We start from the raw sequence: 166,112 nt of genomic DNA on the forward strand, positions 1-166,112 counted from the left end.
CGGAAAAACCTACGCCGGTGCCCGATTCCGGGCGTAGGTAGGCGATGATCGCCCACGCCGCGGCCAGCGAGGTCACCGACCGGCTGCCGAGCATCGTCGGATTCACGACCGGATAGCCGGGCCACCGTACGGTGGCGAATCCCGCGGCGCGTTTGGTGTCCCGGTCGGCGAACAGCAGCACCGAGGCACCCTTGGGGGCGAACCCGTACTTGTGGGCGTCCATCGAGACACTGGTGACGCCGGGAACCCGAAAGTCCCAGGGCGGCAGCATCTCCGCCGAATCCGCCGACGTCTCCCAGAACGGCAGCACCCAGCCGCCGATGCAGGAGTCGACATGGCAGGCGATCCCGGCCGCGGCCGCCGCGGGAGCGACCTCGGCAACCGGGTCAAGGGTGCCGTACGGGTAATTCGGCGCCGACACCACGACGATCGCGGTGCGCGGGGAGAACCGCCCGACGAGATCGGCGGCACGGACCGCTCCCTGCGCGTCGACTGGGACCAGATCGAGGTCGAGATCGAAGTAGTGCGCCGCCTTGTGGAAGGCGGCGTGCACCGAGACCGGCGCCAGCAGGACAGGAGGTCCGTCGGTGTCGGGATTCGCCTTCCGCCACCGATCGCGGGCCGATTTGACTGCCAGTAAACAGCTTTCGGTACCACCGCTGGTCACCAGGCCCACCGCCTGATCCCCGTGCACCAGCGACGCCGCGAACTCGATGACGTCGTGCTCCATCCGGGCGACCGACGGGAAGGTCGTCGGATCGAGACCGTTGACGCCCGACACCGCGGCGGCGGCCCGCCGGGCGACATCGTCGAGTTCGGCCACACCGGAGTCGTACACATAGGATAGGACGTGGCCGCCGTGCGTGGGCGCGTCGTCGGCGCGCAGCGAATCGAGTCGGTGCGCAATGTCGTCGATCCGACCTCCGGTACCCGGTGAGGTCATGGAGCCCCCTCGGTGCTCGATGGTGGCGGCGTGGAGTCGATGTCGCTGCGCCGCAACGGGTAACGGATGACAAACCCCAGGCTGATCAGGGCGAGCGCGGCCGGCACCACACTGAAACCCGCCACCATGGCCGATACCGCCGACCCGGGTTGGGTGACCGACGAATCCGCGTCCGAGGAGATGTACCCGCCCACCGTCAGGAGGACGGTGAAGAGCACCGCACCCAACGCCATCCCGGTGGTCTCCCCCGCCGTCCACACCCCGCCGATGACACCGGCACTCGAACGCCCCGACGAGCTGCCGTCGTAGCTGATCACATCCGGCAACATCGCCATCGGTAGCGACTGCATCCCCGCATACGCCGCCCCGGCAACCCCGATCACCGGATACACCCACCAGCCCGGCGCGATCCACAGGCAGGCCAGCGCGAGCGTGGCCAGCGTGAAAACGGCCGTGGCCGTGGCGAATCCGACCTCCTTGCCGACGTGGCGCGCGAATCCACCCCAGAGCGGTGCGAACACCACTGCCGGGGCGATCAGCGCCGCGAACAGTCCGGAGATGGCGGCCTCGGAGTCCAGTACCCAGGTCGCGATGTACTGGGCCCCGGCGAGCATCAGACCGGTGGCCAGACCTTGAAGCATGAACGCGGCCAACAGTGTTCGCAGCGGCGCACTGCGACGCAGTACCGCCCAGCCGGTTCGGTACCCCTCAGTGAGGGAGGAGGTGTCGTCCGGTGACGCCGGAGGTCGCGCCGCGTCGGCGGCACGCGCCGCGATCAGCATCGCGACGCCGATGAGCACTCCGGCGACGACTGCCATCAGCAGGTAGCCGACGGTGGGGGAGCCACCCACCTCGCGCAGCGCCGGTCCACCCGCACCGAACGCGAGGATCGCCACCGACAGCACCACCACCCGCACCGTGAGCAGTCGGGTGCGCTCGTCGTAGCGGTCGGTCAGTTCGGCCGGCAGCGATGTAGGGAACCTGGAAGAGGCTGAAACTCGTTGCCGCCAAAAGGAAGGCGAGTGCAACCCAGAGCGCGTCGACGCCGGTCGGCAGGCCGGCGGGAGCAGCGAACGTCAGGGTGAAGAAGACCGGCAACAGCAGTGCGCCGATTGTCATCACACCCCGACGTGAACCGCTGCGCGCGGCGCGATGGTCGGCGAACGCGCCGATCCCCGGATCGATGGCGACATCCCAGATCTTGGCCGCCGCCACGATGATCCCGGCGACCGCGGCACCGACGCCGAGGGTGTCGGTGAGGTAGTAGATCAGGACGAGGCCGGGCAGCGTGGCGAAGCCACCGGTACCGAGCGACCCGACGCCGTACCGTGCCACGGTGGCATGCGACAGCCGTGTCACGCGGCGTTCCGTATCAGCTCGTCATCGTGATCTTGGAGACCTGCACCTGATAGCCGTTGGAGCCGCTCGACGGCAGCGACGTGATCCACACCAGCAGGTAGCGGGCCTCCCGCGGATTGGTGATCGTCAGGGTGGTGCTCGATTGGTCGACGGTGCCCTGACCGACGCGGGTCGTCTCGGCGAGGGTGGCGTCGGCGCTGGTGGCGGTGCGCAACTCCACGTCGAAGCCCGGCGTCGTGGTGGCGATGGTGACCGTCTTGACCGCCTGCGGGGAGCCGAGATCGAACATCAGCCCGAGACCGTCCTTGAGACTGCCGAAGTCGGCGGTCTGATAATTCGGATCCGAACGCCACCCGCCGGATGCCCCGGTGATGACGTTCGGTGCCTGTCCCGGATTGTCACCGGACTGCGAGGAGAAATCGACGAGCGTGGCCGACCTCGGCGTGATGGCACCCTCGGCCGGAGCCGCGCCCGGTGCTGCGGGCGCCGATTGCGACGGTGTGGTGGACAGGAACTCGTTGATGTCGGTCTGCGAGTCGCCGGATCCGAAGACTCCGGTGATCCACACGACCAGGGCGACGATCACGAAGACGACCAGCAGCGCCGCGCCGACCAGGAGGGGCAGGTTGCGGCTGCGCCGGTCGGGTTGATCGGAACCGATGCGCCCGGGCGGTGCCATGCTGACGGGTGGTTCGTCGGAGTCGGTGACCGCGGGCAACATGTCGGTCTTCAGATCGACGACGGTCGCCTGATCGAGCACATGCTGCACCGTGGCCGCGGTGCGGATGCCGCGGGTTCCCGACAGCGCCCGCGCGGCCACCGCGGAGATCTCGAACGGGATGTCCGGATCGACCTCACGCGGTTCGATGGGACCACTGCCGTCTGCCGACGGGGAGGCGACGGCCAGACCGGCGACCGGTGTCGTCGAGTCCTTGGTGGTGATCGGCCGGGAACCGGTCTCGGGGTCCAACGGCCAGCGCGCCAGCAGCAGGGCGTAGAGGACGGCACCGAGTCCGCGCACGTCGGAGGCCTGATCGTCACCGGCGAGGGTGCCCGGGAAGGCGAGCACGGCGTTGCCGTCGGTACTGATGCGGATGCGGTCGGGATGGTCGATCGACAACGCCCCACCGGAGCGGTGAGCGGCCTCGGCGGCCGCCGCGAGGGCACGGACCGCGCGGGCCGCGCCGATCGGCGACGGATGGGTGCCGGCGACCTCGGCGAGGGAGGAACCCTGCACCCATTCGGCGACGACGATGCCGCCCGAAGAACCGCGGACCACGTCGAGTACCCGCGCCACACCCGCCGACGAGATCTGCCCGAGCCGCAGCGTACGCGTCAGCACCGCCTGCGGGCCGGTGTCGGCGGCCTTCGTCGGCGACCCCTTCTCGGGTGGCGGTGCGAGTTGCTCGGCGTCGACGAAGGTGAGACCGACCTCGCGGTCGAGGTTGATGTCCTGCGCCTTCCAGAACTGCAGACCACGCGTGCCACCGTGGGATTCGAGCAGACGGTAGCGTCCGCCGGCGACCGCGGCACCCGGAACGAGACGAGGTCCCCGACGACGCGGTGCACGGATCGGGTCGGCCTGATCCGGATTGGGGGTGGGCGCGGCGTTCGGCGTCGGCGCTGCCTTCGGCGTGGCCGACGCGGAGTGCGGCGCAGCCGGACCCGGAGTATCGCCGTCGGTGCTCGGGGTGGTCGGGCGCTCAGGGCCGGTATCGACTCCGCTCTCGTTCACGCGGCGGACTCCTCTTCTCCGATAGCGCATGTCCGGTGGTCGTTGCGGTGGTGACCACGGGGTGACGCCGGTGTTGCCGGCAGCGCCACCGGTGTGCACCGAATACGACTGCCACGTGGCGGATCCGCGGTCGAAACGCCTCACGACCTGTACCTGACCAGAGTACGGGAGGGGTTCGTCCCCGGTAATCCGCGGAAACTGAACCGTGATGGTGGCCGCGGATTCGGGTTCGGGTGTGCCCTTCGGTGCCAGCGCCGGGATGAAGCGGCCGGCCATCCGTTGCACCGCCGTCAGGATCGCGACGACGTCGGGCACCCCGGCGGCGGCCAGCCCGGCGTAGATCACGCCCAGCACGATCACCGCGGTGAAGAACAGGTAGGCGATCGAGCCGATCTTGCCGTGCTGGGTGGCCAGATGGAGTCCGGACAGCTCCGAGATCAGCCAGATGACGAATGCCAGGGCGACGGAGATGACCAGCGTCACCGCCGTCGTCCAGGCGGAACCGAGGGTGGGTCGCAACGGTTCCTTGCCGATCGCGCGCTGATCGGTGGCCAGCCGATTCTGCAGCAGGTAGTGCCCGACGATCGCGCCGACGAGGTAGCCGAGTCCGTTGGACAGCGCCAGCCAGCGCACCACCAGGTCGGGGTCGCTGAACAGCACCGGACCCAGATACGACGAGGCGACCTTCACCACCGTGATACCCAGCACCATCACCGTCGGGGTCCAGGCGTCCTCGCGGGCGTAGAACACGCGTAGTTGCACCAGCGTCATCGCGTAAGGGATGAGGGTGAAGGCACCCCACGCCAGGGTGGAGCCCAGCTGGGAGGCGACCGCGGCGTCGAACCTCCCGAAGTTGAAGACGGCGATGCCGATCGCCGGTCCGAAGAATGTCATGTAGGCGACGACCGGTACCAACGCCACCATCGTCAGACGGGTGGCCAGCGAGAGATCGTCGACCACGGACTGGGTGTCCTCGGCGGCGGCGTTGCGCGAGAGCCGCGGCATGATCGCCGTCAGAATCGTCACACCCAGCACCCCGTAGGGCAGTTGCAGCAACTGCCAGTGCGTGGCGTACACCGAGATGCCGGAAGCGTCGGCGTGAGCGGCGATCCGATAGGTGACGACGAGACCGACCTGCAGCACAGCCACGTACCCGACGATCGCGACGGCCATGTTGCCGAACCGTCGCAGGCGGGCGTCCAGGCCCCACTTCCAGGCCAGGCGCACACCCGCGCGACGGAGCCACGGCACCAGGATCGCCACCTGCATGACGACGCCCAGCGTGGTGCCGATGCCGAGGACCAGCAGCTGCGGATCGGTCATCCGCACCGGATTCAGCGAGATCTCGCCGGGCATCAGCGCGTAGATCACCAGGGTGGCGATCTGCACGATGTTGTTGAGCACCGGAGCCCACGCGCCGGGCTTGAAGAAGCCCCTCATGTTCAGGATCGCGATGAACAGCGCGGAAAGTCCGTAGAACAGGATCTCCGGGAGCAGCAGATACGCCAAGGCCGTGGTCAGCGGGCGATTGACGTCTCCATCGCCGACGTTGAGCAGGGTCAGCAACGGCGCGGCGATCAGCGCGATGACGGTCGCGACACCGAGCGTGACGACGGTGAGCGTGAAGATTCGGTTGATGAAGCCGCGTCCGCCGTCGTCGTCCTCGGCCTCTGCGCGCACCAGCACCGGGATGACGATCGCGGTGAGCACGGCACCGAGCACGACCTCGGCGATCATGTTGGGCAGCACGTAGGCGGCCTGGAACGCCGACGCGATCGCCGGGCCCAGCATCGCCAGCACCAGCACGGTACGGACGAAACCGGTGATGCGGCTGGCCAGAGTGGCCAGCGCGATCGAGCCGCTGGTCCGCATGATGCTCGAGTCGGAGTCCCGAGCCAGCTGGTGCGGCTCGTTGCTGTCGTTGCTGTCGGTGGATGGGGCGTCGGCCGTCACCGTGCCACCGGCAGGAGCCGACCGGGCGGTGCGTTCGTGTCGGCCGTGGGTGGGCTCCGACGGCGTCGGGGTTGCCGCGGCGCCCACCGCGGTACCCCGGCGCCCGGAGATCGGCGGGGCGTCGGCGAGAGGTCCGGCGAGGGGAGTGGGACCGGCGGGTGAACGGTCGGGTGGGACCCGATCGGGGGGGATACGGCCGCCGGGTGGAACACGGGAGGGGGGAACGCGTCGCGGCGGAACGCCACCGGAAGGATTCGGCGGGATGCGACGGGGTGCGGCGCGACGGGGAACGTCGTCCGGTCCTCGATCGCTCATACCCCTGCCTTCGTCATTTCGTGGTGGTCACTTCTCAGTGGTGCTGTCCTGCGGATCATCGGTCGACGGGTGATGCGCCGGCTCGGCCTCGCGGTGGTCTTCCTCGCTCTGCAGAGTACGTCGCCGTTGTTGGTAGGTCGTTGCCGCCAGCAGTCGCTCGATCTCGTCGGGTTCGGGGCGGTCGGCGTCGGCGGGGTCGGGCTTGCCTCGGAACCGATGCCAGAGACGACGTGCGGTCAGCAGGATCAGGGCGGCACCGGCGATGATCGTGACGATGAACAGCGCCTTGCCGTAGGCATTGGCGTGTACCGACAGCGTGATCGGGGATCCCAGCGAGACGCCGGTGACCGTCGACAGGGCGATGGTCACGGTGACTGCCTCCGACGAGTTGGCCCGGGTGGGCAGCTGGATCTGCCGGGTACCGCGGGCGGGGATCTCGATGGTGCCGAGGTCGCCGATGTCGAGGTCGGAGGGGGCCGTGGTGGTGATGTTCACCCGGATCGGCAGGGCGAGGTCGTTGCGGACCACCAGCAGCAGGGGGCTGCGTTCGGAGGCCAGGGTGTAGCGGCCGCCGGGATCGAGGATCGCCACGGCCGACTGCATCCGCCGCAAAGTCTCGTCGATGGCGGCCGTCGACTCCGATCGGGTCTGGATGAGCCGATCACGGGTGGACGAACCCCGCTCGCCGGGAGTGGTCATCGCGCGCAACTGATCTTCGCGCAGCGGTGCCAGGTAGGTTTCCGGGCTGGTCTGCACGTCGGCGGAGTTGAGCAGGGAACCCTGCAGTCGCCACGTCAGATCGGCCTGCTCGCCGATCGCGGTGGCCGTCGCCGCCGGTACCGGCACCGACACCGAGGCCACGGTGACGCCGTCGGGCGGCGTCAGTCGCGCCGAGGTGGCCGCTGCGTTGACGGTGGCCACGACGTCGGTCAGCGGTGTGGCGGTGGCGGTCCTGGCCCCGAGCAGGACGGTCGCGGTCGACAGCAGGGCGTCGGCGTCCTCGTTGGTCGGCGACCAGTACAGGGACGGGACGATGAGCTGGGATCGGCCGGTGGTGGGCAGGTCCGACGCCGCGGTCCGGGACGTGAGGGCGTCCTCGGCGTCGTCGTCGGGTGCGGCGATCGCGGCGAACGCCAGGGCGGCGACACCGGCCTGACGCCGACTCAGCGGGGATTCGTCCGCGAGGTCGACGACCTGATCGGCCGGTGTGATGGCCGGTGTGCGTGGTCGGCTGCCCAGGCCGGCCAGCGCCGCGGTCACCGGCTCGTCGTAGGTCTGCGCCGACAGATCACCGATGCGGTAGGCGCCGGTGTCGACGGCCCGTTGCGGGGCCACGTTGGCCGCCGAGGTGAGTGCGGCGGTGTGGTCGGTTGAGGTGAGCACACCTGCGCCGGTGGTGTCGATCGCGCCGAGCGCCGGGATGGTCAACCCGCGCATGCTGGTGACATCGAGGATGGCGTCGACGATGTCGGCGGGGGAGTCGAGTGCCGCGGCGGTGAGGCCGGTGTTCTTGACCGTCGCGAGCGCCCTCAGGTCGACGCCCGCGAAGGGCAGCGCCACCACGCACATGTGTTGCGCGATGCCGCGCAGCTCGTCGAGCCAGCCGGCCGCGTCGGCCTGCCCGGTTCCCGGGACGGTCGAGGCCATCGGGTCCGACGGATCGGTGGACACGACATAGCCCAGTGACATCGCACGCACCGTGACCAGCAGATCCGGGTCGATTCCCAGACACATGGCGCGGGTCAGGTCGGAGCCCGCCGGCACCGGGGCCGGAGCGGAGGTGGACGACGATGCCGTCGGAGACGGTGTGTCCGCACTCGTGTCCGAAGCCCCTGAACCGTCATCCCCTGATCCGTCACCCCCTGAACCGTCACCCCCTGAACCGTCACCGGCGTTCGGCGCGGTGGCGGCGACCAGCTGTTGCAGTGGTTCGAGAAGGGCGTGTAGCCGACCGCCGTCACCGAGGGAGTGGGCGAGGTTCTCGCTGATCAGGCGGACCGGCTCGGTGTTGCCGCCGAGCACGCCGGGTGCGAGTTGTGGGGGCGCGGCAAGCGGCCACAGCATGGTGAACCGTGACGGCGCCGAGGTGTTCGCCGAGATCGAGCCGTCCGAACCGAGGCCGGGGACGGTCGTTGCACCGCCGCTGGTGATCGGATCGAGGTAGGACGACGCGCGGTCGGCGTCGGGGGGCAGCGACAGCACCGGCAGCAGGGTTCGCGATCCGGCGACCTGCGCCACCCCGCCGTAGTCGGGCATCCCGTTGACGTTGAGTTGCAGGGGGTAGACGCCGCGCTCGGAGATGTCCAGGCCGTTGTCGCCGGACAGCGGGACCGACATCGAGAACGACACCTTTTGTCCCGGGTCGAGTTCACCGGAGCCCAGCGGTGTGAACGCGGTGGCCGCCGACACCGGCGGGTGCTCGACGGCCAGCGAGGTACGCAGCCCATCGGCCGTGGTCACCGCATCCCCGCGCTCGAGGCGAATGCCCAGGTCGCGTAGGGTCCGGCTGCTGGTGTTGGTGACCTGCCCGGTGACGCTCACCGTGGATCCCGAGCTGCTGGTCACCATCGACGGCGTCAGCGAATCGATGGATATACGCGCGAAACGGTTCGGCCCGGCGTCGCCGTCGGTATCGGCCGACGTGGTGTTTGTGGATGCGGTGTCGGTGGGGGTGGCCGATGGCTGCGGTGCGGCGGCGGCCGGCGCGGCACACAACATCGTCAGCGTGGCGACGGCGGCGACCACGAAGAGTCGCACCCACGCACGGTTGGCAATGACGTTCCGACGGCGACGACGTGGTGGTGGGTCAGCCATCACCGGCAGCCGGGCGGCGGGGACGCCTGCGACGCCGACGCGAGCGGGCCGGGGGCGGCGGCTCATTTCGGCGCTGATTGCGGGCGGCTGCGGCTCTCTCATATGCGTTGGGTTCTGTCCGACTGCTCTGCGCCTCGGACTCGGCCATCCGGTCGGGATCCCCCGTCAGGTCGGCGATGACACCGCGGGCCATCCGGGCCAGTCGACGCTCGTCAGAGTACGTCAGGCGGCGCGGAAGCTCGTGCAATGGCACCCACGCGACCTCGCTGACCTCGTAATCCTCGTCGGACAATTCCCCGCCGACGCTGCGCAGCAGATAGTGATGCACCGTCTTGTGGATGCGTCGGCCCTCGCTGACGAACCAATAGTCGATCTTGCCCAGTGGCGCGACCACGGTGCCCTGGATACCGGTCTCCTCGGCGACCTCGCGAACGGCGGTCTGCTCGGCGGTCTCACCGGTTTCGATGTGGCCCTTGGGCAGCGACCACATCATCCGGCCGCGACGGTCGACGCGGCCGATCAGCGCGGCCGCCAGCTCCTCGACGGGAAGATCGAGGTCGGAGATCACCAGGCCGCCGGCGGAGGTCTCGCGGACCGTGCGCAGCCGCTCGCCCTTCTCGGGTCGTTTGCTGCCACGTCGACGATTGCGGGTGGTCGGGGTGACCGCGGTCGGTGCCGAGGCGTCCTGACTCAGGCCGGTCTTGGTGATCTTGGCCGTCATCACCGCCGCCATGTCCGACGGCTTCGGCCCGGACACCCGGGCAGCGCTCTTCGCGGCGGCGTCCCCGGGGGCCGGGTTCCGTTTGTCACCGGGTTTTGCCCGCATGTCGCCGGGTTTTGCCCGCTTCTCACCGGGCGTGACCCGCCGGTCGCCGGGTTTCGGTGACTTGTGGGCTGCGGCCCGCTCGGTGGGCGGCTCGGGGGGGTGGGGGCCGGGGTGACCGTTGATGGTCGAATTCGTGGCGGTCGGCGATCCGTTCACCGGGGTGTCGGTAGGGGTGTCACTCGCCGCGCCACCGTGTGGGCGGCGGGTCCGACCGGCCAGATCGGCCGGTGATGGCCGCCGGACCTCGGCGTTGGTGTCGGGCGTGTCGGCCGGGGCGTGTGTGTCGGCGGTGGCGCGGGGTTCGGGGGAGCGGCGACGCCGCCGGCCGCGCCGTGGGCGGCGGCGACCCTGTCCGGGGGTGCCACGGGCCGGGTGCGGATCCATGGAGGTTTCCGGGGTGGCTGCTCCGGTGCGATGGTGTCCACCGTCGATGTGGGGTCCACGACCAGCGCCGACGTCGCCGGAGGCGTCTCGGGGGTCGGTGGGCGGATCGGGGGACACGCCTTCGATGCTAGCGGCTGGTCACCTGCTGTTTGCCCACATGGTGCCGGTACCGATCGGGTGTCGACGGTGGCCGGTAGGCTGGCGTGCCGTGACGCAGCGCAGTGATGACCCGGACACCGCCGAGCGCCGGACCCGGCTCCTGGCCGCGGCGGCGATCTCGTTGCGCGGTCTGTCGGACATCACCGAGCCGCTGGGCACCATGTTCGCCGACGCCGGCCACGAGCTGTATCTCGTCGGCGGATCCGTACGGGATGCGGTGCTCGGCAGGCTCGGTACCGACCTGGATTTCACCACCGATGCCCGCCCCGAGCAGGTCCAGGAGCTGCTTCGCGGCTGGGCCGACGCGTTGTGGGATGCCGGGATCGAATTCGGCACCGTGAGCGCACGACGCAACGACCTGATCCTCGAGATCACCACGTACCGCGCGGACAAGTACGACCGCGTCGGACGCAACCCGGTGGTGACCTTCGGATCGTCGATCGACGACGACCTGGTGCGGCGCGACTTCACCATCAACGCGATGGCGGTGCGGATCGGGCGTGGCGGCGCCGAGGAGTTCCACGATCCGCTGGATGGGTTGTCGGCGGCGCTGGCCGGGGTGATCGACACCCCCGCGACCCCGCAGGAGTCCTTCGACGACGATCCGCTGCGGATGCTGCGCGCGGTGCGGTTCGTCTCGCAGCTCGGATTCCGGGTGGCGCCGCGGGTCGCCGGCGCGATCACCGAGATGTCCGAGCAGATCGAGCGGATCACCGCCGAACGCATCCGTGCCGAGCTGGACAAGATGATCACCGGGGAGCACCCGATCGAGGCGATCGAACTGATGGTGTCGACCGGCCTGGCGCAACGCATCCTGCCCGAGGTACCCGGGATGCAGTTGACGATCGACGAACACCACCAGCACAAGGACGTCTATCAGCACTCGTTGACGGTGTTGCGGCAGGCCATCGATCTCGAGGACGGCGATCCCGATCTCGTCTTGCGGTGGGCGGCACTGCTGCACGACATCGGCAAGCCGGCGACGCGTCGTCACGAACCGAACGGCGGCGTCAGCTTCCATCACCACGAGGTGGTCGGCGCCAAGATGGTCCGCAAGCGGATGCGCGCGCTGAAGTATCCGAAGGCCGTGGTGGAGGACGTCGCGAATCTGGTGTTCCTGCACCTGCGGTTCCACGGCTATGGCGACGGCACCTGGACCGATTCGGCGGTGCGGCGGTACGTCACCGACGCCGGGCCGCTGCTGGAGCGGTTGCACAAGCTGGTCCGGGCCGACTGCACGACGCGCAACAAGCGCCGGGCCCGGCGGCTGCAGTCCAACTACGACGACCTCGAGGCGCGGATCGAGCAGCTGCGTGCGGCCGAGGATCTCGCCCGGGTGCGCCCGGACCTCGACGGCAACGCGATCATGGAGATCCTCGGCGTGCCGCCGGGACCGCTGGTCGGCAAGGCGTGGCGGTATCTCAAGGAACTGCGTCTGGATCGGGGTCCGCTCACCCACCAGGAGGCGGAGGACGCGCTGCGGGCGTGGTGGGCGGAGAACGGGCAGTCCTGAGCGGCGCCCGTCCTCCGATGGCGGCCTGTCAGTACCCCATCGTGCGCAGCGCGTCGGCGAGGCGGTCGAGGTCTTCGCGACGCAGGTCGAGGTGCGGGCTGATTCGCAGCACCGACTGATCGCCGGCGAGCGGCGCGCGCCACGAGTCGGCGGCGGTCACCAGAATCCCAAGGTCGTCGAACAAGCGGTCGCGGGCCGCACGCAGGTCCGCGGGCTGCCAGCCCGGTGGCGGCGCGAGCGTGACCAGCGCCGACGGCTCGTCGACGGGTTCGAGGATCTCCCAGCTGCCGATGCCGTCGAGTCGCTCCCGGGTGGCGCGGCCGATCGCGGCGAGTTCCCGGTAGACGCGTTGCTGACCGACCTGGGCGAGTTCGGCGATGGCGACGCCGAGCCCGAGGCGGCCGGCCAGGAATGCCTCGGAGCTCTCGATGTCGACGGTGCGCAGCGAGTCGCGGCGCACGGCCAGGAATCCGACGCCGCGTGGTCCGGTGAGCCATTTGCGGCTGGTGCCGTAGACGATGTCGGCGCCGGTGACCGTCGGGACGTGCCCGACCGACTGGGCCATGTCGACGACGACGGGAACGTGTGCGGCGTGGGCGATCTCGACGATGCGCGCCACCGGCTGCACCACCCCCGACATCGACCCGATGTGACAGACGTGGATGAAGTCGGGCTGCTCGAACTGCAGCATGTTCTCCATGGCGTCGAGGTCGACGTGGCCGTAGACGTCGCCGTCGGGCAGCGGCCGCACCGCGTATCCGCGTCGTTCGAACTCCACCAGGTTGGGTCCGAATTCGTTCTTGGTGACCCACACCGTCGATGAGACGGGCAGGCTCCAGCCGTTGAGCATCGCCCGCAGCGCCGCCCGAGCGCTCTCCCGGAAGATGATCTCGTCGGCGGTGTGACCGATGATCGCCGCGAGATCCCTTGTGTCACGAGCGAATTCGTCAGCTCGGTCATCGGCGGCCACGTAGGAGCCGCGTTCGGCCTCGCGCCACAGATGCGCCGAGATGGTCCCGATGACGGCGTTGGACGAGCGCCCCGCCGAGGCCGAATCCAGGTGGGTGAGTGCCGGGTTGAGACGTGCCCGGTGGAACGGTTCACCGAGAACGCTGACATACATAGCCCAAGAACCTACCGTGTGCCCGAAATCGGATGGAACCGACCGGCGTCGCGCTGCGTCCAACTCGACATGGAATCGGTCCTCGAGTATCTCTTCGGCACCGGCGACGGTGATCCCACCCACTGGCACACCGCCGCCGATGCCGATCCCGACGGCGACGGCGTGCGCAACGCGCTGTGGCTGGACTTCGACGGCGATGGTCGCGCCGACGACCTGATGTGGGATGTCGACGCGGACGGTGTGGTCGATGTGGCGGCCCTCGACCTCGACGACGACGGCACCGCGGAGGCGTGTTTCCGCGACAGTGGCAACGGGGTGTGGGCGATCCCGACGGCCCGGCCGGGGGCCGACGGCGGGGAGGCGACACCCGGCGAGCCGTCCCCGGAGCCGGTGGCGCCCTCCACGCCATCGACCCCACCGCCGACCCGCGTGGAGTCACATGACCTCGACGGCGACGGCGTCCCCGACCTGGAGGTGATCGTCGAGGGCGGAGCCGTCCGGCGACTGTCCATCGATGACGACCACGACGGCACCATCGATCAGATTCTCATCGACACCGACGGTGACGGGGTCATCGATCGCTACGAGGAAGGTGCCACCGGGTCGCGGTGAGACACCGCCGGCTGGATGGCGCGCACCGCGAACACACCGCACACGTAGACCAGCGACCCGATGATCACCAACGCCACCGACCGCCCGTCCGGCCCGATGACCAGCGCGGTGATCACCATGGCGATCACGTAGGCGATGTTGAACAGCGCATCCTGGGCGGAGAACACCTGGCCGCGCACGCTGTCACCGATGTCGACCTGCATGGCGACGTCCCCGCACAGTTTGGTGGTCTGGCCGACGATGCCGAGCAGCAGCGCGGCGACGCAGAAGCCGGGGACGGTGAAGGTGAGCAGGATCAGTTCGGCGGCCGCGCCGAGTGTCAACATCGCGATCAGGGTGGTGCGTCGGCCGAATCGGGCCACCGACAGCGGCGTGGTGAAGGCCGCCACGAACGCACCCGCGGCCACGAGACCGAGCACCAGGCTGATGGTGGCCAGGCCGTCGCCCTCGCCGGTGTGCCGGGCGAAGACGAACAGCATCAGGGTGTTCAGACCGAACACGAGACGATGGACCCCGATGGCCGAGAGCGCGGCGGCGGCCGGTTTGCAGTGGACAATCGCCCGGGTGCCGTGCAGGAAACCCACGGCGACCGCGTGCAGCGCCGAATGCCCGATGTCGTCGGGCTGGTCGGGTCCGAGCAACCGCGGCGGGAAACCGCGCGCGATGATCGCCGCGATGAGTGCGATGAGGACGCCGGCGAGGGTGGTCTCGGCGCTGCCCACGTTGCCGGTGCCGACGAGGTAACGGACGCCGAAGGCGATCCCCGCACCCACCGACAGCATCGCCCCGCCCAGCGTGGTGAACAGGGCGTTGACCGCGACGATCACCTCGCGGTGGGCGACATGCGGCAACGAGGCCGACAACCCGGATGCGACGAATCGGCTGGCGCCGGTGACGGCCAGCGCGCTGATGAGCACGAGCGTGTCGGGACTGCCGGTGGCGATCGCGATGGCGACGAGGCCGATCAGGACTGCGCGGATGACGTTCGCCCACAACAGGACGCTGCGTCGGTCCCAGCGGTCGAGCAATGCGCCGGCGAACGGCCCGAGCACCGAATAGGGCACCAGTAGCACGGCGAATCCGAGCGCGGCGGCCAACGGGTCGGCGTGGCGTTCCGGGTTGAACAGCACCCCGCCGATGAGGGCGGCCTGGAAGACGCCGTCGGTCAGCTGGCTGGTCAGGCGAACGGCGAGAAGCCGTGACAACCCCGGCGAATGATGCAGAGAATGGGTAAAGGTCTTCCACGAGGACGCGCCATGAGTCGCCGTGGGGTTCACGGACCTACAGTACCGACTGGGCCGGGCAGCCATGCGATGATGGTTCTCGTGGACGGCGGTGACAGCGCAGACGATCCGACCCCGGATCTGCCCGACGGCATCGGGGGTGGTGGGTCGAGCGCGGATGCGGCCCGCGACATCGAATCGGCGAACTCCATCCGGCCCGGCACACTGCTGTTGGCGTCGACGGATCTGATCGAACCGACTTTCGCCCGCACGGTCATCTACGTCATCGAGCACAACGACGCCGGCAGTCTCGGCGTCGTGATCAATCGGCTCAGCCAGACCGCGGTGCACAATGTGATGCCGTCGTGGACCGACGTCACCGCGGCGCCGCGGGCCTTGTTCATCGGCGGTCCGGTGAAGCAGGATTCGGCCCTGTGTCTCGGCGTGATCCGCCGCGGCGTGGATGTCGGCGATGTCGAGGCGATCCGCCCGGTCAGCGGCCGCGTCGCGCTCATCGACCTCGACGCCGACCCGGAACTCATCGCGACCCTCGTCGAGGGTGTGCGGATCTTCGCCGGGTACGCCGGCTGGGGAATCGGGCAACTCGATTCGGAGATGGAGCAGGACAGCTGGATGCTGGCGTCGGCGCTGCCGCGGGATGTGCTGGCCCCGCCCGCGGTCGACATCTGGGCCGACGTCCTGCGTCGACAGCCCTGGCCGATGCCGCTGCTGGCCACCCACCCGGTCGACGTCTCCATGAATTGAGTGATCCTTCCGTTCTACGGTTATCGTCGCGAGGGTGAACGCTTTCGCCGATTGGTTGATCCACGTGATCGAGTCGGTGCCTGCGTGGGCGGTGTATCTGATCGCCGGTGGGGCGGTGTACGCCGAGACGGCGTTGCTGTTGGCGGGGCTGATCATGCCCAGCGAGGCATTGCTGCTGGCGGCGGGCGTGGCCGCCGCGGTCGGCCAGACCAACATCGTCGCGTTGATCGTCGTCGCGTGTATCTGTGCGATCGCCGGTGATGTCACCGGCTACTGGCTGGGTCGTCTGGGTGGACCGCGGTTGCGTGGTTCGGCATTGGGCCGCCGGTTCGGGGAGCAGCGCTGGGACCGCGCGCAGCAACGGATCGACACCTCCGGGATCGTCGTCGTGACGACGGGCCGGTGGATCGGTTACGTCCGGTCGATCGTTCCGCGGGTGGCCGGGATGACCGAGATGCGGTTCGCCCGATTCGGTGCGGCCGACGTGGTCGGCGCCGTCAGCTGGGCGACGACGGTGCTGCTGGTCGGCTTCTTCGCCGGCGCCGTGCTGGGTGCGACGATCCTGGTGTACGCGGTTCTCGTGGTGGTGTCGCTGGTGGCGGTGCTGCTGGCCGGGAAGTGGGCGATGGCCCGCTGGCATCACCGGGCCCTTCCGGTGACCGAGGAGCCGCTCGGCTCAGCGGGCGGTCTCGTCGGAGGTGTCGGCGGAGGTGTCGGCGGCGGCTTCCCGGGCGTAGCGGGTGGCCATCCAGGAGCAGATGATGAGCTGGATCTGGTGGAAGATCATCAGCGGCAGCACGATCAGACCGACCACCGAACCGCTGAACAGGACCGTCGCCATCGGTAGGCCGGTGGCCAGGCTCTTCTTCGTTCCGCAGAACTGGATCGCGATGACGTCCTCGCGGCGAAAGTGCAGCCGACGCGGCAGCCAGCCGGTGAACCACAGCATCGCCACCACCAACACGGTCGCGATAGCCGCCATCGCCACCACCTGCCACGCGTCGACGATCGACCAGATGCCGTTGCGCACGCCCTCACTGAACGCCGCGTAGACCACCAGCACGATGGAGCCGCGGTCGACGAGTTTGGTGGGTTCGGCGAACCGCTTCAGGAAGGGGCTCACCCAGGGCCGGCACAGTTGGCCGAGGATGAACGGGACGAGGATCTCGGCGACGATCTTCCCGATCGACGAGCCGGTGATGTGCACGCCGTTGGTCCCCGACATCAACGCCACCACGAGCAGCGGGGTGAGCACCACCCCGATCAGATTCGACGCCGACGCACTGACGATCGCGCCGGCGACATTGCCCTTCGCGATCGAGGTGAACGCGATGGAGGACTGGACCGTCGAGGGGACCAGGCACAGGTAGAGCATTCCGGCGGCGAGGTCGTGGCCGAGCAGGGGACGCAGCACCGGTTGCAGTGCGAGCCCGATCAGCGGGAAGGCGACGAAGGTGAACGACAGGATGATCAGGTGCAGTCGCCAGTGCGCCAGGCCCTCAAGGGCCTGACGCGGATGCAGCCGCGCACCGTAGAGGAAGAACAACAGAGCGATCGCGACGACGACCACCCAGTCGAGGACGTCGGCAAAGGTGCCGCGGGCCGGGAAGACCGCGGCGATACCCACCGCGGCGAGGATTGCGAGGATGAAGCCGTCGATGGGGGAACGGCTCAGCAGGGAACGCACCGACGCTCAGACCCGGCTGGCGGCGGTGTCGTCGTCGCCGAGGCAGGCCCCGCGCAGGGTGCACGACGCGCAGCTCGACTCGCCGCAATCGGCGGCCTCGGAGCCGGCGGTCACGGAGCCTGCGGCATCGGAACCGGCAGTCGCGGCTTCCGTTGTGGCGGGTGCCTCATCGTGATCATGGGCGTCCGCGCCCGAACAGCAGGAGCAGCCCGCATCGGAGTCCTCGGACGACGCCCACCGGGCCGCGCGCACCGCGTAGCCGCTGACCGCGCCGACGATGATCAGCGCGCCCACCGCGGCACCCACGCCGAAGAGGAATGACCATGCGGAATCGACACCGAGGGTGAGCAGGCCGCCGGCGAGAAGGATCACGGCGGCGCCGATCGTGCCCGGCGCGGCGACCCGGTTGGCCACGGCGAAGGCGTCGTCGGAGCTCAGCGTCTCGGGCGAGCGCACGCCCACCCACCGGTTGCGGCGCAGCGTTCCGCGCAGACCTGCGACGCCGACGGCAAGCCACACCAGGGCCGGCACGAAGACGACGACGGCGACGACGATGGACACGACACTCACCCGACCACCATACGAGCCCGGCGCCGCCGGGGCGAAACCGGCGCCTCGCGGCCGGGCCGCCGCTGCAGACGCGCGGAGGCGACCATTTACGCTGGTGGAGTGACTTCAGCGGATACTTCGCGCAGCAACGGCTCCCCGGCAGGGACCTCATCGGCGGCCGGCGGCGCCCCCGGCACCCACCGTTACACCGCCGAGCTCGCCGGTCAGATCGAGCGGCGCTGGCAGCGGAACTGGGCCGATCGGCACGCCTACGAGGCGCCCAACCCGGTGGGCCCGCTCGCCGGTGACCTGACCCCCTACGGCGGCGCGTCGGCCGATGCCCCGGACAAGGTGTTCGTGCAGGACATGTTCCCGTATCCGTCGGGGGCGGGCCTGCACGTCGGGCATCCGCTCGGCTTCATCGCCAGCGACGTCTACGCCCGCTATCAGCGGATGATCGGCAAGAACGTGCTGCACACAATGGGCTTCGACTCCTTCGGGCTGCCCGCCGAGCAGTACGCGGTGCAGACCGGAACCCATCCGCGCACCACCACCGAGGCCAACATCGAGCGCTACCTCGGACAGATCCGCCGCCTGGGCCTCGGCCATGACGAGCGCCGGCGGGTGGCCACCACCGACGTCGACTTCTACCGGTGGACGCAGTGGATCTTCGCCCAGATCTACAACGCCTTCTACGACGCCGAGCAGGGTAGGGCCCGCCCCATCTCGGAGCTGATCGACGAATTCGCTTCCGGCGCACGCACTCTCGACGGCACCGCGTTTTCGGGCCGGGACTGGGCGGAGCTGAGCGGCGTCGAGCGCAACGAGTTTGTCGACTCCTATCGTCTTGTGTACCAGAGTGATTCGCTGGTCAACTGGTGCCCGGGTCTGGGTACCGTGCTGGCCAACGAGGAGGTCACCGCCGACGGCCGCAGCGATCGGGGTAACTTCCCGGTGTTCCGCAAGCATCTGCGGCAGTGGATGATGCGGATCACCGCCTACTCCGACCGGCTGCTCGACGATCTCGACGACCTGGACTGGCCGGAGAAGGTCAAGACCATGCAGCGCAACTGGATCGGGCGCTCGCGTGGTGCGCAGGTGCGTTTCGCGGTCCCGTCCGCCGACGCCGCGATCGAGGTGTTCACCACCCGCCCGGACACGCTGTTCGGCGCCACCTACATGGTGCTCAGTCCCGAGCACCCGCTGGTGGACACGTTGACCGCGGGCGCCTGGCCCGACGGCACCGATGAGCGCTGGACGGCCGGGGCCGCCACCCCGGCCGATGCGATCGTCGCCTACCGGGCGTCGATCGCCGCGAAGTCGGACCTGGAACGGCAGGAGAACAAGGAGAAGACCGGTGTCTTCACCGGCACCTTCGCCACCAATCCCGTTGACGGGCGCAATGTTCCGGTGTTCATCGCCGACTACGTGCTGATGGGCTACGGCACCGGCGCCATTATGGCGGTGCCCGCGCACGACACTCGTGACCACGAGTTCGCGACAGTCTTCGGGTTGCCGATCCGTGAGGTCATCGGCTCCGAGCAGGGTGTGGCCACCGAGGCCTTCGTCGGCGACGGCCCGCTGGTGAACTCCGACTTTCTCGACGGCATGCGCGTCGAGGAGGCGAAGGCCGCGATCATCGGCTGGCTCGAGGAGCGCGGTGCCGGCACCGGCACCATCCAGTACAAGTTGCGTGACTGGCTGTTCGCACGGCAACGCTACTGGGGTGAGCCGTTCCCGATCGTCTACGACGACGCCGGTCAGGCGCACGTGCTGCCGGAATCGATGCTGCCGGTGGAACTCCCGGAGGTCGATGACTACGCACCGGTCTCCTTCGATCCGGAGGACGCCGATTCCGAACCGTCACCGCCGCTGGCCAAGGCCACCGACTGGATGACCGTGGAACTCGACCTCGGTGACGGACTCAAGACCTACACGCGTGACGCCAACGTGATGCCGCAGTGGGCGGGCAGCTCCTGGTACCAACTGCGCTACATCGATCCCACCAACGAGGACACGTTGTGCGCCAAGGAGAACGAGGCGTACTGGATGGGTCCGCGGCCGGCGCTGCACGGGCCGAACGATCCCGGCGGGCTCGACCTCTACATCGGTGGCGTCGAGCATGCGGTGCTGCACCTGCTCTATTCGCGGTTCTGGCACAAAGTGCTCTTCGACCTCGGCTACGTGACGAGCCGGGAGCCGTACCGAAAGCTGTTCAACCAGGGCATGATCCAGGCGTACGCCTACAAGGACGCCCGCGGCATCTACGTGCCGGCCGAGGAGGTGACCGAACGCGACGGCGGGTTCTTCTACAACGGGGAGCCGGTCACCCAGGAGTACGGCAAGATGGGCAAGTCGCTGAAGAACTCGGTGACCCCCGACGACATCGCCACCGACTACGGTGCCGACACCCTGCGCGTCTACGAGATGTTCATGGGACCGCTGGATCAGTCCCGGCCGTGGGCCACCAAGGACGTCGTCGGCTCACAGCGGTTCCTGCAACGGATCTGGCGACTCGTCGTCGACGAGGAGACCGGCACCGGCCGGGTCAGCGACGCCGAGGCCGACGAGGACACACTTCGCCTGCTGCACAAGACGATTGCCGGTGTGCGGGAGGATTACGAGGCGCTGCGCAACAACACCGCGGTCGCCAAGCTGACCGTACTGACCAATCACCTGACGAAGAATTTCGAGGCCACCGGTGCGCCCCGCGTGATCGTCGAGCCGCTGGTGCTGATGCTGGCGCCGCTGGCCCCGCACATCGCCGAGGAACTGTGGCACCGTCTCGGTCACCAGGATCTGCTGGTGCGTGGACCATTCCCGATCGCCGACGAAGCCCTGCTGGTGGAGGACACCGTCGAGATCGTGGTGCAGGTGAAGGGCAAGAAGCGCAGCGTCATTCAGGTCGCCGCCGACGCCGACGAGACCGCCCTGCGGACCGCCGCACTCGCCGACGAGAAGATCGTCGGCCTGCTCGACGGTGAGCCGCGCAAGGTGATCGTGGTACCCGGACGGCTCGTCAACATCGTGCCGTGACGTGAACTCTGTGCCGTGACCGAAACTCTGTGCCGTGACCGAGGTCAGGGCCGGGGCACGGAGTCCTCGACACCGGGGACGAGCAATAGTGCCCGGTTGAGCCGGGACAGCGCGGCGACCGCGTCGGAGACCCGGTCGTCGTCGGGGACCGGCACGTCGGTCGCACCGCCGGGGGCATCGACCGAGGGCTGCCCTTGCTGCCGGTGAACGGTCTGGCGTACCGCCTCGGCGGTCCGCAGGGCGATGTCGCCGGCGTCGACGATCGCCGGTGACTCGGTGACAGTGCCGGCGCACCGGTCGGAGGTCCCGCCGGCGGTCCCCTCGGCGATGCCGATGGCGGTGGAGGCGAGGGCGTGCGCATAGGGCGTGGTGCGGTGCAGCACGAGCAGGGTCCGGTTCGTCGCCGACCCGGCCCCGGTGAGCAGCGCCAGCGACATCGAGGCGGTGGTGTGAGCGACGGCCGCCTCGGCGGTGTCGAGTCCCCGGCTGGCGGCGAGGACGTCGGCGTCGGGGCCGCCGCACATGGCGTGCACCGACCGGCGGATCACGGTCTGTACCGCATCGATCCAGGAGTCGACCGCGTCGATGAGCGCTCCCCGGGATTCGTTGGAGAACAACAGGTACGCCGCGATCACGCCGACTACCGCGCCGACGGCCGTCTCTTCGACGCGCCACATCACGAGGCGGAGGTCGAAGACACCGAGAAGGTCGAAAAGTACCGCGATCATGATCGTCACGAACAGGACCAGTGCCTCGTAGTTCAGTGGGCCGAAGTAGAAGGCGAGGAAGACACAGATCACGCAGATCGCCAACTCGATGTGGATGTGGTGACCCAGGACCACCACGACACCTGTGCCGACAACGACTCCGACGACGGTGCCGACGACGCGCCGCTCGGCGCGGGTCAGCGTGGCGGCGCGGGTGGTGGTTCCGACGAACACGACGTAGGCGGTCAGCACGGCCCAGTACCACCGGGATGCCGAGATGGCCTCCCCGGCCACCGTCGCCAGGGCGGTCGCGACGGTGACCTGTGCCGCGGTTCGCGTCGTTGGTCGCCATCGCCGCCAGAATCGCCAGGTCTGTGCCGGTGCCGGCGCCGGCGTTGACGTCGGTGCGGCCGCTGTTGTCGGCGTCGGCGACCGGCGATGGGCGGGCACCGAATCCGTGGACGTAGTGGGGCGTGACGACGCGCTGGGGTGGGATCGCCCGACCTCCCGCACGGCCTCGGTGGCCGTGGTGACCCGATCGAGCGCCGCGGCGTGTGACCGGTCGGCGTCGGTGCCGATGGCGGCCTGTTCAGTGGAAACCTGCACGTCGAAGACGCGCTGGGACAGTGTCGTGGCGTCGACACCCAACACGGTCGACGTGTCGTGACGCCGTTGCCAGTCCGAGACCGCGATGACCACTGCGGCCATGCGTTGCCTCAGGACGGTGAGGCGCTTATCCCCGCCGTCGTCGTGGGGGCCGCCGTGGGGGTCGTCGTGGGGCCGACCCGCAGCAGCACATACCGCGTCGGATGCGGCGCACAACTCGTCGAGCAGCAGGATGATCTGTCGGCGCGGCCGCTGACGCAGCAGGGCCAGTCGTACCAGCAACGCGGACCCGATGGCGGTCATCGCCACGATCTCACCGAGCCAGATGTGGGTGATGTCGACGTCGAGCAGCATGGTCAGGAAGTAGGCGAAGAAGCCGACGGTCCCCAGTGCGGCCCCGCGTGGCCCGAAGCGGCGCGGCCAGGTGGCCGCACCGGCCACGGCGATGAAGCCGACGACCGCGGCGCCGCGGTGGGCGGACAGACCGGCTGCGGTGACGATGCTCAGCGTGGCCGGCACCGCCAGCAGAGCCGTGGTCGTCGCTCGTGAGCCCGGCGTGGGATCCTTCACCGCCGCTATCGACATCATGGCGAGAATCCCGGCCATCACGTAGTACCCGGAGTCGCCGTCGACGACGGTGAGGGTCACCGACGCGGCACTCACCGACAGCAGGACCGCCAGCGCGGTCGCCGACGCCGTGATCAGTCGTAGCCGGCCCGGGTCGGACGCGGCCAGGCGCCGCCGGACGACGTGCACCGCACGAGGAATCATGGCACCGGTGATCGCTTGTCGGGCTACTTACCCGGTAGTTTCCGGGCGTAGTCGGAGCCGAGGGTCACCCAGCGGGTGAGTTGGCGTTCGGTGCGCACACCCTCGTCGGTGACGCGGATCCATCCGCGCGTCTGCCGGCCGGACATGATCATCGGATCGGTGTGCGGGTACTCGAGCAGGGTCTCGGTTTCCTCGGGCGGTACCCGGACCATCAGGCCGCCGCGTGAGCTCGCCGCGAGCGCCATGTTGCCGTTGATGAGGAATGCCAGGCCGCCGAACATCGGCTTCTCGTCGACGTTGGATTCGGCAGCCAGCATCGCGCGGATGCGGAAGGCGAGATCCTCGTCGTAGGCCACCCAACGAGGGTAGGACGCATCGGTGTGTGCGGCCAGCGGCGTCGGCGACCGTGATCGTTTCGCTGAGAGTTCGTGGCTATATCGTGCACCACACTTGCGCCTATCTTACCGATGAGTAAGATAGGCGCATGGCGATCAATCTCGAACTCCCGAAGAAGTTCGACTCCGCGGTCGAACAGGCACACCTGGCGGCCGAGCACATCTTCCGGCCGATCTCGCGCACCTATGATGCGGCCGAGCATGAGTACCCCAAAGAGCTCGATGACCTGGGCAAAATGGTCAAGGAGTCGCGGGCCAAGACCAGGGAGGCCGAGAAGGCGGAGCCGTCGTCGACGGCCGACACCGTCAACGGCGCCAACATCCGCGGCGTGCTGCACGGCGTGGAGATGGGCTGGGGCGACGTCGCCCTGATGCTCTCGATTCCGTATCAGGGACTCGGTAACGCCGCGATCTCGGCGGTGGCAAACCCCGAACAGCTCGAGAAGTTCGCCGGGGTGTGGGCGGCCATGGCGATCACCGAGCCGAGCTTCGGTTCCGACTCGGCCGCCGTCTCCACGACCGCCACCCGCGACGGTGACGACTACGTGATCAACGGGGAGAAGATCTTCGTCACCGCGGGTTCGCGCGCCGATCACGTCGTCACGTGGGCCACCGTCGACAAGAGCGCCGGACGCGCGGCCATCAAGAGTTTCGTCGTCCCGCTCGATGCCGACGGCGTCAGCGTGGTGCGGCTCGAGCACAAGCTGGGCATCCGCGCCTCCGACACCGCCGTGCTGCGGTTCGAGAACGCCCGCGTTCCGGCCGATCACCTGCTCGGCTCCCCGGAGGTCGATACCAAGAAGGCGTTCGCGGGGGTCATGCAGACCTTCGACAACACCCGCCCGGTGGTCGCGGCGATGGCGGTCGGCGTGGGCCGCGCCGCCCTCGAAGAACTGCGGGCCCTGCTCGAGGGTGCCGGCCACACGATTGACTACGACGCGTCCACCACCACGATGCACGCCGCGGTCGCCGAGTTCATCCGCCTCGAATCCGATTGGGAGGCATCGTGGTTGCTCGCCCTGCGGGCCGCCTGGATGGCCGACAACAAGCAGCCGAACTCCCTCGAGGCGTCGATGTCGAAGGCCAAGGCCGGGCGGATGGTCACCGACGTCACCAATAAGGCGGTGGAACTCGGTGCGACGGCGGCATATTCGGAGACGATGCTGCTGGAAAAGTGGGCGCGTGACGCCAAGATCCTCGACATCTTCGAGGGCACCCAGCAGATCCAGCAGTTGATCATCGCCCGCCGGATCCTCGGGAAGTCCAGCGCCGACCTGAAGTAGGTTTCAGCGCAACAGGTTACGTCGCAGCCGCTCTTCGCGGGCCAAGCGTTCGGCGTCGCGCCGACGCCGTTCGGCGAGGATCGCCGCGAGGACCAGTTCGTACGGTGCGCCCGGTGGCGGGGCGGGTGCCACGTACGGCGCGACCGCGATGATCAGCCGATCCGACAGCGCGCGACGCGCGGCCGGGGTGTACTGCTCGGCGCGCGTGAGGAACAGGCGCAGCGAGATGGCGGTCGAGTCCGGGATCGACGAGAGGTCGGCGGTCCGCGCCCAGGGTTCGAGGATCGGCGGCATGCCGACGGGGTCGGGCATCTGGAAGCGGAAGCGGTCGCGGATCACGTACGTCCCGGCGACCATGTCGCCGAGGCGTTTGTTCTTCCGGCTGATGGCCGCCGCGATGAGCGCCGGGACCCCGAAGAAGGTGTAGATTTCGACGACGCCGAGCATGGCGCGCGTCAACGCAAGCCGGAACTGGATCGGTCCGGCGTCGTCGCGGACGGTGCGCAGGCCGAGCGCCAGATGCCCCAGGGTCTTGCCCCGGGTGGTGGTCTCCACGATCGTCGGCAGCGCCGCCCATGCCAGCACCACCGACATGGTGGCGCAGGCGCCGAACAGGGCCTCGTCGGTGGCCAACTTGAACGACAGCCACAGCAGGAAGATCAGAACGGCCATCCCCACGACGAAGTCGATGAGGCCGGACGCGATACGCAATCCCAGCGATGCCGCGGGCAGATCGAGGGCGACCGCCTCCCCGGACACCAGATCGTCGCGCCCGACGCCCACCGTCGCGGGTACGCCCCGACCCCAGGCCGCGGTGCCCGCCGGCGCGGCCGGGTACGGGCCACGCGGCGACGGGGGAGCCATCGGATACATACGCGACACTCTAACCAGCACGTCGTCCGCGGCAGCGCGTGCCAACCGCCTGAATGACGACGCCGCCGCTGGAACGGCCGCATCCGACATCGCAGCCACTACCATGTCGGCGTGGATCTCGACGCCTACGTAGCGGCCAAGAAGCCGACCTGGGACCGACTCGACGAATTGTCGCGTCGGCGTCGGCTCTCCGGCTCGGAGGCCGACGAGATGATCGATGAGTATCAGAAGGTGGCGACGCACCTCTCGGTGATCCGATCCAGCGCCCCCGACCCTGCGCTCGTCGGATACCTGTCGTCGCTCCTGGCCCGGGCGAGGTCGCGGGCGGCCGGGGTCAAACTCGGAGCCTGGGCGACGGTGGGGCGCTACCTCGGACGCACCTTCCCGGCCGCGTTGTATGCGACCCGCTGGTGGTGGCTGACGACGATGATCACCTCGGTGCTCGCGATGGTGGCGTTGACGTGGTGGTTCCTCGATCATCCGCGGGTGGAGACCAGCTTCGGCTCACCACAGGAGATCGAAGAACTCGTCAACAACGACTTCGCGAACTACTACTCCGAGCACGCGGCAACCTCATTCGCATTTCGCGTGTGGTCCAACAACTTCTGGCTCGCGGCCACCTGTATCGCCTTCGGGGTCTTCGGGCTACCGGTGATCATGGTGCTGTGGAGCAACGTGCTCAACATCGCCGTCACCGCGTCGATCATGATCCGGCACGGCCGCGCCGACGTGTTCTTCGGCCTCATCACCCCACATGGGCTGCTGGAGATGACCTGCCTGTTCGTGGCCGCCGGCGTCGGACTCCGCGTCTTCTGGGCGTGGGTGGCGCCCGGCGACATACCGAGGTTGCAGTCGCTGGCCGCGCAGGGCCGCGCCGCCATCGGCATCGCGCTCGGACTGGTGGGGCTGCTGCTGATCACTGGCATCATCGAGGCCTTCGTCACGCCGTCGCCGTTGCCCACCTGGGCTCGTATCGGCGTCGGGGTGACGGTGTGGATCGGCTTCTTCGTCTACGTCTTCACGCTGGGGCGGTGGGCGTACAACGACGGCGAGCGCGGCGACATCGACGCCGCCGACCGCGATTTCATGGCGCCGGTGGCATGAGTCGATGACGATCGATATCCGCCGGGAGCAGCCGCAGGATCGACCCCGTATCCGGGACATCATTTTGGCGGCCTTCGACGACGGCACCGATGGGGAGGACGCGGTCGAGGCCGCGTTGACCGACGCGTTGTTCGCCGACGACGGCTATCTGCTCGCTCTGTCGCTCGTCGCCGTCGACGACGGTGAGATCGTCGGCTTCGTGATCGGCACCCGCGGCTGGGTCGGCGACGATCCCGCGATCGGCATCGGGCCCCTCGCGGTCATCCCGCACGCCCAGGGCGGTGGCATCGGTTCGGCCCTCATGACGCGGCTGATCGACGACGCGGCGGCCGCCGGCGAGCACGTCCTCGCGTTGCTCGGCGATCCCGAGTACTACGCCCGGTTCGGCTTCCGGACGGCCGCCGACCTGGGGATCGAAGCACCGGACCCCGAGTGGGGTAGGCACTTTCAGGCACTGCGAATCCCGGAGGGGCAATCGGAATCGCCGATCCGCGGCACGTTTCGGTACGCCGCACCCTTCGATGAGCTGTGACATTCAGTAGCTGATCGGAGTCACCTCAGAAGGGTGGTGGTGCGCCGTCATCAGGCACGACGGGGTATCGCTTCTTGCGTCGTCTCGGGCGTGGCGGGTTCAAAGGGTCGACGCCATCGGCGATGCGGGTCCGGTTGCGTTCGCGTTCGCGGCGTCGCCGTTCGTACTTGGCGGCGAGCCGATCCCGCTTGCTGGTGGGGATGACCCCGGGTTCCCGTGGTGCCGGTGGTGCGGCTGGTGGGTCGGCGAACCGGTAGCGACGCAACCCGCCGAAGAAGTCTTCGAGGGTTTCCGCCGGCCCCGGAATGTTCAGCCCTTCCGGCGTGGTGAAGACGGTGACCAGCCGTCCGTTCTCGTCGCGGTACTGGTCATCGAGCCAGCGGGAGTGCGTTTTCTGCAGGTGATGTCCACGGCACTTGGCGTTCAGCCCGTCGGGGGTGGTCTGTCCACCGAGTTCGGGGTGCTCGTGGTCGTATTCGTGCACGTGATCACAATCGCCGTCGAAGGCACTACCCCGGCAGGCGGGGATGACGCACTCACCGTGACGCATCCGGATGAATGTGTCCAACGCCGTCGACAGTCGGTATGGATCCGACGGCAACGCCGACGGGAGTTCGACGTCCTCGGGATTCACGCCCTTGGGCACCATCCGTCGGATCGTGGTCGGGTATCGGCTGATCAGATCGAGGATCTGCTCGGGGATGACCGCACCCTGCCCGACGAGGTAGCCGAGGTTCCCGTCGATCGGCATCTCGGCGGCCGAAACGGTGCTGCCCGAGCGGGATTCGGCGTCGGCGGGCGCGGCGTCCGTGTCATCGTCGGGCGCCGAATCGGGAGGTCCATCGTCGGCGGGTTCGGGTGGCGGTTCCGCAGCGACATCCGTTTCTGCGCTTGCGCTCTCGGCGTCCGAGCCGCATTCGTCGGGCAGAGTCATCTGCACCGCACGCGTGTCGGTATGCGTGGCCGGCTCGGGCTCGGGTTCCTTCTCGAGCTCAGGCTCGAGATCCGGCTCGGATGCGGGCTTCGATTCCGTACGGCGCGACTGAACTACCGATTGGCGTGCACCTCCACCGGATTCGTCGCCGGCATCGGACCGTCCCCGTCCTTGCGCCTGGCGCTCCTGTTCCTGGCGCTCCTGTTCCTGTTGGCGTTCCTCGATCGCCGCAGCGGTGGTCTCATCGGCGATGACGTGCAGCACGATCTGCACATCCGGAATACAGCCCGGCTCCGGAATGTCGGCGGGGCAGTCCTCTTTGCCGCATTCACACGCGAACTGCGTCCCCGACAACAACGAGTACATGGCATCGGCCTGGCGTTGCCGCCGCGTCCGCGGGTCTTTCCGGCAGGCGCAGTCGGCCAGGGCGGCGATCGTCTTCTCCGCGATCGTGATGTTCTCCGCGGACATGGTGCCGGTGATCTCCCCGGTCCCATCCCCCTCGAAATGAGTGAACACACCCCGCTTGTCCAGGTTCCGTTTCCGCGGTTCCCGCACGGCGTCCGGAGCATGCTGGAACACGATCTTGTCGACCATGTCCCGCAAACTCGTCGCCGGCCACTGCCCCTGCCTGCTGAACAACCGCTCGGCGATCGCTGCGTCGACCAGCGCGGTGTTCGGATGCAAGGCCGGCCCCGGATCGAGCAGGTTGGTGCGGTCGATCAGGGTCCGGAACTGGCTGTGGCTGATCCGCCCCTCGCGTAGTGCCCGCCCCGTCTTCGGCAGGCGGGTGGCCATCACGATCGCCTCATCCAGCATCCGCCGGGTGGTCACCATCGCCAGGTTGCGGGTGCGGGAGATGTGTTCGGCCGCGATCTGCGCGTACTCCGCCGACTCGTCCAACGGCCGGTCGGTCAGACACCTCACCACATACGCGGTGAAATACGAATCCAGCCACGCCATATAGGAACGGCACCGATCCAACTCGGTCATCGCGACCAACACCTCGTTGATCGAATGCTGATCCAACCGATCCGGATCCACCCCGAACAGAAACTCCGGCGGCAACCCCGGCCACGGCGACGGCCCCTGCTTCAACAACGCGTCGCGCACATCCCCACGAATCCGCGCGCTCCATGGAATGCTGCTCACCCTCGCCCCCTCGAACAAGATGACCGTCGAAGCTCTCTTCGATCTGACCATCATTGTAAAGACGGCCACCGACAAAACCGTTCACGCCGACGATCGGCCACCCCATCTGTGGACCAATCGACTTCTGGGGACAACTCAGCTCCGCGCCCGACGTCGGGTGACGGACGGTGGCCCCGACCGCGACCCGCTCGGTCCGGCGAATACTCCTACTCGCAGGATCGTCGGCACTCGGCCGCGCATCGAATCACGAAGGGCCCCACCGAAACTGCTACAACAGCCCGCGTGACTTGAGCACCAGGTAGTGATCGGCCAGAGCGGCCGGGAGGTGTTCGGGATCGGCATCGACCACGTCGACCCCGATGCGTCCCAGCGCCGATTCGGTCCGTTCACGCACCATCAGGGTGCGCGCCGCCGCGGCTGCCTCGTAGATCTCGGCGGCGTCGTCGCGTCGCGCACTCATCTCCTCCACCGCCGGGTCGCGGACCGAGCCGATGATCACCTTGTGCCGCAACGCGAGCACCGACAACGGAGCGAGCAGCGATTCCTCCACCGCGGCCGGTTCGAGCGGCGTCAGCAGCACCACCAACGCCCGCTGCCGCGTGAGCGTGGTGACCTCGGCGGCCAACAACGGCCAATCCGCTTCCAACAGAGCCGGTTGCAGCTCGGTCATCGCGTTGACCAGGTCGCCGAGCAGGGTGGTGCGCGGCGACCCGACGACACGTCGGTGGATCACCCTGTCACCGGCGATCAGGTCGACCCGATCACCGGCGTGGGCGGCCAACGCCGACAACAGCAGTGCCGCATCCATCGCCGCGTCGAGGCGGGGCGCGTCACCGACGCGTGCCGCGGAGGTCCGGGAGGTGTCCAGCACGATGATGATGTGGCGGTCCTTCTCCGGCTGCCAGGTACGCACGACCACCGAGCGTCGGCGTGCCGTCGCGCGCCAGTCGATGCTGCGGACGTCGTCACCTTCGACATAGTCACGCAGCGAATCGAATTCGGTGCCCTGACCGCGGATACGCACGGCCGACCGACCGTCGAGCTGGCGTAGCCGGGCCAGGCGTGAGGGGAGGTGCTTGCGTGAATTGAATGGTGGCAGGGCACGAATCACCCCGGGCAGAGGATAGCTGTGCTGTCGTGCGGCCAGGCCGAGCGGACCGGGGCGTCGGATGGTCGCGCGTACCGCGAGCCGATCACCGCGGCGCACCGGCACCAGAACGGTGGTCAGTTCCCGGCGCTCGCCCGGCGGGATGTCGAGGTCGTGCTCACCGGACCGCACCCCGGCCGAGGGCTGCCACGAATCACGCAGCCGCCCTCTGAATCTCCGGGTCCCGACATTCTCGGCGACGATCACCGACGAACCGGCAGCACCGAGACGGATTGGTGCCGACGGAAGGCGATACAGTCGCAGCGCCGTCGAACCGGCCGCGAGCAGATCGACCGCCATCACCACCGCGCAGGCGAACACCCACAGCAACACCACCCACACGTGGGGGAACACCACCGCAGGAATGATGCCCAGCGAGAGGAGGGCGACGAAGCGGCCGGTCAGCACCATCAGCGCGGGACCGGTACCGAGTTGATCGCGGCGTCGAGCACCGCGGCCACCGAGACGCCCTCCAACTCCGCCTCCGGACGCAACGAGAGCCGATGGGCCAGAGTCGATTGCGCGAGTGCCTTGACGTCGTCCGGGGTGACGAAGTCACGGCCGGACAGCCACGCCCAGGCACGGCTCGTGGACAACAATGCGGTGGCACCACGCGGACTGACCCCCAACGCCAGCGACGGTGAACTGCGGGTGGCGCGCGCGATGTCGACGATGTAGGCGGCGATCGCCGGCGCCACCGCCACGTGTCGGATCGCGTCGGCGCCGGCGACGATGTCGGCCGCCGAGGCCACCGGTCGCAGGCCCGCGGCGGTCAGGTCACGCGGATTGAATCCGGCTGCGTGCCTGCTCAATACGGTGATCTCGTCGTCGCGCGGCGGGATCGGCAACGTGACCTTCAGGAGGAACCGGTCCAACTGGGCCTCGGGCAGCGGATAGGTGCCCTCGTACTCGACGGGATTCTGGGTGGCCGCCACCAGGAACGGGTCGGGCAGCGGCCGCGGCACACCGTCGACGGAGACTTGACGTTCCTCCATCGCCTCCAGCAACGAGGCCTGGGTCTTGGGTGGGGTGCGGTTGATCTCGTCGGCGAGAAGCAGGTTAGTGAAGACCGGACCGGGCCGGAAGGTGAACTCGGAGGTGGCGTTGTCGAAGATCAGCGACCCGGTGACGTCACCGGGCATCAGATCCGGGGTGAATTGCACCCGTTTGGTGTCCACCGCCAACGCCTGCGCCACCGATCGCACCAGCAGGGTTTTCGCCACTCCCGGAACACCTTCGAGCAGGATGTGACCACGGCACAGCAGCGCGATGAGGATGCCGGCGACGGCCGGGTCTTGTCCGACAACCGCTTTGGCGACCTCGGCGCGGACCGCACCCAGGGCCTGGCGTGGATCGCGGGCTGCGGCTCCGGCAGTGTCCTGGGCTCCGGCGGCGTCCTTGGCGACGGAGACGGTGGGCTCGGAGTGCGCAGTGGGGTGAGGGGTCGCGGGTTCAGAGGTCATGGTGTGCGTCGAACTTCCTTCTCGAGGTCGGTCAGGTCGGAGGTGAACTGCGCCAGCTGGGTGTCGTCGGTGGGGAGTGGGCCGACCAGCAGCGCGGCGACCTGTCGGGAGTCGCGTCCGGTCGCCGACGCGACGGCGGCAACGACGGAATCCAGTGCCGGGTCGTGCTCGATCGGTGTGTCCGAGGAGATCGCGTCGAGTGCCCGGACCGGGTCGTAGGCCAGGCCGACGTAGCGGGCGATCGACGCGGTGGTGTGGACGCGCAGGATTGCGGCGGCACGCCCGGCGTCGGCGGCCTTGCGGTAGAGGCGTCCCCGTGACCGGGTCGTCTCGATGGCCTTGACGACGGCCGGAAGTGGTTCGGCGACAAGTGGTCCGAATCGGCGGCCGCGCCACAGCGAGACGGCGATCGTGACGAAGAAGGCGAGGAAGAACAACGGCCAGACGATCGACGGGAGAACGGAGTCCTCATCGTCGTCCTCGCTCTCGACACGATCGGAGGGCAGGGGAACGTACCAGAGCACGTTGTCGCCGGTGGCCATGGTGCGCACGGTGACCCCGGCATTGTCGACGTCGGCCAGGCTGGAATTGGTGGTCATCGCGCCGGTCATCACGATCGTCTCGGGCAGGTCGGCCGAGGGATCGGCGACCACCACCTCGGCACCGGGTGTTCCCGCCGCCGGATCGTTGGCCGACCCGGACGGGAAGCACGACACGGTCGACGACGCATCGGTGGCCACGTAGTGGGCGGTCGACGGCGTCACCGTATCGGTCGGTTCGATTCCGGCGACGCTGCAGTCCGCGCGGATGCCCGACTGGCCGAAGACCACACTGCTCCACTCGGTCACCGGGAGACCGAGGGCGTCCAGCACCGTATCGTTCGCGTCGACGAGCACCACCCGCCTCGCGCCCCGGACCCGCTCGGCAAACGCCCGGGCGGTTTCGGCGGTCATCGCCGGCGTGTTGGTGACCACGACGGTGGTGTCGCCGTCGGGTTTCGGGGTGACCGTCAGATCGGCAAGTCCGCGAACGACCTTCACGTCGCCGCCGTGGTCACCGATGATGTTCGCGAGTGCACTGGAACCGTTCCCGCCGTAATTGCCCGGATCGCCGGGGACTGAGTTGCCGCGTTCGTCGGCGGACCCCCCGACGGCGACGATGGCCAGGATCGCGACGATGATCAGGATGACCGCGGCAATCGGCAACCAGATCCACAGGGCCCGCCGGCGGTTCCGGCGGGGCGGGGCCGGCACCGGGCCCGTCGATGCGGTGGCGGTGCCTCCGGCAGAGACGTCGGTGGTCATCGCGGCACCGCGAATCCCTCGACGGCAGCGGGTGTCGTCGACGTCGCCGGCCGGGTCGCGCGCAGGGACTCATCGAGATCGAGGACGAGGCGGGCCTGCTCGGCGGTGGCGTGCCGGTATCCGTAGACCACCGCGTCGAACAGGTTGGCCGCGTAGGTGAGTTCGCGTCCGTGGTCGGGGAACGGCGTGCGCAGGCGCACCGCCACCTCGTGTGCGGTCAGCGACGGGGCGTCGCGCAGCACACCCCGTTCGGCGGAGCGCCGGGTCAGCGCACGCATCGCCTCGCGTACACATCCGTCGTGATCGCCGGCGGCGAGCATCTCCTCGGCCTTGCGACGAAACTCTTTGGCCGACAACGGGTCACCGCCCAGGACCGGACCGACCTCGGCGTCGGAATCGGAGCGTGGCGTGCGGCGGACGAAGAGTAGCGCGTAGACGATCAATGCGAGGACGAGCAGCCCCAGCACGACCCCGATGATCGTGGCGACACTCGCATCCGACCAGAGCAGATCCCCGACCCGGTCGGTGAACCAGCGCGAGAGCCCGTCGGCGAGTCGGTCGAGCAGACCGGGTTGTGGGGGCTGATAGCGCGATCCCGACAACTCGTCGCGGGCCCACTGGCGGGCCTGGTCGTTGTCAGGCGAGAGTCCGTCGGCGAGAAGGATGATCGAGCCGCTCATCGCGGGCCTCCCCGCGCGGCGGCGATCTGGGCGAGTTGTTGGTCGTAGCCCTCGCGCCGGATCCGGGCGTCGACGTGCAGCAGCGACGTCGCGATCGCCTCGACGGGGGAGACCAGCGCGGTGATCAGCGGTACCAGAACCGCTGCGGAGACGAGGGCGGCCACCCCGCCGCTTCCGGTGGCATCGGAGATCATCTCCGATGCCATACCCAGCACCCCGTTGATGATCCCGGAGAGGATCCAGATGAGGAGCAGCACAACGAAGTAGCGCCAGAAGGATCGGTGCGTCAGCGTCGCGGACCGGCGGATCGCGGCGAGCGGGCCGAGCCGTTCGATCACCACCGCCGCCGGGGCGAGTGCGATCCGCACGGTGACCCAGATGGTCGGGATGATCGCCGCGACACCGACGAGGAGGATGGCCGCGACGACGAGATCGTCGTCGCCGCCCGTCAGCGAATCGAGGGCGAGGACGACGACGTCGGGAATGCAGAACACCCCGCACAGCACCAGCGCCACCGCCAGGATGTGCCCGCCGACGGGACGGACCTGAGCCCACAGCTCCGCCCACGTCGTGCGCACGCCGACCGCGGCGGCGTTGAGCGGGTAGGCCAGGGGGCCGGCCGCCAGGGCCACGACCGCCGCGCCGATCAGTGAGTTCGCCCAGTCGTTGTCCATCGCGCCCAACCACGACGTGAGGTCGGGATGTCCGCCGGATTCGACGGTGACGATCACTGCGGCGAGGACGGCCGAGACGACGGTCAGGAGAGCGGTGAGACCGGCCGTGATCCCGAAGGTGATGCCGGGGAAGAATCGGATCGCCGAGAACGTGGCGTCGATCAGGTCACGTGTGTCGAGCGGCCGCAGCGGCACGACGCCGGGCTTGTGCGCGGGTGTCGGCTGCTGCCACACCGGTGGTGGTTGCGGCCCGCCGATGGCCGATCCCCACTGCACCGGACCACTCTGCGCCGAACCCCCTTGCGGACCCGATGGGTAGGTCATCGCGGCTCCTCCCAGCGGGTCGTCGGGGTCGCGCGTGATCCCCGGTTCGGTCGAGCACAGTCGGCGTTCGCCAACGTGTCGGCGAACATATCAAACACCCAACCCTGCCCCGCCTGCCGACGTGGCGTCAGTCCCGATCGTTTGATCGCATGACGTGGGGTGCGACGGAGACGGCGATGTCGTCGGAGCCGAGTCGCTCCCCGTCGGCGGAGCGGACCTCGACGGTGACGGGAGTGCCGTCGTCGACGGCATTGAGCCGCAGCGGTCCACCGTCGTCCTGCAGGTACCGGTTGCCCCACTGCATCAGCCCGAGGACGACGGGGAGCAGGTCACGGCCCATCTCGGTGAGTTGGTACTCGTTACGCACGCGGCTGCCCGGCTCGCGGTAGGGGACCTTGACGAAGATGCCGGCGTCGGTGAGCTCCCGCAATCGCGCCGAGGCGACGGCGTCGGTGATGCCGACCCGCCGGGCGAACTCGTCGAATCTGGTTGCGCCGTAGAAGGCCTCACGCAGGATCAGCATCGCCGACCGGGTGCCGACGACGCCCATGGCCTTGTCGATGGAGCAGTGCCGAGCCTTCCAGCTGTCGCGGTCGGTGAGGGGCCCCGTCAGATTCATGAACCCATCCTACTCTGACTTGACCGTGCAATAGTCAGGGTGTAGACATCTGACTATGAGATCCCATAGTCAGAAGTGGCTGCTGACGGTAGCGTGCGGGGCACCCTTTCTGGTTGCACTCGACCTGTTCGTCGTCAACGTCGCCTTCGATCAGCTCGCACACGAATTCCCCGGTGCCGGCCTGGGCACGATCAGCTGGACGTTGTCGGCGTACGCGATCACCTTCGCCGCGCTGCTCGTCCCACTCGGATCGTGGAGCGATCGGGTGGGCAACCGCCGCGGATTCATCACCGGTGTCCTCGTGTTCACGGCCGGCTCGGCACTGGCGGCCGCGGCACCGACGCTCGGTGTGCTGATCGGCGCGCGCGTGCTGCAGGCGGTCGGCGCGGCAGCGCTGACACCCGCGAGCATGTCGCTGCTGGTCACCTCGCTACCGGCCCACCGCCGCGCGGCGGGCATGCGGATCTGGGCGGCGACGTCGGGCATGGCGGCGGCACTGGGCCCGGTGGTCGGTGGCGTCCTCGTCGAGATCAGTTGGCGCATGGCGTTCGTGATCAACGTGCCGCTGGGGATCGCCTTCGTCCTGCTCGCGCTGGGCGTGTTCGCGAAGGATCCGGCATCCGCGCAACGCCGACGAGCTCCGGGCTCGGTGGTGCGAACGCTGATGTGTTCGGTGCTGTTGGGGGCGGCGAGTGCTCTGGCGGTTTTGTATCTGATCAACGGCGACAGTTGGGGCTGGGGCTCTCCGTCGTCGATCGCGGTGCTCGTGGCGGCAGTGCTCTCTGCGGCCGTCTTCGTCGTCGCCGATCGCCGGGCGGCCGAGGCACTCGTCCCACGGCAACTGTTCGACGATCGACGGTTCACCGTCGGTACGATCGCGATGCTGATCTTCAGCGTCGCATTCGCCGCCGGACTCCTCAACGCCATCCTGTTGCTGCAGCAGGACTGGGGCTATTCGGTGCTGCTCAGCGGACTCGCCATCGCGCCCGGACCGTTGATGGTGCCGGTGGTGACGGTGCTGGTCGGCCGTCGGGCGGCACATATCTCGCCGTGGCCGCTCGCCGCACTCGGATCGCTGATCTGGGCCGCCGGCAGCATCGTGATCGGTGTTTCCACGTCTATTGCCGCGCTTCATGGTTCGTACGCAGCCTGCTTCCTGCCGGGATGGCTTCTCGGTGGAATCGGCGTGGGACTGACCATCCCAGCCCTGCTGGCGGGCGCAACGCAGCGACTGTCGATGGACATGGCGGCGCGCGGGAGCGCCGTCGTCACCATGGGCAGACAGTTCGGCACCACGATCGGCACGAGTGTGCTCGTCGCCGTCCTCGCCGGTGGACTCGCGCGCTGCGTCTCGTGGTGGATCATCGCAGCCATCGCCGGGGCCGCCGCGTTGGTCGCCTACGCCGGGGTCACGGTCACGACTCCGGCCGGCGACCCGCTCACTGCCACCACACCCGTCCCCGGCGATCGCCGGGACCCGAGCAACCCCCGTATGTAGTAACCCACTGATGCAAGGAGATCCATCATGACCACTGCCGTCATCGTCGACGCCGTCCGAACCCCGGTCGGCAAGGGTAAGCCCTCCGGAGCTCTGCACGACGTGCATCCCGTTGACCTGCTCGCGCACTCCCTTCGAGAGATCGTGTCGCGCAACGGAATCGAACCGTCCGACATCGACGACGTGATCACCGGGGCGGTCACCCAGGTCGGTGAGCAGTCTTTCAACATCGCCCGTCGCGGCTTGCTCGCCGCGGGATACCCCGAGTCGGTTCCGGGTGTCACCGTTGACCGACAATGCGGAAGTGGACAACAGGCGATCGCCTTTGCCGCGCAGAGCATCATGGCCGGTGTCAACGACGTCGTCGTCGCGGCCGGAGTGGAATCCATGTCGCGGGTGCCCATGGGATCGGCTGCTCAAGGTGTCAGCGATCCCAATGGAGTCGCCTTCGACGCGCGTTACCCCGACGGGCTTGTGGGACAGGGGATCTCCGCGGAGCTGATCGCGGTGCGCTGGGGCATTGCCAAGTCGGCCGTCGACGAGTACTCGCTGCGCTCACACGAATTGGCAGCCGCCGCAACCAAGGACGGACGTTTTGACAACGAGATCGCACCCCTGGCCGGGCTCACCGCCGACGAGGGAATCAGGGTCGGCTCCACCCTCGGTCAACTGTCCGCGCTGCCTCCGGCCTACCACGACCCGGCGATGGGGGTGCGGTTCCCCGAGATCGACTGGGTGATCTCGGCGGCCAACGCGAGCCAAATCAGTGACGGCTCGGCGGCCGTGCTGGTGATGAGCGAGGAGCGGGCCGCTGCGCTCGGCCTGCGCCCGCGCGTGCGGGTGCACACGATGGCGGTCGCCGGCGACGATCCGCTGTTGATGCTCACCGCGATCATCCCGGCCACCCGCAAGGTGCTGGCGAAGGCCGGACTGGCTCTCGCCGACATCGACCTGTTCGAGGTCAACGAGGCGTTCGCGCCGGTGGTGCTGGCCTGGGCACGCGACCTCGGCGTCCACCTCGATCGGGTCAACGTGCACGGCGGAGCGATCGCGATCGGCCACCCACTCGGTGCCAGCGGCGCGCGATTGGCGACGACGGCGATCAACGCCCTCGAGCAGACCGGTGGCCGGTACGTGCTGCAGACGATGTGCGAGGCGGGCGGTCTGGCCAACGCGACGATCTACGAACGGCTCGGCTGAGCGGCGTGCGACTGCTACCGTGAAACTAGAACACGTTCTCGTTTCCCCGGAAGGGCACCCATGACCGTCGAGCAGGACACCGCAGCCGAACTCAGCGACAAGATCAACGCCGTCGTCGAGAACTACATCGAGTACCTCACCAGTGGCACCGCCGAACAGATCGCCGATCTGTACGCCGCCGACGCCACCGTCGAGGACCCGATCGGCGCCGACATCCGCGACACCCGCGAGCAGCTGGTGGAGTTCTACTCGGTGATCACCGGCATGGACGAGCGCACCGCGACCCTGAAGTGGAAGAAGATCGCCGGCGACACCGCGGTCTTCGAGTTCACCCTGGTCACCGGCACCGCCGGGATGCGCTTCGAGATCACCCCGGTCGACATCATGGTGTTTGACGCCGACGGCAAGATCACCTCGATGCGTGCGGTGTGGCAGGCCTCCGACCTGGTCCAGCTGTGACGCCCTGACGCATCACTGACGTCCGGTCGGCCGCAGCACGATCTCGGTGGGGTGGGCGTCGGCGGGTGTGTGGATCGCCATCAGCACGGCCGCGGCCACCGTCGCCGGGGCGAGGAACTGCGATGCGTCGTACTCCTTGCCCTCGATGGCGATGAGGTCGCGTTGCATGTCGGTGTCGATGCGGCCGGGGAAGACCGAGGTGACGCGCAGGTCCGGTTCCTCGGCCCGCAGGGCGTCGGCAAGGGCCCGTAGCCCGAATTTGCTCGCCGCGTACGGCGCCCACCCGGGATTGGCGCGTTGACCGGCGCCGGAGTTGATGAAGATGACGTGCCCGCCCGCCGCGCGCAGCGCGGGGAGCAGCAGGCGGGTGAGTTCGGCCGCGGCGATCAGGTTCACCTCGAGGATGTGGCGCCACTCGTCGGCGGGTGTCTCGCCGACCGGCGACAGGCTGCTGCCCACCCCGGCGTTGTGCACCAGGACGTCGAGGGAGGTGATGGCCTCCGTGGCGGCCTCGACGGCGTCGTGGTCGGTCAGCTCCACCGGGAAGGTGGAGGCGCCGTCGAGTTGCGTGGTCAACGTATCCAGCTCGGCCGACGGTCGGCCGCCGAGCAGCAGGTCGTGGGTGGGGGCGAGTTGCCGGGCGATCTCGGCACCGAGGCCGCGGCTCGCGCCGGTGATCAGTGCGGTGGGCATGGGGTCAAGCCTAGGGGCTCCGGTGCGCTCGCCCGGCGGCATCGGGGTCCGCGGGGCAGAATCGACGCGTGGCGCGCTATGGATTCACCCCGACGCAGCTCGCGGCGCGTGCCGCGTACCTGCTGCGGGGCAATGACTTGGGCACGATGACCAGTGCCGCACCCCGGCTCTACCCCCATATGTGGAGCTGGGATGCGGCGTTCGTCACGGTCGGGTTGGCCCCGTTGTCGGTGGAGCGCGCCGTCATCGAGATGGATACGCTGCTCTCGGCGCAGTGGACCAACGGGATGATCCCGCACATCGTGTTCGCCAACGGACGCGACGGCTACTTCCCGGGTCCACGTCGGTGGGAGTGCGCGCGGCTGGCCGATTGTTCGCCGGATTACCCCGACACCTCCGGCATCACCCAGCCGCCGGTGCACGCGATCGCGGTGCAGCGGATCCTCGATCACTCGCGTCGTCATGGGCGCACCACGCGGCAGGTGGCCAACGAGTTCATCGACCGCCGGTGGGGTTCGCTGGTGCGGTGGCATCGATGGCTCGCGCACGCCCGTGACCCCAACGGCCGGGGCCGCATCACCATTTATCACGGGTGGGAATCCGGGATGGACAACTCCCCGCGCTGGGACAAGCCCTACGCGGGTGTCACGCCGGGTGACGACCTCCCACCGTTCCAGCGCGCCGACCTCGACCACGTCTCCGACCTGTCGATGCGACCGACCGACCTCGAATACGACCGCTACATCTGGCTCGTCGAGGAGATGAAGCGCGCCAACTACGACGACGATCTGCTCCCCAAGGTGATGAGCTTCGCCGTCGAGGACGTCTTCGTCAGCGCGATCTTCGCGCTCGCGTGTGACGTCCTCGCGACGATCGGCGAGGACTACTCGAAGCCGCGCGCCGATGTCCGCGATCTGCGGGCCTGGGCGGATCGGTTCCGGGCCGGCGTGGTCGCGGCCTCCAACGAGAGAAACGGTGCCGCAAGGGATTTCGATCTCCGTGCGAACAGGTGGATCACCACCGAAACGATCGCGCAGTTCGCACCGTTGTTGTGCGGTGGACTGTCCCGAGATTCCGAGCGCGCGCTGATGCGCCTGTTCGACGGCCCACGGTTCTGCGGTCACCCCGACCTGCGCTACGCCGTACCGCCGTCGACGTCGCCGATCTCCAACGACTTCCGGCCGCGGGAGTACTGGCGTGGCCCGGTGTGGCCGGTGATGACGTGGCTATTCAGTTGGGCGTTCGCGCGGCGCGGCTGGCCGGAACGCTCGGCCCGGCTGCGCGACGAGGGGTTGCGGCAGGCCACCGACGGTGCGTTCGCCGAGTACTACGAACCGTTCACCGGGGAACCGCTCGGCAGTATGCAGCAGAGCTGGACCGCGGCGTCGGTGCTGGACTGGCTGGACTGATCCACTCGGTAAGACACGGGGAATGGGGCAGGGGTATGGGGACAGGCGAATACAACCGGGACGAATAGCGCTGCTCGCGTCAAAGATTGACGTTGCTGCTGCTACTCATCCCGGTTGTATCGGCAGTGGTACGGCTCAGTACTCCTCGGCCCCGATCAGGGCGGCTTCCTCGTCGACGTCATGCGATTCGGCGGCCTTGGTGGTCACGAAACTCACCGCGATGACGGCGATGACGCAGTATCCGGCGGCGAACCACCACGGAGCGGCCACCGACGAGAACCACTCGGCCAGATGGGCGACGAGCACAGCGGCGACCGCGGCGCCGGCCCAGCGCAGGAACGAGTAGCCGGCACTCGACACCGACCGCGGGGTGCTCGCGTCACCGGACGACATGGCGACACCGGTGAACAGTGTGTTGAGCACGCCCGACGGGATACCCGAGAGGACGACGGCCAGACCGATCAGCCAGACCTGGTCGGTGAAGGTGCCGACCCCGGCCAGGGCCATGACGACGGCGTAGGTGGCGATCGCGGTCATCACACCACCGCGCTGACCGATCTTCTCGGCAAGGCGTGGAGCCACGAACACACCGGCCAGCGCGGTCAGCAGACCCCAGCCGAAGAAGATGAGTCCGGCCCAGATCGGCTTGAGCCCCATGGCAATCGGGGCCCACGCGATGACGGTGAACAGGGCACCGGTGTAGAAGGCCGAACCGATCGAGGTGATCAGCAGGGTGCGGTTGCGAAGTGCCTTGAGGGGATCGATGATCCGCACGGGTTGGCGTTCGGCGCGCGGGCCGTCGGCGGGCAACATCACCGCACACAGGATGGCGCCGATCAACATCAGGATGGCGGTACCGCCGAAAGGCGCACGCCAGGTCCACGATCCGAGGATCGCACCCAGCAGCGGGCCGACGGCCAGGCCGACGCCGAGCGCCGCCTCGTAGAGCATGATCGCGCCGTGCTGACTGCCCTTGGCGGAGCTGACGATGAAGGCCAGGGCCGTCGCGATGAACAGGGCATTACCCAATCCCCAGATGACGCGGTAGGCGATGAGCTGGTCGATTCCGTTGGCGAAGGCCGAGATTCCCGCGGCGACGACGATGAGCGTCAGACCCGCGGTCAGGGTGCGCTTGGGACCGAACCGATACGCCGACCATCCGGTGATCAGCATGGCGACGCACTGCACGCCGACGTAGACACCGAAGAGCAGGGTCAGCTTGTCCGGCGGGGCGTTGAGCGCCTCGGCGATGCTGTTGAGGATCGGGTCGACCAGGCCGATGCCCATGAACGCGATGACCGCGGCGAAGGCGGTCACCCAGACGGTTCTCGGTTGCCGGGCAAAGGTCGCGAGCAACGAGTGCTCGTCGTGGGGCTGGTCGGAAGATGCTGCGGCGTCGGAACTCTGGGCCGGCGTCGTCGAGGTGGTGGTCATTGTTCTCCTCGCTGACGGTGTGTCTTTATCGGTGGACGGTCTTGGATTGCGCGTTCTTCGATTGCACAGCGCCCTCAAGGGATTCGTGGAGGGCCTGCAGGGCCGGTGCGGCGGCGGCCAGCGCGGCGCGGTCGTCGTCGGAGAGCGCTGCGATGGCGACGGCCAGGGCGTCATCGCGTTGGGCTCGAACCCGGTCGAGGACCGCATGACCGTGATCGGTCACCGACACCAGAACCGCACGGCGGTCGGCCGGATCGCGTTCGCGTTGCACCAGCCCGTTGCGGATGAGCCCGTCGATGAGGCTGGTGGCGGTCGGCATCCGGATCGATTCGCGGTCGGCGAACTCGCCCATCCGCATCGGTCCGTGGTCGAGCAGGGTGGCCATGCCGGATGCCTGTGCCGCGGTGTACTCGGGGATCGGGGTGTGGCGACGCATCATCAGGTACAGCCGGGTGACCGCGGGCCGCAGCCGCCGGGCCACTGCGACGTTGTCGTCCTTGGTCGCCATCACACTTCGTGACTCTAATACTTAGAGTATCGAAGTAAAAGCGGGACTACTGTGACATATGACACGACGTCGAAAGAAGCGGTTCACCAAACTGTCCACCCGTTCGCGAGCGCTGATCATCGGTGGCGCGACAGCACAGATCGCCCTGCAGGTGGCCGCGCTGCGCGACCTGTGGTTGCGGCCCGACTACCTGGTGCGCGGACCCAAGGGGGCGTGGGTCGCGGCGAGCTTCGTCAACTTCCTCGGCCCGATCGCCTACTTCGTGTGGGGACGGCAGCAGGCCACACCGGTGCCCAGTGCACCCCCGAAGCTCCGATCCGAACCGGCTTCCGGTGCCGATGATGGTCCGCCCGCCGATGCCGATCCCGCTTCGTCGTCCCCGGATTCCGCGACGTAGCCCGACGCGAACACGGGCGTGGCAGGAGGGACGGCTGCGGTCACCGCCCGATGGGTCGGTCCACCCACTCGAACCCGGGCATCGGGCACTGTGCCCATGAGCTCTGTGCCCATGAGCTCGGAGACGACGTTGGTGTCGCGAATGATCATCCGAAGCAGTACCTTGCCGATCAGAACCGCCCGCCGACCCCGATCCGACCCGAACTCGACGACCCGCCGAACGACCCGGGACTGCGCCCGCCGCTGGTGTAGCCACCGCCGCCGAATCCACCTCCGAAACCGCCGCCGCGCATGCTGCCGCGCAGGAAGCTGTCCACGAGGATGCCGCCGAGGACCGCCCCGGCCGCCGACGACCCGGACGAGCGCTGCTGCCCCTGCTGCCCCTGCTGCCAGCTGACCACGTCACCCTGGGCCGCCATCAGCGCCTGATCGGCGAGGGCACCGGCACGTCGCGCCGAGTCGGTCGCGGTGGACGGATCGGTGGCCGACGCGTCGCGCGCGGCCTGCAGGAGCCGTTCGGATTCCGACAGCCGGGTGCGTGCCACCGACTGCACGGCACCGCGCCGGGTGCCGATGAAGTCCCGCGCCGCCGACACCTTGGCCTCGGCGCCGGTCAGTGCCGCCGACAGGACCTCGGCGCGGCGGGTGCGTTCGGCGGCCGCGCCACGCGCCGCTTCCAGCGCATCATCGAGGTCGGCGTCGGCGTCGACGAGAGCGGTGAAGGTGCCGAGCAGGTCACTGTCCGACCGAGTTTTCGCATCCGACAATGCCGTCGACGCCGCTGTCACCGCGGTCGCCAGGCCCGGCCCGCCGTCGGCGGTCAGTGCGGCGGCCTCCGCGATCTCACCCTCCACCTCGGCGATCAGCGAACCCATCCGGCTGTGCGCGGCGGCGATGTTGCCCTCGGCGTTGTCGATGGCGTCGAGGAGTTTGTCGGCCTGGGCGATCGCGCCCTCGGCGGCTCGGATGTCGGCGACGGCCGGTCCCTGCTCACCGGCCGGGCGGGCGATGGCCGACCGGCCCTGATCGGCACTGCGCTCGGCGAACTCGATCTCCTGCCGCGCGAGCACCACATTCTGCAGGATCGAGGTGCACGTCTGCTCACCGTGCCGGGCGACGAGTCCCCTCAACTGCTCCTCGGCCGCATCAGCCCGGGTATGCAGGTCGACGACCCTGCGGGTGAGCTCGTCGAACCGCGCCGGCGCGTTGATCAGCAGGTTGCGCATCTCGTCGAACGCGGTGACCTGCTCGTCGAGGGCGCGGTCGGCGTCGGTGCAGGTGGTGATGATCTGCACCAGCATCGAGCGCTGTTCGTCGGGGGTCTCGGGGATGTTGTCGTCGAGACGTTGCCGCAGCGCGAACGACGACGCGAGCGCCGCCTTGGCGGCGTCGACCGCCGCCCGGAACGGCGTCGTCTGCCCTTCGCCGAACTCGCCGACCGCCAGCCGGAGTTCCTCGTCGCTGGTGCGGATCGCGTTGTCGGTGTCGGTGAGCACCTCCCGCGACCACGGATCGAGCACCTCCAGCGGCTGCGCCGCCAGCTGATCGGCGGTCAGTTCCTGATCCCGTACGGCCTCCACACCGGCCTCGACCTGTTGGCGCTTGCGACGCCGCGAGTAGGCCCACGCCCCACCGCCGCCGACCACCGCGACCGCGCCGACCCCGCCGGCCACCAGGTAGCCGGTGTAGGACGGATCGAGGGTCGAGCTGACCCCGTTGGCCGCGCCGATCGCCGCCCCGGCCCAGTCCTGACGGCGTAGCGCGGGGACGATGTCGTCCTGCGCGATCGATGCCAGATCCTCGTTGGTCAGATCGGCGGTCGAGGCGTTGTCGGGAACGGCGAACCGGTAGGCGCGGTCGTCGGTCGCAACCGCGAGCAGCAGATCCTGATTGCCGAGCTCACTGAGTGCGATCGTCTGTTGCGCCCAGGTCGTGGTGTCCAGACCGTCGAAGGTCTTCACGTACACCACCCACAGCTGCACGTTGTGCTTGTCGGAGAGTTCGTCGACGGCCCGCTCGACATCGGCGCGTTGGGATTCGGTGAGCACGTCGGCCGGGTCGGACACCGGCTCGGGAAGCCGGGTCGGCGGTTCGGCGGCCGCGAAACCGGCGGTGAGCAGGCACAGCAGCAACGCGGCGGCGCTCACCACCACAGTCAGCGCGGCACGGACAGGTCCGGACACTCGTGCGCAACCCATGGGAACAAGATAGTCACTACCCCCGACCGGATCGGTGGGTCAGGCAACCTGCGTGTGTCTGCGCGGTGGCAGCGGAAAGTATCCGAAGGTGCTGCGCTGGTACTCGGCGTACTCCGGGTACTTGGACAGGGTGACCGACTCGGTGAACCTCGTCGATCCGATGAACAACACGGTCAGCAGCACCGCGCCGACGATGCTCGGTTGCAACACCGAACCCGCCGCCGACGCCCCGAACACGTAGATCACCCACCACTGCGCCTGCTCGCAGAAGTAGTTCGGGTGCCGGCAGAAGCGGAACAGGCCGGTGCGCAGGAACCGGGATTCCGGTTCCCGACCTGCCGCGACGGTCGCCGCCTTGCGACGGTGAAATGCCCACTGCTGCTGGTCGGCGACGGTCTCGCCAGCCAGAAAGGCCAGGAACAGTGCGGCCAGGACAACGTCGAGCACACCGAAACCGCCCTGATGATGCAATGCGGTGTTGGCCGGCAACGTGATCAATACCAGCAGCAGATTCTGGTAGATGACGATGAAGAAGAGGTTGAACAGCCAGAACTGACTGCGACTCATCTTCGAACGCAGGATCTGCCAGCGGTAGTCCTCCGTACCCGTGTACCCGCCGCGGCGCGCGAAGTTGAACGTCAACCGCACGCCCCACAGGGTCACCAGGATCGCCATCACCAGCAGGCGCGTGTCGTCGAATCCGGCAGTGCCGCAGAAGACCCACAGGTAGACGACGGGCACCACCGACCAGATGCGGTCGACCCACGAGGTGTCGCCGGTGATCAGCGACGCCACCCAACAGCACACGCAGACCGCGGCCGCGATGATCGCCACCACCCAGATCGCCGGCATCGCCTCAATACTTCCCAGCCGTGACTTATCAGCCGTGACTTGTCAGCCGCGCCAGCGAGTCAGCGCCTGCAGAGCGGTCATGTCGTAGTCGGGTCCGGTGATCCCGACGGTCAGCAACGTCACGCCTTCGGCACTGATCGCATCGGCGTTGCGCAACAACTCGTCGACATCGCCGGTGAACTGCACGCCCGCCGACCGCTCGATGGTCTCCGGGTCACGACCGACCGCGGCGCAGTGCTCGGCGAGCACCTTCGACTTGTGTCGGTAGGTCTCGACGTCGTTGAAGCCATGCCAGGCGTCGCCGTACTCGGCGACATAACGCAGGGTCTTCTTCTCGCCACTGCCGCCGATGAGGACGGGGATGTGGCGGGTCGGCGCGGGGTTGAGCTTCTTGAGGCGCGCGTCGATACGCGGCAACGCCTCGCTGAGGTCGGCGAGTCGGCTTCCGGCGGTGCCGAACTCGTAGCCGTACTCGTCGTAGTCCTTCTGGAACCACCCGGCGCCGATACCCAGGATGAGGCGACCCCCGGAGATGTGGTCGACCGTGCGCGCCATGTCGGCGAGCAGTTCGGGATTGCGGTAGGAGTTGCAGGTCACCAGGGCGCCGATCTCGACGCGCTCGGTCTGTTCCGCCCACGCCCCGAGCATCGTCCAACATTCGAAGTGGGCGCCGTCGGGGTCACCGTACAGCGGATAGAAGTGGTCCCAGTTGAAGACGACGTCAACGCCGGCGTCTTCGGCGCGCAGGACCGCATCACGGATGAGTGAGTAGTCGGGGGCATGCTGGGGCTGGATCTGGACACCGATACGAATGGGGAAGGCCATACGCACCAGTCTGCCTGTTCTTGCCGAGTGCGCAAGGTCCCTCGACGGCGTCGCGACGTCATGCCACAGTGGCGTCATGACCACCGAGAATCACCACAAAGATGTCAATCCACACAGTGCCGACGAATGGGATGCCCGGTACCGCGACGCCGGGAAGCTGTGGACATCAGACGTCAATCCGGCCCTGCCCGTTGAGGTTTCGGACCTCACGCCGGGTACCGCGCTGGAGGTGGGATCGGGCGAGGGGGCAGATGCGCGTTGGCTGGCCGACCACGGCTGGCAGGTCATCGCCCTCGACATCTCCCAGGTCGCCATCGACCGTGCCCGCGAGATCGACCCGCGCTCGTCCATCACCTGGGTCCGCGCCGATCTCACCACCGACGATGTCCCCGGCCGCGACTTCGGGCTGGTGACCGCGCACTACTTCCCGATCAAGGCCACCGACGTCCACGTCGCGCGCAGGCTGATCGACGCGGTCGGGCCGGGTGGGACGTTACTCGTCGTCGCGCACGCGCCCGAAGGTGTGCGGGCCCACGGCTTCGACCCGGACGACTACGTCCAGCCCGGCGACGTCGCCGCGATGCTGGGTGACGGTTGGACGATCCACACCCACGAGACCCGGGAACGGGGGCGGCCCGCCGGCGGTGGACACCACATCAACGACGTGGTGCTGCGAGCGCAGCGGAGCTGACGGCGCTTGCTTGTTCGGCGCTGGCTTGTTCATTGACAGCGCTCGCGTCCACGCTGACAGCGCTCGCGTCCACGCTGACAGCGCTCTCCCACGCAGTGACTGCGCCACCTACCCGCCGACCACCCGCCCGATCCGCTCGACCGCCTCGGTGAGCACCTCCGCCGAGCAGGCGACGTTGAGTCGAGCAAAGCCGTTGCCCTGCACGCCGAAGGCCGGTCCGCGGTGCAGGGCGACGCGGCCGTCGTCGAGGATGGGGATGCCGGGGTCGTCACCGAGACCGGTGGCCCGCAAGTCCAGCCAGGCCAGGTAGGACGCGGCCGGACGTTGCCACCGGACCTGGGGAAGATGCTGTGCAACAAGCTGATCCAGCAGTTCGAAACTCTCGCCGATCACCTCGAGGGTGGCGTCGAGCCAGTCGTCGCCGTGCTCGAAGGCCGCCGCGGTCGCGGCCCGCCCGAGGATGCTGGTGCGGAACGCGACCTCCTCGGGTTGCCGGTCGATCAGCGCGCGCATCGGGTTGCTGCCGACGACGGTCAGCGCACATTTCGCACCGGCGAGATTGAACGCCTTGCTCGCCGACTCCGCCGCGATCCCGACCTCGCGCGCCGTGTCGCTCACCGCCAGGAACGGGACGAACTCGGTTCCGGGATGCACCAGCGGCGCGTGGATCTCGTCGCTGAGCACCACCGCCCCGTGCTCGGCGGCCAATTCGGCCAGCGCCTCGAGGTCGCCGCGCGGGTGGACCAGCCCGAGCGGATTGTGCGGATGGCACAACAGGATTGCGCGAGCCCCGGCCGCGAAGGCGGCCGAGATCCCGTCCAGATCAAGACGATGTCCAGTCGTCCGGGCGTCATCGCGCACGAGCGGCACCGTCACCGGCTGCCCGCCGGCCTCGGGAATGAGATCGAAGAACGGCGGATACACCGGCGGCGTGATGATCACCGGGTCACCGGGGGTGATCGCCACCCGCAGGGCTTCGACGATCACCACGCTCACGTCGGTGGTCGGGTGCACGTCCTCGGGTGCGACGTCCCAGCCCCATCGTCGTCGCGCGAACCCGGCGAACGCCGGACCGGCCGGGCCCGCGGACTCGGCGTAGCCCAGATCCGAGGTCCGGATCAGATCCACCATCGCCTCGGCGACCACCGGCGCGAGTCCGTAGTCCATCTCCGCGACGAACAACGGCAGCACGTCGTCGGGATAGGTGCGCCACTTCGCACTGGTCCGGCGTCGCAACTCGGACAGTGGAGGCGCAACGGGACGGGAGGATTGCGGGTGCATGTCCACCTGTCTACCCAATCCGTCTACCCAATCGACCACAATCGCTCTGTGAGTGAAACGCCAGAGCCATCCACCGAGGGGTCGGTGCGGGTACCAGTCGGCCGGCTCCTTGCCCTGACGCCGGTGGCCCTCGCCGTCGGCGCCGTCTGCGCGCTCGGCCTGTGGGGCATCTCGGCGCTGGCCGAGTTCCTGCAGCGACTCATCTGGGACGACCTCGCGTCGACGGTCGGCGCCACCGCCGACACCTGGTGGTGGACGCTGACGATCCTGACGGCGACCGGCCTGCTCGTCGGCCTGGTCATCCGGTACGCACCCGGCCACGCCGGCGAGGATCCGGCCACCGTCGAACTGGTGTCGCGTCCCCTGCCGCCGTCCGCGGTACCCGGATTGACCGTCGCCACGGTGCTCACCCTCGCCGGAGGTGTCAGTCTGGGCCCGGAGAACCCGATCATGGCGATCAACGCCGCGCTCATCGTCGCCATCGGTGTCCGGGTGCTGCCCGCACTGGGCGGCGAGCGTTGGCTGGGACTGTCCACCGCGGCCACCATCGGCGCGCTGTTCGGTACCCCGGTGGCCGCGGCGCTGATGCTGTCCGAGGTCAATGCCGGGGACTCGCGTATCCCGTTGTGGAACAGGCTGTATCTGCCGCTGGTGGCCGCCGCCACCGGATCGTTCGTGATGTTGCGATTCACCGATCTGAGCCTGTCGATCGGCCTGCCCGACGACTCCTTCGACGGTCTGCGCGACGTGCTCGTCGCCATTGGCGTCGCCGTCGTGGCGGCCGCGCTCGGTGTGGTCGCCGCGTTCGTCTTCGACCCGCTGCACCGACTGATGCACCGGATCGCCAACCCGGTGCTGCTGCTGACGCTCGCCGGACTCGCGCTGGGCGCACTCGGCGCACTCGGCGGCGAGATCACCCTGTTCAAGGGCCTCGATCAGGCCAAGGAACTACCCGGGGAACTCGGCTCGACGACCGCCCTGGGCTTCTTCGTGATGGCCGGTATCAAACTCCTCGCCCTGCTGATCGCCGCGGCCGCCGGTTTCCGTGGCGGCCGGATCTTCCCGGCCGTCTTCATCGGCGTCGCACTCGGTTTCGGTATCCACACGATCTGGACGTCCATCCCGCTGGTCGACGCCGTCGCCGCCGCCACGGCCGGCATCGTGGTGGCCGCCACCCGTAACGGCTGGGTGAGCCTGTTCATCGCGCTCGCGGTGGTGCCGCAATGGAATCTGGTTGTTCCGGTGCTCCTCGCGACGCTCGCCGCGTGGCTCGTCGTGGCCAACGCTCCCGAATTGCGCGCGACGACCGACGAGGAGCGGGCCCGGTCCGCGACGGGCTGAGCATCCACCGTGTCGGACGCGCCGGGTATCATTCGCCTATCTGTTCGATCCGATGCAGGGTTGACTCGACGGGAGTGACACGATGGGCCGCATCCACACCGCCGACCGACCGGACGCATCGATCCTGCACGCCGACCTCGACTCGTTCTACGCCTCGGTCGAACAGCGTGACGACCCGTCGCTGCGTGGACGTCCGGTGCTCGTCGGCGGTGGGGTGGTGCTCGCCGCCAGTTACGAGGCCAGGGCCCGCGGCGTCCGGAGCCCGATGGGCGGCCGCGACGCCCTCGCCTTGTGTCCCGACGCGGTGGTGGTGCGGCCCCGCTTCGACGACTACATGCAGGCCAGCCGCGAGGTATTCGAGATCTTCCGGGACACGACGCCGCTGGTCGAGGGCATCTCCGTGGACGAGGCCTTCCTCGACGTCGCGGGCCTGCGCCGCACCGCGGGAACTCCCGTTCAGATCGCCGAAGCCCTGAGGTCCCGCGTTCGCGTCGAGGTAGGGCTGCCCATCACCGTCGGGGTAGCGCGCAGCAAGTTTCTCGCGAAGGTGGCCAGTGCGGTCGGCAAGCCGGACGGTCTCCTCGAGGTCGAGGCGGGCCGGGAACTGGAGTTCCTGCATCCGTTGCCGGTCCGGCGTCTGTGGGGAGTCGGCCCGGTCACCGAGGCCAAGCTCGCCGACGCGGGCATCACCACCGTCGGCGACATGGCTCGCATCGGCGAGAAGTCGTTGTGCCGCATCGTCGGTGGCGGTGCCGGTCGGCACCTGTTCGCGTTGTCGCTCGCGCATGATCCGCGTCGGGTCGAGACGGGCCGCCGCCGCAGCTCGATCGGTTCGCAGCGTGCGCTCGGCCGTGGGCACAGATCCGCCGCCGACATCGAGGCCACCCTGATCGCCATCGTCGACCGGCTCGGCAAACGGTTGCGCAACGCCGACCGCTACTGCCGGACCATGGTGCTGCGCTTACGGTTCCATGACTTCACCGCCGTCACCCGGTCGCGCACCCTGCCCGAGGCCACCGACCGCACCGACCTGCTGATGGACTGCGCGCGGGGGCTCTTCGACGCCGCCCGGCCGCTGATCGTCGAGCGCGGCTGCACCCTGATCGGAGTCAGTCTCGCCAACCTCGACGACGCCGACACCCCGCAACTGGCCCTCCCGTTCGACGACGTCCCGGCCGGTGAACTCCACGCCTCCGACCTCGACGCCACCATGGACGCTCTGCGTGATCGATTCGGTCGTGATGCGCTGACCCGCGGCGTCCTGCTCGGCCGCCATCACGGCGACGACGCGCCCATGCTGCCGGACTGAGGCAGGTGCTTCCCGTGCACCGCCGGCAGACGCAGGTCAGCGCCCTCGGGTGGGGACCGCCTGCCGGGTGGCCGGGGCAAGCCAGTCGGGCGGGGTGGCCGGAAGTCGTCGGCGGATCTCACGCAACGCGGCGTCGGTCGCCCCGGGCACCACCAGCGCGGACGCGGTAGCCACCGCGAACGCCGCGAGGACGTCCGAGAACCAGTGGACGCCGAGGTACAGGCGCGTTGCGGCCCCGATGACACCGACGAGAGCAGCCACCGACACCGCCCACACCTTCGCGCGGCGGCCGGAGGTGGCGGTCGCGACGACAGCGGTCGTCAGGGCGAGTGCGGTGGTGCCGGTCACGTGGCCGGAAGGGTAGGAGTAGGTCATCTCGCTGATACCCACGTGGTCGATCATCGGTGGTCGGGGTCGTGCGACAACGAGTTTGACGACCTCGGTCACCACCGCCGCACATGCGACACCCGCCACGATGGCGGTCGAACGGCCGACGGTGCGATCCCGCAGGAAGAACAGCACGGCGATCGCCAGCGTCCACACCGCAACCAGGAGTGGACCGAAGAGGTCGGAGAACGCGGACACCGCCGGCACCGCAGCGTGGCTGCGATGATCGACGAACCAGGTCATCACCGCCCGGTCGATGCCGATCGGCCCACTCCGGAACGCGAGGACGAGGCCGACCAGACAGACGAGCAACAGCAGGACACCCGCCGACACGCGGCGGCCATTGAGCACGGACATGTGACCAGCGTGGCGCGGCAACGCTTAGTGGACGCTGAGTGCGGTACGGAGACGTCGGCATCACCGTCGACCACCGGCCGTTACTGTCGGAATGTGCGAGTGCGATCCCTGGTACCCACCTGGTTGACCGAACGCACTCGCGGTGTGCGCATCCGATTGACCCTGGTGGCGACCACTCTGGTCACCGTCGCGCTTACGATCGCGGCCGTCGTCCTCGTCCTAGTGCTGCGTCACCTGCTGCTGCACGCAGCCGATGCCGCGACACAGTCGCGGGCGCATGAGATCGCCGAGGTGGTGCAAGAGCAGGGCATCGCCGGGCTCGACGAGTCACTTCTGAGTCCGGTCCGCAACGTCGACGTGGTGCAGGTCGTGGATGCCGAGGGAACCGTGGTGGTGTCGAGTCTGAACCACTCCACGACGCCACTCGGGCCCGGGGTCGATGCCGGATCCGAGATCACCGTCGACGACGCCACGACGAGCCCGTCGGGGTCGGAGTACCGGGCGACGCTGCTGGGGGTGGACACACCGGACGGCCCGGTGACGGTCGAGGTCGGCGCTCTCGAGCGGCCGATCGACTGGTTGGTCCTGACCGCGGCTGTCGTCTGCTGCATCGTGTTCCCGATCATCGTGATCGGCATGGCCCTGATGACGTACTACTTCGTCGGACGCGCACTCAAACCCGTGGACCTGATCCGCGGTCAGGTCGAGGAGATCTCGGGAGGCGACCTGCACCAACGTGTTCCGGTACCGGGCACCGGCGACGAGATCGCCACGCTGGCGACCACGATGAACGACATGCTCGACCGCATCGAGACCGCCCGCGCGCAACAGATGCGTTTCGTCAATGACGCCTCACACGAACTGAACAGTCCGCTGACGACGCTGGTCGGATTGTTGGATCTTTCGCGGAGCAAACACCAACCCCTCGATCCCGAGACGGTCGACTCGGTGCTGCTGCCCGAGGCACTTCGCCTGCAGTCGATGGTCTCGGATCTGTTGCTGCTCGCGCGGGCCGACGAAAGCGGTGTTCCGCTGCGCATCACCGATGTCGACCTCGACGAGATCTGCACCGCGGAAGTGAATCGTCTCGAGGCGCTCGGTCGGCATCATGTGGAGGCACGGATCGTCGCTGTCCGCGTGCGTGGTGACGCGGAAAAGCTGTCTCGGGCACTGCGCAACCTGGCCGACAACGCCGCCCGCCACACCCGGGATCGGCTGACGCTGGCGATGACGCTCAGCGACGACGGTGCCCGGGTGTCGGTCACCGTCGCCGACAACGGACCCGGAATCCCCGATGCCGACAAGGACCGGGTCACCGAACGTTTCGTCCGTCTCGACAACACGCGTGAACGTCGTTGGGGTGGATCGGGACTGGGTCTGGCGATCGTCTCCGAGATCATCCGCGCACATGACGGTGAGGTCAGGATCGCCGACACCCCGGGTGGCGGCGCCACGGTCGGTTTCATCCTGCCGGTACAACCCTGGCATTCCGGCGGCGCCTCCGAACACCCGCGTCCGGGTCGAGTGGGCCGCAGCTGACCGCCCTCACCCGCCGTCGGCGGCGAGGCGATATCCGACGCCTCGCACCGTCTGGATCGCCTTGCAGCCGAACGGGGTGTCGATGCGCCGCCGAAGATAACTGATGTAGACCTCGACCACGTTCTCGTCGCCGCGATAGTTGATGTCCCACACGGAGTCCAGGATCTCGGCCTTGGTGACCGCCTCGCCCTTGTGTTGCATCAGAAATTCGAGCAAGGCGAATTCACGAGGGGTCAAGGTCAAGTCGTCGCCGCACCGGGACGCGGTGTGTGCGGCCGGGTCGAGCCGCAGCGATCCGGCCGTGAGCACAGTGGGACGTTGCGGCGCACCGCGCCGCGCGAGTGCGCGCAACCGGGCGATGAGCACCACGAACGAGAACGGCTTGGTGAGGTAGTCATCGGCGCCGAAGTCGAACGCATCGGCCTGGTCGTATTCGCCGTCCTTGGCCGTCAGCATCAGCACCGGCGTCCAGATCCCGGCGGCACGGAGGTCCCGGACCAGTTCGTACCCGTTGAGTCCCGGCATCATGATGTCGAGGATCGCCACATCGAAGCCGCCGCCGACGGCCTTCTCGAAGCCGGCCCGGCCGTCATGTGCGACATCCACGACCCAGCCTTCGGCGAGCATCATTCGCCGTAGGGTCTCTGCCACATTGCGGTCGTCGTCGACCACCAGGACTCGCACCCCTCCATCATGCTCGTCCCGGCACGATTGCCTCCGCACCGCTGGGCGCGGCGTGCGCACAATGCGCAAAACCCGAGTAATGAGCGCAAGGGTGACTGTGACCTGAGTTACCCACAGACTTCATGTGTAGCCGACGCCACGCCCCGCGTCACCGTCGGAAACCACGGCAGAAAGTCAGGCAAATGTTGGTAGCTCTCGGGTTGGCCATGGTCGCCACCTTCATGTTCCTCATCATCACCAAACGCGCGACACCGGTCGTCGCGCTGATCCTGGTGCCGGTCGCGTTCGGACTGTTCGCCGGTGCGGGCCTCGGCATCAGCGACATGATCAAGGACGGCATCAAGGATCTCGCCCCCACCGCGGCGATGCTGTTCTTCGCGATCATCTTCTTCGGCATCATGATCGACGTCGGACTCTTCGACCCGATCGTCCGCTTCATCGTCCGGATGGTCCGCAACGATCCGGCGCGACTCGTCGTCGGTACCGCGGTGCTCGCGGCGATCGTGTCCCTCGACGGTGACGGTTCGACGACGTTCATCATCGCCACCGCCGCGATGCTGCCGCTCTACCTCAAACTCGGCGTCTCCCCGGTCGTCCTCACCGTCGTCGCCGGCCTGGCCAACGGCACCATGAACATCCTGCCGTGGGGCGGCCCGACCGCCCGCGCCGCGAGTGCGCTCAAGATCGACACCAACGACGTCTTCCTTCCGATGGTCCCGGCCCTGGCCATCGGCATGCTGGTGGTGCTCGCCTTCGCCTACCACCTCGGTGTTCTCGAACGGCGCCGCATCGGCAACATCGAGATCAGGGACTCGCTGCTCGCACCGCAGGAAGAGCTCGTCCTCGCCGGCGGCGGCAGCGGCACTGGCACCGACACCCCGCGTCGCGGCGGATTCCGGGGCGGATTCCGACGCGGCCGCAACCCGGGCACCGGCAGCGGCGCAACCCGCGACAGCAACCCCGAGGCCCCGTCCACCGGCGACCTCCCGGCACATGCCTACGACCCGAACGAGACCGACGCCGACGGTGAGACCAGCTTCACCGGCATCCTCGATCCGCAACGGAAGACCTTGCGGCCCAAGCTCTTCTGGGTCAACGCCGGACTCACCATCGCGCTGCTGGCGATCCTGGGTGCCGACATCGTCGCCATCCCGGTGCTGTTCATGATCTTCGCCGCCCTGGCCCTCGCGGTGAACTTTCCGCACCTCAAGGATCAGCAGGAGGCCATCACCCGGCACAGTTCCAGCATCGTCTCGGTGGTCGCGATGGTGCTCGCCGCGGCCGTGCTGACCGGAGTGTTCAGCGGAACCGGGATGGTCGACGCGATTGCCCACTGGCTCGCCGACGGCATCCCTACCTGGATGGGTCCGCACATGGCGGTGGTCATCGGTGTCCTGTCCATCCCGCTGACCTTCCTGATGAGCAACGACGCCTTCTACTTCGGTGTGCTGCCGGTGCTGTCGGAGACCGCCACCCGCTACGGCATCGACCCCACCGAGATGGCCCGCGCCTCCATCACCGGCCAGCCCTTCCACATGCAATCTCCGCTGGTTCCCGCGATCCTGCTGTTGGTGGCCCTCGCCGGCGTCGGCCTCGGCGATCACCACAAGAAGGTGTTGTGGCGGGCCGCGGTGGTCTCGCTGGTGATGCTCGGCGTCGGATGCCTGGTCGGTGCGATTCCGTTCTGACCGTCCCGGCTTCGGCCTAGGCTGACCGCATGCGACTGCGAACGCAGGTACTGCTCCTGCAGCTCGTCGTCATCGCGGTCAGCCTTGGCGTCGGTTTCGGGTGGGTGATCTACGGTGCCGACGACCGCGTCCGCGACGAGTACGCCCAGCGTGCCCTCGCCATCGCGCAGACGGTCGCCACCGATCCCGACGTGGTCGCCGAGGTCGCCGAGCACCAGGGCTCCGACCTCGATCCGACCGACTTGGCCACGGCGCCCCTGCAATCACAGGCCCGGGCGGTGGCCGCCAAGACCGGCGCACTGTTCGTGGTGATCGCCAACGCCGACGGCATCCGCCTCGCGCACCCCGAGGACACCGAGGTCGGTGTGCATCTCTCCACCGATCCCACCAAGGCGTTGTCCGGGCAGGTCGACATCACCACCGACCGCGGCACGCTTGGCGAATCGGTCCGCGCGAAGGTGCCCATCTACCAAACAGGTTCTGCCGTAGGAACTTCTGATGCACCCATCGGCCTGGTCAGCGTCGGCGTGTCCACCGAGAAACTCGCCCGCGACACCCGGCGCGACATCGTAACCACCGGGCTGATCGCCCTCGCAGCACTCGGCATCGGCACCGTCGGATCGGTGCTGCTGGCGCGACGATGGCGACGATTGACCCTCGGTCTGGAACCCGACGATCTGGCCGAACTCGTCCGCGAGCAGGGCGCCGTGCTGCATTCCCTCGACGACGGTGTCCTCGCCGTCGACGCCGACGGTGTCCTGCGCGTCGCCAACGACAAGGCGCGGCAGCTCCTGGGGGTCACCGCGCCGCTCGGCACACCGGCCGACGACCTGGGCCTCACCACCCGAGTCCGTGGGGTTCTCGACGCGTCGACCACCGAGCCACTCGCCGCGACCGTCGGCGAGCGCATCGTGCTGGTCTCCTCCCACCCCGCCTCGGCCGACGGCCGGGACCTCGGCATGGTCCTCTCCGTCGTCGACCGTACGACGGTGGAGGATCTGGCCCGCGAGGTCGATGCCGTCCACGCGATGAGTGTGGCCCTGCGCGCACAGCGCCACGAAACCGCGAACCGCCTGCACGTCCTGGCCGGGCTACTCCGCCACGATCATGTCGACGAAGCGCGTGACTACCTCACCGAACTGACCGGCGGGGGTGCCAATGCCATCGAGGGCCTGGACAACGTCGACGAACCGCACCTGCAGGCCTTCCTGGAAGCCAAGGCCGCCCACGCCCGTGAGCGTGGGGTGACCCTGTGCCTCGGACCTCAGACATGGGTGACCGGAACGCTCACCGACGCCGTCACCGTCACCGCGGTCCTGGGTAACCTCGTCGACAACGCCATCGATGCCGCGGCGGGTACGCCGGACGCGCAAGTGGAGGTCGAGATCCTCGCCAACGGAACCGAACTCCTTGTCACCGTGGCAGATTCGGGTCCGGGCATCATGCTGGCCAATCCCGACGACGTCTTCACCGAGGGTGTCACCACCAAGACCGACCCGACAGTACCGGGAGGCCGTGGGATGGGTTTGGCGATCGTGCGTCAACTTGTCCACCGCATCGGCGGTGACATCGCGCTGGTCGATGCGGGCGATGACCTGGGCGGGGCGGTCTTCGTGGCACGGCTACCGGGTGTGGTCGACGCCGTGCCTGATCACACCGGGGCTGATCAGGCAATGAAGGGCTGATCAGCAGTGGAGGGAGAACCGTGAACGCAGACAGGGTCTCGCCGGCCGAGGCCACCGCCGACGGATTCGGGGTTCTCATCGTCGACGACGACTTCCGGGTCGCTGCACTGCATTCGGCGATCGTATCGGCGGTCGCCGGCTTCCGGGTGGTGGCGCGGGCCGGAACGCTGGCCGCCGCCCGCCACGCGATCGCCGAGCATCCAGAGATCGAACTCGTCCTGCTCGACGTCTACCTGCCGGATGGTTCAGGGATCGGTCTCGTCAGCGAATTACCCTGCGACTGTTTCATCGTCGGCGCCGAGACCGATGCTCGAGCGGTGCGCGCCGCCACGCGTGCAGGTGCGCTCGCGTACCTGATCAAACCCTTCGACGACACCGAACTGGCACGCCGCCTGGCCGGGTACGCGCACTACCGCCGAGTGCTCGACGCGCCGCGGGTCGATCAAGCCGCGGTCGACGCGGCCCTGTCGGGGCTGCGGTTCGGCGGCCATCGCAACGACCGCAGCACCGTCCAATCCCCCACAGAACAACGCATTCTGGACCTGTTCGAGGAGTCCGACGCCGGCCTTTTTGCCGATCAGGTCGCCGATGCGATCGGGATCTCCGCGGCGACCGCACGCCGGCACCTCGCCACGCTCGTCTCGGGCGGGAGGTTGACGATGACCCTGCACTACGGCGGTACCGGACGCCCGCGGCAGGAGTATCGGCGAGCGGCTCACTGATCGGTTGGAACACCATCCCTCGACGGGCGATATGCTCGAGCAGATGCCCCCTCGATCGGTTGTGCGCGCCCTGATCGCCTTGGTGGCGATGGTCGTGGTCACCCTGATCATCGCCGTCTGCGTCCTGGCGTCGACCTTCGGCCGGGCACGCGTCGCGGCGCACGAACTGCGGGTATCGATTCCCGATGACGCGGAAATCGTTGTGGCATATCCTAATTGGATCGAATGGCAGGGCTTCTGCTCGACGCTGGCGTTCCTGGTGCCAGACGGCGAGGTCGACGCCTACCTCGGCGCGCGTGACCTGTCGGAGGCGAGTCCGCACGAGGGACGTCGGATCGAGACCTGCGCGGCGTCGGCGGACCCGTGCACCGAGTTCGACGCCGCCGACGACCTGGCACCCGTCGGCATCATCGTCACCGACACCTACGACAACGGCACCCACGCCGAGACCGATCGCGACCTCTCCGTCATCCGGGGCTGCCGACCGGGCCAGACCCTCATCGCGTGGAGCGCCGGATACATCTGACGTGGGTGTCGGCGTGTCGATTCGCCGCCCGGTAATTCGCGCAGTTGCATGATCCGCGCAACCCGAAGCGCGTATGAAGGAGCGTAGGGACCGCGCGAAACAACACCCGACGCATTCGGAGGAACCTCACATGGCCGGAACGGCAGCCGAGGCACATCACCCGTACGACACCACCGATCTCGACGCCGACCTGCGCTGGTGGGCGGCGGCGAACTACCTCAATATCGCGCAGATCTACCTGCAGGACAACGTCTTACTGCGTGAGTCGCTCACCGTCGACCACATCAAACCGCGACTGCTCGGGCATTGGGGCACCAGCCCGGGGCTCTCGGCCATCTACACCGTCGTCAATCGCATCATCAACGAAACCGGATCGGAGTGGCTCTACATCACCGGCCCCGGTCACGGCGGGCCCGCCCTGGTGGCCAACACCTATCTCGAGGGCACCTACACCGAGGTGTATCCGCACATCTCCCTCGACGCCGAGGGCGTCCGACGTCTCTGCCGCCAGTTCTCCACTCCCGGTGGGATTCCCAGCCACGTGAGCGTGCAGACGCCGGGCAGCATCCACGAGGGCGGCGAACTCGGTTACGCCCTCGTGCACGCGGCCGGCGCCGCCTACGACCATCCGGACCTGATCGTCGCCGCGGTCATCGGCGACGGCGAGGCCGAGACCGGGCCGCTGTCGGGTTCGTGGAAGATCCCGGCGTTCCTCAACCCGGTCCGCGACGGAGCGGTGTTGCCGATCCTGCATCTCAACGGCGCCAAGATCGCCGGTCCGACGGTGCTGGGGCGCAGCACCGACGCCGAGGTGTCGGACTACCTGTCCGGGCAGGGGTGGCGGCCGCTGTTCGTCGAGGGCGACGATCCACGTGAGGTCTTCCCGGCGTTGCGCACCGCGATCATCGAGGCCTACCGCACGATCCGGGGCATCCAGGCCGACGTGCGCGGCACCGCCGGAAAGAATTCGGGCGCAGGGGAATCAGGCGCAGGGGAATCGGTGGGCGAGCATGCGGACGAGTACTCCGGGCCCGTCGTCGACCAGAAGTGGCCGGTCATCGTGATGCGCACTCCGAAGGGCTGGACCGGGCCCAAGTACGTGGACGGCAAGAAGATCGAGGGCACCCACTGGGCGCATCAGGTTCCACTGTCGGGGGTGCGGGAGAACCCCGAGCACCTGCAGATCCTCGAGGACTGGCTGCGGTCTTACCACCCGGAGGAACTGTTCGACGACAACGGCACCGTCGTCGACGCCATCCGCGACCTCGCGCCGCGGGGAGACCTGCGGATGGGGGCGACTCCGTACGCCAACGGTGGCCGACTGCTGCGTCCGCTGCGACTGCCGCCGATCACGCAGTACGCCCTCGACATCCCCACCCCGGGAGTCGTACAGCACGAAACCACCCGTGTGCTGGGCGTATTCATGCGTGACATCTACCGGCAGAACACCACCCCCGATGGTGGGGGCACGTTCCGGCTGTTCTGCCCGGACGAGACGTCGAGCAACCGCCTCGACGCGGTCTTCGAGGTGACCGACCGTTGCTGGCAACTGCCGACCACCAGCTACGACGACGGGCTCTCGTCGTCGGGTCGGGTGATGGAGGTACTCAGCGAACACCTCTGCCAGGGCTGGCTGGAGGGGTACACGCTCTCGGGGCGGCACGGTCTGTTCGCGACGTATGAGGCGTTCGCGATGGTCAGCGCGTCGATGGTGGTGCAGCACGCCAAGTGGCTGCAGCATGCCGCGGATCTGCCCTGGCGGGAGCCGGTGGCGTCGCTGAACATCCTGCTCACCTCGACGTGCTGGCGTAACGACCATAACGGCTTCTCTCATCAGGGACCCGGCCTGATCGATCTGGTGCTGCCGTTGTCGCCGGGCGTGGTGCGGGTGTGGTTGCCGCCGGACTCCAACTCGCTGCTCTCGATCGCCGATCACTGCTTCCGCAGTCGCGACCATGTCAACGTGATCGTCGTCGACAAGCAGCCGCACCTGCAGTACCTCACCCTCGACGAGGCCGGCACGCAGGCCGCCGCCGGCGCGTCGATCTGGGATTGGGCGGGAACCGAACCCGCCGGGGTATCCGACGATCTGCCGCCCGACATCGTGCTCGCCGCCGCGGGCGATGTGCCCACCCAGGAGATCCTGGCCGCCGCGCAACTACTCCGCGAGTGGGTGCCCTACCTGCGCACACGCGTCGTCAGCGTGATGGATCTGATGGTGCTGCTGCCGCAGAACGATCACCCGCACGGGTTGGCGGAGGAGAAGTTCATCGACCTGTTCACCCGTGACACCGACGTGGTCTTCGCCTTCCACGGCTACCCGCGCGCGATCCATCAACTGGTGCACGGCCGCACCCACCCGGGTCGCTTCCACGTCCGTGGCTTCTCCGAGCAGGGCACGACGACGACGCCGTTCGACATGGTCGTGCTGAATCGGATGAGTCGCTACCACCTGGTGCTCGAGGCGCTCAAACGATCGCGCCGGGCGCCGGAGAAGGGTGCCGAGCTCGCCGACTTCTGCCGGGCGCAGCTGGCCAGACACGAGGAGTACGTGCGCGAGCACTTCGAGGACATCCCGGAGGTCCGCGACTGGACCTGGAGCTGACGGAAGCAGCGACGTCCACCACCCCCGACCCGACCAACCACCCCGCACCCACCCACTACAGTGACCCTATGACGATGCACGTGGATGCCTCCAACCCCGAACTGATCACCGTTGACGTCCCGACGCACTGGTACAACCTGGCCGCCGAGCTCGACACGCCGATCCCGCCGCACCTGCATCCGGGCACCGGGGAACCGGTGGGTCCGGACGATCTGGCGGCGTTGTTCCCGTCGGGTCTGATTGCGCAGGAGGTCTCGGCTGAGCCGTACATCGAGATACCCGAACCGGTTCGGGAGATCTACCAGATGTGGCGGCCGTCGCCGTTGTTCCGGGCGCGGCGGTTCGAGAAAGCACTGAACACCAAGGCGCGCATCTACGTGAAGTACGAGGGCGTCAGCCCGGTCGGCAGCCACAAGACCAATTCTGCTGTGGCGCAGGCGTATTACAACTCGATCGACGGCGTACGGAAGCTGACCACGGAAACCGGTGCCGGGCAGTGGGGTAGCGCGCTGGCGTTTGCCGGTGCCCAATTCGGTATCGACGTCGAGGTGTGGCAGGTCCGCGCCTCCTATGATTCCAAGCCGTACCGCGGCTACCTGATGCGCACCTACGGCGGCACGGTGCACCCGAGCCCGTCGGAGCTCACCGAGGCCGGACGCGCCATGCTGGCCAAGGACCCGAACACCACCGGCAGTCTGGGGATGGCGGTCAGCGAGGCCGTGGAGGTGGCCGCCACCCATGACGACACCCGCTATGCACTCGGCAGCGTGCTCAATCACGTTGTGCTGCATCAGAGTGTCATCGGCGTGGAGGCCGTCGAACAGCTCGCCGCCGTGGAGCCGGGCGGCGCCGACATCGTTTTCGGTTGTGCTGGTGGCGGTTCCAACTTGGCGGGGCTGTCGTTCCCGTTCCTGCGGGAGAAGATCCACGGCCGCTCCGATCCGCGCATCGTTGCTGCCGAGCCGGCGGCGTGCCCGTCGATCACCCAGGGTGAGTACCGGTATGATCACGGCGACGTTGCCGGGCTCACCCCACTGCTCAAGATGCACACGCTGGGAATGGATTTCGTTCCCGATCCGATCCACGCCGGCGGTTTGCGCTATCACGGAATGGCGCCCGCGCTGAGCCACACCGTGGAGCTGGGACTGGTTTCGGGCGTGGCGATCACCCAGCGTGACGCGTTCGCCGCCGGTGTGCAGTTCGCCCGCACCCAGGGCATCGTGCCCGCCCCCGAGTCGACGCATGCGATCGCCGCCGCAGCCGCACACGTCGCCGACAGCGACAAGGACGAGGTCATCGTCATCGGGCTCTCCGGGCACGGACAGCTGGATCTTCCGGCCTATGCGGAGTTCCTCGACGGCAAGATGTGACACCGGCCGTGATGCGCACCGCCGGAATCGATCTGGCGGCCGCACCGACCAAGACCGCGGTGGCGGTGATCGACTGGGCGGATTCGGGGGCCCGCCTGGTCGATCTGGTCATCCCGGCCGATGACGCGCGAATTCACGCCGTCGTCTCGGGTGCCGACCGCGTGGGCATCGACTCGCCGTTCGGCTGGCCCGACGACTTCGTCGACTTCGTGAGCGCCCATCACCGTGGCACCACACCGACCGGACGCGGACTCGACGATGTGAGTCGACGACGCCCACTTGCCCTGCGCCGCACCGACCGTCACCTCATCGAGATCGGAGCGGGTCGTCCGCTGAGTGTGTCGGCGGATCAGATCGCGCACGTGGCGTTCCGGTGCGCCGGACTGCTCGCCGATCTCGGTGTGGCCGATCGTGTCGACGGCTGGGCCGTCGAGGCGTATCCGGCCGGTGCGTGCGCCGGTGGGGTCTGCGCTCCCGCGGATACAAGCGGTCGGCAAACCGCGCCGTACTCACCGAACTGGTGGTGGAACTGCGCACCGACGCGCCCTGGCTCGATCTCGGCGCCCACCGTGCGGTGATGGAACGCGACGACGATGCCTTCGACGCGGTGATCACCGCACTCATCGCCCGCGCCGCCGCACTCGGCCGGACCGAGCTGCCCGCCGCCGCCGCCCGCGACGTCGCCGCGCGGGAGGGCTGGATTCACCTGCCCAACTGCTCGCTCGCCGACCTCGTCGACCGTTGACCCCGCCGCCCGCCACGTTGACAGCGCTCGCCGCCACGTTGACAGCGCTCTGCGCCCGATCCACTGCCCTCTCCCGGTCGGGTCGACCCAATGTCGACGAAGAAACAACGCCGCGCCAAGCAGGCCGAACGGGACGGTGCCGGGACGGCCCCGCTCGAGGACGTCGGCGATCCGCCGGGATGGGAGCGTTTCCTCGCCGCGGTGACACCCTCTCACCCCGACCATCAGGATCTGCGGCAGTGGGCCGGGCTTCCGGCCGGAGTATCGGTGGACGCCACGATCTTTGACGTCGGCGCCGTCAACCGGCAGCTGAAACGACTCGGCCTACGCTGATGCGGCGCACCGCGTGCTGATGCAGCGACCGGGCGCTGGATTTTCGAGATCGAAGGTGATTGGTATGAGTAAGTCCGATAAGCGTCGGCCGTTCCAGAGTGGTAACGAGAGGATTGCGCAGCCGGCGGCCAATCACCGGCACTCGTCCGACGCCAGTCGCATCAGCACCCGCGGAAACCGGTTGAGCACCGACGTGGTGTCGGCAGCATACCGAAAGCCGGCGCGCTCGAACATCATTCGCGTGCCGACGTAGGCCATCGTCAGGTCCACCCGATCGGCGCCGTTGTCGACGGGGTAGGCCTCGACGGCCGGCGCACCGTTGGCCCGGGCGAAATCGACTGCGCCACTGATCAAGTCCGCGGTGATACCACGTCGACGATGCCCGGGACGGACGCGGAGGCACCACAGCGACCAGACGTCGAGATCGTCGATGTGCGGGATCCTGCGGTTGCCCGCGAAGGTGGTGTCGGCGCGCGGCGCAATCGCGGCCCACCCGACCACCTCGTCGCCGTCGTAGGCGAGAACCCCAGGGGCAGGCATCTTCTCGCACAGTCCCCGCACATACTCGCCGCGCTGCCGGCGCTCGAGGGATCGGTTGAGCTTGTTGGGAATGCGATAACTCAGGCACCAGCAGACGTTCGCGTCGGGACGTTTCGGCCCGACCATGGTGGCGACGTCGTCGAACTCCGACGCCGGCCGCACTACGATCGACATCACTTCGCTCGGCTCAGGCGAGGTATCGCGTCGCCGGACCCACCGCGTCGCGCGGTGTCTTGCCCTGGAATCCGTCGCCGATGGCCCGTAACTTCCATTCGGCGCCTTCGCGATTGATGACCGCCATCACCACCCCGGTGAACGGCATGCCGCCCTGCAGGGTGAAGCGGGCCAGCTCGGTGCCGATGGTCTCGTCGACGAGGCGGCAGAAGGCGTTGTCGACCTCCTCGAAGGTCTGACCCTGATACGACGTCACCGTGAACACCAGATTGTCGATGGCCGGGTGGATGGCGGTGAGGTCGACGTAGATGATCTCGTCGTCGCCTTCGCCGGCGCCGGTCAGGTTGTCGCCGGAATGCCGGATGGAGTTGTCGTCACTGGACAGATGCCCGTAGTAGACGACGTCGGCGAGTTGCCCGCGGCTGAACATCAGCACCGACGCATCGAGGTCGATCTCGCGTTGCCGGCCACCGAAGAAACCGCCACGTTTGATCTGGTCCCAGCCCAGGCCCATCCGGATGCGGGTCAGCGCGAGACCACCGTCCTTGCGCAGCGACACCTTCTGACCCTTGCTCAGGTTCACGCGCCGATTCTTGGTGAGGCTGATCTCGCCGGGCGCCGACGCCGCAGGTGCGGGCGGAGCGGGCGGTGCAGGCGGAGCGGGCGGAGCGGGTGCGGATGGCGTGTACGGGGGAGGGGGCGGCGTGGCGGCCGGTGGTGGGGGGTAGGCCGAAGCCGCCGGTGGTGGGGTATAGGCGGGCGGGGTCGGCGGCTGCGCGGCCGCCGGCGCGGGCGTCGTGGCGGGTGCGTCATCCACCGACACACCGTGATCGCGGATCAGGTCGGCGAAGCCGCCGGCATAGCCCTGGCCGACGGCGCGGACCTTCCAGTCGCCACCGCGGCGGTACAGCTCGAGGGCGACGACCACCGACTCGCTGGACAATCCGTCGATCGAGTAGGTGAACAGCTCCCGGCCCGAGACATCACCGACGTGTGCGACGGGCGCCGCGATCCGACCGAAACTCGACGATGCGTCATCGAGGGTGATGACCGCGCGCACGGCGTGGATATCCGGCGGCAGCCCCGCTGTCGACACCCGCAGCACCGGGCGGCTCGTCGGGTTCTCCAGCACCACGCCCGGTCCCTGGGGCTGGTTGTAGAACACGAAGTCGGCATCCGTCCGTACCCTCATCGCATCGGTCACCAGCAGTGCCGAGAGGTCGGCGGGCGCCCCGACGTCGATGGAGATCACCACGTCGCCTGCGGGCAGCGGTGCGTTCTGTCCTTTGGTGAGTACGGTCATGCCTTGATCTTCGCATTGCCGGTCACCACGGCGTCGGCGATACGCGCGGTGAACCATTCCAGGATCCCCTCGCCGGCGAGCGCACCGGTGGTGTCGGTGACGGTGAGATGTGGTTGTGTCCAGCCGATCTGCTCGAGCTCGCCGTGCCGTGGCCGGATGGCGGCGTCGGCGTACTCCAGGAGATCGATGTCCAGACGCCCGTCACCGGCCGCGTACACGGGCGCGTCGTCGGGCAGCGTCCCGTCGGCGACGAGTCGCGCGCGGACCTCTGCCACCGCCGCGGACTTCGTGACGACCTGCGGGAGGGCGTAGATCTTGCGGCCCTGCTGCGACACCGTCCACGCCCGCTCGGCACACCACTGCGACCAGTCGGACAGGAAGTCGCCGGGTTGCCGGTCGAGGTCGACGACGATGTAGCAGAACAGATCGTCGGCGGTCCGTACCGAGGTCACCCAACTCTCGTCGATGCGGGATTCGAGCGCGGCCACCACCTCGGCGAGGTCGGCCGCCGACGCCGCGACCCGCCGGTCGACCTGCGCACGCCACGCCGGGTCGTCGGTGCCGTCGGTCAGGATCCGGCCGCCGCTGGAGACCACCGCATGACGAAAGGGGCTGCCGGGCAGCTCGATACGCGTGAACTGTGCCGGTGTCCGCGTGGTCACCGGCACCACCGGCGCCTGGGAGGCCAACGCCACCAGCAGGTTTCGGGCCGCCGGCGTGAGATAGGACAGGGGTCCGCCGTTGTAGATCTCCACGCAGACCGGATCGAGCGAGGCGAACTGCTCCTCGCCCATGGCGTGACGCGAGAAGATGAGGGTCCGGTCGAGATCGGTGGCGATCAGGCCGTTCACGCATCCTCCTTGATCAGACCGACGCAGGAATAGGCGAGATCACCACGTACCTCCACCGGCACCCCGCGTTCGGCGGCCAGGACGCGGATGTGGGCGTGTTCGTCGAGGTCGGCCTCCCGTACCAGAACCATCCACGGAACGCGGCGCAACAGCACCCGGGTGGTTTCTCCCACACCGGGTTTGACGAAGTTCACCGACGAGACGCCGTACTCGTCGCGGAGACGTTCCATCGACTTCCACCCGGACCACTGCGGCGTCCGATCGCCGTCGCGGATCGCCGCCAGCGTGTCCCGGACGCGGTACGCGACGGCGGTGAACCTCTCGGACACGGTGTCCAGGAACAGAGTTGACACGTCGAACTTCGCCAGATGCGAGTAGAACTTCGCGCCGTGGAACTCGCCCGGGCCGATGTGGTCGGCGTTGAGCACCGTGCGGGACACCAGGCCGGACACGGTGGAGTTGAGGCAGGCCGACGCGATGAGGAAGTCGTCTCGGGTGCCGAAGGTGGTGGTGCACGAACCGGGGTCGGCCAACACCGCCAACTCGTCGTGCAGTCGCGCGCCGCCCGCGGCGGCGTACGCGGTGAGAGCTTCGGTGAGTTCCCGCTGGATCGCACCCTTGCCGGTCCAGCCGTCGACGAACACCACCGACTCCGGCCGATGCCGCGCGGTGATGTGATCGAGTGCGACGGTGTCGATTCCGCGGCCCCGAACGATCGAGATCGTGTAGTGCGGAACCTCGACGCCGTAGGTGTGAGCGATCCAGCGTCGCATCAGGATGCCGATCGGCGTGCCCGCCCGCGCCAGCGACACCAGCGTCGGGACCCGATCGCGTTCGGCCACCACGAGCTCACTGACCACACCGACCGCCTCGGCCAACCGGTCCGCGGACCCGCGCAGCGCCTCGTGAAACAGGTCCTGGTACTGCGAGCCCGGCTGATACTCGATGGGCAGAGACTCGGCGTAATGGGCCGCACCGCTTTGGATTCGGCGTTCTCGCTCGGCGAGATCCCCCTCGAGGGCGACATGGGAGAGGTCCTTGAGCAGCCAGGTCACCTCGTCGGGAGCGTAGGAACCGAAGGCCGGGCCGTTCAGGGGCGGGGTGAGGGGTGGCGGGGTGAGTGCGGTCATCTTTTCGGCCCGCCGGTGGGGACGACGGCGACGATCACGTCGTGACCGGCGGCGGTGAGCACATCGATGACGCCACCCGATTCGCGAAGCAGGTCGGTGTCGGCGGGCGCATCGATGACCAGCACCACCTGCGGCAGCACCTCCGACCCGGACGCGCTGAACGGCGAGACCAGGTTGTAGACGAACCGTGGAGTCCCCGGATCGGATTCCGGTGCGGTGAAGGTGAATCCGCGGCGCAGCGGATAGCCGTCGACATCACGCACATAGGCGGGGGAGCGGGTGGTGGTCTGGTACCGCGCCGACACTCCGGAGACCTCCAGCGCCTCCGCGAGGCACAGCGGCAGATACATGAGTTCCTCGTGCCCGACCACGACGACGTCGCCGGACGGATCGATGACCTCGCCAATCTGTTCGGCCGCAACCGAAATCGCCGCCCCGAACGCTGCCTCGTCGGAGTGTAGGAATCCGTGCCGCCCGCCGTCGGGAAGGCCATCGGGCCACGGCAAGTGCACTGTTGTCACGTCGCCGCGGTGGTCGCCGACGGGATTCAACGCACCCGGTTCGAGAGCCCAGACCTCGTCGATGATGTTGTCCGGCAGCAGGATTCGGGCCTGGGCGAGCGAGACCTGATCGATCCGAACCCCCAGCTCGGCGGCCGCCGCGGCGATCGTGGCGCGATGGGCGTCGGTGCACATGTCGACCAGCGACGCCACCACGTAGTGCGTGCGCGGTGCGCGGTGCTGGAGCGCGGTGATGGCGCGCAGTGCCGTGGATCCGGTGGAGATCTCGTCGTCCACGAGGATCATCGGCGCATCCGGATCGGTGGCGAGAAGGTCGGCATCGGCGGGTTGCAGCAGATGCGTCGTGGCGTGCGAATGGCCCTCCTCGAAGGTGCCCCACGCCGGCACCCCGGTGGCCCGCCGCCGGGTCGAATGAAGGTAGGCCCGCGCCGAGATCCGCGCAGCCACACAGTGGCCCAAACCCGTTGCGGTTTCGGCGAAGCCGAGCACGGTGGCACGTGACGCCGCGTCGGCGCCGACCGCGGCGAGCACGGCGTCGCCGAGGTCGTCGGCGGCGGCCCGAACCGCGCTCGGCGGGGTCGGGATGTGCTTGCCGAGTACCGTCGACACCAGCAGATGTGCACGCCGACGATTACGCCGCAGGCCGACGATGATGAGATCGTCGATGGCCCAAGGGCTCCGGGGTGAGCTGCGCGCGTGTACCTCGACACCGAACTGCCCACCGACCCACGAGACGGCTCCGGCCGAGGTGGTGGTGCTGTTCACGCGGCGTCCAGGGCGGTCAGGAGATCGACGAAGCTGATCCCGGAATTGGTGACGCCGAAGGCGGCGGCGCGGTCCATCACGCGGGTGGCCCAATGACGGTGCGGTTTCAGCTCGTTCATCTTGTTCCGGTACGACGACGCCTGTGCGCCGCCGGTGTCGGCGGCCAGGATGTCGAGGGCATCGTGGTACTCCTCGTGGGTCACCGAGCTCAGTGCGTGCACCGGCGCGACGTGCGCCGGATGGATGACGGTCTTGCCGTGCATGCCGTTGGCCCGGTCCAGGGCGATCTCACGCAGCAGGCCGTCGATGTCGCGGCTGACCAACTGCTGACGGAACCACACCGCGTCGTGATCACGGAAGGGCGTGTGCCGCAACGTCGGGGCGAATCGCCGTTCGTGATCGGCGAAGTACTCCCACACCGGTCCGGTGATGATGTGACCCGAGGGGTCGCTGCGGCCGAGGATGTTGACGATCCCGGCGATGGCGTCGGCGGCGACGCGGACGTCGTAGATGGTGAGGTCACGGTCGCGACGGATGCCGAAGAGCCCGCACATGTCGGTCGCGCCGATCCGGACGGCCAGCACGTTCTTCCGATGTGCATCGAGAGCCGTTGCGATCGCCGCCAACTCGTCGTCGCGGGTCTCCCGGTGCACGAGCGCGGCGGATTCGAGGACGGGCATCGCCCACAGATGTCGGCCCAACACTGCGCCGGCATCGTGGACCGCTTGAAGGGCGGCCTCGGCGTGGTCGGCGCCGAACTTCGGAATGACGAAGCCCGACAACACCTCCGACGATCCGAGCAAGGAGGTGAGGGTGCCGATCTGAGCGGCGGTCCGGACGCGGACGAACAGCATCATCGCGCCCGCCGCGGTGCCTTCGAGGTCATGGAGTGCGCGGACCGCGGAGGCGATGGCCTCCGATTCCTGATGGTCGGCGACGGCATCTTCGAGGTCGATCACCATCGACAACACGCCATCGGCGTATCGGCGGGCGATCACCTCGGCCAGGTCGGGTCGTGTCGCGGGTATATAGAGCGTCGCTCCCAGTGCGACCGCGAGACGGCGGGTGGGCCACGCATCCGACAGCGGTTGGGGTCGGTGCATGAACAGGTGCTCGTGGACCTCGGCGGTGAGGTGATGGAAGTGTGCGGGCCCATCGGTTTTCGACGGGCCGGCGGACGCGTTGACGTCCTCGGGTGCTGCCGCGGTCATCGTGCCGCCACCTGTCCTCTCATGCGGTCGACGATCTCGGCCACGCGTTGCTCTACAGCACGCAACTGCGTCAGGTAGGACCAGTAGTCGGGGTGAACACGCTCAAGCGCGCCCCGCGCCCTCGAGATCCGGTCGGCCTGAGCATCGAGCACCGAGCCCCATTCGTCAACCAGCGACTTGTCGACGGCGAAGTGTTGGGCGTCACGTAGCCGGAAACGTACCTGCCGTTCCACCGCCGTCGGATCGGATCTGACCTCACGCAGCAGGGTCAGGCGGTCGCCGACGGCGTCGACGGCACCTTCGGCGGAATCGAGGTCGTCACGGGCCGCCTCGGCATCGGTAATCGACTGGTCAGGCGCGCTGGTGAGGTGAGTGCGGGCGTCGGCGAGGTGTGCGTCGGCCGCCTCGAGGTGGGTACGGATCACCACATCGGAGTCCTGCAGGTCCGTCGAACACTCGGCGCTGAACTCGCGACGCAACGCGGACAGCAGATCGGGAATCTTCTCGCTACGGGTCCGGATGGCGCTGCGCCGGGTATCCACCGACCGGATGACCCGAGTGGCCCGCTCGGAGAAGCCGGGCGCGTCCATCAGCGCGGCCTGCACCCGCTCGCCGGCGGTCACCAACGCGGTCCCGGCGGCACGACGGTCACGGATGCTCTGGGCCCGCTCGAACGCCGCGATCGCCGACTGCAGGGAGTCGGCGGCGGTGGTCACCACGCGCAAACCGAGCAGGTGTGGCGGCGCGGTCTCCAGCGACCTCGCTGCCTGCGTGGCGGACTCCCGGGCACGCTGATCGAGGACCCGCAGTTCGGTGGCGGTGTGCCGTGCGCGATCGAGTTCGGTGGCGTGGACGCGGCCGAACTCACCCATCTGGGTGTTCACCGCGCCGAGAGCATCCGTGCAGCGTGTGACCTCGTCGAGACGGGGGCGGGGATGATTCTGGGGGTCCGGAGCCGTGGCTGCCGACGACAGGCGAAGGTAGTCGGCGGTCACCTGGCCGTAGTACTCGCGCAATTGCGTCCACTCGTCGAGGATCCGCGATCGCGGGTCGAGTTCGGCCGCGATACGCACGGGCGAATCGATCTCCGAGAGGGTCTGCTCGGACGCGAGGAACGCCGATGTCATTCGGGTTGTGTACTCGCCGAGATCGGCATTCGCGCGTGAGCTGCCCCCGAACCATTTCCGCGCAAACTTCCTGGGCACGTAGTCGATGCTATCGACTAACTTCTTTCCCAGACGCGCCGTGCTGTGGGCGGCGACTTCGGAGGAGGGCTCGCGAATGCAACTAGTGCAACGTTCGAAACGGGTCGTGGAGGCCCGTTTGAACAACACCGCGGTCCGGGCATTGTCCGGGTCGATGGTGGCCTACGAAGGGCAGATCAACTTCAAGTCCGCCGGTTTCGGAGGCGGCGACGGTCTGCTCGCCGGGATCAAGCAACGAGCGACGGGTGAGGGCCTGTCGCTGATGGAGGCGTCCGGCACCGGGGTGGTGTACTTCGCCCACAACGCGGCCGAGACCACCATCATCGAACTGGCCGGGGAGACCCTGCAGGTGGAGTCGCAGCAGTTGATGGTGATGAACGGGAATCTGCAGACCAACGTGACCTTCGCCGGTGTGCGGGGCGCGACGTCGGGGCAGGGCTTGTTCACCACCACCGTCACCGGGCACGGTCAGGTCGCTTTGCTCTCGCAGGGCGGTCCGCTCATCCACCTGGAGGTGAGCCCGCAGTTCCCGCTCGTCGTCGACCCCGACGCGTTCGTGTGCGCGAAGGGCGCGTTGAGTCAGTCCTTCGTCACCGACGTCAGCTGGCGCAGCGCCCTGGGTCAGGGCGGTGGCGAGGCGTTCTCGTTGCGCTACGACGGCTCCGGCGTCGTCTCGATCCAGCCGGCGGAACGGTAGGGGAGGGTCATGTTCACCAAGGTCAACAGCAAGGTCGTATCGGTCGACATCGGCCAGAGCGGGCCGATCGTGGCGCGCAAGGGAGCGATGCTCTTTTACACCGGCGACGTGTTCTTCCAACCGCATCAGCTCGCCGGAGCCGGCGGCGGTGGTTTCGGCATGTCGGGGATGGCCGGCATGGCGGGCCGGATGATGGCGGGCGAGCACGAGTCGACGATGATCGCCCAGGGTCAGGGGGTGGTGCACTACGGGTTCCGCGGTATCGAGGTGCAGATCATCGACGTCGGGCAGGTCGGCGGGACGATCCGGGTCGAGGCGTCGCGGACGCTGGCCTACACCTCGAATCTGCAGGCGTCGGTGGTGTCCGTGGCGTCGCAAGGTGGCGGCGGTGGCGGTGGAGGCGGGGGTCTACTCGGATCGCTGCGGTCGGCGGCGGCGGGTGCGGTGACCGGCCAGGGCATGTTCACCACGCAGCTGTCGGGTCCCGGGCAGGTCGTGGTCCTGGGCCACGGTGGGGTGTTCGAACTTCCGGTGGCGCCCGATCGTCCGGTGGTGACCGTCGACCCGCAGGCTTTCGTGGCGTCCGCCGGGCAGGTCAACACCACGCTGCGGTCCACCGTCAGTTGGCGCAATATGGGCCGAACCGGCGGTGAGGGAATGCAATTGGAGTGCGCCGGGCACGGCGTCGTGTTTGTTCAGGCATCCGAGGAGAAGTTGTGAGTCAGCTCAACACCGTCTGGAATCCGATGACGCTGCCCGCCGACGACAATGTCCCGGACAACGATTACTCCTACGTCATCGAGCTCAACAAGCCGTGGTTCATGTCGAAGGGCGCGATGATCGCCTACTACGGCCAGATGAACTTCACGTCGCTGCAGCACGGTCTGCAGGGGCAGTTGCTGCACATGGTGGCGCAGCAGTTCTCGGCTCCGCTGCACCTCGGTGACTACGTCGTGGTCGAGGGAAACGGCAAACTGGTCATCGGCGATCGCGGCTACAACATCAACTCCTACGATCTCGAGGACGGCAACCTCACCATCCGGGCCGCGAGTCTGCTTGCCTTCGAACCGAATCTGTCACTACAGCAGTCGATCGTCCCGGGTTTCCTCACCCTGATCGGCACGGGTAAGTTCCTCGCGTCGTCGAACGGTCCGGTGATGTTCGTGGAGCCTCCGGTGCGTGTGGACCCGGAGGCGCTGGTCGGCTGGTCGGACTGCCCGGCCCCCAGCCACCACTACGACCAGGCGTGGGTGAACTCCTTCATCGCCGCGGCCGGTCACCGGATGGGCATCAACTCCGGGGAGGAGCGTCAGTTCGACTTCACCGGCGCCGGAACGGTTCTCATCCAATCCAGCGAGAAGGTGATGAACGACATGTCGATCGTCCGCACCATCCAGGGCCACCTCCCCGGCCTCTCACAACCGGGCCTGATGCAGATCAACCAGCAGATCACGCAGCAGTTGGGGCAGCACCAGTAGGGAGTGGCCACTCCTGCCGGCCGAGCGCTGGTCGAGCACTTCCCCGTCGGACGAGCCGTGACGAGCCCCGAGGGCGAGCCGCGAGTCGAGGCCTCGCAAAGCGACCTGTCCTTCGGTGACCGTGCCGCGGACGCGGATACGGGCACTGGATGCATGCATCGTGCCCGCGGTGCCGGGATCGTCGGGATCCGCGGTGACCTCGACGTCGGGCGAGCCGTGGGCGTCCTCGAGTTCCCCGGCACCCGTGACGCCGGGTTCGTCTGAGCGTTCGCCGCCTGCGGCGTCGGGCCTGTCCCGCTGGTCGGGTCGCCGGGGTTCGACCGGATCGGATTGGGCAGCTTCGGCTTCGGTGTCAGCAGTTTCGGCATCGATCGTTTCGGCACCGATCGCTTCGGCATCGATCACGTCGGCGTCGACCGCGGCCTCGACAAGCTCGGCCCGGCGGACACGGGCTTCGGTCTGGCGCTCCTCACCGGATCGACCGGCGGGATGGGCGCTCGACCGGAAGGGTGCGGTTCTGTCAACGGTCGCCTCGTCAACGTCAACAGCCCCCCGACGAATGCTCGCCGGGGGGCTGTCGGAACTGCTGGAGGTGTCAGATCTCGATGTGGTCCTTCGCATCCTCCGGCTCGTTGCGCCGCCGGATGATGCTCGAGATGAAGCTGGCTGCGATCAGGACGACACCGACGAGGCCGGTGACCACCTCGGGCACGTGGGTGCCGATCGAGTAGAACAGGATCAGTGCCAGCGCACCGATCGCCCAGTGGGCGCCGTGCTCGAGGTAGACGTACTCGCTCAGCGTGCCCTTGCGGACCAGGTAGACGGTGAGCGAACGGACGAACATCGCACCGATGAAGCCGAGGCCCAGGGCGATGATGATCGGGTCCGCGGTGATCGCGAACGCGCCGATGACACCGTCGAAGGAGAACGACGCGTCGAGAACCTCGAGGTACAGGAACAGGAAGAAGCCGGCCTTACCGGTGGCCTTCGCGAGGTCGCTGGGACCCGAACGGCGTCGGAGTTCGGCGTCGGCGACCGAAGCCGCCTCGTTCACCGCAGGTGTGCGTTCCGCCTGCGCCCGTTCATCATCGGACTCCTCGGGGTCGTCCTCGCCGTCCGGGGTGCTGAACAACTCGCCCAGGCCGTTGACGACGATGTAGGTGATCATGCCGAGGAGGCCGGCGAACAGAACCGTCGACCGTTCGTCATCGGGGGCGATGAACTCGGCGGTGATGACCAGCAGGATCGAGGCGACAACCACCTCGAGCTGATCGAGCTTGCCGATCTTTTCCAGCGGACGTTCGATCCAGGAGAGCCAGGTGATCTCCTTCTCCTCGAAGATGAAGCCCAGGAACAGCATCAACAGGAACATGCCGCCGAACGCCGCGATCTGCGGGTGGGCGTCGGTGATGATCGTCTCGTAGGACGGGCTGCCGTCGGGGAAGTACTCGGCGCCGTTGGCCGGTGGGTTGAGCGCGAGGTCCAGTGCCTGGAATGGACTGAGACCCGATGCCAGCCACACGATGGCGAGCGGGAAGACCAGACGCATGCCGAAGACGGCGATCAGGATGCCGACGGTGAGGAAGATCTTCTGCCAGAAGTCGCTCATCCGCCGCAGCACGGTGGCGTTGATGACCGCGTTGTCGAAGGACAGTGAGACCTCGAGGATGCCGAGGATCAGGGTGAGGAACAGCGCCGTGGTGCCGCCATAGAGGAAGGCGGCGATCAGCGACACGATCGTGATGACTATGGACAAGCCGAATATACGGAGTACCACGTGGGCGTGGCCTTTCTGGTTACGCGGAGGGCGTGCCGCGTCGCGACGCCCGGTGGACGACGAATGCCGCACCCGGTCTCATGAGCGAGTGCGGCATCCGCGGGGTGTAACTACCCTAATCAGACATTGACCCCGTAGTCACGGGCGATACCCGCGAGACCGGAGGCGTAACCCTGGCCGATGGCGCGGAACTTCCACTCGGCGCCATTGCGGTAGATCTCGCCGAAGACCATCGCGGTCTCGGTCGAGGCGTCCTCCGAGAGGTCGTAGCGGGCGATCTCGGAGCCGTTGGCGCGGTTCACGACGCGGATGTAGGCGTTGCGGACCTGGCCGAAGGACTGGGCCCGGGTGTCGGCATCGTAGATCGAGACCGGGAACACGATGCTGTCGACGTTCGGTGGGGTGCCGGCCAGGTCGACGTTGATGACCTCGTCGTCGCCCTCGCCCTCACCGGTCAGGTTGTCACCGGTGTGCTCGATCGAGCCGTCGGGCGACTTGAGGTTGTTGAAGAACACGAAGTGCTGGTCGGACAGGACCTTCTTGTCGGCGCCGAGTCCAATGGCGCTGGCGTCGAGATCGAAGTCGGTTCCGGTGGTGCTACGCGCATCCCAGCCGAGACCCACGGCGACCGCGGTGAGTCCCGGAGCCTCCTTGGTCAGCGAGACATTTCCGCCCTTGCTCAGGCTTACGCCCATGGTTGTGCTGCCTTTCTGTCGTTGAACGGCCATCCGCCACTCTACGTGCGATGACCCACACTGTAGGGGAAGAGTCGGACATGCGACAGGTCCGGGTAGGTCACCTGAACGATGGAATCCGCATGGCCCCGCGTCCGCGGACGCACTCCTCGATTCTGCGGACATCTGGATGAAACGTGTTGTACGGCAGCATTTTACGTTGGCCTACCGCTACCCCAACAGCTTCTTCTGCACCTTCCCCATCGCATTGCGCGGCAGCGATGCGACCCAACGGATCTCGCGGGGCCGCTTGTGCGCCGACAGTTCCTCGGCGACGAGATCGATCAACTCGGCGTCGGGCACCTGCTCGCCGACGACGTAGGCGACGATCCGCTGCCCGAGATCGTCATCGTCGACGCCGACGACGGCCACCTCGGTGACCGCGGAATGGGCGAGCAACACCGTCTCGATCTCGCCGGCACCGATCCGGAATCCGCCGGACTTGATGAGGTCGGTGGCGCGGCGGCCGACGATGCGATGCATACCGTCGGCTCCGATGACCGCGACGTCGCCGGTGGCGAACCAGCCGTCGTCGAGCCAGGATTCGGCGGTCGCCTCCGGACGGTTCAGGTAGCCCGAGGCCACCATCGGGCCGCGGACATGGAGGTCGCCGACGCTCTCGCCGTCGTGCGGGAGATCGTCGGCACCCTCGCGCAGTCGCGTCTGCACGCCGGTCACCGGCATGCCGACCCAGCCCGGACGTCGCTCGCCGTCGGCGCGGGTGCTCACCGTGATCATGGTTTCGGTCATGCCGTAGCGTTCGACGATCTCGTGGCCTGTGGCCTCGCGGATCTCGTTGAACACCGGCACCGGCAGCGGCGCGCTGCCCGACACGAGGAGCCGCGCCGATGACAGTTCCCCCGCCGTCGACGGGTCGGCACCCACCCGGGACCACACCGTCGGCACGCCGAAGAACATCGTCGCGCCCGTCTGGGCGGCGCGGGCATAGTTCTCGGGGGTGGGCTTGACCGTGTGATGCAGCCGCCCACCGCGTCGCAGCGGCCCGAGCACGCCAAGGATCAGGCCGTGCACGTGGAACAGGGGAAGCCCGTGCGCGAGGGTGTCGGCAGCGGTCCAGTCCCAGGCGTCGGCGAGTGCGTCGAGTCCGGCGGCGATCGCGCGACGCGTGATGGGCACGCCCTTGGGTAATCCGGTCGTGCCCGAGGTGTACAGAACGAGAGCGACGGAGTCGGCCGGCGGTTCCGGGTGGAAATGCCACGACTTCGCGTACCGTCGCACCGGGATCGTCGGGAGAGTGGCGGTGCCGTGAGCATCACCGTCGGGGGCGTCGCCGAGCCAGGCCTGCGCGCCGGAGTCAGTGAGGATGTGGTCGAGTTCGCGGCGTCCGGAATCCGGCGGGATCGGGACGATGGCCACGCCGGCGATCAAACCGCCCGCGATGGCGAGGATCGTCGAGATCGTGGGCCGTGCCAGGACGGCCAGGGTGTGCGCTCCGCGGATGCGTTCGGCCACCGCGGTCGCCGCGCCGACGAGTTCCTCGCGGGAGAGGTGATCGTCGCCGATGACGACGGCGTCGTCGAGGTCGGGAGCGTTCGGGATCATCGTCGGCAGTAGCAGCACGGATCCACTGTGCCACGTGACCACCCGCGTCACCGACGGCTCATGCCGTCCGGCGGGGCATCGATCCGGCGTCGCCACAACCACGCCAACCCGATCTCGATCAGTCCGGCGACGGCGATCACCGGCTGGAGGAAGAAGAACACCTGCAGCAAGGCCAGTTGGATCACGATCCACACCAGCAGCGACGCCCCGGCGAGGAACCCGGCCAGGACGGCCGGGCGCGCGTCGACGACGACCACCAGCGCGGCCAGGGCCTGAGGTATCCCGATCAGCGTGATGAGCACCCAGCCGGGACCGATCCACGTGTCAAAGGGAGTGCGCTGCAACCATTCCCGCGGCATCCCCCAGCGGTCGTCGATGAGTGCGACACCGCCGGAGACCGCCTGGTAGGCGATGAAGGCCTCGACCACCGCCAGGACCCAGGCGGGCCAGGGCCGGAGGTGGGACTGCGCGGTTCGGGTGGTCACGACTCCATCGTGGGCAGCCGCGGGGGATCTACACGAGAGGCGAAAGCCTCGGACAGTGTGCGAACCCTGCTCAGCCGGCGGCGCTGAGGATCTCGCGCGGCTGCACCCAGCCGTCGGCCATCAGACGGAGCAGGAGCTGAGCCTTGTTGCCAATGGGGCGCCCGGCATCGTTGTACCTCTGTACCACACGGCGATAGTGTTCGCGCACAGTGCTTTCGGCAATGTGATGAGTGGCGGCGGTCGTGCTCATCGTCGCACCGAGAGCGTAGGTGGTCAGAATCTGACGTTCCCGTTCGGTCATGCGGATGGCGCCGGTGCGGGGCTGACGGTTTTCGGCAAGATCGGCGAGGAAGCCGGCGATCAGGGGCGCCGACCGTCCCGTGTCGGCGACATCGATACCGCGGGGATCGCCGATGCGGATGCCGATTCCGATGAGCGCGGCGTCCAGCAACCACGAGTGCTGACGAACAGCGTCAACCTGCTGGGTTGATCGGACGAGCACGACGTCGATGGCGGCTGCCGGGTCGGGAGCCGCGGTCACGGGGGCGTCGGCGTGGACGAGGACGGCGGTGAAGCCGAGCCGTTCGACGTAGGCGCACAGGGCGGTGTCGGTGATGTCGCCTTCGGCGGCGACGGCAACGGTAAGTTGTCCACGATTTGATGTCACGCCATCAAGACTGTCGTCCGGAGATGCGTGAGTCACCATATCTTGCGACATGAAATCGGCGGAGTTGAGCATGAAACGGTTCTGACCCCCGCTAATCATGCGCGATTACGCACGATCGATCGTTTTGAGGCACAATTAGCGCATGAGCGAAGGTATGCGAGTGTTGATCGCCTCCCCGTTGGGCAAGGTGATCGCAGCGCCGCTGGCGACCGCGTTTCCCGACTGGACGGTTGTCGTGGCCACCGACGAGGCCGACTTCATTCACAACGTCGCCGGACGCGTGCGCTTCGATGTGGTCTCCGCCGATCTCGTGTGGAATCGGCCTGATACCGAGTGGTCCTTCGACGGGCTGGATGTCATCGAGGCGTTGCGAACCCATGATCGCCTGGCGCCGGTGCTGCTGGCCACACAGGGACACAGTATGGAGGAGGATCTGCTCGACGAGGCGCGTCAGCGACCGGAGGTCGTCGGCGTGGTCGCGAAGGCCGAGGGATTCGGAGTGTTTGCCGACGCACTGCGCGCCGCGGCGGTCGGACGCCGGATCGGTGACGGGCCGCCCGCCAACCGCCGTCCGAGTCTCTACGAGCTGTTCACCGGGCAGCGTGGCAACACCGCGGGACGTATGGCGGGCGCGATCGCGGCCGGGCACGTCACCGACAACGCCTCGTTGGCCAGAGTGGCCAAGGTGTCGCCGAACACCGCCAACAAAATCACCAGCCACTATCTCGGTCCGATGATCATCAAACGTGGCGAACACGACGAGGACCTCCCGATGACCCAGGCGTCGGTGTACCGGTGGTGCGGCGTGCACGCCCGCTATATGCGCAGTTGGTGCCGCCGCAACGGGCACGCCGACGTCCTGGAACCCTGACCCGACTCACGCGGCCACCGCCGTATCCACCGCGAAACGGTAACGCCCCGAGGGCAAGTCACCACCGCACACGATGGTCCGCGCCGCGAACGCACCCACCACCCCCGCCAGGGTGGCCGCCGTGCCCAATTGCGGCCACGAGCCAATGGTGCGACCGACCTGCGCCAATGCGTCGTGCACCCGCGGCGAGACATCGCGCCCGACGATGGCCCCGGCCAGCTTCACCCGGTTCGCCGGGTCCCGTAGGGTGTCCGGGTCCAGCTCGGTGATATCGCCCGCCGATCCGTGGAACGGCGGGTAGTCGGCGTCGAGGTCGTGACGTTCGACGTCGAGAATGACGTTGTCGCCGTCGTCGGTGACCATGATCAGTGGGAGCCGTGCGCGTGCGACGTGCCGCCGCATCTCGACCTTCATCGCCAGGTCGTCCATCTCCTCGATGACGATGTCCACGGGCCGGCCGTCGCGGCCACGCAGGAAGTCGGCGGCCGCCGCCGGGCGGAAGCCCTGATCCCACGACACCACCGACGCGTACGGATCCGTCTCGAGAACCCGCCGCGTCGCCAATGCCGCCTTGGCCATGCCGAGGTCGCACACCGACCCGGAGAGCCGGTTGAGGTTGGTCGGCCCCAACGTGTCCGGGTCGGCGAGGTGGAATCGCCGTGCGCCGGTGAGGGAGGCGACCTCGACGACCGAGGCTCCGACGCTCAACCCGGCGATCGCCAACCGCGCCGCCGACCAGGCCCGCTGCTCGTCCTCGGTGATGAGGACACTGTTGCGGGCGGTGCGTAGGCGATGGAAGAGGTCATCCACCGGCACCCGGACGACGGTGCGTCGCCACGGATAGACCGCATATCGGCTGTAGGTGTCGAGCTGATCGCCCGCGGGCACGCAATCACCACTGAACTGCGCGAGTGCGGTCAGTTCCGGCAGTGCGCTGACCCACGCATCCACCAACCGGTAACCCTCGTCGTCGAGCAGGGTGGCGATGCGCCGGCGGTCGCGGGTGGGGTGAAGGATCTCGATCATCATGCTGCCTTTCGGATGTAGACGTCCTTGGCACCCGAGCCGAAACCGGCCGAGTGGTAGTCGTGCAGGGACACGACGGGTCGGGCGGCGTCGCCCAATGATGCACTCAGCGTGCGGTATTCGGAGTTGGTGCGCACCAGCGACGCCTGGCTGCGTGCGGTGAACAGCTCTGCGATCCGCGCGTTGCCGGTGACACCACGAGCCAGTTCCACCCGGATGTGCAGCGACTGGCGATGCTCCTCGTCGGAGAGGACCTCGACGAGAAACCGTCCGGTGAGGGCGTTCTCGAGATCCGGTTCCTCGAACGCCGGCCTGATGTTGTCCGGATAGATGTTCAGCGAGTGGAAGATTGCCGCGATGTCGGTGCGGCCCTGCAACACCAAAAAGCGCGAGCCGAGTTCGACGCGGTCGGCGAGTTCGGTGCGCCCGGAGGCACGGAGTAGTCGCCGAATGGTGATGTCGTCGAGCACCTTTCCGCGGTCGTTGATCCGGTAGCGGATCAACGGCATGGCCGAATCGACCGTGAACAGCAGATAACCCTCGGAATCGCATTCGGTGTAACGGTATTCAGGGTGATACCGCACGAACGTCGGCTGCGGTTCGTCGACGCTCACCCCGAACAGGGCCTGCGACAACGCATCGTCGTCGAGCGCGGCCCGACGGATGGCCACCGAGGTCGGCGTCTCGTAACCCATCAGGCCGGCGTCGGCGGTGCCGTACTTGAGGCAGATCCGCTCCGGTTCGCCCTCGCGGCCGAGCAGAGCCAGGACGTGATCCCGCCACTTCTCGGTGATCGCCTCACCCGCGAGGAGGATCTTGACGTCCATGGTCCGCAGGTGTGCCGGGGTGTTGTCGAGCAGGTCCTTGATCAGCGGCGGATACCCGGCCAGGACCACCTGGTCGTAATGCGGGCCGAGGTCGGCGAGCGTGGCCACCGCCACCTCGATGTCGATGCCGGGGGTCGCGATGCTGATGTGGTGTCCGCGGTGGGCGAGTTCGAGTACGCCGGCCATCGTGTAGGTCCCGCCGATCCAGGTGCCCATCGCGAAGCAATTGATGAGCAACGTCGTCCGCGACTGGGAGGCGAAGGAAGCGGTGAAGATCCGGTCGTACATGGCGGCGCTCTGGTCGAGGGCGAGGGCGCCACGGCCGAACTGGGTGGGTACTCCGCTCGACGACCCGGAACTCGACGACCACACCGTCGCCTCGGTGAGCCGGCCGTCCCAGTAGCGCTCCGGCTGCGGGTAGTGGGTCAGGTAGTTGTCCTTGGTCATCTCGGGCAGGCGGGTGAACGACGCGGCGTCGACCCGGTCGCAGGGGTCGACACCGTTGCGGCGGAGGAAGTCGGCGTAGGCGGGGACGCGGCGTCGTGCGCGTTCGGTCACTGCCACCGCCAGGTCCAGGTCGCTGATGTTCATCACGGGGTCCTTCTCGTCGAGGGGATGGATGTCGGGAGAGTGGTGCGCCGTCACGTCCTCGGGGATTCCCAGGATGTTTTGGTGACTGTCACAGTGTGTGTCGCCGTGATCGCCAAAGCCAGCTCCGCGCAGGCAATTCGGCCAGTCACACGACCGGGGGGGGGAGAACTACCCGAGATCACCGATGCGCGTAAATACGTTGTGCGACAACAACTATTGTTGACGGGGGGAGTGTGGGGGAGAAGTCCCCATGGCCACGGAGTGTCGGATGGTCATGCTATCGACGCGCGGAATCACGTTGTGGCGGGAGAGAACTCCCCATTCCGGTGGCAATCACGCCGAGGGGAGAAGTCCCCATCGAGAGGGATCATGTTGGGAGAGGGGAGAACTCCCCATGGCCCCCATTCTGGTGTCAGACCCTTGTGCTACACGCGCGCAATGGCGGTGCGTGAGGGGAGAACTCCCCATGCGCTGCAGCTGATCTCACACATGCAGCACCACCTTGCCCCCGGCATGTCCGCCGGACACCAGGGCCACGGCGTCGCGTGCCTGCTCGAGCGGGAACGTCGCCGCGATCGGAACCACGAGTTCGCCGTTGCCCGCAAGCCGGATCAGGCTGGAGCGCACGGTGTCGCGGAACTCGGCGCTCTCGGGCAGGCGTCCACCCAGGGCGACGAAAGCCTCCGCCGCTGCGCGGGCCGGTGCGGCGACGGTGACGACGCGGGAACGGTCGGCGACCAGCGCCAGCGACGTCTCGACCGCGTCGTGGGTGCCGACGGCGTCGAGGGCGGCGTCGATCCGATGGCCGCCGAGCATGGTGCGCAGTCTGTCGAGCAGGTCGGGCCCGTACTCGACGGGGAGGCCGCCGAAGCGGCGGACCCGGTCGGCACTCGACGGACCGCAGGTACCGATGACCCGGATGCCGCGCAGGCCGGCGAGTTGCAGGACGGCCATCCCCACCGCACCGGACGCGCCATGCAGCAGGATCAGGTCGTCACGTCCGGCGCGCGCGGCACGCAGCATGTCGGCGGCGGTGGTTCCGGCCAGCAGCAGACCCGCGGCCTCGTCGACGCCGAGGGTGGGCGGTCGCGCGAACACCTTCTCCGCGGGCACGGTGAGTGCGGTCGCGTACCCACCCCGCACCCGGAAGGCGAGGATCTCCTCGCCCACCGCACACGGACCCGAGGCGATCGCGGTATCCGGACCGACGGCGGCGATCCGCCCGGCCACCTCGTAGCCGATCGGCAGCGGGAACTCCGTCGCCGCCATCGCGTGTTTGAGATCGGCGGGATTCACCCCGGCGGCGGCGACCTCAATGGTCACCTCGCCGACGCCCGGTGGGGCCACCTCGGCGTCGACGAACGCGAGGTCGTCGAGTCCGTTCGGGCCGATCGCCACCCAGCGTCGCGCGTGCATCAGGTCTTGATGCCGTAACGATCGGTCATCGCCGCCAGCGAGGGGAACTTCTCACCGGAGGCCTGGAACCTCCATTTGCCGTTCTCGACGACCAGCGTGGCGTAGGCGACGGCCGCGGCATCGCGATGCCCGGCACTGAGCGAGTACTCGGCGACGCTGCCGCAGGCGCTGTCGTCGACGGTGATGACGGCGTCGGCCACCTGGCCGAATCCGGCCAGCCCGTCGTAGACGGTCACCGCGATCACCACCGAGCGGGCCTGCGGTGGCAGTTCGGTGGTGTCGATGACGAGGGTCTCCGAGCGCACCCCGTCGGTGCCACCGGTCAGGCGGACGGCCTGCTCGGGGGAGGAGAGATTGTTGAAGAACACGAAGTAATCATCGGAGATCACCTGCCCGTCACCGCCGAGGACGAATGCGGTCAGGTCGAGATCGAGCCGATCGTCGGCGGTGTGCTCGGTATCCCAGTCCAGGGCGGCGACGACCACGGCCAGGCGGTCGGGCGTTTTTGTCGGCATCGAAGTCCTCGTGGGTCGCAGGGGCAGGTGGTTGGGGGCGATCGGTGATCAGCCGCGGAACGGGTCGGGTGGGGGCGGTGTGTACGGCGTGGCGTACTCCCGGGACGGCGGCACCCACAGCAGCACCGTCGCCGCGATGCCGACCACCACTATGGCGATGGTGATCGGCCCACCGAGCAACCCGAACAGCGAGAACGCCGCCAGCACCAACGCGGCGAATCGTGGCCACGACCTTGCGCTCCACGCCGCGAACGCGAACGCGAGATAGGTCGCGACGAACGCCAGTCCGAGGAGGGCGGCGAGCACGATGGCCCACGTCTGCCCGGTGTCGATCCAGTCGCCGGCCCAGGCGGTGGTGTCGGTGGGATCGGCGAGCGACGCGGCGTCGACGGCGCGGTCGACGCGGGCGATCGCGATCGACCCCGCCACCACCTGCACCACCACGAGAACGGCTGCCAGCATCAACAGCGCGGTGGCCGCGACAACGGTCGGTGGGCGGGTGAGTCGTGGCCGGACGGCGGGTGGCGACGCGGTGGGCGGCGGCTGCCCATACGGATTGACCGTAGCGGGATTGGCGGCGAAGGGATCTGCGGCGTAGGGATTTGCGGCGTAGGGATTGGTGTCGGCCGGATACGGCGTCGGTGCGAACGGATTGTGTCCGGCGGCACCTGACTGCGGTCGCCATGGCGCCCCCGGCTGCGGAATGCCGGACTGCGGCGCGCCCGCATACCCGGTGCCGCGATGCTCGGGTGGCGGTTCGCCGAACGGGCTCGGGTACATCACTCACTCCTGCAGGACGTTGCGGTCGGCGAGCACCCAGCGGATCGGATCCATGCAGCGGAACGGCGAGATTCCGTTGCGGTGCAGTCGTTCTCCCTCGGGGGACTCGCCGAGCGCGGACACCGCGAAGAACCGGTTGTGATACTGCTGACCGGTGACCGGATCGGTCATGTTCAGAAGTAACGGCCCGGCGTGCAGGCGCTGCAGCAGACTGCGCACCTCGGCGTCGAGCAACTGTCCGTCGACCTCGTCGTAGCGGCGGTTGACCAATCCCGGATCGCGGTTGAACGCCGCACCCGCATGTCCCATGACCCGACCCCACGCACTTCGACGCACATTTGACAGTGCTTGCAGCGCATCGAATTTCGACAGGATCACACCCAGCCTCGGATTGCCGCCGGAGATCAGGCGCATCACCACGCGCAGCACCTCGCGCGGATCGCCACCGACCCGCGCGGTGTCCGGGATGAGGTCGCGGAGCTGATCGGAGACGTCCTCCACCCGCAGCGGATCGAAGAGGAACAGCACCGCGTCGGCGCGGGCGAAGAACTCCCACGCGCGCCCACCCACCTTGGCCTCCTCGAGGTCCTCGCCCGCGACGTCGCGGATCACCAGGAAGCGGTTGACGCCGTCCCACATGCCGAGGCTGAAGACGAGCGGGTGATGTGCCTGCGACGCGGCGCTCGGCGTGGCCTGCACGATCCCACGTTCGACGAACAGTGGTGTCTCGTAGATGGATTCGTACCGGGAGGCGGTCAGTTCGTCGGCCGGGATGACCTCATGGTTGAACCGCTCGGCGTACTGCTGCAACTGTTTGATCAGCACCGCGATGAACACCGTCTTGCCGGTGTAGCGGGCCCCGGCCATCGCGATGCAGGTCGCATCACCCCACCGCCACAGCGGCGGCAGCGTGTAATGGCAGGTGGGACAAACCTCGACGTGGACGGCCGGGTCATAGCCAGCGGGGGCCCAGTCGGCGGCGCCATTGGGTGGGCGGTCGGCGCTGTGGATGACCCCGGTGGTGGTGTCCACACCCGCATAGGCCGACGCGGTCGGGTTGTGCGACACCGATTCCGGGGTCGCCTCCGTCCACGACACCCGATCGTGGGGCAGCGGATTGAAGCAGCGGGGGCACTTGGTGCCGACGTATCCCGTCGTCATCGGCGTGCACCGACCAGTCCGGTCGGTGCCAGCAGCCCCGACACGATGGCGCTGAGCTGATCGGTGTCGGCGGTCAGGGCGGCACGCGGGTCCTGACCGGCCGGCGGGGGCGGGAACAGTGCCCCGGTGAAACCGGCCCGGGTGACGGCCAAGCGCGCCGCGGACAGCACCAATGTCGCCGTCGACGCCGAGGGCGATGTGGCTGCCGCCGTCGCGGTGGTGCCGTCGGTGACGACGATCGTCAGCGAGCGCGACGCGTCCGGCAGCGGGTGTGCGGGTATGACGGGGGTGACGAAACCGTATCCGCGAGCCGGGGGCCGACTCAGGAAGTCACCGAGCTGGGCCGGTTCGATGTCGGTGACGTCGCCGCCGGCAAGCGCACACGACACGGCCGCCCCTTCGCCGATCACGGCCGCGATCCCGGCGATGACTTCCCCGGATGCCGCGACCACCCCGTCGGCGAACAGCCGTGCCATCGAGGCGGAGGTGTCGATGACGCAGCGCACGCTGCGGGTGTCGGTCTCGGCGATCTGATCGGCACGCAGCACCGCGCGGCACGCCACCCGCGCACTCGCGGCCAATGGCGGCAGCGGTGCGTCCGGGACCGCCAGACGTGTCCGCACGACCAGCGAATCCGCACCGCCCGGGGCAACCGTCGCCAGCTCGATGAAACTCATCCCCGACACGTCGCGCGGCGTCAACTGGGCGACGTCGGCGGAGAGATCGTCGAGGTTGTCGGGACCGAAGGACACGTGCAGCACGGTGCCCGGATCGAATCGGGAGAGCCCGGTCTCGGGGACGGCGACGATGGTGACCTCACCGTCCACCCGCGGCAGGATCAGCAGACCACCGGACTGCTGGATCACGCGGGGCGCCTGCCCGTCGGCCGACCGGGCGGCCAGCCGGGCACTGAGCACCGAGCCACCCGCCGTGGCCATGCGGACCGCGAGGGGTCGCCGCGGCAGCGACGCCGAGGCCTTGCCGTCGAGCACGTAGGTGGTCATCTCATCGGTCCTCTCGGGTGAAGCGACCGATCATCGACCGACCGGCCGACGGATCGGAGTTGTTCAGGTGCAACGCTTTTGCCCAGTCCTTGGCGCGTGACTCGTACTCGTCGAAGAAGTCCTGGGCATCGGACGCGGTGCCGGTGGCCACGATCGGCCACGCCGCGTCGCGCAGTTCGATCGGGGTGGTCGGGCCCGGGTACCGGTTCTCCTCGAGCGCCCATTCCAGCAGCCGGTCCGACCACCGGGTGCCGTCGCGGTCGAGACGGTCGAGGATCACCGGTTCCGGTCGCAGGGAGTCGAATCGGGCGACGAACGATCGCGCGGCCACCCAGCCGAGATCGAGGAATCCGCGTTGGGCGACGATCCGCAGCGTCGATTCCAGGCCACCCGGCGACCGCGGCGGCTGATTGGTCAAGCGCGCGGTCACCGTGGGGTCGGTGGCGAACGACACCCGGCGCGACTGCGCGGCGACGATACCGGCGTAGAGCATGGTGACCAGATCCTCGGCGAGGCGATAGTCCCAGCCCGTCGGATCGGCGAGGCAGGCCGCCACCTCGTCGTCGAACAGGGCCGGTGTCTGCGGCCACTGCCGAGAATCGCGCGCGGCCAGACGCAGCCGCGAGGCGGCAACCAACGCACGCAACCCCGGATCGTCGTCCGCGCTCTGCCCGTGGGCGAGGTCGGCGAGCAGTCCCATGTCCGGTGGCTCGTAGTAGACCGCGGCATGCAGCATCGCCGGTGACGTCCGGTTCGGTTCCCGGGCCGCCCACGCCAGCATCGACGCGGCGTCGGGCCGATGCCGGGAGATCAGCGTGTCGGTGAGGTCGCGGCAGGCGGCGTCGTCGAGTTCCGGGTCCGACAGCGCGAATTCGACGGCCTCGGTCACCGCGGCGCGGCGCTGATCGGCGCTCATCGGTAGGGCACTGCCCTGCAACGTCGACGCCACCGCGATCGGATACAGCGTCAGGTCGGCAGCCGACGGGTTGGCCGGCGGCGGCAGCGGGGCGCCGCTCCCGTCGTCGTAGAACCACGCCCACGCCGGACCGTCGAACCGCTCCAGCACCTCCCGAGGCCAGCGCAGCAACGCCGGGCGGAGTAGCTCGGCCCGGATGATCGGTGAGATCGCCTTGGTGTCTTGTAGATTGGCGGGGCGGTGGCCGGACCACACGATCGAGATGTCGATGGCATCCCACGCGCCGGTCAGGTCGGCAAGGACGCCGGTGAACCCCGCGTCGCGTCGTCCCAACCGGTACAGGATCACGGTGAGCCGGATGATCAGCGCGGCGTGACGCGGCGGGTCGGACACCGTCGACGCCGCGAAGTGGCTGATCCGTTCGGAGATCACCTCACGCAGTGCGCCCAGATCCACCGAGCCGACCGACGGAATGGTGTTGAGCGGCTGATTCTCCAGCCACTGCTGATCATGCAGTACCGCGGTGAGGAACCGGGTGGCCGCGACTGCGGTGTCCTGCCGTTGCCGCACCAGACGCTGCAACGGATGGAACGTGTCGGCCGGAGTCAGCGGATGACGCGCATACGCACGTCCCAGAAGTTCACCGGCCCAGGCGATCTGCTCGACACCGGCGGGTGCCTCGAAGGCGACGACATGCAGGGCGTCGTCGTGGAACTCCGCCAACTGGGGATGCTCGGCGACGGCGACCGCCAGCGGCCAGGCGGGCACCATGGCGGGATCGCTGACATCGGCGGCCACCCGATCACGCCGATCGAGGACGGCGAGCGCGACGTCGGGATCCTCGAGGATGCCCTCGACGAAGGACGACAGCGCCGACGCCTCCACCTCCCCTCGGGCGACCCGATGCGATTCGCCGGGCATGGCGAGCCCGGGGATCTCGGCGGCGTCGATGACGAGGGCGCCGGGAAAGCGGGTCCGTTCGTCGACGCTGTCGGCGGGCACCGCGATCAGATGATGACCACGATCGATGTCGATGGCCACCTGATCGGATCGGTCGTGGGTGGTCCAGGAGAGCCGGTGCGTCGAGCGCAACGGCAGAAAATACGAGACCGCCGCGATCCACGACGCTGACTCCTCATGCGATCGGGTGAGCAGCGCGACCGACGACGAGGTGGCCAGCGCCTCCACCACGGCGTCGAGCAACACCCGGAACACGCCCTGCCGGTCGGTGTGCAGGTCGGTGAGAAATTCGATGGCCGCGCGGGCCGACATGGCCGGATTGGCCTGCGGCAGATCGGCGCCGGGCAGGGCGGCCGCGGCGACCTCGGCCGGACCATAGGGCCGCAACCAGTCCGGTGACCCCCACAGCGCGATCGGCCGATACGTCATGTCGGTGGGTGCGGCGCGGTCGACGGCCATGTGCGCGAACACATTTCCCGGTCGACCGGACGCATCCGGTCCCGCCGCGACGGTATGCCAGAACGCGCCGAGCCCCTCCACCCGCCCGTAACTCAGCCGGGCCGGGCGCGCGGCGATCTGCTCGGCGGTCGGGAAGTCGGGCAGGCGGGGTTCGAGGTCGAAGCGGGTCACCACCCGCCCGACCAGCGCGTCGCGTTCGGTGTCGTCGAGATCGCCGGCGATCTGCTTGACCTGCCACCCGCCGCGTCCGGCACCGTCGTCGAAGGAGGTGTAGATCAGTTGCGCACTTCGCGATCGTGCGGGGGAGAACGGTTCGGTCATACCGGTTCTCCCGGCGGCAGTGGCGGCTGGAAGCGCATCAGCTGGGTCAGGGCCGGATCATGTACTGCCATCGCCGGTGTCACCTCGCCGGCCTCGTGGACGAACAACCGGATGAAGGCATACGTGTCGCCGAGGTCGACGGTGTACTCGGTGGGGTGGGTGCCGTGCGGGATGCGCGGCAGGTCGCAGTGTGGCAGTGATTGCCCCCGATGGTGGAACTGCAGGATCTGTCCGTCCCGCGAGTCCAGCGGCAGCCGTTGCGGATTGGCGACCAGTACCAGCGCCGGCGGGTTGGCGATCTCGGTGTAGGACCGCATCACCAGACGCAGCACGCGCGACATCGGATTCGGGGTGGCGACCGCGTCGAACCAGTAGAACACCCGCGCCAGCCCCGGATAGTCCAGGGTGGCGATCTCCCCGCGGATCTGTTCACCCCTCGAATAGGCCACGGGCACAAGGCATACCGTACAACCGTTGCCGGGCAGCGCCTGTGGCAGGATGATGGCGCCGTCACGCCGGTGGGTGGACGCGGTCACCTCGGCGAAGCTCTGCGGCTGCGCGCAGATCTGTTCCGGGGGCAGCGTTTTCGGCCCGACGAATACCTGCACCGCTGCGGCGCCGACCGGCCACCCGAAGGTGATGAGTTCGGTGTTGAATCGCTCGACGATCCGCGGTTCGATCACCGCGGGCAACGGGCGCGTCTGCACCTGGGTGGTGCCGATCCGGACCCGGCCGTTGAAGGTGGTCACCGGCGTGAGATAGGCCCGTTCCCAGGTCGGTGGCCACAACACCCCGGTGATCTGCGAGGTCTCGGGATCGAGTGCGGTCACCGGGTCCTTGATGCGGGTTTCCTCGGTGAATCCCTGCACGGTGATCGCGGATTCGTCGCGGTCCTCGTTCTCCAGGCCGGCCGGCGGCGGTGCGGGGAAACGGTGGATGCGGACCTGCTGCCCCTCCTTCGGGGTGGTCCACCGCAGATTGAACGTGCCGCCGGATTCGGCCATCTCGACCGCGAGGTCGGTGATCGGCACGAGATCCACCGACACCAGGATGTCCTTCTTGACGGCGCGGGACAGGCGTGCGGACTCGTTGACCATCACCTCGGCCTGCACCGTGTACAGGAATCGTTTGCCGCGCGGGACGGCGGCATCGACGAATCCGGTGAGATTGGCCTGGTCGGTGAGGATCTGGTTGCTCGGACTGGCGGTCGGGGGTCCGCCGCCGTCGAGTGGGATCCGGAAGATCCGCACGCTGCGGGTGCCCGGGAACACCTCCCACTCGCCGATCACCCGTCCCGACTCCTCGGACAGCCGCATCTTGTCGACCGGACTGACCTCCTCGCCGCCGGCCCACTGGATGGGTTGCGCCGCACGGGCACTCGCTTCGTCGGCGCCGACGTGGACCCACACCTGATAGATGCGTACCGCAGAGCTGAGGAACCGGCCGTCGGTGTGCGACGGGGTGGTCGTGACGTCGAGTAGTTCGCCGGATTCGGGCTTGTAGGGAGCGACGTCATCGCTGGACACCACGCGGTACAGGACCGTCTCACCGGCAGCGACGGGCCAGTCGTCCCAGGTCAGTCGCACCGCGTCGCCGACCGGTGCCACGGTGATGCGGCCCGGCTGGACGTCGGTCTCCGGGTAGTCGTAGACCGCGAAGTCGTCGTGTGACCAGGTGCGGCCCGCCGGCGCCATCGGGGGCGCGGTGCTCGCAGACGGCGAACTCGGAGTCGGCTGCGGGGTCGATGGGGCCGGGGTCGATGGGGCCGGGGTGCTCCACTCGGGTGTCGATGCCTGCGGCGGTGCGGGCGGCGCCGTCGTGGGTGCCGGTGGCGTGGCCGCCTGGGCCGGCGCCCCCGAAGGCTCACCCTTGAACCCGGCGATCACCTGCGCGATTTCGAGGGCGAGTGCTCCGGCGGCCGGTCCGGTGAGCCTGCCCTGGATGCGGGCGGCATCGGTCCAGCCCAGTTCGGCGAGCTTGCGCAGGGTGACGTCCCGGATCGTGTCGGCACCCTCGACGCCGCGTGCGATCTGCTCGGTGCGCCATTCGAAGAGCAGGGCGGTGAGCCGGGCGAGCGGGTCGTCGGAGGCGGCACCGTCGGGCTGGGCCTGCCCTTCCGGCTCACCGGGCGGGGTCAGCGGCGGCTCGTCGTCGGGCACATCGGGTGCCCGGCGCAATCGGTCGGGCAGATGTGCGACGGCGATCTGCGGGCGGACGCCGAGGGCAACCTGATCGAGGAGGTGCTGGATGGTCGGCGCCCAGCCGGCCTCGACCGGGGTCAACGCCGCCGTCGACCAGCCCTGCGGGTCGCGGGAGATCTCCACCAGCCGGGACGGTCCGACGGTCGGGAATCGTTGCGCGACGGTCCAGTCCGACCACAGGCGCAAGACGTCGAGGTAATCCTCGGGAGTTGCAGGCGCCATCAGAACTCGAATCCTCGTCCGAGGTCGGGTGCGCGGTACTCCTGCGGCTCGGTGGCCGGTCGCGGTGCGGTGCGTTCGCCCGCGGGGCGGTCGGTGAAGTCCGGGGCGGTGGTGGTCTGCGGCGTCCATTCGGTGTCCACCCGGGCGGTCCGGTCGGCCGTGGTCACCAGATTGTCGACGGCGAAGGCGTCACTGAGCTGGGTTGCCGCACAGATGATGCCGAGGCCGTGCAGCCGGGGCCGGCGGTAATCGGTGACGACCTTCGCCACCGACGACATGACGGCACCGTCGGTCAGCAGGGTGTCGGGGAACGAACCCTCGGGCGCGGTCTGCTGGTCGAGTCCGCCGAGGAACTCCCCGATGCTGGTCTCGGCGCCGCCCACCGGAGCGACGACCGCCAAGAGCCGCGGCACCAGACCACTCATCGGACCGGCCAGCCGCTCGAGGGCCTGACGCCACACGACGTCGGCACCCGAGGAGGTGACCGTGCCGGTGTACATCTCGCCGGAGAACTGATCGAGGCGAGACCCGGAGAAACGTCCCCGCTCCGACCACAGGACCGACGATCCGACGGTGGTGTCGCGTGCACCGGGCTGCGGTGGTGCGGCCCGCAGGATGAGTTCCTCCCACGATCGGGTGAGCCAGCCGGGGTGGAAGAGGTCGCGTTTGAGGTAGCCGGCGGTGGTCCCGACCTCGGAGGCGGCCGGCCGGGCGACGCCGACCTGCGTCGACATCGGCATGCCGTTCGAGATGTGCAGCACCTCGGCGCTGCGGTGCATGTCCGGTCCCAGTGGCGCGGCCAGGAAGCTGCCGATGATGCGGCTCCACGACAGGAACTGCCCGTAGGCCTGGGACAGGCGGCGAAGATCCTGGAAGGCCGACAGCAGATTCTGGTGATCGACCTCGTATTCGGCGATCACCGACCGACGTTGATGCAGCAGGGCGAACAATCGTCGTTGGGTACTGATGAACGCCACACCGAGGGCGAGCAGCAGCAACAGCAGGCTGCCGACGACGACGATCAGCGCGACCCACCAGACGACGATGTGATCGATGGCGAACCAGACGAACACTCCGGTCAGCAGAACCCAGATCACCGCGGCCACCTGGATCCAGCGGGCCAAGCCCAGGTTCTTCGACCCCGGGTCCGGCGGCAGCTGGGCGTTGCGCAGTTTCTCCAGCAACTGCTGGACCTCGGCGTAGCAGCCGCGGAAGGAGTCGGCGAGGGTATTGCCCACGGCCGCACCGAAACTGCGTTCGTGGTGCTGGCGCCACTCGTTGAGCGACGACAGCGTGGAGCCGGCCGCCAGCCCGTGGTTGGGGTCGCGTTGCAGGTCGGCGAGCCGGAACTGCAGATCGTGGACGCCGAGGGCGTCGACGGCGTCGACCCCGTCGGTCTCCGCGGCGGCACCGATGACGCCCGGGATGTCGGTGAAACGTTCGGTGGGTCCGGGCATGACGGCGGCGGCCTCACGGATGACGCCACGCGCCGCCCCCACCTGCACCGGCGGCAGATCCGAGGAGCGGTTGCCCGCGTCGGCAAGGGTGAGCGCGGATTTCGCATAGTCCTGCCACAGTCCGGACAGGTCGGTGCCGGCGTCGTGAACCGGTGCGGGCCCGGCCAGCAGGCCCCGAAGATGATCCGACGCGGCGCCGATGTCGGCCCAACCGGCGTGCTGTCCGTTGGCGCGGCGACCCCGCACCACCACCTCGTAGGCGGCCGGTGCCTGGGTGAACACCGCCTGCTGGACGCCGATCGCCACCCGGCTCGCCACGCCGCCGGCGATCTTGTTGTACCAGGAGGACGGCGCCAGTCGCAGTGACGCCCACAGGAATCCGAAGAACATCTTGATCGCCGCCCACGGGCCGGTGACCTCCACCGACTGCGCCTGATAGCTCAGCCGGGGCCCGCGCAGCACCGCGCCGTATTTGTGCCACAGGGCCGAGGCCATCGTGGTGCCGGCCAGCCCGGTGTCCTGCAGGTAGACCACCTGGGCCCGTTGATCACTCGGCAGCGGCAGGTGCCCGTCCTGGCTGAGCAGTTCGGTGCGCAGGGTGTTCTCGATGTCGGCGGTCTCGAGTTTGCGATAGTACGAGCGTGCCAGTCGCACCACCTGGCCGGGCAGGACCGGGGCGTCGTCGAGCGGGGCGTGTTCGATACCCGACCACAGTCCGGTCAGCCCGGCGACGGCCGGCCCGCAGAATCGTCCGAAGTCGGTCGCGGTGGGTTCGGCGGGAATCGGGACGCGGCCGAATCCCGGTGCGCGGGAATCCTCCGGCGAGATCACCACGTTGTGCCAGCCCTCGACGGCCAGCGCCGACAGCGGACCGTCGATGCCCTCGGAGCCGGTGAGTACCGCCCGGATCCGGATGATCGTGGTGGCGCCGGTCGCCGACGCCAGCGTCGAGCCGACACCCAGTTCGGCTCCGATCGACAGGCGTGGCGCATCGTCGGCGAACGGGACGATCGAGCAGATCCGCAGGGCCGTGATGCGGCGGTTGGTGACGAGTTCGGTGAGCGCGACGTCGCGGGCGGCACCGGCGGCCACCAGCATCACCGCCTGCGGCGGGTGCTCGGCGACCGGGTCGGTGATCCAGGCGAATTCGTCGACGAGGCCGGCCGCCGACAGGTCGGTGAGTGCGGCGAGCACACCGTCGGCGGGGCCGCTCGGTGCAACGAACACGGTCAGTGTGGCCATCAGAAAACACTCCCCGAACCCGATCCGAAGTCCATATGTGGTGGTGTCCAATCGTCTTCGCGTACTGACGCCGGTGTCTGCGGTCCCGGCGTGGACACCGGGCGTGCGGCGGCGGCCGCCGCGGCCGGCACCAGGTCCAGCAATTGGCTTGCTGCCCAATACACATCGGCGGCGAGATCGCGGAAGAAGGGGGTCTTCGACGCCTGTGCCCGGACGGTGATCGTAGAGAACACACCGCCGCCGGGTGCCGGCGGATGTCCGTCGACCGCCCCGTCGCCGGGCTTCATGAAGTGGGTGCCGACGAACTGCCGGTAATCGGTGAGGTAGGCGGTGAGCCGTTCGGCGCGGGCATCGATGGAGGTCTCGGGGCCGGTGTCGGCGATCACCGACGCGACGCCGGTGCCGGCATCCCCGGTGCGCAGCCAGTCGATCATGTGCAGGCGACCGGCCAGCTGATCCTGCTCGAGCCCGGATGTCGTGTTCTGCTGGGCGCCGTCGTAGATGCGTCGCAACGCCCGATACGGGTGCATCGAACTCATCGCCGGTGGCTGATGACTGTTGGCGATCGCCAGCAGTACCGACTCGAGGATGGCCGGCAGCCAGTCGTAATCGGCGAGGAATTCCGACGGTGGCGTGAGCAGTTGCGCCGGGAACGGCAGCCATCGCTTGGTCTCGTCGTCCCAGACGCGGGCACCCTGCGTGTACGGCGCGTCGGGGACGCTGACGTAGCCGAGGCTGCGGCCGAGGATCCAGCCGCCGACCATCGCCCGGCGCTCGTCGATGTGCATCGGCAGGCTCGCGGCGAGGGGGCGGGCGCGGCGGTAGGTCCAGAAGGCCTTGCGTTCGGCGGCCGAGGCCTCCAACCACTGCCGTGACGCCGGTTCGATCACCGAGTCATAGGCCAGCGGAGAGTAATTGGGGTAGGACCCGAAGATGTCGATGCGTTTGATGTTCGCCTCGTCCGACAGCGCGTTGGTGAAGGCGCCGACGCTGTTCTTGTCGACCCGCATCTGCTGATTCAGTGATGTCGAGAGGTCGTCGGCGACGGCGAGACTGTGGAAGGGTACCGCGGAGAACTTGTAACGGTACATCATCTCCGAGACCCCGTGAATGGCCTGCATCGCATTCTCGTTGACGCTGGCCAGCGGCCGCGCCAGGCTCACCGCCTCACCGAAGCGAAGCAGCAGATCTTTACGGCGCGAAGCCAATTCGGATTCGGCGACCTGCAGATCCCCGCTGGTGCGTCCGGTCACGTACTCGCGCAACGACACCGAGCAGAACCGGTCGAAGGCCTCACCCGGACGTGCGATGAATTCGCGTGCCCGGGAGAGCAATTCGGCGGGACGGAGGTGGACGTCGAAGGCGGCGGGGGAGGCGATGAGGGTTTCGCCGCTCTCCGGGTGCCGCGGGAATGCCCGCGAGACCCACGCCGCGGTGCGTTCCACCGTCGGTTGCCGTTCACCGGGTGGGCGGGTCCCGCCGACCGTCGGCCACGATCCGGTGATGACGTGTCCGGCGGCGCGGGCGACGGCGAGCCGGAACGAGTGGGGGTCGGCGGTGGCCGCACCCACCGAGCTGGGCAGGTCGATCTCGTAGCGCTGCTTGAACTCTCCGGAGCGGGTGAGCATCACCTCGTTGTCGGCCTCGGAGAAGCGGGCGGCCACGCGCTCGTCGGAATCGGCAGGCCAGGCGGCGTACTCGGTGGTCTGCAGATGCGCCAGGCCGGTCTCGCGCCGCGGTGCGGCGGCCGCCTGACGCAGCAGGGTCTGCGCCTCGTTGAGCGCGGTGAGCAGCGGATCGAAGATCTCGCCGACGATGGCGCCGGCCGCGTTGGAGATCTGGTAGGCCAGCATCGCGTAGATCTGACGTTCCACCTGGGGACGCAGCCCGCTGAAGACCTGCTCGCTGACCGCGGCGGTGTTGGCCAGGGTTCCCTTGAGCGAGGCCAGGGTTCGCGTCGCCTCCGGTCCGGGCTCGACGACGTCGCCGGGGGCGTACCCGGAAAGCTGTTGTGCCTCGGGCAGGATGATGTCGCTCATCAGGCGGGCGACCCGCTTGACCAGCCCGGTCGCGTAGGGCAGGCCGATCTGCGCGAGGGAGTCGGTGGTCACCTGCTGCAGGGCGCCGGCGAAGTACTGATGCCAGCTGTAGGCCACCGCGTATGCGGTGTTGCCCGCCTCGCCCTTGATGGATTCGCGTTGCTCGCCGAGCACCCGGTACACCGAAGCGGCCCACTGATCGCCGTTGACACCGGGGCTCTGGTCGATGCGTGGGCGCACCGTCTTGTTGATGATGCCGGTGGCGTGCGCGCCGACCTGCTGGGCGGGCAGCACCGTCGAGCCGAGCCATTGCCCGACCGGTTCGGTGCCGGGCAGGCCCAGACGCCGGCAGATGTTCTCCCACTGGTTGTCCAGGATCGAGTTGACCTGCTCCTCGTCGGAGGCGTCGTTACCGGGTTGCAGATGCCCGTGCAGCAGTTTGTCGGCGCTGGCCCGGGCCACCCGCTGCGCGGCGTACTCGGCGTAGCGGTCACGACCCATGCTCAGGCTCGCGTAACCGAAAGTGCCCCACGGGATGTTGTTCCACTGCCGGTTACCCCAGCCGAGGAACTCCAACGATCCCTGGTCACCGACGCCGTTGGTGAGGTCCCATTCGACGAACTGCTGCAGGGCCGGACCCGACAGGGTCAGACCGGCGAGCCCGCGTCCGAGGCCGCGGTAGACGGCATTGGGGGTGCCGTCGCCGAAGACGGTGCGTTGCGCACCGACGTAGCGGCCGACGGGGAAAACCCGCGCGAACGGGATGCGTTCGCCCTGGCCGCGTTCGTAACCGAGTGCACGCAGCAGCGCGACGTCGGACTCGCGAGCCGAACCCGTCTGTGCGGCAACGATTTCGCCGAGCATCGCCAGGGCGTTGGCGCGGGTGCCGGTGACCGCGGAGGCCGGCAGCGATTCGAAGATGTCGGGGGTCACCATGAACACCGCCATCAGGCGCGGGTCGACGCCCTGCACGAGGGTGAGGATGCGGCAGATGTCGAGGGCCATCGACGCACCGGCGCCGCCGGCCATCGACGACACGACGAGCACCAGCGGTTGATCGTCGGGGCTGTAGGCCCCGGCACCGGGGATCGACAGCGACCGCATCTCGCTGTCGGTGGAGTTGAGATAGAGGGTGTCCCACGCCTTTTGGAGGGCATCACGGACCTGTCCGACGCGGCTGAGGGTGATCATCCGGCCGAGCGCGCGGTATTGGCCGGCGCCGGTGGACAGCGGCGTGTACACCGATTCGGGGTCGCGGGGCGCCCAGGTGGCGATGGTGTCGATCGCCTGGTTGGTGGCCAGTCGTTGGGTGAGTGCGTTGTCGAGGACCTTGTAGCTGTCACTTTCGGGTCCGGTGCCGACATAGGTGCCGCCCTGGTCGCGGACACTGCCGACGCCCTCCACCGACGACGGTGACGTCGGCACGTCGAGGTGTACGAACTGCCAGCCGGCGGGGAGGCGGCTGATCCCGTGACCGGCGAGGTCGGAGCGCAGCTGGTCCATCATGTAGGCCAGCGCCGCGCCGCCGGAACCGCCGCATCCGACGATCAACAGTCGCTTCATGTGAGTGGTGTCCTTACCTCGGTGACAAACGGTTCAGGCGACAGTGGTCAGGGACAACGTGTCGGGGAGAAGGGTCAGGGTTGGAACGGGTTGCCGGGGCGGCCGGTTCCGGACGAGCCCGGTCCGAATGGACCCGACGGTCCCTGTTGCGGTGGGCCCGCCGAGCCGGGACCGAAGGGATTGTTCGGTGCCGGATGTCCCTGCCCCGGATGTCCCTGCCCCGGATATGCCTGGCCCGGCGGTCGCGGCGCGGCCTGTGTCGGTGGGGCATAACCCGGCCCGGCCTGAGTCGGTGGGGCGTAACCCTGCCCCGGCGGCTGTGCACCGCCCGACGCGCCGAATGGGTTCCCCTGGGTGGGTCCGCCGCCCGGGGGAGTTCCGCCACCGCCGAACGGGTTGACGTCGGGACCCGAACTCGGTGGCGGTGCGTCGTCGCCGAGTCGTTCGAGTGCCTTGGCCCGCAGGCGCGGCAGCACCGTCGGCACCGACTCGTTGACCTCACGGACCAGCTGATCGATGCGACTGCGGTCGGCGTCCCCGCCGACGAGCATGACGAGGGTCGCCGATTGCTCCGGACCCCGCGGATCGTGCAGGATGAACCACGAATTGTGGATGGCGAGAGGAAGTCTCGCGTCCGGCGTCTTGCCCCACCACTGGGCGGCCTTGCCTGCGGCGCCGGCCATCCCGGGTGCGAACGCGGTGACGAATCCGGCGCCGAACGGCGACCTGCCGATCCGGGTGCGCAGCACCACGCCACCGAGGTCGATCCGGCGGGCCGGTCCGTCGAGTCCGGGGACGAGTCGCACGAAGTCGGTGTCGCCGACCGCGAACGGGGCCCCGTTCTCCCGGACCACGGTGGTGCCGTTGAGGCGGATGCGGAACTGCTCGGCGCGCAACGCATGTCCGGGGATCCGCGCGGTGAACCACTTGGCCAGATAGAGCAGCAGCAGCGGGATCAGCGGCCCGAGAATGAGGGCGATGACGAGCGTGACGATGAAGTTGGTGGTGTTCAACGGCTTCTGCAGTGCCACCGTGAACGGCACCTCCACCGGGAGCGGTTCACCCGAGCCGTCCTTGGGGGCGACCATCACGATCACGGCGCCGTTGGCGGTGCCGTTGACGGCGTTCGGCGCGGTCAGGGTGAGATCCAGGTTGCCGGTCTGGCCCTCGTCGACCTTCACGCATGCGTCCTGCGCGGACGCGTTCGCGCCCACGGTGAGGGTGCCGGCGTCGTCCGGGGTGGCCAGGAACTTCGGCGGCTGGGAGGTGTTGAGCCACACGCATCCGGGTCCGGTGATCGACAGTGCCGCGGTGCCGCTGCCGGCCCCGGTGATGGTGCCGAAGTCGACGCGGCCGGCGATGGTCGGGTAGCCGACCGGCGGGCTGATGACCACTGGGAGGTCGACCGTCGACGGGGACAGTTCGGTGCCGGGCACGGTGCGTCCGGTGGAGTCCCGCGCCGACGCGGTGGTGACGGCCAGGGTCATCCGCAGGGTGGCCCGCCCGGGGTTGACATCGTCGAGGTTCAGGCGCTGAGGTGCGGTGATCTTGTCCTTGCCGACGTTGGCCGCGATCGGGATCTCCTTGCCCGATGCGGTGACCAGTGTCGTCGTCAGAGCGGCGGTGCCGGGCAGGTCGGCGGCGTCGACGGGATTGCCGGCGGTGTTCTGGATGGCGAAGGACATCGGGATGTCGGTGTCACCGGAGTGCAGGGTGGTGGTGTCCTCGCCGGTCCACACCGGGCGCAGGTCACCGGTGATGTGGATGCTCGAGCGGGTGCGGGCGGCCTCGTCGCTGTCGGCGAGGAAGACCAGTGCCCACACGCCGGTCCACAGTTGTGCCGACGAGTTCGACAGCTGAATCGACACCGACTTGTCGGACGGGAACCGGTAGTCGATCTTCACCCCGCCCTGCGTGACGCTGTTCGGCGACGACGGCTGCATGCGGATCTCGCTGCCGTTCGGCGCGATCAGCACCGGCACCAGACCCGACCGGTCGGCGGCGGCGAGGATGCTCACCGAGCCGACCGCACTGTCGAGGACGAAGCGGTGTTTTGCCTGTTCACAGACCCGCACCACACACGCGCCGGTCTCCTGGGTGAGCGGTGGCTGACCGGGCGTGGACAGGTTGTCGAAGGCGAACAGCAGGTCGTCGATGTTGGACGCGGGATAGAAATCACCGGGCACCGGTTCGCGGATGTCGCCGCAGGGTCCGGTCGAGGTGGGTTCACCGGTGGCGATCGACTTCAGCAGGTCGAAGTTCGGTTGCTGTCCCTCGTTGGCCGACAGCCCGATCGCGATCGTGACGATGCCCGAGGACCGGAGCTGATCGGCGAGGCCGCCGGAGCGGCAGATGCTCTGCTGGGCCGATGCGATCATCGCGGTGCGGTCGGCGTCGGTGTCCAGCGACTGTCCCGGCGCGTAGGGCTTGGTGACGCCGGACCGCGAGGTGAAGTCGAGCTCACCGTCGGTGAACCAGGCGATCATCTGGCAGCCTTGCACGTTCGCGTCGGCGGGACGCTTCTGCGCGAGGGTCTGCCGGGCACCGTCGAGGGCGAGCCAGTAGTCGGTGTCCTGACCGTTGTTCGCGTTGCCCAACTGGTCGATGGCCGAGTTGACGGTGCCGACGGACGAGCCCTGCAGCTTCGTCCAGCCGAGGTAGTTGTGATAGCTGTCGGAGAATCCGGATACGGCGATGTCGAGGTTCGCGTCGGTCGACGTCGCGAAGTCGGCCAGTTGTTCGGTGAGGTATTTCGCGGCGGTGACGCGGGCGGCCTGCGGATCGGTCTGCTGCAGACTGCGCGACTCGTCGATCAGCAGCAGCACCTGGCCGGAATGTTGCGCGGCGAGACACGAACCGAAGCGGTTGACGCCGGCGTTGGCGTCGTCGGTGGGGGCCGCATTCGCCGATGACGGTGCGAACATCGAGGTCAGCAGCCAGGCCACCAGCACGACGATCGGGACAGCGCAGAGACGGCGACGGCCGATGGCCGCGATTGAGGTAGTTGCGTTCACCGGCGACCCATCCAGAATGCGAATCCGAGTGCGCCGACGATGACGCCGGCCGCGACGAGCACCATCACCACGGCGTAGGCGGCGGTGATCCAGCCGGGGCGCAGGTAGATCGGTTCGGCGCGGCGAGCGGTGTCCTTGGCGATGAAGACGGCGACGACGCCGATCGCGACCGGGCCGGCCAACAGCCAGCCGATACCGGCGATCCAGTTGCCCCAGAAGACCGCGCCGACCACGATGCCGACGGCGGCGATCACACCCGCGACGATCAGTAGAACCGTCGGTGGGCCGGCCGGCGCGGTCGACGACGGTGTCGACGGGGTGATCGGCGCTCCCCCGGGGAGACCACCACCGCCGGCAGCGGGACCGAAGGGGGACTGACCACCGCCGGCCGGGGCCTGCCCGCCGTAGGGTGACGGACCGCCGAGCGGCGCGGCACCGCGGCCACTGGGGGGCGGCGCGCCCGGACCGCCGGGAGGGGGCCCGAACGGATTGGGGGGAGTCGACACAGCACGAATGCTGTCACACAACACCGACAATGTGCTCAGGCCGCCGCAACTTTTCCTTTGAATGGGCTACCGAGGTTGGTGGCCTGCGGGTATGGCCGGCGACGGGGCAGGGACGACTGAGAGTCGAGCGCCTCGTCAGTCCCCGACGCCACACCCGCGGAGGATGCGTTCGAGCGCATCACGCTCGGCTGCGGTGAGTGGATCGGCGCGCCACCGGGCCGGATCGTGTTCACCGACAGCGTGTTCACCGGCGGCCTCGACAGGGTCGATAGGTGATGGGGCTCAAAGAGCCGCCGCGCGCCGCGACCGGACTCTGGGGGCGTGTCTCCCATTGCCCTTTGCGGGTCTTGGCGGCTCGATTGCCCCCTGGCTGCGTTGTCGTCGGTCACAATAGCTCCGCTATTGCTCCCTCCTCCGCCTTGCCAGAGACCAATCGATTCCGCCAATCCCTCGCAGAAACAATGGGAGACACGCCCTAGAATCGTGGTCATGACCGCTGCCGCGTATCCCCAGCTGATGTCGCTGGAGCAGTGGCGTGGGCTGCCGGAGGCGCCCGAGCAGCGAGTCGAGCTTCAGGAAGGCCTGGCGATCGTTTCTCCGCGTCCCACCCCGGCACATTCCCGCGCCGCGTCTCAAGTGTGGCAGCAGTTGGCCGCGCAGCTTCCTGAAGGCTTCGAAGCGTTGCAAGAGGTCGAGGTGGTTATCGACGCGGCCACGCCGGCGACAGTGAGGATTCCTGATGTGATTGTCCGGCGTACCGATGCCGATGACTCGATGATCACTGGTGATCAGGTGGTGTTGGCCGTTGAGGTCGTCTCGCCGGGCTCGCGGCGCACCGATCACGTGATGAAGCGCAGTGAGTATGCCGACGCTGGTATCGCCCACTACTGGATCATCGACCTTGATGCCCCGATCACCTTCACCGTTCTGAGGTTGGGGCCCGAGGGATATGTCGGTGACCAGGCCAGCGGCGAGGTGACGGTGCGATCACCATTCCCGATGACGGTCGTTCTTGACGCCGGGTAGGCCCCGAGGCCGGTGGGCAGGATGCCAGGGTGAGTCCACGGACGAGGAAGTGGGAGTCGCCGCCTCGTCAGTCCCCGACGCCGCACCCGCGGAGGATGCGTTCCAGCGCATCACGTTCGGCGGCGGTCACCCATAGGTCGTAGGCGGCCTTGACCTCGATCTGCCGCGCGGCGTACGTGCATCGGTAGGCGGTGTCGGGCGGTAGCCAGGTCGCGGCGTCGCCGGCACTTTTCTGTTGGTTGACCCGGCCGATGGTGGCCTGCAGGTTCCGCGGGTCGTTCGCGAAGTCGGCCCGGCGTTCGGGGGTCAGCTGCTGGGCGCCCTTCTGCCACGCGTCGGCGAGCGCGACGACGTGGTCGATCTGCACCTCCGACGACGTCGTGGTGCCCCGGATGAATGGGACGGACGTACCGGTATACGGGTCGTGCAGGGTTCCCGACGCGACGACGCATCCGTTCGTGCCGGGTTTGAGGACGACGTCGTCGAGGTCGCGGCGCAGGATGTCGTTTCGGGTGTCGCATCCGTTGTGTCCGTCGTCGACGTTGACGTCGTCGGTCCAGGACTGTCCGAACTGCTCGCGGCTGTAGCCGGTCTTGGGCGCTCGGCCCTTCACCGGCAGTGTCTGCAGTTGGGTCCAGGCGGTGACGAGTTGCGGCGAGGCCGTACGCGACAGCGGAGCGGACGACGGAGGCGTGGACGACTCGGGCTGTGGAGACGACCCGGACTGTGCAGAACTCGTCGTCGACGGCGTCGTGGCCGCACCGCTGGCCGAGGGATTCGCGGCGGTCTCCGAGTCCGGCGTGCCCGAGGTTCCGACGAGCACGACCGCGAGAACGATGATCGCGACCAGCACGAATGCAGCGCCGCCGGCAAGCCACGGCCAGATCGGCGATCGCCGCGGACTGCCGCCGGCGGCATCGGGCGGCGGAATCGGGATTTGTGGTGGCGGTGGGCGGAACGGGTCGGTCATCGTCGCCGATTGTGCCCGACGTCGCCGACGTACCGGTGCCCGGATTCGCCGCGCCCGAATTGTCGGTGTCGGGTTCTATGGTCTCGGTCATGGGGATCAGATCGCAGGACAAGAAGGCACGGCGTGATCGGCGCAAGGCCAAGCGCCGGGGAAAGGTCGGGGGCAAGAGCGGGACCGCGCGGTCGGATCGGCGGGTCGTCCCGGTCGTGTCCATGGCGGAGTCGCCGGGTGTCGCCTCGACCGGTGAGATGGCCGGTCGTGGCATCGAGATATCCGATGTGGATGACTGCTACGACGATGACGGCGGGCTGTTCGACGATGACGATGACCTGTTTGACGATGACGACGGTTACGACGACGAACTGACCCTGACACTCGGCATCGAACTCCTCTGGCCGGACGGGTCGCCACGTCAGTGGCGCCGGTTGGAGGTTCCGGACTGGATGCGACTCACCGGTCTGGCAGCTGTCATCCAGGCCCTGTTCGGTCGCCCTGCGATCGGCGAGTACGAGTTCATCGACGGGGACGGCCAGTTCCTTACGCCGCTCGACTCCGCACCGGACGGCCTGATCGGCCTCGCGCAACGAGGCGGCTTCGCTGCCGATCTGATGAGCGTCAGCATGATGCGTAGTGTCGGCGATGCCGTCATCGCCTACACCCATCGCTACGACGGCGAGGTGGAGCGGTACCGCGTGGTTCTCGAGACCGTGTGGGGTGAGCGGTCGTCGTACGTGCCGATGCTGCTGATCGATGGTGGTCCCGATGCGCTCGACATCGACGGCGTCAATGATCGTCTGATCGAGCTGTATCTGAATGACGAGCGGGGGTGGGGGACGCCAGGCGTTCCCTAAGGTGGGTCAGGACTCCCGGGAGGCAATGATGTCCACACTCTTCATCAAACAGAAAATCTTCTCGGTGGGCGGCAAGTTCACCGTGTTCGACGAGAGGCAGCAGCCCCGCTACTTCGTCGAGGGCAGCTTCATGAAGATTCCGAAGACCTTCGCGGTCACCGACGTCGCCGGCGCGCCGGTGGCCGACATCACCAAGACGGTGTTCAGCTTCCTGCCGCGGTTCACCGTCGAGATGGGCGGCATGGTGGTCGCGACCATCCGTAAGGAGTTCAGCTTCTTCAAGCCCCGCTACTCCATCGACGGCGCCGAACTGCAGGTATCCGGCGACTGGTGGGACATGGACTTCACGGTGCAGCGCGGCGGGCAACAGGTGGCACGCATCCACCGCAAACTCCTGTCGTGGGCCGACACCTATGAAGTCGACGTCTTCGACGATGCCCTCGAGCCGATGATCATCTCGTTGGTCATCGCCATCGATCGGGTGCGTGCCGATGAGAGCGCTGCGAGTTCGGCGAGTACGTAAAGGGGGCTCCGAGATGGGGGTCGACGGTGGTTCATTTCTTGCGCTGCAGAGGGCGCAGGTTGCGTCCGGGCGCATGGCGGCGGCAGAGATTCCCGAGGGTGCCTCTTTCCTGATCGTCTGGGTGAGTGAGTTTGGTGGCACTCCAGGAGATCCATGCCCGAGTCAACTGGGGCAATGGGCGTTCGGAGAACATCGCCCCCAGTGGCGGTTTCGACGATGACACCCTCACCGCGATGCGTGACGCGATGTATCAGCCGGGGCTGGGGACGTGGTTCTCCGCGGTACTGCGGGTCGATCCGTCCGGAGGTATCGACGGGGAATTCAACTACGACGATGAGCCACAGTGGGCAGCTCCGGTTGATCCGATCGCGTACGTGACGGATGCGAAGAAGTATCCGCGCGATGTGAAGCTTCAGCCGGAGTGGTTGCAGGCGAAGCTGGCTGACGGGCATGGGCGTCGCCACGACTGACGTCATGTCGTCCGCGATCGCAGCACCTGCAACAGCACCGCATACGACCGCAGCAGCCGCTCCTCCCCGCCGACACCGTCCACCTCATCGGATTGCTTCACGTGAAACACGCCGAAACCGGCTCGGTCGAGTCGCTGATGCCAGACGTCGAGATCGTCGAGTTCGCGAGCGCCCCGGCCGCCGGTCCCGCGTTCCATGGTGCCGATGAGCCGGCCCGCGAACGTGTCGAGCAGCGCCGTTGTCGCGGTGCGAGGCGCCGGCCGCGTGGTCGGTGCCGCCGGAAGCGCTTCACCCGACGGGTCTGTCGACGCCGGGTCGAAGTGGAGCGCGTCAACCGGATTCGTGCGAGTGGCGTCGGCATCGATGACGCTCACCGGCATCACCGTCGACGTCGAGTCCGCGCCGGCACCCACCGCACTTCTCCGCCCGACGATCAATCCGCCTGCCGGCAATCGGGTATCGGCATCCAACCGGGCGACGGCATGGCCGGTGACCTCGTCGTAGGTCAGACGCAAATCCAGCGAGCGGTCGGCTGCGTCGAACACGGGACGAGTGAGCACCTGACCGAACGGGTCGAAGCGTCCCAGCCCCGCGGCACCCGGCGACAGCACCACCCAGTCGCCATTCGATTCCGGCGGGTCGAGCAGTGCGTGTCCGCGTCCCGCGCCGGCCACCGCGGTCCACTCGTCGATGACCGGCAGCGATGCCACGATGTCGCGGTGATCCAGCGTCGTCACCACGGCATGCGACTCCGCCGACCGTGACAGTCGTCCCTGCTCGTTGATCTTGGCCTCCGACAACAGGACCCGCGCCCCGGTCGCCGCGGACACCGACGACAGGCCCGTCCACACCGGATCGTGACGCCGATACTGCGCGCGCGGGTCGAACGTGTCGATGGTGGCGGGGCGGGTGTCGGTGTAGGTGAGGAAGGCCGATCGGGTGACGCACCAGAACACCGCGGTCAGTCCGAGATAGCCGGAGTCCGCACGCCACGGATACGCGCCGAGCCCGATCAGTTCCAGCGTCCCGACCTCGCGGTACCCGGTGCGGCCGCTACCGAGCAGGCGTTCCGGCGGCGACGGTGCGGCCGCCAGTGCCGACACCAGCGTCAGACACCACGCCAATTCCGCGAACAGCGATTCGTCGCCGGCCCGCGCGGTGCGGTCGAGGATGGCGCGGCCCCCCGCCGCGAGCCTGCGCAGCGATGCCGCCAGCCGGAAGTGATCCTGGGTCTGCGCGGTGATGGCCGCGGCGTCACAGCGCTCAACGGTGGCCGCCGACATGTGCGCGGTCCCGGCGGAAACGATGTCGCACAAGAGCCGGCGCACCCGGTCATACATCTGCCGATGCTCCGCGGCGCGACGACATTCGGCGGGTGTCGGCTCCAGCGGACCCGGATCACCCACCGACACACCCACCGACCGCTGATAACTGAGGACCGCGCACACCTGCCACCGCGGCAGATCGTCGACCGGCGGTTCGGCGGTCATCGCGGTCAGCTCACCACCCGGAAACCGCAGGATCACACCCGGTAATGTCAGCTGCATCGACCCATCGTCGAGCGTGATCACGTGGTCGGCATCGAGGGTGACCACGTGATCACGGGCCCACCGATAACCGGCACGGCCCGCATGCCGCAGCAGGTACTCCCGGTCGAACGCCGCCAATTCCGTTGCCACACCAGCACTGTCGGGCGTGTCCGGTTCCAGCGCGGCCAACCACAATCCGGCGGCGATGATGTGGCGGCACACCCCGGTGGACGGGCAATCGCACACCGCGGTCGCCGGACCACCGGCATCGAGCGTCACCCGCACGGCGTCGAGCGCCACGGTGAGCGCGTCATCGGTCTCGTCGACGATCTCCGGGTGGAGGGTGGCGAGGTCCTTGCGGGCGCGGCGCAGCAGGCCCGCATTCGCGACGGAAGTCCACATGGCGTCATCGATGCGGCGGTAGATGCCGATCAGCTGGTTCACGACGTGGCCGCCAGCAGCCAGTCGGCCAACCGCCGCGGGGTCAGCGCCGCGATGTGCATGCCGTGTTCGGCGAGCCGCGCCGCGATCGCCCGGTCATAGAACGGCGTGGTGGCGTCGGCCCCGGCCAACGAGGCGAGCCCGAGCAGGCGCACCCCGTCGCCGGCCAGGCCCGCGGTCACCCGGTAGAGCTCCGTGGGCGAACCGCCCTCGCAGAAGTCGCTGACGAGCACCAGCACGGTGCGGTGCGGGTTGGTGACAAGGGTCCGGCAATACCGCAGTGCCGCACCGATATCGGTGCCACCGCCGAGTTGTACCGACATCAGGGTGGTGATCGGGTCGTCGACGTGATCGCTGAGATCGACCACCGAGGTGTCGAAGACGACGAGCCGCAGCCGCAGGGTCGGCAGTCCGGCGAGGATCGCGGTCATCACCGCGCTGTGGATCATCGACTCGGCCATGCTGCCGCTCTGATCGACGCACACGATGACATCCCACGGGACCTGCTTGCTCTTGCGGTCGAAGAACAGTAGCTCCTCGACCACCAGCCGGCGCGACGTCGGATCGTAATGCGCCAAGTTGCGTCGCACCGTCCCGGCGAGGTCGAAGTTGGCAGCCACCGGCAGCGGCGAATGCCCGAAGGATCGCTGCGTACCGGCGAGGACTCGACGGATCTCCGGCTCCAGGCGCCGGCGGATGTCGGTGACGACCTCCGCGACGATCCGCCGTAGTTGCGAATCGACCGCGGAGGGAAGCGAACGACGCAGCACCAGAAGCAGTTTCAGGAGATCTGTACTCGCCGGCAGCGACTCCATCACCACCGGGTCGGCGAGAATGCCGGTCAGCCCGAAACGCTCGAGGGCGTGCTCGACGATCACCTCGGAGACCTCGGTACCGAACAGATCGCGGACCTCGCCGAGCCACTCGACCAGGCGAGGGTCCGACGGATCGCCGGTACCGGGGCCGATGGCGCCGTCGGTGCCGTCGTCGAGCCGAACCCCTCGACCGCGATACGCCCGGCTGTAGAGCTCGTCGAGTGCGGCCGCCCGCCGCGCCGCGATCGACCCTTCGGTGGGCGAGTCGAGTTGTTCCTCGGCATATCGGCCGAGTATCAGGCGCCATCGGTCGAGTTCGTTCATCGTGGCGCTCCCGGATGACCGACCCACGCACCGAGACCGTCGGCGATCAGCAGATCCGCGGCGAGACGCGAGGCCGCCAGGTTCGCCGCCATCTCCCCGGCGCCGAACTCGCCCCGGTCGAGCGGCCCCAGGTCGGCGACGCCCAGACGTTGTGCGACCACCTGCGCCACCTGATCGGTCTCCCGTGGTGTCAGCTCGGCGAACGCCAACCGCAGGGCGGGGAGCCTGGTGATGAACTCATCCTCCGGCCATGAGGTGACGACGTCGCCGAGCACATCGACGAGCTCCGGTTCCTGCCAGAGTGTTTCGCGAGCCGTGCTGAGCAGCCCGGCGACGAACGCCACTGCGGCATCCGGGGCGAGCGTGCCCGCCAGTGTTCCGCGGAGCACTCCGGCCACGGCCGGACCATCCAATAGATCTGCCCCGTAACACAATCCGACCGCACCGCCCCGGATGTGGGCATCGGTGTGCACCTCGGCGAGGGCGGCGATGACCTCGGTGAACAGATCGGCAGCCGCGGCGCCATCTGTTTCGGGCCCGGTGACCAGTTCACGCAGCGCGACCAGTGCCGCGACGACGTCGGTCGCGGGTTCGGCAGGGATCAGCCGTCCCAAGTAGAGGGCGCGTCGGATGGCGGTCTGCAGCAGCTCGCCGAGACCGGCGAGGTTCTCGGCGCCGAGCGGTTCGCGGGCCTGCCGCAGCATGGCCAGGCTGGTGGCCGCGGCGATCACTCCACAGAACGAGGGATCGGCGGCCAGGTCGTCGGCGACCACGCTGAGCACGCGGCGCGCCCGGTCGGCGAGGCCGAGTCGGCACGCCCGCATCAGGAACCCGGCGCTCGTCGCCGAATCATGACGCCGCCCGGCCGCAGTGAGGGCGACGAGATGGGCATCGAAGCAGGCGGCGACCGCGTCGGGCAGGGTACTGCCGAAACGCGACGCCTCCACCAGCGCGGCCTCGGTGCCCGGCGACCACCGATAGCGCCACTGCTCGGTGATCAGGTGCAGGTCGGTGCCGGCGACGAAGTCCGGTCCACCGATCCACCTCGCGAACGGCACGTCGAGTTCGGTGAGTCCGTGTAGGAGTCGGCTGGCGACGCGGTGCGACGGCGTGCGATACACCGACAGCGACACCGTCGACTCGCCGGGCTGATCGACCGCGAGGCGCGCGCGGCGCAGACGTTCGAGGGTGTCGGTCACCAACGGCGGCGCGGCCACCCCGGGCGGAAGAGCACCGATCCGATTGCCGGACAATGCCTTCCGGGCGGCGTCGAGGACAACCGATCCCTCGACGTCCACGTCACCCTTGATCAGGGTGGCACGCACCGCATCCAGCAGGTCCGAGCGCAACGGCCCGGCATGGTCGCGCAGCGATGTCAGACCGAGGGTGTGGGTGTAGGCGTCGGTCACCGACGGCTGAGCGGGGCATCGGCCGAGGCGGTCGAGTTCGTCGGCGATGTCGAGGAGTGCGGCCCGGGCGGCGGTGGCCCGCGGGTCGGCGGGTGGTGCCGCCGCGGCCAGCTGATCCCAGACGCGTTGCTGCCAGGCCGGGGCGGTCATTCCGGCGGCGTACCCGTTGATGCGGTCGACGCGGTCGAAGGAGAATCGGATGAGCGCCGCCTGCGCGGCCGGTGCGGTGATCGACGGCCGCGGTGGTGGGTCGGCGAGCAGATCCGGAAGCGCCACCGCATGGAATCCGCCGACCACCACCAGAACCGGACCCTCTCCGGAGAACTCGGAGATCGTCTGCCGCACATGCCAGGTCATTTCGGCCTCACGTGCAGCGGTGCCGTCGGCGCGCAGCCGGCCGGGGGTGGCGTCGGCGCGGGCGAGCAGGCAGTACGCGGTGAGCCTCGAGAGGTGATCGGTGAGGCTCGTGGTGTGCGCGTCGCTTTCGAAGAGGTTCTCCCACAGGTCCTCCTCGTCGACGCAGCCGAGGTCGATGGCGAGTCGGGTCAGTCCGTCGCTGAGCCGGAAGTGGTGTTCGTCGAGGAGAATCACCTCCTCGTCGGCTCGGTTGACGGCGTGTTGCTCCCCGAGTTCGAGGTCGATGAACCGCGCCGGAATGCCGCGCCGCGACGCCTCACGCAGCGCGACCAGCTCGGGGGAGAAGTCGCAGAACGGGTAGTAGGCGCCCAGACGTGGGGCGTCGGGCGCGCGGCCCGTCGGGTCGAGGTAGGTGTACACCGCGAGTGGTGCGTGTGCGTGCGTGCTGGTCAGTGCGGGAATCAGGGAGGTGAAGCTGCGTGGTCCTTCCACCAGAACGGCGGCGGGACCGAGGGTTTCGATGGCACGGCGCACCTGCAGCGCACAGGCAGGTGAGTGGTGCCGGACCGGCAGGATCACCACCTCGGGGCTGAGCAATCGTGCCGCGGTGTGGTGAACCGCGGCCGCGTCGACGGATGTCGGTGGCATGTCCCGAGGCCGTCAGCGCCGGAACTCTCGGTGCGCGGCCAGCGCCGCCGACCACGCCATCTGTTTCTTCGCCCGGCCACGCACCACGACGTCGAAGTACTGATCGAGTTTCGAGGCGTCGTCCGCATTGTCCTTGAGGACGGTGCCGATGAGTTGCCGTGCGACATGCTCGCCGCCCACGGTGCCGTCACCGAAATAGTGGGCATCCAGCGCCGCCGAATAGCCGACGGCCACCGCCTCGGCCGCAGACATCACCGCGGCGGGTTTCTCGACGGTCACACCGTCGGCGGTCCGGCCGGATCGGAGATCGTCGAAGACTTCGACCAGCAGACCCACCACGTCCGGGGTGAGGCGGGTGTCGACGCCGGCTGCGTCGAGGAGTCCGGCGGTCTGCGCGATGATGAGTTGCGCCGCCACCTCGCGGTCCCGGATGGGTTGCACCGTCTCGAAATTGAAGCGTCGTTTGAGTGCGCTGGACATCTCGTGCACACCGCGGTCACGCAGATTGGCGGTGGCGATCACGTTGAAGCCGTGGTGCGCCAGCAGGTGCCCCTCGTCGTTGTCGAGCTCGGGAACGTGAATCACCTTCTCCGACAACACACCGATCAGCGAGTCGGAGATCTCCGGCTGCACCCGGGTGACCTCCTCGAAGCGGCATATCGCGCCGGACGCCATCGCACTGTAGAGCGGCCCGGGCACCAATGCCTGTCGCGAGGGCCCTTCGGCCAGCAGGAGCGCGTAATTCCAGGAGTACAGCATCTTGTCTTCGGTGGTGCCGGTGCTGCCCTGCACCACCAGGCCCGACGTCCCGCTGATCGCGGCCGACAGGAGTTCCGACAGCATTGATTTCGCCGTTCCGGGCTCACCGACCAGTAGCAGCGCCCGATTGCTCATCAGGGTGACGATGCATCGTTCGACGAGGGCGTTGTCGCCGAGGAACTTGGGTGCAATCTCCAGCCGGGGATTGCCGATGATGAAGTCCCGCACGGCCTTCGGTGAGAGTGTCCATCCGGCCGGGCGGGGGTGCGCGTCGTTCTCGGCGAGCCGGGCGAGTTGTTCGGCGTAGACTTCCTCGGCCGGTGCCCGTACCACCGACGAGGTGCCCTGCGGCGACGTGCTCATGCGTAGTTCACCTTCGTTCGCCAGTTCGGGTCGAAACCCGGGCCTGCCGCGGCGGTCGCGGCGAGGTCACGATGGCCGGCCCCGAGCAGCAGGACCGGCACGTCGCGCAGCGGCACCGGGTAACCATCCTCGACACTGCGGTAGGTCATCTCGGTGAGTGCGACGGTGGTGTTCTCCTCGGGGAGTTGACTTCCGGAGAAGCCCAGCACCGCAACAAGTCCCAGTGACGGGTAGGTCTTGACGTAATCGAAGAAGACGCCGCCGTCACCGGTCTCGCCGCGGGTGTAGCCGAGTTTGCGGGCCATCGACCGCAGGGTGAAGGCCTCGAGGAGATGACCTTCGAACGCCGTCAGCGCCTGCGCCGACTCGTGATCGGCGGCGGGCTCGTAGCGTTCGCCGAGTTGGTCGAACAGGGAAGTCACCTCGTAGTCGGACAGGTGCGTGCGCCAGGCTTCGGTGAGTGCCCCGTCGAGGAGCCCCGGGCGAACCACCGTGACGTGCGACTCCTGGTCCAGTGTCACCTCGTCGTCGTCGGAGTCTGTGAGTGTCCCGTCGTCGAGTGGGCGGAACGACTGCCGGAGGGTTCCGTCGACGGTGAGTTCGGCCCACACCAGACGTCGGCACAGGATGGCGACGACGGGGTGCCGATGCAGGTAGCGTTCCCAATCGTCCACCGGCCAGGACCGCTCGGCGTACATCGCCTCCTCGAGACGGGCAACCTGTTGGGGAACGAGGGTCTTGACCGCCTTGCGGGCCCCACTCAGGAGACGTTTGGCCTCCGCGACCCGGGCAGCGTCGTCGGTGACTCGAGGAGCGGGAAGTGCCTTGATCGGCTTGCCGTCCGGGCCGGAGAGGTAGAGCTTGAGGTCGTCGCCGATGCGGGCGCTGAACTGGCGCGGGCCGTAGTCGAGCACCAGGGTGCCATCGCCGCCGAATCCCGCGTCGGGTACCGTCCGATCCGCCAACTCCGCGCGCGTCCAGCCACGCCGGGCGGCCAGCGCGTCGACCTGTTTGCGGGCCTCGTCCTGAATTCCCTTGGTACGGAACTTGGTCGCGATGGACAGGACCAGTTGTATGGCGTTGGGTTGGTCGATCCAGGCCAGCATTCCGAGCAGCGACCGGCACTGCGACGCGGCGTACCCGTAGCGTCCGCGGATCTCCTGCTCGGCGATCGGTGCGGCATTACCGTGGCACGTGGCGGCGCAGATGGCCAGCAGCCCTTTGCATTTGACCGCCGAGACGGACTGTCCGCCAGAGCCGCCCTGATGGTCGACGTCGATCCACACGTTCAGCAGGTGATCACCGAATCGCTCGGCGTCGTCGCCGTCGAGGAGGGCGCAGTAGTAGCGGATCGCCACCGTGGGTTCGGGTGACTTGAGCTTGGCCGCGGAACCCAGCAGCCACTGCAGGATGGAGAGGTCGACCCCCTCGTCGGTGCCCGCCCACCGCACGGGTGGCAGTGTGTCCCAGTCGATCCAGGCGATCAGCGGCGCCGGTCCCTTGCGCATCCCCTTGGACGCGGCCGCGGTGAGGGTGTCGCGGTTCAGGTAGGTGGAGGGTGGATTACCCAGTGCGGCAAGGGCATCGAGTTGAGCCTGGGACACCCGCTCGGTCTTCTCGACCTCATACGCCGACTCCAGCTCGGCGATGTCGTCGCGGGTTCCACTGCGGCCCAACCAGGCCGCGGCGATCGCGCGGGTGTCGGCATCGCTTGCCCGGAGCGCGGTGTTGAGGCGGGCCGTACGTTGCGGGTCATCGGCCAAGGTGTCCTGGGCCAGTTCGCGATTGCGGGAACTGGTGCCCAGCGCCACTCGATACATCGTGTCGGCCACATCGGCGGGTAGCGCCGGCAGAGTGGCCAGTGCGAGGTAGGGCTTGCTGTCGTCGGTGTAGTAGCTCGGCGGGTCGTTGAGCAACCCGGCGAAGCGCGACAGGTTCGACTCGACGAAGTCGGTCAGCGCCGCATCGGGAAGGCCACGCGCGAAGCCCGAGTATGCGTCGAAGACGAGATCCTTGCCGGCCAGGCCCAACTGATCGAGAAGTTCGCGAATCCGGGTCAGGGTGAGGCCGGGATGGTCTCCGCCCCAGGATCGTTCGGCGATGGTGTGCAACGAGTTGACGGTCTCCCAGGTCAGCGTCCGGTCCCCGGCCGGATACCGCAGGGAGTCGACGAAGGACAACACGGTCAGCATGGCCTCGGCGGTGAGTCCGGCTGTACCGCTGAGGTTGATGATGGCTCGCGTGTCGAGCATGCCCAGCCCCGTTGGTGCTCGCTGCTTCCGGACGTCGCGCGGTGTGTCCTTCGGTGACGGCGGAACCGCCGTGGTGAGCGTCGCGATGAGGGCTCGGAGGTCGTGGTCGCTGAAGTGCCGGTATCGTGACGCGACGGCCCGGACCTTCGGGTACTCACTGGCCTCGTACTCGCGGATCTTCGCGTCGACCTCGACGTTGATGTCGGATTGGAACCTCAGCAACGCGGTGTGCAGTGCCGGCGTCATCTCGATCTGCCACGCCCCGGGTGTGCCGGTTCGCGGCCCCGGTGCCGACGCGGTTGACCCCGGCGACGGACCGTCGGCCGGCAGATCCGCCCATTCCCGGGCCAGTGCCTTCGCGGCCGCCGACGTTGCGGTGGTGACGAAATCCATTGCCCACGAACGCGAATCCTGTGTCGACTCGACATCTCGGGACCTCAGCTTCCACAGGGCGCGCAGTGCGCGGAGCTGCTGCCCACCCGCACCCTCGACCGCGCGGTCCTGCAGCGCGGCAGTCAGTTCCGTCGGCGGGCACCGCCCGGCCAACTTCTCGGCGGAGAGGGCGAGGGTGGTGTTGGTGCCGGTCAGGAACTCCGCAATGGCCGGCGCGAACGGGCGCAGGCCGTCGTCGTCGAGGGCCTCGAGGAGTTCGATGATGGTGGGTCCGCCCTTGCCCGGATGCAGTGCCAGATCGGCCAATTCGCTTGCATGGGCGGCCACGGCCGGCCGGTAGTCACTCATTGCGCACACGATGGAACGGGCGCCGGAGAACAGGCCCGCATACGCGCGGGAGATCGGTGTGACGGTGAAACTGCCGAAGGTGTTCCCGACGGGTGGGGTCAGCGGGCTGTAGGAGAACATCGCGACCAGCAGCTCCCCGCGACGACCACCGCCGGCGAGGATGATCGCCTCGATTCCGGCGTAGGTGCACGGGAGTGGCTCGCGATCCTGTAAGGCTCCCCACCGGAAGCACTTGCCGATGTCATCGATCAGCAGCTCGGCCCAGTCACTGCCGGCGATCGGCGCCAAGGTCAGCCCCCAGTGCCCGAACGCGGTGAGGACATGTGCCCAGCGCAGCCCGACCTCCGGAGGTACCGAGTCGAGGAGTCGGTACATCGTGCGTCGGGGCTCGCGTTGAGACGGCTTCCAGTCGGACGACCAACCCCCACGGTGGGCGGCACGGATGGCCGCGATCACCCCGATGTCGTCCCCGTCGATGACGTAGCGGGCGACCCGATCGGGTAGCGACGCATCACGGGTGCTGACGCCATTGGCGGCGATCGCGGCGCGGGCGGCGTCGGCGAACTCGGCGACCACCTCCTTCGGTCGCGATCGACCCCAGCGCATCGCCACGACCACTCCTCCCGACCCATCAGAACCCGAACGCATCAGAAACAGTGCGAGCCTACCGAGGCCCACCGACATCGGCGCCGGCCACGTCATCCGGCCGAACGGCTGTGTGGGGACCTCTGTTCGCCGGCTCGTACGTGATGTCCAGCGTTACCTCGCCGGGTCTCGACTCGGGCTTCGCGATCACTTCGCCCGGCTCGACCTGCGGGTGGGTCTCGATTCCATCCCCGGGGACGGGGCTCGTCCTCATACAACGTGCGGGTACGCGCTGCCTCGACGAGTTCGTGGCCGAAGCCCGCTGCCACGTCGCCCCCACTTCACCGGCGGAGTCAATCGTGCACTGCGGGTGTGAGGGCCGGAAACGACTGTCGCCCGCGAGTGACATCTCACTCGCGGGCGACAATCATGTTTCGCGGACAACCGAATCGGCTGTCAGTTCGTCAGGCGTCGGCTCCGATGATGAAGGCCTCGAGCTGCTGACGCGCGATGTCGTCGGCGATCTGCTCCGGCGGGCTCTTCATCAGGTAGGCCGAGGCCGGCAGGATCGGGCCACCGAGGCCGCGGTCCTTGGCGATCTTGGCCGCGCGCACGGCGTCGATGATGATGCCGGCCGAGTTGGGGGAGTCCCACACCTCGAGCTTGTACTCCAGGTTGAGCGGAACGTCGCCGAAGGCGCGACCCTCGAGGCGGACGTAGGCCCACTTGCGGTCGTCGAGCCACTCGACGTGATCCGACGGTCCGATGTGGACGTTCTTGTCCTCGACCTTGCCGGCGAGCGAGCCGGTCAGGTTGGAGGTGACGGCCTGGGTCTTGGAGACCTTCTTGGACTCCAGACGCTCACGCTCGAGCATGTTCTTGAAGTCCATGTTGCCGCCGACGTTGAGCTGGTAGGTGCGGTCGAGGGCGACGCCGCGGTCCTCGAACAGCTTGGCCATCACCCGGTGGGTGATGGTCGCGCCGACCTGGCTCTTGATGTCGTCGCCGACGATCGGCACACCGGCCGCGCGGAACTTCTCGGCCCACTCGGGGTCGGAGGCGATGAACACCGGCAGGGCGTTGACGAAGGCGACCTTCGCATCGATGGCGCACTGGGCGTAGAACTTGTCGGCCTGATCCGAACCCACCGGGAGGTAGCTGACCAGGACGTCGACCTCGGCGTCCTTGAGGATCTGCACGACGTCGACACCGTCGCCGTCGGCCTCGGTGATGGTCTCGCGGTAGTACTTGCCGAGGCCGTCGAGGGTGTGGCCGCGCTGCACCGTGACGCCGGTCGGCGGCACGTCGGCGATCTTGATGGTGTTGTTCTCGCTGGCGAAGATCGCGTCGGACAGGTCGAAGCCGACCTTCTTGGCGTCGACGTCGAATGCGGCGACGAACTCCACGTCACGCACGTGGTAAGGGCCGAACGTGACGTGCATCAGACCGGGGACGGTCGAGTTCTCGTCGGCATCCTTGTAGTACTGCACGCCCTGGACCAGGGATGAAGCGCAGTTTCCTACGCCCACAATGGCCACGCGCACCTTATTGGGCTCACCCATGGTCGGGTTCTCCTCTTTCTTGTCGGGTCGCAGCGCTGGGCTGTGACACGGGGGTTCGGCCGAGCTGATCGTGCTCGGTTTCTTCCTGACCCTGCTCACCGGTCGTCGACGACGTGGCGTGCGGGAAATCTGTGGGGGTGGCCGACTCGCCCGGCTGCGATTCGGCGGGGTTCGACTGTGGCTCGGCGGTACGCGGCTGCGCCTCGGATGCCTCGGCGGCGATGAGCTCATTGAGCCAGCGCACCTCGCGCTCGCTGGATTCGAGGCTGAGCTCGTGCATCTGCCGGGTGTAGCGGTCGGCGCTGCCGGTGGCACGTCCGACGAGCTCGCGCAGTCCCTCGCGGCGTTCCTCGACCTGCCGGCGACGGCCCTCGAGGATGCGCATCCGCGCCACGGCCGGGGTACGGCTGAAGAATGCGAGGTGCACACCGAAACCGTCGTCGGTGTAGTTCTGCGGCCCGGTGTCGGCGACCAGTTCGTTGAACCGGACTCGTCCGGCGTCGGTGAGCTGATAGACGCGGCGTCCGCGACGCACCTTGGTCCCCGACGGTGCACTGGCCTCGTCGATGAGGCCGTCGGCTTGCATGCGCCGAAGCGTCGGATACAGCGAGCCGTAGGAGAACGCGCGAAACGCGCCGAGCAGCCCGGTGAGACGTTTGCGCAGCTCATAGCCGTGCATCGGGGATTCGATGAGGAGACCGAGGATCGCCAGTTCGAGCACCGACGCCTCCCTTCGCTCCGTGTATCGACGACACTGATGCATCAACACCTCGTGTCGATGCATTTCCCAATGTATCGCACCGATATAAAAAGTGTCGAGTTGGTGCACACCGAGTGGACGGAGGACCGAGACGGTCACGACAACGTCGTCCGGGTGGACCACGTACCCTGGTTCACGTGCAGCGCCAGATCGTCGACTACGCCCTCCAGCGGCGATCACGGCTGTCTGCGGTGCATTCCGGGCGCGTCGCGGTGTCCGAGGTCTGCGACGCCAGTCCCTATCTGTTGCGGGCGGCCAAATTCCACGGGCGCACCACTCCGACGCTGTGCCCGATCTGTCGCAAAGAGCAGGTGACGTTGGTCTCCTGGGTCTTCGGTGAGCGGCTGGGTCAGGTCTCGGGATCGGCACGCTCGGCCGAGGAGATCGCCCGCCTCGACGCCAGCGCCGAGGAGTTCTCCGTGCACGTCGTCGAGGTGTGCCGCACCTGCAGTTGGAACCATCTGGTCCAGTCCTACGTTGCCGGTCTGCCCCCGCGCTCTCAGCGTCGTCGCAGGGTCGCCAAGTAATACTTGTCGCCGACGAACCCAGTATCTTCGTCGGCGATGCGCCATGTCGTGCGCCGATGACGCTGTCGTGCGCCGATGACGCTTTTGGCAGGGCAGCGGAGATGAGTCAGAGTGGACAGCGGTGAAAAATGCCGACAAGTAGTGTGAGGAACGTTGAGCCGATGATGGATGCGGTTCAGTGGGAGGACCGGTGATGAGCGAGTCACGCGAGACGACGACGTCGCGACGCACCCGCCCCGACAAGAAGGGTGACACGACCCGCTCCCGTCAGCGGATCGTCGCCTGGGTGGTCGGCGCTATCGGCCTGATCGTGCCGACGGTCGCGCTGATCGCCGTGGTCGGTTTCCTCATCGCCTACGCAACGGCGACCGTGCCGAGCCCCGGTGACATCAAGCAGAACCAGGTGGCGACCATCGTCAACGCCAAGGGCAAAGAACTGGCCAGGATCGTGCCGCCGGAGGGCAACCGCACCGACGTCGGCATCAACGACATCCCGAAGTCGCTGCAGGAAGCGGTCATCGCGGCCGAGGATCGCGAGTTCCGCACCAACGACGGCTTCTCCGTCCGAGGACTCTCGCGCGCCGTGTGGGGTCGCGTCACCGACAACGATCTCGCCGGCGGCGGATCGACCATCACCCAGCAGTACGTCAAGAACGCGCTGGTCGGCGACGAACACAGCTATGAGCGCAAGCTGCGCGAGCTGGTGATCGCCACCAAGATGTCGAGCGAGTGGTCCAAGGACGACATCATGGCCGCCTACCTCAACACCATCTACTTCGGTCGCGGTGCCTACGGTGTGGCCGCGGCGTCACAGGCCTACTTCCGCAAGGACGTCAAGAACCTCACACCCGCCGAATCGGCCGTGCTGGCCGCGGCGATCCGTTCGCCCTCCTATTACGACCCGGCAGTGAACGAGGACGCGGCGGTGGGCCGCTGGAACTACGTCCTCGATGGGATGGTGCAGACCGGTGCGCTGACCCAGGCCGACCGTGCCGCCATGGTGTATCCGAAGGTGTCGGCGGCGCCTGCGGCCACCGGCGAGACCACTGGCCCCAACGGCCTGATCAAACGTCAGGTGCTCGCCGAGCTCGCCGACCTCGGGATCTCCGAGCAGCAGGTGAGTACCGAGGGACTCAAGATCACCACGACGATCGACCCGCAGGTGCAGAACGCCGCCGTGCAGGCGGCGTGTCGGGCGAACAACATCTACCCGTGTGAGAACGGCGTCCTCAACGGTGAGCCCAAACAGATCCGCAGTGCCGTGGTGTCGATTGACCCGAAGACCGGCGGTGTGCAGGGCTACTACGGCGGCGACGACGCGCAGGGCTGGGACTACGCCCAGGCCGGCCTGCAGACCGGATCGTCGTTCAAGGTGTTCGCGTTGGTTGCGGCTCTCGAACAGGGCGTTCCGCTGTCCAAGGTGTACTCGAGTGCCCCGTATTCGATTCCGAACACCGACATCACCGTCGAGAACTCCGACGGTGAGAGCTGCGGATCGTGCAACCTGGCGACCGCGATGAAGATGTCGCTGAACACCGTCTACTACCGCCTGATGATGGATCTCGATCACAAGGCGCAGGATGTCGCTGACGCCGCGCACGCCGCCGGTGTGGCCGAATCGTTCGGTGACACGGCCAAGACCCTGCAGGAGGCCAACGGCAGCGTCGAGGGTGGTGTGGTGCTCGGGCAGTATCCGTCCCGCGTCATCGACATGGCCTCGGCCTACGCGACCCTGGCCGCGTCGGGTATCTACCGAGCGCCGCACTTCGTGCAGAAGGTCGAGACCTCCAGCGGCGAGGTGCTCTACGAGCGTCAGCCCGACGCCGGCAAGCGGGTGTTCCCGGCCAAGGTCGCCGACAACGTGACCGCGGCACTCGAACCGATCGCGGCCTACTCCAACGGCAACTCGCTCTACGACGGCGAGCTCGGCTCGCGACCGTCGGCGGCCAAGACCGGCACCGCGCAGCTCGGTGACACCGGCCAGAACAAGGACGCCTGGATGGTTGGCTACACCCCGCAGCTGTCCACCGCGGTGTGGGTTGGTACCGACCGCGGCACCGCGCTGGTGAACTACGGCGGCTCACCGGTGTACGGCAGTGGTCTGCCCGCGCAGATCTGGAAGAAGACGATGGACAACGCCCTCGCAGGCGACCCCATCGAGCAGTTCCCGGAGCCGGCCGCGGTCGGCGGGCAGGCGGGTGTCCCGTACGAGCCGCCGCCAACGACCTACAGCACCGAGTATCCGACGTCGCGTGCGCAGCAGCCGTCGATCCCGCGACTCCCCGGTGCCGGTCAGGATGGCAACCTGACGGTTGCCCCCGGCATCACCATTCCGGTGCCCGGCGGTGGTGGCGGCACCAACAACGGCGGTGGTACCGGTAATGGCGGTGGCACCGGTACTGGCGGTGGCGCCGGTAACGGTGGCGATGACACCGGCGACGGCGGAACGGGCGATACTGGTGGCGGCGACGGAGGAGCGGTCCCTGAGTCCGGCGGCTGACGCGGATTCGCGTCGGCCCGATGACGGCGACGGCGGCCCGGACGAGAGCCCGGCGCCGCTGGCCGAGGACCTGCGGGTCGACACCAGACGGCTGATCCCGAGCCATCAGGATCCGGTCGTCGCCGAGGCGTCCCGAGTTGTCGGCGGACCGCTCGGCGTGCACGCCGCGGTGGGGCGCAGCCGCAACTGGACGCCCATCCGCGTGCTGTTCCTGCTCGCCCTGTGCACGCTCGCGTTGGGCTGGTTCGGTAAGGCCGGGTGCCTGCAGCAGAAGCAGGTGGTGAATCCGGCGCCCGGCGCGGCGACGTTCACCCTCGACCACGACGATCAGCGGCTGTTCACCGACCTCTGCTACTCCGATGTGCTGCAGCTCTTTCCGGCCGAACAGCTCGACGACGTCACCACTTTCCCGTACCGCACGTCGTGGACCGAACCGGAGAACGGCGTCGAGACCACCCGGTACATGGAGTATCCGGTGCTCACCGGGATGTACATGTACGGCGTCTCCCGCATCGCGCTGCGGTGGTCGCAGGCCATGGACAGCTGGGGCATTCCCGGAGCGCTGCCCGCGGTGCTGTATTTCGATCTCGCCGCACTGGGTTTGGCACTGTTCTGGCTGGTGACGATCTGGGCGACCGCGTTGACCGCACGAGCGCGGATCTGGGCGGCCTGGGTCGCCGCCGTCTCACCGCTGGTGATCGTGCACGCCTTCACCAACTTCGACGCCATCGCCACCGCGTTCCTCGCCGTCGCGATTCTCTGCTGGGCACGCCGGAAACCGTGGCTGGCAGGCGTATTCATCGGCCTGGGGTCCGCGGCCAAGTTCTATCCGGTGCTCGCCCTGGTGGTGTTGTTCGTGCTGTGCCTGCGCACCGGGAAACTCCGCGACTTCGGTGCCGCCGCGCTCGCTGCGCTGGCAGCCTGGCTGGCGGTGAACCTGCCGATCCTCCTGCGGTATCCGCAGGGCTGGTACGAATTCTTCCGGCTCAACTCCGACCGAAATGCCGACTCCGACACGCTGCTGCGACTGGCGGCCAAGGCGGTCGGGGTGCGCTGGAATGTCGACGTCCTCAACGTCGTCTCGTTGGGGCTGATGATCGCGGTCATCATCGGCGTCGCGGTGGTGGCGCTGACCGCGCCGACCCGCCCGCGGGTTGCGCAGCTGTTGTTCCTGATCGTGGCGGGCTTCCTACTCGTCAACAAGGTGTGGAGTCCGCAGTACTCCCTGTGGCTGGTTCCCCTTGCGGTGCTGGCCATTCCACACACCCGGCTGCTGCTGGCATGGATGACCGTCGACGCACTCGTCTGGATTCCGCGGATGTCGCTGTTCATCGACCCGTCGCGAAAGTGGTTGCCGCAGGAATGGTTCACCACGATCATCATCATCCGGGCGTTGTTCGTGATCGCCCTGTGCGCCATCGTCATCTGGCAGATCTACCGCCCGGAGAACGACCTGATGCGGCGCGACAACGAGGGTAACGACCTCGACGACCCGGCCGGCGGCGTCCTCGACGGCGCGCCCGATCATCGTGTGTTCACCCGGCCCCGGCACGACGTCGACCCCGACGGTGAACTACCGGCGATGGCCGGAAGCGGTGGACTAGCGTGGGGCCCGGCGCCGGATACCGACCCGCACCAGCGTTGACGGCGCTCGCTCCTTCACTGACGGCGCTTTCGCGGCGTCGACGGCGATCGGGGTACGTGCGTTCGGACTCCTGCTCTTCGGACTCGCGATAAAGGTCCGTTGACGCGAGTGACCGGATCATTGCCCTCGCCGGGAGCCTTGTCGCCGGCGATGGCGCGGTCGCCGGTACCGTGGCCGCGGACCGGACCTGGAAGTCCGACGCCCGCATCGTCCTGAATGCCGAGGGCATTCAGTGGGTGGACATGAACGGACGCGATCACCTCATTCCCGCCGAGATGATCGGATCCTCGAAGTTCGAAGTGCTCCGCAGCGGTATGCTTCATATCGAGGTCGGAACACCGGGATCGTCGTCGACCGAGGGAAAGCGGTTGTGTCTGCTCGACTTCGGACCTGACGCACTCACTCCACACCCGCTGAATTCGATGGAACCGTGGAGCCTCCTTCTGCGTCCAACCCACCATGACGCATACAACCCTTCCCGTTCCCGCCGACCTCACCGCATGGCTCGCCGAGGCCGATCGCACCGCACAGCTTCTCGCCGACAAGGTCTACATCGACCGACGCTGGTGGACAGCCGAACTCGTCGAACGCAACTTCGCCGACGTCATGTGTGGTGACTGGGTCGGCCGAGAGGACTTGTTTCGCCTCGGTGCCGCCGCGGTGAACTCCCCCGACGACGCCATCGCGTTGCTGTGGAACACCATCGCGTTCTGCGTCGGGCGCAAGACCACTGACACCAAGAAGCGCATCACGGCCGTCAGCGTCGACCGGCAACGATTGGGTGCACTGCTGCAGACCGCGGCGATCTGCGGCCGCGAGGATCCGGCCGCCGCGTACGAGATGCTGCGACCATCCCAGGGCGGCAACAAGATTGACCGCTTCGGGCCCGCGGGATTCACCTGGTACCTCTACTTCGCGGGTGCCGGTGAGGTGACGCATCCGAGTCAGCCGCTCGAGGCGCCGATCGCCCGTGCCCTGAAACGTGCGGGATGGCACGACCTCCACGCAACCACCTGGACCCCACAGGAGTACGCCGACTACTGCGCACTCGTCGGTCGATGGCGCGACGAAACCGACGCGGACCGCAACGACGTCATCGTGCGCGGTCTGGTGTCGACCGCACCACCGACCGGATGGGACCACCCGTGGCAGAACTTCGAACGCGACTCCTGGCCTCGCGACGGCTGGGTTCCGGGACCTCTCAACTCCGCGGAACTGCGTCGAATCTTCCACTGGCTCGGCATGTTCGCGACTCTCTATCCGATGTCGCCGGTGGCGCAGGACTTCTCGCGACTCGGCCGCAAGATCTCGACGTCCCTGCACGGCGATGTGGGTGCCCCGCCGTATCCGCGCGGCGACGACGAGGGGCCCGCACGGTATCGCGATCAGTGCTACCCCGACTACTGACGAGGTTCGGTCCAGCGTGTCGTCGCCGATACGCCCATGCGGCCAGGGTGAGTCGCGCAGAATGTGGCCATGACCGCGAAACAAACCGGAGTGCGGTCGTCGCACGAGGGCTCCACGCAGTCGGGTTTCACGCAGGCGGGGTCGCCGCGTCGACGCCGACTGGGATTCGTCGTCGGCCTGACGCTCGGGGCGGCCGTCGTGCTCGTCGTCGTGGGGTCGGTCTGGGTGGTGGTGACACACCGCGATCAGGGTGACGCCGGCCCGTCCGATGCCGACTACGTCGCCTTCGCCCGGACGTTTGCGGTCGACGTCGCGACGGTCACCGGCGGTGATGTGTCTCAGCCGCGGGCCGCGCTGACCCGTACGTGCGAGGGGTCGCCGGCGCGCGGTCAGCTCCAGGCGAACATCACCGACACCGAGAACGCCATCACGAACTCACCCAACCTGACGACGAAGCCGGTGGGCACGCCGGAGGCGACCATCGACACCGCACGCCGAACCGACACGGAGGTGCCGCTGGATCTGACGATGACGGTGGCGATCTCCGACTACGTCGGTGAACCGACGACGACCACTCGCGAGTTCCTGATCACCTTGCGACCGGGAACCACTCCCTGCGTGTGGAATGTCGCCGGCGTCTGACTGCGCACAACGTCAAAGTCGCGCGCGCAAAGCCTCTTTCGCCGCCGGCCAATCGTCGTCGATCATCGCGTACTGAGCGGTGGTGCGCCATCCGTCGCCGAAGCGCCGATGCTTGCGCAGCAACCCCTCGAATGTCGCACCGAGTTTGGTGATCGCCGCCCGGGACTGGGTGTTGTTCTCGTGGGTGTGCCACACCAGTCGCACGGCCCCGCAGCGCTCGAAGGCGTGCGACATCAGCAGGTACTTGGCGGTCGGGTTCACGGCGGTTCCCTGCACTCGTTCGCTGTAGAAGGTGTACCCGATGGCGCAGGCCAGGTTGGGGGAGTCGATGTCGTAGAAGCTGGTGGATCCGACGAGCGTGCCGTCGGAGTTGTCGATGACGGCGTAGGCGACGCGACGTTCCGGGTTGGCGTCCGCGGCGGTGATCCACTCGCGGGCGGCGTCGACGCCGGTGGGGATGCCCGGTGACCAGCGGAATCGGCCCGGGTCACCCACCACCCGTGCCAGTGCGGGGGCGTCGTCGACGGTGAAGGGACGCAACGTCACCCGATCGCCGACGAGCGCGTCGGTGCCCAACCAGCCACTCATACAACCACTCTCATGCGTCTTCCCGGATGCGGTCGCCGGGTCCGACGTCGTCGGGTTCGGGTGGATCGTACGGCGCCGGAACCCGGCGGCGACCGATCGAGGCGAGCGGTTCACGCATACCGGCATGAACGAACGCCCAGATGAGATACACCAGCAGGACGGCATGCACCCACACCCCGACGTTGACGCCGGCCATCACCCACCACTTCATCGGCTCACCCGACACGTAGATGCCGAAGAGCCGGAAGATGGTGGTGTCGAGGATGAAGTCGGCGATCAGATACAGCACGATGACCGGCCACCGGACCCGCAGGAGCACGAAGAAGGGGAGAATCCACAGCGTGTACTGCGGCGAGTGCACCTTGTGGAACACCATGAAACCGGCGAGCATCGCGGCACTGACACCGATCCACGGGTACACCCCGGTCCGGTGGCGCAGCCGCCACCCCAAATAGACCGCCACCACAAAGGAACTCAGGATCAGGATCGGTGAGAGCACACCGACCAGCGAGTTGTAGGTGTCGGTCTGGCCGCCGGTCAGGTGGCGCAGTCCCCAGTACCAGATGGAATTGGTGTCGAGGTCGGCGCGACGTTTGCCCTGGAAGGTGGTGGCGGCGCGCCAGCCCTCGTAACCGAGCAGCATGAACGGCAACTGGATGAGGATGACGGTGATCGCGGCGGCGGCGGCCACCCAGGCCGCCCCGACCCAGTCCAGCGGTCCACGCGTTGGCGTCGACGCGTCCTCGTCGGATCGGCCGGAGCCATCGGGGTCGTCGGAGCGCGTGAATCCGCCGCGCGTCAGCACATACAGCGCGAGCGGTAGCACGAAGAACCCGGGATAGAGCTTCAGGCAGAATCCGACGGCGAGGACCACTGCGGCGAGAATCGCGCTGGTGCGCAGCGTCATTCGTCGTCGTCCGGTGACCGGATGGATGCTCGCGCCCCATGCCATCACGGCCACCGCACCCACTGCGGTTGCCACCACGGGCAGTTCCCAATTGTGGAAGGCGTAGAGCACCAGGGGCGGAGTGAGCGCCCACCACAACACATTCCAGCGGGTCAGCACCGCGAGCATCGCCGTGATGAGCAGTCCGAAGGGGGCGATCAGCACCACCGAGTGTCGGAAGAACTCGAGGTCGGTGTGTGCGCCGATGGCGCCGAGCCACATGAACAGGCCGGAGAGCACCGGGTATTCGACGGCCCCGCCGAAAAGTTGTCCATCGGCGCCGATGCCGCCGTGGATATAGGGGAAGACGTGGTTGTTGATGTCACGCCCGATCCACAGGTACATCAGGTCCGAGTAACAGGGGACCACGGCGTCGGGGTCGCCGACGGGCCAGCGGTGACTGCGGCCGTCCGGGAAGAACGGCGGACCACCGCACGCGGCCTTGACTTTGTAGCTCCAGAACATCAGCAGCAGGGTGGTCAGCAGTGACACCGTCAGGATCAATGCCAGATCCCCGCGACGAGACAACGTGACGCGCCCGTAGCGGAACGTCGTGCTCAGGCGGTCGGACATGGGCTACAGGGTAGGGGACGCGGCGCGGCGTCCCGAGCCACGGTCGGCAACGGTGATCGGCGTCACCATCGCCCACCGGGGCGTCACGGAGCCGTCACTGCGCAGGCGCCGCGGGCGTGGCGACGGGGGTGAAGAAGTTGACCAGATTACCGTCGGGGTCGCGGAACAGCAGCGAACGATTACCCCACGGCATGGTCGTCGGCTCGTTCACGAAATGGTCGACGACCTGCGTCAATGTCGGGTAGAGGGCGTCGACGTCGTCGACGTGGAAGTCGAGCATCACCGAACGATTGACGCCGGCCTCGACGACGTTCTCGCCGAGGAGTGGTGCCGTCGACGACGACGCGATCGCGAGGGTTCCGCCCGACGTCACGAGCTCGGCGAACAATGGATGCAGACGATTCGCGGCGACTCCGGTGACCTTCTCGTAGAACGCGACGAGGCCCTCGACGTCGTCGGTGATGATGCGGGTTGCGGCGAGATGCATGGATGTCTCCCAGGGACTCGGGTGGTTGCGTGCCGGGCTTACGGTGCCCCCGATCGAGGTCAGCCACGGTCCGCAATGAACCGGCGAGCCTGTTCGCGGTGCGGTGTGGATGACGATTTCGCTGGTCAGGGGTGATGCGTGTATCTTGGAGGGGTTGCCGACGCAGGCGACCCTCCTGCCGTGGACAGTCCGCGGCCGATGAGCCCATAGGAGGTGATGTGGTCACATGCGTCATTACGAATTGATGGTCATCCTCGACCCGAGTCTCGACGAGCGCACCGTTGCTCCGTCTCTGGACACGTTCCTGAACGTGGTCCGCAAGGACGGCGGCAAGGTCGACAACGTCGACATCTGGGGCAAGCGTCGTCTTGCCTACGAGATCGCCAAGCACAGCGAGGGCATCTACGCGGTCATCGACCTCAACGCCGAACCGCAGACCGTGAGCGAGCTCGATCGTCAGCTGAAGCTGAACGAATCGGTGCTGCGCACCAAGGTTCTCCGGAAGTAGTCCACAGACTTCTTTCCGATGTGCCGAGTTAGTCGGTGCCGGACCCTAGGGTGAACACCTGAAGGCAGTCGCGAGCCGATCGCGACGATAAGAGTCCGGTGCATATCGATCAACGAGTGCCCAACCACGACCAAGGGGAGACACATGGCAGGCGACACCGTCATCACCGTTGTAGGCAATCTGACCGCGGATCCGGAATTGCGATTCACGCCCGCGGGAGCAGCGGTGGCCAGTTTCACGGTGGCCTCCACTCCGCGGACCTTCGACCGTCAGAGCAACGAGTGGAAGGACGGCGAAGCGCTGTTCCTGCGTTGCAGCATCTGGCGCGATGCCGCGGAGAATGTCACCGAAAGCCTGACCAAGGGCACCCGGGTCATCGTGCAGGGACGTCTGAAGCAGCGGTCGTATGAGACCCGCGAAGGCGAGAAGCGCACGGTTGTGGAACTCGATGTCGAGGAGATCGGTCCCTCACTGAAGTTCGCCACCGCACGGGTCAATCGGGCCTCACGCGGTGGATCGTCCGGCGGTGGTTTCGGTTCCTCCGGTGGCGGCGCAAGCCGCGGCGGCGGATCGGGATCGTCGGCGCCCGAGGATCCGTGGGGCAGTGCCCCCGCGAGCGGGTCCTCGTTCGGCGGCGGCAGTGCAGCGGACGACGAACCACCTTTCTGAAATTTTTTGACTGGAGCATCACTTACACATGGCTAAAGCAAAAGGCGGCCGGAAGGTGCGCGTCGAAAAGGTCACCAAGACCAAGGCGTGCTCCTTCTGCAAGGACAAGAACACCAACAACATCGACTACAAGGACACCGCGCTGCTGCGTCGCTTCCTGTCCGACCGCGGCAAGATCCGCTCGCGTCGCGTGACCGGCAACTGCGTCCAGCACCAGCGTGACGTCGCGGTGGCCGTGAAGAACTCGCGTGAAGTGGCTCTGCTGCCCTTCACCTCGACCAGCCGATAAGCCGAAGGGAGAGAACACAACATGAAGCTCATCCTGACTGCTGCTGTGGAGAATCTCGGCGAGGCCGGCGATTCCGTCGAGGTCAAGGACGGTTACGGCCGTAACTACCTGCTGCCCCGCGGCCTGGCCATCAAGGCCACCCGTGGCGCCGAGAAGCAGGTTGCCGACATCCGTCGTGTCCAGGCCGCCCGCGAGGTCCGCGGCCTCGAGCACGCCAACGAGATCAAGCAGGCTCTGGAGAACCTGACCGACGTCTCGCTGACCGTGAAGACCCACGACTCGGGCAAGCTGTTCGGTTCGGTCACCGCCGCCGACGTGGCCGGTGCCATCCGCACCGCCGGCGGCCCGGCCGTCGACAAGCGCAACGTTGAACTGCCGAAGGCCCACATCAAGGCCACCGGCACCTACCCGATCGTGGTGAACCTGCACCCCGACGTCACCGCCAGCGTGCAGCTGGCCGTCGTCACCGGCTGATCGGTTCGACGCACACCTGATCACAGCCCGTCACACGCGAAAGTGTGTGGCGGGCTGTGGCGTATCTGCGATCACCCCGGCGGGTCGAATCCCCACCGGTACCTCCGCTGGTTGAGTAGCCCGAGACCGAGTCCTCCGCACGCTGACGCGGGAACGCCCCGTCCGCCTGTCGAGCTTGCGAGCGGTGTATCGAGATCACGTAAGCCGAAAGACGAAACCGCCCAACGCCTTACCGCGAGACCGCAACTGTCTACGGCAACTGATTCGATCCACGCAACCGAGGCGGCAGATACTGCGGCGCCGGATTACCACTGTGGCCCTTGGTATCCCACGCCGGCCAGTAGAACTTGTGCCATCCGGGGGTGAAAATCAGTGCGCGACCACCGGTTCGGCAGGCCACCTCGTCGGCGCGTGGCACGGTACAGGTGACGCCGGCTGCGGTGAGGCTCTGTCCCACCCGCAGCAGCGGCGGGCGGAACCCGCTGTTCGGACCGAACTTGTAGCTCGGGGTGTACAGGAAGCCGGTGCGTACCCACCACGGTCCCTGTTGGTCGGCGGTGATCGCGGCACCGAGCGTCTTGGCATCGGGGGTCGGTGCGGGAGCGGTCGCGGGCGCGCCCTGACAGCCGACGTAGCGCATCTTCGGCCCGATCTGGCAGTTCCACCGGCCGGTGGTGAAGAACGTCCGTCCGTTGTCGCTGTAGGCCAGCGACTGGAACGGCCCGGGATTGACCGGCGTGTAGAGACTCAGGTTGAACTCGGCGGGCAGTGGTGGCGCGGCGTGCGCGGGTGCCGCGGTCAGTGCGGGTCCGCCGACAGCCACCGCGGCAGCGGCAGCGGCAGCGACGACGGCGACCGCGCGCGACAGCCAGCCGAACCTGCGAATCGTGGACACGGCGTTCATTGCACCACAGCGAGCACGTCGCGACGGCGGGTTTCGTCACGTGGGCACCGTGCCGGTCGTGGCATTGGCCACACAAAGGTCTGGTCAACCCGCTCTCACATACTGTTCACGTGGTCGTAAACGCGAGGTGGTTGTGTTGCCGCGCAACACGCCCGGTATCGAGAATCAAGCGACACGCCGTGGCGTCGACAAACTCGTCTCTGTGGAATTCGTGCACACCCTCTGACCTGGTGATTGTCAGTCGATGGCGCTGAAACCGCCGATTCTGTCCACAAGTGCTGCACAGGCACCCGCAGGTGTACCCCACACCGTCCACAATTGGTGCACAGGTTGGTCCACAGGGCCGTTTGAGTCGCGGCAGGACAGCTCCTAAGGTCTGCTCTCAGGTGTTCTTCGGGGCCGCGATGATGTCGGGCGGGCGGCGATTCTGTCGGTGGTGCCGGGTAGTGAATATCTCGGAAGACAACAGCGGCCGGTTCAGCGAGATCGGCGCGATGTGTGTGAGAGGTAGGGTCGGTGGCGGTAGTCGATGATCGGGGGCACGGCGCATCGCGTGAATCCAACCGCGGTGGCGGTGGCGGCTTCGACGACGCGATCCCCGCCGAGGAGTTCGGCCGGCAACCCCCTCAGGACCTCGCCGCCGAACAGTCCGTTCTCGGCGGCATGATGCTGTCCAAGGACGCCATCGCCGACGTCGTGGAGAAGCTGCGGACCCAGGACTTCTACCGTCCCAACCATCAGGCCGTCTACGAGGCGATCCTGGAGCTCTACGGCAAGGGGGAGCCCGCCGACGCCGTGACCGTGTCCGCGGAACTCGAGCGGGCCGGTGAGTTGCGTCGTGTCGGCGGGGCGCCGTATCTGCACACCCTCATCTCGACGGTGCCGACCGCCGCGAACGCCGGCTACTACGCCGAGATCGTCGCGGAGAAGGCGATCCTGCGGCGCCTGGTCGAGGCCGGTACCCGTATCGTGCAGTTCGGCTATTCCGGCGCCGACGGCCAGGACGTCGCCGAGGTGGTCGACCGCGCGCAGGCCGAGGTCTATGAGGTCACCGAGCGTCGTACCGCCGAAGACTACGTCCCGCTCGAAGAGCTTCTGCAGCCGACGATGGATGAGATCGATTCGATCGCCTCGCGCGGTGGCCTGTCTCTCGGTGTGCCCACCGGCTTCGCCGATCTCGACAAACTCACCAACGGGCTACATCCCGGGCAGATGATCATCGTCGCCGCGCGTCCCGGTGTCGGAAAGGCACTCGCGCTCGACACCCCGCTGCCCACACCCGCCGGCTGGACGACGATGGGCCGGGTCGCCGTCGGCGACGAGCTGCTCGACGCGCACGGTCGACCGACCCGCGTGGTCGCCGCGACCGAGGTGATGACGGAACGGCCCTGCTTTGAGGTCGAGTTCTCCGACGGCAACGTTGTCGTGGCCGACGCGCAGCACCAGTGGGTGGTCGACATCGACAGCACCACCCAGGTGATCACCACCGAGGTGCTGCAGGATCACGCCGGCAGCGCCATCATTCGCAACACCAAGCCATTGGAGTTGCCGCGCAGGCGATTTGCGTACGGCCCCTACACCGTCGCGGCGCTGGCCGGCATGGCCTTCGACGATCCCGAGATCGGTATGCGCATCGACGCCGAGGGCGAGGTCGATGTGATGACGCTGATGGCCGACCTCGGTGGCCGGATTCCGCACGAGTACCTGCGCGGTTCGATCGCCCAGCGGCGGGCGCTGCTCGCCGGACTGCTCGACGCACGCGCCAGCGTCGATGAGGACGGCTGGATCACCGTGCCCGCTGCGACCCGGCACATGAGTGCCGTCGTAGCCGATCTCGTTGCCGGACTGGGCTATACGTATCGGCGGTCGGCCACCGGCTGGCTGCGTGTCGACGCCGACGACGATGTCTTCACCGTCCACCACAAAGCGGTGCGGCACAAGGAACTTCGACGACGTGCCGGTGTCCGCCGGGTGGTGTCGGTCCGCCCGGTCGACAGCGTGCCGGTGCGTTGCGTGCAGGTCGACAACGACGATCATCTCTACCTCGCCGGTGAGGCGATGGTGCCGACGCATAACTCCACTCTCGCCATGGACTTCCTGCGCTCGTGCTCGATTCACCACGGCATGACCGGCGCGATGTTCTCGCTGGAAATGAGCAAGACCGAGATCGTCATGCGCCTGCTGTCGGCGGAGGCGAAGGTGAAACTCGGTGACATGCGCGGTGGTTCGATGACCGACGACGACTGGACCCGCCTCGCCCGCCGCATGGGTGAGATCTCCGAGTCGCCGCTGTTCATCGACGACTCACCGAACCTCACGATGATGGAGATCCGCGCCAAGGCGCGACGACTCAAACAGCGCAACGACCTCAAACTCGTTGTGGTGGACTACATGCAGCTGATGACCTCGGGTAAGAAGGTCGAATCCCGTCAGCAAGAAGTCTCCGAATTCTCCCGACAATTGAAGCTGCTCGCAAAGGAACTCGAGGTTCCGGTGGTGGCGATTTCCCAGCTGAACCGTGGGCCGGAGCAACGTACCGACAAGAAGCCGCAGGTGTCGGATCTGCGTGAGTCGGGATCGCTAGAGCAAGATGCCGACATGGTCATCCTGTTGCACCGCCCCGACGCCTTTGAGCGCGACGACCCTCGCGCTGGTGAGGCCGATATTATCGTCGGTAAGCATCGAAATGGACCGACGGCCACGATAACCGTTGCCCACCAACTACATTTGAGCAAGTTTGTGGATATGGCGCGGGGGTAAGCAGCAGCAGCTGCTGCTGCTGCGGCATCGTGGTCGGGGTGGTGGTCTTTGTAGGTTCCGGCGCAAGTTGTCGGTTTCCGACCCCGGAGTCGGTGCGATTGTCGGCTAGATCGGTCATTCCGGACTCTGGTGGTGGTGGCTGGATATCGGGCTGGAACCAGAGGATCGCGATGCGCTTGGGTCGGAGGGGGGCGGCCTTGTCGGCAGCCGACGTGGTCGCAACGTTGGCCGGCTCGGGCGGCGGCGCAACGTGAATCAGGCTGTAGTGAAATCGAACTCAGTAGTGCGCACTGAACTGTAGAGGTGCAATCCTGTGTCGTTCGGAACCCGAGTTTAGTCACCCCCAAGTAGCGACTCGCCGACGGCGATAGCCGCCCGAAGCTGACTGACGGCCTCGCGTAGTTCGGCTTCTAATTGGACTTGGTCGGCGGTCTCCTCCGTGATCAGGGTGCGGGTATACCCGACATAGGGCTCCCACGTAGCACGAGCCTGGTCCGTGCATGAATCGATAAGGCTTTGGCGCTTCTGTGGGTTCTGCCGCCCCTGGGTTTGATCAACGTCCGTGGTCTGCTGTTCATCGATCAGTTTGGCGACCAGAACAGCCAGTGGCAGGGCCGCCTCCGCAGCGGAGATGTACCGACCGATGTTGGAGGTGCCCGCGCCGGCTGATCCGGTCGTCCTTCCAGTGGCAGCTGCTTTGCTGCCAGCCGCCGCTGTCCGACGGCCCGTGGCGGCCTTTGAGGCCGCGGTGGTGGTGCGTTTGGCCGCGCCTTCGTCTGTAGCGAGGGCTTTCATGATCTTGAGCACGTGGGTTCCCACCTCTTCGACACGGTCTGCTGTCTTCCCGGCAGCGGGCGGTGGATTGCCGGCTGTTGTGCTGCTGTGCAGTTCGGCGACCAGCGCAGCGAAGCCATTCCAGGAGGGTTGCCGGTGATCGCGCTCCACGGCCTTGCTGATGGAACGCTGTAGGCGCTGGAGATGCGAGTCGTGTTGCGTGAACCAATGAGTAAGGGAACCTTCGATCTCGGATTGTAGGTGTACGAGAGGAGTGTCTGGTCTGGACAACCATTGGTCGACAACAGACGCGATAAGGCCCTCGAGGCTGGCTTTTGCGGCCTGGTCAATCGAACCGAGTTCGCTCGCCCACGCGTCGCGGCGGGAAAGGCCTTGCGCGGCAACACGCGCATTCTCTTCGCATTTCGCAAGCTCGTCCCGCAGGATGGCGAGTGTATCTGCCACCGCAGTTGTCCAGTAGCGATCCGCGGCGGCCGCGCGGTAGTCGATTAGTGAGGCAGCAGTGACCCGCATTAGTTGGTCTCGGAGCGCATTCATGCCGTCCCACGAGCGGTACTTGTCCCAGACCGCAGCCGAAACGTCGTTGTCGGGACCCACTTCCTGGAAAGGATCTTGCGCAACGACAAAGACCGGAACGTCAGGACTGAGATCGAACAGATCGCGCAGTTCTGCGACCTTGCGCGCACACAGATCCTCATATCCCGCAAGGTTGTATTCCGGATCAGCACCAGCTTCATCGAATCGTGAAATGACGAACCACAGAGCACTCGCGGGCCAATTTCTGTTGATGAGCCTTCTGAACAGATCTCGGTCGGAGGTCACGAGTTGCGGCGTCACGACTGCGATGGCTAAGTCCGTCAGTCCGACGGCATCCAGCGCGCGAGATGAATTACTCTGTCCCCGAATATCTTTGGCATCTACAGCGAATCCAGGGGTATCGCGGACCAGGCAGTCGCCGATTTCTACAGAGTTGCTCTCAAATGTCTCATGCCGGGCGCTGATGGTGAGCCAGTCAGGCACCGACCGACCGGAGTCAATGAGCAGCCGGCGAAGCAAAGAACTCTTGCCGGTGTCGTACGACCCGACGAGCGTCGCAACAGGGCGAGAGTTTAGTGCGAACTCCTCCCAGGCCCGCGTGTAGCGACTTTCGGACCCGCCTGGAAGGTTGTCGAGCCACTCCTGCGCGGCGTTGATCTGCATCATCACATCTCCTCATCCTGGAACGCAGTCTGTAGCTGCAGCGCGCTCGATACCAGGCGGTCGGCTATCCCGTTCTTGAATGCAGTGGCATCGCGTAGAGCGATGAGTTCGGCCTCCTCGGCTGCGGTGCGTTCAATCAAGCTCCGGACTTCCTTCCTTACCCCATCGAGGAATCCGATTGGGCCCGAACCTTTGTCACCCTCCGTTATTTGAACCACGAGCTGAGTCGCCTGGTCTTCGATCATTTGAGTTGCCGCGTCTAGATTGTTTCGGTGGGTCTCGGACTTCTTGCTGTCATCGAGCATGCCTTTCGCATCTGCCGCAGCCGCCACGGCTCCCAATACAACCCCGAACTTCGCTACCCGCGCTCCGCCTTTGACAGCCCCCCATGGCTTGAACTTGTGGCCGAACTGCTTCCCAATCGCGTATACGGCGTCGCGGTTGCCGAGAATCTTGGCCGCCTTCGCCGCGTGCTCGGCCACGTTTCCGGCCCCTCCGATAATCCCGTCGACGGTCCCTGTGGCTCGGTTGGAACTGAAGTCACTGGCAGCAGTGGCATCATTAAGCGAATCAATCCCGCGGAACTCTCGTTCGATCATCGAGGCGTGCTCTTCTTGCCAGCTGAGCAGCTCTTTTTCGGCTGCGGCTGCGTAGCGGTCAATTGCTGAACGGAGGCGAGGGTCCTCGGTCCAGCTGTTCGCCACCCTGTCCAACCCAGCGTTGTCGCCTACAGCTACCTGATAGAGCTCTGTGGCGGCATTCAGGACTGCGGTGCCGGCGAGACGCTCAGCATTTTCAGAGAGGGACTTGTGTAGAACCGCGGCATCCGCCTCGGCTGCCGCCAGCGTGGCGATGGCTGAAGCGCGCTTTTGGATTGTCTTTGTGTAGGCGTCGAGTTCGGTGCGGAGAAAATTTCGGCGCCGTTTGAGCAAGGTCACCGCCGTGTCGAAACCCGCGATCAACGACCCGGCGGCCAGGGAAGAGTCAGATAGATCCGTGATGGCGCCGATGAGGGAATCGGTTCCATCCCACACTCGATTGGCTTCGAAGTCGTCTGCAGTGACACCCTCCGAGTTTCCGACAAGGCCGAACGGATCTGCCGCCACACAGTGGATCGAGGCTTCCTCGATGGTGATCGACTTCGCCGCAAGTGCCGCGATGAGTTCTTCCTTTTTTCGGTTTTGGAGGTTCAGGAATGCGTGTGGTTCCAGCAGCGGATCGGCTCCGAGTTCGTCAGAACGATTGATCAGAAAGATCAGCCTGTCGGCTTTGGCGGCGACCATCGAGGATCCGGTGGCGATCTCTTCAACGACGGCGGTGTTACCGACCAAGAGGTTCACGTGAACGACGACGAAAGTTAGCGATGACTCCGTTATCGCCGCGAATGCCCGATCGTCGTGGGAGGTGTTTCTGCTCTGGAGTCCGGGGGTGTCGATGAGTTCGAGGCGCGGGAACTCGTATCTCTGCTCGGTCGCAGTCGCCGGGCGAGCGAGGATTTCCAGTCCGTCCTGGTCGGCGAGATCTCCGGCCTCCAGCAGGATTCGTCGGATCAAGGAGGTCTTGCCTGAGTTGTAATCACCGAGCACAGCGAACGACGGCTTGTGTCGGGCGACCCGGCGCATTTCCTTCGCTACCTCTAGAAGGCTGCTGTCGTTCAGGCTGGCGTCGTCTAACTCCTCTGCCCACAATCTGATTGCGTCGGGTGATGGGCAGGTCCATGCTTTCGTGAAAGCCGTCCTCAGCGCGGAACGGGCCTCGGCCGCACGATCGAGATACGTGATTAGGACGGCTTCATCGAGCTCCCGCTCTGCCTCGTGGCGGTGATCGGATCGGATCCAATCCTCACCCAACAACAGGGTACGAAGCTCGGCTGATGACTCGGCCATAACTGATTGAGCCCGGGTGAGGATGCCTCCGACTGCGTGAGTAGTGGTGATTGATTCGGCTTGCTCAGTGAGTTGCTTAGCTAAGTGGAGGGCGCGCTGGTGAGCGTTGCGGAGTGCAATCGACTCCCGGAGCGACTCTGAGATTATCGGTGCGAGCGATCCCCACGACGCTGCCCGACTGCTCACAACGATCGCCTCTTCGTATGCGTCGTAGGTCTTTTCCACTGCGTCGGTGGCATCGGCGATCGCTTGTGCGCGTGCTTCGTTGGCCTTCTTCTGCGCGTCGACTTTCATCTTCTTGCCGAAGTGCTGTTGCACTTGGCCCGCGATGCCTACGCCCACGGCCGCGAGACCGACAGCCCATCCGGCCGGATTCCAGAAGTTCGCCACCGCGAACGGCACTGCCACCCCGGCCAGTCCGACAGCGATTCCAGCACCCCGCAAGATGTCACCGGCTGTGTGCTCCCCGCCGATACCCACAAAAGACGTGGTGTTGAGCAGGGAGGAGAGGTCTTGCTCGAAGTCCTGCTCCGCGGTGACCTCGAGTTCGCGGATAAGAAACTCGCCGCGAGCACCCCACGCGTCAGTGATGGCGGAGTCGATGGCCTGTTCGTTGAAGACTGCGGCCCTGAACGCTGCTTCGTCGATGGTTTGTTTCGTATCGAAGGCCTCTGCAATCTTCAGCTGAGCCTGAGTGTTGCTGTGTCGGCGTTGGGCAGCCAAGTGTGAAGCGGCCTGATGACGGACGAACCGGTCAAGGGAACCCTTGCCCAGGGAGTTGAAGGCGTGCCCCTGTAGGTTCTCTAACGTATCAAGGAAGTCGGAACCAGCTGCGCTGCTTTTCAGGTGGTTCTCGCGTTCACTGGCGGTGGGATATCCGATCACCGCCAGAATGGACTCGATTCCGTCTTCCAAGCGGCGAGCATCTGAGACGAAATCGTCGGCCATCGTGGCAAGCGTATGCGACGCCTCCCGACATCGTTCGCGGACGTCTTCGCGGAGTGCTGATAGTCGAATATCGCTGGCGCCCGACTGGATCGCGGTGGTGAGCAGCTGCTCGAGAGTTCGGATGTTGGACCACCGTGCGAGGTATTCGATGCCGAACTCGTCTCGTTCGTGTTGAAAGCTCTCGGGAGCCGGGCCACGGAAAGGCGTTGTCGCACGGGCGAAGAGCGCTCGCCTGCTTTGGATTGCGACCAGCGGGGTACTCCCCAGCCCAATTTGTGCGAGTTCGGTTCTGATGTTGTCCGCGTGCTGCCGGACGGAATCGCTGAGATGCTGACGTTGATCATCGGGGACGAGTGCTGGATGCCGCCACCTGCTATTACGCACATTGAGTACGGCCACAGCCGGCTTGCCATAGTTACGAATCCATGACGAGATCTTCACGAACTCCATCGCTTGCTGGTTCTGACTGTCGAAGCATAGGAGGACGATGTCCGCTGTCTCGACAGCCCGACGAGCCGTTGCCTCGAGATTCTCGCGGCTCTCTGTTCTGCCCCACCCGTTGATACCCGGGGTATCGAACAGTCGGCAATCGTGCCATTGGACGTGATGGACCCCGGTGGTCCAGTCACTTGCGCCAGGTGAGACGTACCCACCGTCGAGTCCGCCGAATGCGGACATGAGGGTGCTCTTGCCGGCGCCTGTCCGACCGAAGAAGACAATGTTGAACGAACTGAGAGCGTCCCGTTCGTGGTCGAGGTGCCGCCGCAGATCACGCATGAAGCCTCGGAGCAATTCGTCAAGCTGGCTGCTTGAGTCCGACGGGTTCGGCTCGTATCGCCTACTTCTGGCGATGTTCTCCGCGACTGCATCCGCCAGCGAATCCAAACGCGTCAGTTCAGCTCGGCCCTGCGCCACGGCTGTGCGTATCGACTGTTCAAACGTCGAACTCAGATCAGTCATGCACTTGTCCCCTCTGCTCCCTCTGCAAGGGGAAGGTATAACAGGGTGGACCGACATCAGATAGGCACACCAGAACACCCGCAGATGTGGATCGCGGAGACACGTCGATTAACGGGCGGTGGGTCTGATATACGATCGCTTGCGATCGGCACTGTTTGCCTGATCCCGCTACTACCTTGACAGAGTCCTGCGAATCCGCGACTGGCGTGGTGCTCGCCTCCATAACGGCCGTCAAACAGCCTCCCACGCCGCCGTCACCAGTTCAGGGCAATGCGTGATCTGACGTGTGGTCGGTGCCTTCCGCACGCGCATCAGAAGCAGTGTTGCTGTCGCCGCTGCGCGGGTGATGTGCGGATCGTTGAGGAGTCGCACCAGGGCAGCGAGGTTGGGGAAGTCGATGTTTAGGTTGTCCGGACCGGAGTCGTGGTAGTTCGCGGGGCTGATGTCGATTCCGGGGTGCTGGCGCTTGAGCCGAATGTAGGCTGTGTCCGGGTCCAGGTCGCCGAACAACGCGGAGCCGTTGACTTGTAGGAATCCTTCTAGCACATCGGTTTTGCGGTCCTTGAGGATGACGAAGGTCTCGACCATCCCGACAGTGAGGCAGCAGACAGTGCGCCAGCGGGCCGGTGGACCACCCCGCCCGGCTTTGAGTGGCGCGCTGATATTCCAGTAGTGCGCCTCGGTGGCATTCGGGTATGCGATACATCGACGCAGGTAGTCGCCGATCAGTCGATGGATCGTCCACGAACCATCTTTTCCTGCAACGGAATTGAGATTCGCGAAGTTCCTTGCTGATCCGGTGAACGCAGGATCAGCGAGATTCAACTGGCGTCCGAGGGCAATGTCGCGGCGGTTCTCGCCGCGGGGATCGTTGAGCCACGCAGTCTGCTCTGCGGTCGGGATCAGGTCGTTGAGTGCCGCAGTTCCCGATACGACAGTCATCTCTGATTTGTTGCGGGCGTGGAGGCCTTCGGTTTGGGCGGCGTGGATCAGCGTGCGTTCGTTGCGGAGAAGATGTCGCAAAGTACTGTCCGCAGAGGGTGCGTCTGCGTCGACCTTGACTCGGATGCTCGCAGTGTCCGAGTGCGTCAGCAGGTGCTGCGCCAAGCGTCTGTCGATTGATATCGATTGTCCGACATAGCATTCTCCGTTCTCGAATTCAAGTAGGTAGTATCCGGCACTGCCGTGTCCCTGCTTCTCGAGCAGTGCCTTCACCGCTTGCGGAGTTGCTGGCCGGACCTCGTCTACGAAGTCGTACTTCGTCGCCCACTGGCTGATTCTCGCCCGCCGATCGGCAATCTCGGCGTCGCTGGGCGCTGGCACCGGTGTGAGCGAGATATTTGATGACGGGCTGGGTGCGCTTCCGAAGGTTTTCAGTGGCTGGTCCACGTCGGGCGCCAGTGTCCACGAGGGTGCGATGGCGATGGCGTAGTCGTTGAGCGTCGAGTCGGTCCGATCCCAGACTTCGTTCCTGACGTGGAAGCCCAGAACGGCGAAGTCCCACTCGTCAGGATCACGTTCTTGCCAATCAGCGATTATCTCGACGGTGCCCGGCACTCTACCAAGTGCTCGTTGGATTGCTTTGTCGTGCAATCGATCCGTGGAGGGCGCCTGTGCGCGGACGTGTATGCCGCCGGATTCCATAGCCGAAGCCGGCACGGTGTAGCTGACGGTGACACGCCAGCCGGTTGCAATCAGCGTTTGAACGAGTGTCATTGGCCGGTGGTGTATTTCGGTGATCTCGACGTAGTATTCGTCCACTTTGGCCGCCGCGAGCGTGACCAAGTCTTCGGGAAGCGCACCAACATCACGAAAGCGCCGAGGGCTCAGGAATGTGGGAGCTGAACTCAGCTCAGTTCCTGGATCTGGTTCGGGGGAATTATCGAACGCGTCGAGTTCGCGGGTCCTGGTCCAGACTGCCCCGTCATAGGTGAATATTGCCAGGGACCCGTCGGAGTCGGTGAGCATTACTGAGAGCCCCTGCTCGGTGCGCTCGATCCACGCTGTGAATGGCTCTCCCACGAGCGCAAGCATCTGGAGTTGGCCGGAGATCGCATCTGCGAGGATCGGCGTGATGGCGGCAGGTTCTGTTGCGGTCACGCCGCGGCTCCTCTCAGCACGGCACCACCGGCGCCGTGCGACGGGTACGTTGCGAGACACTGTTGCTCGCGGCGTTCGGCCCGCTTCTCCCAGACGTGCTCGACTACCCCGCTCGCACGACTCCGCAGTTGAGCGCGCAGTCCCATTCGTACTCCTCACCTGCGCCGGAGTGGCGCGACGTCGAGCGCGAGTCTGGCACATACCACCGACACCAGCACGGGATCGCCGAAACGGCGGCCGTCAAGGATGGAAATGTCCTCCAACAGGGGGAATATTCACTGCGCGCAGGGGGGGTGATGTGGACCCGCTCCGCTTCGTCACAGCGGCAACGCTAGATTGAACCAGAACCAGGGACGCGTTCACGGAGGTGCAGTCAGTGCAGGACGAGCGGTGGGTCGAGATCTCGCCATCGCAGTTCGAGCATGAGGCGAAGGGCCTCGAGTACGTCAAGCAACTCCTGCCGGACGGTCCGCCGTTTCGGGCGTGGTCGAACTTCGAGTTCCGCGACAACCGCGGCCGCTGGCATGAGGTTGACCTCCTCGTCCTCGCCACCGACACCCTCTACCTGATCGAACTCAAGTACTACAAGGGCGTCCTCAGCGGCAACGACCGTGTCTGGCGGCGTCCAGGCAATCGGTCCGAGGATTCGCCGTTGCTGCTCGCCCGGCGCAAGGCGCAGTACTTTGCCTCGCTCCTCAAGGACCAGATCGTCGAGAGACTCGGAGATCGCAGCGCGGCCGGCACCGTCCCGTACGTCCAAGAACTGGTTTTCCTCCACCACCCGGACATGGTGTGTGAACTGCCGACCAAATCACGGATCAATCTGTACGGGCTCGACGGCAACGAACGACGCAGCGGCCTCCCCGGCATCGGGGAACGCCTGCTGCAGACCGCCCGGCACGAGGCCGTCAAAGAGAACCAGTCCCGGTTGATCGCCGCGCTGATGCAGGCGATCGGGTTGGTGCCTCGCCGACAGCGCGAGGTCGGGTCGTGGGTCATCGACGAACAACCCCTGGGCGACGGCGAGGGCTGGCAGGACTGGCCGGCGTTCCATCATGTCAACGCCCAGCAGTCGGCCCGTATCCGCTTCTACCTGCCGCGTCCCGGCGCAACGTCGACCGATCAACACGCACAGGCCCGAGCCGTCGAGCACGAATACCAACTTCTGGCCAGGCTGCGACACGACGGACTTCAGGTGCCCGTCGACGTCGTCAAAGATCCCGAGTTGGGTATCGGTCTGGTGTTCGCCCAGTCGAACGACGACGAGCGACTCGACCTGTGGCTGACCGATCACCGCGACACCCTCGCCATCGACCGGCAACTCGACCTCATCGCCGAGATCGCCGAGATCGTCCAGTACGCGCACCGCCATCGCGTGGTGCATCGCACGCTCAATCCGCGCGCCATCATGATCCGCACCCGTGGCAAGAACCTCCTGCCGCAGGTCACCGACTGGGACACCGCCGGAGTGTTGCCGGCGAACGCTGAAGCCGGGGTCACCCGCCTCACCGCCGGCGCCCTGAGTCTGATGGCCGGCGCGTTGAGCGATCAGGCCCGGCTGTTCGCCGCACCCGAGGACCTCAAGTCCACCGACCCGGCCCGCCTGGACATCTTCGGCGTCGGCGCCCTCGCCTTCTACATCCTCACCGGAGCCACCCCACCGGCCGCCGACCGCGGTGCACTCATGGACCGCCTGCGCCGCGACCACGGCCTGGACTTGGCGGCCGAGATGCCGCAGGTTCCGTCGGCGCTGCGTGAGTTTGTCCTGAAAGCCACCAATCCTGTTCCGGCCGAACGCTTCGACACGATGGCCGATCTCCTCGACCATCTCGAGGACGTGCGCCGTTGCCTCACCCAGCCCGACGGCGAGACCGACCCACTCGAAGCCGGCCCGGGTGATGACCTCGCCGACGGCCGGTTCGAATACAAGCGCCGCCTCGGCGCGGGATCGACCGCGGTCGGCATCCTGGTGATCGACCGTCGTGCCGGCAACGCCGAACGCGTCCTCAAGGTCGCCCGCGACGACGAGGCCGCCCACCGGCTGCACGCCGAAGCTCAGCTGCTCGGCAAACTCAACGACCCGCGCATCGTGCAGTTGTCGTCGGAGGAGACCGTCGGTGGACGCGAGGCGCTGGTCATCCAGTACGCCGGTCGCACCACACTCGCCGAAGAACTCAGCACCAAGGGCGGCCGACTCTCCATCGACCTGCTCGAACGATGGGGCGCCGACCTGCTCCGCGCCCTCGTCGCCCTCGAACGTGCCGGCGTGATGCACCGCGACCTCAAACCCGCCAACCTCGGGGTATTCGCCTCCAGCAACCGCTCCGACGCCCACCTGGTGATGTTCGACTTCTCCATGGCCGGTGTCGACCCGCGCAACATCGAAGCGGGCACACCGCCCTATCTCGACCCGTTTCTGGGGCTGGACGGCCGTCGCCAGTACGACACCGCAGCCGAACGCTACGGGGCCGCGGTGGTGCTCTTCGAAATGGCGGCCGGACACGCACCGCAGTACGGCACCGACCCCCAGGTGAACCCCGCGACCATCGACGACGACGTCTCGATCAGCGCCGACATGTTCGAAACGGCCGTCGCCCCAGCGCTTTCCACCTTCTTCGCCTCGGCCCTGTCCCGTGACGCCACGCGGCGCCCGGACACCGCCGAAGACATGCTGCGCGACTGGCGACGCGTGTTCACCGACCTCGACGCCACCCCGACGAAAGAACCGGCGTCGACGGAAAAGATCAGCGCAGCAACCGCTCTCGATAGCACCGGTCTCAGTGCTCGGGCGGTGTCGGCACTCGCAGCCGCGCAGGTCACCACCGTGGCGGAGCTGCTGGCCCTCGACACCACCCGCCTCAACCGTCTGGTCGGCAAGGAAGCCAAGCCCACCCGCCGCGAGATCATGGACCGCTACCGGGCCTGGGCCAAACAGCTCGACGTCACCGGCGCACGACGCGCATCCGAGAGTGGTGACGCACTACTCGGCCTGGACGAGGCGGTGACACTGCTGCTGCGCAGCGTGGGCAGTGGCCGCGCGAGCACCCGACGGCACGCCGCCGAACTTCTGCTGGGCACCAAGCCCGGGCTCGACGCCTTCGCCAGTGGCCACGAACTGGCCGGAGCGCTCGACAAGACACTGCCCCGCGGACATCAACTCCTCAAAGAACTCCAGGCCGACTGGTCCGACAACGACGACACCCGCGTCCTGCTCGACGCGATCATCGATCTTGCCGACACCGCATTGCGTGACTCCGGGGGTGTTGTCGCCATTTCGACGCTCACCGCCGAAATCCGGGCCAGGCTCCCGCAAACCCCCGCATCGCCGACGGATGTCGCGGCCCGCGAACGCAGCGAACGCTCCGCGGCCGGGCTGCTGCGCGTCGCCTACGACCGCCTCACCGAACATGAAACCGCCGAAGGCGCCCGCCACTTGATCCGCCGACGCCACGGCGGACGTCTCGCCCTGGTGGCCGAGGACGAACTCCTGCTCGCCGGTGCCGAGGCCGCCGGCAAACGAGCCGACGAACTGGTCGCCGCCGCCCGCACCTCGGGAATGGCCCACACCAGCGTGATTCCCGCCGCCACCGCAACCCGCGAACTCACCGCGGCATTCACCCGCGCGTACCGCTCTGCGGAAGGACCGGACGCGCAGGTTCCGGTACCCGCCGACACCCGGCTGGTGCGGCTGGCCGCAACCATCTCGCGGCACAGTGCGGTGTCCGGTCGCGGCGAACTGCATGCACGCACCATGGATCCCGCGGCCGCTCTGCATCTCGCCTTGAGCGGACTGGCGCAGACCGAACATCTCGCGGCCTCCGAGGTGCGTTCCCGATTCGCGGCACGGTTCCCCGACCTCGATCGGTTACCGCCACGTCCGCACCTCGATCCGATCGTCGAACGCGCCGGACTCGGATTGTCCTGGGACGGTTCAGGTTACCGATACGACACGCAGGCGCCGCCGAGTCAAACCTCACTCAACACACGTCCCGCCACCCGCACCGGGGATGAACCCGATGACGACGACGCCCGGTGGGTCGGCGGCGACGTCAAGGCTCAGCAGGACGTCATGTCTGCGTCGTTGCGGGAGAACGGTTTCGTCGTGATCGGTGTGCCGGTGTATCGGCCCGACGATCACACCGCCGTCGCGAGTTCCCTCGCCGAACACCATCACGGCCAGATCGTCGACGTGACCGGTGAGATCGTCGACGCCATGCGCGAATTCGCAACAGCCAAAGGTCTGCCGTGGGATCTGGTGCGCAGCGCCGACGCCGCCGACACCGGCAGCAGAGACGCCCGCGGGTTGCGCGCCGTCCTCGATCAGGTGATGCCGCAGGTGCGATCACACTGGAAGCACCAGGTGTTCGGCGACGAACAGACCGGCACCGGCCCGCTGGTGTTGACCGAGCTCTCCCCACTGACACGGTACGGATACCTCGACATCCTGGCCGAGTTCAGTGACCTGTCCGCGCCTCGGCGCCGACCGGTGTGGGTGGTCGTCCCACAGATGCGCGGGCAGCGAGGCGCAATCGTCGACGGCAAGCCCATCCAATTGGGCTCGCCCGGTGGTCAATTCGTGGTGTGGACGCAGGCGACGGAACGCGTCGTGCAGTCCGACGACAAGAGTGACAGCAAGGTGGTCTGACGGTGGCATTCGATCCAGCGGAACTGGTGAAGGCGCTGCGTAAACAGCTGGCGCTGATGGAGGACGACCTCCGGGCACGCGTCGACGGCGCCGATACCGATGCCCGCCAGCCAGAAGTAGCAGCACTGTGGAAAGTCGAACACTACGACGCCCTTGCCGCGCAACGAACTGCGGCATCGTGGCAGGCGTGGCGCGACGAACGGGTAACACAGGCCGCGGTCGGCTGGTTGCTGCTGACCGTATTCGCCCGCTACTGCGAAGACAACGCACTGGTCTCGACCGCATGGATCGGCGGACCCGATGCCGACATCCGCCAGGAGGCACTCGACGCCCGGCGCGCCTACTTCGCCGAACATCCCGAACACACCGACCGCGAATGGCTCGAGACGATCATCGATCATTTCGCGAAACACGATGCAACCAAGGGGCTGGTCGACGACTATTCGCCGCTGCACCAGGTGGCGCCATCGGGTGACGCCGCGCGGGATCTCCTCGAATTCTGGTGGGACAAAGACGTTTCCGGCGAACCTCGATGGAGTTTCGTTGGTGTGGACACTCGCTTCCTCGGCGATGTTTATCAGGACCTTTCCGAGTGGGCGAAGAAGACCTACGCGCTCCTGCAAACCCCGGAGTTCGTTGAGGAATTCATCCTCGACCAAACTCTTGAGCCTGCACTCGACGAGCGTCCCCTCGAAGGCTTCACCGTTATCGACCCGACTTGCGGCTCAGGACACTTCCTCCTCGGCGCATTCGATCGCCTGTTGGAACGCTGGCAGCGTGCAGCGCCTGCGCTCGGTGATCGTGCTTTGGTCGAGAAAGCCTTGAGTTCTGTGTATGGCGTGGACGTCAATCCGTTTGCGGTGGCGATCGCGCGCTTCCGACTACTGGTCGAGGCGTTGGCGGCCAGCGGAGACAAGTCGATTGAGAAGGCAGTCGGCATCACGCTCAATCTCGCTGCCGGCGACTCGTTGCTGTGGGGTGCGCGGCAGTTGGTCACCGACGATGCCTTGGATGTGGCTCTCTCCATAGAGGACGCATCGGCGTTGCGAGCAATTTTGCAGCGGGAACACGATGTGGTGGTGGGTAATCCGCCGTACATCACGGTCAAGGACAGGGCACTCAACAAAACGTACCGCCAGTTGTATTCGACGTGCCATCGGCAGTATGCACTGACCGTCCCGTTCATGGAGCTGTTCTTCGATCTTGCCAAGGGGGGAGCGAATGGAACGCCCGGATGGGTCGGGCAGATCACCTCGAACTCGTTCATGAAGCGGGAGTTTGGGTCGAAGCTGATCGAGGAATTCTTGGTGACGAAGGATCTTCGTCGCGTTATCGACACCTCCGGTGCCTATATCCCCGGTCACGGAACACCGACGGTGATCCTCGTAGGGCGAAATCGCTCGCCAGTTGGGGAAAGCATCCGCGCGATACTCGGTGCTCGTGGCGAGCCTGGAAGGCCTACGAACCCTGCCAAAGGCATTGTGTGGTCCGCGATTACCGACCATGTCGACGAACCTGGGTTCGAGAACGGTTGGATCAGTGTTGCCGACGTACCGCGAAGGAGCCTGTCGTCGCACCCTTGGAGTCTGTCCGGTGGCGGCGCGATTGAGACTATAAAAGTGATTGAGTCGAACTCCTCGACATCGCTAGGCGAACATTGCGTCAGCATCGGGCGAACGACTGTCGTTGGCGAGGACGATGCTTGGATTTTCGGCGCGCAACCCTCAAAGAGATTTGCGGGTGTCTTGCCACTAAAGCAGTTTGTGCTTGGCGAGGACGTGCGCGACTACGAGATCGAGCCGTCGACAGTCACGATAAATCCTTACACCGATGACGCAAATGAGCACCCAGTGTCGCAGAACTCGCCAGTTGTGGCTTATCTATGGCCTCTAAGACTAATTCTTCAAGGGAGAACTGTCTTTCAGAAGTCTCTGCTCGAACGCGGTTTGCCATGGTGGGTTCATCTGGAAAGCTACTCATCGAAGCTTCGCACGCCCATGTCGATTACTTTTGCTGAAGTCACGACCCACAACCATTTCGTCCTTGATCGCGGCGGGAAGGTGTTCAAGCAGACCGCGCCGGTGATCAAGTTGCCACACGCGGCAAGCGAAGACGATCATCTGCGCCTATCAGGGGTGTTGAATAGTTCCGTGGCGTGCTTTTGGCTGAAGGAAAACTGTTTCAACAAGGGGCGCCCGGGTGCAGAACAGGCTGGCGCTGATGAGCCGTGGGAGCATCGATACCAGTTCAATGGCACGTCGGTGAAGAATCATCCGTTGCCGGCGTCGTTCCCACTCATACGCGCAAGAGAGTTAGACACGCTTGCCCGGCAGCAAGCGGAGTGCTCGCCATCAAAGATTGTGGAGACCAGCATTCCCTCCCGTGAGGTACTGGCGCAGGCCCATTCTGATTGGAAGCGAACTCGATCAATGATGGTGTCGAGCCAGGAGGAACTCGACTGGGAGTGCTATCGGTTATTCGGGCTGATCGACGAGGATCTGACGTACCCCGGCGACCTGCCGGGGCTGCTATCGGAGGAACGGAGCTTTGCGATCGACCTCGCGCGGTCAATTGAGCAAGGTAACGACACATCGTGGTTTGTGCACCATAACCACCTCTTTGCGCCGACGACGGAGATCCCCACCCACCTGCCCGCCGAGTACCGCGAGTTGGTCCAGCGTCGCCTCGATGTGATCGAGTCGAACCCGAGCATCCGCCTATTGGAGAAGCCAGAGTACAAGCGCCGCTGGGCAATCGAGCCGTGGGACAAGCGTGTCACCGAGGCGTTGCGGGATTGGCTGCTCGATAGGGTGGAGGACCGCGATCTGTGGTTCGAGGACGGACATCCGACCCCGCGCAGCGTTGCGCAACTGGCCGACCGACTGGATCGTGACGAAGATTTCCGCCGCGTGCTGAGGTTGTGGGCCGGCAATCCCGATGTGTCGACCGGGACGGCGCTGGGCAAACTCCTCGACGAGGAGGGCGTGCCGTATCTGGCGGCGCTGCGCTACAAACCTGCCGGGATCACCAAACGTGAAGCGTGGGAACATACCTGGGAGTTGCAACGTCGCGAAGACGCCGGTGAGACTCTCGACGCGCCGATCCCGGTGCCACCCAAGTACAAGCCCGCCGACTTCGTGAAGAACTCGTACTGGGCGCGGCGAGGGAAACTCGATGTGCCCAAGGAACGATTCATCTCCTACCCGGACGCCGGTCGCGACTCCGATCCGACGATGCTGCTAGGCTGGGCCGGATGGGATCACGCTGAGCAAGCACTGGCCCTCGCCGGCGTGATCGACGAGCGCGTCACCGTCGACGGGTGGGATCAGACCAGCCGCGACAAGCTGATTCCGATGCTGGCGGGCCTGGCCGAACTGCTGCCGTGGGTGCGGCAGTGGCACGGCGAAATAGATCCGGAGTTCGGTGAATCCGTCGCCGACACCATCGACGAGGTTCTCCGTGCTCACAGTGCCGACCTGGGAGTCGGCCCGGATGACCTTGCCGCCTGGCGGCCACCGGCACCGACACGAGGACGACGGACACGCAAGAAGTCGGAGGCCAACTCATGAGCACCTTGCTGCGCGATGTCATCGACATCCCCGAGCGGACCGGCGCCGACGACTATGTGCTGCGCCTGACCGACAGCACCGACGACGACGCACACATCCGGCAAACGTTGTCGGAGTACGTACTCACCGAATCGCTCAGCGACAACTTCGTGGCCGCAATGGACTTGGTGGCCAACGCCATCGACAATCACACCTCCCGTGCCGCATTCCTGACGGGATCGTTCGGTTCCGGTAAGTCACACTTCATGGCGGTGCTGTACGCGCTGCTCGGCAACCACCCGGCCGCGCGCACCGCCCAGTACACCCCGCTCACCGGTCACTACGACGAGTCCCTCGGTGGCAAGAACGTGCTGCGACTGACCTACCACCTGCTGGGCGCAAAGAGCCTGGAACAGGCCATCTTCCGGGGCTATCTCCAGCAGATCGCGCGCCTCCAGCCAGATGCCCCGTTGCCGGCCGTGCACGTCACCGACACCCTCATCGGGGATGCGGAGAATCTGCGTAAGCGGATCGGTGACGTGAAATTCCTCGCCGGGCTAGCCGGAGGTGCCGGCGCAGAAGTCTCCGATGATGCGTGGGATGCCGTCCTCGGCAGTGACAGTTGGGATCTCGAGTCCTACCTGGCAGCCGTCGCCGCGCCGCCCGAGGACCCGAAACGTACGACGCTGGTGTCGGCGCTGGTACGCAGCTACTTCGGGTCGTTCGTCGAGCAGGCCGACTACGTGGACCTCGATCGCGGACTGATAGCCATCACCGACCACGCCAAGAGCCTCGGTTACGACGCCGTGGTTCTGTTCCTTGACGAGCTTGTGCTGTGGCTGGCGTTCTCCGTCATCGACAGCGAATTCTTCGCCCGCGAATCGCAGAAACTCACCAAGCTGGTGGAGTCGTCGGGGAGCGTGCGCCCCATCCCGTTGGTGTCGTTCGTGTCGCGGCAGATGGACCTGCGTAAGTGGTTCGCCGACGCCGGGGCCTCCGGCGCGGAGCAAGAAGCACTCGACCGTGCCTTCCACTACCAGAAGGAACGGTTCCGCGAGATCAAACTCGGCGACGACAACCTCGCCGAAGTCGCCCACGCCCGGCTCCTCAAACCGAAGGACGATGCTGCGGCAGCCGTCCTCAACGACGCATTCCGCGGGGTCACCCGCACCCCCGAGGTGTGGGATGTGTTGCGGGACTCCATGAATACCTCCGACGATCACGGCGGTGCCTCGGAGCGAGAATTCCGGCTCACCTATCCGTTCTCGCCGGCCCTCGTGGCCACCCTGCGCAATCTGTCGTCGGTGATGCAGCGTGAACGCACCGCGTTGAAGGTGATGCAGCGCATGCTGGTCGATCGACGTGACATTCTCACCACCGCCGACCTCATCCCGGTCGGAGACGCCTTCGACTACATCGTGGAGGGCAACACCCCGATCGATGCGCACGCCGGAACCATGTTCACCGCGGCATCGGAGCTCTACCACACCAAGCTGTTGCCGCTGCTGATGCGCGCCCACGAGGTCACCGACGAGCAACTCGCCGACGACCCCGGCGCTGTGCCGCAAGGATTCCGTGCGCACGAACGCATCGCGAAGACGTTGCTGCTATCTGCGATCGCACCGAAAGTCCCGGCGCTGCAGGACATCACCGCCGCACGGCTGGCCGCCCTCAACCACGGATCGATCCGGTCGCGACTGCGGGGCGGCGAAGCGCGTGTGGTTCTCGGGGTGGTGCGCGACTGGGCCAAGGACGTCCCCGAGATCACCGTCTCCGACGGCACCAACCCGATCATCCGGGTGCAACTGTCCGACGTCGACTACCAGTCGGTGCTCGAAAGGATTCGTGCCGAAGACAATTCAGGGCGCCGCCGAGTACTGATCCGGAAACTGGTGCACGAGGCGCTCGGCGTCGGGACCAATCAGGATGATCTTGCCGGCGCCGCCACCCGCACCATCACCTGGCGTGGCTCACGACGCGAGGTCGACGTGGTGTTCGGCAACGTCCGCGACGCCGGGTCGATTCCGGAGCAGAACTTCGACAACCGGCCCGGCACCTGGAAACTCATCGTCGACTATCCCTTCGACGAGCAGAACTTCTCGGCCGCCGATGACGTCGCCCGCATCGACCGACTGCTGGCCAACGGCGATCGGCACACCATCGCGTGGCTGCCGACGTTCTTCTCCGCCAAGGCACTCGACGATCTCGCCATGCTGGTGAAGCTGGATTGGTTGTTCACCGGTAGCGGTGATCGGTGGCAGGAAAATTCCGATCACCTGTCGGCGTCGGATCGTGCCCAGGCCCGCGGCATCCTGGAGAACCTGCACCGCGGTATTCGCACCTCCTTCGATCTACTGCTGCGACAGGCGTACGGCATCGAGGCACCCGACCCGAAACTGTTCGTCGACGACCCCGCCCACACCGAGGTCCTCATCTCGCTCAGCAAGGATTTCAGCCCGAAGCTTCCGGCCGCGGTGTCGCTGCAGGACGCGTTCGACAAGGTGATCGACCAGGCGTTCACCGCGGTCTATCCTGCACACCCGCAGTACCCCCACCCCGACGACGAAGTCACCGTCCGTCAGTACGAGATCGTCCGCGACTACGTGGAGAAGGCCGCCACCGACAGCACCGGCCGCGTCCCGACACTTCCCGGTGTAGAACGAAAAGCCGTGCAGCGCATCGCCGGACCGCTCCGCGTCGGGAAGGCCACCGAAGACCACTATCTGTTCGGCGACGACACCTTCGCCTTCTGGGCGGGTGAACTCGACCGCGCCGCAGCCGAATCCACCCCCGTCACCGTCGGCGCGCTGCAACGATGCATCGACACCCGCGTCCCGGCCTGGGGTCTGCGGCCCGCAGCCCGCGACCTCATCATCGCGGCCTGGGCCGTTCTCCGTAAACGTGCGTGGTTCGAAGCCGGCTTACCTGTCGGCAACCTCAAGCTCGGATCGCTGCGGGAGAGCATCGAACTGCGCGCCGAAGAACTCCCCGACGAATCCGCCTGGGAGAAGGCACGACTGCATGCCAGCCAGCTGTTCGGCTACACCATGCCGCGCACCTTCCTCACCGGCGCCAACGTCGCCGAGTTCGCGCAGACCGTCCGCACGGTGTCGGCCGAGAACCGCACCGACCTGCAGAACCTCGTCACCCAACTCGATGCCGCCCACGACAGGCTGGCCCTCGACGTCAATGACACCGACCGGTTGGCTGCCGTCCGTGAACTGACCGACGCGCTCGATACGTTGGCGGCGACCGGCGGGAACGTCGCACTTATCACAACTCTCGGCACTCTGAATCTGCTGGTGGCGCCACAGACCGCGGGACAACTCCGGGCCGACGCGGGCCGTGACGCGATCACGTTGCGACGATTCCAATGGCGGCTCCTCGACACGGTTCTCGCCGGCAAAACGATGAGCGGTGACCGCGGCGACAGCGCGCGTGCCATCCTCCGACGCCTCGAGGAACTGATCGTCACGCCCGGCCGATCCCTCACCGACGAACTCGGCAAGGTCGAGAGCAGCGTCGTCGACTGGGTGGTGCAAGGCCCGATCACCGGCGACGACGACGGCGATGACCACGACGATGACGACGGCGGGGAGTCCGACGACGAGCCGAGCACCAAGCGACGCGGCACACCCGGTGGCACTCACACCGCCGAGGTGCGCAGCGACTCCGACCTCACGGCGCTCCTCGACGACCTGCGACTCGCGTTGCCGCCGAAGGGTTCCCGACTCCGAGTGCAGTGGTGGATCGAGTGACGGCACTGACCGCGACACGACCGATCATCGCCGCCCGGTTGGCGCAGGCCGTCGACAAGCGCTACCGCAGTGGTGTTCTCGGGTTGCGTGCCTCCGCTTCGTGGCGCGACGGAACGTTCAACCACGACGGGGTGCCGGTCACGGTGGCGGCATGTCCGTCGACGCTGGCTGTATGGGAGGCGATCGAGTCCCGCAAGGCCGGCCAATGGCTGGTGATCCTGACACCCCTCGACGAGAAGGACCTCGGCGACGGGGTGCTCGCCCACCTCATCGACAATCGGCTGTTGACCCCCGATCCGTGGGCGGCATTGCGATCGATGTTCTCGGCCAACACCATTGAACCGGCGCTGTATCGGGTCGCCGACGACCGCGCACTCGCCGTCGGGTTGCTTGCCGCCATTCCGACGACAGCGGTGACACCCGCGCCGGGCGGGGTGCTCACCCGCGCGCATGCGATGTCGGCGTTGGCGCGCGGTGCGCTGCGGGTGACCGACGATCCGCACGTGGAGATCGACGGACTGGCGATCCTGGAGTGGAGTCTGCGCCACGACGTCGCCGACGACATGACACGACTACAGAATGTCGGCGGACCGCAGGTGATGGGGGCCGTCACGACCTGGCTCGCCGAATGCGCCGGGCGCCTGGCCACGGTCGTGGCCGCGCTCCTCGCATCCGAACGGATCCACGATCTCGTCCCGCTGGGTCTGGTCGCCGGTCTTGTCGCCGCCGGCGGCGCAGATACCCAACGCGCCCAGGGGCTTTTCCTCGGCAGGTTCGGGGTGACCGGTCTCGACGCGACCGACCTCACCGCGTGGGCACAGGACACCTCCGGCCTGGCGGTCGGTCAACTCGACGTCGCCCGGCGCCATCAGGTGTTGCAGGCCGCGGCCGCACATGTCGACGCACTCGGAATCAGCGATCTGGCCCGCACCTCCGAACTTCTTCCGCATGGCCTGACCGCGCGATTCGACGCCCTCGCGGATGCCATGGTTCGCGCCCTGCCCGACGACGCCGGTGTCGCCCCGAGCACCGACGCCGTTGCGGCGGTGGAAGAAGCGTGGCAACACGTCAAGCGTCACCTGCTGGCCGAGGACGATGCCTCGCTGGCCGGAGCGGAGGCCACTGTCCGGGCGCTGCGGTGGCTTGCCAAGGCCGACAACGCAACCGGTGACCTCCAGCAGTTGACCGATCGCTATGTGCAGAGCGGCGCCTGGGTGGATGCCGCGTTGGTGACCGCCCACCGCGGCGTCGACCACCGCGGGTTGGTCGGCGCGGTGTCACGGGTGATCGAGCGGGCATCAGCCACCCGTCGCGTCGGTGACCGCCGCTTCGCCGCCGCCCTGGCCGATACCGAACATCCCTCCGGGTTGGTGGTCGAGGATGTCCTTGCCGAGGTTGTCGTGCCGCTGGCCAAGCAGACCCCGACACTGTTCGTCGTCGTGGACGCGTTGTCCGTGGCGGCAGCGATCACGGTGATCGACGCGGCACTGCATTCCGGTTGGAGCGAAGCGGGCGTCGGGCAGTCCCTCCGGCGGACCGGTGCGTTGGCGGTCCTGCCAACACTGACCGGACGCAGTCGATGCTCGCTGCTGTCCGGGGAACTGCGCGCGGGTACCGACACCGCCGAATGCGCCGGCTTCCTGGAGGCGCTGCGGGACGCCGGACTGCAGGCCGCACCTGGACGGGTCGATCCGATCTTCCACAAGAAAGCCCTCGATACCGTTCCCGCCGGAGCCGATCTGGCCACCGATGTCGCCGACGCGATCGCCGACCCCGCCGGCCGCCCGCTGGTGGCCGCCGTCCTCAACTACGTCGACGACACCCTGCACCACACCGACCCCGGCGGCACCGACTGGACTCTGAGCACCATCACCCACCTCCGCGCGCTGTTACGTGCCGCCCAACGCGCCGGCCGGGCGGTCGTCCTCACCTCCGACCACGGCCACATCATCGAACGTCGCACCTCGGTGAAAGTCACCCGCACGAACCTGTACGGGCAGCGGGCCCACGGCCAACTCGATCACGTGGGTGACGGTGAAGTCCTCATCCGCGGACCGCGCGTGCTCACCGACAACTCCGCGGCCGTCCTCGCCGTCGACGACACCATCCGGTACGGACCAATCAACGCCGGATACCACGGCGGTGGGAGCCCCGCCGAAGTCGTGGTGCCCGTGCTCGCCCTCTACACCGGTGGCCTCCCGCCGACCCTGCAGGCCATCGGTGCCGTCGAACCTGACTGGTGGCACACCCCGGCGACCACGACACCCACACAGACTCCGGCTCAGCCGCCTGCAACGGCGAAAGCGACGTCCGCCGCACCCACCCTGTTCGACGACGTCGACGACGAGCCGAGCGCGCCGGAATCGGGAATGGCGGTGGCACAACAGGTTCTCGACACCACGGTGTTCAGCTCACAGTGGCGACTGGCCGGTCGCATCGTGGTGTCGACCGACCAGGTCGCCGCGCTGGTCGATGCGCTCCTGCGGGCGCCGGCACACGAACTGACCCTCACCCAGACCGCTGCAACCCTCGGCGTTGCCGAGAATCGGGTCACCGGCGCCCTGCTGCAGATCAAACGCGTCCTCGACGTCGAAGGCTACGAGGTCCTCGCCCTCGACGGTCCCGTCGTCCGTCTCGACGAGCACATGCTGCGCGAACAATTCGGGGTCGCACCATGACCACCGTGTCGCCTCGTCGTCGCCGGGAGATTCTCGACGCGCTGCGCCGCGGAACCGTCCCGGCGAACGGGCTCGACCAACTCGCCGTCGGGTTGGGTCGATTCGACACCGAGCTCGATGCCGAACTAGACGTGGTCGCTGCCGGGGGTGCCATGTTCAAAGCGGTTCGCGGCGACTACGGTTCGGGTAAGACGTTCTTCGCCCGCTGGCTCGGCGACCGGGCGATGAAGCGGGGCTTCGCCGTCGCCGAGGTGCAGATCAACGAGATCGACACGCCCCTGCACAAACTCGAAACCGTCTACCGGCGCAGCATCGAATCCCTGCACACCGCGTCGATCCCACCGTCGGCGTTGCGCCCCATCCTCGACGCCTGGCTGTTCACCATCGACGACGACGCAACCACCCAGGGCGTCGATGTCGACGATCTCCTGGAACGCCGCCTCGCCGCCGTCGCCACCAGCGCCCCGGTCTTCCCGATGGCCATCCGCGCCTATCGACGCATGATCGCCGACGGTGACAACGACGTCGCCGACGCCCTCATCGCCTGGCTCGGCGGTCAACCCCACGTCGCCGCCGCCATCAAACGTCGCGCCGGCATCAAGGGCGACCTCGACCACTACCTCGCGCTCGGCTTCCTCCGCGGGTTGCTGGCGGTCCTCGCCGACGCCGGCAACGCCGGACTACTACTGGTCCTCGACGAGGTGGAAACCCTGCAGCGCATCCGATCCGACGCCCGCGCCAAAGCGCTGAACGCGTTGCGGCAGTTGGTCGACGAGGTGCACGACGGACACTTCCCCGGGCTGTACCTGCTCATCACCGGCACCCCCGCGTTCTTCGAAGGCAGGCAGGGCATCCAGTTGCTGCCGCCGCTCGCCGACCGGTTGCACACCGACTTCTCCCGCGATCCCCGCTTCGACAACCCGCGCGCCCCGCAACTACGGCTGACCGGGTTCGACGTCGACCGGCTAGTGGAACTCGGTGGGCGCGTACGCGAACTATTTTGCAGCGGAATCGAGTCGGCCGACCGCGTTCGCGCCACCGCCGACGATGTGTTCCTGCGGCGCTTCGCCGAAGCCGTGGCAGGCGGACTGGGAGGCAAGGTGGGGATCGCGCCCCGACTGTTTCTACGCAAACTCGTCGACCTGCTCGACGTGATCGAACTACACCCCGACTTCGACCCGTATACCGACTACGATATCGCGATCAGCGACACCGAACTCTCTGATGCGGAGCGTGAAGCACTCTCGGCCGACGACATCGACCTCGACGTCTGATGACGACCGACCCGTTCGACCAACTGCACCCCGGAGTGCAGTACCACCTGGCGAACACGTTGCGCTGGAACGGGTTACGTCCCACCCAGGCCGCCGCCGTCGAACCGATCCTCGCCGGAGATGACGCTCTCGTATTAGCCCCCACTGCCGGCGGCAAGACCGAAGCGGCTGCTTTCCCTTTGCTGTCCGCGATGGCGGAACACGGCTGGCAGGGGGTGTCGGTGCTGTATGTGTGCCCGCTGCGCGCGTTGCTGAACAACCTGCAACCACGCCTGCATACCTACGCTCAGTGGATCGGACGCAGCGCCGACGTCTGGCACGGCGATGTTGGACAGGCCGCCCGACAGCGGATTCTGCGCGAACGCCCCGACATCCTGCTCACCACACCCGAGTCGCTAGAAGCAATGCTCGTTTCCACCAAGGTCGACCCCCGCGTGCTGTTCGACGGACTCCGCACGGTCGTCGTCGACGAGGTCCACGCCTTCGCCGGCGACGACCGCGGATGGCACCTTCTCGCTGTGCTCGAACGGCTTTCCCGGATCGCCGGCCGGCCGCTGCAACGTATCGGGCTTTCGGCGACTGTCGGCAACCCTGACGAGCTGCTCGGCTGGTTGCAGGGCGGATTCACCGACCGAACCCACACCGTGGTGTCCCCGCCGACTGATGCGGTCGCGCCGGCACCGGAGATCACCGTCGATCACGTCGGGTCGCTGCAGAACGCGGCCACCGTGATCGCCTCACTCCACCGGGGCGAGAAGCGGTTGGTGTTCGTCGACTCACGCAGACGTGCCGAGGAACTCGGCGCCGCTCTGCGGGATCGAGGTGTGAACACCTTCCTGTCTCACTCGTCGCTGTCAGCTGCTGAACGCCGACGGTCCGAAGCAGCGTTCGCCGACGCCCGCGACACCGTCATCGTCGCCACCTCCACGCTCGAACTCGGCATCGACGTCGGTGACCTCGACCGCGTCATCCAGATCGGGTCACCACGCACCGTTGCGTCGTTCCTGCAGCGGCTCGGCCGCACCGGGCGCCGGCCCGGCACCGTCCGCAACTGCCTTTTCCTCTGCATCGACCATGACCAGGAATTGCTCGCCCTCGGCATGCTGGAATGCTGGGCGCGCGGTTGGGTCGAACCCATCACCCCGCCACCGTCGCCGCGTCACATCGCGGCCCAGCAGATGATGGCCCTATGCCTGCAAGAGCACCGCGTCGGCCGATCGTCGTGGCGCGACTGGTGGGGCAGTCTCCCGGTGTTCGACGACTCCGCTGACGAGATCATGAACTTCCTTGTTGCCGAAGGCTACTTCGAACGCGACGGAGACTTTCTCCACATCGGCTCCGAAGCCGAACGACGCTTCGGCCGCCGCTACTTCTCTGACCTGACGACAGTTTTCAGTGCCCCACCCGAGTTCACTGTGCTCGCCGGTCGCGACGAAGTCGGCACCATCGGGACGGACTTGCTTGTCGAGGAGGTGCAAGCCCCGCGCGTTCTGCTCCTTGGTGGAAGGTCGTGGACCGTCACCCACGTCGACTGGAAGCGCCACCGCTGCTTCGTCGAACCTGCCGACTCCGGTGGGCGCGCAAAATGGTCTGGGCTCGGTGGCACAGTGTCATTCGACATCGCCCGCGGGATGCGGTCGGTGCTCCTCGGAGCAGACCCCGCAGGTGTGACCCTCACCCGTCGTGCGCAGGACGGGTTGGCCGAGTTGCGAGAGACCTTCCGTGGGCTGGTGGTTGAGGACGGGCTCGTTGCTGTATTGCCGAGCCAGGGAACCGGGCGATGGTGGACCTGGGCCGGTACCGCCGCCAACCGAACCCTGCAGGCCTCGCTTCCTCGTCTCGTCGATCCGCGGCAACGCGTCGACGAGCAATCGCTGCGATTGCTGCCGGGGATCACCCGAGACGACCTCAGGCGACGGCTTGACGCCGTTGAATGGCGACAGCCCGATGTCGCGGCGAACGCGCTGTCCGGTTTGAAGTTCTCCGCGGCATTGCCGCCTGGTCTTGCCGCTCGGACGCTCGGTGAGCGGCTCGGCGATCCAGCCGGTGCGAGGACCGCATCCGCTGAGCAGACAGTGACGAACCGACAACAGCGATGAACCAGGAAGTAGCCAATGCTGATGTGTCATGTGGGCGATGACCTGCTGTCCGCAGGTGTCGAAGACCGATCGCTTGGAGATATGCCGTGACCGCGATCGAAAATGCAGAACCGGGTTCGCATGCGCGACGGAACTCAGGCACCGACGAGGTAACCGCGCGGGCGCCGGCTGCAGACTCCTCGCCGGGGTTCGTTGAGCGGATCGTTCAGACATACGTCGCGCACAATGGAGGGGTACCGCCGGTCGTGCTGATGGGGGAGGAGGTTGCCGAGGCACTGAACCTTCGCTGGCCCGATGGCTGGGAAGCAGTGATCCTGCCGAATGGCGAGTTGGCCGAACGCGTCAATGCAGAGCTTAAAGCGAGGCCAGTGGTCCTCCTCCCGGAATGGCACCGCGAAGAATCTGAGCGCTATGCGGGATACGACCACGTCCTGTCTCGCTGCATGCCTACGACGTCCAGCAAGTTTCTGGTGTCAGTATTGCCCGCAGGCGCGATGACCGAGCACCGGCGGGATCTTCGCGAGCATCTCTTTGGCCAATGGGATGCGGACCTCGTTGCTTTTGTAACAGGTGGAATCGAAGGTTTCATCGCCGGTTCGTCACTACCGTTGTGGCTCTACGGCCGCCAGGTCCTGCGCAGCAAACGATGATCCGGTTCTTTGCTGCAGAATCCCGGGAAGGACTCGGCGAATCGATCGAGAATCTTGCAAGCCTGCTGAGAATGAAGGGCGGTTCACTCACGCCAGGGCGGCTTCGTTCTCCGAGAGCGGCCCACACCAGGTGATCGCATGGGATTTGGAGATCACGACCCGGCGTTGCGTGCGAGACGGGAGCAACTGGCCGCGTACGGCGATACTGTCGAGTTGGGAGAACTCTTCGACGCCTTGCTTCAGAAATCGATCAGACCGCACGAGCACGTGTCGTCGGACACACCGGGTGCTGTCCGAGTACTCGCAGGCAGGGACATTCAACGAAACGGCGTGGTTGCGCCAGTCGACGCTGACGCATCGATGTGGGCTGAGGCTGAGGACCGAATGGCTCTGCAAGCGGGAGACATCGTCGTCCGTGCCCTCCACCCCTTGGCGAGCAATGTAGGCGGGTTCGTTTGGGCAGAGGTGGGTGAGGAAGATTTGCCGCTGGTCGCCAGCGACGTAGTCGTGGTGCTGCGACCAAGGAGCTCTGTTCCAGCGATCAAGCGGGACTTCGTATTGCGGTACTTGCGATCTCGTCACGCGACTGAACTCTTTGAGGGTTCATCACCGGGGTCTGTTGCTCGACTGACTCGGTCCTCGATTTCTGAGATGAAGGTGCCCGTCCCTGACGCATCGCTTGAGCAGGCTTTGGCAGAGGTTGCAGGGGCGCGCGATCAGTATGCGACATGGAGAAAGGCGGCGGAGTTGCTTCTGGACAGCGTCTTTGACGAAGATGATGCCGAAGTCGCGCGACAGCGACTGCTACGCGATAGCCGACTGATTCGATGGCGCATTGAGGCCGCCCACAGCATCGAGAGTATTGAGGGACAGGTTCGGAGCCAGTTTCCTTATCCGGTCTCGTTGCGTTGGCGGGTAGCGGAGTCACAGCTATCGGCTGGTGTAGACCGTGACGCCTATATGTCGTTGTTGGATGCCGCAGAACAGCTGCTGGCATACGTCGCGAGCATCGGTCTGGCCGTCGCCCACGACGCAGGGCTACGGCTTTCTGCAGCCGATGCAATCAAGAAGAAGTTCGAGTCCGGTCAAGGTCCCGCGTTGGGTGACTGGGTGGCAGTAGTTGACGAGCTCGGTGGAAAGAAATTCACGTCGCTTGGAGGGCACCTCGGTACCAGCGACTTTCAAGACTTCTGCCGCGACAAGAGCGTCCGCGCATCAGTGCGATGGTTGCCGGCGCGCCGGAACGACGAGTCACACAATCGACGTGCAGACTCGGTTGACTTGCCGGCTCGGTGTGAAGACGCACGGTCTCATCTCTTAGTGTTGCTGAGTGGTGCGGGCTTCTTAATCGACCTGCCACTACTGTTAGTGACTGCTACGCAATGGGACTCGTTGGAAGGCCGCGGAACTATTTCCTTCCGCCGGCTCGCAGGCGATCACTCCGTCGTTGGGGTTGAGCAGATGACGGTGACCGATCCGACCATCGAAGCCGGGAGCCTCTATGTTCGGGATTCCAGGCAGGGGCTGCACCTGTTGCGCCCCTTCCTGGTGGCTCAAGAGTGTCCGATCTGTCGAAACCTCTCAATCTTCCATATCGACAAGGCCAGCGGAGGCGAGGTTACTCTCAAGAGCCTCGAGAACGGGCACACCTTGCACAAGCGGGACTTTGCGAGTGCATTAAAAGCCGTTGGACTCCTTGCAGGAGATCCCGATTGCGAGGAGCCGAACGACTCGTGACGGGAGGCCGCAGAGCTGACGAGAAGGGGCAACATGTGAGCGTGCAAAGCGACGGACTCGAGCAGTTTCAAACCGAGGTTCGACGCCGAGGCGGGACCGCGATTAGGCGAGCTGGCCTCGAGGCGTTGGTCGATGTCAATGCTCCCGATGGCCGTCGTTACCTGGTTAAGCTCAAAACCAAACAGCGCGGCGATTGGCAGGCTCAGAAGACCGACGGTGCACCTCGCAACTTACGAATCGACGCTTGGGTATTGATCGACGTGCACCAGCCAATCGGTAACGCCCGGATCGTCGACGCAAAGTGGATGCGCGACGACATCCAAGGACAAGTCAACGACTGGCTTGCCGCAGATCCCAGCAGAAACGTGCGAACGCAGAACCACCACAAGATCGAAGAGTTCCGGGTCGCAGAGTGGACAGGCCGGTGGGACCTGATCGGCCTGTCCGCGGCCGCAGCGTCAGAGGGCCGCGTCACCGAAGACAATTTGGGAGCATGGGTTTTCAAGTGCAACCCAAAGGTCTGGAAGCTCGATAAGTACATCGCCGACGGTAACGACTGGATCGAGAACTGGAGTGTCGTCGAAAACTATCGCTCTGCGATGATCGGTGACGGCCAGCGCGCGATTCTCTGGGTGAGCGGACCCGAGACTGGAAAGACGCCGCGTGGCATCTGGGGTCTCGGGTGGACCGTCGGGCCTCGATACCCGGTTGTCGACACCAGCGGTGACTACTGGGCGAACCCAGAGCGCCAGGCCGCGGTGGACTGGTTTGTACCGACTGACATCGTAGTGCTCGACGAGCCGATCCTGGCGTCAGACGTTCGTGAGCACCATCCTGACCTCCAGGATCTGGAGGTCTTTCGGTCACCGCAGCAGGCGAATCCGTCATGGATATCGAAACACGAACTTGCCCTGCTGCAGGATCTCCTGCCCGAGTGGCCGGATCGGGACGCGCAAGCAGGAGGAACGATCACGATCGGATCTGCTGGCGCGGGGTACGGCAATCCCGTGACAAACAAGATCGTTGAGGAGGCGGCGGTCGCAGAGGCCATCGCCCACTACGAAGCCTTGGGCTACAACGTCGAGGATGTCGGAAGTCAGAAGCTCGGCTGGGATCTCACATGTTCCAGCCGGATCGAGGGTTTGCGTCGGGTGGAGGTCAAAGGTGTTGCCGGCCAAACTCCTTCGGTCTTGTTGACGCGCAACGAACTCAGATCTGCTTGCGAGGACAAGTATTGGGAGCTGGCGATTGTGACATCGGCTCTCACCGATCCGTCGCTCGCGATCTACACAGCGAACGATGTCATCGAACACGCCGAAGGCTATGTCTACCAGGTCGATCTCGGGGACACGAAGCCGAAGGATGACGGTGAGCAGTCAAATACCAACTGAAAGCTGAGGTCGCAGCGATGTCGGATCCCAACCACTTGCTCGGACGCGTTCTGCGTAGCGAAGTTGATGTTTCTTCGCTGCTCGGGTACCTCATATCGCTCGACGCGAGCCCGATTACGGCGTTCCTCAACCTCGATCGCAAGATCGTCAATGTCCGTGTCGAGGTTCCCTACACGCGAAGCAGTCGGATGGACGTCGTGCTGGACGGCAACGACGGACCAATTGCAGTTCTGGAGCTCAAGGTCTCAGCTGACGAGCATGGCGACCAGCTCGACCGGTATCAACAGTTCGCCCACGAGCACGGCGCACGTTGCTACATAGTCGACCTGGAAGGAAGTAACTCCGTCCAGCGGGAACGATGGGAACACATCGATTTGGTCGATGCGTTCGCCTGTTTCGCCAGTTCTCCCAATGTCACGGCACGCGAGTTCGGCTCGGCAATCGCGGCGGTGTTACAGCAATGGCAGACCCAAATGGCCGGCCCGTTCGCGCGAATGGATTCGGCAGTCGTCCCAGTCGTGCTGCGGCAGGTCCGAAAGAGGCTGCAGGACGAGGGATACGAGACTTACGCGGGAACCACTGCTGCCGGCCAACCCATGCTGACGGCATTTCAACCTCATCCCAGCGGGCAAGATCGGGCGTTTCTGTGTGTCGATCTCCGTTGTCAGGACAAGCGTGTTTCAACCACGAAGTGGCTGTTTCGTGTTGGAGTTCAAGTGGATCGCGGCGAGGATCTGGCTGACGACCGGAAACGAGCGCATGACCTCGCGACTCAGCTAGCACCGGCGCTCACCTTGGCTGACCTCCGCGCAAGCCTCGCACGTGCCGTAGGAACCGAGATTGCGGCGGCCGTTCGAGGCACGAAGCCCTTGAAGTCACCGCAGAATTCGGGTGCTTCGATCCAGAAATGGCTCGAAGCGGTCGATGCAGCAGGCGACGGGCCGGGGCCCCGCCGCCACCCCAGCTTCCACAATGACTGGGGACGTCGGCTTGCCGCGCAATTCACGTTCGACCTCAGTCGAGTCACGCCCGACTCGCTCTTCGAGGTGGTGACGGCGACTCTGAACTATCTCAACGACGCTACTGATCCTGGCCGCTCGGCGGATCTATCTGTTCCTGAGGTCCAAAGTGTTCAACGTTAAAAGGCTGCTTACGGCAGTGCCCACGAATTTCGCTGCAGCCGAATCGTTACCAGCGCAGCTCTGGCGTTTCAGCCCTGAGCAGGCCAACACTTACCTCGGATGGCGATTTGTCCGTGACCACGGTGAGGAGAATGTACGGTATCCGCGCGATGCGAGAGAGCAGTTGCGTCTCATTGCTCACACCGTCAAGCGAGAGTGCGCGAGGATCTATGCATTGCGCGACGATTTCGGGTGGCGCGGTCCGCTCTCGAATCCTGCTGTGGTTCTTGCGGAACTCGGCGCCCAGATCAATCTGACTGATTTGCAGAAGCCGGATCACGCGAACGACCTGCTCGACTCGCTTGTCGTCATCGCCATGACTTGCGACGACACGTGGGTTGACTATGCCATTGAGGTCGTCGAGTCTGCTGCGGACAGCGTATCCCGATTGTCGGACAAGGACTCAGGTGTGACCCTTTCAGCCAACGCTCGCGAAGCATATCGTTACGTTGCACGTGAACTCGGCCAGTTTGAAGACCGGCGATGGCTGGCGATGGTCGATACGGACCAAATTCTATGCGGCGAGTTCGACGACCTCGCAAGCCTCGCGACACAGCTCGGTCCACCCAAATCGCCTGAGGAATATCTAGATCGGCAGGTCCTCCCGCCGGGCACGCGGCCAGCATTCAAAGAAATCGAGACTGACGACAAATTGCAGGTTCGCCGCCCTCGGCCGGCGGCCTATGACGATGACAGATTGAGGATTCTCGAACTGGTTCGGGCGAAGATGAAGAAGAATGCGGGTCTGCAGCTTCGACTGGTCCGGCCCGACCCGTCACTGAAACCGCGTGACACTCTTAGCGGAGCGCTCGCGGACTATCACGTCCTGGTTGTCACGTGTGGGCTCCTCGAGCACGCGGTGGCAGTGAGCCCGATGGCAGGTCAGGATGCGATCTACATCGTTCGCGCAGACGTGTCGAAGGAGCCGTGGCAGGACGTTTTGACAGGGACGAAACAGCAGGCGCGTGCACTGAAAGCAAAGTCGCTTCGGGTCACGGGAGAACAAGGATGGAAGCACGAGCAGGCTGCGGAGAAGGTCGTCGCCTACCTGACGTGTGATGCCTACAGTTTTCGGACTTCATCGCCGGTGTACTACGGCGGTCGCTGGTCCGTAGGGATCTACTGACTGAATTGCTGCCGCCGCGGCAGCGAGAATGTGAGACGGCTGGCGGGGTGCTACTCGATGCTCCCTGCGGGCACAATCCACCGACAAGATTGCCCGGTGACTGAGGCGATGAGGTCGAAGTCCGCGTCGTAATGCAGAACAGCGATTCCCAGTTCTTCAGCTGCGGCAGCGATGACACAGGGTGGGGACTTTTATCTGGCCACCACCGGGGACCTCGACCTGGCCACCAGTGGGGACTTTCTCATCCGCGTCGTAATGCAGAACAGCGATTCCCAGTTCTTCAGCTGCGGCAGCGATGACACAGGGTGGGGACTTTTATCTGGCCACCACCGGGGACCTCG

120 protein-coding genes and 3 pseudogenes (1 of these 123 running past the window's edge) are annotated in these 166,112 nt (G+C 67.1%); 54 read left to right on the top strand and 69 right to left on the bottom strand.

Annotation, left to right across the window (positions count from 1 at the left end):
- The 5 genes and pseudogenes from ACWDPV_RS13470 to ACWDPV_RS13490 all read right to left on the bottom strand — a co-directional run.
- Positions 1-943, bottom strand: partial view of a pyridoxal phosphate-dependent decarboxylase family protein gene (locus tag ACWDPV_RS13470; RefSeq protein ID WP_449743375.1) — the 5' portion only. 557 nt of this gene lie to the left of the window's left edge; the window shows 943 of its 1,500 coding nt (coding positions 1-943); the start codon lies at positions 941-943; its stop codon lies off the left edge, out of view.
- Positions 940-2,302: pseudogene (locus ACWDPV_RS13475) on the bottom strand (MFS transporter). The gene ACWDPV_RS13470 and the pseudogene ACWDPV_RS13475 overlap by 4 nt, the downstream one beginning before the upstream one ends.
- Before the next feature lie 13 nt (positions 2,303-2,315).
- The gene (locus ACWDPV_RS13480; protein WP_449743376.1) at positions 2,316-6,305 is read right to left on the bottom strand and encodes a lipid II flippase MurJ; all 3,990 of its coding nucleotides are present in this window, start codon (positions 6,303-6,305) and stop codon (positions 2,316-2,318) included.
- 27 nt (positions 6,306-6,332) lie between these two features.
- The gene (locus ACWDPV_RS13485; RefSeq protein WP_449743377.1) at positions 6,333-9,119 is read right to left on the bottom strand and encodes a DUF6049 family protein; all 2,787 of its coding nucleotides are present in this window, start codon (positions 9,117-9,119) and stop codon (positions 6,333-6,335) included.
- Positions 9,112-10,329, bottom strand: a complete 1,218-nt coding sequence (locus tag ACWDPV_RS13490; RefSeq protein WP_449743479.1) for an NUDIX domain-containing protein — start codon at positions 10,327-10,329, stop codon at positions 9,112-9,114. Before ACWDPV_RS13490 ends, ACWDPV_RS13485 begins: the two co-directional genes overlap by 8 nt.
- Positions 10,330-10,537: 208 nt before the next feature.
- Here ACWDPV_RS13490 and ACWDPV_RS13495 point away from each other — a divergent pair, with 208 nt between their 5' ends.
- Positions 10,538-12,001, top strand: a complete 1,464-nt coding sequence (locus ACWDPV_RS13495) for a CCA tRNA nucleotidyltransferase (protein ID WP_449743378.1) — start codon at positions 10,538-10,540, stop codon at positions 11,999-12,001.
- Between the two features lie 28 nt (positions 12,002-12,029).
- On the opposite strand, the gene ACWDPV_RS13500 is transcribed toward ACWDPV_RS13495, so the two are convergent.
- Positions 12,030-13,124, bottom strand: a complete 1,095-nt coding sequence (locus tag ACWDPV_RS13500; protein ID WP_449743379.1) for an aminotransferase class V-fold PLP-dependent enzyme — start codon at positions 13,122-13,124, stop codon at positions 12,030-12,032.
- Between the two features lie 18 nt (positions 13,125-13,142).
- Between ACWDPV_RS13500 and ACWDPV_RS13505 the strand changes: the two genes are divergently transcribed.
- Complete coding sequence (locus ACWDPV_RS13505; RefSeq protein ID WP_449743380.1) at positions 13,143-13,736, top strand: hypothetical protein; 594 nt, start codon at positions 13,143-13,145, stop codon at positions 13,734-13,736.
- Here ACWDPV_RS13505 and ACWDPV_RS13510 read toward each other — a convergent pair.
- Positions 13,706-15,013 carry an MFS transporter gene (locus ACWDPV_RS13510; protein ID WP_449743381.1) on the bottom strand — a complete coding sequence of 436 codons (1,308 nt, stop codon included), beginning with the start codon at positions 15,011-15,013 and terminating at the stop codon, positions 13,706-13,708. The two genes, ACWDPV_RS13505 and ACWDPV_RS13510, sit on opposite strands and share 31 nt — an antisense overlap.
- Before the next feature lie 36 nt (positions 15,014-15,049).
- On the opposite strand from ACWDPV_RS13510, the gene ACWDPV_RS13515 reads away from it, so the two are divergent.
- Together ACWDPV_RS13515 and ACWDPV_RS13520 are read left to right on the top strand one after the other, a co-directional pair.
- Positions 15,050-15,724 carry a YqgE/AlgH family protein gene (locus ACWDPV_RS13515; RefSeq protein ID WP_449743382.1) on the top strand — a complete coding sequence of 225 codons (675 nt, stop codon included), beginning with the start codon at positions 15,050-15,052 and terminating at the stop codon, positions 15,722-15,724.
- A gap of 154 nt (positions 15,725-15,878) precedes the next feature.
- A pseudogene (locus ACWDPV_RS13520) lies at positions 15,879-16,193 on the top strand (DedA family protein); the annotation flags it as partial.
- 207 nt (positions 16,194-16,400) lie between these two features.
- On the opposite strand, the gene ACWDPV_RS13525 reads toward ACWDPV_RS13520, so the two are convergent.
- Together ACWDPV_RS13525 and ACWDPV_RS13530 are read right to left on the bottom strand one after the other, a co-directional pair.
- On the bottom strand, positions 16,401-17,411 hold the full coding sequence (locus ACWDPV_RS13525; protein ID WP_449743383.1) for a bile acid:sodium symporter family protein: 1,011 nt from the start codon (positions 17,409-17,411) through the stop codon (positions 16,401-16,403).
- 6 nt (positions 17,412-17,417) lie between these two features.
- On the bottom strand, positions 17,418-17,981 hold the full coding sequence (locus ACWDPV_RS13530; RefSeq protein WP_449743384.1) for an SdpI family protein: 564 nt from the start codon (positions 17,979-17,981) through the stop codon (positions 17,418-17,420).
- A gap of 99 nt (positions 17,982-18,080) precedes the next feature.
- On the opposite strand from ACWDPV_RS13530, the gene leuS reads away from it, so the two are divergent.
- A complete protein-coding gene (gene leuS, locus ACWDPV_RS13535) occupies positions 18,081-20,996 on the top strand; it encodes a leucine--tRNA ligase (protein WP_449743385.1) in 2,916 nt (971 codons plus the stop codon).
- A 44-nt stretch (positions 20,997-21,040) separates the two neighbouring features.
- Here leuS and ACWDPV_RS13540 read toward each other — a convergent pair whose 3' ends face one another.
- Together ACWDPV_RS13540 and ACWDPV_RS13545 are read right to left on the bottom strand one after the other, a co-directional pair.
- Positions 21,041-23,080, bottom strand: coding sequence for an FUSC family protein (locus ACWDPV_RS13540; protein WP_449743386.1), 2,040 nt, complete (start codon positions 23,078-23,080; stop codon positions 21,041-21,043).
- Between the two features lie 23 nt (positions 23,081-23,103).
- On the bottom strand, positions 23,104-23,436 hold the full coding sequence (locus tag ACWDPV_RS13545; protein ID WP_449743387.1) for a TfoX/Sxy family protein: 333 nt from the start codon (positions 23,434-23,436) through the stop codon (positions 23,104-23,106).
- Between the two features lie 128 nt (positions 23,437-23,564).
- On the opposite strand from ACWDPV_RS13545, the gene ACWDPV_RS13550 reads away from it, so the two are divergent.
- The gene (locus ACWDPV_RS13550; protein WP_449743388.1) at positions 23,565-24,758 is read left to right on the top strand and encodes an acyl-CoA dehydrogenase family protein; all 1,194 of its coding nucleotides are present in this window, start codon (positions 23,565-23,567) and stop codon (positions 24,756-24,758) included.
- A 3-nt stretch (positions 24,759-24,761) separates the two neighbouring features.
- On the opposite strand, the gene ACWDPV_RS13555 is transcribed toward ACWDPV_RS13550, so the two are convergent.
- Entirely contained in the window at positions 24,762-25,631 is an 870-nt protein-coding gene (locus tag ACWDPV_RS13555) for an RDD family protein (RefSeq protein ID WP_449743389.1), read from the bottom strand.
- Between the two features lie 111 nt (positions 25,632-25,742).
- Here ACWDPV_RS13555 and ACWDPV_RS13560 point away from each other — a divergent pair, with 111 nt between their 5' ends.
- Together ACWDPV_RS13560 and ACWDPV_RS13565 are read left to right on the top strand one after the other, a co-directional pair.
- Positions 25,743-26,735 (top strand): stage II sporulation protein M, encoded by a 993-nt coding sequence (locus ACWDPV_RS13560; protein WP_449743390.1) that lies wholly within the window; start codon positions 25,743-25,745, stop codon positions 26,733-26,735.
- Between the two features lie 4 nt (positions 26,736-26,739).
- A complete protein-coding gene (locus ACWDPV_RS13565; protein WP_449743391.1) occupies positions 26,740-27,267 on the top strand; it encodes a GNAT family N-acetyltransferase in 528 nt (175 codons plus the stop codon).
- A 25-nt stretch (positions 27,268-27,292) separates the two neighbouring features.
- Here ACWDPV_RS13565 and ACWDPV_RS13570 read toward each other — a convergent pair whose 3' ends face one another.
- The 7 genes from ACWDPV_RS13570 to ACWDPV_RS13600 form a co-directional block, all read right to left on the bottom strand.
- Positions 27,293-29,353: a DUF222 domain-containing protein gene (locus tag ACWDPV_RS13570; RefSeq protein ID WP_449743392.1), complete on the bottom strand. Its 2,061-nt coding sequence runs from the start codon at positions 29,351-29,353 to the stop codon at positions 27,293-27,295.
- A gap of 268 nt (positions 29,354-29,621) precedes the next feature.
- Positions 29,622-30,911 (bottom strand): DUF58 domain-containing protein, encoded by a 1,290-nt coding sequence (locus ACWDPV_RS13575; protein ID WP_449743393.1) that lies wholly within the window; start codon positions 30,909-30,911, stop codon positions 29,622-29,624.
- Positions 30,911-31,963: an AAA family ATPase gene (locus tag ACWDPV_RS13580; RefSeq protein WP_449743394.1), complete on the bottom strand. Its 1,053-nt coding sequence runs from the start codon at positions 31,961-31,963 to the stop codon at positions 30,911-30,913. The genes ACWDPV_RS13575 and ACWDPV_RS13580 overlap by 1 nt, the downstream gene beginning before the upstream one ends.
- On the bottom strand, positions 31,960-33,267 hold the full coding sequence (locus ACWDPV_RS13585; protein ID WP_449743395.1) for a DUF4350 domain-containing protein: 1,308 nt from the start codon (positions 33,265-33,267) through the stop codon (positions 31,960-31,962). The genes ACWDPV_RS13580 and ACWDPV_RS13585 overlap by 4 nt, the downstream gene beginning before the upstream one ends.
- The gene (locus ACWDPV_RS13590; RefSeq protein WP_348805471.1) at positions 33,264-33,947 is read right to left on the bottom strand and encodes a DUF4129 domain-containing protein; all 684 of its coding nucleotides are present in this window, start codon (positions 33,945-33,947) and stop codon (positions 33,264-33,266) included. Before ACWDPV_RS13590 ends, ACWDPV_RS13585 begins: the two co-directional genes overlap by 4 nt.
- Positions 33,944-34,945 (bottom strand): hypothetical protein, encoded by a 1,002-nt coding sequence (locus tag ACWDPV_RS13595; RefSeq protein ID WP_449743396.1) that lies wholly within the window; start codon positions 34,943-34,945, stop codon positions 33,944-33,946. The genes ACWDPV_RS13590 and ACWDPV_RS13595 overlap by 4 nt, the downstream gene beginning before the upstream one ends.
- Before the next feature lie 127 nt (positions 34,946-35,072).
- Positions 35,073-35,564 (bottom strand): winged helix-turn-helix transcriptional regulator, encoded by a 492-nt coding sequence (locus ACWDPV_RS13600; protein WP_449743397.1) that lies wholly within the window; start codon positions 35,562-35,564, stop codon positions 35,073-35,075.
- 55 nt (positions 35,565-35,619) lie between these two features.
- Here ACWDPV_RS13600 and ACWDPV_RS13605 point away from each other — a divergent pair, with 55 nt between their 5' ends.
- From ACWDPV_RS13605 to ACWDPV_RS13615, 3 genes are read left to right on the top strand one after another with little or no spacing between them, the layout of a single operon-like run.
- Positions 35,620-37,062 (top strand): MFS transporter, encoded by a 1,443-nt coding sequence (locus ACWDPV_RS13605; protein WP_449743398.1) that lies wholly within the window; start codon positions 35,620-35,622, stop codon positions 37,060-37,062.
- A gap of 27 nt (positions 37,063-37,089) precedes the next feature.
- Positions 37,090-38,262 carry a thiolase family protein gene (locus ACWDPV_RS13610; protein ID WP_449743399.1) on the top strand — a complete coding sequence of 391 codons (1,173 nt, stop codon included), beginning with the start codon at positions 37,090-37,092 and terminating at the stop codon, positions 38,260-38,262.
- Between the two features lie 60 nt (positions 38,263-38,322).
- A complete protein-coding gene (locus ACWDPV_RS13615; RefSeq protein ID WP_449743400.1) occupies positions 38,323-38,721 on the top strand; it encodes a nuclear transport factor 2 family protein in 399 nt (132 codons plus the stop codon).
- 12 nt (positions 38,722-38,733) lie between these two features.
- Here ACWDPV_RS13615 and ACWDPV_RS13620 read toward each other — a convergent pair whose 3' ends face one another.
- On the bottom strand, positions 38,734-39,414 hold the full coding sequence (locus tag ACWDPV_RS13620; protein ID WP_449743401.1) for an SDR family oxidoreductase: 681 nt from the start codon (positions 39,412-39,414) through the stop codon (positions 38,734-38,736).
- Positions 39,415-39,482: 68 nt separating this feature from the next.
- Here ACWDPV_RS13620 and ggh point away from each other — a divergent pair, with 68 nt between their 5' ends.
- Positions 39,483-40,823, top strand: coding sequence for a glucosylglycerate hydrolase (ggh, locus tag ACWDPV_RS13625; RefSeq protein ID WP_449743402.1), 1,341 nt, complete (start codon positions 39,483-39,485; stop codon positions 40,821-40,823).
- Positions 40,824-40,958: 135 nt separating this feature from the next.
- On the opposite strand, the gene ACWDPV_RS13630 is transcribed toward ggh, so the two are convergent.
- The gene (locus ACWDPV_RS13630) at positions 40,959-42,257 is read right to left on the bottom strand and encodes an MFS transporter (protein ID WP_449743403.1); all 1,299 of its coding nucleotides are present in this window, start codon (positions 42,255-42,257) and stop codon (positions 40,959-40,961) included.
- A 25-nt stretch (positions 42,258-42,282) separates the two neighbouring features.
- The gene (locus ACWDPV_RS13635; RefSeq protein ID WP_449743480.1) at positions 42,283-42,765 is read right to left on the bottom strand and encodes a MarR family winged helix-turn-helix transcriptional regulator; all 483 of its coding nucleotides are present in this window, start codon (positions 42,763-42,765) and stop codon (positions 42,283-42,285) included.
- Positions 42,766-42,823: 58 nt separating this feature from the next.
- On the opposite strand from ACWDPV_RS13635, the gene ACWDPV_RS13640 reads away from it, so the two are divergent.
- Positions 42,824-43,162 (top strand): PLD nuclease N-terminal domain-containing protein, encoded by a 339-nt coding sequence (locus ACWDPV_RS13640; RefSeq protein ID WP_449743404.1) that lies wholly within the window; start codon positions 42,824-42,826, stop codon positions 43,160-43,162.
- Between the two features lie 169 nt (positions 43,163-43,331).
- On the opposite strand, the gene ACWDPV_RS13645 is transcribed toward ACWDPV_RS13640, so the two are convergent.
- From ACWDPV_RS13645 to ACWDPV_RS13655, 3 genes are read right to left on the bottom strand one after another with little or no spacing between them, the layout of a single operon-like run.
- The gene (locus ACWDPV_RS13645) at positions 43,332-45,359 is read right to left on the bottom strand and encodes a TPM domain-containing protein (protein ID WP_449743405.1); all 2,028 of its coding nucleotides are present in this window, start codon (positions 45,357-45,359) and stop codon (positions 43,332-43,334) included.
- 39 nt (positions 45,360-45,398) lie between these two features.
- On the bottom strand, positions 45,399-46,211 hold the full coding sequence (locus ACWDPV_RS13650; RefSeq protein ID WP_449743406.1) for a DUF1295 domain-containing protein: 813 nt from the start codon (positions 46,209-46,211) through the stop codon (positions 45,399-45,401).
- A 42-nt stretch (positions 46,212-46,253) separates the two neighbouring features.
- Entirely contained in the window at positions 46,254-47,036 is a 783-nt protein-coding gene (locus ACWDPV_RS13655) for an LLM class F420-dependent oxidoreductase (protein ID WP_449743407.1), read from the bottom strand.
- Between the two features lie 76 nt (positions 47,037-47,112).
- Here ACWDPV_RS13655 and ACWDPV_RS13660 point away from each other — a divergent pair, with 76 nt between their 5' ends.
- Positions 47,113-47,727 (top strand): class I SAM-dependent methyltransferase, encoded by a 615-nt coding sequence (locus ACWDPV_RS13660; RefSeq protein ID WP_449743408.1) that lies wholly within the window; start codon positions 47,113-47,115, stop codon positions 47,725-47,727.
- A 108-nt stretch (positions 47,728-47,835) separates the two neighbouring features.
- Here ACWDPV_RS13660 and ACWDPV_RS13665 read toward each other — a convergent pair whose 3' ends face one another.
- Positions 47,836-49,008, bottom strand: a complete 1,173-nt coding sequence (locus ACWDPV_RS13665; RefSeq protein ID WP_449743409.1) for a MalY/PatB family protein — start codon at positions 49,006-49,008, stop codon at positions 47,836-47,838.
- Positions 49,009-49,056: 48 nt separating this feature from the next.
- Between ACWDPV_RS13665 and ACWDPV_RS13670 the strand changes: the two genes are divergently transcribed.
- Entirely contained in the window at positions 49,057-50,349 is a 1,293-nt protein-coding gene (locus ACWDPV_RS13670; RefSeq protein WP_348805482.1) for an ion channel protein, read from the top strand.
- Positions 50,350-50,431: 82 nt separating this feature from the next.
- Positions 50,432-51,658, top strand: coding sequence for a DNA polymerase IV (gene dinB, locus ACWDPV_RS13675; RefSeq protein WP_449743410.1), 1,227 nt, complete (start codon positions 50,432-50,434; stop codon positions 51,656-51,658).
- 36 nt (positions 51,659-51,694) lie between these two features.
- Here the strand turns inward: dinB and ACWDPV_RS13680 are convergent, their stop codons facing one another.
- Entirely contained in the window at positions 51,695-52,402 is a 708-nt protein-coding gene (locus ACWDPV_RS13680) for a phosphatase PAP2 family protein (protein ID WP_348805484.1), read from the bottom strand.
- Between the two features lie 93 nt (positions 52,403-52,495).
- Between ACWDPV_RS13680 and ACWDPV_RS13685 the strand changes: the two genes are divergently transcribed.
- On the top strand, positions 52,496-53,941 hold the full coding sequence (locus ACWDPV_RS13685; protein ID WP_348805485.1) for a sensor histidine kinase: 1,446 nt from the start codon (positions 52,496-52,498) through the stop codon (positions 53,939-53,941).
- A 6-nt stretch (positions 53,942-53,947) separates the two neighbouring features.
- Here ACWDPV_RS13685 and ACWDPV_RS13690 read toward each other — a convergent pair whose 3' ends face one another.
- On the bottom strand, positions 53,948-54,625 hold the full coding sequence (locus ACWDPV_RS13690; RefSeq protein ID WP_348805486.1) for a response regulator transcription factor: 678 nt from the start codon (positions 54,623-54,625) through the stop codon (positions 53,948-53,950).
- Positions 54,626-54,807: 182 nt separating this feature from the next.
- Between ACWDPV_RS13690 and ACWDPV_RS13695 the strand changes: the two genes are divergently transcribed.
- The 8 genes and pseudogenes from ACWDPV_RS13695 to ACWDPV_RS13730 all read left to right on the top strand — a co-directional run bounded on the left by ACWDPV_RS13695 (position 54,808) and on the right by ACWDPV_RS13730 (position 64,299).
- A complete protein-coding gene (locus tag ACWDPV_RS13695) occupies positions 54,808-56,313 on the top strand; it encodes a CitMHS family transporter (protein WP_449743411.1) in 1,506 nt (501 codons plus the stop codon).
- A gap of 29 nt (positions 56,314-56,342) precedes the next feature.
- Positions 56,343-57,998: an ATP-binding protein gene (locus ACWDPV_RS13700; RefSeq protein ID WP_449743412.1), complete on the top strand. Its 1,656-nt coding sequence runs from the start codon at positions 56,343-56,345 to the stop codon at positions 57,996-57,998.
- A gap of 20 nt (positions 57,999-58,018) precedes the next feature.
- Positions 58,019-58,720, top strand: coding sequence for a response regulator (locus ACWDPV_RS13705; RefSeq protein ID WP_449743413.1), 702 nt, complete (start codon positions 58,019-58,021; stop codon positions 58,718-58,720).
- A 43-nt stretch (positions 58,721-58,763) separates the two neighbouring features.
- A complete protein-coding gene (locus ACWDPV_RS13710) occupies positions 58,764-59,246 on the top strand; it encodes a hypothetical protein (RefSeq protein WP_449743414.1) in 483 nt (160 codons plus the stop codon).
- A gap of 130 nt (positions 59,247-59,376) precedes the next feature.
- A complete protein-coding gene (locus ACWDPV_RS13715) occupies positions 59,377-61,851 on the top strand; it encodes a phosphoketolase family protein (protein WP_449743415.1) in 2,475 nt (824 codons plus the stop codon).
- Positions 61,852-61,919: 68 nt separating this feature from the next.
- Positions 61,920-63,221, top strand: coding sequence for a TrpB-like pyridoxal phosphate-dependent enzyme (locus tag ACWDPV_RS13720; protein WP_449743416.1), 1,302 nt, complete (start codon positions 61,920-61,922; stop codon positions 63,219-63,221).
- Between the two features lie 11 nt (positions 63,222-63,232).
- Positions 63,233-63,966: pseudogene (locus ACWDPV_RS13725) on the top strand (DUF429 domain-containing protein).
- 90 nt (positions 63,967-64,056) lie between these two features.
- Entirely contained in the window at positions 64,057-64,299 is a 243-nt protein-coding gene (locus ACWDPV_RS13730; RefSeq protein ID WP_449743417.1) for an IS1096 element passenger TnpR family protein, read from the top strand.
- 132 nt (positions 64,300-64,431) lie between these two features.
- Here the strand turns inward: ACWDPV_RS13730 and ACWDPV_RS13735 are convergent, their stop codons facing one another.
- The 7 genes from ACWDPV_RS13735 to ACWDPV_RS13765 are packed head-to-tail and all read right to left on the bottom strand — an operon-like array spanning position 64,432 to position 71,921.
- Positions 64,432-65,013, bottom strand: coding sequence for a GNAT family N-acetyltransferase (locus ACWDPV_RS13735; RefSeq protein ID WP_449743418.1), 582 nt, complete (start codon positions 65,011-65,013; stop codon positions 64,432-64,434).
- Positions 65,014-65,026: 13 nt separating this feature from the next.
- A complete protein-coding gene (locus tag ACWDPV_RS13740) occupies positions 65,027-66,316 on the bottom strand; it encodes a TerD family protein (RefSeq protein WP_449743419.1) in 1,290 nt (429 codons plus the stop codon).
- Positions 66,313-67,167, bottom strand: a complete 855-nt coding sequence (locus tag ACWDPV_RS13745) for an HAD family hydrolase (protein WP_449743420.1) — start codon at positions 67,165-67,167, stop codon at positions 66,313-66,315. Before ACWDPV_RS13745 ends, ACWDPV_RS13740 begins: the two co-directional genes overlap by 4 nt.
- Complete coding sequence (locus ACWDPV_RS13750) at positions 67,164-68,297, bottom strand: cysteine protease StiP family protein (protein WP_449743421.1); 1,134 nt, start codon at positions 68,295-68,297, stop codon at positions 67,164-67,166. Before ACWDPV_RS13750 ends, ACWDPV_RS13745 begins: the two co-directional genes overlap by 4 nt.
- Complete coding sequence (locus ACWDPV_RS13755) at positions 68,294-69,583, bottom strand: phosphoribosyltransferase family protein (protein ID WP_449743422.1); 1,290 nt, start codon at positions 69,581-69,583, stop codon at positions 68,294-68,296. Before ACWDPV_RS13755 ends, ACWDPV_RS13750 begins: the two co-directional genes overlap by 4 nt.
- Complete coding sequence (locus ACWDPV_RS13760) at positions 69,580-70,794, bottom strand: HpcH/HpaI aldolase/citrate lyase family protein (protein ID WP_449743423.1); 1,215 nt, start codon at positions 70,792-70,794, stop codon at positions 69,580-69,582. The genes ACWDPV_RS13755 and ACWDPV_RS13760 overlap by 4 nt, the downstream gene beginning before the upstream one ends.
- Positions 70,791-71,921 (bottom strand): hypothetical protein, encoded by a 1,131-nt coding sequence (locus tag ACWDPV_RS13765; protein ID WP_449743424.1) that lies wholly within the window; start codon positions 71,919-71,921, stop codon positions 70,791-70,793. Before ACWDPV_RS13765 ends, ACWDPV_RS13760 begins: the two co-directional genes overlap by 4 nt.
- 154 nt (positions 71,922-72,075) lie before the next feature.
- On the opposite strand from ACWDPV_RS13765, the gene ACWDPV_RS13770 reads away from it, so the two are divergent.
- Genes ACWDPV_RS13770 through ACWDPV_RS13780 form a run of 3 tightly spaced genes read left to right on the top strand, consistent with a single transcriptional unit; the run spans position 72,076 to position 74,174 of the window.
- A complete protein-coding gene (locus ACWDPV_RS13770) occupies positions 72,076-72,696 on the top strand; it encodes an AIM24 family protein (RefSeq protein ID WP_348805503.1) in 621 nt (206 codons plus the stop codon).
- A gap of 9 nt (positions 72,697-72,705) precedes the next feature.
- Complete coding sequence (locus tag ACWDPV_RS13775) at positions 72,706-73,416, top strand: AIM24 family protein (protein ID WP_449743425.1); 711 nt, start codon at positions 72,706-72,708, stop codon at positions 73,414-73,416.
- Positions 73,413-74,174 (top strand): AIM24 family protein, encoded by a 762-nt coding sequence (locus ACWDPV_RS13780; RefSeq protein WP_348805505.1) that lies wholly within the window; start codon positions 73,413-73,415, stop codon positions 74,172-74,174. Before ACWDPV_RS13775 ends, ACWDPV_RS13780 begins: the two co-directional genes overlap by 4 nt.
- Here ACWDPV_RS13780 and ACWDPV_RS13785 read toward each other — a convergent pair.
- The 6 genes from ACWDPV_RS13785 to ACWDPV_RS13810 form a co-directional block, all read right to left on the bottom strand.
- Positions 74,112-74,579: a hypothetical protein gene (locus ACWDPV_RS13785; RefSeq protein ID WP_449743426.1), complete on the bottom strand. Its 468-nt coding sequence runs from the start codon at positions 74,577-74,579 to the stop codon at positions 74,112-74,114. The two genes, ACWDPV_RS13780 and ACWDPV_RS13785, sit on opposite strands and share 63 nt — an antisense overlap.
- 190 nt (positions 74,580-74,769) lie before the next feature.
- The gene (locus ACWDPV_RS13790; RefSeq protein WP_449743427.1) at positions 74,770-75,951 is read right to left on the bottom strand and encodes a DUF475 domain-containing protein; all 1,182 of its coding nucleotides are present in this window, start codon (positions 75,949-75,951) and stop codon (positions 74,770-74,772) included.
- 119 nt (positions 75,952-76,070) lie between these two features.
- Positions 76,071-76,646, bottom strand: coding sequence for a TerD family protein (locus ACWDPV_RS13795; RefSeq protein ID WP_449743428.1), 576 nt, complete (start codon positions 76,644-76,646; stop codon positions 76,071-76,073).
- A 210-nt stretch (positions 76,647-76,856) separates the two neighbouring features.
- A complete protein-coding gene (locus ACWDPV_RS13800; RefSeq protein ID WP_449743481.1) occupies positions 76,857-78,263 on the bottom strand; it encodes an acyl-CoA synthetase in 1,407 nt (468 codons plus the stop codon).
- Positions 78,264-78,295: 32 nt separating this feature from the next.
- A complete protein-coding gene (locus tag ACWDPV_RS13805) occupies positions 78,296-78,733 on the bottom strand; it encodes a hypothetical protein (protein ID WP_449743429.1) in 438 nt (145 codons plus the stop codon).
- 70 nt (positions 78,734-78,803) lie between these two features.
- Positions 78,804-79,400: a LuxR C-terminal-related transcriptional regulator gene (locus ACWDPV_RS13810; RefSeq protein WP_449743430.1), complete on the bottom strand. Its 597-nt coding sequence runs from the start codon at positions 79,398-79,400 to the stop codon at positions 78,804-78,806.
- Between the two features lie 142 nt (positions 79,401-79,542).
- On the opposite strand from ACWDPV_RS13810, the gene ACWDPV_RS13815 reads away from it, so the two are divergent.
- Complete coding sequence (locus ACWDPV_RS13815; RefSeq protein WP_449743431.1) at positions 79,543-80,271, top strand: MSMEG_1198 family transcriptional regulator; 729 nt, start codon at positions 79,543-79,545, stop codon at positions 80,269-80,271.
- A gap of 6 nt (positions 80,272-80,277) precedes the next feature.
- Here ACWDPV_RS13815 and ACWDPV_RS13820 read toward each other — a convergent pair whose 3' ends face one another.
- From ACWDPV_RS13820 to ACWDPV_RS13880, 13 genes are all read right to left on the bottom strand, one after another.
- Positions 80,278-81,300: a ThiF family adenylyltransferase gene (locus ACWDPV_RS13820; RefSeq protein WP_449743432.1), complete on the bottom strand. Its 1,023-nt coding sequence runs from the start codon at positions 81,298-81,300 to the stop codon at positions 80,278-80,280.
- Positions 81,297-82,769 (bottom strand): phenylacetate--CoA ligase family protein, encoded by a 1,473-nt coding sequence (locus ACWDPV_RS13825; protein WP_449743433.1) that lies wholly within the window; start codon positions 82,767-82,769, stop codon positions 81,297-81,299. The genes ACWDPV_RS13820 and ACWDPV_RS13825 overlap by 4 nt, the downstream gene beginning before the upstream one ends.
- Positions 82,770-83,198: 429 nt before the next feature.
- Positions 83,199-84,131 carry an NADP-dependent oxidoreductase gene (locus ACWDPV_RS13830; protein ID WP_449743434.1) on the bottom strand — a complete coding sequence of 311 codons (933 nt, stop codon included), beginning with the start codon at positions 84,129-84,131 and terminating at the stop codon, positions 83,199-83,201.
- Entirely contained in the window at positions 84,131-84,646 is a 516-nt protein-coding gene (locus tag ACWDPV_RS13835) for a TerD family protein (RefSeq protein ID WP_449743435.1), read from the bottom strand. Before ACWDPV_RS13835 ends, ACWDPV_RS13830 begins: the two co-directional genes overlap by 1 nt.
- Positions 84,647-84,694: 48 nt before the next feature.
- Entirely contained in the window at positions 84,695-85,426 is a 732-nt protein-coding gene (locus tag ACWDPV_RS13840; RefSeq protein WP_449743436.1) for a hypothetical protein, read from the bottom strand.
- A 3-nt stretch (positions 85,427-85,429) separates the two neighbouring features.
- Entirely contained in the window at positions 85,430-86,587 is a 1,158-nt protein-coding gene (locus ACWDPV_RS13845; protein WP_449743437.1) for a TRAFAC clade GTPase domain-containing protein, read from the bottom strand.
- Entirely contained in the window at positions 86,584-87,591 is a 1,008-nt protein-coding gene (locus tag ACWDPV_RS13850) for a hypothetical protein (RefSeq protein ID WP_449743438.1), read from the bottom strand. Before ACWDPV_RS13850 ends, ACWDPV_RS13845 begins: the two co-directional genes overlap by 4 nt.
- Before the next feature lies 1 nt (position 87,592).
- Complete coding sequence (locus tag ACWDPV_RS13855) at positions 87,593-90,247, bottom strand: GAP1-N2 domain-containing protein (protein WP_449743439.1); 2,655 nt, start codon at positions 90,245-90,247, stop codon at positions 87,593-87,595.
- Entirely contained in the window at positions 90,244-92,670 is a 2,427-nt protein-coding gene (locus ACWDPV_RS13860; RefSeq protein ID WP_449743440.1) for a hypothetical protein, read from the bottom strand. Before ACWDPV_RS13860 ends, ACWDPV_RS13855 begins: the two co-directional genes overlap by 4 nt.
- Positions 92,670-95,369 (bottom strand): hypothetical protein, encoded by a 2,700-nt coding sequence (locus ACWDPV_RS13865; protein WP_449743441.1) that lies wholly within the window; start codon positions 95,367-95,369, stop codon positions 92,670-92,672. Before ACWDPV_RS13865 ends, ACWDPV_RS13860 begins: the two co-directional genes overlap by 1 nt.
- Positions 95,369-98,971, bottom strand: a complete 3,603-nt coding sequence (locus ACWDPV_RS13870; RefSeq protein ID WP_449743442.1) for a tubulin-like doman-containing protein — start codon at positions 98,969-98,971, stop codon at positions 95,369-95,371. The genes ACWDPV_RS13865 and ACWDPV_RS13870 overlap by 1 nt, the downstream gene beginning before the upstream one ends.
- 74 nt (positions 98,972-99,045) lie before the next feature.
- Positions 99,046-101,985, bottom strand: a complete 2,940-nt coding sequence (locus tag ACWDPV_RS13875; protein WP_449743443.1) for a VWA domain-containing protein — start codon at positions 101,983-101,985, stop codon at positions 99,046-99,048.
- The gene (locus ACWDPV_RS13880; protein ID WP_449743444.1) at positions 101,982-102,491 is read right to left on the bottom strand and encodes a hypothetical protein; all 510 of its coding nucleotides are present in this window, start codon (positions 102,489-102,491) and stop codon (positions 101,982-101,984) included. Before ACWDPV_RS13880 ends, ACWDPV_RS13875 begins: the two co-directional genes overlap by 4 nt.
- 489 nt (positions 102,492-102,980) lie before the next feature.
- Here ACWDPV_RS13880 and ACWDPV_RS13885 point away from each other — a divergent pair, with 489 nt between their 5' ends.
- Entirely contained in the window at positions 102,981-103,517 is a 537-nt protein-coding gene (locus tag ACWDPV_RS13885) for a Uma2 family endonuclease (RefSeq protein WP_449743445.1), read from the top strand.
- 67 nt (positions 103,518-103,584) lie between these two features.
- Here ACWDPV_RS13885 and ACWDPV_RS13890 read toward each other — a convergent pair whose 3' ends face one another.
- Positions 103,585-104,487 (bottom strand): HNH endonuclease family protein, encoded by a 903-nt coding sequence (locus ACWDPV_RS13890; protein ID WP_348806933.1) that lies wholly within the window; start codon positions 104,485-104,487, stop codon positions 103,585-103,587.
- An 11-nt stretch (positions 104,488-104,498) separates the two neighbouring features.
- Here ACWDPV_RS13890 and ACWDPV_RS13895 point away from each other — a divergent pair, with 11 nt between their 5' ends.
- From ACWDPV_RS13895 to ACWDPV_RS13905, 3 genes are all read left to right on the top strand, one after another.
- Positions 104,499-105,338: a hypothetical protein gene (locus tag ACWDPV_RS13895; RefSeq protein ID WP_348806934.1), complete on the top strand. Its 840-nt coding sequence runs from the start codon at positions 104,499-104,501 to the stop codon at positions 105,336-105,338.
- A 25-nt stretch (positions 105,339-105,363) separates the two neighbouring features.
- The gene (locus ACWDPV_RS13900) at positions 105,364-105,861 is read left to right on the top strand and encodes an LURP-one-related/scramblase family protein (RefSeq protein ID WP_348806935.1); all 498 of its coding nucleotides are present in this window, start codon (positions 105,364-105,366) and stop codon (positions 105,859-105,861) included.
- A gap of 125 nt (positions 105,862-105,986) precedes the next feature.
- Entirely contained in the window at positions 105,987-106,331 is a 345-nt protein-coding gene (locus ACWDPV_RS13905; RefSeq protein ID WP_449743446.1) for a hypothetical protein, read from the top strand.
- 2 nt (positions 106,332-106,333) lie between these two features.
- On the opposite strand, the gene ACWDPV_RS13910 is transcribed toward ACWDPV_RS13905, so the two are convergent.
- From ACWDPV_RS13910 to ACWDPV_RS13940, 7 genes are all read right to left on the bottom strand, one after another.
- Positions 106,334-108,304, bottom strand: coding sequence for a hypothetical protein (locus ACWDPV_RS13910; RefSeq protein ID WP_449743447.1), 1,971 nt, complete (start codon positions 108,302-108,304; stop codon positions 106,334-106,336).
- Positions 108,301-109,440, bottom strand: a complete 1,140-nt coding sequence (locus ACWDPV_RS13915) for a VWA domain-containing protein (RefSeq protein ID WP_449743448.1) — start codon at positions 109,438-109,440, stop codon at positions 108,301-108,303. Before ACWDPV_RS13915 ends, ACWDPV_RS13910 begins: the two co-directional genes overlap by 4 nt.
- A complete protein-coding gene (locus ACWDPV_RS13920; protein WP_449743449.1) occupies positions 109,437-111,854 on the bottom strand; it encodes a DUF5682 family protein in 2,418 nt (805 codons plus the stop codon). The genes ACWDPV_RS13915 and ACWDPV_RS13920 overlap by 4 nt, the downstream gene beginning before the upstream one ends.
- 12 nt (positions 111,855-111,866) lie before the next feature.
- Positions 111,867-112,976, bottom strand: coding sequence for an ATP-binding protein (locus tag ACWDPV_RS13925; protein WP_449743450.1), 1,110 nt, complete (start codon positions 112,974-112,976; stop codon positions 111,867-111,869).
- Positions 112,973-116,575 carry a DUF4132 domain-containing protein gene (locus ACWDPV_RS13930; protein ID WP_449743482.1) on the bottom strand — a complete coding sequence of 1,201 codons (3,603 nt, stop codon included), beginning with the start codon at positions 116,573-116,575 and terminating at the stop codon, positions 112,973-112,975. The genes ACWDPV_RS13925 and ACWDPV_RS13930 overlap by 4 nt, the downstream gene beginning before the upstream one ends.
- Before the next feature lie 443 nt (positions 116,576-117,018).
- A complete protein-coding gene (locus ACWDPV_RS13935; RefSeq protein WP_348806945.1) occupies positions 117,019-118,116 on the bottom strand; it encodes an inositol-3-phosphate synthase in 1,098 nt (365 codons plus the stop codon).
- Entirely contained in the window at positions 118,109-118,837 is a 729-nt protein-coding gene (locus ACWDPV_RS13940; protein WP_449743451.1) for a PadR family transcriptional regulator, read from the bottom strand. The genes ACWDPV_RS13935 and ACWDPV_RS13940 overlap by 8 nt, the downstream gene beginning before the upstream one ends.
- Positions 118,838-119,013: 176 nt before the next feature.
- On the opposite strand from ACWDPV_RS13940, the gene ACWDPV_RS13945 reads away from it, so the two are divergent.
- From ACWDPV_RS13945 to ACWDPV_RS13965, 5 genes are all read left to right on the top strand, one after another.
- Positions 119,014-119,403: a DUF5318 family protein gene (locus ACWDPV_RS13945; RefSeq protein WP_449743452.1), complete on the top strand. Its 390-nt coding sequence runs from the start codon at positions 119,014-119,016 to the stop codon at positions 119,401-119,403.
- Between the two features lie 193 nt (positions 119,404-119,596).
- Positions 119,597-121,903, top strand: a complete 2,307-nt coding sequence (locus tag ACWDPV_RS13950; protein WP_449743453.1) for a transglycosylase domain-containing protein — start codon at positions 119,597-119,599, stop codon at positions 121,901-121,903.
- A complete protein-coding gene (locus tag ACWDPV_RS13955; RefSeq protein WP_449743454.1) occupies positions 121,830-123,548 on the top strand; it encodes a glycosyltransferase family 87 protein in 1,719 nt (572 codons plus the stop codon). Before ACWDPV_RS13950 ends, ACWDPV_RS13955 begins: the two co-directional genes overlap by 74 nt.
- Positions 123,549-124,007: 459 nt before the next feature.
- On the top strand, positions 124,008-124,955 hold the full coding sequence (locus tag ACWDPV_RS13960; RefSeq protein ID WP_449743455.1) for an 8-oxoguanine DNA glycosylase OGG fold protein: 948 nt from the start codon (positions 124,008-124,010) through the stop codon (positions 124,953-124,955).
- Positions 124,956-125,024: 69 nt separating this feature from the next.
- Positions 125,025-125,597, top strand: a complete 573-nt coding sequence (locus ACWDPV_RS13965) for a hypothetical protein (RefSeq protein WP_348806951.1) — start codon at positions 125,025-125,027, stop codon at positions 125,595-125,597.
- A 12-nt stretch (positions 125,598-125,609) separates the two neighbouring features.
- On the opposite strand, the gene ACWDPV_RS13970 is transcribed toward ACWDPV_RS13965, so the two are convergent.
- The 3 genes from ACWDPV_RS13970 to ACWDPV_RS13980 all read right to left on the bottom strand — a co-directional run bounded on the left by ACWDPV_RS13970 (position 125,610) and on the right by ACWDPV_RS13980 (position 128,191).
- Complete coding sequence (locus ACWDPV_RS13970) at positions 125,610-126,185, bottom strand: GNAT family N-acetyltransferase (protein ID WP_348806952.1); 576 nt, start codon at positions 126,183-126,185, stop codon at positions 125,610-125,612.
- Positions 126,186-126,195: 10 nt separating this feature from the next.
- The gene (locus tag ACWDPV_RS13975) at positions 126,196-127,704 is read right to left on the bottom strand and encodes a hypothetical protein (RefSeq protein WP_348810030.1); all 1,509 of its coding nucleotides are present in this window, start codon (positions 127,702-127,704) and stop codon (positions 126,196-126,198) included.
- A gap of 94 nt (positions 127,705-127,798) precedes the next feature.
- Positions 127,799-128,191 carry a VOC family protein gene (locus ACWDPV_RS13980; protein WP_449743456.1) on the bottom strand — a complete coding sequence of 131 codons (393 nt, stop codon included), beginning with the start codon at positions 128,189-128,191 and terminating at the stop codon, positions 127,799-127,801.
- A gap of 226 nt (positions 128,192-128,417) precedes the next feature.
- Between ACWDPV_RS13980 and rpsF the strand changes: the two genes are divergently transcribed.
- The 4 genes from rpsF (at position 128,418) to rplI (ending at position 130,131) form a co-directional block, all read left to right on the top strand.
- Positions 128,418-128,699 (top strand): 30S ribosomal protein S6, encoded by a 282-nt coding sequence (gene rpsF / locus ACWDPV_RS13985; RefSeq protein ID WP_348810031.1) that lies wholly within the window; start codon positions 128,418-128,420, stop codon positions 128,697-128,699.
- A gap of 144 nt (positions 128,700-128,843) precedes the next feature.
- A complete protein-coding gene (locus ACWDPV_RS13990) occupies positions 128,844-129,368 on the top strand; it encodes a single-stranded DNA-binding protein (protein ID WP_348806956.1) in 525 nt (174 codons plus the stop codon).
- A 28-nt stretch (positions 129,369-129,396) separates the two neighbouring features.
- Positions 129,397-129,657, top strand: coding sequence for a 30S ribosomal protein S18 (rpsR, locus tag ACWDPV_RS13995; protein ID WP_449743457.1), 261 nt, complete (start codon positions 129,397-129,399; stop codon positions 129,655-129,657).
- 21 nt (positions 129,658-129,678) lie between these two features.
- On the top strand, positions 129,679-130,131 hold the full coding sequence (rplI, locus tag ACWDPV_RS14000) for a 50S ribosomal protein L9 (protein ID WP_348806958.1): 453 nt from the start codon (positions 129,679-129,681) through the stop codon (positions 130,129-130,131).
- Between the two features lie 250 nt (positions 130,132-130,381).
- Here rplI and ACWDPV_RS14005 read toward each other — a convergent pair whose 3' ends face one another.
- Positions 130,382-131,035, bottom strand: coding sequence for a hypothetical protein (locus ACWDPV_RS14005; protein WP_348806959.1), 654 nt, complete (start codon positions 131,033-131,035; stop codon positions 130,382-130,384).
- Between the two features lie 516 nt (positions 131,036-131,551).
- On the opposite strand from ACWDPV_RS14005, the gene dnaB reads away from it, so the two are divergent.
- Entirely contained in the window at positions 131,552-133,795 is a 2,244-nt protein-coding gene (gene dnaB, locus ACWDPV_RS14010) for a replicative DNA helicase (protein WP_348806960.1), read from the top strand.
- A gap of 333 nt (positions 133,796-134,128) precedes the next feature.
- On the opposite strand, the gene ACWDPV_RS14015 is transcribed toward dnaB, so the two are convergent.
- From ACWDPV_RS14015 to ACWDPV_RS14025, 3 genes are all read right to left on the bottom strand, one after another.
- Entirely contained in the window at positions 134,129-135,793 is a 1,665-nt protein-coding gene (locus ACWDPV_RS14015; RefSeq protein WP_449743458.1) for a GTPase domain-containing protein, read from the bottom strand.
- On the bottom strand, positions 135,793-139,584 hold the full coding sequence (locus ACWDPV_RS14020) for a GTPase (RefSeq protein ID WP_449743459.1): 3,792 nt from the start codon (positions 139,582-139,584) through the stop codon (positions 135,793-135,795). Before ACWDPV_RS14020 ends, ACWDPV_RS14015 begins: the two co-directional genes overlap by 1 nt.
- 231 nt (positions 139,585-139,815) lie before the next feature.
- Positions 139,816-141,684, bottom strand: a complete 1,869-nt coding sequence (locus ACWDPV_RS14025) for a GIY-YIG nuclease family protein (RefSeq protein ID WP_449743460.1) — start codon at positions 141,682-141,684, stop codon at positions 139,816-139,818.
- A gap of 367 nt (positions 141,685-142,051) precedes the next feature.
- Between ACWDPV_RS14025 and pglW the strand changes: the two genes are divergently transcribed.
- The 11 genes from pglW to ACWDPV_RS14080 all read left to right on the top strand — a co-directional run bounded on the left by pglW (position 142,052) and on the right by ACWDPV_RS14080 (position 165,771).
- Entirely contained in the window at positions 142,052-146,329 is a 4,278-nt protein-coding gene (gene pglW / locus ACWDPV_RS14030; RefSeq protein WP_449743461.1) for a BREX system serine/threonine kinase PglW, read from the top strand.
- Positions 146,330-146,331: 2 nt separating this feature from the next.
- A complete protein-coding gene (gene pglX, locus ACWDPV_RS14035) occupies positions 146,332-149,898 on the top strand; it encodes a BREX-2 system adenine-specific DNA-methyltransferase PglX (protein ID WP_449743462.1) in 3,567 nt (1,188 codons plus the stop codon).
- A complete protein-coding gene (locus ACWDPV_RS14040; RefSeq protein ID WP_449743463.1) occupies positions 149,895-153,635 on the top strand; it encodes a DUF6079 family protein in 3,741 nt (1,246 codons plus the stop codon). The genes pglX and ACWDPV_RS14040 overlap by 4 nt, the downstream gene beginning before the upstream one ends.
- Positions 153,632-156,313, top strand: a complete 2,682-nt coding sequence (pglZ, locus tag ACWDPV_RS14045) for a BREX-2 system phosphatase PglZ (RefSeq protein ID WP_449743464.1) — start codon at positions 153,632-153,634, stop codon at positions 156,311-156,313. The genes ACWDPV_RS14040 and pglZ overlap by 4 nt, the downstream gene beginning before the upstream one ends.
- Entirely contained in the window at positions 156,310-157,587 is a 1,278-nt protein-coding gene (brxD, locus tag ACWDPV_RS14050) for a BREX system ATP-binding protein BrxD (RefSeq protein ID WP_449743465.1), read from the top strand. The genes pglZ and brxD overlap by 4 nt, the downstream gene beginning before the upstream one ends.
- Positions 157,587-159,686 (top strand): DEAD/DEAH box helicase, encoded by a 2,100-nt coding sequence (locus ACWDPV_RS14055; RefSeq protein ID WP_449743466.1) that lies wholly within the window; start codon positions 157,587-157,589, stop codon positions 159,684-159,686. Before brxD ends, ACWDPV_RS14055 begins: the two co-directional genes overlap by 1 nt.
- 86 nt (positions 159,687-159,772) lie before the next feature.
- On the top strand, positions 159,773-160,336 hold the full coding sequence (locus tag ACWDPV_RS14060; protein ID WP_449743467.1) for a hypothetical protein: 564 nt from the start codon (positions 159,773-159,775) through the stop codon (positions 160,334-160,336).
- 138 nt (positions 160,337-160,474) lie between these two features.
- A complete protein-coding gene (locus ACWDPV_RS14065; protein ID WP_449743468.1) occupies positions 160,475-162,073 on the top strand; it encodes a hypothetical protein in 1,599 nt (532 codons plus the stop codon).
- Positions 162,070-163,464 (top strand): protein NO VEIN domain-containing protein, encoded by a 1,395-nt coding sequence (locus tag ACWDPV_RS14070; RefSeq protein WP_449743469.1) that lies wholly within the window; start codon positions 162,070-162,072, stop codon positions 163,462-163,464. Before ACWDPV_RS14065 ends, ACWDPV_RS14070 begins: the two co-directional genes overlap by 4 nt.
- 17 nt (positions 163,465-163,481) lie before the next feature.
- Positions 163,482-164,606 carry a PD-(D/E)XK nuclease family protein gene (locus ACWDPV_RS14075; protein WP_449743470.1) on the top strand — a complete coding sequence of 375 codons (1,125 nt, stop codon included), beginning with the start codon at positions 163,482-163,484 and terminating at the stop codon, positions 164,604-164,606.
- A 16-nt stretch (positions 164,607-164,622) separates the two neighbouring features.
- Positions 164,623-165,771: a hypothetical protein gene (locus ACWDPV_RS14080; RefSeq protein WP_449743471.1), complete on the top strand. Its 1,149-nt coding sequence runs from the start codon at positions 164,623-164,625 to the stop codon at positions 165,769-165,771.
- Positions 165,772-166,112 lie beyond the last annotated feature (341 nt).

Source organism: Gordonia sp. NPDC003504 (genome assembly GCF_053587995.1).

Coding starts and splice junctions, on each gene's coding strand:
- ACWDPV_RS13855 (WP_449743439.1), bottom strand. CDS start 90,247: ATGACCGAACCGTTCTCCCCCGCACGATCGCGAAGTGCGCAACTGATC.
- ACWDPV_RS13870 (WP_449743442.1), bottom strand. CDS start 98,971: ATGAAGCGACTGTTGATCGTCGGATGCGGCGGTTCCGGCGGCGCGGCG.
- ACWDPV_RS13650 (WP_449743406.1), bottom strand. CDS start 46,211: ATGCCGGCGATCTGGGTGGTGGCGATCATCGCGGCCGCGGTCTGCGTG.
- ACWDPV_RS13760 (WP_449743423.1), bottom strand. CDS start 70,794: ATGACCGCGGCAGCACCCGAGGACGTCAACGCGTCCGCCGGCCCGTCG.
- ACWDPV_RS13655 (WP_449743407.1), bottom strand. CDS start 47,036: ATGGCCTTCCCCATTCGTATCGGTGTCCAGATCCAGCCCCAGCATGCC.
- rpsR (WP_449743457.1), top strand. CDS start 129,397: ATGGCTAAAGCAAAAGGCGGCCGGAAGGTGCGCGTCGAAAAGGTCACC.
- ACWDPV_RS13915 (WP_449743448.1), bottom strand. CDS start 109,440: ATGAACGAACTCGACCGATGGCGCCTGATACTCGGCCGATATGCCGAG.
- ACWDPV_RS13730 (WP_449743417.1), top strand. CDS start 64,057: ATGTCGACGAAGAAACAACGCCGCGCCAAGCAGGCCGAACGGGACGGT.
- ACWDPV_RS14055 (WP_449743466.1), top strand. CDS start 157,587: ATGACGACCGACCCGTTCGACCAACTGCACCCCGGAGTGCAGTACCAC.
- ACWDPV_RS14075 (WP_449743470.1), top strand. CDS start 163,482: ATGTCGGATCCCAACCACTTGCTCGGACGCGTTCTGCGTAGCGAAGTT.
- ACWDPV_RS13490 (WP_449743479.1), bottom strand. CDS start 10,329: ATGGATCCGCACCCGGCCCGTGGCACCCCCGGACAGGGTCGCCGCCGC.
- ACWDPV_RS13575 (WP_449743393.1), bottom strand. CDS start 30,911: ATGGTGCTGACCGGCCGCTTCGTCGCCCTCCTCTCGCTGGGCATCATT.
- ACWDPV_RS13715 (WP_449743415.1), top strand. CDS start 59,377: ATGGCCGGAACGGCAGCCGAGGCACATCACCCGTACGACACCACCGAT.
- ACWDPV_RS13590 (WP_348805471.1), bottom strand. CDS start 33,947: ATGAGCGGCTCGATCATCCTTCTCGCCGACGGACTCTCGCCTGACAAC.
- ACWDPV_RS13615 (WP_449743400.1), top strand. CDS start 38,323: ATGACCGTCGAGCAGGACACCGCAGCCGAACTCAGCGACAAGATCAAC.
- ACWDPV_RS13990 (WP_348806956.1), top strand. CDS start 128,844: ATGGCAGGCGACACCGTCATCACCGTTGTAGGCAATCTGACCGCGGAT.
- ACWDPV_RS13665 (WP_449743409.1), bottom strand. CDS start 49,008: ATGCACCCGCAATCCTCCCGTCCCGTTGCGCCTCCACTGTCCGAGTTG.
- ACWDPV_RS13925 (WP_449743450.1), bottom strand. CDS start 112,976: ATGAGCACGTCGCCGCAGGGCACCTCGTCGGTGGTACGGGCACCGGCC.
- rplI (WP_348806958.1), top strand. CDS start 129,679: ATGAAGCTCATCCTGACTGCTGCTGTGGAGAATCTCGGCGAGGCCGGC.
- ACWDPV_RS13920 (WP_449743449.1), bottom strand. CDS start 111,854: ATGCCACCGACATCCGTCGACGCGGCCGCGGTTCACCACACCGCGGCA.
- brxD (WP_449743465.1), top strand. CDS start 156,310: ATGACCACCGTGTCGCCTCGTCGTCGCCGGGAGATTCTCGACGCGCTG.
- ACWDPV_RS13695 (WP_449743411.1), top strand. CDS start 54,808: ATGTTGGTAGCTCTCGGGTTGGCCATGGTCGCCACCTTCATGTTCCTC.
- ACWDPV_RS13585 (WP_449743395.1), bottom strand. CDS start 33,267: ATGACCACCGACGTCTCTGCCGGAGGCACCGCCACCGCATCGACGGGC.
- ACWDPV_RS13840 (WP_449743436.1), bottom strand. CDS start 85,426: ATGTACCCGAGCCCGTTCGGCGAACCGCCACCCGAGCATCGCGGCACC.
- ACWDPV_RS13765 (WP_449743424.1), bottom strand. CDS start 71,921: ATGACATCGGCGTTCCTCGCGTCCGAGCAGACCCTCTCGGAGATCGAT.
- ACWDPV_RS13720 (WP_449743416.1), top strand. CDS start 61,920: ATGACGATGCACGTGGATGCCTCCAACCCCGAACTGATCACCGTTGAC.
- ACWDPV_RS13565 (WP_449743391.1), top strand. CDS start 26,740: ATGACGATCGATATCCGCCGGGAGCAGCCGCAGGATCGACCCCGTATC.
- ACWDPV_RS13980 (WP_449743456.1), bottom strand. CDS start 128,191: ATGCATCTCGCCGCAACCCGCATCATCACCGACGACGTCGAGGGCCTC.
- ACWDPV_RS13500 (WP_449743379.1), bottom strand. CDS start 13,124: ATGTATGTCAGCGTTCTCGGTGAACCGTTCCACCGGGCACGTCTCAAC.
- ACWDPV_RS13540 (WP_449743386.1), bottom strand. CDS start 23,080: ATGATTCCTCGTGCGGTGCACGTCGTCCGGCGGCGCCTGGCCGCGTCC.
- ACWDPV_RS13645 (WP_449743405.1), bottom strand. CDS start 45,359: ATGGGTTGCGCACGAGTGTCCGGACCTGTCCGTGCCGCGCTGACTGTG.
- ACWDPV_RS13885 (WP_449743445.1), top strand. CDS start 102,981: ATGACCGCTGCCGCGTATCCCCAGCTGATGTCGCTGGAGCAGTGGCGT.
- ACWDPV_RS14065 (WP_449743468.1), top strand. CDS start 160,475: ATGGGATTTGGAGATCACGACCCGGCGTTGCGTGCGAGACGGGAGCAA.
- ACWDPV_RS13970 (WP_348806952.1), bottom strand. CDS start 126,185: ATGAGTGGCTGGTTGGGCACCGACGCGCTCGTCGGCGATCGGGTGACG.
- rpsF (WP_348810031.1), top strand. CDS start 128,418: ATGCGTCATTACGAATTGATGGTCATCCTCGACCCGAGTCTCGACGAG.
- ACWDPV_RS13820 (WP_449743432.1), bottom strand. CDS start 81,300: ATGATGATCGAGATCCTTCACCCCACCCGCGACCGCCGGCGCATCGCC.
- ACWDPV_RS13775 (WP_449743425.1), top strand. CDS start 72,706: ATGTTCACCAAGGTCAACAGCAAGGTCGTATCGGTCGACATCGGCCAG.
- ACWDPV_RS13890 (WP_348806933.1), bottom strand. CDS start 104,487: ATGACCGACCCGTTCCGCCCACCGCCACCACAAATCCCGATTCCGCCG.
- ACWDPV_RS13700 (WP_449743412.1), top strand. CDS start 56,343: ATGCGACTGCGAACGCAGGTACTGCTCCTGCAGCTCGTCGTCATCGCG.
- ACWDPV_RS13740 (WP_449743419.1), bottom strand. CDS start 66,316: ATGACCGTACTCACCAAAGGACAGAACGCACCGCTGCCCGCAGGCGAC.
- dinB (WP_449743410.1), top strand. CDS start 50,432: ATGGGCCGCATCCACACCGCCGACCGACCGGACGCATCGATCCTGCAC.
- ACWDPV_RS13660 (WP_449743408.1), top strand. CDS start 47,113: ATGACCACCGAGAATCACCACAAAGATGTCAATCCACACAGTGCCGAC.
- ACWDPV_RS13835 (WP_449743435.1), bottom strand. CDS start 84,646: ATGCCGACAAAAACGCCCGACCGCCTGGCCGTGGTCGTCGCCGCCCTG.
- ACWDPV_RS14015 (WP_449743458.1), bottom strand. CDS start 135,793: ATGATGCAGATCAACGCCGCGCAGGAGTGGCTCGACAACCTTCCAGGC.
- ACWDPV_RS13935 (WP_348806945.1), bottom strand. CDS start 118,116: ATGGGTGAGCCCAATAAGGTGCGCGTGGCCATTGTGGGCGTAGGAAAC.
- ACWDPV_RS14005 (WP_348806959.1), bottom strand. CDS start 131,035: ATGAACGCCGTGTCCACGATTCGCAGGTTCGGCTGGCTGTCGCGCGCG.
- ACWDPV_RS13580 (WP_449743394.1), bottom strand. CDS start 31,963: ATGACCTCTGAACCCGCGACCCCTCACCCCACTGCGCACTCCGAGCCC.
- ACWDPV_RS13750 (WP_449743421.1), bottom strand. CDS start 68,297: ATGACCGCACTCACCCCGCCACCCCTCACCCCGCCCCTGAACGGCCCG.
- ACWDPV_RS13485 (WP_449743377.1), bottom strand. CDS start 9,119: ATGGCTGACCCACCACCACGTCGTCGCCGTCGGAACGTCATTGCCAAC.
- ACWDPV_RS13710 (WP_449743414.1), top strand. CDS start 58,764: ATGCCCCCTCGATCGGTTGTGCGCGCCCTGATCGCCTTGGTGGCGATG.
- ACWDPV_RS13555 (WP_449743389.1), bottom strand. CDS start 25,631: ATGTATCCGATGGCTCCCCCGTCGCCGCGTGGCCCGTACCCGGCCGCG.
- ACWDPV_RS13830 (WP_449743434.1), bottom strand. CDS start 84,131: ATGCACGCGCGACGCTGGGTGGCGATCGGCCCGAACGGACTCGACGAC.
- ACWDPV_RS13965 (WP_348806951.1), top strand. CDS start 125,025: ATGACCGCGAAACAAACCGGAGTGCGGTCGTCGCACGAGGGCTCCACG.
- ACWDPV_RS13620 (WP_449743401.1), bottom strand. CDS start 39,414: ATGCCCACCGCACTGATCACCGGCGCGAGCCGCGGCCTCGGTGCCGAG.
- ACWDPV_RS13515 (WP_449743382.1), top strand. CDS start 15,050: ATGATGGTTCTCGTGGACGGCGGTGACAGCGCAGACGATCCGACCCCG.
- ACWDPV_RS14040 (WP_449743463.1), top strand. CDS start 149,895: ATGAGCACCTTGCTGCGCGATGTCATCGACATCCCCGAGCGGACCGGC.
- ACWDPV_RS13550 (WP_449743388.1), top strand. CDS start 23,565: ATGGCGATCAATCTCGAACTCCCGAAGAAGTTCGACTCCGCGGTCGAA.
- ACWDPV_RS13610 (WP_449743399.1), top strand. CDS start 37,090: ATGACCACTGCCGTCATCGTCGACGCCGTCCGAACCCCGGTCGGCAAG.
- ACWDPV_RS13795 (WP_449743428.1), bottom strand. CDS start 76,646: ATGGGCGTAAGCCTGAGCAAGGGCGGAAATGTCTCGCTGACCAAGGAG.
- ACWDPV_RS13930 (WP_449743482.1), bottom strand. CDS start 116,575: ATGCGCTGGGGTCGATCGCGACCGAAGGAGGTGGTCGCCGAGTTCGCC.
- ACWDPV_RS14020 (WP_449743459.1), bottom strand. CDS start 139,584: ATGACTGATCTGAGTTCGACGTTTGAACAGTCGATACGCACAGCCGTG.
- ACWDPV_RS13960 (WP_449743455.1), top strand. CDS start 124,008: ATGACGCATACAACCCTTCCCGTTCCCGCCGACCTCACCGCATGGCTC.
- ACWDPV_RS13815 (WP_449743431.1), top strand. CDS start 79,543: ATGAGCGAAGGTATGCGAGTGTTGATCGCCTCCCCGTTGGGCAAGGTG.
- ACWDPV_RS13955 (WP_449743454.1), top strand. CDS start 121,830: ATGACACCGGCGACGGCGGAACGGGCGATACTGGTGGCGGCGACGGAG.
- ACWDPV_RS13635 (WP_449743480.1), bottom strand. CDS start 42,765: ATGGCGACCAAGGACGACAACGTCGCAGTGGCCCGGCGGCTGCGGCCC.
- ACWDPV_RS13950 (WP_449743453.1), top strand. CDS start 119,597: ATGAGCGAGTCACGCGAGACGACGACGTCGCGACGCACCCGCCCCGAC.
- ACWDPV_RS13900 (WP_348806935.1), top strand. CDS start 105,364: ATGATGTCCACACTCTTCATCAAACAGAAAATCTTCTCGGTGGGCGGC.
- ACWDPV_RS13735 (WP_449743418.1), bottom strand. CDS start 65,013: ATGTCGATCGTAGTGCGGCCGGCGTCGGAGTTCGACGACGTCGCCACC.
- ACWDPV_RS13480 (WP_449743376.1), bottom strand. CDS start 6,305: ATGAGCGATCGAGGACCGGACGACGTTCCCCGTCGCGCCGCACCCCGT.
- ACWDPV_RS13865 (WP_449743441.1), bottom strand. CDS start 95,369: ATGGCCACACTGACCGTGTTCGTTGCACCGAGCGGCCCCGCCGACGGT.
- ACWDPV_RS13605 (WP_449743398.1), top strand. CDS start 35,620: ATGAGATCCCATAGTCAGAAGTGGCTGCTGACGGTAGCGTGCGGGGCA.
- ACWDPV_RS13640 (WP_449743404.1), top strand. CDS start 42,824: ATGACACGACGTCGAAAGAAGCGGTTCACCAAACTGTCCACCCGTTCG.
- ACWDPV_RS13595 (WP_449743396.1), bottom strand. CDS start 34,945: ATGACCTACCCATCGGGTCCGCAAGGGGGTTCGGCGCAGAGTGGTCCG.
- ACWDPV_RS13850 (WP_449743438.1), bottom strand. CDS start 87,591: ATGACCACCTACGTGCTCGACGGCAAGGCCTCGGCGTCGCTGCCGCGG.
- ACWDPV_RS13630 (WP_449743403.1), bottom strand. CDS start 42,257: ATGACCACCACCTCGACGACGCCGGCCCAGAGTTCCGACGCCGCAGCA.
- ACWDPV_RS13860 (WP_449743440.1), bottom strand. CDS start 92,670: ATGGCGCCTGCAACTCCCGAGGATTACCTCGACGTCTTGCGCCTGTGG.
- ACWDPV_RS13845 (WP_449743437.1), bottom strand. CDS start 86,587: ATGACGACGGGATACGTCGGCACCAAGTGCCCCCGCTGCTTCAATCCG.
- ACWDPV_RS13770 (WP_348805503.1), top strand. CDS start 72,076: ATGCAACTAGTGCAACGTTCGAAACGGGTCGTGGAGGCCCGTTTGAAC.
- ACWDPV_RS13680 (WP_348805484.1), bottom strand. CDS start 52,402: ATGTCCGTGCTCAATGGCCGCCGCGTGTCGGCGGGTGTCCTGCTGTTG.
- ACWDPV_RS13975 (WP_348810030.1), bottom strand. CDS start 127,704: ATGTCCGACCGCCTGAGCACGACGTTCCGCTACGGGCGCGTCACGTTG.
- ACWDPV_RS13600 (WP_449743397.1), bottom strand. CDS start 35,564: ATGAATCTGACGGGGCCCCTCACCGACCGCGACAGCTGGAAGGCTCGG.